The sequence below is a fragment of the Pontibacter toksunensis genome (assembly GCF_042686245.1).
GTDB lineage: Bacteria > Bacteroidota > Bacteroidia > Cytophagales > Hymenobacteraceae > Pontibacter > Pontibacter toksunensis.
The window spans coordinates 57,672-288,357 of the sequence record NZ_JBHUOX010000002.1 but is presented as its reverse complement, the minus strand read 5'-3'; the positions used below and the strand labels follow the sequence as shown (position 1 = coordinate 288,357).

Annotated in this window: 168 protein-coding genes and 4 pseudogenes (1 of these 172 running past the window's edge); 95 read left to right on the top strand and 77 right to left on the bottom strand. The window is 48.1% G+C overall.

Annotation, left to right across the window (positions count from 1 at the left end):
• The 11 genes from ACFS7Z_RS04035 to ACFS7Z_RS03985 all read left to right on the top strand — a co-directional run.
• On the top strand, window positions 1–413 hold the 3' end of the coding sequence (locus ACFS7Z_RS04035) for a universal stress protein (RefSeq protein WP_377481295.1). Its footprint begins 505 nt before the window's first position; only the last 413 of its 918 coding nucleotides appear in the window; the start codon falls outside the window, past its left edge; its stop codon occupies window positions 411–413.
• 213 nt (window positions 414–626) lie between these two features.
• Complete coding sequence (locus ACFS7Z_RS04030) at window positions 627–2,171, top strand: PAS domain S-box protein (protein WP_377481292.1); 1,545 nt, start codon at window positions 627–629, stop codon at window positions 2,169–2,171.
• A 10-nt stretch (window positions 2,172–2,181) separates the two neighbouring features.
• Entirely contained in the window at window positions 2,182–2,628 is a 447-nt protein-coding gene (locus ACFS7Z_RS04025; RefSeq protein ID WP_377481288.1) for a response regulator, read from the top strand.
• Window positions 2,629–2,799: 171 nt separating this feature from the next.
• Window positions 2,800–4,047 (top strand): hybrid sensor histidine kinase/response regulator, encoded by a 1,248-nt coding sequence (locus ACFS7Z_RS04020; protein WP_377481285.1) that lies wholly within the window; start codon window positions 2,800–2,802, stop codon window positions 4,045–4,047.
• The gene (locus ACFS7Z_RS04015) at window positions 4,044–5,105 is read left to right on the top strand and encodes a response regulator (RefSeq protein ID WP_377481282.1); all 1,062 of its coding nucleotides are present in this window, start codon (window positions 4,044–4,046) and stop codon (window positions 5,103–5,105) included. The genes ACFS7Z_RS04020 and ACFS7Z_RS04015 overlap by 4 nt, the downstream gene beginning before the upstream one ends.
• Before the next feature lie 343 nt (window positions 5,106–5,448).
• Window positions 5,449–6,051: a hypothetical protein gene (locus ACFS7Z_RS04010; protein ID WP_377481279.1), complete on the top strand. Its 603-nt coding sequence runs from the start codon at window positions 5,449–5,451 to the stop codon at window positions 6,049–6,051.
• 383 nt (window positions 6,052–6,434) lie between these two features.
• Window positions 6,435–9,860, top strand: a complete 3,426-nt coding sequence (locus ACFS7Z_RS04005) for a two-component regulator propeller domain-containing protein (RefSeq protein ID WP_377481276.1) — start codon at window positions 6,435–6,437, stop codon at window positions 9,858–9,860.
• Between the two features lie 342 nt (window positions 9,861–10,202).
• Window positions 10,203–10,661, top strand: coding sequence for a (2Fe-2S)-binding protein (locus ACFS7Z_RS04000; RefSeq protein ID WP_377481273.1), 459 nt, complete (start codon window positions 10,203–10,205; stop codon window positions 10,659–10,661).
• 4 nt (window positions 10,662–10,665) lie between these two features.
• A complete protein-coding gene (locus ACFS7Z_RS03995; protein ID WP_377481270.1) occupies window positions 10,666–12,837 on the top strand; it encodes a xanthine dehydrogenase family protein molybdopterin-binding subunit in 2,172 nt (723 codons plus the stop codon).
• Window positions 12,838–13,085: 248 nt separating this feature from the next.
• Window positions 13,086–13,355 (top strand): hypothetical protein, encoded by a 270-nt coding sequence (locus tag ACFS7Z_RS03990; RefSeq protein WP_377481267.1) that lies wholly within the window; start codon window positions 13,086–13,088, stop codon window positions 13,353–13,355.
• A 286-nt stretch (window positions 13,356–13,641) separates the two neighbouring features.
• Window positions 13,642–16,308 carry a cation-translocating P-type ATPase gene (locus ACFS7Z_RS03985; protein ID WP_377481264.1) on the top strand — a complete coding sequence of 889 codons (2,667 nt, stop codon included), beginning with the start codon at window positions 13,642–13,644 and terminating at the stop codon, window positions 16,306–16,308.
• A 97-nt stretch (window positions 16,309–16,405) separates the two neighbouring features.
• On the opposite strand, the gene ACFS7Z_RS03980 is transcribed toward ACFS7Z_RS03985, so the two are convergent.
• Entirely contained in the window at window positions 16,406–17,941 is a 1,536-nt protein-coding gene (locus ACFS7Z_RS03980) for an N-acyl-D-amino-acid deacylase family protein (protein WP_377481261.1), read from the bottom strand.
• Window positions 17,942–18,238: 297 nt separating this feature from the next.
• Here ACFS7Z_RS03980 and ACFS7Z_RS03975 point away from each other — a divergent pair, with 297 nt between their 5' ends.
• Window positions 18,239–18,841, top strand: coding sequence for a hypothetical protein (locus ACFS7Z_RS03975; protein ID WP_377481258.1), 603 nt, complete (start codon window positions 18,239–18,241; stop codon window positions 18,839–18,841).
• A gap of 48 nt (window positions 18,842–18,889) precedes the next feature.
• On the opposite strand, the gene ACFS7Z_RS03970 is transcribed toward ACFS7Z_RS03975, so the two are convergent.
• The 6 genes from ACFS7Z_RS03970 to ACFS7Z_RS03945 form a co-directional block, all read right to left on the bottom strand.
• Window positions 18,890–19,699: a tRNA pseudouridine synthase A gene (locus ACFS7Z_RS03970; RefSeq protein WP_377481256.1), complete on the bottom strand. Its 810-nt coding sequence runs from the start codon at window positions 19,697–19,699 to the stop codon at window positions 18,890–18,892.
• A 201-nt stretch (window positions 19,700–19,900) separates the two neighbouring features.
• A complete protein-coding gene (locus ACFS7Z_RS03965) occupies window positions 19,901–22,333 on the bottom strand; it encodes a TonB-dependent receptor domain-containing protein (protein ID WP_377481252.1) in 2,433 nt (810 codons plus the stop codon).
• Window positions 22,334–22,978: 645 nt separating this feature from the next.
• Entirely contained in the window at window positions 22,979–23,269 is a 291-nt protein-coding gene (locus tag ACFS7Z_RS03960) for an isoamylase early set domain-containing protein (RefSeq protein ID WP_377481249.1), read from the bottom strand.
• Between the two features lie 221 nt (window positions 23,270–23,490).
• Window positions 23,491–23,955, bottom strand: a complete 465-nt coding sequence (msrB, locus tag ACFS7Z_RS03955) for a peptide-methionine (R)-S-oxide reductase MsrB (protein WP_377481246.1) — start codon at window positions 23,953–23,955, stop codon at window positions 23,491–23,493.
• Window positions 23,956–24,789: 834 nt separating this feature from the next.
• Entirely contained in the window at window positions 24,790–26,244 is a 1,455-nt protein-coding gene (locus tag ACFS7Z_RS03950; protein ID WP_377481242.1) for an alanine/glycine:cation symporter family protein, read from the bottom strand.
• 314 nt (window positions 26,245–26,558) lie between these two features.
• Window positions 26,559–26,888: a hypothetical protein gene (locus ACFS7Z_RS03945; RefSeq protein ID WP_377481239.1), complete on the bottom strand. Its 330-nt coding sequence runs from the start codon at window positions 26,886–26,888 to the stop codon at window positions 26,559–26,561.
• Between the two features lie 274 nt (window positions 26,889–27,162).
• On the opposite strand from ACFS7Z_RS03945, the gene ACFS7Z_RS03940 reads away from it, so the two are divergent.
• Together ACFS7Z_RS03940 and ACFS7Z_RS03935 are read left to right on the top strand one after the other, a co-directional pair.
• Complete coding sequence (locus ACFS7Z_RS03940) at window positions 27,163–28,488, top strand: MFS transporter (protein WP_377481236.1); 1,326 nt, start codon at window positions 27,163–27,165, stop codon at window positions 28,486–28,488.
• Window positions 28,489–28,592: 104 nt separating this feature from the next.
• Window positions 28,593–31,967, top strand: a complete 3,375-nt coding sequence (locus ACFS7Z_RS03935; RefSeq protein WP_377481233.1) for a S41 family peptidase — start codon at window positions 28,593–28,595, stop codon at window positions 31,965–31,967.
• 558 nt (window positions 31,968–32,525) lie between these two features.
• On the opposite strand, the gene ACFS7Z_RS03930 is transcribed toward ACFS7Z_RS03935, so the two are convergent.
• From ACFS7Z_RS03930 to ACFS7Z_RS03910, 5 genes are all read right to left on the bottom strand, one after another.
• On the bottom strand, window positions 32,526–32,864 hold the full coding sequence (locus tag ACFS7Z_RS03930; RefSeq protein ID WP_377481230.1) for an STAS domain-containing protein: 339 nt from the start codon (window positions 32,862–32,864) through the stop codon (window positions 32,526–32,528).
• 471 nt (window positions 32,865–33,335) lie between these two features.
• Entirely contained in the window at window positions 33,336–33,602 is a 267-nt protein-coding gene (locus ACFS7Z_RS03925) for a hypothetical protein (protein ID WP_377481226.1), read from the bottom strand.
• A gap of 221 nt (window positions 33,603–33,823) precedes the next feature.
• Window positions 33,824–34,915, bottom strand: coding sequence for an ABC transporter permease (locus ACFS7Z_RS03920; RefSeq protein WP_377481223.1), 1,092 nt, complete (start codon window positions 34,913–34,915; stop codon window positions 33,824–33,826).
• Window positions 34,912–36,303 carry an ABC transporter permease gene (locus tag ACFS7Z_RS03915; protein WP_377481220.1) on the bottom strand — a complete coding sequence of 464 codons (1,392 nt, stop codon included), beginning with the start codon at window positions 36,301–36,303 and terminating at the stop codon, window positions 34,912–34,914. Before ACFS7Z_RS03915 ends, ACFS7Z_RS03920 begins: the two co-directional genes overlap by 4 nt.
• 10 nt (window positions 36,304–36,313) lie before the next feature.
• Window positions 36,314–37,951, bottom strand: coding sequence for an ABC transporter substrate-binding protein (locus tag ACFS7Z_RS03910; protein WP_377481217.1), 1,638 nt, complete (start codon window positions 37,949–37,951; stop codon window positions 36,314–36,316).
• Window positions 37,952–38,632: 681 nt separating this feature from the next.
• On the opposite strand from ACFS7Z_RS03910, the gene ACFS7Z_RS03905 reads away from it, so the two are divergent.
• The 3 genes from ACFS7Z_RS03905 to ACFS7Z_RS03895 all read left to right on the top strand — a co-directional run bounded on the left by ACFS7Z_RS03905 (window position 38,633) and on the right by ACFS7Z_RS03895 (window position 43,082).
• Entirely contained in the window at window positions 38,633–40,117 is a 1,485-nt protein-coding gene (locus ACFS7Z_RS03905) for a hypothetical protein (RefSeq protein ID WP_377481214.1), read from the top strand.
• A 23-nt stretch (window positions 40,118–40,140) separates the two neighbouring features.
• Window positions 40,141–41,631: a hypothetical protein gene (locus ACFS7Z_RS03900; protein ID WP_377481212.1), complete on the top strand. Its 1,491-nt coding sequence runs from the start codon at window positions 40,141–40,143 to the stop codon at window positions 41,629–41,631.
• 122 nt (window positions 41,632–41,753) lie between these two features.
• Window positions 41,754–43,082, top strand: coding sequence for an MFS transporter (locus tag ACFS7Z_RS03895; protein WP_377481209.1), 1,329 nt, complete (start codon window positions 41,754–41,756; stop codon window positions 43,080–43,082).
• Between the two features lie 95 nt (window positions 43,083–43,177).
• On the opposite strand, the gene ACFS7Z_RS03890 is transcribed toward ACFS7Z_RS03895, so the two are convergent.
• Together ACFS7Z_RS03890 and ACFS7Z_RS03885 are read right to left on the bottom strand one after the other, a co-directional pair.
• A complete protein-coding gene (locus ACFS7Z_RS03890) occupies window positions 43,178–44,839 on the bottom strand; it encodes an amidohydrolase (protein ID WP_377481205.1) in 1,662 nt (553 codons plus the stop codon).
• Between the two features lie 10 nt (window positions 44,840–44,849).
• Window positions 44,850–45,623 carry an AMP nucleosidase gene (locus tag ACFS7Z_RS03885; protein ID WP_377481202.1) on the bottom strand — a complete coding sequence of 258 codons (774 nt, stop codon included), beginning with the start codon at window positions 45,621–45,623 and terminating at the stop codon, window positions 44,850–44,852.
• 152 nt (window positions 45,624–45,775) lie between these two features.
• Here ACFS7Z_RS03885 and ACFS7Z_RS03880 point away from each other — a divergent pair, with 152 nt between their 5' ends.
• Window positions 45,776–46,165: a type I restriction enzyme HsdR N-terminal domain-containing protein gene (locus ACFS7Z_RS03880; protein ID WP_377481199.1), complete on the top strand. Its 390-nt coding sequence runs from the start codon at window positions 45,776–45,778 to the stop codon at window positions 46,163–46,165.
• 62 nt (window positions 46,166–46,227) lie between these two features.
• Here the strand turns inward: ACFS7Z_RS03880 and ACFS7Z_RS03875 are convergent, their stop codons facing one another.
• The 3 genes from ACFS7Z_RS03875 to ACFS7Z_RS03865 all read right to left on the bottom strand — a co-directional run bounded on the left by ACFS7Z_RS03875 (window position 46,228) and on the right by ACFS7Z_RS03865 (window position 50,430).
• Window positions 46,228–48,099, bottom strand: coding sequence for an LTA synthase family protein (locus ACFS7Z_RS03875; RefSeq protein ID WP_377481196.1), 1,872 nt, complete (start codon window positions 48,097–48,099; stop codon window positions 46,228–46,230).
• A 149-nt stretch (window positions 48,100–48,248) separates the two neighbouring features.
• Window positions 48,249–49,361, bottom strand: coding sequence for an alanine dehydrogenase (gene ald / locus ACFS7Z_RS03870; protein WP_377481193.1), 1,113 nt, complete (start codon window positions 49,359–49,361; stop codon window positions 48,249–48,251).
• Between the two features lie 241 nt (window positions 49,362–49,602).
• Window positions 49,603–50,430, bottom strand: a complete 828-nt coding sequence (locus tag ACFS7Z_RS03865; RefSeq protein ID WP_377481190.1) for a DUF1573 domain-containing protein — start codon at window positions 50,428–50,430, stop codon at window positions 49,603–49,605.
• A 127-nt stretch (window positions 50,431–50,557) separates the two neighbouring features.
• On the opposite strand from ACFS7Z_RS03865, the gene ACFS7Z_RS03860 reads away from it, so the two are divergent.
• A complete protein-coding gene (locus ACFS7Z_RS03860) occupies window positions 50,558–52,966 on the top strand; it encodes an alpha-ketoacid dehydrogenase subunit alpha/beta (protein ID WP_377481187.1) in 2,409 nt (802 codons plus the stop codon).
• Window positions 52,967–53,049: 83 nt separating this feature from the next.
• Here ACFS7Z_RS03860 and ACFS7Z_RS03855 read toward each other — a convergent pair whose 3' ends face one another.
• Complete coding sequence (locus ACFS7Z_RS03855) at window positions 53,050–53,604, bottom strand: hypothetical protein (protein WP_377481184.1); 555 nt, start codon at window positions 53,602–53,604, stop codon at window positions 53,050–53,052.
• 69 nt (window positions 53,605–53,673) lie between these two features.
• Here ACFS7Z_RS03855 and ACFS7Z_RS03850 point away from each other — a divergent pair, with 69 nt between their 5' ends.
• Together ACFS7Z_RS03850 and ACFS7Z_RS03845 are read left to right on the top strand one after the other, a co-directional pair.
• Entirely contained in the window at window positions 53,674–54,669 is a 996-nt protein-coding gene (locus ACFS7Z_RS03850) for an acyl transferase (RefSeq protein WP_377481181.1), read from the top strand.
• A gap of 35 nt (window positions 54,670–54,704) precedes the next feature.
• Entirely contained in the window at window positions 54,705–55,628 is a 924-nt protein-coding gene (locus ACFS7Z_RS03845; protein ID WP_377481178.1) for a zinc-dependent peptidase, read from the top strand.
• A 316-nt stretch (window positions 55,629–55,944) separates the two neighbouring features.
• On the opposite strand, the gene ACFS7Z_RS03840 is transcribed toward ACFS7Z_RS03845, so the two are convergent.
• The 3 genes from ACFS7Z_RS03840 to egtB all read right to left on the bottom strand — a co-directional run bounded on the left by ACFS7Z_RS03840 (window position 55,945) and on the right by egtB (window position 59,545).
• Window positions 55,945–57,051, bottom strand: coding sequence for a pyridoxal phosphate-dependent aminotransferase (locus ACFS7Z_RS03840; RefSeq protein WP_377481175.1), 1,107 nt, complete (start codon window positions 57,049–57,051; stop codon window positions 55,945–55,947).
• Window positions 57,052–57,258: 207 nt separating this feature from the next.
• Window positions 57,259–58,266, bottom strand: a complete 1,008-nt coding sequence (gene egtD, locus ACFS7Z_RS03835) for an L-histidine N(alpha)-methyltransferase (RefSeq protein WP_377481173.1) — start codon at window positions 58,264–58,266, stop codon at window positions 57,259–57,261.
• Window positions 58,267–58,270: 4 nt separating this feature from the next.
• Entirely contained in the window at window positions 58,271–59,545 is a 1,275-nt protein-coding gene (egtB, locus tag ACFS7Z_RS03830) for an ergothioneine biosynthesis protein EgtB (RefSeq protein WP_377481170.1), read from the bottom strand.
• 250 nt (window positions 59,546–59,795) lie between these two features.
• Between egtB and ACFS7Z_RS03825 the strand changes: the two genes are divergently transcribed.
• Entirely contained in the window at window positions 59,796–60,845 is a 1,050-nt protein-coding gene (locus tag ACFS7Z_RS03825; protein ID WP_377481167.1) for an o-succinylbenzoate synthase, read from the top strand.
• Between the two features lie 735 nt (window positions 60,846–61,580).
• Here the strand turns inward: ACFS7Z_RS03825 and ACFS7Z_RS03820 are convergent.
• The 4 genes and pseudogenes from ACFS7Z_RS03820 to ACFS7Z_RS03805 all read right to left on the bottom strand — a co-directional run bounded on the left by ACFS7Z_RS03820 (window position 61,581) and on the right by ACFS7Z_RS03805 (window position 64,508).
• A pseudogene (locus ACFS7Z_RS03820) lies at window positions 61,581–62,457 on the bottom strand (cytochrome-c peroxidase).
• Window positions 62,458–62,659: 202 nt separating this feature from the next.
• A complete protein-coding gene (locus ACFS7Z_RS03815) occupies window positions 62,660–63,400 on the bottom strand; it encodes an MbnP family protein (RefSeq protein WP_377481165.1) in 741 nt (246 codons plus the stop codon).
• Window positions 63,401–63,407: 7 nt separating this feature from the next.
• The gene (locus ACFS7Z_RS03810; protein ID WP_377481162.1) at window positions 63,408–63,638 is read right to left on the bottom strand and encodes a hypothetical protein; all 231 of its coding nucleotides are present in this window, start codon (window positions 63,636–63,638) and stop codon (window positions 63,408–63,410) included.
• Between the two features lie 81 nt (window positions 63,639–63,719).
• A pseudogene (locus tag ACFS7Z_RS03805) lies at window positions 63,720–64,508 on the bottom strand (cytochrome-c peroxidase).
• Window positions 64,509–64,705: 197 nt separating this feature from the next.
• Here ACFS7Z_RS03805 and ACFS7Z_RS03800 point away from each other — a divergent pair.
• Window positions 64,706–65,011, top strand: a complete 306-nt coding sequence (locus ACFS7Z_RS03800) for a ferritin family protein (protein WP_377481159.1) — start codon at window positions 64,706–64,708, stop codon at window positions 65,009–65,011.
• A gap of 136 nt (window positions 65,012–65,147) precedes the next feature.
• On the opposite strand, the gene ACFS7Z_RS03795 is transcribed toward ACFS7Z_RS03800, so the two are convergent.
• Both ACFS7Z_RS03795 and ACFS7Z_RS03790 read right to left on the bottom strand, forming a co-directional pair.
• On the bottom strand, window positions 65,148–65,543 hold the full coding sequence (locus ACFS7Z_RS03795; RefSeq protein ID WP_377481156.1) for a hypothetical protein: 396 nt from the start codon (window positions 65,541–65,543) through the stop codon (window positions 65,148–65,150).
• 435 nt (window positions 65,544–65,978) lie between these two features.
• Window positions 65,979–66,674, bottom strand: coding sequence for an SIR2 family NAD-dependent protein deacylase (locus ACFS7Z_RS03790; protein WP_377481153.1), 696 nt, complete (start codon window positions 66,672–66,674; stop codon window positions 65,979–65,981).
• A 212-nt stretch (window positions 66,675–66,886) separates the two neighbouring features.
• Here ACFS7Z_RS03790 and ACFS7Z_RS03785 point away from each other — a divergent pair, with 212 nt between their 5' ends.
• A complete protein-coding gene (locus ACFS7Z_RS03785; RefSeq protein WP_377481150.1) occupies window positions 66,887–67,333 on the top strand; it encodes a LexA family protein in 447 nt (148 codons plus the stop codon).
• Between the two features lie 3 nt (window positions 67,334–67,336).
• Complete coding sequence (locus ACFS7Z_RS03780; RefSeq protein WP_377481147.1) at window positions 67,337–68,644, top strand: Y-family DNA polymerase; 1,308 nt, start codon at window positions 67,337–67,339, stop codon at window positions 68,642–68,644.
• 52 nt (window positions 68,645–68,696) lie between these two features.
• Here the strand turns inward: ACFS7Z_RS03780 and topA are convergent, their stop codons facing one another.
• Entirely contained in the window at window positions 68,697–71,150 is a 2,454-nt protein-coding gene (gene topA, locus ACFS7Z_RS03775) for a type I DNA topoisomerase (protein ID WP_377481144.1), read from the bottom strand.
• Between the two features lie 162 nt (window positions 71,151–71,312).
• On the opposite strand from topA, the gene ACFS7Z_RS03770 reads away from it, so the two are divergent.
• The 11 genes from ACFS7Z_RS03770 to ACFS7Z_RS03720 all read left to right on the top strand — a co-directional run bounded on the left by ACFS7Z_RS03770 (window position 71,313) and on the right by ACFS7Z_RS03720 (window position 84,915).
• Complete coding sequence (locus tag ACFS7Z_RS03770) at window positions 71,313–71,807, top strand: SixA phosphatase family protein (protein WP_377481142.1); 495 nt, start codon at window positions 71,313–71,315, stop codon at window positions 71,805–71,807.
• Between the two features lie 109 nt (window positions 71,808–71,916).
• Window positions 71,917–72,666, top strand: a complete 750-nt coding sequence (locus tag ACFS7Z_RS03765; protein ID WP_377481139.1) for a ParA family protein — start codon at window positions 71,917–71,919, stop codon at window positions 72,664–72,666.
• Window positions 72,667–72,823: 157 nt separating this feature from the next.
• Entirely contained in the window at window positions 72,824–77,398 is a 4,575-nt protein-coding gene (locus ACFS7Z_RS03760) for a HAMP domain-containing protein (protein WP_377481136.1), read from the top strand.
• Window positions 77,398–77,985, top strand: a complete 588-nt coding sequence (locus ACFS7Z_RS03755; RefSeq protein ID WP_377481133.1) for a chemotaxis protein CheW — start codon at window positions 77,398–77,400, stop codon at window positions 77,983–77,985. The genes ACFS7Z_RS03760 and ACFS7Z_RS03755 overlap by 1 nt, the downstream gene beginning before the upstream one ends.
• A gap of 38 nt (window positions 77,986–78,023) precedes the next feature.
• Complete coding sequence (locus ACFS7Z_RS03750; RefSeq protein WP_377481130.1) at window positions 78,024–78,389, top strand: response regulator; 366 nt, start codon at window positions 78,024–78,026, stop codon at window positions 78,387–78,389.
• Between the two features lie 176 nt (window positions 78,390–78,565).
• Window positions 78,566–80,218 (top strand): chemotaxis protein CheA, encoded by a 1,653-nt coding sequence (locus ACFS7Z_RS03745; protein ID WP_377481127.1) that lies wholly within the window; start codon window positions 78,566–78,568, stop codon window positions 80,216–80,218.
• A 77-nt stretch (window positions 80,219–80,295) separates the two neighbouring features.
• Window positions 80,296–80,943, top strand: coding sequence for a chemotaxis protein CheC (locus ACFS7Z_RS03740; RefSeq protein WP_377481124.1), 648 nt, complete (start codon window positions 80,296–80,298; stop codon window positions 80,941–80,943).
• Window positions 80,944–81,009: 66 nt separating this feature from the next.
• Window positions 81,010–81,810, top strand: a complete 801-nt coding sequence (locus tag ACFS7Z_RS03735) for a putative phage abortive infection protein (protein WP_377481121.1) — start codon at window positions 81,010–81,012, stop codon at window positions 81,808–81,810.
• A 162-nt stretch (window positions 81,811–81,972) separates the two neighbouring features.
• Window positions 81,973–83,274, top strand: a complete 1,302-nt coding sequence (gene speE, locus ACFS7Z_RS03730; protein WP_377481118.1) for a polyamine aminopropyltransferase — start codon at window positions 81,973–81,975, stop codon at window positions 83,272–83,274.
• A gap of 22 nt (window positions 83,275–83,296) precedes the next feature.
• Window positions 83,297–84,367 (top strand): agmatinase family protein, encoded by a 1,071-nt coding sequence (locus ACFS7Z_RS03725; RefSeq protein ID WP_377481114.1) that lies wholly within the window; start codon window positions 83,297–83,299, stop codon window positions 84,365–84,367.
• A 209-nt stretch (window positions 84,368–84,576) separates the two neighbouring features.
• On the top strand, window positions 84,577–84,915 hold the full coding sequence (locus ACFS7Z_RS03720; RefSeq protein WP_377481111.1) for a phage holin family protein: 339 nt from the start codon (window positions 84,577–84,579) through the stop codon (window positions 84,913–84,915).
• A 77-nt stretch (window positions 84,916–84,992) separates the two neighbouring features.
• Here ACFS7Z_RS03720 and ACFS7Z_RS03715 read toward each other — a convergent pair whose 3' ends face one another.
• Window positions 84,993–85,328, bottom strand: a complete 336-nt coding sequence (locus tag ACFS7Z_RS03715; RefSeq protein ID WP_377481108.1) for a four-helix bundle copper-binding protein — start codon at window positions 85,326–85,328, stop codon at window positions 84,993–84,995.
• Window positions 85,329–85,492: 164 nt separating this feature from the next.
• On the opposite strand from ACFS7Z_RS03715, the gene recQ reads away from it, so the two are divergent.
• A complete protein-coding gene (gene recQ, locus ACFS7Z_RS03710) occupies window positions 85,493–87,634 on the top strand; it encodes a DNA helicase RecQ (RefSeq protein WP_377481105.1) in 2,142 nt (713 codons plus the stop codon).
• A 74-nt stretch (window positions 87,635–87,708) separates the two neighbouring features.
• Here recQ and ACFS7Z_RS03705 read toward each other — a convergent pair whose 3' ends face one another.
• Entirely contained in the window at window positions 87,709–89,232 is a 1,524-nt protein-coding gene (locus ACFS7Z_RS03705) for a S8 family serine peptidase (RefSeq protein WP_377481102.1), read from the bottom strand.
• Window positions 89,233–89,767: 535 nt separating this feature from the next.
• On the opposite strand from ACFS7Z_RS03705, the gene ACFS7Z_RS03700 reads away from it, so the two are divergent.
• The 3 genes from ACFS7Z_RS03700 to ACFS7Z_RS03690 all read left to right on the top strand — a co-directional run bounded on the left by ACFS7Z_RS03700 (window position 89,768) and on the right by ACFS7Z_RS03690 (window position 92,342).
• Window positions 89,768–90,556 carry an XRE family transcriptional regulator gene (locus ACFS7Z_RS03700; RefSeq protein WP_377481099.1) on the top strand — a complete coding sequence of 263 codons (789 nt, stop codon included), beginning with the start codon at window positions 89,768–89,770 and terminating at the stop codon, window positions 90,554–90,556.
• A 181-nt stretch (window positions 90,557–90,737) separates the two neighbouring features.
• Window positions 90,738–91,457, top strand: a complete 720-nt coding sequence (locus ACFS7Z_RS03695; protein ID WP_377481096.1) for a pirin family protein — start codon at window positions 90,738–90,740, stop codon at window positions 91,455–91,457.
• Between the two features lie 108 nt (window positions 91,458–91,565).
• On the top strand, window positions 91,566–92,342 hold the full coding sequence (locus ACFS7Z_RS03690) for a TIGR02757 family protein (protein WP_377481093.1): 777 nt from the start codon (window positions 91,566–91,568) through the stop codon (window positions 92,340–92,342).
• 200 nt (window positions 92,343–92,542) lie between these two features.
• Here ACFS7Z_RS03690 and ACFS7Z_RS03685 read toward each other — a convergent pair whose 3' ends face one another.
• The 4 genes from ACFS7Z_RS03685 to ACFS7Z_RS03670 all read right to left on the bottom strand — a co-directional run bounded on the left by ACFS7Z_RS03685 (window position 92,543) and on the right by ACFS7Z_RS03670 (window position 95,749).
• Window positions 92,543–93,025, bottom strand: coding sequence for a VOC family protein (locus tag ACFS7Z_RS03685; protein ID WP_377481090.1), 483 nt, complete (start codon window positions 93,023–93,025; stop codon window positions 92,543–92,545).
• Between the two features lie 109 nt (window positions 93,026–93,134).
• Entirely contained in the window at window positions 93,135–93,755 is a 621-nt protein-coding gene (locus tag ACFS7Z_RS03680; protein WP_377481087.1) for an HD domain-containing protein, read from the bottom strand.
• A gap of 10 nt (window positions 93,756–93,765) precedes the next feature.
• The gene (locus tag ACFS7Z_RS03675) at window positions 93,766–95,172 is read right to left on the bottom strand and encodes a TonB family protein (RefSeq protein ID WP_377481084.1); all 1,407 of its coding nucleotides are present in this window, start codon (window positions 95,170–95,172) and stop codon (window positions 93,766–93,768) included.
• A complete protein-coding gene (locus tag ACFS7Z_RS03670; protein WP_377481742.1) occupies window positions 95,159–95,749 on the bottom strand; it encodes an RNA polymerase sigma factor in 591 nt (196 codons plus the stop codon). The genes ACFS7Z_RS03675 and ACFS7Z_RS03670 overlap by 14 nt, the downstream gene beginning before the upstream one ends.
• A 121-nt stretch (window positions 95,750–95,870) precedes the next feature.
• Between ACFS7Z_RS03670 and ACFS7Z_RS03665 the strand changes: the two genes are divergently transcribed.
• The 4 genes from ACFS7Z_RS03665 (at window position 95,871) to ACFS7Z_RS03650 (ending at window position 101,136) form a co-directional block, all read left to right on the top strand.
• A complete protein-coding gene (locus ACFS7Z_RS03665) occupies window positions 95,871–97,754 on the top strand; it encodes a vWA domain-containing protein (protein WP_377481081.1) in 1,884 nt (627 codons plus the stop codon).
• Between the two features lie 203 nt (window positions 97,755–97,957).
• Window positions 97,958–98,422 carry a DUF1569 domain-containing protein gene (locus ACFS7Z_RS03660; RefSeq protein ID WP_377481077.1) on the top strand — a complete coding sequence of 155 codons (465 nt, stop codon included), beginning with the start codon at window positions 97,958–97,960 and terminating at the stop codon, window positions 98,420–98,422.
• Entirely contained in the window at window positions 98,419–100,350 is a 1,932-nt protein-coding gene (locus ACFS7Z_RS03655) for a tetratricopeptide repeat protein (RefSeq protein WP_377481074.1), read from the top strand. Before ACFS7Z_RS03660 ends, ACFS7Z_RS03655 begins: the two co-directional genes overlap by 4 nt.
• Before the next feature lie 21 nt (window positions 100,351–100,371).
• Window positions 100,372–101,136 carry a DUF4184 family protein gene (locus ACFS7Z_RS03650; protein ID WP_377481071.1) on the top strand — a complete coding sequence of 255 codons (765 nt, stop codon included), beginning with the start codon at window positions 100,372–100,374 and terminating at the stop codon, window positions 101,134–101,136.
• A gap of 25 nt (window positions 101,137–101,161) precedes the next feature.
• Here the strand turns inward: ACFS7Z_RS03650 and ACFS7Z_RS03645 are convergent, their stop codons facing one another.
• From ACFS7Z_RS03645 to ACFS7Z_RS03635, 3 genes are all read right to left on the bottom strand, one after another.
• Window positions 101,162–102,100 (bottom strand): ribokinase, encoded by a 939-nt coding sequence (locus ACFS7Z_RS03645; protein WP_377481068.1) that lies wholly within the window; start codon window positions 102,098–102,100, stop codon window positions 101,162–101,164.
• Window positions 102,101–102,325: 225 nt separating this feature from the next.
• Entirely contained in the window at window positions 102,326–104,035 is a 1,710-nt protein-coding gene (locus ACFS7Z_RS03640; protein WP_377481065.1) for an adenylate/guanylate cyclase domain-containing protein, read from the bottom strand.
• The gene (locus ACFS7Z_RS03635) at window positions 104,032–105,360 is read right to left on the bottom strand and encodes a hypothetical protein (RefSeq protein ID WP_377481062.1); all 1,329 of its coding nucleotides are present in this window, start codon (window positions 105,358–105,360) and stop codon (window positions 104,032–104,034) included. Before ACFS7Z_RS03635 ends, ACFS7Z_RS03640 begins: the two co-directional genes overlap by 4 nt.
• A gap of 184 nt (window positions 105,361–105,544) precedes the next feature.
• On the opposite strand from ACFS7Z_RS03635, the gene ACFS7Z_RS03630 reads away from it, so the two are divergent.
• The 4 genes from ACFS7Z_RS03630 (at window position 105,545) to ACFS7Z_RS03615 (ending at window position 107,108) form a co-directional block, all read left to right on the top strand.
• The gene (locus ACFS7Z_RS03630) at window positions 105,545–105,883 is read left to right on the top strand and encodes a hypothetical protein (RefSeq protein WP_377481059.1); all 339 of its coding nucleotides are present in this window, start codon (window positions 105,545–105,547) and stop codon (window positions 105,881–105,883) included.
• An 86-nt stretch (window positions 105,884–105,969) separates the two neighbouring features.
• The gene (locus ACFS7Z_RS03625) at window positions 105,970–106,233 is read left to right on the top strand and encodes a hypothetical protein (RefSeq protein ID WP_377481056.1); all 264 of its coding nucleotides are present in this window, start codon (window positions 105,970–105,972) and stop codon (window positions 106,231–106,233) included.
• A 95-nt stretch (window positions 106,234–106,328) separates the two neighbouring features.
• Window positions 106,329–106,571, top strand: a complete 243-nt coding sequence (locus ACFS7Z_RS03620; RefSeq protein WP_377481052.1) for a hypothetical protein — start codon at window positions 106,329–106,331, stop codon at window positions 106,569–106,571.
• A gap of 111 nt (window positions 106,572–106,682) precedes the next feature.
• Entirely contained in the window at window positions 106,683–107,108 is a 426-nt protein-coding gene (locus ACFS7Z_RS03615; RefSeq protein WP_377481050.1) for a hypothetical protein, read from the top strand.
• A gap of 37 nt (window positions 107,109–107,145) precedes the next feature.
• Here the strand turns inward: ACFS7Z_RS03615 and tcmP are convergent, their stop codons facing one another.
• Window positions 107,146–108,279 carry a three-Cys-motif partner protein TcmP gene (gene tcmP, locus ACFS7Z_RS03610; protein WP_377481047.1) on the bottom strand — a complete coding sequence of 378 codons (1,134 nt, stop codon included), beginning with the start codon at window positions 108,277–108,279 and terminating at the stop codon, window positions 107,146–107,148.
• 448 nt (window positions 108,280–108,727) lie between these two features.
• On the opposite strand from tcmP, the pseudogene hemA reads away from it, so the two are divergent.
• Window positions 108,728–109,966 (top strand): annotated as a pseudogene (gene hemA / locus ACFS7Z_RS03605) (glutamyl-tRNA reductase); the annotation flags it as partial.
• 104 nt (window positions 109,967–110,070) lie between these two features.
• On the opposite strand, the gene ACFS7Z_RS03600 reads toward hemA, so the two are convergent.
• Window positions 110,071–111,066, bottom strand: coding sequence for a nucleoside hydrolase (locus ACFS7Z_RS03600; RefSeq protein WP_377481044.1), 996 nt, complete (start codon window positions 111,064–111,066; stop codon window positions 110,071–110,073).
• Between the two features lie 74 nt (window positions 111,067–111,140).
• The gene (locus ACFS7Z_RS03595) at window positions 111,141–111,590 is read right to left on the bottom strand and encodes a YhcH/YjgK/YiaL family protein (protein ID WP_377481041.1); all 450 of its coding nucleotides are present in this window, start codon (window positions 111,588–111,590) and stop codon (window positions 111,141–111,143) included.
• Window positions 111,591–111,775: 185 nt separating this feature from the next.
• Here ACFS7Z_RS03595 and ACFS7Z_RS03590 point away from each other — a divergent pair, with 185 nt between their 5' ends.
• Complete coding sequence (locus ACFS7Z_RS03590; protein ID WP_377481038.1) at window positions 111,776–114,172, top strand: endonuclease MutS2; 2,397 nt, start codon at window positions 111,776–111,778, stop codon at window positions 114,170–114,172.
• 70 nt (window positions 114,173–114,242) lie between these two features.
• On the opposite strand, the gene ACFS7Z_RS03585 is transcribed toward ACFS7Z_RS03590, so the two are convergent.
• From ACFS7Z_RS03585 to ACFS7Z_RS03515, 15 genes are all read right to left on the bottom strand, one after another.
• Entirely contained in the window at window positions 114,243–115,520 is a 1,278-nt protein-coding gene (locus tag ACFS7Z_RS03585) for a DUF4302 domain-containing protein (RefSeq protein ID WP_377481035.1), read from the bottom strand.
• Between the two features lie 33 nt (window positions 115,521–115,553).
• Window positions 115,554–116,399, bottom strand: coding sequence for a zinc-binding metallopeptidase (locus ACFS7Z_RS03580; RefSeq protein WP_377481032.1), 846 nt, complete (start codon window positions 116,397–116,399; stop codon window positions 115,554–115,556).
• 10 nt (window positions 116,400–116,409) lie between these two features.
• On the bottom strand, window positions 116,410–117,867 hold the full coding sequence (locus tag ACFS7Z_RS03575) for a RagB/SusD family nutrient uptake outer membrane protein (protein ID WP_377481029.1): 1,458 nt from the start codon (window positions 117,865–117,867) through the stop codon (window positions 116,410–116,412).
• 4 nt (window positions 117,868–117,871) lie between these two features.
• Window positions 117,872–121,267, bottom strand: a complete 3,396-nt coding sequence (locus ACFS7Z_RS03570; RefSeq protein WP_377481026.1) for a SusC/RagA family TonB-linked outer membrane protein — start codon at window positions 121,265–121,267, stop codon at window positions 117,872–117,874.
• Between the two features lie 249 nt (window positions 121,268–121,516).
• Window positions 121,517–122,119, bottom strand: a complete 603-nt coding sequence (locus ACFS7Z_RS03565; RefSeq protein WP_377481023.1) for a hypothetical protein — start codon at window positions 122,117–122,119, stop codon at window positions 121,517–121,519.
• 456 nt (window positions 122,120–122,575) lie between these two features.
• Window positions 122,576–122,989 carry a hypothetical protein gene (locus tag ACFS7Z_RS03560; RefSeq protein ID WP_377481020.1) on the bottom strand — a complete coding sequence of 138 codons (414 nt, stop codon included), beginning with the start codon at window positions 122,987–122,989 and terminating at the stop codon, window positions 122,576–122,578.
• A gap of 368 nt (window positions 122,990–123,357) precedes the next feature.
• Window positions 123,358–123,846: a hypothetical protein gene (locus ACFS7Z_RS03555; protein WP_377481017.1), complete on the bottom strand. Its 489-nt coding sequence runs from the start codon at window positions 123,844–123,846 to the stop codon at window positions 123,358–123,360.
• Between the two features lie 112 nt (window positions 123,847–123,958).
• Complete coding sequence (locus ACFS7Z_RS03550) at window positions 123,959–124,459, bottom strand: hypothetical protein (protein ID WP_377481012.1); 501 nt, start codon at window positions 124,457–124,459, stop codon at window positions 123,959–123,961.
• Between the two features lie 91 nt (window positions 124,460–124,550).
• The gene (murB, locus tag ACFS7Z_RS03545) at window positions 124,551–125,567 is read right to left on the bottom strand and encodes a UDP-N-acetylmuramate dehydrogenase (RefSeq protein ID WP_377481009.1); all 1,017 of its coding nucleotides are present in this window, start codon (window positions 125,565–125,567) and stop codon (window positions 124,551–124,553) included.
• 269 nt (window positions 125,568–125,836) lie between these two features.
• Window positions 125,837–128,995: a PA14 domain-containing protein gene (locus ACFS7Z_RS03540; RefSeq protein ID WP_377481006.1), complete on the bottom strand. Its 3,159-nt coding sequence runs from the start codon at window positions 128,993–128,995 to the stop codon at window positions 125,837–125,839.
• A gap of 1,394 nt (window positions 128,996–130,389) precedes the next feature.
• Window positions 130,390–131,448, bottom strand: coding sequence for a CNNM domain-containing protein (locus ACFS7Z_RS03535; protein ID WP_377481003.1), 1,059 nt, complete (start codon window positions 131,446–131,448; stop codon window positions 130,390–130,392).
• A 79-nt stretch (window positions 131,449–131,527) separates the two neighbouring features.
• Window positions 131,528–131,923: a hypothetical protein gene (locus ACFS7Z_RS03530; protein WP_377480999.1), complete on the bottom strand. Its 396-nt coding sequence runs from the start codon at window positions 131,921–131,923 to the stop codon at window positions 131,528–131,530.
• A gap of 143 nt (window positions 131,924–132,066) precedes the next feature.
• On the bottom strand, window positions 132,067–133,494 hold the full coding sequence (locus ACFS7Z_RS03525; protein ID WP_377480995.1) for an aldehyde dehydrogenase: 1,428 nt from the start codon (window positions 133,492–133,494) through the stop codon (window positions 132,067–132,069).
• Between the two features lie 3 nt (window positions 133,495–133,497).
• Window positions 133,498–133,716, bottom strand: a complete 219-nt coding sequence (locus ACFS7Z_RS03520) for a hypothetical protein (protein ID WP_377480993.1) — start codon at window positions 133,714–133,716, stop codon at window positions 133,498–133,500.
• Window positions 133,709–134,272 (bottom strand): SDR family NAD(P)-dependent oxidoreductase, encoded by a 564-nt coding sequence (locus ACFS7Z_RS03515; RefSeq protein ID WP_377480990.1) that lies wholly within the window; start codon window positions 134,270–134,272, stop codon window positions 133,709–133,711. Before ACFS7Z_RS03515 ends, ACFS7Z_RS03520 begins: the two co-directional genes overlap by 8 nt.
• A gap of 144 nt (window positions 134,273–134,416) precedes the next feature.
• On the opposite strand from ACFS7Z_RS03515, the gene ACFS7Z_RS03510 reads away from it, so the two are divergent.
• Both ACFS7Z_RS03510 and ACFS7Z_RS03505 read left to right on the top strand, forming a co-directional pair.
• Window positions 134,417–135,262, top strand: a complete 846-nt coding sequence (locus ACFS7Z_RS03510) for a hydroxymethylglutaryl-CoA lyase (protein WP_377480988.1) — start codon at window positions 134,417–134,419, stop codon at window positions 135,260–135,262.
• Between the two features lie 2 nt (window positions 135,263–135,264).
• Window positions 135,265–136,005, top strand: a complete 741-nt coding sequence (locus ACFS7Z_RS03505; RefSeq protein WP_377480985.1) for a (Fe-S)-binding protein — start codon at window positions 135,265–135,267, stop codon at window positions 136,003–136,005.
• A 96-nt stretch (window positions 136,006–136,101) separates the two neighbouring features.
• On the opposite strand, the gene ACFS7Z_RS03500 is transcribed toward ACFS7Z_RS03505, so the two are convergent.
• From ACFS7Z_RS03500 to ACFS7Z_RS03490, 3 genes are all read right to left on the bottom strand, one after another.
• Complete coding sequence (locus tag ACFS7Z_RS03500; RefSeq protein ID WP_377480982.1) at window positions 136,102–136,425, bottom strand: 2Fe-2S iron-sulfur cluster-binding protein; 324 nt, start codon at window positions 136,423–136,425, stop codon at window positions 136,102–136,104.
• Window positions 136,422–137,435 carry an NAD(P)/FAD-dependent oxidoreductase gene (locus ACFS7Z_RS03495; protein ID WP_377480978.1) on the bottom strand — a complete coding sequence of 338 codons (1,014 nt, stop codon included), beginning with the start codon at window positions 137,433–137,435 and terminating at the stop codon, window positions 136,422–136,424. The genes ACFS7Z_RS03500 and ACFS7Z_RS03495 overlap by 4 nt, the downstream gene beginning before the upstream one ends.
• A 118-nt stretch (window positions 137,436–137,553) precedes the next feature.
• The gene (locus tag ACFS7Z_RS03490; protein ID WP_377480975.1) at window positions 137,554–138,294 is read right to left on the bottom strand and encodes a DUF72 domain-containing protein; all 741 of its coding nucleotides are present in this window, start codon (window positions 138,292–138,294) and stop codon (window positions 137,554–137,556) included.
• On the opposite strand from ACFS7Z_RS03490, the gene ACFS7Z_RS03485 reads away from it, so the two are divergent.
• From ACFS7Z_RS03485 to ACFS7Z_RS03475, 3 genes are all read left to right on the top strand, one after another.
• Window positions 138,277–138,450, top strand: coding sequence for a hypothetical protein (locus ACFS7Z_RS03485; RefSeq protein WP_377480972.1), 174 nt, complete (start codon window positions 138,277–138,279; stop codon window positions 138,448–138,450). The genes ACFS7Z_RS03490 and ACFS7Z_RS03485 overlap by 18 nt on opposite strands.
• Before the next feature lie 31 nt (window positions 138,451–138,481).
• Window positions 138,482–139,264 carry a hypothetical protein gene (locus ACFS7Z_RS03480; protein WP_377480969.1) on the top strand — a complete coding sequence of 261 codons (783 nt, stop codon included), beginning with the start codon at window positions 138,482–138,484 and terminating at the stop codon, window positions 139,262–139,264.
• Window positions 139,265–139,406: 142 nt separating this feature from the next.
• The gene (locus tag ACFS7Z_RS03475) at window positions 139,407–140,228 is read left to right on the top strand and encodes a hypothetical protein (protein ID WP_377480966.1); all 822 of its coding nucleotides are present in this window, start codon (window positions 139,407–139,409) and stop codon (window positions 140,226–140,228) included.
• 260 nt (window positions 140,229–140,488) lie between these two features.
• Here ACFS7Z_RS03475 and ACFS7Z_RS03470 read toward each other — a convergent pair whose 3' ends face one another.
• The gene (locus tag ACFS7Z_RS03470; RefSeq protein WP_377480962.1) at window positions 140,489–140,887 is read right to left on the bottom strand and encodes an STAS domain-containing protein; all 399 of its coding nucleotides are present in this window, start codon (window positions 140,885–140,887) and stop codon (window positions 140,489–140,491) included.
• 424 nt (window positions 140,888–141,311) lie between these two features.
• On the opposite strand from ACFS7Z_RS03470, the gene ACFS7Z_RS03465 reads away from it, so the two are divergent.
• A complete protein-coding gene (locus tag ACFS7Z_RS03465) occupies window positions 141,312–141,968 on the top strand; it encodes a response regulator transcription factor (RefSeq protein ID WP_377480959.1) in 657 nt (218 codons plus the stop codon).
• A 93-nt stretch (window positions 141,969–142,061) separates the two neighbouring features.
• Here the strand turns inward: ACFS7Z_RS03465 and ACFS7Z_RS03460 are convergent, their stop codons facing one another.
• On the bottom strand, window positions 142,062–142,469 hold the full coding sequence (locus ACFS7Z_RS03460) for a hypothetical protein (RefSeq protein ID WP_377480956.1): 408 nt from the start codon (window positions 142,467–142,469) through the stop codon (window positions 142,062–142,064).
• A 264-nt stretch (window positions 142,470–142,733) separates the two neighbouring features.
• Between ACFS7Z_RS03460 and ACFS7Z_RS03455 the strand changes: the two genes are divergently transcribed.
• On the top strand, window positions 142,734–143,312 hold the full coding sequence (locus tag ACFS7Z_RS03455; RefSeq protein WP_377480954.1) for an AraC family transcriptional regulator: 579 nt from the start codon (window positions 142,734–142,736) through the stop codon (window positions 143,310–143,312).
• Window positions 143,313–143,478: 166 nt separating this feature from the next.
• Here ACFS7Z_RS03455 and ACFS7Z_RS03450 read toward each other — a convergent pair whose 3' ends face one another.
• The gene (locus tag ACFS7Z_RS03450) at window positions 143,479–144,846 is read right to left on the bottom strand and encodes an ammonium transporter (RefSeq protein WP_377480951.1); all 1,368 of its coding nucleotides are present in this window, start codon (window positions 144,844–144,846) and stop codon (window positions 143,479–143,481) included.
• 340 nt (window positions 144,847–145,186) lie between these two features.
• Window positions 145,187–146,092 (bottom strand): alpha/beta hydrolase family protein, encoded by a 906-nt coding sequence (locus ACFS7Z_RS03445; RefSeq protein ID WP_377480948.1) that lies wholly within the window; start codon window positions 146,090–146,092, stop codon window positions 145,187–145,189.
• 644 nt (window positions 146,093–146,736) lie between these two features.
• Here ACFS7Z_RS03445 and ACFS7Z_RS03440 point away from each other — a divergent pair.
• Window positions 146,737–146,919: a hypothetical protein gene (locus ACFS7Z_RS03440; RefSeq protein ID WP_377480945.1), complete on the top strand. Its 183-nt coding sequence runs from the start codon at window positions 146,737–146,739 to the stop codon at window positions 146,917–146,919.
• A 103-nt stretch (window positions 146,920–147,022) separates the two neighbouring features.
• Here the strand turns inward: ACFS7Z_RS03440 and ACFS7Z_RS03435 are convergent, their stop codons facing one another.
• Window positions 147,023–148,558 (bottom strand): S8 family peptidase, encoded by a 1,536-nt coding sequence (locus ACFS7Z_RS03435; protein ID WP_377480942.1) that lies wholly within the window; start codon window positions 148,556–148,558, stop codon window positions 147,023–147,025.
• Window positions 148,559–149,107: 549 nt separating this feature from the next.
• The gene (locus tag ACFS7Z_RS03430; protein ID WP_377480939.1) at window positions 149,108–150,523 is read right to left on the bottom strand and encodes a sugar MFS transporter; all 1,416 of its coding nucleotides are present in this window, start codon (window positions 150,521–150,523) and stop codon (window positions 149,108–149,110) included.
• A 265-nt stretch (window positions 150,524–150,788) separates the two neighbouring features.
• Between ACFS7Z_RS03430 and ACFS7Z_RS03425 the strand changes: the two genes are divergently transcribed.
• Window positions 150,789–151,712 carry a mechanosensitive ion channel family protein gene (locus ACFS7Z_RS03425; RefSeq protein WP_377480936.1) on the top strand — a complete coding sequence of 308 codons (924 nt, stop codon included), beginning with the start codon at window positions 150,789–150,791 and terminating at the stop codon, window positions 151,710–151,712.
• 62 nt (window positions 151,713–151,774) lie between these two features.
• Here the strand turns inward: ACFS7Z_RS03425 and ACFS7Z_RS03420 are convergent, their stop codons facing one another.
• The 5 genes from ACFS7Z_RS03420 to ACFS7Z_RS03400 form a co-directional block, all read right to left on the bottom strand.
• Window positions 151,775–153,043, bottom strand: a complete 1,269-nt coding sequence (locus tag ACFS7Z_RS03420) for a metal-dependent hydrolase family protein (RefSeq protein ID WP_377480933.1) — start codon at window positions 153,041–153,043, stop codon at window positions 151,775–151,777.
• Between the two features lie 207 nt (window positions 153,044–153,250).
• Window positions 153,251–153,625 (bottom strand): STAS domain-containing protein, encoded by a 375-nt coding sequence (locus ACFS7Z_RS03415; RefSeq protein ID WP_377480930.1) that lies wholly within the window; start codon window positions 153,623–153,625, stop codon window positions 153,251–153,253.
• A 6-nt stretch (window positions 153,626–153,631) separates the two neighbouring features.
• Complete coding sequence (locus tag ACFS7Z_RS03410) at window positions 153,632–153,976, bottom strand: STAS domain-containing protein (protein ID WP_377480927.1); 345 nt, start codon at window positions 153,974–153,976, stop codon at window positions 153,632–153,634.
• Between the two features lie 779 nt (window positions 153,977–154,755).
• A complete protein-coding gene (locus ACFS7Z_RS03405) occupies window positions 154,756–156,417 on the bottom strand; it encodes a M1 family metallopeptidase (protein WP_377480924.1) in 1,662 nt (553 codons plus the stop codon).
• A gap of 187 nt (window positions 156,418–156,604) precedes the next feature.
• Window positions 156,605–156,889, bottom strand: coding sequence for a GNAT family N-acetyltransferase (locus ACFS7Z_RS03400; protein WP_377480921.1), 285 nt, complete (start codon window positions 156,887–156,889; stop codon window positions 156,605–156,607).
• A 376-nt stretch (window positions 156,890–157,265) separates the two neighbouring features.
• Here ACFS7Z_RS03400 and ACFS7Z_RS03395 point away from each other — a divergent pair, with 376 nt between their 5' ends.
• From ACFS7Z_RS03395 to ACFS7Z_RS03315, 17 genes are all read left to right on the top strand, one after another.
• Window positions 157,266–160,094, top strand: coding sequence for a DUF4961 domain-containing protein (locus tag ACFS7Z_RS03395; RefSeq protein WP_377480918.1), 2,829 nt, complete (start codon window positions 157,266–157,268; stop codon window positions 160,092–160,094).
• A gap of 337 nt (window positions 160,095–160,431) precedes the next feature.
• Complete coding sequence (locus tag ACFS7Z_RS03390) at window positions 160,432–163,023, top strand: cellulase family glycosylhydrolase (protein WP_377480915.1); 2,592 nt, start codon at window positions 160,432–160,434, stop codon at window positions 163,021–163,023.
• A gap of 126 nt (window positions 163,024–163,149) precedes the next feature.
• Window positions 163,150–164,754 (top strand): alpha-amylase family glycosyl hydrolase, encoded by a 1,605-nt coding sequence (locus ACFS7Z_RS03385; protein WP_377480912.1) that lies wholly within the window; start codon window positions 163,150–163,152, stop codon window positions 164,752–164,754.
• Between the two features lie 264 nt (window positions 164,755–165,018).
• Window positions 165,019–166,167: a galactokinase gene (locus tag ACFS7Z_RS03380; protein ID WP_377480909.1), complete on the top strand. Its 1,149-nt coding sequence runs from the start codon at window positions 165,019–165,021 to the stop codon at window positions 166,165–166,167.
• A gap of 56 nt (window positions 166,168–166,223) precedes the next feature.
• On the top strand, window positions 166,224–167,249 hold the full coding sequence (locus ACFS7Z_RS03375; RefSeq protein ID WP_377480907.1) for a UDP-glucose--hexose-1-phosphate uridylyltransferase: 1,026 nt from the start codon (window positions 166,224–166,226) through the stop codon (window positions 167,247–167,249).
• A gap of 825 nt (window positions 167,250–168,074) precedes the next feature.
• Window positions 168,075–168,668, top strand: coding sequence for an RNA polymerase sigma factor (locus tag ACFS7Z_RS03370; protein WP_377480904.1), 594 nt, complete (start codon window positions 168,075–168,077; stop codon window positions 168,666–168,668).
• 126 nt (window positions 168,669–168,794) lie between these two features.
• The gene (locus ACFS7Z_RS03365; RefSeq protein WP_377480901.1) at window positions 168,795–170,399 is read left to right on the top strand and encodes a DUF6377 domain-containing protein; all 1,605 of its coding nucleotides are present in this window, start codon (window positions 168,795–168,797) and stop codon (window positions 170,397–170,399) included.
• 577 nt (window positions 170,400–170,976) lie between these two features.
• Complete coding sequence (locus tag ACFS7Z_RS03360; RefSeq protein WP_377480898.1) at window positions 170,977–173,691, top strand: alpha-L-rhamnosidase-related protein; 2,715 nt, start codon at window positions 170,977–170,979, stop codon at window positions 173,689–173,691.
• 201 nt (window positions 173,692–173,892) lie between these two features.
• Window positions 173,893–174,933: a FecR family protein gene (locus ACFS7Z_RS03355; protein WP_377480895.1), complete on the top strand. Its 1,041-nt coding sequence runs from the start codon at window positions 173,893–173,895 to the stop codon at window positions 174,931–174,933.
• 107 nt (window positions 174,934–175,040) lie between these two features.
• Window positions 175,041–178,253 (top strand): SusC/RagA family TonB-linked outer membrane protein, encoded by a 3,213-nt coding sequence (locus ACFS7Z_RS03350; RefSeq protein WP_377480891.1) that lies wholly within the window; start codon window positions 175,041–175,043, stop codon window positions 178,251–178,253.
• A gap of 16 nt (window positions 178,254–178,269) precedes the next feature.
• The gene (locus ACFS7Z_RS03345; RefSeq protein ID WP_377480888.1) at window positions 178,270–179,874 is read left to right on the top strand and encodes a RagB/SusD family nutrient uptake outer membrane protein; all 1,605 of its coding nucleotides are present in this window, start codon (window positions 178,270–178,272) and stop codon (window positions 179,872–179,874) included.
• Window positions 179,875–179,938: 64 nt separating this feature from the next.
• Window positions 179,939–181,024, top strand: coding sequence for a SusE domain-containing protein (locus ACFS7Z_RS03340; RefSeq protein ID WP_377480884.1), 1,086 nt, complete (start codon window positions 179,939–179,941; stop codon window positions 181,022–181,024).
• Window positions 181,025–181,450: 426 nt separating this feature from the next.
• Window positions 181,451–183,235, top strand: a complete 1,785-nt coding sequence (locus ACFS7Z_RS03335) for an alpha-amylase family glycosyl hydrolase (RefSeq protein ID WP_377480881.1) — start codon at window positions 181,451–181,453, stop codon at window positions 183,233–183,235.
• A 147-nt stretch (window positions 183,236–183,382) separates the two neighbouring features.
• Window positions 183,383–185,167: a glycoside hydrolase family 13 protein gene (locus ACFS7Z_RS03330; RefSeq protein WP_377480878.1), complete on the top strand. Its 1,785-nt coding sequence runs from the start codon at window positions 183,383–183,385 to the stop codon at window positions 185,165–185,167.
• A gap of 159 nt (window positions 185,168–185,326) precedes the next feature.
• Complete coding sequence (locus tag ACFS7Z_RS03325; protein ID WP_377480875.1) at window positions 185,327–186,238, top strand: Gfo/Idh/MocA family protein; 912 nt, start codon at window positions 185,327–185,329, stop codon at window positions 186,236–186,238.
• Window positions 186,239–186,420: 182 nt separating this feature from the next.
• Complete coding sequence (locus tag ACFS7Z_RS03320; RefSeq protein WP_377480872.1) at window positions 186,421–186,756, top strand: hypothetical protein; 336 nt, start codon at window positions 186,421–186,423, stop codon at window positions 186,754–186,756.
• Window positions 186,757–187,136: 380 nt separating this feature from the next.
• Window positions 187,137–188,471 carry an NAD(P)/FAD-dependent oxidoreductase gene (locus tag ACFS7Z_RS03315; RefSeq protein WP_377480869.1) on the top strand — a complete coding sequence of 445 codons (1,335 nt, stop codon included), beginning with the start codon at window positions 187,137–187,139 and terminating at the stop codon, window positions 188,469–188,471.
• Between the two features lie 100 nt (window positions 188,472–188,571).
• Here the strand turns inward: ACFS7Z_RS03315 and ACFS7Z_RS03310 are convergent, their stop codons facing one another.
• Together ACFS7Z_RS03310 and cphA are read right to left on the bottom strand one after the other, a co-directional pair.
• Window positions 188,572–190,029, bottom strand: coding sequence for an aldehyde dehydrogenase family protein (locus ACFS7Z_RS03310; protein ID WP_377480866.1), 1,458 nt, complete (start codon window positions 190,027–190,029; stop codon window positions 188,572–188,574).
• A 100-nt stretch (window positions 190,030–190,129) separates the two neighbouring features.
• Complete coding sequence (gene cphA / locus ACFS7Z_RS03305; RefSeq protein WP_377480863.1) at window positions 190,130–192,760, bottom strand: cyanophycin synthetase; 2,631 nt, start codon at window positions 192,758–192,760, stop codon at window positions 190,130–190,132.
• Between the two features lie 510 nt (window positions 192,761–193,270).
• Here cphA and ACFS7Z_RS03300 point away from each other — a divergent pair.
• Both ACFS7Z_RS03300 and ACFS7Z_RS03295 read left to right on the top strand, forming a co-directional pair.
• Window positions 193,271–193,525 (top strand): annotated as a pseudogene (locus tag ACFS7Z_RS03300) (winged helix-turn-helix domain-containing protein); the annotation flags it as partial.
• 39 nt (window positions 193,526–193,564) lie between these two features.
• The gene (locus ACFS7Z_RS03295) at window positions 193,565–194,116 is read left to right on the top strand and encodes a restriction endonuclease (RefSeq protein WP_377481739.1); all 552 of its coding nucleotides are present in this window, start codon (window positions 193,565–193,567) and stop codon (window positions 194,114–194,116) included.
• A 216-nt stretch (window positions 194,117–194,332) separates the two neighbouring features.
• Here the strand turns inward: ACFS7Z_RS03295 and ACFS7Z_RS03290 are convergent, their stop codons facing one another.
• The 4 genes from ACFS7Z_RS03290 to ACFS7Z_RS03275 form a co-directional block, all read right to left on the bottom strand.
• Window positions 194,333–195,790: a glutamate synthase subunit beta gene (locus ACFS7Z_RS03290; protein WP_377480861.1), complete on the bottom strand. Its 1,458-nt coding sequence runs from the start codon at window positions 195,788–195,790 to the stop codon at window positions 194,333–194,335.
• Window positions 195,790–200,292 carry a glutamate synthase large subunit gene (gene gltB, locus ACFS7Z_RS03285; protein ID WP_377480857.1) on the bottom strand — a complete coding sequence of 1,501 codons (4,503 nt, stop codon included), beginning with the start codon at window positions 200,290–200,292 and terminating at the stop codon, window positions 195,790–195,792. The genes ACFS7Z_RS03290 and gltB overlap by 1 nt, the downstream gene beginning before the upstream one ends.
• A gap of 724 nt (window positions 200,293–201,016) precedes the next feature.
• The gene (locus tag ACFS7Z_RS03280; RefSeq protein ID WP_377480854.1) at window positions 201,017–201,988 is read right to left on the bottom strand and encodes a hypothetical protein; all 972 of its coding nucleotides are present in this window, start codon (window positions 201,986–201,988) and stop codon (window positions 201,017–201,019) included.
• Between the two features lie 367 nt (window positions 201,989–202,355).
• Window positions 202,356–204,950: a phosphoenolpyruvate carboxylase gene (locus tag ACFS7Z_RS03275; protein WP_377480850.1), complete on the bottom strand. Its 2,595-nt coding sequence runs from the start codon at window positions 204,948–204,950 to the stop codon at window positions 202,356–202,358.
• Window positions 204,951–205,401: 451 nt separating this feature from the next.
• On the opposite strand from ACFS7Z_RS03275, the gene hflK reads away from it, so the two are divergent.
• From hflK to ACFS7Z_RS03260, 3 genes are all read left to right on the top strand, one after another.
• Entirely contained in the window at window positions 205,402–206,382 is a 981-nt protein-coding gene (hflK, locus tag ACFS7Z_RS03270) for an FtsH protease activity modulator HflK (protein ID WP_377480847.1), read from the top strand.
• On the top strand, window positions 206,379–207,320 hold the full coding sequence (gene hflC, locus ACFS7Z_RS03265; protein ID WP_377480844.1) for a protease modulator HflC: 942 nt from the start codon (window positions 206,379–206,381) through the stop codon (window positions 207,318–207,320). The genes hflK and hflC overlap by 4 nt, the downstream gene beginning before the upstream one ends.
• A gap of 78 nt (window positions 207,321–207,398) precedes the next feature.
• The gene (locus ACFS7Z_RS03260) at window positions 207,399–208,199 is read left to right on the top strand and encodes a polysaccharide deacetylase family protein (RefSeq protein WP_377480841.1); all 801 of its coding nucleotides are present in this window, start codon (window positions 207,399–207,401) and stop codon (window positions 208,197–208,199) included.
• Window positions 208,200–208,270: 71 nt separating this feature from the next.
• Here ACFS7Z_RS03260 and ACFS7Z_RS03255 read toward each other — a convergent pair whose 3' ends face one another.
• Complete coding sequence (locus tag ACFS7Z_RS03255) at window positions 208,271–209,035, bottom strand: DeoR/GlpR family DNA-binding transcription regulator (RefSeq protein ID WP_377480837.1); 765 nt, start codon at window positions 209,033–209,035, stop codon at window positions 208,271–208,273.
• A gap of 224 nt (window positions 209,036–209,259) precedes the next feature.
• On the opposite strand from ACFS7Z_RS03255, the gene ACFS7Z_RS03250 reads away from it, so the two are divergent.
• The 6 genes from ACFS7Z_RS03250 to ACFS7Z_RS03225 all read left to right on the top strand — a co-directional run bounded on the left by ACFS7Z_RS03250 (window position 209,260) and on the right by ACFS7Z_RS03225 (window position 218,629).
• A complete protein-coding gene (locus ACFS7Z_RS03250; RefSeq protein ID WP_377480834.1) occupies window positions 209,260–210,840 on the top strand; it encodes a glycerol-3-phosphate dehydrogenase/oxidase in 1,581 nt (526 codons plus the stop codon).
• 11 nt (window positions 210,841–210,851) lie between these two features.
• Window positions 210,852–212,363, top strand: a complete 1,512-nt coding sequence (glpK, locus tag ACFS7Z_RS03245) for a glycerol kinase GlpK (protein ID WP_377480832.1) — start codon at window positions 210,852–210,854, stop codon at window positions 212,361–212,363.
• A gap of 4 nt (window positions 212,364–212,367) precedes the next feature.
• Window positions 212,368–213,111 carry an MIP/aquaporin family protein gene (locus ACFS7Z_RS03240; protein ID WP_377480830.1) on the top strand — a complete coding sequence of 248 codons (744 nt, stop codon included), beginning with the start codon at window positions 212,368–212,370 and terminating at the stop codon, window positions 213,109–213,111.
• A 193-nt stretch (window positions 213,112–213,304) separates the two neighbouring features.
• A complete protein-coding gene (locus ACFS7Z_RS03235; protein ID WP_377480827.1) occupies window positions 213,305–215,278 on the top strand; it encodes a fructose-1,6-bisphosphatase in 1,974 nt (657 codons plus the stop codon).
• 187 nt (window positions 215,279–215,465) lie between these two features.
• Complete coding sequence (locus tag ACFS7Z_RS03230; protein WP_377480824.1) at window positions 215,466–216,101, top strand: YdcF family protein; 636 nt, start codon at window positions 215,466–215,468, stop codon at window positions 216,099–216,101.
• A 287-nt stretch (window positions 216,102–216,388) separates the two neighbouring features.
• Complete coding sequence (locus ACFS7Z_RS03225) at window positions 216,389–218,629, top strand: hypothetical protein (RefSeq protein ID WP_377480821.1); 2,241 nt, start codon at window positions 216,389–216,391, stop codon at window positions 218,627–218,629.
• Window positions 218,630–218,874: 245 nt separating this feature from the next.
• Here the strand turns inward: ACFS7Z_RS03225 and ACFS7Z_RS03220 are convergent, their stop codons facing one another.
• Window positions 218,875–220,419 (bottom strand): hypothetical protein, encoded by a 1,545-nt coding sequence (locus ACFS7Z_RS03220; protein ID WP_377480819.1) that lies wholly within the window; start codon window positions 220,417–220,419, stop codon window positions 218,875–218,877.
• Window positions 220,420–220,584: 165 nt separating this feature from the next.
• On the opposite strand from ACFS7Z_RS03220, the gene ACFS7Z_RS03215 reads away from it, so the two are divergent.
• The 8 genes from ACFS7Z_RS03215 (at window position 220,585) to ilvC (ending at window position 230,682) form a co-directional block, all read left to right on the top strand.
• On the top strand, window positions 220,585–221,751 hold the full coding sequence (locus ACFS7Z_RS03215) for a 2-isopropylmalate synthase (protein WP_377480815.1): 1,167 nt from the start codon (window positions 220,585–220,587) through the stop codon (window positions 221,749–221,751).
• A gap of 1 nt (window position 221,752) precedes the next feature.
• Window positions 221,753–223,147 carry a 3-isopropylmalate dehydratase large subunit gene (leuC, locus tag ACFS7Z_RS03210; protein ID WP_377480812.1) on the top strand — a complete coding sequence of 465 codons (1,395 nt, stop codon included), beginning with the start codon at window positions 221,753–221,755 and terminating at the stop codon, window positions 223,145–223,147.
• Window positions 223,147–223,743, top strand: coding sequence for a 3-isopropylmalate dehydratase small subunit (leuD, locus tag ACFS7Z_RS03205; protein ID WP_377480809.1), 597 nt, complete (start codon window positions 223,147–223,149; stop codon window positions 223,741–223,743). The genes leuC and leuD overlap by 1 nt, the downstream gene beginning before the upstream one ends.
• Window positions 223,731–224,849, top strand: coding sequence for a 3-isopropylmalate dehydrogenase (gene leuB, locus ACFS7Z_RS03200; RefSeq protein WP_377480806.1), 1,119 nt, complete (start codon window positions 223,731–223,733; stop codon window positions 224,847–224,849). The genes leuD and leuB overlap by 13 nt, the downstream gene beginning before the upstream one ends.
• 514 nt (window positions 224,850–225,363) lie before the next feature.
• On the top strand, window positions 225,364–227,082 hold the full coding sequence (gene ilvD, locus ACFS7Z_RS03195; RefSeq protein WP_377480803.1) for a dihydroxy-acid dehydratase: 1,719 nt from the start codon (window positions 225,364–225,366) through the stop codon (window positions 227,080–227,082).
• Window positions 227,045–228,778: a biosynthetic-type acetolactate synthase large subunit gene (ilvB, locus tag ACFS7Z_RS03190; protein ID WP_377480800.1), complete on the top strand. Its 1,734-nt coding sequence runs from the start codon at window positions 227,045–227,047 to the stop codon at window positions 228,776–228,778. Before ilvD ends, ilvB begins: the two co-directional genes overlap by 38 nt.
• A 19-nt stretch (window positions 228,779–228,797) precedes the next feature.
• A complete protein-coding gene (ilvN, locus tag ACFS7Z_RS03185; RefSeq protein ID WP_377480797.1) occupies window positions 228,798–229,406 on the top strand; it encodes an acetolactate synthase small subunit in 609 nt (202 codons plus the stop codon).
• Between the two features lie 229 nt (window positions 229,407–229,635).
• Window positions 229,636–230,682 carry a ketol-acid reductoisomerase gene (gene ilvC / locus ACFS7Z_RS03180; RefSeq protein ID WP_377480795.1) on the top strand — a complete coding sequence of 349 codons (1,047 nt, stop codon included), beginning with the start codon at window positions 229,636–229,638 and terminating at the stop codon, window positions 230,680–230,682.
• Window positions 230,683–230,686 lie beyond the last annotated feature (4 nt).

The following is a 230,686-nucleotide window of genomic DNA, read 5'->3' as shown; positions in this document are numbered from 1 at the left end:
GCGATTTCGCAGGCCGGGCAGGTGCCAGACTCACCTTGGTACAGGTTTACAGCAAGGCGGAGCGAACTCAGTTGTGCAACATTAAGGCAGCCATGCACCAGGTAGAGGAGCAATTGAGTGGTAAGAATGTGCGCCTGAAACTACTGGAAGAAGAGGATGTGCTGGAAGGTATAAGTGACTTTGCTGAAGACGTGCAGGCAGATATGCTGGTGCTGGCTACCCGGGACAATTACCTGATGCAGCGCCTTTTTAGCAAAGCTTATGTGAAAACAATGGCCTATCATACACAGATTCCGCTGCTCACCTTCAGGCAACTCAAGAAGAAGCCCTGCTCCGGCTGCTGCACCAACTGCATGAAGAGCAAAGCTCAGTACCCGGAAATAAAATTCGAGGAAGCAGGAATTCATATATAAAACCTGTAGGAGGTGCAGGAGCGTGCTAAACCATAGACCTTCTGGACTCCTAATAAGGTAATTTAAATCAATAAGTTTGCTGTTTGTGTATACAGAACCTGTTTCAGGACTGAAGCAGGTTCTGTAATTTATAAGCGGGTTTTCCGGCGTCAAATGATATGTCGGATTTGACATTGCAACACAGTTTTCTATCTTTAAACAAAAGCTTTTCCAGTGATAGAAGATAAAGAAGACCATTCCTACAGCATAGAAAATGCAATGAGGCTAAAGGCCATCATTGACACAGCCATTGATGGCATTATTACCATTGACCGGCATGGCATTATCGAAACAATGAACCCGGCTGCAGCAAAAATCTTCGGTTATCAGCCTGAAGAGATCATAGGTGAAAACGTGAAGATACTGATGCCGGAGCCTGACAGCGGCCTCCACGACAGCTACATTGAGAATTATCATCGGACAGGTGTCGGGCAGATTATTGGTAAGGGACGTGAAGTGCTTGGAAAGAAGAAGGACGGGTCCGTTTTCCCTTTCCTGTTGAGTATAAGTGAGGTGAAGCTTCAGGACAAGCAGATATTCACCGGTATTGTGCATGATATCTCTAGCCTGAAGCAGGCAGAGGCCGCCCTGCGCGAGAGTGAAAACAAAATTAACTCGATCATTCAGGGTGCAGTAGATGGTATAATCACCATCGACAGGCGTGGTGTAATAGAGATGGTGAATCCTTCAGCCGCCCGATTATTCGGCTATGGTGCAGACGAGTTGCTGGGGAAAAGCATCAACGTGCTGATGCCGGAGCCGGACCGCAGCCTGCACGACAGCTATATGCACCACTACCATGTAAAAGGGGAGAAGCGCATCATCGGCATAGGCAGGGAAGTAACAGGTATGCGGAAAGATGGCTCCATTTTTCCTTTTTATTTAAGCATAAGCGAGGTGGAACTGGCAGACCGGAAAGTGTACACAGGCTTTGTGCACGACATTACACAGCAGAAATTAAACGAGGAGCGCCTGCGCCGCTATGCTGCCGAACTGGAGCGAAGCAACCGCGAACTGCAGGACTTTGCCTACGTCTCATCGCATGACCTGCAGGAGCCGCTACGGAAGATACAGGCCTTCGGCGACAGGCTGGTGACAAAGGAATACGACAAGCTAAGCGAGCAGGGAAAAGACTACGTGGACCGGATGCTGAATGCTGCTTCCCGTATGCAAAACCTGATTAACGACCTGCTGAATTTTTCAAGGGTTACGTCCAGGCCAAAGTCTTTCGTGAAAGTTAACCTTGACACCGTTCTTACAGAGGTAATCTCTGACCTGGAGGTTACCATTGAGCAGACGGGCGCTGTCATCCATCGTACACCATTGCCGGAAATTGAAGCGGAACCAACACAGATGCGGCAGCTCTTTCAGAATTTACTAAGCAATGCCATCAAGTTCCGGAGAGAAGATGAGAGCCCGGTAATCAACATCTATGCAAAGAACCTGCGGCGGAAGGCTCACCTCACGGCCACACCCGGCGATGAAGTCACTGAAATACATGTGGAGGACAACGGCATCGGCTTCGACGAGAAATACCTGGACCGGATTTTCAATATTTTCCAGAGGCTGGAGGGCCAGAAGTATGAAGGGTCTGGCATTGGCTTAGCCGTTTGTCGTAAGATCGCTGTCCGGCACGGAGGTGATATCACAGCCACCAGCCAGCCAGGAGTAGGAACCACCTTTATCATTACCTTAGCAATGAAACATCCAGAGGAATAAACCCAAGGAAATGGCAGATAAAAAAACAATTATTATCCTGATTGCCGACGATGATGCCGAAGATCGAATGCTGGTCAGGGATGCGCTGGAGGAAAGCAGGCTGAAAAACAACATCCACTTTGTGGAGAACGGGGAGGAGCTAATGGATTACCTGCACCACCGGGGGAGGTTCTCCGACAAAAGCAAGTATCCGACACCGGGCCTAATTTTGCTGGACCTCAACATGCCAAAAAAAGATGGCCGGGAAGCATTGAAGGAAATAAAAGAGGATGATACACTTAAGCTTATTCCAGTCGTGGTACTGACAACTTCCAAGGCGGAGGAAGATATTCTCAGAACCTATAACCTGGGCGTCAGCTCTTTCATCACAAAGCCTGTTACCTTCGCTTCGCTGGTAGATGTCATGAAAACACTCAGCAAATATTGGTTCGAAATTGTGGAACTGCCTAAACTGTAAAATTGGATGTTAGACGCTAGATACTAGACTTTAGACTAATCCAATATGTGTAGTATCAAATAACAAAACATGTTTTGTGTCGACTGGTTTATGCAGCGCTGTAGCATTAAAACTATACAAAGTGTATTTCCCTCCTGGAAGCTAATATCTAGAATCTAGTATCTAAAAAGCATGCCTGACAAAACGCGCATACTGCTGATTGATGATGACGAGGATGATTATATCATCACCCGGGACATCATCGATGACATACCCGGGCGGCACTACCTTCTCGAGTGGACGGGTTCTTTCCAGGAGGCGCTGAAGATAATTGAAGAGAAGCGGCATAATGTGTACCTGGTGGATTACCGCCTGGGTGCCCATGATGGCTTGGAATTAATTACGAAAGCTGTAAAGCAAGGCTGCGCTGCGCCTTTCATTCTGCTGACAGGCCAAAGCGACCGGGAGACGGATGAGAAAGCCATGCGGGCGGGTGCTTTGGATTATCTTGTGAAGGGCACCATCAGCCCGAACGAACTGGAGCGCTCTATTCGCTATAGCATTGAGCACGCCAAGAGCCTGGCTGTTATCCAGCGACTAAATACGGAGCTGGAGCAGCGGGTAAAAGAACGAACGCAGGAATTGGGCGCAGCTATACAGAAGTTGGAGCGCACCAACATTAGCCTCTATGAAGCGGAGCAGGAGGTACGGAAAGCGCTGCAGAAAGAGAAAGAGCTTCACGAACTGAAGTCCAGGTTTGTGACCATTGCCTCACATGAGTTTCGTACGCCTCTAAGTACTGTATTGTCGTCTGCCTCGCTTATTGGGAAGTACAAAACGGCTGAAGACGATGATAAACGCATGAAGCACGTGGACAGGATAAAGTCAGCCGTCAGTAATTTAACGGGTATCCTGAACGACTTTCTGTCCATCAGCCGCATCGAGGAAGGCAAGATTGATAACGTGCCATTCTCTTTTGACCTGAAGGCTTTTGCCAGAGAAGTATCAGAGGAAGCGCAGGGAGTGCTAAAGCTTGGGCAGCAGATTCATTACCAGCACAAACAGGAGGAGCAGGAAAACGGGTTCTCAACTGTGTGTGTAGACAAACAGTTGCTGAAAAATATTCTCTTTAACCTGCTTTCCAACGCAGGCAAATACTCCGGGGAGCACCAGGATATCTATTTCACTACTGATATTTCGGACGGTAAAATCAATATAACTGTGCAGGACGAGGGCATTGGTATACCGAATGCTGATAAAGCACACCTGTTTACGCCGTTCTTCCGGGCTCAGAACGTGACAAATATCCAGGGAACTGGTTTAGGCTTGAACATTGTAAAAAAGTACGTAGACATAATGGGCGGGTCTTTAAGCTATGAGAGCGAGCTGGACAAAGGCACCACCTTCACCATTACACTTCCGCAAACTACAGAACCATGAAAAAGATACTGCTGATTGAAGACAACCAGGAAATCCGGGAAAACATTGCCGAAATTCTGACACTGGCCAATTATAATGTGTTGGAAGCTGAAAATGGCAAAGTAGGCGTAGAGGTGGCGAAAAGAGAGATTCCGGACCTGATTATCTGCGACATCATGATGCCGCAGCTGGACGGTTATGGTGTATTGCGCATGCTGGGCAGCAACACGTCAACAGCCAGTATACCATTTATCTTCCTTACGGCTAAATCAGAAAAAGAAGATTTCCGGAAAGGGATGAACTTGGGAGCAGACGATTACCTCGTAAAGCCTTTCGACGACCTGGAGCTGCTTGATGCGGTAGAGATGCGCCTGAAGAAGAATGAGGCGCTAAAAGTTGGCTTCAGTAAAAATGCTGAAGGTCTGAATGAGTTTATACAGGAGGCAAAAGGGCAGGAGAACCTCGAAAAACTCACGACAGACAAGCAAAAGCTTCAGTTTTTCAAGAAAAAGCAACCTCTGTTTTCAGAAGGCAATTACCCGAATGCCCTGTACTTCCTTAACAAGGGAAAAGTAAAGACATACAAGTCGAACGAAGAAGGGCGCGAGTACATCACCAACCTTTACAAAGACGGAGACTTTATCGGTTACCTCTTCCTGATAGAAGACAAGGTATACCATGAATCGGCCATGGTGATGGAGGATTCTGAAATCTATGTCATCTCCAAGGAAGACTTCTTTCTGCTGCTGCACAACAACCGGTTGGTGGCGAACAAATTCATCAAGATACTGTCTGATAACTTAGCTGAGAGAGAAGAGCGTCTTATAAAGCTGGCTTATAATTCGGTGCGAAAGCGTGTGGCAGAAGCATTGCTCTTTGTTGAGAAACAGTATACCAACGACCCAGATAAAGTCTCGCAGGTTGTAATATCCCGGGAGGACCTGGCTAATATTGTGGGTGCCTCCAAAGAGACAGTCATCCGTACGCTCGCCGATTTCAAGGACGAGAAGCTAATCGACAGCCAGGGCAGCAAGATCAGCATCCTCAATGGAGAAAAGCTAAGGCGCATGCGCAACTAGAAGTGCTTGTGCATAGTATGTTTTTTATGATAAGTAGGAATTTGTTTTATTGAAGCGCCTTCAGCACTTATAGCTTAAGGCGCTTTTTTTATTTGATGGTTGATAAAATCAAACAAAACAATCAAAGCTTGTATGCCAGTGCGACCAAGTATACTTTCATCCTGAACTCTTCTCCCTTTTAGCACTAGTCTTTCTTTCTGTAATAGTCGCGGTGCCTGCTTTTCAGAGCTGCTTACCTAGGCACTAAACCATAAAAGGATTATTGCGTTGCAACTTAACAAGTGGTTTAGGTGAAGAAACCTGCTCCACTGTTATGTATCACAACAAATTCAAACAAGAAAATATGTCGGATAAATCTGATTTTTTTGCTGCACTCGCTAAAGGAGGCGGGATACTAGGGAAGGGGCTGATCGCTGGTTTTGCCGGAACGGCTGCTATCACCGTCTCGCAAATGATAGAGATGAGCATCACCAAGAGGAGCATGAGCGATGCCCCCGCCAAAGTAGGTGGCAAAGCCTTAGGTGTAGAGCCAAGGGGAAAAGCCAAACTTGCGAAGGAAAAGGCGAAGTCTGGAGATGCCGATGTGTCGGAAGACCTGGAAGAAGAAGTAGAGTCGAACAAAGAGCAGTTCGAGCAGTTGATGCACTTTGGTTATGGTACAGGCTGGGGTATAGCCCGGGGTGCTTTAGACCTGGCAGACATCAAAGGAGTACGTGCCTCCGCTATTCATTTTGGGGCTATATGGGGAGCAGCCCAAATCATGCTGCCAGCTAATAATGCGGCAAAACCCATTACAGAATGGTCGGCAAAACAGATAGCCATCGATTTGTTTCATCATGCCGTGTATGCTTTTGCTGCCGGAGCGATGTATGATGCCATGACCGAGGCTGAACCCCGCAAAAAGAAAAAGAGCAAGAAGAAGAAAAAGAAAAAGAGCAAGAAATAAAAACAGGCTTAGAATATCTTAACTGTAACATAGTACAGCTTTAACCTCAAAATTAACAGAAAGCGCCGCTTAAACAACTGTTTAAGCGGCGCTTTCTGTTGAGGATCTTTATTCTCATATTTGGCTGGCAAATACTTCTTTAGCAATGGAAGCGGGAAAAAACTGGTATAAATATTTTGAACCATTTGAATAATAAATTAAACAATTATAATTATCTTCAGTTGGTGATTTCAGTCATAGCCATTGTAATAGTCAAGATGCTGGGAGAAAATGCTTTGTGTGCTGATTGGAGTTTAAACTTTATGCCGATAAATTTAGCCAAGGTGAAAGCATAACTGATTCTTTATCAGACCAGAGGCTAATACTTAGGTTGCCTTTACAACATGGATTATGATTTGAGACAGGAAGTGTATAAGACGAACATGCAGCAACATATAAAACGCATCCTTTTTCTGTTCTTTTTCATTTATGCAGAAACTTTATGCTCTCTACAGGCGCAGGACCTGACCTTTGTGAAGGTGCCACTGGCCCGCGACAACGGCGTTGGACTTATAGCCGGTATTGCGCAGGACAAGCAGGGTTTTCTTTGGCTCGCTACCCATACAGGACTTCACCGGTATGACGGCTACCAGCAGGTTACCTATACAAATAACCGGTACAATAATAACTCCCTTGCCGATAACCGCCTGGAATGTATTGTGGCAGACAGCAAAGGTGTTATCTGGATGGGGGTGTGGGCGAACGGCCTAGACAGATTTGATCCAAAAACTGGAAAGTTTACCCATTTCCGATACAACGCCCAGGACCCTAGGAGCCTGAGTGATGATCTGGTGACAGCCCTGCTGGAGGACAGAGATGGAAACTTGTGGGTCGGCACGCACAGGGGCCTGAACCTGTTCCACCCTGAAACCGGAACATTTACCCGTTTCCAGCACGATGCGGCGAACCCTAAAAGTATCAGCGATAACAAAGTCAGGGTTATTTACCAGGACCGCCAGGGCGCAATTTGGGTGGGGACAGGAAGCCCCTGGGAATCGAAGCCTGAGGAAGGTGGGCTAAACCGGTTCGATCCTAAGACGGGTACTTTCGAACGGTTTATGCATGATCCAAAAAATCCTGAGACACTGGCCTACAACTGGGTAAGGGCGATTTATGAAGACAGCCGCGGCATATTCTGGATTGGCACCTTCGGGGATGGCCTGCACCAGATGGATCGGGAGAAAGGCACCTTCAGGCGTTTCCCTTACGATTTGCGCCACCCTGAGAAGCTGAGTCGTCCTTACATTGATAAGGAAAAGCAGAACGATGGCATCAACATTATTCATGAAGATCATACCGGTGCCATCTGGATAGGTACTTACGACAGCGGCTTGAACCGCTATAACCCACAAACAGGCAAAGTGACGCATTACCGGAAAGACAGCCGTAACGCTGCCGGCCTGGATGATAACAACATCTGGGCAGCCTTAAGTACCCATGAAGGAAGCCTCTGGTTTGGCACCGCCAACGGGAACCTGTTCCGGCTAGACCCTCACCGGAATCGCGTTCCGCATGAGGAGACCAACTCTGTAGTGTATAGTTTCTTCGAGGACCCAGCTGGCTTTTTGCTGTTAGGAACCTCTAAAGGGCTGATAAGGAAAGACCTGAAGAACGGGCGCACCAAACGCTACGTCCATGTTCCAACTGATCCCAAAACCATAGGCAGTGATACCGTTCTCTCCATTTACAAAGACCGGAAAGGGATTTACTGGATAGGAAATGCCACAGGAGACCTGAATAAATACAATCCCTACACCGAGACCTATACCCGCTACCAGCATGACGAGAAAGACCTGTCCAGCCTGAGCGCTGGTCCTATCTATGCCATGCTGGAAGACAGCCAGCATAACTTTTGGGTAGCCACAGGATTTGGGCTTGATAAAATGGATCGGGTGAATGGCACCTTTACCCATCACCAGCACGACCCCAATAACCCCGGGAGTATCAGCCATAATTCGATTACCTCCATTCTGGAAGATCAGAGAGGTGTTTTATGGTTGGGAACAAGGTTTGCAGGGGGTATAAACCGCTATAGCGTAAAAAGCGGTGTCTCGAAAAAGTACCTGTTGGGGAGCAACATAGCGAAAATTTACAAAGACTCGGATAACGTGCTTTGGGTGGCCACAGAGTCTTCAGGCATTTATTACTACAACAGGTCTGCAGATGCCTTTATACCATTTAAGCCAGAGCTGAATAAAAATGTAATCCATATAAAAGACATAGTGGAAGATGATCAGCAAAACCTATGGTTCACAACTGAACATGGACTGCTGAAGCTCAACAAGGACCGGAACAATGTGCTCCTGCTCGGGGACTCCTATGGTGTTTCCCCAAAGTCGCTTTCTTTCCAGGCAGCTTATAAAGACCTCCAGGGCAAACTCTACTTCGGTAATGATAATGGGTACTATGCCTTCTACCCGCACCAGTGGCACCCGAACCGGCATCCGCCGCTTGTAGCGTTCACAGGGCTGCGTCTTTTCGATAAAGAGTTGCTACCAGGTAAAAGAAGTCCTCTCAAAGCACCGGTAAGCGAAGTAAGCGCCATTGAATTCGACCCTGAACAGAATGTCTTTTCTTTTGATTTTACTGGTATTCATTTCATAGATCCGGAGCAGAACAAGTACCTGTATATGCTGGAAAACTACGACCATGACTGGCGTGCAGCTAAATCAGAGCGTGTGGCTTCCTATTACAACGTGCCGCCTGGCAAATACAAATTCCGGGTTAAGGTTGCGAGCAGTGATAATGTATGGGCCGAAAAAGCGATTCAGGTAAAGGTGAAGCCGCCTTTCTGGAACACCTGGTGGGCCTATGGTTTTTATGGCGTTGTGTTGCTTGGCTTCGTTTTCTCCTTTAACCGCTCGCAGCGCCAGCGCCTTATCAGGGAAGAAAGGCACCGGGCGCGCGAAAGGGAACTGGCGCAGGCACGTGAAATCTCTAAAGCTTATAAAGAGCTGAAAAGAACTCAGGTGCAGCTCGTGCAGCAGGAAAAACTCGCTTCCCTGGGAGAACTGACAGCGGGCATTGCCCATGAAATCCAGAACCCGCTGAACTTCATCAACAACTTTGCCGAGGTAAGTTCAGAACTGGCAGATGAGTTACAGCACGAGTTTGAAGCCGGAGAGATAAGCGAGGCAAAAGCTATCGCAGATACCATTAAGCAGAACCTCGACAAGATAAAGCTACATGGGCAGCGGGCAGACAGAATTGTAAAAGGGATGCTGCAGCACTCGCGCACCAGCACCGGGCAGAAAGAGCCGATTGATATAAACGCCCTGGCCGATGAGTACATGCAGCTGTCTTATCATGGCCTTCGTGCAAAAGACAAATGCTTTAACGCTACGCTGCAGAAAGATTTTGGAAAAGGGTTGGATAAAGTGGTTGTGGTGCCGCAAGAGTTGGGTCGTGTACTGCTCAACCTCTACAACAATGCCTTTTATGCAGTGCAGCAGAAGCTGAAAAGCGTGGGCAGTGGTTATGTGCCAAAGGTGGAGGTAAAGACCAGCCGCCACGGAGAATGTGTGGAGATAAGAATAAGAGACAACGGTGGTGGAATGTCGGATGCCGTAAAAGCCAAAGTCTTCCAGCCCTTCTTCACCACCAAGCCTTCCGGGCACGGCACCGGCCTAGGGCTGTCCCTTTCCTACGACATCATCACCAAAGGCCATGGCGGAGAGATGTCCGTAGATTCAGTAGAAGGAGAATATACCGAGTTTATCATCAAGCTGCCTGTCACTATTCCGGCTGTTTCCGAACCTGTTACTTTTTAAGGAAAAGCTGAATTGCTCAGGATCATTAGCCACTTAAGCAATGATTTGAGTGGCTGTTTACATGTGTGGATAAGGGATAATCCCAATAGGGCCTCTACCCCCAGGACTAGGCTGCTCGGGAGAGCACAGGGAGAAGCGATGGAACTGTTTCTGAGTTGCCTGTGCCCTGGGCTTAGCCACACCAGTTTAGAAAGAATAAAGCACTAGAAGAGGATGTCGACTCATAAAATGAGTGAGATTCCATGGAGTATAGTTTAGGAGGAGTGGTATTACCAGAGGGTTTCCTTTCCTTTTCGTGCTGAAATTCATACATTTAGTCTAAACGCCACCTTAATACATAAAATGATGGAGCTTCAAGTGAATGGTATAAAACGTGCCGTCAGTGCCGGAGCCGGAACAAGCCTGCTCTATGTGCTGCGCGATGAACTGGACCTGACGGGCACCAAGTATGGTTGCGGGGAAGGCCAGTGTGGCGCCTGCACGGTGCTGATGGATGGGAAAGCTGTTCGCTCCTGCAGCGTACCACTGCGTGCAGCAGAGGGAAAACAGGTTACAACAATAGAAGGGCTGGAGAAAGAGGGCAAGCTTCACCCTGTACAGGAGGCTTTCCTGAATGTAGATGTTTTTCAGTGCGGCTATTGTGCACCGGGTATGATTATGTCTGCAGTTGCACTGCTCAAGGACAATCCAAAGCCATCACAGGAAGAGATAGTGGACTATATGAACGGGAATATCTGCCGTTGCGGAACTTACCCCCGCATCGTGAGGGCAATACAGGAAGCGTCTAACACAAAAGCATAAGGCCATGAAAGAAGAATCCGACGCAGATACCCAACAGAACCAGGAGCAACAGGTGCCTGCTTCTGAAACCAACAGCGGGTTTAGTAACAGCAGGCGCAGGTTTTTTAAACTCCTGGGTGGCGGTATTGCCGTAACATTTGTGTTGCAGGATGCCTTTGCTCTTCTCTCTGAACCTGAAAATGCACTGGATTTCAGAAGAGCATCATCCAGGGAAGTGGGGGCGTGGCTTCATATCGGGGAGAATGATGTGATTACAGTGTATACCGGCAAAGTGGAGGTTGGGCAGAACATCCGTACTTCTCTGGCACAGGTAGTGGCCGAAGAACTTCATACTCCGGTTGCCTCCATCAATATGGTGATGGGCGATACTGATCTCACACCGTATGACGCTGGTACTTTTGGCAGCCGCACCACACCGAGCATGGGGCCGCAACTCCGGAAAGCTGCTGCCACAGCCCGAACCATGCTGCTGGACATGGCAGCGCAGCAATGGAAAACGGATAAGAGCGCACTTAAAGTTGCTGATGGCAAAGTCATCAACACTAAAAATAACAAGGCACTTTCTTTCGGAGAGATCACCAAAGGAAAGCAGCTGCTGAAAGAGGTATCGGAAAGTACATCTTTAACTCCCACCGATAAGTGGCAAATTGCCGGAACATCAGTGCCAAAAGTAAACGGGAGAGACCTGATTACAGGACGGCATAAGTTTGTCTCTGACCTGAAGCAGCCGGGAATGCTGTACGGGAAAGTGCTTCGTGCCCCCGCTTTCGGCGCAAGCCTGGCCTCCGTGGATCTTTCTGCTGCCGAGGCCATGCCTGGTGTGGTCGTGGTGCACGAAGGTGACTTTGTTGGTGTAGCTGCTCCCGATGCTCAGACAGCAACAAAGGCATTAGAATCAATAAAGGCGCAGTGGAACAAGACGCAGCAGCCATCCCGCTCCAATATCTTTGACTACCTGAAGAAAAATGCTTCCGAAGGTAGGGGAGGAAGAGGCAGTACCGAGAAAGGAAATGTAGCACAAGGTATGGCTGCAGCTGACAAAAAGCTGGAAGCTACTTATAACATCGATTATATTGCCCATGCGCCCATGGAACCGCGTGCTGCTCTGGCGAAATGGGAGAACGACAAACTGACTGTCTGGACCGGCACGCAACGGCCTTTCGGAGTCCAGGACGAATTGGCCGATAAGTTTAAAATACCAAAAGAGAAGGTTCGGGTTATCATGCCCGACACAGGATCAGCCTACGGTGGCAAACACAGCGGGGAAGCAGCCGTGGAAGCTGCACGGCTGGCAAAGGCAACACAAAAACCTGTCAAGCTCGTCTGGACACGTGAAGAGGAGTTTACCTGGGCCTACTTCCGGCCAGCGGGTGTGATAGAGGTAAGCAGTGGCGTAATGAATGATGGTACCTTAACATCCTGGGAGTTCCACAACTACAACTCCGGCGGCTCAGGTATCCGTACGCCGTACGAGGTGCCTGACCAGCAGATACAGTATCACCCGGTGGAGTCACCGCTACGGCAGGGTTCTTACCGCGGACTGGCTTCTACGGCGAACATATTCGCACTCGAGTCGCAGATGGATGATTTGGCGCATCTGGTAAACATGGATCCGCTGGAGTTTCGGCTGAAAAACCTGCAGGAGCCCCGGTTGAGAGCCGTTTTTGAAGCTGCCGCGAAAGCTTTTGGATGGGGAAAGTCAAAGCCTGCTCCAAACCATGGCTATGGTATAGGGGGCGGAACCGAAAAAGGGGGCTTTACAGCTACCTGTGCCGAAGTCGCCGTTGACCCGGGTTCTGGAGAGGTAAAAGTGCTACGCACAACCACTGCGTTTGAGTGCGGGGCGATCATCAACCCGGAACACCTTGAAAACCAGATTCTGGGTTCTGTTGTACAGGGCCTTGGAGGCGCCTTGTTTGAGGCTGTTGATTTTGAGAATGGAAAGATTCTGAATCCTCACTTTGCACAGTACCGGGTTCCGCGCTTCAAAGACACACCCATTGTAGAAATCGTCACCCTCAACCGGAAAGACCTGCCTTCTTCCGGAGCCGGAGAAGCGCCTATTGTGGGCATAGCGCCGGCTATCCGGAATGCCATCGCCAATGCTACCAGTGTCCGGCTAAAGACTTTGCCCCTGGTGCCAGATGGCCTGAAAGCTTCTGTTGGTGCTCCTTAAAGAGGCAAGTGGCAGGACTGTAAAGTGAAGGCAAGTCAATTGAAAAATAGAGCTGTACCTCGTGAATACTATGTATATCGACTATTGTTGATGTAAGTCTTTTACTGTGGTGACTCAGGTCATACTTTCAGCGATTTGGTTTAGGTAGTTTTGTTTATCTATTAGTCAGACACTACAAAGCTTCTTTAACCATGTTCATTGTAAAAGATTTAAACAGGCTACAAAAAGGGTTGAAAAACAGCAGCACTATGCCGATGAAATATGTTAGTGGAGGGTTAGAGTGCACCTTCTTAAAAGAAGGTTCTACAAATAATGTTATCCTCATCAGGGATGAAGTACTTGCAGAGGCTTTGATGCACACAGGCATTCGAGGCATCATAGCAGGAGCAGACCTGAAAATTCTGGTGAACACATTCGATAGATTTTGCTTGCGCGTAAAGGCTAGAAAACTGTACCAGGAACTTCACGATACGCTGCTTGCTGCCAATGCGGCTATGCTGGATGCAATAGCTGCTTAAGCTGTTCATCTGGATTGCCTGCCTTGCCTGACGCTGCTTTATATATAACCCGTTTTTCCCAGATGAAGTGGCGGATGAACCAACGTACCACAGACAGCTTCAGGAGCTGTTAGTATAAAAAAGAATATAAAGCAGAAGCCCGTTCTGCTGTCATATAAATGGCAGCAGAACGGGCTTCTGCTTATAGAAAACTACGCTAAAATATGTATCTTAACCTACGTATGAAAGACTTTAAAGCAGCTGTTTACGTAATACTCTCAGCTAATTGAACCCATAATGCATCAGGATGAACAGTTGGTATACAAGCCCCAAAGAAGACGTTTTAGCTGAACTTAGTTCATCTGTCAAAGGTATCCCGGATGCCGAGGCTGGTGCGCGTCTTAAAAAGTACGGTCCTAATAGCCTGGAGGAAAAGAAGCAGAAAAGTCCTTTCAAAATGCTGCTGCAGCAGTTCACCGAAACCATGGTGCTGATCCTGATAGCTGCTGCCCTGCTCTCCCTCTTCCTCGGTAAAACAACAGAAGCCGTGGCTATTCTGGCGATAGTGCTCCTTTTCGGATTTCTAGGGTTTATTCAGGAGTACAGGGCAGAGCGTGCCATGGCCGCTCTGAACAGAATGGTAGTTCCGAAGGTGAGGGTGCGAAGGGACGGTACAGTAAAGGAAATACCTGCAAAGGAACTGGTGCCCGGCGACATTGTAGAAATAGAGGCAGGAAACGTGGTACCCGCAGACCTGCGTGTGCTGGAAGCATTTAACCTCAAAATACAGGAGGCCTCATTAACAGGAGAGTCTGAGGCAGTAGAGAAAAGCACAGCTACCCTGCCGGAAGAGGATGTGCCAATAGGTGACAGGAAGAACATGGCATACATGGGAACTGTAGTAACCTATGGCAGAGGCGTAGGAGTAACGGTTTCTACCGGCATGCGCACAGAACTAGGTAATATTGCCAACCTCATATCAACCGTAGAAACAACGAAAACGCCACTGCAGGAACGGCTGGACAAGCTGGGTAAGATGCTGGCACTTGTTGGAGTTATTGCAGCGGCTATAATCTTCGGCATAGGTATGCTTTTGGGTGAGACAGCCGCAGATATGTTTCTGACAGCGGTGAGTGTTGCCGTGGCCGTTGTTCCTGAGGGCCTTCCTGCCGTGGTGACCATTACACTGGCACTGGGCGGACAAAGAATGTTAAAACGGAATGCCTTGATCAGGAAGCTTCCAGCCGTGGAGACACTTGGCTCTGTTACAGTTATCTGCTCTGATAAAACCGGCACCCTCACCCAGAATAAAATGACGGTGACAGTGGTAGACCTGGCAGAGCAGACAGTAGAGCTAAAGCCCGGTGCTCCTGTAGAAGAAGGTGAACAAGCAGCAGACACCCTTGATTTTGCACTTGCTGTTTCCGTGCTATGCAATGATGCCACACTGGATAAAGCTGCTGACCCTGAATCAGAGCAGGTAATCGGAGACCCTACCGAGACGGCTTTATTAGTAGCAGGAGCGAAGCGGGACATCCACAAAGAAGACCTTTATCAGGCGTTGCCAAGAGTGAACGAAATACCTTTTGACAGTGAGAGGAAACTGATGTCCACCATTCATAAAATGAACGGGCAGGCACCACACTATTTTAACGTTCTCCAGGGCAGTCCTTTTCTGCTTTGTACCAAGGGCGCCCCTGACGCTCTTTTGAAAGTTGCTGATTCAGTATGGGTGAAGGGGAAGCGGGAGCCGCTGAATGAAGAATGGAAGGAGCGGATTATTCGGGCTAACTCAAGACTGGCAGAAAATGGCATGCGGGTGCTTGGCCTTGCCTTTCGGGCTTTAGACAGGGCAGATGGTGATGAAATGGAAAATGGCCTCACCTTTATTGGCTTGACAGGTATGATTGACCCTCCCCGGGAGGAAGTGAAAGCAGCTGTCAGTAATTGTAAGCTGGCAGGTATTAAACCCATCATGATTACAGGAGACCATCCGCTGACTGCTGCAGCTATTGGCAGAGACCTGCAGTTCTCAAATCAGCATGAAGCCATAACCGGCGAAATGTTGAACAAGGCAGGCGAGGAGGAACTGCTAAGCTTAGCTGAAAAAGCCTCTGTGTATGCACGCGTGTCGCCGGAAGATAAGCTACGAATAATAAGTGCCCTCCAGAAACGAGGTGAAGTGGTGGCCATGACTGGCGACGGTGTGAATGACTCCCCGGCTTTACGAAAAGCAAACATAGGCGTAGCCATGGGAATAACAGGCACAGACGTGGCCAAGGAGGCGGCAGATATGGTGTTGCTGGATGATAACTTTGCTACAATTGTGGCGGCAGTAGAGGAGGGAAGGGTGATTTTTGACAACCTGCTCCGGTTTATCAGGTTCTCCTTTGCAGGAAATATCGGCAAAGTGCTTATCATGATGGTGGCCCCCTTTTTTGGAATGGTCATAGCGCTACAGCCTTTACAGCTGTTATGGCTGAACCTGCTCACCGATGGATTACTTGGGCTTGGCCTGGGGACAGAACCCGCCGAAGAGGATACTATGAGAAGACCGCCCAGAAACCCGGAAAAGGGAGCGCTGGAAAAGAAGGATATTTTCCCCTTAGGCTTAGTCGGAGTAACAATTGCTGCTGTTTCGCTGGGGTTAGGTATATATTATTTTGACTCTTCCAATCCGGAAGATTTGACATGGCAGACCATGATTTTTGCTACCGTAGGGTTTTCGCAGGTCTTTCAGGCACTTGCGTTGCGATCTTCAGCCCACTCAGCGTTTGCCATAAATACAAACTTGTTGATGACACTGGTAGTTGCCGGCGCTGTTCTTCTACAACTGGCAGTCATATACCTGCCTTTCATGAAAAGCTTTTTCAGGCTTGTGCCTCTTTCACTGGAAAACCTGCTCATTTCCGTTGCTGCGGGCAGTATTGTCTTCTTTGTCATTAAAATCTATCGGAAATTAGCTAAGCAATAGTAACAGATAACAGTAGAATGCGGCAAATGAGTTACTAACTTGAATGGGAGAAGGTTAAGCTGGTTGTAAATCCTGGATTTCTTTTATCTGATATTATTTACAAGCTCTTTTTCCGCAGCATCTTTCCGGCCCTTTCCTCGCTGAGTTTATCCCCCTCTTTCACCACTCTGCCGTTTACAATTACGTAGCGGAAGCCGGTGGCTAACTGATGCGGGTCTTCGTAGGTGGCGTTTTCTTTTACTTCGGCCGGATTGAAAAGAAGTATGTCGGCCTTAAACCCTTGCCTAATGAAGCCACGGTCCTGCAGACCTATGGTTTCGGCGGGCAAGCCTGTCATTTTGTGTATGGCTTCCTCTAAACGTAAACTCTTTCTGTCCTGAACATAAGTTTGTATGATTTTAGCATAGGTGCCGTAACCCCTGGGGTGGTGCATGGTGGGGCTGCCATCGGTACAAACCATTACGTATGGGTTCTTCAACAAAGTTTCCTGTAACTTTTCGTCCATAACAAAGTAGGCACCGCTTGCACCGTAGGGTCCGATTTCATCTATAAGAATATCCTGAAAAGGCTTGTTCAGTTCCCTGGCTACCTGAGCAAGTGTTTTTCCCCTGTGTGGTCCCGAACCAATTAAAGTGGCTTCAGGCCCATTGCGAAGCATGACCCTGTTGTGGAGGTACGTGCTTAACTCTGCTCTTCTGGTGTTTATCACTTGCTTGAAATCATTTGGCTTCTGGGCCCACTCCGGAAAGAGGATGGCGATGCCTGTGTAGCTGGCGGTGTAAGGGTATAAATCGGCTGTGACTTTCAAACCCCTTGCTCTGGCGCTATCCAGCAGGTGCAGAATTTCCTGTGCCCTGTTTTGTCCTTTGCCGAAGACTACTTTCAGATGCGAAACATGAACCGGGCCGTATTTCCCCAGTGCCAGCAGCTCCTTTATAGATGCCTCCACAAAGGCATCATCTTCGTTCCGCATATGGCTCATGAGCAGCCCATTGTTTGCTCCGACCACTCTGGCCAGTCTGTTCAACTCTGTGCTGTCTGCAAAATAACCGGGTGTATACTCAAGCCCGGTCGTCATGCCATAGCAGCCGGCCTCCATGGCATCAGCCAGTAATTTTTCCATAGCCGCATAGTGCGCTTCAGAAGGAACAGCGTCGTACTGCGTGCCAGACAGCATCCGTAATGTGCCGTGGCCGACAAATAGGGCAACATTGACAGCAGGATTAATCTGGCTGACGCTGTCCATCCAAACCCGCAGGTCCAGCTGCTCCGGGCTAAAGCCATCCTGACCTAAGCTTATGGTAGTGACACCCATTGAAATAAAATTTCTGAATTGCGGCGTTTCCAAAGGGTCCCCATGTGCGTGGGTATCAATGAATCCAGGAGTCAGAACCAAACCTTCAGCATTTATTTTTCTGCCAACAGAATAAGTTGTGGCTGTATCTTTGTTTATCAGCGCAATCGAATCGCCTCTTATCAGGAGGTTTGCCACATAAGGAGCCTGTCCTGTCCCATCAATGACAGTAGCTTTTTGCAGCAGCAGGTCATAAGTCTTAGAATTGCCTACACGCAGACAGGATGCAAGGGTAACGACCAGACAGATAAATGGGAGCGCTTGTTTCACTGCCTTCATATTCTTTTTTTGCCTTTGGTTTTATACTGGTTCCTCCAGGGGGAGCTTTTCAGAGACAATATACTATGCTTACTTGGTATAGTGCGCAGCCATGGAGTGAACAAGGGTAGATATGCTCTTCAATTGCCGGTGGGGCAGGTGTGGCGCGTCCTGATTCAATGTATTGCTATTCAGTTGTTCTGCCATGTGCAGGCGTGTAAAACAGTGGCTTTTGTTGGAGTTATTGTGTTAAATTGTCTATCTTAATTGCTGATGAAGCAGCTGATCTCAGCACTCTCAACCTAACCTGTGACCGCTATGAAAAAAACATTGACTACTGCTTTTCTTGCCATGGCAGGATTTTGCGCTTTCTCTCAAACAGCTGTTCCCTCTTCTGATGCACAGATAAAATCTGCTGTGCTTGCTGCTCCATCCGATAAAAGGGCAGACGCCACCGTATATGGATATAATCAGAAGGGTGAGTTTGTATTACTACGGAAAGGGTCAAACGACATGATATGTTTGGCGGATGATCCGAACCAGAAAGGCTTCTCAACTTCCTGCTATCACCAAGACCTGGAGCCGTTTATGGCACGGGGCCGGGAGTTGCGGAAAGCCGGTAAAACATCACAGGAAATTTTTGATACGAGGGAGCAGGAGGTAAAAAGCAATAAGCTAAAGATGCCAAAACAAGCTTCTACCTTATTTGTGTATGGTGCGCCAGAAGAAAACTTTAACCAGACTACCGGCGAAGTTAAGGATGGCTACCTGCGGTATGTGGTATATATTCCTTTTGCCACCGCAGAAAGCACTGGTCTGCCGCTTAAACCCGATGCCCCGGCTATGCCTTGGATCATGCATCCTGGAACACACGGCGCTCATATCATGATCAATCCTCCAAAAGACAAAGCCGCACAATAGCGTATCGCTTTTAAAAACATACTTTTTTAGCCGCTTCCTGTGTTGTTTTTAAATTGTATGCCAATAGTCATTTGCCTGATCCAGCAAAGCTTCGGAAAATGATGTACATGGTGTAAGATCCAGATAAGGATAGGTTACTTTAGAAAGGTACAGGCCCTGAGGGTAGGCCGGCGTGAGTGCTTTCGGTGCTCGTTCAGCGGCAAGGTAACTTCTAAATTCATCCACACTTAGTGAGCCAGTGCCTATCTGCAGCAGCTTCCCAACGATTATCCGAATCATCCTGCTCAGGTACCTGTTTGCAGATATCTGAAACCGAAGCCTGTCACCATTTTTATCCGCATACCAGCTTGCAGAAGTAATTTGGCAGATAGTGCTGTCGTGCTCTGCCGGGGTGATGCATAGGTACCGGTAGTCGCTGTACAAAGGGAGTAGGGCAGTAGCCTCTTTCATCTTGTCGAGGTTCAGGTTCTTGATGAGGTAGAGGGAGCTAACATCACTCAGAAACGGGTTTTTGTAAGTATGTATAAAGTAGTCGTAGCTTCTCTGGGTCGCATCAAAACGTGCATGCGGCATACCCTCCATCGGATTAATATCAAATACGGCGATATCTGGCGGCAAGACTTTGTTCAGCCGGAAGCGCATATCGAATTCCCAAGGCTTTTCTACATCCAGATGAAAGAAGAACTGGCTGGCATGTACCTGCGCATCTGTTCTTCCACATCCCACAATAGAAGTAGGCACTTTCAAAATTCTTTGAAGGCAATCTTCAATTGTCTGCTGCACATTTACCCCATAGGGGTGGCGCTGCCAGCCTCTATAGTTGGTGCCGTTATAGCCTATATGGAAAAAGTATCTCAAGGTGTTTTGTTTGCTGCTGTGAGTTCACAAGATACCATTTAGAACTGTGTTCTGAGCACGAACCTTTGCAAGTTAAACAGGCTAGCAATGCTGCCGGACAGGATGGAGAAAGCCTCACCTTTCAGTAGCAAAATATGCACTACCGGAAGGTGAGGCTTTCTTTAAGTTTGTCCTTTATATGTATGGAGCAATCCGCTACTCCTAGTTTCCGCCTGTTCTGTTTAGCTCATCCAGGTTCACATTGCGTTTCTTGGATTGGAAGGACGTGCCTTTGCTGAAACGGTAGCGCAGGTTCAGCCTGACGCTGCGTGCCCCATGGTACTGCTCAATGGCGTTGATGTTCCCATTCAGGTTGGTTTCTACGTTCATGACACGGCCTTTGAAGATATCCGTTACGTTTAGCGTCATTGTTAGCTTGTCGTTCAGGAAGTTGCGCTTTAACCCGGCATCCAGCCACATCTGGTCTTCTATTCTGTAGAGGCCATACACGGCAGGGCTTTGGTAACCGCCGTTTAGCTCCAGGCGCAGGCCGAGTGGAAGCATTACATTGTGGTTGGTCTGTGCAATCACCGTTACCTGGTCGTTTACAATGATGTCATCGCCTGACACATTCGTAAACTCCTGATACATTCCAATGATGTTGTTGCTGATTTCCCACTTTTTCGATACCCGCACCGGAGCTACCAGCGTAGCTGTGGCACTTTTCTGGTTCTTTACGTTCTGCTGCTGAAATACCGTTGTGTTATCGACCGGGTTCTGGTTTGGCACTTCTGCTATAAAGTCCTGCGTCACGGCGTATCCAAATATAAGGTTATAAGTCTGTTTCAGCGTCTGGGTTACTTCGAAGGAGTTTACGTACTGCGGCTTCAGGTAAGGATTACCCTGGGCTGACGTGAAAGGGTCGAGGAAGAAGATGAACGGGTTCAGATGCTGGTAATTTGGCCTGTTAATGCGGCGGCTGTACTTGTATGCAATCTGGTAGTTGTCGCTGACTTTCTGCTGCACAAACACACTCGGGAACAGGTCCAGGTAGCTCCGGTCTGTTTTCTGGTTTTTAGTCAGGGAATTACCCACAGATTCTGTCTGCTCTGCGCGTAACCCACCCTGCACTGTCCATTTATTGCCCAATGTAGCCGATACATTGGCATAAGCTGCGTAAATGTCTTCTTTATAGATAAAGTGGTTGCTGCGGTCAGGGTCAGGAATTTCTTTGCCGTCTGATGTCTCGAAGAAGCGCAATTCATTATCAGAAATTACCTGGCTTGCCTTCGCGCCTACCTCCAGCTTGGTGCCTTTTCCTAGCGATTTTGTGAAGTCTACTTTGGCTGAGTAAATGTCGTAGCTGGTCGGGTTCTCGCTCAGTAACAGCTCGTGCCTTTGCTCAGAAGGGCTGCTTAGGAATATGTAGCGGTTACGAAACGACGCATCGTCCCTGCTGGTGATATGCACATAATCCAAGTCTGCGGATAGGGTAGTGCCCAGGGTATCGAGCTTGCCCAGGTAGTGCAGGTTTACGGTGCCGTTACCGTAAGCGCCTTCGGTACTGTTGAGGGCATGTATGTACAGGTCGTCAGCTGCATTGTCGTTTAGCAGGTAAGACTCTGTACGGAAGAAATTGTCGCTTCGGTTTACGTTGAGGTTTACCATGGCCCCGATGCTGTGCTGGCTGTTCAGGTCGTAATCCGTACCTATTCTGAGCGAGGGCTGCAAGCGTTCCCCTTCTTCGTAGCCTGTCTGGTCATACGCGCTCTTTCTGCCATCTTCGGTTAAAAAGACACGGTCCATTTTCGCGTCGCGGTAGCGCATTCGGCGGGCAAGGTCCACGCTACCGAAAGAATTCCACTTGCCGCTTTTGTGGCTCAGCTCCCCACCGGCAGTATAGGAGTTCAGGTTGTTATACTGGTAGCCGCCGTAAACGCTGCCGTTCATACCCGCCTGCTGTGGCTTTTTCAGGTTAATGTTGATGATGCCGGAGGCTCCTTCAGCATCAAACTTTGCCGATGGGTTCGTGATTAGCTCCAGGTCTTTGATATTCTCGGCGCTCATACCTTGCAGCAGGTTCTGGAGCTCTTTCCCTGACAAGAAAGAGCGTTTGCCGTTCAGCATGACCTGCACACCTGCCTTGCCATTCAGCTGCAGGTTACCATCCTGGTCTATCCAGACACCTGGCGGCTTGGCCAGCACCTCATAGGCTGTGCTGCCGCTTGCCAGGGCGGTTCCTTCTACGCTCACCACCATTTTGTCCGGGTGTGTTGTAACGGTAGGGCGCATGGTTTGCACCTGCACCTCACTCAGCGTCTTCACATCGCCTTTTACCTGTAGCTTTCCAAAATCTTTCGAAAAACCCGGTCCGGTTACTTTGAACGGTTCGGTTTGTGTCTCTACATACCCCAGGCCGTTGAGCTTAAGCTGGTATACGCCTGTGGCTGGTGTCTTAATCTGGAATCGCCCGTCCATGTCTGCAATGGCGCCTGTCACCACTTTGGCGGTGGAGGCATCTACTACGGCTACATTCACAAAGCCTACAGGCTGTGTTTTATCATCTACCACTATACCTGAGAGTATACCATCTGCCTGGGCCCAGACAGGACTGCTACAGAAGAGAAGCAGCAGTAATGTGAAAAGATTTTTCATATTTTTATTTTGTTTCGCGTTGTTGTTCTGACGGCACAAATATGGTATATAGTACTTTGTATAGCAAGGTACTATAAGCGATTCTGGAGAGCTTTTAGACGAATAAGGGATTTTATTCTACTAACACTGGTTGCCTACAGGTGAGGAGGTAGCTAAGAAATTTCCTGCTAAGGGAGGAGACTGGCAGAAGTAAAGCCCAGCGCAAGCATATTTTAGGGGGAATTAGCTGAGGTAGGTTACTGGCTTACAAAAAAGAATGGTTTCTGTAGCTTACCCGGTGCATCTGTAAGAAGGTATACTGAGACAGTTACCTGCAGGTAATAAAACACGAAAGCTGAAACAAGCACACTGCCGATGTTAACATCAGAAGGAGGTGTGCATACCTGGAATAAGGAATGGAAATAACTCGTATAACCGCTAATGTAGAAAGGGGGGTAACAAGCCAGCAAATCATGACTTGTTTTGTCGTTCGGTGAACTTAAGATAAGGGAATAAGGAAATTTCCTTTGTCTTTTAAAGACGAAGGAAAATTACCAACGAAGGCACTCAACAGGCAAGGGCCTTCATTGGTAAAGAAGCACACCTTTTTATAAAAGATATACCGGAAACAACTTAAAGTAAAAGTCTTGTATAGGATTTTACTGCTTAAAGGGACAACACACTGTTACTGCTGCCAAACTCGTTCGGACGCTGCTCGTCTGCCTCTGGCTCATTCATCCATTCAGACTTGTTTACAAGATACCTGAACTCATGCTGGCTGTTTTTAGGAAGTGAGGTCTCATAAGTAAATGTGCCACCCTTCTTCTTGCTCATGGTAACTCCGTTCTCCCAGTCGTTGTTCAGGCCAAGAATTTCTACTGTTTCAGCATTATCAGGATTCACCGTGAATTTAACCTTACAAGAATCCTTCGTTTTAAGATAAGTTTTCTGTATCATTTTTTAGTTTCTATTAGGAAAACAATATTTACGCCTTAATACGAATAAAAACAAAAAAGTAACCCATTGATTAACAAAATATATGAATTTTGAGATTAAAACAAAAAGATTTGCAAGAACTATTTCAATAGTTTTTTTGAAACGTCACTGCTTTTCAAATAGCTGGTTTACACTTGCTGTTCACCGGTACTCCTGCGGAGAAATATACTTAAGTGTCTTTTCTAATGATTATTCTGCCTATCCTTGTATGTTTTTATCAGGCTAACAGAGTTAATACAGTAACGCAACCCGGTGGGTTCGGGACCATCGTCAAAGACATGGCCCAGGTGGCAGTCGCAAACATTGCACATGGCTTCTATACGTTGCATCCGGTGGCTGTCGTCGAAAGCGTACTTTATGGCACCCTTTTTTATGGGTTGCGTAAAACTCGGCCATCCGGACATAGCGTAGTACTTATCACTGGAGTCGAATAAAAGGCTTTCACAGCCAACGCAGGCATAAACTCTAGGTTCATAGTTGCGGCAGTAGGCATTTTTGTAGGGCCGCTCTGTTCCCTTTTGCCTTGCTACCTGGTACTGCTCCGGTGTAAGCTGCTGCTCCCATTCTTCCTCTGTCTTCTCAACCCTTCTATTAGGCTCGGGATTACTGTATTTGGCAAATTTTATGACGTCTATCCAACGGAGCATCAGATGGTATGGCTAGAAATTGTTTTACGAAACGAGAGAGCAGGAAATAGGTTTCTATCCCCTTCTGGTTAAGTTGCTTTAGTTGTCTAAAACAGGATCTGTAAAGAACCTCCTTCTTATCAAAACACAGCGCATCGGTTACTATCAGGTAGAGTGCACACGTCGTGCTACGGTGGCTGCTGTGTTAACATACGCGGCAGGCATTGGAGTTACTCCTTTTGTCGTCCGGCTTTATCATCATTGCTGATTTTTTGCTTCGCTTGCCGCCACCATCACCCATTTGGCCAAAGCGCAAGTATATGGCTTCTGTATCTCGTACTATGAAAGTAGCTCAGGGCTAAGTAAAGGAAGCTTGCCCTCCTTTTTTCCCGGTTCATTTCTGCATGACAGGAAAAATAGCATACCTGCTGATATCAAATCGCATCAAGTGTAATCCATAGGAATGAGAACTTTTTTCTGGCTAAGCTGCCGTGGTTACAGTTCATCCAGCGACTCATAAACAGCCTTTTTCATTTTACCGGCCTATACTCTCCAGGCTGGGGCAGGGGCCCTACATAAGGGAAGACGCGGCACCTGAAAATCTACAAATAGAGGGCCCTCTTCCCCCAGGCCCTCTTCCCCCAGGCGCTCAACCCAAAGGCTGAAAACACACTCACTCTATGCCAGCACTTGTTAAAGGCTTATTTATGGAAGGAGCTTTAGGCAATTTGGTAGGATGGACTTGTTATCGGAAAAAAAAGGGAAATTAAAAAGGGCTTTGACCGGAATCAGTTCTTGCCTGTTCCTGTCAAAGCCTATTTTAAACCGGCACACATCGGGCAAAAGCGGATTTACCTATACGGCAACAGCCTCTTTCTTTAGCTGCTCGGGTTTGTCCCATTCATCCGCATTTCTGATATCCAACTTCTTTGCGCTGAATACAGGATCAAGGCCCGCTTTGCGCTGGTCCTGGTAATCTTTCAGCGCCCGAAGCGCCGGCTTTCTCAGCAAGATGATGGCCACCACGTTCAGCCAGGCCATAATGCCCACGCCTATATCACCCAGCACCCAGGCCGACTCAGCTGTTTTGATGGAACCGTAAAAAGTAGCCGCCAAAATTAAAGCTCTTAATGTCCAGAGCTGCCATTTGCTCCCCTTGGCATTCAGGTACGTCAGGTTGGTTTCAGCAATGTAATAGTAAGCCATGATGGTGGTGAAAGCAAAAAACAGGAGGGAGATAGCTACAAAGCCGCTGCCGAGCGAAGGAAAGTAGGTGTTCACCGCCTGCTGCGTATACTCCGGCCCGAACGCCACACCGGGCAGGTTTTCTACTATAAACCCCCCCTCCGGATTAACCACATTGTACTGCCCGGTAAACAGAATCATAAAAGCGGTGGCTGTACAGACAAATAATGTGTCTACGTAAACAGAAAATGCCTGTACCAGCCCTTGCTTTGCCGGGTGGCTAACCTCTGCCGCCGCAGCTGCATGTGGTGCCGTTCCCTGGCCCGCCTCATTTGAGTAAATGCCTCTTTTTACTCCCCAGGAGATAGCCATACCAAAAACACCGGCAAAGGCAGGTTCAATGTCAAAAGCAGAACGCACTATCAGACTGATAACAGCAGGCACCTCTGTGATATTCACACAGATGATAATGATAGTCATCAGGATGTATGCTCCCGCCATAAACGGAACTGCAATTTCCGCTACTTTCCCGATACGCCTCACGCCCCCGAAAATGATGAGCGCCAACATAAAGGTGACAACGGCGCCCGTTACGGCCACAGGAACATTAAAGGCAGTATAAATACTGGAAGCAATGCTGTTGCTCTGCACTCCCGGTAAAAAGAGCGCCATACTAATGATAGTGGCTACGGCAAAAAGAACGGCATACCATTTTACCCCCAGGCCTTTCTCAATGTAGTAGGCGGGGCCACCGCGGTACTGTCCGTCCTTAACCTGCTTGTATATCTGGCCCAGTGTTGCTTCGATGAAGGCGGAAGAACTGCCTAGAAAAGCAATCATCCACATCCAGAACACAGCACCCGGGCCGCCCATGGCAATGGCTGTAGCTACGCCGGCTATATTGCCTGTCCCCACGCGGCCGGCAATAGCAATAGAAAATGCCTGAAAGGAGCTGACCCCTTTTTCAGATGACTGCCCGTTGAAGAGCAGGCGTATCATTTCGCGCAGGTAGCGGACCTGCAAAAACCGGGTTACGAAGGAGAAATAAATTCCTGCACCAAGGCAAAGTATGATAAGAGCGTTGCTCCAAACAATGTCGTTGATCGAACTGATAATGTTTTCCATGAGATTCTTTTCGGCAGAGGAACAGCAGGTTAAGACTGTTTTAAAAGCTGTATAACTGAGTTCTCTTATCTTCTTATGCTTAAAGAAAGCAAATTTTTGGCATTTTCCTTCTAAAAGGTAGCGCACAACTGCAGTAAGCTGCCTCCGTTACTGCTTTAAATCAGGCAGTACTTTCTGTGCTACAACCAGGGCGTCACAAGCTATAGAGGAAAGGTCACAGGATAACATTCAGTAGCAGGGGCGGTAAAAGAGCAACTGCCATCCTGCTTTCAAAGCACGTGCGGCAGCTTAAAAAAGCAGGAGGGAGATGTAATTTAAGTGCTGCTGATCCTGATGAAGCCTTTGTCATAGATTCTTTTATTGGTGAATTCATCGGTCTCATACCAGACATCAGCTACAGCTGCTGGCGTAATGTAAGTAGTTGCAAACTCCTGGTTTCCGTTGATGGTTTTATAATCCGTTACCATCTCGTAACCTTCCTCCAGTGCTTTATAGTATGCTTCATCATCATCCAACTCTGCTGCGTAGCGGTTGTATACCTGGTGGTACTTGTCTGTGATGGTCTCATAGTGGCGCTGAAGTTCCGGGGTTTCAAATTCCATGAAGCCCTCTTCGTCTCTGGTCCATTTACCCTGTATTTCCATACCCCCTAAGTTAAGGGATGGAGCCGGTAATTTTGATGCAGGTGTATCATAATTACTGATGATGGGTTTCTGAGGAAGGCAGACGCACCTGCCTGGCTCTCATACCTGCCTGGTGCTTTAACGAAAGTGCGAGATACTGGAAACTTTTTACAATATTAAATGTCTCAAACTGAGTGAGCGCCTGCTTTCCTGATATAATTGCCTGCTGGGGGTATGTATAAGTATCTGTAAAAAAAGCTAAATTTAACGACAACACCATCATAACAAGACTTGTATGACACAAACAGTTCGGGCCGCTGACAAGAAGAGGCTAAGCTTCTGGCAAATCTGGAATATGAGTTTCGGGTTTTTAGGTATTCAGTTTGGTTTCGCGCTCCAGAACGCTAACGTCAGCCGTATTTTTGAAACACTTGGCGGAACAGAAATTGCGCTATACTGGTTGGCGGCTCCCGTTACAGGCCTAGTGGTGCAGCCAATTATTGGCTACCTGAGTGACCGCACCTGGCATCCGCAACTCGGCCGCCGCCGGCCATTTTTCCTGATAGGCGCCATTCTGGCCTCAGCCGCTTTGTTTGTCATGCCGAATGCGTCTGTGCTCTGGATGGCAGTGGGCATGCTCTGGATCCTGGATACGTCCATCAACATATCGATGGAGCCATTCAGGGCACTGGTAGGAGATTTACTGCCTTCGAGCCAGCGGACGATGGGCTTTGCCACCCAAACCTTCTTTATTGGTGTCGGTGCCGTAGTGGCTTCGATGCTTCCATACATCTTCACTAACTGGATTGGTGTTCCCAATACCGCCCCTGAGGGTATGATTCCATCCTCGGTAAAATGGTCATTTTATGTGGGTGGAATTGTCTTCCTGGCAGCTGTTCTCTGGACGGTCTTCAAAACAGAGGAGTATCCTCCCGAAGACATGGAGGCTTTCGAGGAAGAGAAAAGAAACACCTCCTTCAGCGATGGTGTGAGGGAAACGTTCATGGGTATATTCCATATGCCCAAAACCATGCTGCAGCTGGCAGTGGTGCAGTTCTTCTCCTGGTTTGCCCTTTTCTCAATGTGGATTTACACCACCAGTGCCCTGACCAGCCACGTGTATGGAACTTCTGATACAACCTCGGCGCTCTATAATGAGGGAGCAGATTGGGTGGGGGTATGCTTTGCTGTTTACAATGGTGTTTCTGCTATTTTCGCCCTCCTGCTGCCTTTCCTTGCCAAAGCCACTAACCGTAGAATTACCCACCTGATTTGCCTCGTGCTGGGGGGACTTGGCCTTATATCCATCTACTTTATTACAAACCCGATGATGCTCTTGGTGTCGATGGTGGGCGTGGGCATTGCCTGGGCTAGTATCCTGTCTATGCCTTACGCTATACTGGCGGGAGCTTTGCCAGCCAAAAGAATGGGCTACTACATGGGTGTTTTCAATTTCTTCATTGTAATTCCTCAGATTGTAGCCGGTGCCATCCTGGGCTTCATGACCGATAACCTCTTTGGTGGACAAGCTATTTATTCCTTGGTGCTGGGGGGATGTTCCATGATACTAGGCGGCTTCCTGACGCTGATAGTAAAAGACGTAGATGAGCAGCTAGCCTGATAAAGCTTCTTAGTCCTGCAGAACCTTAAAAGCTAAGACTAGCTACAAAATATTCTTTTATAGTATCATGTGTTATATTTAGACTCTATTCTAAATAAACACACATGATACTTAAAAAGCTTTTACAGGTTACCCTGCTGGGAAGCGCTTTGTGTTCGTTGCACGCTACGGTACAGGCACAGGGTACCCGCCTGCTGCGGCAACCCACTATCAGCGAAGGCCATGTTGCCTTTGTATATGCCAACGACCTCTGGATTGCCGATCGTAATGGAAGCACAACAAATCTTGGCATTGCCCGCAGGCTTACCTCCAATGAGGGAGCTGAAACCAATCCCCATTTCTCACCCGATGGCCAATGGATTGCCTTTACCGGACAGTATGATGGCAACACTGATGTATACCTGATTCCTGCACAAGGTGGTCAACCCAAAAGACTTACCTGGCATCCGGGGAATGACGATGTAACCGGCTGGACGCCCGATGGTAAATCGGTGCTGTTTATCTCCGGACGTGATGGGCACCCAACAGCCAGTTCTAAATTCTACCAGATTTCTGTCGATCAGGGTATGCCGCAGGCACTCAAGATCCCGCAGGCAGCAGGAGGAGAGCTGTCAGAGGATGGGCAGTACGCGGCTTATCAGCCTATTTCTTTCTGGGACCCGGAATGGCGCAACTACAGGGGAGGGCAGGCCCAGCCTATCTGGATTGTTGACCTGAAGAATTACTCCCTGAAGCAGACGCCACAGGAGAATAAAGAGCGGCATACCAGTCCTGTCTGGATGGACGGTATTGTATACTTCCTGTCTGAAAGAGACTACGCCAACAACATATGGTCTTACAACCCCAAAACAGAAGAGCTGAAGCAGCACACCTTCCACAAGCAGTTCGACACAAAGAACCTGGATGCGGGTGCCGGCATGCTGGTGTATGAGCAGGGAGGTTACCTCCACCTGCTGAACCCGAAGACAAACGAGACAAAACAGTTATCCATAGACGTACGAGGTGACTTTGACTGGGCTCGCCCACGTTGGGCAGATGTCTCGCCTATGCAACTGATGCATGCTTCCCTGAGCCCTGGTGGCAAGCGGGCACTGTTTGAGGCGCGCGGGGAGGTGTTTACTGTTCCGAAGGAGGAAGGGGACTGGCGCAACATCACCCGCACCTCGGGAGCCGCTGACCGTTTCCCTACCTGGTCTCCGGATGGTAAAAAGATTGCCTGGTTCTCAGATGCCAGTGGCGAATATCAGCTCCTGATCGGCGACCAGGAAGGGCTTACTAAACCACGCAGCATTGCCATCCCGAATCCTACTTTCTTTTTCCGCCCGGAATGGTCGCCTAACAACAAATACATCGCCTTTACCGACACAGACTATAACCTCTGGTATGTAGAGGTTGCCAACGGTAAAATCAAGAAAGCAGATACTGAAGGATACGCTCACCCAGACAGAACGATGAACCCGGTGTGGTCTCCGGACAGTAAGTGGATTGCTTACACGCGCCTTCTTGATAATCAGTTTAAGGCGGTGAAAGTGCATAACGTAGAGACGAATCAGACCCTGCAGCTAACAGATAAAATGGCGGATGCGCTTTCTCCTGTCTGGGATGAAAGCGGCAAGTACCTGTACTTCCTGGCCAGCACCAACTTTGGCCTGAACACCGGCTGGCTTGACATGAGCAGCTACGACCATCCGGTAACAAGGAGCCTGTATATGATCGTGCTTTCCAAGGACACACCCTCTCCGTTGCTGCCCAAGAGTGATGAGGAACTTACTCAGAATGAGCCGGAGGAAAAGGAGGACCTGGACCTGCAGGACGACAAGCCAAAGAAAAAAGAGAAAGAGGTAAGAACAAAGAGTGGTCAAAAAGGTGAGCCTAAGGTAGTGAAACCTGCCGTGCAGGTGAAGATCGACATGGAAGGGCTGAGCCAGCGCATCATTCCAATCGATATACCGGAGCGCAACTATACAGGGCTTTTGCCTGGGCCGGAAGGGCAGGTGTTTTACCTGGAGAGCATCCAGAACCAGCAGGGAGACAACCTTCACCGCTACAGCCTGAAGGAAGCAAAACCAACGGAGTATCTGACGAAGGTGAACGATGCTTCTGTATCCTTCGACCGCAAGAGCCTGCTGTACCGCAGCGGCAGCAACTGGAGTATTGTGAGCACATCAGGCAGCGCACCAAAGCCAGGCGACGGGAAGCTGAAGGTAGCAGACATGAAAGTGAAGGTGGAGCCTGCAGAGGAGTGGAAGCAGATCTTCCGGGAAGGCTGGCGATACCAGCGCGACTTCCTGTACGTGGACAATGTGCACGGAGCCCCCTGGGATAAGCTTTACGAATGGTACGGTCCCTGGCTGGAGCACGTGCGCCATCGTTCAGAGCTGCATTACATGATTGATATTTTGGGTGGCGAAGTATCTGTCGGCCACTCCTATACTTCCGGTGGTGACTTTCCGGATGTGAAACGCGTGCAGATAGGTTTGTTGGGTGCAGATTATGAAATTGAAAAAGGCTACTACCGCATCAGCAACATCTACAACGGCGAAGCCTGGAACCCGGATTTGCGTGCTCCGCTTCGTGCTCCTGGCCTGAACATTAAGAATGGCGATTATATCCTGGAGGTAAATGGACAGGAAGTAAAAGCTCCGGAGAACTTCTACAAGTTTTTTGAAGCCACTGCTGACCGCCAGACGGTGCTTCGCATCAATAGCAAGCCAACGATGGAAGGCTCCCGCCTGGTAACGGTAGTGCCTATATCAAACGAGAACGGCCTGAGACGTATTGCCTGGATTGAAGGCAACCGCAGAAAGGTAGACGAGCTTTCCGGTGGCAAACTGGCTTATGTATATATTCCAAACACAGGTCAGGGTGGATACACTTACTTTAACCGGTATTATTTTGGCCAGCAGGATAAAAAAGGAGCTGTGATTGATGAACGCAACAATGGTGGTGGCTCTGCAGCAGATTACATGGTAGACATTATGGGCCGGGAATTGCACGGTTATTTCAACAGCAAAGTAGGCGAGCATCGACCTTTCACCACACCAATGTCCGGTATATGGGGCCCGAAGGTAATGATTGTAAATGAAATGGCTGGCTCTGGCGGCGATTTGCTGCCTTACCTGTTCCGGAAGATGGAGATAGGCCCCATTGTCGGAACCCGCACCTGGGGTGGCCTGGTAGGCACCTGGGATACGCCTCCTTTCATTGATGGCGGCCGTATGGTAGCACCACGCGGTGGTTTTGTGGATGCAAATGGCGAGTGGGCCGTAGAGGGCGAAGGCGTAGCGCCGGATATTGAGGTGATGAATAAACCGGCAGACGTCATAGCAGGCAGGGATCCTCAACTGGAAAGAGCCGTGGCAGAAGCAATGGAACTCCTCAAAACGCAGGAGGTAATCTTAAAGCCAGAACCAGCGGCCCCGAACAGGTGGCGTCGTCCGGAGGGCTGGGAAAAAGAAGCCACACAACCTGATAAGTAGTAACAGAATTGAATTGATAAATCCTTTTGTTACTACTGAATGAGGTAGAAGATTGAAAATCTAAAAAAGCGGTGTAGAGGCTCTCTGCACCGCTTTTTGTTTGCTAGCAACTGTGTTCGTTTTATCACATTGCCTTAAGCGCCTTCCATAAAGCCAAGTCTTTTCTATTTGTTTGCACGGTGTAAATGAGACTCCAGTTTTTGAGTTGAGCGCCTGCTGGTATGGGGCCTCTATTTTGAGATTTTTTTGATGCCGCGGGAGCGGCATCGCCTTGGCGCAGAAAAACTCACAGCGCAATGCCCTTAAGAGGGTCCCTACACCCACAACGAGGCCTTTCGGCCGAGAGTACAGTACGCCATGTAGGGTGTTCAAGTACTTCACTTAGGAGCCATGATAGCTAAGTGAGCAGGAAACAATCCCCCTGAGTGGAAAATGTATGATAATTGGTGAATCCCCTCCTTGAAAAAATGAAAGGGTCATAAAACATGCATCTCCTGTACTAGCCGAAGAACTGCCTCTGTGGCTGATACAGGAGATTTGCCTGTTATATTCAACTCCTTATTCTTTTGCAGAAGCATCTTTCTTTCTGCAGTAGGCATAGGCATCAGCCATAGTAGGCAGAATGTTCAATACGCTATCCAGACCTGCCTTCTCTATAATCTTATTCATCTGTGGATTGAACTGATAAAAGAGGAGCAGAACACCGCTGGCCTCTGCTTTGCTACATAGCGAAAGTAGCATACGCAACGTTTTTGTAGGGAGAGATGAAATGGATTCACAGTCTACCCAAACCGTTTTGTTTTTTGACATAGCAGCGCACCTCATTACGTGCTCCAACAGGTTACAGTCTTCTGGATTGACAGTTCCTTTTGCCATTACCAGGCTGCAGTACTTCATGTGTTGTACATATACTGCCATTTTCCCCTCCAAACTTTTTCGTTAATGTTTATCTGGAATCACTCTTTTAAAGAGATGATCAGCTATTTATAAAGGTACGGCTACTTACTTCTATAACCCACGGCGGAAATACGTAATATGTTTTGGTGCAAATACTTAACTTTTTGCTGTTGCATTTGGTGTTCCTTTAAAGCGGCTGTATCAGGGCTTGAGTGATTTTTGCAATCTGCTGATAAGTAGTATACTTATACGGTAAATGACCCACTTCAGGTAAAAAAAATAAAAGGTAAGTCCAAAACAGACAAGGGAGCAAAAGCTACCATCAACAGGAGCTGAATTTGTGCAAAAAAGGCAAAACAAAAGCCCTGTAGGGGGGACTACAGGGCTGATGCTAATCTAAACACAAACAACCAACAAATTTATTACTAACCAAAAAGTATATAAAGCTCTAGCCCGAGGAGGAGCTAAAGATTAATAGCGTATAAACGGAGCCGTTAGGCTGATAGAATGATAATTATCAGCGAAGCCTACAAAATAATCTCCTATAAATATCCCGGCACCTTTGTTCACAGCACTGGCTACTTCTACGTGGTGGATCATATTCCCATCAATGGTGGCATAACCAACGTGTTCCTCTTCCTGAGTACCTGCTTTTAATACAGCAATAGCTGATAAACATGCACTCTTGTAGCAGCTTTCTGCCAGTTTCTGTGTTGCTTTGTGAACGGTGGTATTCATGTTGTTTGGAGGCTTGGGGTTCTAATACGTTACAATTATAAGCATGCCTGCCTTGAGGAAACAGGAATATAAGGAGCTGCAGGTAACATGAGTTCTATAGTTGCCTGGGCGGTATTCTAAAGCCTGAGTTGCTATATTCTTTTAGGGAAACTGAAGTTCTTACTGCTGAACATGATAATGGTTAAAAAATAACAAAGGTTAAAATGGAAAAAAGTAACATTTTAGCCTTTGTTATTTTTAAAAAAAGATTGGGTTAAGTAGTGGCTGCAGGTATATAGTGCCAGCACTGTGGAGGAAAGAAGTCCTCCAGGAAACACGACAAGCCACCACGCAGAGGTGTTGGATTTGATATCAGCTATAAGCCTGCCCCAACTCACCATGTGGGTTGGAACGCCAATATTGAGGAAAGACAAAGTTGACTCAAGGGCAAGTAAACCCCCGAGGCCAAAGGTAAAGGCTACCAGAACAGGCCCTGAAAGGTTTGGCAGCGCATGTCGCCAGAGAAGTTGGCCTGAACTTAGGCCTATACTCTGTGCCGCTTCAAAGTACGGCAGCTGTTTTATACGCAGCATTTCGGCGCGTGCCAGTCGAGCAACAGCAGTCCAGAGCGTGAACACGAGTATCAGGGAAAGCAACACAACAGAGGGAGGTATAAAAGAAGCAAGCACTAATATCAGCACAAAACGGGGAACAGTGGAGAGGCCCTCAATTAATCTTAATACCATTAGATCCACAGGCACAGTCACTTGCAGTTGCAGGAAGTTTGTTTTATAGTGTAGCAACACGAAAATCACAAAAAGTAACATCAGGAGAAGAAGGCATGTCAACAGACTGCCTGCCAGTGCAGTTCCTCCCAACCCCATACCTGCTACCTGGATAGGCAGGTAAATACCATAATAGCTAAAGCAGAGGATGCAAAGCAACAACAGCAGCAAGCTGCCGGCACACATGCTATAGCCTCTGTTGGCGTAATATCCTGCTCCTGCGCCTAAAACCAACCCAACAAGCGTAGCCAGAAGCATTACAGGAACACTTATGAGAAGTGCATTGCGTGCTCCATACATCGTGTTCGAAAGCACATCTCTGCCCATACTGTCTGTTCCCAGCAGGTGCCTTGCTTTATTAGATACAATCGCGCTTTCAAATGGGCTTTGGTATACATGTGCTACATCAGAATAATTTGGCTCATAGGGGAGAGGAAGCCAGGGTAAAACTGTGGTTAGTAAAAGGAGCAGCAGCAGGTAGGCTGCAGCTGCCTTAAAACCTATCTTGTGGCGCCAGAGGTAAATTATATGTTGCCAGATTTGCTTCATGCCAGTTGCACCTTAATGCGCGGGTCGGCCAAGGCATATCCCATATCAGCCAGTAGAAAAGCGAAGATCCTGAAAGCTGCTATAACCAGCACAATGCCAATGAGCACCGGGTAATCCCTTGCCAACACCGACTCCACCAACAACCTCCCGATACCGGGTAGAGCAAATATAGTTTCGATGATTAGCGTACCAGCCACTAAGGCAGGAAGAAAATCAGAAACGATAGTGATAATGGGCAGCATCGAGTTGCGAAGAACATGCCGCCTTATTATAGCTCCTTCTGCCATGCCCTTTGCCCTGGCTGTACGGGTATAGTCAGCCTGTAATGCCGAATGGATAGAGGCATAAACCTGGCTTGTGATGTAAGGAAGGTTAGCGAGGACGAGGCAAATCATGGGCAGCGTCATATACTGCCACCACTGGTTTAGCTGCTGCCAATAAGTCAACTGTTGGGGAGAATAATAACCCATACCGAAAACAGGAAACAGCTGTAAAAAATCTGGGTTTGCCAGCAGGACAAGCAGCAGCAGCGCCAGCACAAAAAGCGGAATGCTGTCGGTGATGAAAAGGAGGGGCAACAGAAGCTTTCGAAACCATTTTCCCTTTTTCTTCGCCATCAGTATACTGCACTCAAGCGCCAGCAGAAAAGTGATGACCATACTAAGGGCAAGGAGCCACCATGTATTGCCAATTGCCTCCGTTAAGAGTGCCCCTACGGGTCGGTTGCTTCTGTATGAGGTGCCTAAATCACCTTGGAAGAGTTGTATGAGCCACCGGTGATATTGATTTTGACGTCCATGCCAGCGTACTTCTGGAATAAGAAATGCAAAAGATGCCTGTTCCTGCTGCATTCTCTGTAGCCGCTCGAGTAGCAGGACTGCTGCTCCCTTCACCTGAGGCTGACTGGCTGCTGCTACGGCACTCTTTGCCGCATCCTCTAATGGTTGGAATTCTGTCTCAGTCTGAAGTACCTGAAGGGTATGAACTAAGGCTGTGTCAGGGCTGGTCTGCAGTTGCCTCTCCAGGGAATCTGTAGCTGCAACAAACGCCTCTACATTAAATTTGCTTCCATAATACCAGGAAAGCTTTTGAAACCGCGCCTGCTTTGGTTCTGGATATGAATGGCTCAGGGAAGAAGGTGGTTGAGTTGCCGGAGCTACTGAGAAGTAAAACAAAGGTTTATCCAGACCGATTCTACGATTGTAACTCAGGTAAGCCTGCTGCCTGTCTTTTTCAGAGCTTTTGCTGTAGTACCCCTCATTGCTCGCTAGTATACGCTCTGTGGCAAAAGAACTAGGCAGCAACCTGCTAAGCAGGAACACAGCGGTAGCCAACAACCACAAGGCAGGTATAGCAAGAAGTAACTTCCTGAAAAAGTATGGCAACATCAAAAGTTACTTATTTCTGCAACGTGAACGCGCTCACATCATAGTTTGGCTTCAGACCGGATACTTTTACATTGTCGAACCTGCGATGCACAGCAAGGCGATCCTTGAGGTAAAACATGGAAATAAAAGCTGCCTCATCATAAAGGATTTCCTGGAGGCGTTTTAAGAGCCTGGCTTTTTCCTCAGGTGATTCAACTGCGTTGATGCCATCCAGCACGCTATCGCTCTCCGGCGTACCAAATCCTGTCACGTTCATACCTCCCAAGTTAGCAAACGATGTGTGGAGCAGCGGCTGGAAATTTATTACGAAGGGGTTTCCTGACAAAGACCTGAAAAACATCTCATATTCATGCGCCCTTAATTTCGAACTCAGTAAGCTGTTTTCCATTCCCTGCAACTGCACAGGAATACCCACTTCGGCGGCTCTTTGCTGAAAGATAATGGCGGCTGGTTCAAAAGTTTTGCTGCCAGCTTTATAGTTTACATCTACTGTTAGCTTTTCTCTTTTGCCATTGATGCTTTTGTACCACCCATCCTGTTCCTTTTGCCATCCTGCTGCTTTTAGTAAATTGGCTACTTTTTCCGCATTAAAGCTTTGCGGCTCCAGGCTCGTGTTATAGTACTCTTTGATAGAGGGAGGAATGGGACCAACGGTAGGGGTGGCATAGTTAAGCTGAGAAACCTGAATCACGCTGTTCACATCTATCAGATGGGCGACAGCCTGGCGGGTGTGTTTGTCAGAAAACTTTGGAGAGCGGGTATTCAGGCCAGCATAAACAAACTCATAGGTTTCAGGAGAGTACAGGGCATAGTCTTCCTTGAAACTTTCGTCGTTCAGGATTTTATCGAACTCAGCAGCTTCTATGTTTTCTAAAACATCAATTTCTCTGCTTTTGAGGGCCAATAACGCATTGGCGTTATCAGGAATAACCTGAAAGCTAATGCGTTCCGGATTTGCTGTGAGGTGCTGCGCTTGAGGTATGTCATTACCCCACCAGTCACTCTTGCGTTTTAAGGTGAGGTATTGCCCGCTCGCCCATTCCTCAAGCAGGTAGCCACCGCTGCCCTGAAGCATGGTGGTGCTGTGCCCATACTCCGGGGAGTTGAACTTTTCTGCAAATGCCTTTAGATTCTCATTGTTTTCAAGCTCGGAAAGGCTTCCGTTAAGTGCCGCCACCTCAATAGGTTGCAGCAGTGCATCAGGATCCAAAAGATATGCTGGTAGTATAAAAAAGTCTCCTGTCAGCAACACCATCTCAGGGCTGTACCCTTCACAAACCAGGGTAAAGCGTTTTGGGTTGGCAGGATCTATCTTTATATCCTGAATAAACTGTAGCTGAGGTCTTATAGACTCGTTATTTATTAACGGAGCTTTTAACACCTTCAGGGTAAAGGCAACATCTGCCGCTGTTACAGGCGAACCATCCGTCCAGGTAGCTTCCTCCCTTATCTCGTAGGTAAATAGCGACACTGAATCCTGACGCTCCACCTGTGGCAAGTCAGCCGCCAGAAAAGGCTTTATCTTGTCATCTGCCAGGTCTGCACTCAGCAGGCTCTGAAACAGCAGGTTAATTATTTGTAGTGCTCCCGCATCACTATAGCTTACCGGGTTCAACGTTTCCGGATTCACTGACAGTCTTACCCGCACCTCTTCTGGCGCTCGTGCGGGCTGACTGCAACATGAAAGTACTACTAAAAGGCTTACTAAAATTAACCTGAACTTCCTCATTTATGTACCTTTTGGCTAAAGATATACTTAAGGGCAAGTTAGGGAAAAGAAACTAAAGTTTTGGAAATGGTGCGACTTAATGCGTTCCGTTTTCCCAAGTACTTGTTCCACCATTTGTGCCCACGCCTCCAGGAGCTGTCGTAGTAGTTCCGTTCTTTTTAGTATCCTTTGTGTTTGTAGTTGATACAGTACCCCCAGAAGTGAGTGTAGATAATGTTACTAAGATAGAAATGATGATTGATACCATGTTATTAGGGTTTTTTAAGGTTTATGAATTACACTATGCAAATTTGATTGATACACGCTGTCCTAAAAAGGAATATTTAATGGCAAAAGTAACTTAAACGAATTATATCAAATGTTTAAATATTTTTATTATTCCTAAAAAATGCTGCCTTTTAAATAAGAAAACATATATTTACATTCAATGATTGATAAGGAAAAGTAACATTACTTATAAGCTTCTTGTAGATCAAAGGTTAGCTAATTATTCTAATGTTTCAATGAATTTTTTCTTAAAAGCGAACATTAACTAAAACAATTTATTTTTGTCTTATTTATTTATTTTTATTGTAAAAGTATCTTTTTAGACAGTCTGGCATGGAAGAACTATTAAAACTTTCGAAGTTAGTAACAGATAGTGTTAATCTTAATCGTGCCTTACCTTTAGAAAATGGCAGGACTAGCAAAGAAAGTAGATTCTTAGAGAGTTTAAAAAGCGAAAGATACACCACTGATGAGGCTGCTGCAACTGATATGTACGGTACTAATCAAAACGATGTGCGTTACAAAATGCTCAAGCACCGAATGAAAAGAAAGCTATACAACAGCCTTTTTTTTGTTGACCTAACGAAGCTTGGGTTTAAAAATAATTATCAAAAAGAGCATGAGTGCATTTCTTTGCTCCATCAAGCTTATGTGCTGAGGAGGCTATATGAGCTTGATCTTGTTATAAACTTAGCAAATAAGGTGATATTAATATCACAGGAGCTAGACTTTACAAATCACTATGTTGCTGCTTTAGAACTCAAAGCCTCATGTTATTCTGAAAATGGTAACATTAAACTATTTGATAAAACATTGAAAGAGCTTGAAGTTCAGACAGGCAAGCGCAACAAGGAAGTAGTTGCCACATCCTTGTTTCAAATGGTAAATGTAAATCTCAAGAAGTCAATAACTACCCGGAAGAGCTTATTGCCAGAGGTGCCTACTATAGTATCGAAATTAGAGGCTTTATGGCGTGAAACAACATCTTTTAAAATTTTTGAAGCCTATTACAAAACGGCCATATCATACTATGAGTTAGAAGGTGACTTCGATAAAATAGTAGAAATGACTGTAAGCTCACTACAGTGGGTTGAAGATGGATTGGTAAATGATGTCTTGTTTGATGCCAAGTACAATAAATTTATATTGGTTTATGCCCATTTGCGAAGCAAGAAGTATGAAAACGGGTTAAAATATGCTGAGGCTTATTCAAACAGCTTCAAGTACGACTCAGGTAACTGGTTTTCCTTTATGGAGAATTACTTCCTGTTGTCATTACATTCTCGTCAGTATGAATTATCATTTGTTTTGCTGCAGAAGGTATTTAACAACCCTTCTTATAAAAATATCTCAACCCACGCCAAGGAAAGATGGAGTCTTTATCAGGCATACTTTAGAATCATAAATCCTGGTACAGCAGCAGAAATAGCTCTTCCGAAGAATCCGTATGGCCTGTCATTGCCCGCGTACAGCAAAGACAAATTAGGTTTTAATGTTGCCATTCTTATACTCCAGTTTATTTACTTTTTACAAAAAGGAGATTCTGAAGCCCTTCTGTACCGGATTGAAAGTCTAAAAAAGTATATGTTAACTCACCTCAAAGAGACATTTAGTTTAAGAAGCAAGACCTTTCTGAAATTGATGATCTTAACTGTTACAGAAGACTTCGATGCAGATGCCTGCAGGAAAAAAGGACAGAAATTGTATCAGAAGCTTGTTGAAGCACCAACTCCGGGCGATGCCTATGCTGAGATAGAGATAGTGCCATATGAGCATCTTTGGGAACACATTCTCTCTATTTTGGAGAAACACTCTTAGTTTGGAAGCAACAGAATAGTTTGATGGATGAATTAAGAAGACTAGTTAGTTTAATTGCTGAGCGAGGCGTTAAAGCTTCACCTCTCATAAATCAGCAAGATGAGGATAACCTGGAGACTAAGTTGTTCAACCTGATCAAAAATGAACAAGTCACTAGTGATGTAGATGCGGCGGAAATGCTCTATGGTGATAAAAATGTTTCTGCTAACTACCGCATGCTAAAGTCAAGAATGAGGAAAAAGCTGCTGAATCATCTTCATTTTATAGAATTTTCATCAAGTAAATTCAATCTTGTCAGTATTGAGAGTTATAAATTGCAGGCTATGCTATTAGAGGCTCATGCCCTCTTGGTATCGGATGAATATAGAATAGCTGATAAGTTGCTTACACAAGCCATTGTTTTGGCAAAAGCTAACCAGGTAACATCCTGCATTGTGAGAGCATTAGAGAAAAAGCTGGTTATACACTCAAATATCATCAATAAAAAAGCTTACCTGGAAGCAAAAGAAGAACTCCAATACTACTATAAAATAGAGGCTCAGGAAAAAGAAGCTGCAAGCTTGTTTCAGCTTGCTCACATTGAGTTAAGTTCGAGTTTAAGTGAGCGTAATGCTTACTTGTATAAAATACCTGCAGTGTTAGAGCAAATACATAAGCTTTGGCTTTCCTCAAAGTCACCTGTTATTTATAATCTATTTCATATCCTCAGTATACACTTTTTAGAACTGAAAGGTGATTTCCTGGCAGTGTCTGATGCAGTGGCTCGTGCTGAAAAGCTATTAGAGCAGGGGCATATTCAGCCTAACCGGTACAACTATAAATACAATGCTTTCATTCATATCTATGCACTCCTGAGAACAAGGCAATATGAAGAAGGACTTATACTTGCACAGGACTACCTTCAGCTTTTTGAACCACAAGCAGTAAACTGGTTCGCTTTCATGGAAAACTACCTGCTCCTGGCTATGCACTCCGGAAACTATAAACTGGCAGGTGAACTATTGCAAAGGAGCCTGGCCAGTGATTATGTAAACACCATTCAGAACACTGCAAAGGAAAGATGGGAGTTGTACAGGCGTTATCTGCTGCTGATGCATTCCATTATGCCATCTTTAGATGTTGTAAACCTGCCACAGGGTGTGTTAGCGGAGCTTGTAATGCTGCCGAAAGATAAAGCCGGCTATAATCTGTCGCTGCTTGTTCTGGACACAATTAAAAGCTTTCTGAACAGGAAGGTAGACGATTATGAGTCGCATGCGGAAAGGGTAAGGAAATATATAACCAAGTACCTAAGAGGTGAGAAAGCAGAGCGGCCACGTCTTTTTTTGAGGCTGTTGCTGCTGGTAATCAAAGAAGACCTGCACCCTGTAAGGGCGAGAGCAAAAGGACAAAAGCTTTACGAAAAGCTAAAGCAAACGCTACCTCCTGGTGACGCCTTCGCTGAAGTGGAGATTATACCCTACGAACACCTTTGGGACTTAGTGCTGAAAGTTCTTGAGCATCGGGCAGCATGACGTTAGCTTGATGGTGCGTTTGTTTCCATGCGAAGCGCCTGGTATGAGTTACAGAAGAAGAGGGGGTACTTTTCTTTGCGGTAGATAAGCTTGGCGAATAGTAATTTTTATTATTTTGTCCTATGCAAAAGAACAACCCCACTGTCACAAGAGCTTGGTGCTTTTACGATTGGGCCAACTCCGTTTACTCGTTGGTTATCATATCAACTATATTCCCAATCTACTACAGCGCTGTGGCGCGCAACCCGGACGGAACAGACCTGATTAGGTTCTTTGGTCATGAGCTGGAGAGTTCGGTTCTTTTTACGTATGCTATCTCAGCTGCATTCCTCATCATTGCATCTCTCAGCCCCTTCCTGACGGCTATAGCTGACTACAGTGGCAGAAAGAAGTTGTTTATGCAGTTGTTCTGCTACCTTGGTGCAGCTTCCTGTGCAGGTCTTTACTTCTTTACCCGCGAAACGTTTACTTTCTCTGTCATACTTTTTGTGCTGGCTACCATTGGGTTTAGCGGCAGTATTGTCTTTTACAATGCCTATCTTCCAGAGATTGCCACCGAAGACCAGTATGACAGGCTAAGTGCCCGTGGTTTTTCCATGGGGTATGTAGGCAGCGTGCTGTTGCTTGTCTTTAACCTGGCGATGATTATGAAGCCGCAGTGGTTTGTTATAGCTGCGGATAACACCTCTCTTCCGCCCCGCATTGCCTTCCTGACAACAGGCATCTGGTGGTTTGGCTTTGCGCAGTACTCTTTTTATCATCTACCTGGTAACGTGTATGAGCGCAAGCCGAAAGGAAGCTGGATTCTGAATGGCTTTCAGGAACTGAAGCATGTGCTGGACCAGGTAATAGAACTGCCCAGGTTGAAGCGCTTCCTGCTTGCCTACTTTTTCTACAACATGGGCGTGCAGACGGTAATGTACCTTGCCGCTTTGTTTGGTGAGGTAGAACTGCGGTTACCAAGTGAGGTGCTGATTCTTACTATTCTGATTATTCAGTTACTCGCGGTTGCGGGTGCCTATGTTTTTTCGAAGCTCTCTGAAAGGTATGGAAACATTCAGGCGCTTATCATGGCGGTGGTTATCTGGATTGGCATATGCATAGGAGCTTACTTTACCTACAGCGTATTTCAATTTTATGCCCTTGCCGCTGTGGTAGGGTCTGTGATGGGAGGGATACAATCGCTCTCGCGCTCCACTTACTCCAAGCTTATTCCTGCCACCACAATAGACCATGCCTCCTTCTTCAGCTTTTATGATGTTACTGAAAAAGTGTCTATAGTGCTGGGTACGCTGGCTTACGGGATGATTGCTTATTACACAGGCTCTATGCGGAACAGTATTCTGGCACTGATTACGTTTTTCGCGCTGGGGCTGCTCTTCCTGTTCCTTGTTCGTGGAAAGAAGTCGCCGGAAGCCCGGTCTGAAAATGTACAGGTAGCCAGCACGTAAACAGCTATATTTTTCTTGCATAAAAAAAGCCGCTGCAGTAACGTCTGCAGCGGCTTTTTATGTTAAGTTAAGCCTGAGTTTGTAATTTAGAACTACTACTTCTTATAAACCTGTTTGCCGTTCACATAGGTGCGGAGCACTTGTACTCCGCGCATTTCGGCAGGTGCAATTGTCATCAGGTCTTTATCAACAAGTATAAAATCAGCGAATTTTCCGGCTTCTATACTTCCTTTTTCATTTTCCTCGAAGTTTGAATTGGCAGCCCATACCGTCATGCCTCGCAGCGCATCCTCCCGGCTGAGTGCATTCTCCATCTGGAAGCCTCCCTCTGGGTAGTTCTTCGCATCCTGGCGGGCCACTGCGGCATGGAAGGTATAAAAAGGGTTGATATCCTCCACCGGGAAATCGCTGCCAAGCGGAATATAGCCATTTTGCTGCATGAGTTCTTTGAAAGGATAGGCATGTTTTATCCGCTCATTACCCAATCTGTCACCAGCCCAATACATATCGGAGGTGGCATGGGTTGGCTGTACGGATGGTATGATGCTGTACTGGCCAAACTTATTCATATCAGCGGGGTTTACAATCTGCGCATGCTCAATGCGCCAGCGCTTGTCGTTTTTGCCGCCAAGCACATTGCCGTAGATGTCCAGTAACAGGCGGTTAGCTGAGTCGCCGATGGCATGGGAATTCATCTGGAAGCCATGTTCGTTCATCTCTCTGGCAAGATCCCTGAACTCCTGCTCAGAGGCTAGTAGGAAGCCATAGTGGTTGTCCCGGTCTGAGTATGACTTTAGCAGGTTAGCTCCCCTGGAGCCCAACGCACCATCTGCATACACTTTAAACGAGCGCACATTCAGCCTGTCTGTCTTATATGGGCCGTTCTTAAAGTAGTGATCCTTGTTCTCTTTAGTTGGGTTCAGCATCGCATACACACGGATCTGCAAATGTCCCTGCTGCTGCATGGCATCTATCAGGTCTACTGTAGACTTGTCCAGACCGGCATCATCCACAGAGGTTAGGCCTACAGCGAAAACATTTTCCTCCGCGTTCTTCAGTGCCTGCCGCTTTTCGTCCTCATCTGCCTCTGGTATTTTAGATGTGACCATGTCAACGGCATTGTCAATCAGGATTCCCGTCATGTTACTGTCTTTCACCTCTACCAGTCCACCTACCATTTTTGTTTGCGGTGTAACGCCAGCCAGGTCTAAGGCTTTCTGGTTTGCCAGAGCAGCATGACCGTCCACACGGGTGATGATGACAGGCGTTTCCGGGAAAAGCTGGTCCAGCGTGTCCTTCGTCGGAAATTCTTTCTCAGCCCAGTCGTTCTGGTCCCAGCCGCGGCCTGTTATCCAGTCTGCTTCCGGATACTTCTCACGCTGCGCCACTAACTGCTGCACTACTTCTTTAAAGGACTGTGTGCTAACCAAATCTGCAGACTGCAAGCCAAGGCCGTAGCGGTAGAAATGGGAGTGGGCATCTATCAAACCGGGATAGATGGCCTTGCCATCAGCATCCAGTTCTTCTGTGGCAGTATACTGCTCCTGAATGTCAGCAGTGGTGCCAACGGCTACGATTTTTCCGTCTCTCACAGCAAAGGCTTCTGCCTTCTCAAAGGTGTCATTTACGGTATAGACTGTGCCATTGTACACAATCAGGTCAGCCTGCTCCGCACTTTGCTTTGTGCTGTTGCAACTGCTGAGGAGGGAGCCGCCTATAAGAAGGGTAGCGGAAAGGGTGCGTAGGGTGCTAATCATCTGGTTCAGTTTATTCGAAACGCATGTGTTTTACAGAGTCACCTGTATTTATCAGCTCTAATAGCGAGTCAATACCGATGCTCAGGTGCTTTTCTGCATAGTTCACGGTTACGTGCTGGTCACTTTCCGAGGTCTTTACACCTTCCGGTATCATCGGGTTATCAGAAACAAGCAACAGGGCACCGTGCGGTATCTCGTTTACAAAACCAACTGTAAATATCGTTGCTGTTTCCATGTCAATGCCCATGGCCCTAATCTGGCGCAGGTATTCTTTAAATTCCTCATCGTGCTCCCACACGCGGCGGTTGGTGGTATACACGGTGCCAGTCCAGTAGTCAAGCTCATGCTTTTTTATCATGGATGATACTGAACGCTGCAGGCGGAACGACGGCAGGGCAGGAATCTCGGATGGCAGATAGTCATCAGATGTACCTTCGCCACGAATAGCCGCAATTGGCAGAATAAGGTCACCAATCTGTGTTTTTCTCTTCAGGCCGCCACACTTTCCTAAAAACAGGGCAGCTTTTGGCTTGATGGCGGACAGCAGGTCCATTACCGTGGCTGCCATGGCACTACCCATGCCAAAGTTGATGATGGTAATGTTATTGGCCGTAGCCGATTGCATGGGCTTGTCCAGGCCCTTCAGTTCTACCCCGAAGCGGTCGGCAAACATGCGCACGTAGTTGATAAAGTTTGTCAGCAGGATGTACTCCCCAAACTCTTGTAAAGGCACGCCAGTGTAGCGGGGTAACCAGTCGCTTACTATTTCTTCTTTGGTTTTCATACTCTTTTTTTACTTCTACTATGATATAAAAAATCCGCCCTGGCAGCCGTAACTACTGAGGCGGAGCATCAGAAAATGGCTAAATTGCAGGCATGTATGCTTTGAATTTGCCACCATTTGAACACAAAATTACAAAATCCGGAGCTAATTACATGATTTTTGATGCAATACGCCGAAAATACGTAGTTCTAACTCCTGAAGAATGGGTGCGCCAGCACTTTGTGCACTATCTAATTAATACGCTTTCCTACCCTAAAAGTCTGATCAGCATAGAGCGGGGTGCTAACTATAATAAATTGCAGAAGCGTTCTGATTTATGTGTATATAACCAAGAGGGCAAGCCTCATCTGCTGGTAGAGTGCAAGGCGTCGTCTGTGCCCATTACGCAGGAAGTTGTGAAGCAGGTGTCGGTGTATAATCGAACGCTGCGGGCCCAGTTTGTGGCGATTACGAACGGGCTGGAGCATTTTTGCTGGCAGGTAGACTTTGAGACAAGGTTGTTTCAGCCCCTTCAGGGTATACCGGCTTTTAATTGTGAATAACTTAATTTTGAATAGTAGAATTGTGAATCATCAAGATGTTAACATCATTCAGTTATCAGAATTCAGTCATTGTAAAAGTATAGCTTATTCCCTATCATCCCGTTTCTGAAATATTGCACATAAGCCTTTAAGAGCTTTTCTGATGCAGGGGATGGGGAAGCCGGAGCCATCTCTGCAAGCGAATAAAACCGCACCTGGTCATCCATGGTCAGTTCTGTCACCTCATTTTGCTGCACCATAAACCAGGCATTGCCATTGAAAAACAAGGCGCGGCCTGTACTGGTGCTATCCAGGACAGACCTCCCGAAAGGCAGGACTTTATCTGTTGGGATATTCAGGTAGTCTATAACCGTCGGCATAATGTCTGTGTGCTGCGTCACCTGTGTGGCGTTTACATTGCCTAAATCAAGATCCGGGTGGAACAGGAGCAAAGGCACACGGTAATGCCCTGGTTCGTTCTGATAGGCTGGTGCTATACTCTGCTGGGTATGGTCGGCAGTGAGGATGAACAGCGTGTTATGATACCACGGCTCCTTAGAGGCGGCCTCAAAAAACTCCTTCAGTGCATGATCGGCATATCCGATTGACTCATGTATTTCCAGTTCACCCTTCAGAAACCTGTCTTTATACTTGTCTGGTATGGTATAGGGCTGATGTGAACTCAAAGTGAAAACAGTGGCCATAAAAGGCTCCTGGAAAGTGGTTAATTCTTTTGCGACGTACTGCAGGTAGGGTTCATCAAAAATGCCCCACTGTCCGTCATAACCTTTAGCCTGAAGGGAGGATGGATACTCATCCAGGCCATAATAATCTTCTATGCCTGCTGCATGCGCGAAGTCGTTGAACCCCATCGTGCCGTTAGCCGCCCCATGAAACATGGCGGTGCGGTAGCCTTCCTGTTGCAGCAGGTGACCTAGACCATAAAACTTATTTGCTTGGTAAGGAGAGGTAATGAAAGGCTCCTGCATCAGCGAAGGTACACCTGCCAGAATAGACGGCAGCGCCTCTATGGATTTACGCCCATTGGCAAATGCATTCTGAAACAGCACGCCCTGCGTGGCCAGCGAATCCAGGAAGGGTGTATAGCCCTGGCCGTTGTTCAAAGCACCTACATATTCAGCAGCAAAGCTTTCCAATATAATGATAACAATATTGTCCCGCTTCTGCTCTCCGTCCGGCTGCTTGTATTGAATAGGATTGAAAGGAAGGGCGGCAAGCAGTTCTTCATCTGAACTATAATAATGTTTCTCTTCTAATTGCTTCTGCCCGATACTCTTGATAAAAGTGAAAGGCGTATTGAGCGTGAGGTGGCCCAGCGAGGCAGGCTCCAGCACAAAGGCATGGCTCGGCCGCAGTGGCTTCAGTTGCCAGCCACCCCGGATGCCGAGTACTGCAAAAGCTGCTACCGCCAGCAGGCACAGGCTACGCATCCATATAGGGACCATAACAGCAGGTGCAGCAGGTGCTTTGGGGTAAAGCTTTACAAGGAAAAGCACCAACAGAATCAAACCCAGCACAAGGTACCAGTAGTTTCCGGCCAGCTGCCCTGCCTGGTTGGCTATGTCATCTGTGATGGTGAAAAACTCGTTACTCGAACGCCTCCCTATAAAGTCAAAGAATTCTACATCTACCAGGGCCAGTGCAATGAAGGGCGCATTAGACAGTACGAAAACCCACTTCAGCAGGTGCTGGTACTTCGGGTGCTGCGTATTGCCAACCGGCAAGAGCGAGAGCACGATAAACAAACTGTTCGTGATGATAATGGCTGCCACATCAAAGCGCAGGCCATGAAGGAAGGCAAGCAGCGTTTCCGCAGCGCCTGCCTCTGCAAAAGTGCTGTAATTGAAGAGATAGAAAACTAGGCGCAGCAGCATGTAAAGCCCCAGTATCAGGCCGAGGCGGCGCAGCAGTAGTTTAAAAGAAGTGTCGAACATTTACTGTTATCTGTAAAGAGGCTGGAAAAGAGCGCAAGGTCCAGTCAGAGCAGCCTGTAGTGGTTCTTACTTTACAAATTCTGTGCAAAAATAAGAGCGCCTTCCTGACAAAGTCAAAAAGGCGCTCCTGTTAATAGTGTCATCAGTTGTTATAGCACGTTCTCGGCAGGAACAAACTCCAAACCAAATGCTTCTGCTACACCCTGGTAAACAACTTTGCCCTGCACGACATTCAGGCCTTTCAGCAGCTCATCGCTTTCAGCGCAGGCTCTTTTCCAGCCTTTGTTAGCCAGTTGGAGTGCGTAAGGCAGGGTGGCGTTGGTCAGTGCCAGCGTAGATGTGTAAGGCACAGCGCCCGGCATATTTGCCACGCAGTAGTGCACCACATCATCAATTATATAGGTTGGGTTCTCGTGAGTGGTAGGCTTGCAGGTTTCTATGCAACCGCCCTGGTCTACTGCTACGTCTACTACCACTGTTCCCGGGCGCATTTGCTTCAGCATGTCGCGCGTGATCAGGTGAGGAGCCTTGGCACCCGGTATTAAAACCGCACCAACAATCAGGTCATGCGTTGAAAGTAGCTCACGGATATTGTATTCATTGGACATGAACGTATTCACGTTCGCAGGCATGATATCATCCAAGTAGCGCAGGCGCTGCAGGTTGTTATCCAGAATAGTAACATCGGCACCCATACCAGCCGCCATCTTAGCTGCGTTTGTGCCTACTACACCGCCACCCAAAATCATTACTTTGGCAGGACGAACACCCGGTACACCACCTAACAGGATCCCACGGCCCTGCATAGGCTTCTCAAGGTATTTGGCACCTTCCTGAATAGCCATACGACCCGCCACTTCTGACATTGGAATCAGCAGCGGAAGCGATCTGTCAATCTTCTCAACCGTTTCGTAAGCCAGGCAAATCGCCTTGCGCTCTATCATAGCGTGCGTCAGAGGCTCATAAGAGGCAAAGTGGAAATAGGTAAACAGCAGCTGGTCCTCCTTAATCAGGGGATATTCAGACTCAATAGGCTCTTTTACTTTTATAATCATCTCGGCTATGCCATACACTTCCTCTATACTAGGAAGGATAGAAGCGCCAGCCCGGATGTAATCGTCGTCTGTAAACCCACTGCCTTCGCCGGCAATAGTCTGTACATAAACAGTGTGGCCATTGCGTACCAGTTCAATCACACCGGCAGGTGTAACCCCTACCCGGTTTTCGTTATTCTTGATTTCCTTCGGAACACCAATAATCATGTGGTTCTATTTAAAGTGGTTTTGAAAAGCTGCGCAAAGATACCATAAGTATCCTGAAATAAAACACCAGTCGCAGACTACATTATAGGGGTATAACGATAGAAATAATCCAACGGATCAATATATGCCAGATGGGGAGGCAAGGAAAACGGAAAGCCCTGAAATGAAAAAAGGCAGCGATAAAATCACTGCCATTAGTACAAAATAAAACTATGAAAAAAACTATCTCTAAGGTACCGGCTTATTTGCCTTCCCTTAACATATCTTGAGGTGCCTGCCGCTCTACTACATTCGCCTTCAGCGTTAGCTTGAGGGTGGGCACTACTATATCATTTGAAAGAACTGTTACTACTTCGTTTTGCTCTTCTAACACATTGGCACTGTACCTTAGTTCCAAAAGTGCTGTCTGTCCGGGTTTTAAAGCTGGCTCCGAAACACGGTACTGAACACAGTTGCAGGCAGCCTTTATACCCTGTATAACCAGGGACTGACGGCCTGTGTTTTTAATTTGGAACTTAGCAATTGCTTTTTGTCCTTTTTCAAGTTTTCCGAAGTTATAATTTGTCCTGCCAACTGCCAAACGCGGTGACATAATTTTTTGTTCCTGTGTAGCTACAGATTTTAAATCTTTTGGGCCAACATCACCTTTAATGTACAAAACCTGCGTCGGTTCTTCCGCTGTAGAGGTAACCGTAATGGCTTTGTGGAACAGACCCGGCCGGCCTGTGCTATTATATATAGCAGTAATCACGCCAGTTTTTCCAGGTAAAAGTGGCTCTTTTGTCCAGGTGGGTGTAGTACACCCGCAGGCCGGCTGAACATGAGAGATAATTACCGGCTGATCCCCCACATTTTTGACGCTAAACTCGTAAGTAGCTTGTGTGCCCTCTGCAATGGTGCCGAAATCGTGAGTTTCTTTCTCAAAACTCAGTTTGCCTTGTGCAATAGCTGCACTGGCAGCAAATACAAAACAAAACAGTGTTAAGAAGTAAAGCTTTCTATTCATAGCTGAAGAGCAAATTCTAAGCAAATAAAGTTCTCTAATGTTCAGAGCAAAACAAATATACAAATTTCTTTTTCAAATACAGGAAATGGTACAATTGCGCCTGCTCCTGCCAGTATCTCTAAATTTGAATCTAGGGGATTTTTCATTACTTTTGGTGAGCAAAAACACATTAACAGCCTAACGATAAAACATGCAAACTGCTGAAGCGTCTATCACTCAAAAACTAACAGCTGAAGAGATCCTGAATGACTACCGCATCGGGTGGGAGAGCCGCCAGGCCAGTCTCGCCGGACGCAAGGAGGTGTTTATGGGCAAAGCGAAATTCGGCATCTTTGGCGATGGGAAAGAAGTGGCGCAGCTGGCATTGGCTAAGTTTTTCAAGCCCGGCGATTTTCGCTCCGGCTACTACCGCGACCAGACCTTGATGTTTGCAATAGGTGAGTTAACGCTGCAACAGTATTTTGCCCAACTATATGCCCATACAGATGTAGAGGCAGACCCTTCTACGGCAGGGCGTGCCATGAACGGCCACTTCGGCACCAGGTCTTTGGATGACGAAGGTAACTGGAAGAATCTGATGGAGATCAAGAACTCCAGTGCAGATATATCCCCGACAGCCGGGCAGATGCCCCGCCTGGTAGGATTAGCCTATGCCTCTAAACTGTACCGCCAGAACCCGCAGCTTCAGCACCTGAAACAGTTCTCTGTAAATGGAAATGAAGTAGCATTTGGCACTATCGGTAACGCTTCTACCTCGGAGGGACCTTTCTTCGAAGCTATAAACGCCGCAGGGGTACTACAAATCCCCATGCTGGTTTCTGTCTGGGACGATGGCTATGGTATCTCGGTACCAGCGGAGTACCAGACTACCAAAGGCAGTATCTCTGAGATCCTGTCTGGCTTCCAGCGCAACAGCGAAGAGGAACAGGGGTATGAAATCTTCAAAGTGAAAGGCTGGGATTATATGGCCCTTTGCGAGACGTATGAAGCTGCTGTGCGTGTTTGCCGCGAGCAGCACGTGCCGGTACTGGTGCACGTGGAGGAAATGACACAGCCACAGGGCCATTCTACATCGGGTTCGCATGAGCGCTACAAGCCTGTAGAGCGCCTGAAGTGGGAAGAAGAGTACGACTGCCTGAAGAAAATGCGGGAGTGGATGCTGGAGAACGGTATAGCCACTACGGAACAACTGGATAAAATTGAAGCAGAGGCAAAAGATGCCGTTCGTGGTGCCCGTGGCAAAGCCTGGAGTGAGTTTGCCGGCGACATTAAAAAAGACCATGATGAAGCGCTAAGGCTGCTGGATAACCTGGCTGCTACCAGCGATCATGCCACACAGGTTGCCACCATTGCCAAGGAGCTGCGTAAGATAGCTCCTCCCATCAGGAGCGACGCTGTGAAGGCCGTGCGCAAAGCGCTGCGCTTTGTGCGTGATGAGCGCAGCCAGGCTAAGCGCGAGTTAGTGGGTTGGCTGGAGCAGGAAATGGGAGAGAACGCAGAGCGGTATAACTCTTATCTCTTCAGCCAGTCAGAAGAGTCAGCGCTGCTCGTGGAGGAGGTAAAGCCTGAGTTTGATGAAAGTTCTCCTTCAGTAGATGGCCGGGAGGTGCTGCAGGCATGCTTTGATGCCATGCTTGCCCGTGACCCGCGCGTGTTCGCCATTGGGGAAGATGTAGGATACATAGGAGACGTGAACCAGGCCTTTGCCGGCCTGCAGGAGAAGTATGGCGAACTGCGTGTAACAGACACTGGCATTAGGGAATGTACGATTGTTGGGCAGGGAATAGGTGCTGCGCTTCGCGGCCTGCGCCCTATTGCCGAAATCCAGTACCTCGACTACCTGCTGTATGCCATCCAGATACTATCTGACGACCTGGCAACTTTACAGTACCGCACCAAGGGAGGTCAGAAGGCACCCCTTATTGTTCGGACGCGGGGTCACCGCCTGGAAGGAATCTGGCATTCTGGTTCACCTATAGGGATGGTCCTGAACAGTCTTCGTGGCATGCACGTGCTCGTGCCCCGCAGCATGACACAGGCCGCAGGATTTTACAATACCCTCCTAAAATCTGATGAGCCTGCTTTGGTCATTGAGTGCCTGAACGGTTACCGCCTCAAAGAGCAGATTCCGAACAATATTGGTGAGTTCACTGTCCCGCTCGGCAAACCAGAGGCTCTGAAGGCGGGTACTGATATAACGATTGTAACCTATGGCTCTATGTGCCGCATAGTAGTGGAGGCAGCCAGGCAACTGGAAGAATACGGCATTTCAGCTGAAGTAATAGATGTGCAGACACTGTTGCCTTTTGATACCGACCACATGATTATAGACTCCATCCGGAAGACAAACCGGGTGCTGTTTACAGATGAAGATGTGCCAGGGGGCGCAACCGCTTATATGATGCAGCAGGTAATAGATGAGCAGGGCGCTTACCGTTGGCTTGATTCAAAGCCCCAGTGCCTGTCAGCTCACGCACATCGCCCACCATACTCTTCAGATGGAGACTACTTCTCCAAACCAAACGTGGAGGACGTCTTCGAAACCGTTTACGAGATGATGCACGAGGCTAATCCGGAAGCGTTTCCAGCCATTTACTAGAGCGCACTCAAAAGAAACTACTTATAAACAAAATCCCCGTCAGTTCAGGCTGACGGGGATTTTGTTTAACTCTTTGTGCTCTCTTACTGCCCCTGAAAAAGCACGATGTCGTCTGAGTATACCACATTGCTCTTGTTCAGCGCCCGGTCATAAATAAATACCTCAAACCGGACCGTGTCCCTGGGGTCGAAAATATCATTGGAAAAGTTGGTGAGCGTGTATTTTATCTCCCCCTCCAGCGTCTCATCTTTGTCATCAAGGGAAAGGCGCGGGAAACGGCCGTTCAGGTTCAGGCTTTCTACCGGAAAAGGATAAGGAACATAGGTGTTTCCCCGTTTGATCTGCAGGTTAGCAAAGAAATTATTGAAATAAGGAGAGCTCTGGTCAAACGGCGGCTGAAAATCAGGATCAGAGCTATCGGTTGGGGTCCTTCGAAGCCCCAGATTACCGTCACCATCCTGGAAGTCCACAACTAAAACCAGAGAGTCAAACGTAATTCTATTTTTAGTATAGGTGTATTGGTCTACACGATCAAACGTTATTTCCGGTTCCTTTGGATAACTAGGCTCCTCGCGGCAACCACTAACCAGTAAGACCAGCAGCAGCAAAGCTGCGCTATACTTTAGGAGGTATTTCATACAGGATATCAGAAAATGAAGCTAAATTTACTAAAACAAACGCAGGAAATATAGGATTTGTTGTATTCAATGGACTTTAAAAAACACCACAGCACTTTGCTGCAGCAACAGGAGTTCCCGGACTTCCATACCATCGCTCTGGACCTGTTCCGGTACCAGGCACAGCACAATCCTGTGTACAACTCCTATATCCAGCATCTGGGAATCGAAACATCCCAGGTACAGGCGCTGGAGCAGATTCCTTTTCTGCCAATCGAGTTCTTTAAGGAACAGGAGGTGAAAACAGGCACTTTCGAAGCTGAGGCTGTCTTTTTAAGCAGCGGCACCACCAGGCAAAACCGAAGCCGCCATTTTATATCCGACCTTGCGCTATATAACCATGTAACAGAGCGCACCTTCGAGAAGTTCTATGGTCCCCTGCAACAATATGCCATACTGGCCCTGCTGCCGTCTTACCTCGAGCAGGGAGGCTCCTCGCTGGTGGCCATGGTAGACCATTTCATCAAAAAGGCTGGGCAGCAGGAGGAGGGCTTTTACCTGCGGGAGCACGATAAACTGCTGCAGACCCTGCGGCAGGCAAAGCAGCAGGGAAAAAAAGTGCTGCTGATAGGCGTTTCTTATGCCTTGCTGGATTTGGCAGAGAAACTGAAAGGGCAGGAAGACTTTAACGGTGTTATAGTAATGGAGACAGGAGGTATGAAGGGCCGCCGCCGCGAGATGATACGGGAGGAACTTCACGAAAAGCTAAGGAAAGGCTTTGGTGTGGATGCCATCCACTCTGAGTATGGCATGACGGAGCTACTTTCGCAGGGCTACTCTAAAGGCGGAGGCATATTCTGGCCCGGCTATACCATACGCATCCTCCTCCGCGACCTCAACGATCCCTTCGATCTAGGTGTCAGCCACCGGTCTGGCGGTATTAACGTCATTGATTTAGCCAATGTTGATTCCTGTGCCTTTATTGAGACAAAGGATATTGGACGGATTCATGCTGATGGTAGCTTCGAAGTGCTCGGCCGTTTTGATAACTCCGACATCAGAGGGTGTAATTTGCTTGTTGTCTGAGCATCTTTCCTTTGCAGGAAGCGTTTAAGAAGGGCATGGGGTACATAGTATTTATTGCACTGGTAGCAGGCATGTGCCTGCTTTTTTATAGGTGGGCCACCCGCAAATCGCGCAGGCGAAAAAAGGTGCTGGCGCAGGAGTTTCCGGCAGAGTGGCGAAAGATTCTGACAGACAGAGTAGGCTTTTACCATACCCTGAAAACCGATGAAGACAAGCGGCGCTTCGAGAAAATGCTGCAGCTCTTCCTGTCAGAGAAACGGATTACGGGCATAGATGTAGTGGTAGACGACCTGACGAAAGTGCTGGTGGGTGCCAGTGCCATCATCCCTATTTTCGGCTTCCGGGACTGGGAGTACCAGAACCTTGGAGAGGTACTGGTGTTCCCCGGAAGCATAAAGCGTTACAAAAACGAAGATAACGAGGCGGTTTCAGAGGTACTGGGGCGGGTAAATCCATTCCAGAACGACCACTACGTTACCCTGTCAAAGCCTGCGCTGGAGCGGGGCTTCAATGACATGGCCGACCGCAAGAACGTAGGCATACACGAATTCGCACATATGCTGGACCAGGCAGACGGCGAGATAGACGGCACGCCAGAGGCTTACCTGCCGGACGAGTTAATAAGGCCCTGGCAGGAGCTGATGTACCGGAAAATACAGAAAATAAAGCAGGGAGATTCTGATATCAACAGCTATGGTGCTACCAGCGAGGCGGAGTTCTTTGCCGTGGTAACAGAATATTTCTTCGAAAAGCCAGACCAACTGGCTGAGAAGCACCCGAAACTATACGAGCTACTGACAAAGATATTCCATCAGAAGAACATTAAGAGCCGCTTCCGAATTAATTTTAAGAAGTTACTAAACCCCTACGGAAAGCGTGTTGGCCGAAACGAACCCTGCCCCTGCGGCAGCGGCGAGAAGTATAAGAACTGCTGCAGGCTGAAGAAGGCAGCTGCTTAGTTATCTGTTGTTCGCTGTTCGATGGTGGCGGAAGATACCAGTTCAAAATTTACTGAGTCCCAGCAGGACGACGCGGTGATTGTCCGCTACGCCAAATACAACTTTAGCTCCTCTGGAGCCTAACTCTTGATATGTTGCGTTTTAACAACAGATCGTCCCGCTGGGACTTTTCTAAGGCTTATTTAGCCAACTTCTGATTAGGAAGAATGATATTATAAGCTCCTGATTCCCCAGTGCTTCTTTTCGTTAAGAGTGCATGCTTGCTATACTTTCACCATCGCGACTTCAAGTTCTATAAGCGTATACCCAATAACCATCAACGAATATCAAGCAACGCCTGCTTCATCCGCTGCATTGCTTTCTGTAGCCTTGGTGTTTCAATGGCGAAGGACATACGGGCGTGGCCAGGGGCTCCGAAATAGTCGCCGGGCTTGAGGTCGAGTGCATGGTGTTCGCGGAGGTAGCGGCAGAGGTCGATGGAGGTGGTGAGGGTTTCACCTGTTGGTGTTTTCCTGTTGAGGTAGTAACTGAAGTCGGGGAAGAAGTAGTAGGCGCCATCGGGAGTGTAGTACTTTACTTCCGGCATTGCGTCCAGCCCTTCCTGCATCAGTTGCCGGTTATGCGCCAGTACCTCCAGCATAGGAGGCAGCGCCTTGTCCTGCTTTTCGATAGTGGCCAAGGCGGCATCCTGCAGGAAAACACTGACACCGGCCAGCGTGCTCCCTTGAAAATCAACACATTTTTTGATTACCTCCTCAGGCCCCAGCATATAGCCCAGGCGCCAGCCAGACATGGCAAAGGACTTTGAGAAGCCGTTTATGAGGAAGATTCTTTCTTCTTTTGCCCCCTCGCAGGAAAGGAGAGTAGTAAAAGGCCTACTGTAAGTAACGCGGTCATATATTTCATCTGACAGAATATATAAATTCGGAAATTTATTTGTTACCTCCAGCAGCGTCTCCAACTCCTCTTTGGTATAGATGCGGCCGGTGGGGTTGCCGGGGTTTGTTAATAAGAGTATACGGGTACGGCTGTTTAGGGTCTTGCGGAGCGCTTCAGGTGTTAGTGTATAGTTCTCGGATAGCTGTGTCGGGAGGGGGACCAGCATGCCTTTGCTGTACTTCATCAGCTCATGGAAACCAAACCAGGCGGGTGTTGGCACTACTACTTCGTCTCCCTGGCACAGTATGATGCTGAAAAGATTGAACAGCGCCTGCTTGCTGCCTGGCGTAATCAGCACCTGCTCCGGCCTTATGTTAAGCCCGCCTTTTTTGTAGGTGTTGCAGATAGCCTGCCGCAGTTCAGGAGTTCCCTCTGTTGGGCCATAAAATGTTTTACCGGCTTGCAAAGCAGCAATAGCAGCAGCAGTGGCAGCTCCTGGGCTACGGAAATAGCTGGAGCCGGAGGCAAGGGAGATGTGTTCCATGAAGGAAGGTATAGGTCGTTAAACAAACTGGTCCAAACGGAGCTGTAGCAAAAGTTCAGTAAACGTTCATAAACCCTTACCAAAGTGAGGAGGCAAAGGTTATTAACTATTTAATCAGAGAGTGCTGGTCAGTTTGATTACACTACAGCAACGGGTTCCAGTTAAACAATAACAATCAATAATATGCGATGGTCTGTTTATATAGTGTCAAGCCACAGTGAACAGCACATCGGCAAAACTGCAGGCCTCATCCTGGAAAACTGTTTCGACGCTGAATCCACAGGCTTTGCCCAGCTCCGATACCTGCTGCAGCGAGTATTTATGCGAGTTCTCAGTATGAATAGCTTCCCAGGCATCAAAGTGAAAGGTTTGTCCGGTGTCACGGATGTACACGTCCTGTTCCTTTTTGCTCACAAGGAAGCTACGCATCACTCCTTCGTGCGGGTTGTAAATAGGGTAGTGGCGGAACTGCTCTACGTCAAACTCACCGCCCAATTCCCTGTTAATGCGGCGCAGCAGGTTCAGGTTAAACTCGGCTGTAACGCCGGAGGCATCATTATAAGCGCTCAGAATTGTGTCCGGGTCTTTGCGCAGGTCAATGCCCATCAGGAGTTTATCGCCAGAGCTGAGGTTGCTGCAGATACGCTGCAGGAAGTGCCTGCTTTCATCTGCTTTAAAGTTGCCGATGTTGGACCCTAGAAACAGCACCACCTTGCGCTCAGCTTTGTTCTCCTGCAGCCATTCCAGCGCCGGGAAATATTCGCCCACTACCGCCTGTACGTCCACGGAGGGCATTTCCTGCTGCAGGCTGTCGGTGAGCTGCTGCATGGCGTCTCCAGATATATCTACGGGTACATAATCGAACTCGCTTTTCTGTTGGCTCAGCTCCCGCAGCAGGATTTTGGTCTTCAGGGCATCGCCGGCACCAAGGTCAATTAAATGGAAAAAGCCACTTGCTGCAAACTGCCGTGCTATTTCCTGCCGGTTATCCGTCAGCACCTTAAACTCGCAGCGGGTCAGGTAGTATTCGGGCAAGGCCATAATATCCTGGAAGAGCTTACTGCCGGCGGCATCGTAAAAGTAGCGGGAGGGCAGCGACTTAGGGAACTGGCTGAGGCCCTCGGCCACATCTTTCGAAAAAGTCTCTTTACTACTGGTGCCGTCCTCTTTGCGACTCAAATCTATCATGGGGGCTACTGTTGGGGTCTGTTCCATCTGTTTATTTTTGCGCCAGCCTGATGCCGTTGTACTGCCAGCGCTTGTCCGGGTGAAAGAAGTTGCGGTAGGTTGTCCGGATGTGACTTTCGGAAGTGGCACAGGAGCCGCCGCGCAGCACCATCTGGTTCAGCATAAACTTTCCGTTATACTCGCCAATGGCACCGGGTGCTTTCGTGAAACCGGGATAAGGGTGATAGGCGCTGTAGGTCCACTCCCATACATCACCGTACAGCTGCTGCAATCCTTCGGCCCCAGGGTCTGCGGCGACAGGTTCCAACCGCCCGCTCTCCACAAAGTTTCCTCCTTTAGGAGGATGTGCCTGTGATGCAGCTTCCCATTCAAATTCTGTGAGCAAACGCTTTCCTGCCCAGTTGGCATAAGCATTGGCTTCGTAAAAGCTCAGGTGGCACACCGGGTCGTTCAGGTTCACCTTTTCCAGCCCGTGCATGGTAAAGCGATGCCATGCATCTTCCTGCTTCACCCAATACAGCGGCGCCTCCAGGTGCTGGGTGTTCACCAGCGAGAATCCTTCATCCAGCCAGTGCCTGAAGTCTTTGTACCCGCCATCGTGCATAAACTGCATGTACTCGCAGTTGGTCACCAGGCGGTTCATCACCTGGAAGTTCTCCAGCAGCACCTCGTGCACCCCCAGTTCATTATCAAAACTGAAGCCCCCCCCCCGGAAACCAATGGTATATGTGCCACCCGGAATCTCCAGAAAAGTAGCTTTGGTGGATGCTGTTCTCTCAGGCTGCTGCGCCTGCGGCTTATAGGCTGGCAGCAAAGGATTGGTGCTGAGGATATACTTAATATCGGTGATGAGCAGTTCCTGGTGCTGCTGCTCGTGCTGCAGGCCCAGTTGCAATACGGGCAAAATTTCCGCTAATTTCTCCTCATCCAGTTGCACAAAAAGCCGCTGCATGTGCTCGTCTACGTGCTGGCGATAGGCATAGATGTCGCGCAGTGGCGGGCGCGTGAGGGTGCTGCGCTGGTCGCGCTGCACACGGCTGCCCACGCTGTTGTAGTAGGAGTTAAAGAGGTAACTGTACCGCTCATGGAAAAGCTTGTAACCCGGCAGGTGCGGTTGCAGCAGAAAAGTTTCAAAGAACCAGCTGGTATGTGCCATGTGCCACTTCGGTGGGCTTACATCTATAATGGGCTGTACCACGGTGTCTTCCGGCTCCAGCGGCTGGCAAATAAACTCCGTGAGGGTACGAATCTGCTGGTATTGCTGTATCGTTTCCTGTGTGGCAGGGGCAGTAAAAGTGGTGCTCATAGTTGTTTCTGTAGGTTGGCTTGCCTTTTAGGGCTTTGGGGTAGAACAAGTGTAAAGGCTGCAGGTTTTAAGATTTCATCGTATCAGGGTAAGGTTTATAAGCTATTGGGCAGCAGCTACAGGTGTCCAGTTAAAAAACACAAGTGGAACAGTACAATGAAATAGCTCTCGTATGTTTGTACCTGAATCTTCATTTACGTCAGAATTGCCGTTTATGGTTTATCTTCCACAAAAACAACAGCAGTAGAATATGTCGCTCAACTTCAGCTATACGTCGCATACCCTGCAATTCAGATTTGATGCCCGCACCTCGCGCGGTGCCATTTCGGAGCATAAGGTGTACTTTATCAACCTTTGGCAGGAGGATACACCGGAGATAAGTGGAGTGGGAGAGTGTGCTCCTCTGGCAGGGCTGAGCATAGATGACCGCCCGGACCTGGAGCAGAAACTGCAGGAGGCAATGCGGCTTATAAACGGACAGCAGGTGCAGCTTCAGCCGGGTAAGCCTTTGCCGCAGGAGCTACAGCTGGAGGAGTGGCCGGCGCTGCGCTTTGCCCTGGAAACTGCGCTGCTTGACTTGCAGCACGGCGGCCGGCGCCAGTTATATAATAATGCCTTTAGCCGGGGGGAAGCTGGTATTCCTATCAACGGCCTTATTTGGATGGGCGATAGCTCCTTTATGCAGGAGCAGATAGAGAAGAAGCTGAAGGAAGGCTACAGCTGCCTGAAACTGAAAATAGGCGGGCTGGATTTTGTGCAGGAACTGGAGATTCTGCAAAGCATACGCGAGGTAGCCGGTGCGCAGGAGCTAACAGTCCGTGTGGATGCCAACGGTGCTTTCTCGCCGCAGGAAGCTTATAAAAAACTGGAGCGGCTGGCCCGCTACGAACTCCACTCCATCGAGCAACCCATCAGGCAGGGGCAGCACGAAGCTATGGCGCAGCTCTGCGCCTATACCCCAGTGCCCATAGCCCTCGACGAAGAACTGATAGGCGTGCAGCGGCCGGAGGAAAAAGCACAGCTGCTGGAACAAATCAAACCACAGTACATCATCCTTAAACCTACGCTGGTCGGTGGCCTCGCTGCCAGCGCTGAATGGATTGAGATGGCGCAGCAGCGCAACATCGGCTGGTGGATGACCTCCGCGCTGGAGTCCAACATTGGCCTCAACGGAATCAGCCAGTTCACCGCCAACTACGACATCACGATGCCGCAGGGCATGGGCACCGGCCAACTCTACCATAACAATATTCCCTCAGCGTTGCAGATAGAGCAGGGGCAGCTGTGGTACAGAAGGTGAAATTATTATAGGTCTTTTGCTTTACTTCGAACCGAAGCTGTCCCATCAATTGAAATGGGCTTTCGTTATTGAGATTGTCGTAAAACTTAATAAGTTATAAATTACTTTCTTGTAGTATGGCTGCTATTGAAATTTAACTGGCTACCCTACCGGATGACATGAAAAAAGAGGTAGGAGATTTTGTTGATTTCCTCAAGTCAAAGACTTAAGCTAGAAGCAGGGGGCAGACCCAGTGGAAGGCCGGTTTGGCAAAAGGACAAAAAATAACGAAAGAAGATTCTGATGAGCCTTTGAATGACTTTGAAGAGCACATGTAATGCATTTCCTGTTAGATACACATGCTGTCATATGGTTCACTAGAGAAGATGAATAGTTGCCTGCCAAACTAAAGGAGCTGATATAAGATGCTGCCAATACATGTTTTGCCAGCATCACATCCTGATGGGAAATGGGTATGAAACATTCTTTAGGGAAGCTTGACCTGAAAGTGGAGCTGAGGAAAATATTTGAGATTATTAAGCAAATTTGACAAACATTATTGCCTATCACCACTTCTCATATCTTAACAAACGCAACGTTAGATTTTCATCACAGAATTCCTTTTGACAGGTTGATTATAGCTCAAGCCAAAAGTGAAGGCCTGACAGTACTGTCGAAAGATGATGTATTTGAAGATCATAACATTTCGCTCATCTGTAGTAACTACCTCTCTAACGATAAGCATTGTCATCAACCTTACTCCGGCTTCGAGAAAGCTTTATCAGAGATAAAATTCTCGTCTGTCAACATGTGGAGGAAGGCGATGAGTTTTTGTTTGTCTGCTTCTGATATAGCTATACCCAGCTGATTGTGCTGTTGCAGTTCTGGAGCCAGAGTGGGAGAGGCGACAATGCCCGTCTTATAGTGTACCAGCACGTCCTCCAGCGTAGCGAATCGGCCGTCGTGCATGTAAGGAGCTGTGAGGGCGATGTTGCGCAGTGTCGGAGTTTTGAACTTGCCTTTGTCCGCTGCATTCTGTGTAATGCGGCCGCGGCCAAACTCCAGTTCTTCGTTCTCGGGGGAGAAGGTATTGTCGAGGCCGTTGTTGTGATAAGCATTGTCGGTGAAGAAGTCGGTGGCGTGGCAGCTGCTGCAGTGTTGCCGGAACAGCGCCAGCCCCTGCAATTCCGTCTCCGTCAACTGCCCTCCGGCCTCTTTCCGAGCATACCTGTCGTAGCGGGAATCCGCTGAAATGAGTGTCCGCTGAAACTGCGCCAGTGCCCGCCCGATGGCCGCCGTTGTGACAGCGTCAGAGCCAAAAGCCTTACGGAACAGCAGCGGATACTTTTCGTGCTGCTGTAGCTTTTGTGTCAGCGCCCTCAGGTTCTGGCCCATCTCATCGGTGTGTGAGCGGGCCGAAGCTTACTGATTCCATGTTTTTGGAGCCGCCGTCCCAGAAAAGACCCGGCATCCAGGCCAGGTTTATCAGCGAGGGTGCGTGCCGGAGCAGCGGCTTGCCTGTTACGCCTGCCGTTGTTAATGCCTTGCCGTCCGTAAAAGCCTTTTCCTGCTGGTGGCAGGTAGCGCAGGATACTTTCCCGTTTCCGGAGAGGATGGGGTCATAGAACAGCATGCGGCCCAGTTCCACACCTTCGCGCGTGAGTGGGTTGCGTTCAGGTGCGGGAATAGCAGTAGCCAGGTTAGAGGGTAGGGCGGGTATATAGCCTTCTGTTGCCGGACTTACGTCTTCCTGCTCCGGCGCACTACAGCCTGCTGTTTGCAAGAGGCAAAAGCTGAGGAATAGTGCGTGTAGCGGTTGGCGTAACATCCGGTTTCTACTTAACTTCCACCACCTTCAGAAATCCGTTGCTGTAGTTTTCAGCCAGCATATTGGCTCCCGTTCCGTGCCCGCCGGAGTTCATCACATCAAAGTCTATCAGGTTAGGGCCTTGGAATAACTCATTTACATCTGCCTGCAGGTTTAGTTCATAAGCAGCCTGCTCACGCAGGTTTATAGCCATTGGAAGATCCAGCGTAATTGTTTTGTAGTTGGCATCGCCACCCACGTGAAAAACCAGGACACCGCTCCTTGTGTCGCCGGTATAGGCACCTGTCAGCGACAGGAACTTATAGCCAGTGTCCCAGTCCCAGGCCATTTCATTGCTGGGGTCTAGGTCGCCCTCCTGGTCTATGGAGTGATTGTGCGTCTCATCCACGCCGATAGCCAGCTCCACTTTGTCGTAGGTGCCAGCCGGAATGTCTTTCAGTTCAAATGATGTTTTACCGCCCTGCGCTATCAGTTGGTAGCTTTCAGGCTCTGCAAAAGTAGTTTGCCCGTTGCTGCTGATAAGCTTTACGTTGCTGATGTAGTACTTCAGGTTGCTGACAGAGTAAGTGTCGCCGGAAGGGCTGGTATATGTGCCCTCTTCTAACAGCAGCGGCTCTGTGCCTGCCATGTTCTGGATGTTCAGCTGCAAGGTGCCAGTGGCTGGGGTGTCGTTGTCGTCGGAGCAGGCGGTGAGCAGGAGCGGCAGTGCCAGCACAAGCAACAGGAGCCGGATAAGGGTATTTTTCATGAGAGGGTTAGTTGTGTGGGTCAGAGAAGCGTTTGTCGTTTATAAAATCGTCGTCGGTAAGGGTGTGCAGGAAGGCGATGATCTTGCGTTTTTCCTCCTCCGTCAGGAGCAGCGTTTTTCCGCCTACCTCATTCGTAGCCTCTATAATGAGAGGGTCCAGGTTAGGGCTGTTGTATTTGAGGTGGTCGTTGTAATGGTCCAGCACCTCCTCCAGCGTGGCAAAGCGCCCGTCATGCATGTATGGGGCAGTCAGGGCGATATTGCGGAGCGAGGGCGCTTTAAACAGTCCGTTATGCCGCGTATTTCCGGTTACTTCGCCCTAGCCGTTGTCTTTGAAAGCCTCGTCCAGGCCGTTGTTGTGGAAGGTGCGCATCGAGAGGAGCGTACCTCCATGGCAGTCGCCGCAGTTACCCCCGCGCAGGCCAATGCCGGGCTCCGGGTGCGTCATAAAAAGTTTCATGCCTTCCGCTTCCTCCGGCGTCAGCGCTTCCTTTTCCTGCAGGTGCCGGTCGTAGCGGGAGTCGGCGGAGACAAGCGTGCGCTGGAACTGCGCCAGCGCCTTCAGTATGTTTTCTTCTGTGATGGTGCCGGAGCCAAAGGCTTTCTCGAACATAGGAGGGTATAGTATAGTAGCCTGTAGTTCGTGCACGGCCTCCCCTAGATCCTAGTGCAGTTCATCGTGGTTTTCAATGGGCCCCCGGGCCTGCTCTTCCAGGCTATAGGTGCCGCCGTCCCAGTTAAACTGGTTAAACCAGAGCATGTTTGCCAGCGACATCGCACTGCGCCTGTGCGCTATTCCGTCTATGCCCACCGCCAGTGCTTTGCCATCAGTAAAAGCTTTCTTTTGCTGATGGCAACTGCCGCACGACATGGTGTTGTTTCCGGAGAGCTTTTTTTCATAAAACAGGTGTCGCCCCAGTTCCACGCCCTCTTCGGTTAAAGCATTATCTGGCGGCAAAGTAAAACGCTCCGGGAAATGGCTTGGAATGGTGAGCTGATAAGGTGTGGGAGCGTAGGGTTCAATCTTGGGGCCGGCCTCCTTTTCCTGGGAGCAGGCAATGGCAAGGGAAATAAGTAGAAAGAGAAGTAGGCTGCGAAAAACTACCATACATGATTTACTTATTGCTAAAAGGGTAAACGTAAATATACGAAGCCCAATTGTATTAAATTGGTAAATCAGTGGGCCTGGTTATGGCTTGCAGGCACAGGTCTGTCTCCGAAGAGCATGCATCATGCCTTAGTTAACCCAAGGAGCCGGTGAAGCGTTAGGGGTAACATATCTTTTCACTTTAACCAACACAAGTTATGCCTACCGAACAATACCATGAGCCCGCACACGAACTATCAGACAGCACCCGTACGTTTGTGCGCATGATTACGTCCGTTATTGAAGAAGCCGAAGCCATAAGCTGGTACGAGCAGCGCATTTCGGTGGAGAAAGACGAGGAGGCGAAAGCTATCATGAAAAATGCGCAGAATGAAGAATTCAAGCATTTCGGTATGGACCTGGAGTTCCTGCTGCGTAAAAAGCCGGCCTGGCGTGAGATGATGAAGACTATTCTCTTCACCGAGGGCGACATTGTAGAGAGAGGAGAGGAGGCAGAGGATTGATGCTGTTGCTCAGGCTGCCTTAGTTGTGCTCATTCAGAATCTAATTCCTGCGCATGGAATGCGATGCTGCTGAAAACAGATTAGTCCTGCATATGGTAAAGCCTCTTCTAACGGAGAGGCTTTACCATATGCAGGACTAATTACTGTACTGCTTAATGATCAGCTGTCTCTTATTGCCATACTTATCAGTGATATAGCACACAGAATAAGGTTTATCTTTAGCGGCTATACTTATATCTTTTCCTTTAACAGGGAGCAGCTCCCCTACCTGCTCCTCAAGTTTTTCCAGCTCTTGTTTGGCTTCTGACACTTCTTTCTGTTTTCTTTCTCTATCAACCCTTGATAGCGCAAGCGTTTCTCCCTCTTTCCAGGAAAGAAAGTTCATGCCAAACAATGATTCTCCCATGCCTTCAAGTTCCTGCTCTATTTTTGACAGCTCATTCCTCTTTTCTAGAATTAAAGGAATATTTGCTGCTAACAGCTTTTCAATTGAAAGTTCAAATAGCGGTTTGTCGTTATTTGCGTTAACCATGGGTAATTGATTAAGGGGTGGATAAATTTATCTTCAAATGTAGCAGCCTATTCTCGTAAGTGCTAATATCTGGCGTCTAACGTTTTGATATTAAGTAGAACTATATGAAGAATTTTGAAGGTGGCGCTCATTTTCCTGAATAGCTTTGACCGCACTCCTGAGCAAACGCAAATCATTGCATCCAGAGACACATCTACCCGCCCCTGTCCACGTCCTGCTACTTTGCCTGGTTTGATTCACCAGGGACAGAAGCAGCAAGATAATCTTCAAAGTTATGATACCGGGAGGGGATAGGCAGTATAATAACAAAGCGCAACAAGCAGTGATCATCCCACAGCGCAATAAAAAGAATTTATGACCTGTGCTGCGGCAAGCCTTAGATGCTGCATACGCATGTTGGCAGCATCTAAGGCTTGCCGCAGCACAGGCATCGGTCTACAAATACTTCTCGCGCAGCACCTGCGCCACTTTCTGCATGCCGGTGCTGGCTTTTTCTTCGTAGCGGTGCAGGTTGGGGCGGCGGCGCATGTCCGGCAGGTTCGGGTCTACCACAAAGACAGGTACCTTATCCGGTACAAAATCCACGAGACCGGCAGCCGGATATACCACCAGCGAGGTGCCTACTACCAGAAAGATATCTGCCTGCATGGTCTCCTGCATCGCCTGCTCCATCATAGGCACCGGCTCGCCAAACCACACTATGTTGGGGCGCAACTGCGACCCGCGCTCACACTTATCGCCTTTCTTTAGCCCCCAGCCTTCCATGGGGTATATAAGCGTAGGGTCTAAAGTGCTGCGGCTTTCAAACAATTTGCCGTGCAGGTGTATAACGTTGCTGCTGCCTGCGCGCTCGTGCAGGTTGTCTACGTTTTGGGTGATGATGCGCACATCAAAATCCTTCTCTAGGCCGGCAATCGCCAGGTGACCTGCGTTAGGCTCCGCGCTGTGGGCATTTTTCCGGCGCTGGTTATAGAAATCCAGCACCAGGTCCGGGTTTTTGCGCCAGCCCTGGGGCGAAGCCACCTCTAATACATCATGCCCTTCCCAAAGCCCGTTTGCATCCCGGAACGTGGCAATACCACTTTCGGCGCTGATGCCGGCACCTGTCAGCACCACCAGTCGTTTTTTCATCTTACTCCATTTAGTTTTAGCTTACTCCTCTATACCCTCTGTCTTTTACATGTGTTGCCTCCTGCCGTTGCTGATTGAGAGAATTTGTTTGGCCTCCCAAGAGCTTCATATAGAACTGATTGAGGGGATTTCTAGGGCATCATGTGAAATAAAATACTAAATATTTTAGCATAATATATAGCTGATGCTAATTTAATTCGTAAAATAGCGGTATGAAAGCAGAAGTTATACTCATAGACAGACCGGACGTGATGCAGCTACATGATATGACGGCGCATCACCTGTCCTTATTTTCGTCGGCAGTGCGTGCAGGCTTTCCCAGCCCCGCAGCAGATTATGATGCGGAGCCGATAGACCTGAACGCCTACATCACCCAAAACCCCACCGCTACTTTCCTGGCGCGTGTCGAGGGCGACTCGATGATAGGAGCCCACATAGAGCCCGGAGACCTCGTGGTGATTGACCGTTCGCTAAAGCCGGTAAGTGGCCGTATTGTACTGGCTTTTGTGGCAGGAGAATTCACCATCAAGCGCCTGATGCAGAAACCAGACGGCGCTTACCTGGAACCGGAGAACCCAAAGTACCAAAGCATCAAAATTACTCAGCCGGACATGGGCCGCATCTGGGGAGTAGTGGTGGGCGTTGTTAAAAAGGTTTAGGGCATGGCAGCAACAACGCGTTTTGCCCTGGTAGACTGCAATAGTTTTTACGTGTCTTGTGAGCGGGTTTTCCGGCCTGAGTTGGAAGGTGTGCCGGTGGTGGTGCTCAGCAACAACGACGGCTGCGTGATCGCCCGTTCTAACGAGGCCAAGGCCCTGGGCCTCAAAATGGGCACGCCCTACTTTCAGGTGAAGGATCTGGTAAAGCGGGAGCGGGTGGAGGTATTCAGCTCTAACTACGAGCTTTACGGCGACATGTCGCGGCGCGTGGTCAGTACACTGTCGCAGTTCACGCCCAACCTGGAGGTATACTCCATCGACGAGTGCTTTCTGGACCTGAGCCACCTGCGCCCGGAGGAGGTGGGGAAGTATGGCCATGAGATACAGGAAACTGTGCTGCGGTGGACGGGCATACCTGTATCAGTGGGTGTGGCGGGTACCAAAACGCTGGCTAAGGTGGCAAATAAACTGGCTAAGAAGCGCCCTCATGCCAACGGTGTGCTGTCGCTGCAAACGGCAGCCGAAACAGAAGAAGCCCTACGGGAGACGCAGATAGGAGACGTATGGGGCATTGGGCGGCAGCATGCGAAGCGGTTGCAGCAGCTAAACGTGAACACAGCCTGGGACCTGAGCAAAATGCCGGATGGCTGGGTAAAGAAAAACATGGCCGTTACCGGGCTTCGCACGTTGCTGGAGCTCCGGGGGCAGCCGTGCCAGGACCTGGAGACGGAGACACCGGGTAAAAAGAATATCTGCACCTCACGCTCGTTTGGCAGGCCACTCACGGAACTGAAGGACATTAAGGAGGCGCTCTCCACCCACACAGTGCGCTGTGCCACCAAGTTGCGCAGGCAAAACAGCTGCGCAGCAGGTGTTACCGTTTTTCTGATGACGAACCGCTTTGCCGTAACGGAGCACCTGTACTGTAACAGCCGCACTATGCAGCTGCCCCAGCCCACCAGCAGTGAGCTAGAGTTGCTGCAGCGCGCCATGCACCTGCTGAAAGGCATGTTCCGGCCCGGCAAGCGCTACGTGAAAGTGGGCATCATCCTGACAGACCTGGTGCCGGCATCGGAGGTGCAGCTGGATTTGTTCAGCAGCCAGAAAGAAGAGAAGCACAGCAAACTCATGAACACCCTGGACACGCTGCGCCAGCGTTTTGGCCACCAGGCGTTGACGTATGCCGTGCAGGGAAATAAAAAGGAAAGTGCAGTAGAGGAAGAGAATAGAGCTCCCTGGATGCTGCAGAAAAAATTCCTGTCCAGCCTCTATACTACGTCTGTGGAAGGCTTGCTGCAGGTAAGGGCTTGAACAAAAAAAGCCACTCCCGCGAAGGAGTGGCTCTCTGTATCAAGCTATAGGCTTACTTAACGGGTTTCTTTTTTGCAGTTGCTTTCGCTGTCTTAGCTGTTGGCTTTTTAGCAGGGGCCTTCTTTGTAGCCGCTTTCGTTTTGGCAGCTGGTTTCTTGGCTGGCGTATCGGCTTCTGCTTTTTTCTTGAAGCCGCCACGGCCTTTTTTCTCCGGAGTAGCCTCCGCTAAGTCCAGACATTCCTGCAGGGTAAGTTCACTTGGCTCTTTGCCTTTCGGTATCTTCACATTCTTTTTGCCTGCTACAATGTAAGGGCCGTAGCGGCCGTTGAGTACCTGAATATCCGGGTTTTCGTCAAAGGCTTTTATCAGCTTCTCTGCATCGGCTTTACGCTTGGCCTGTATCAGGTCAACGGCTTCCTCCGCCGTCACCAGCATCGGGTCGAGCGTTTTCGGCAGGGAATAGAACTTGCTGTTGTGGCGGATGTACGGACCGAAACGACCAATGGCAGCTGTCATTTCTTTGTCCTCGAAAGTGCCGACAATACGCGGCAGCTTGAACAGGTCCAGCGCGTCTTCCAGCGTCAGGCTCTCCACAAACTGGCCTTTGCGCAGGCTGGCGTATACCGGCTTCTCTCCAGTCTCTTCATTCTCCTCGCCCAGCTGCACATAGGGGCCATAGCGGCCAAGCTTTGCCTGTATCTTTTTGCCTGTCGCAGGGTCAGTGCCAAGTTCCCTTGCCCCGGATACATCAGCCCTGTTGATGCTCTCGCTCGATTCGATGCGCTGGTGAAACTTCTGGTAAAACTGGTCCAGCATGGTTTCCCACTGCTGCTGGCCCTGCGCAATTTCATCAAACTCAGCCTCCACCCGTGCGGTAAAAGAGAAGTCTATCACATTCGGAAAGTGCTCCACCAGGAAGTCATTCACCACCATGGCCATGTCCGTAGGAAAGAGCTTTGCTTTCTCAGCGCCCGTAATCTCGGTTTTAGTTTGGGTGGTGATGTGGTCATTTTTCAGCGTCAGCACCTGGTAGGGGCGCTCCTTGCCCTCACGGTTATCTTTTTCAACATAGCCGCGCTTCTGGATTGTAGAAATAGTAGGTGCGTACGTAGACGGACGACCAATGCCCATTTCCTCCAGCTTCTTCACAAGGCTGGCCTCTGTGTAGCGGGCAGCTGGGCGGGTGTAGCGTTGCATGCCCAGCATCTGGCGCAGGCTTATTTGCTGACCAACGCTCAGCGGAGGCAACATGCCTTTCACATCCTCGTCCGTTCCGTCCTCATCTTCGTCTTTCGACTCAATATATACTTTCAGGAAACCTTCGAACTTGATTACTTCTCCGGTTGCCTGTAATTTTTGGCTGGGCTGTGTAGAGATGCCAATCGTTACGGTAGTTTTCTCTATCTGGGCATCTGCCATCTGCGAGGCAATGGCGCGCTTCCAGATTAGTTCGTACAGGCGCTGCTCGTTGCGGTCGCTGCTGGCCACCATCTGCGAGAAATCGGTAGGGCGTATGGCCTCGTGTGCCTCCTGCGCCCCGGCAGATTTAGTCTTAAAATGACGCACCTTCACAAACTGCTCGCCGAAAGAGCGGTTAATCTCTCTCGTTGCACCTTGTATCGCGTCTTCCGAAAGGTTCAGCGAGTCAGTACGCATGTAGGATATTTTACCAGCCTCATACAGGCGCTGCGCCACCGTCATGGTTTGTGCAACCGAGAAGTATAGTTTGCGGCTGGCTTCCTGCTGCAGGGTAGAGGTGGTGAACGGAGGGGCAGGGCTGCGCTTCAGCGGCTTTTTCTCGAGGTTCTCAATCGTGTAATTGGCCCCGATGCACTGTTGCAGAAAAGCCTGTGCCTCTGCTTCAGTCTTAAACTTGGTTGGCAGTTCAGCCTCCAGCGTTTTGCCCTGTACGTCAAAGTTTGCCGTGATGCGGTAAGATGCCTCCGCCTGGTGGCGCTCAATCTCCCGCTCCCGCTCTACCACCAAACGCACTGCCACTGACTGCACACGTCCGGCAGAAAGCCCGGTCTTTATCTTTTTCCACAGCACAGGAGAAAGCTCAAAACCTACCAGCCTGTCCAATATACGGCGTGCCTGCTGCGCATTTACCAAATCCATGTCGATGCCACGCGGTGTGCTGATGGCGTTGAGGATGGCGCTTTTGGTGATCTCCCGGAAAACGATGCGGCGTGTTTTGGCGTCGTTCAGGTTCAGTGCTTCGGTCAGGTGCCATGAAATGGCTTCTCCCTCGCGGTCATCATCCGATGCAAGCCACACCATATCTGCTTCTTTTGCCAGTTTGCGCAGCTGCGCCACCACTTCTCTTTTATCACTGGACACCACATAGGTCGGCTTGAAACCATGCGCAATGTCAATGGCATTATTATCCTTTGGCAGGTCCCGCACGTGGCCGAAACTCGACTTCACCACGAAATCCTTCCCCAAATATCCTTCGATTGTTTTTGCCTTTGCAGGCGACTCAACTATAACTAAGTTTTTTATCATGCTTTATATTTACAGGCAGACTGATTCAGTTTGCTCAAAGTTCAGTCTTTTTTTCTAACAATTACAACCTCATTCGTATAACATAGGTTTAACAAACAGCAAAAAAGCCTAATTTTAATTACATTCTGGTATATTTAAGAGATACGGTCACTTTATTTTAATATGCAACGAACTTTACTCATTTGCCGCCATGCAGAGGCGTATGACTCTTATCCGCTGCAGCCTGACTTTGAACGGGAGCTGACGCAGCAAGGCCTGCACCAGGCGAACCAGACAGGCAGGTGGCTGCGTGAAAACTTTTTGAAAATCGACAGCCTGCTGTCCAGCCCCGCCCCGCGTGCAGGCCTGACGGCACGTACTATTGCCGGCCGCCTGTACTTCGACGAGGAAGATATCACTTATAATCCGGATTTGTACAATGCCCGGGAACCACAGCTGCTGCAAGTTCTGGGCCAATTGCCGGACAAGGTAAAACAGGTGCTGCTGGTAGGGCACAACCCCGGCATCACAAAACTGGCCCGTGACCTGACCGGGCAGCAGATAGCGTACCTGGAGCCAGCCAATGTGGTGGCTGTTAAGCTTTCGCTTGAGAAGTGGGAAGATATCCACCTTCACATGGGAGTACTGCTGAACCACAACATGGCGCAGGTGCTGTAGCGTAACCTTGGGTGCTTTTCCTATATTGTTTTCGGGTTACATTTAAATTAGATAGTTTAGGGGCATGGAGTGTGTTGCGCTTGCAGCATGTGCCTTAAGAAAAAACTTCATGGCAAAAACAAAGGTAGTGGCCGTTATCAACCAGAAAGGCGGCACTGGCAAAACAACTACAACCATTAACCTAGGCAGCGCGCTGAGCAAATCAGGCAAAAAGGTGCTGCTGCTGGACCTCGACCCGCAGAGTAACCTGTCATATTCACTGGCAGTTGCTACCCCCGATGCTACTCTCGCAGATGTTTTTCTCGGTAACAAAAGAATACAGGATGTTATCGTGGAAAAGGATGAACTTTGGGTGGTGCCTGGCTCTAACGAACTGGTGGATATTGAGATATCATTAGTTACACAGCCGGAGCGGGAGAAGTTTCTGAAGAACATTCTGGCGGAGGTGAAAGACTTTGACTATGTGCTCATAGATTGCCCGCCGTCGCTTTCTGTGCTTACGCTGAATGCGCTCACAGCAGCGCAGGAGGTGCTGATTCCCTTGCAAATGGAGGTGCTCACGCTGCAGGGCCTTGACCAGATAATGAACACGGTGGAGAAAGTGAGAAAAACGCTGAACCCCAAACTCAAAATAAAAGGGATCGTAGTGGTGATGTTTGATGTGCGCCGAAAGCTGAGCCAGGAGGTGTTGGATTACCTACAGGAGAATGTGAAGGAGAAAATCTTCAGGAACCGTATCCGGCTGAACGTAAAGCTGGCAGAGGCACCCTCTTTTGGAACGAGCGTGCTGCGTTATGATGCATCTTCTAACGGGGCAAAAGACTACCAGGCGCTGGCAGCAGAATACCTCGAGGAATAAAGCTTTTATCAACAACAATGCCTGATTTTATCTATCACCTTTTTTCGTTAAATTGCACTTCATTTGAACTCCTTGATGTTTAGTACAAAAAAGCCACAGGCCTATGGCCGGCTTTCTGCAGAAAGAGTGAAAAAACACCCATTCCAATCAAAATAATATGGCCTTAGGTAAAAACTTGAAGTTGAGCAAAGACAAGCTCATCAGTGATGTGGAAGCCAACAATGAGAAGCCCACTGCTCCAAAGGCAGCTGGAGAAAATGGCACGCTGAACAAATCAGTGCTAGATACGCCTGCTAAACCTGCCGCCGCGCCTGCCAAAGCACAAACAGCTGGTAAGCCTGCCACCACCACCTTGCCGGGCAGTGTGAGTGCGAATGGCACGAAAGGAGATAAAGACAAACTCAACGGTTCAAAGGGGGATACTGCGAAGTCTGCAAAGCTGGCTAAGCTGTCGAATAACCCGGAGTACATCAGCGAGCAGCTGAACAAGGTGCTCTATGCCCTCGATGCATTTAAAAAAGGAGACATCTCCGTTCGCCTTACAAAGCAGAACGATGACCTATTCGCTGAAATCGCCGAGGCCTATAACTCCATGGTGGAGATGATTGGTGGGGTAGGTGGTGAGGTGTCGCGTATCTCCAAGGTAGCGGGAGTGGAAGGAAACCTTAAGGCCCGTGCCTCAGCCGAGAATGCTTCCGGTTTCTGGAAGGACATGATCAACAACATCAACGGCCTGGTAGATTCTATCGCGGTGCCTGTATTGGAGGTGGGTAAGGTACTGAAGAATATCTCAAGGGGTAACCTCGACGAGACATTCCAGATTCCGGTTTCCGGCGACTTCAAGGTCATGGCCGAAACCATCAACCGCACTATCGATAACCTGAACCTGTTTGCCGGAGAGGTAACCCGTGTGGCCCTGGAAGTGGGTACTGAGGGGAAACTGGGCGGACAGGCCTCTGTGCCGAACGTGGCGGGTATCTGGAAAGACTTAACAGACAATGTGAACGTAATGGCTTCGAACCTGACAGCGCAGGTACGGGATATTGCCAACGTGGCCACCGCCGTTGCGAAAGGTAATCTGACGCAGAAAGTGTCGGTGGATGTGCGCGGGGAGTTTGCCCAGCTGAAGGACAACGTGAACCAGATGGTGGACTCGCTCAACGTATTTGCTGACGAGGTAACACGAGTGGCACGTGAAGTAGGTACAGAAGGTAAGCTGGGTGGCCAGGCAAGAGTGCCAAATGTAGGCGGAACCTGGAAAGACCTCACCGACAACGTGAACACCATGGCCTCCAACCTGACTTCTCAGGTACGGGATATTGCCAACGTAGCAACCGCGGTGGCGAAAGGCGACCTGACCCAGAAGGTAACGGTAAATGTGAAAGGCGAAATCGCTGACCTGAAAGACATCATCAATCAGATGGTGGAATCGCTGAACGTGTTTGCCGGGGAGGTAACCCGCGTAACCCGTGAAGTGGGTACGGAAGGTAAACTGGGCGGTCAGGCCAATGTGCCCCGTGTGGGCGGCGTTTGGAAGGAGTTGACGGACAACGTGAACACCATGACCAGCAACCTGACCTTCCAGATGCGTGATATTGCCAATGTGGCAACCGCAGTAGCGAAAGGCGACCTGAGCCAGAAGATCACAGTGAATGTGAAGGGCGAGATTGCCCAATTGAAAGACATATTGAATGAGATGGTGGACCAGCTCAACGTGTTTGGCGCGGAAGTAACTCGTGTGGCACGTGAGGTGGGAACCGAAGGTATATTAGGTGGTCAGGCCAACGTACCACGCGTAGCGGGTATCTGGAAGGACCTGGCTGACAACGTGAACACTATGGCCAGCAACCTGACTTCTCAGGTGCGGGATATTGCCAACGTAGCGACTGCTGTTGCCAAAGGCGATTTGAGCCAGAAGATTACGGTGAACGTGAAAGGCGAGATGGCGGAGTTGAAAGTGAATGTGAACCAGATGGTGGACTCGCTCAATATCTTCGCTGATGAGGTAACCAGAGTAGCCCGTGAAGTGGGTACGGAAGGAAAGTTGGGCGGCCAGGCCAATGTGCCGGACGTAGCGGGTATCTGGAAAGACTTGACCGACAACGTGAACACCATGGCCAGTAACCTGACCTCACAAGTACGGGATATAGCCAATGTATCTACGGCTGTGGCCAAAGGAGACCTGACGCAGAAAATTACAGTGGATGTGAAGGGAGAACTGGGTGAGTTGAAAGAGAATATCAACCAGCTGGTAGACTACCTGAACATCTTTGCCGGAGAGGTAACGCGTGTGGCCCTGGAAGTGGGTACTGAGGGAAGACTAGGCGGCCAGGCCAATGTGCCGAATGTGGCCGGTGTGTGGAAAGACCTGACGGACAATGTAAACACCATGGCCTCGAACCTGACAACTCAGGTGCGGGGTATTGCCAAAGTGGCAATAGGTGTTGCCAAAGGAGACCTGACGCAGAAAATCACTGTAGAGGCCCGTGGCGAGATAGCAGAATTAAAGGAGAACATCAACTTCATGGTGGACTCCCTGAACGTGTTTGGTGATGAGGTAACCAGAGTGGCACGTGAGGTAGGTACGGAAGGTAAACTGGGTGGCCAGGCTAATGTATCAAACGTAGGTGGTACCTGGAAAGACCTTACTGAAAACGTAAATTCCATGGCCAGCAACCTGACTTCTCAGGTGCGCGATATTGCCAAAGTTGCAACAGCGGTGGCCAAGGGTGACCTGACACAGAAAGTATCAGTAGAGGCTCGTGGGGAGATCCTGGACCTGAAGGAGAACCTGAACCAGATGGTGGACTCGCTCAACATCTTTGCAGACGAAGTAACCAGGGTGGCGCGTGAGGTAGGTACGGAAGGTAAATTGGGTGGACAGGCCAATGTGCCGAAGGTACGCGGTACCTGGAAGGAACTAACCGATAACGTGAACACCATGGCCAGCAACCTGACTTCTCAGGTACGAGACATTGCAAAAGTATCCACTGCGGTGGCCAAAGGCGACCTGACACAGAAGGTGTCGGTGGATGTGAAAGGAGAGATGGCGGAGCTGAAGGAGAACATCAACCGCATGGTGGATTCCCTGAACATCTTTGCCGGTGAAGTAACCCGAGTAGCGCTTGAAGTGGGTACGGAGGGTAAGCTGGGCGGCCAGGCCAACGTGCCAAACGTGGCCGGTGTATGGAAAGACCTGACGGACAATGTAAACACCATGGCCTCGAACCTGACAACACAGGTACGAGGAATCGTGCAGGTAGTAACCGCTGTATCAAAAGGAGACCTTACCCGGAAACTGACATTGGAAGCCAAAGGCGAGGTAGCAGACCTGGCGGATACTATTAATACCATGGTGGTGGACTTGAACCGCTTGGCAGGTGAGGTTAGCCGCGTGGCCAGGGTAGCGGGTGTGGAAGGAAAACTGACAGAGCGCGCCACGCTGCAGGGTGTGGGCGGTAGCTGGAAAGAACTGGTAGATACCCTCAACGACCTGCTGGAGTCCATCGTAACGCCGGTGCTGGAGGTATCGCGGGTAGTACGTGCCATTTCTGAAGGTGATTTAACCCAGAAAGTAGAAACACAAACAGCTGGTGATATCCTGGACATGGCCAATGCCCTGAACCTAGCGGTTGATAACCTGAACACCCTGTTGGGTGAAATCAACGACTCATCGCTGGTAGTAGGAAGCTCTTCTGAGGAGATGGCAGGCAAAGGTCTTGAAATGAACAAGGTGACGCTGGATGTGGCGCTTGCCATGCAGCAAATGGCGGAAGGTGCTCAAAATCAAGCCCTCAAGACTGACCAGGCCTTCAAGCTGATTGAAGAGATCATGAAGACGACAAAAGACACGGCCAACAGAGCGGAGGTAGTGAACAAGTCGGCTTTACTTGGTGAGGAAAGCTCCCAAATTGGTTTGAAGACAGTGGCCGAAGTGGTGAAGAACATGGAGGAAATCTCCAGCTCTGCTGCCCTGACAGCCAAGACAATTGAAGTGCTAAGTACACGCTCTCAGGAAATCTCCAAGTCACTTGGTGTGATTACGGACATTGCGGCGCAGACAAACCTACTGGCCTTAAACGCTGCCATTGAGGCGGCCCGTGCCGGCGACGCTGGTCGTGGTTTTGCCGTGGTAGCCGAAGAAATCAGGAAGCTGGCGGAAGGCTCACGCAAATCTGCGAGTGAGATCGCCACCCTGGTAGACGATGTGAGAAAAGATACAGCCTCGGCTGCTACCGCCATCTCTACCATGGAAGGCAGGGTATCGAAAGGTAAGAACGCCACGTTCGAGGCATCGGGCGCATTCAAGAACATTGCTGCATCCAGTGGCGAAACGCTGCGTACTGCCCAGGATATCTTAACAGCAACGGAGATTCAGAAGTCCTCTATCGGCGACGTGGTGAAGTACGTGGAGGAAGTGGTAGCCATTGCCGAGCAGACAGCTTCCGGTACGCAGCAGGTAGCCAGCACAGCCAAACAGCTGTCAGGCTCCATGCAGGAACTTACTTCTTCGTCCCAAAACCTGAACGACATTGCGGCTGACCTCCAGATAAGTATTTCTGCCTTTAAGTTGATTGATGGCAACCTCGTGTTCAACAGTGGTAAAGTACGCCGGCTGACTTCCATACCTGTACCGCAAAAAGTTGAAAAGGCCACTACCGGCAACAACAGGCTGGCTATCGGCTCCAGAAGGAGCGGATCGGGTAACACGGGAGAAAGGAAATCGAAGTAATGGCAAAGCAAAATCAAACTGCTGAGAAGCCTTCAGAAAATGGCAAAACCGCTGAACCGGGAGGAACGGCTGCCCCTGCTACGGAAGAAAAAAAAGCAGCGCAGGCACAGCCCGTAAATGAGGAGATGGTGCACCTCATTGTGTTCAAACTTGGGGCGGAAAGTTATGGCATCAAGATTGAGCAGGTAAAAGAGGTGACCATTACGCCGGCTACAACCCGGATGCCGCGGACACCACACTTCGTGAAAGGAGTGGCGAACATCCGCGGGGATATCATAGCTATTATTGACCTGGAAGACCGCTTTAATATCAGGCCTGCGCCATTGCCGGACGGCCTGAACCCAGACATTACTTATACCCTCGTCATAGAGGCGAAGGGATATAGTATTGGAGTGACAGTGAAAGAGATGCCACAGTCGCTGAACCTGCAGATGTCAAAGATCGATAAAGCGCCTTCCTTCCTGCAGGACGCAAACATCAGCGAAAACTTTATAGAGGGATTAGCCAGAACAGGCGATCGCCTGATTATCGTGCTGGACATGTATAAAATACTGACGCAAGATGAGGTCCGGGAACTGAATAGCTAAGGGTATCAGAAATTTTAAAACCTACAATTGAAAAGAGTATGAAGAGAATATTAATAGTAGATGACTCCTTCTACATGCGAACCTTGCTGAAAAACATGCTGTCGGATGCCGGTTATGAGGTTGTAGGAGAGGCTCCCAACGGACAGACGGCGCTGGAACTGGCAAAGGAAACTAAGCCCGACCTGATTACGCTGGATGTTATTCTGCCGGATAATACAGGACTGGATGTGCTGAAAGGTATAAAAGCAGAGCAGCCCGACATGAAAGTCATTATTGTAAGCGCTGTGGGGCAGGAAGTAATTGTGAATGAGGCGATGGAGTATGGCGCAAAGTCCTACATCGTGAAACCATTTTCAGAAGAGAAAGTGCTGGAAGTGGTGAGTAAAGTCTTGTCTGAAGACTAACAGCACACAGAACACACAGGAAAAAAAATAACTCTTTTGCAGGCAGAATTCCAGTATATAGCTTTTTACAGCTGATGGCTGGGGCAGACACAAGAGAGCAGTACACAGCAGCCAGTGTATCCTTTTGGATAATTGTGTGGCAGAAAGTATTTGGTCAGTTTACCTGACAGCGTAACATGAAATCGAGAGAACAAGAGTATAAAGAAATATTTATTGCCGAGGCGCTGGAGTATTTCGATGCTCTGAACAGGCATATCAGCACACTGGAGAAACAGCCGGACGACGAACAGACGCTGGCTGAGATATTCCGTTTGCTGCATAACATGAAGGCCAACTCAAAGGCAATCGGGTATCTCCAGATTTCAGATGTTTCGCATAAGCTGGAGACGGCATTTAGCCTTATCCGCAGCAAAGAGCTGGCGTTTAGCGATGAAGTGGTTACCGTGTTGTTCGATGGTATCGACATGCTGGGCGACCTCATCACAAACATCGACAGGGACGACGGGGCAGAGCCGGACCCGGTGCTGCTGCGCAACCTCGATATCATCGTCGAGAATTTATCGGACAATGCAATAGAGCTGGCTAAGGTGCAGAAGTATAACACTTCTAAAAACCTGTCGCTGTCGGAGCTGGTGTATATCCAGATCAAAAAGCTGGACCACATGATGAATCTGGTGGGGGAGCTGATCATAGACCGCGATCGCATTCTATCCATCAGCAAAGACATGGGCAACGATGAGCTGAAGACCGTCAGTTCGCACCTCTACCGCATCACAGAAGACCTGCAGTACAGCGTGATGGATGCACGCCTGGTAAACATCGGGTCGCTCTTCAATAAGTTTCCGCGCATAGTTCGCGACATTGCTGCAGCAGAAAAAAAAGAGGTTGACCTGGAATTAATTGGCCAGAACATACAGATCGACCGTAATATCCTTCAAATCATGACAGACTCGCTGCTGCACCTGGTCCGGAATGCGGTGACACACGGGCTGGAGACGCCGGCAGAGCGCGAGAAGAAAGGAAAGCCGCCTGTAGGACACCTAATTCTGAGCGCAAAAAGTGACCGGGAAAATGTGCTGATAGAGTTAGCGGATGATGGGAGGGGGATGGACTTCAACCTGATCAAGCGCACTGCGGTGGAGCGGAACCTGGTAACGGCGGAAGCAGCCGAGGGCCTTACGGAAGCAGAGATTCTGACGTTCCTGTTTGAGCCTGGTTTCTCTACTGCCAAAGAAGTAACCGAGTTCTCAGGACGCGGTGTGGGGCTGGACGTGGTAAAGAACGCGATTGACTCCATTGGTGGCCGGCTAATGGTAAGGTCGGAGAAAGGCGCCGGAACCGCATTCAAGATGCAGCTGCCAACATCCATTGCGGTGAAGGGAGCATTGCTGTTTGAGGTAGACGAGATTTTCTACGCTATTCCGCTCATACACACAGAGCAGGTAATAGCGCTGGATAAAGATGAGATACACGAGGTAGGCGATGTGATGATTGCTGACTTGAAAGGAGAAGCTATCACGGTAGTATACCTGCACGAGCTGCTGAATACTGATGAGGCACAGATGCGGTTGGGTGATAAAAGCAGGCTAAAAGGGCAGGTGCAGAATATTGTGGTGGTGTCTTACAACAATAGAAAACTGGGTTTAATTGTAGATAAGTTATACAGGCAGCAGGATATAGTGGTAAAAGCCATGAGCGAGCCACTCGACCGGATTGACCTGTACGGCGGGGTAACCCTGCTGGGATCAGGTAAAGTATGCCTGGTGCTGGATGTGCCGGCTACCACGCGTTATTTTATAAACAGGAGGCAGGCACAGGAGCATGTTTAAAATCAGTTTCCCGATGGTATAAAGTAAGTTTTAAGCATGCTATAAAGCAGGGAAGCTAAAATTACTAAGGCGACAAAATGATGATGGAACCTCATATAACAGAGTTAGAGAGAGATATAATCAAGGAGATCCTGAATATCGGGCTGGCCCGTGCAGCAGATTCTTTTGCTGCCATCGCCAAAGACAGGGTGTTGCTGAAAGTGCCGGATATCACGCTTATAGAGGTAAAGGACCTCCTCAGCCTGGTGTCAAGATATGAGGATACCCACATTATCATTCAGTCTGACGTAAAAGGTGAGTTCAACGGAGCAACCCTGATGCTTTTCTCTGATGATCACATTGCCCGGCTGTCTGAAATCTGCCTCAGCATGCTGGAGGTGCAGAAAGGGGAACTGACTGTAATGCAGGAGTCCCTGCTGCTGGAGATCAGCAACATTATTACGGGAGCCCTTGTCACGCAGCTTGCTAACATCCTCAAGGCCAATATCTACGGGTCGCCGCCCAAGGCCCCCAAAAGCCACATTGCAGATTCCCTGAAAGGTATACTCGTGCAGCACCCGCTGTTTCAGCCACTCGTGTTCACCGTTATCACACAGTTCACCCACAACTCCAAAAGCGTGGAGTTGCCGCTGCTGCTGTTCTTCGACACCAACACCCTGCTGAAAATGCTGGATACTATCCGCACGTTTGAGCTTGGTAAAAATAATTTAACGGAAACCGATTAGAGATTATAGCAGTAAGTGTAGCTGAATAGAAAGCTATACCTGCCCTTCTGAATGCCAAAAATAAAAATGAATCTAAGCCGGTACGAGATTACCGGTTACGTCCTGATAGCAGCCGGAGCCATCGTGCTGATATGGGGAACCCTAAAATTTAACCTCATCCGGGAACTGTATGCAGCCCCGGCCGAAAGGGAAGGAGGAGTTTTCGGCGAATATGGGGAGTTTATAGGTGGTATTGTCGGCTCCCTTTGGGCGCTTGCCGGGGTCTTCCTATTCTTTGCAACCCTCACTTACCAAAAGCGGGAATTTGAGCTGCAGCGCTTCGAGCTGCACAAGACCCAGAAAATATTCCAGCAGCAGAACTTCTCCACGCTTTACATCAGCTTTATTAACAAGCACAACGACATCATCGACTCGCTCACGGCATACGATATAAACAAGAGCGAGCGCAAGGGTACAAACTTCTTCGTTTTCTTCCAGGAGAAAGTGCTCTCTTCTTTTATCCAGAAAGTACGGGATATGGAACCGCAGCAGAAGACAGAGGAGGCGCTCTTCAGTGTTTTCCGCGATTATTTTACCTACCATTTCTCTTTCTACCAGAACAGCCTGGACCCATACCTTAAAAACCTGAGCGTGCTGTTCAAGCTTATCCAGCGCTACCGCTCCGAAACGCATGATAAAGGCGAATACTACAGCTTTATCACCAAAGCCAGCTTTACCCAATCCGAACTCTTCCTGATTTACCACGTGGCGCAGTTTAACCTGCTTAAGGAGTTTAATGCCTTCAACGATGCCTTTGATGTTTTCGAGGATTTGCAGGAAGAAGACAAGGTAAACGCTGTTGTGCAGAAAGAGCTGTACAGGGGCTAAGGCCTTAACTAAGAGCAGCACGTGAGGGAGTATAAACGTATAAAGAATTAACACATTGGAGAACAATGTAGTATACGGCTGTACTGATGTTTCATTTTTGATACGAACAGCAGATTTCGTTTTTTTGCCTTCATATCAGTTTTCAACCTTTCATACCCATTGATGAACGCGCTAGGCAGACACATTTTAGTTGAATTTTACGATTGCTCCCCTGACCTGATGAACGATGTGATGCACATCGAGAACAGCATGGTTGCCGCTGCCGAAACAGCCGGTGCCACTGTCATCAACAGTACGTTCCACCACTTTTCGCCCTATGGCGTTTCCGGTGTAGTGGTGATACAGGAAAGCCATCTGGCCATACATACCTGGCCGGAGTATGGGTACGCCGCCGTCGATCTTTTCACGTGTGGTGATTCTGTTGACCCGTGGGTATCTTATAACTACCTGAAGGAAGCTTTCGAGTCCGGGCACGGGTCCTCCATGGAACTGCGGCGCGGGCAATTAAGTTTGCTGAAGCGCACAGACTTCAACCTGGATTCCCTGCGCAGCCTGCCGCCTAAAACAGTAGAGGCGGATGGTGCTATAACGCGGGATGTATGGTTTACGGAGCGCGACGAGAACATTGCCCTGTCGCTGAAGCACTCTGGCAGGCAGTTGTATAAAAAAGACTCGCCTTACCAGCGCGTGGAGATCTATGAAACACTTGCCTACGGCAACATGCTGACGCTGGACGGGATGGTGATGTGCACGCAGAAAGATGAGTCTGTGTACCATGAGATGATCACTCACGTGCCGATGTTCAGCCATACCAAAGCAAAACGTGCCTTAGTGGTTGGCGGTGGTGACGGTGGTACCGTGCGGGAACTGTTGCACCACGAACAACTGGAAGAGGTGACTCTGGTAGAGATAGATGAGCTCGTGATAGAGGCCTGCAAACTGCACCTGTCAGAAACAGCCGTTGCTTTCGGCAATCCGCGCCTGAACCTGCTCGTGGAAGATGGCATCAAGTATATCAACGACTGCGAAGATGGCCGCTATGACCTCATCATCATTGACTCTGCTGACCCCGTTGGGCCGGGAGAGGGCTTGTTTACCGCCGAGTTCTACAGTGAAGTATACCGTTGCCTGACACCTGATGGGGTTATGGTAACGCAGTCGGAGTCGCCGCGCTTTAACAGCGGCGTGTTTGTAGAGATCTACAATACCTATAAGCAGATTTTCGGACAGGACAAGGTGCATTGCTATTTGGCAGCCATTCCTACCTATCCAACTGGAACATGGAGCTTCTCTTATTCCTCAAAAGGAGAGGCACACCCGCTGCGTTTTGATAAGGAGACAGCAGCCAGGTTCTCTCAGGAGCAAGGCTTGAAATACTATAATGAAGAAATCCATGCCGCAGCTTTTGCGCTTCCTAACTTTGTAAAGGAGCTGCTGGTAAAAGGAACTGAAAATACAATCTAAAAACACTCTGCAGAACCAACAGATGAATAGTAAAGAGCAAAAGATAGCCAGCTTCGATCCGAACGGAGTCGGTGATAGCAGCGGAGGCCTGTTTGGCCTTCCTTTCACAATCGAGGAATCCGAAGTAGTGATCATTCCTACGCCATGGGAGGTAACGGTGTCTTACAGTGCCGGTACCGCACAGGGACCGCAGGCAGTGAAAGAAGCCTCGCCGCAGCTGGATTTATATGAACCTCATATAAAGGATGCCTGGAAGTTGGGTATCGCTATGGAGGAAATCTCGGAGGAATGGACTGCTACAAGCGAAGTGCTGCGTGATAAAGCTGAGGCTTACATCAACTGGCTTGAAGCCGGGAGCCCGGAAGAAGGGAAAGAGCAGTTCGAAAACCTTCCTGATGAGGTAACCCAGAAGGGAGAGGAGTTCCTGCAGTGGCTGAAGCAAAAGTCCCTAAATTACCTGGAGCAGGGCAAACTGGTTGGCGTAGTAGGCGGCGACCACAGCACCCCCCTTGGCCTGATGCATGCGCTGGCAGAGAAGCACGAAGAGTATGGCATCCTGCAGATAGATGCACACGCTGACCTGCGGGATGCGTATGAAGGCTTTGAGTACTCGCATGCCTCCATCATGTTCAACGCCCTGAAACTGCCACAGGTAAAGAAGCTGGTGCAGGTAGGCATCCGGGACCTGGCACAGTCTGAGGCGGAGCTGGCAGAGCAGTCGAATGGCCGCGTGACTATCTTCTATGATGCGAAAATGAAGGAAAAGATGTTTGAAGGCGACAGCTGGAAGAAAGAGTGTAAGAAGATTATAGCGCAGCTACCGCAGAAGGTGTACATCAGTTTTGACATCGACGGCCTGGATCCGAAGCTGTGCCCGGGAACAGGGACACCGGTGCCAGGCGGGCTGGAGTTTGAACAGGCGATGTTCCTTGTCAAGCAACTAGTAAAATCTGGACGCGAGATTATCGGGTTTGACCTGTGTGAGGTAGCGCCCGGCGACACGGAGTGGAACGGTAACGTGGGTGCACGTGTGCTTTTGAAGCTGTGTAATATGATGGCTGCATCTAACAACCGCCTGGAAGCGCAGTTCTAGCTTCAACTTGAACGCTACGTTTATTTTATGCGCTGCAAGGCTTGTAGTGCTCCAAATCTAAAGAGTAAACATAAACCCTCCCAGGCCTCCAAACCTGTGAGGGTTTATGTTTTATACTGCCCGAAAGAATCGGCGGAGGTTATCTTTATGTTTCCTGTACCGTAAGCAAAGCACAAGAATAACGACTTCAGAAACATTAAAAACAAACTATGGGATTAATCATAAAACTTCTTATTGTAGTAGCGGCCTCATTATTTGCATCATACGTATTGCCCGGCGTGCATATAACAGGATTTGTGTCGGCTTTAATACTCGCCCTAGTACTTGCTGTATTAAATGCCATTGTACGGCCTATACTGGTTTTCCTGACCATTCCGGTAACTATTTTAACCCTTGGCTTATTCCTGCTGGTGATTAACGCTTTGATTATCATGTTGGCTGGCGCCATTGTGCCAGGGTTTACTGTAGACGGTTTCCTTTGGGCATTGCTGTTCAGCTTAGTCTTGTCTATCACTACCGCTGTGTTGGATTTGATATTCGGGAGGTAAGCAATTATACCTATATAAAACAGGCGAGGCCGGCAAATACTGCCGGCCTCGCCTGTTTTATCATAACTCGAAAGGACTTATTTCTTTTGCATCCACTCCTCGCAGGCGTCTGCGCACTCTTCGCAGGCATCTGCACACTTCTGGCAGTGGTCATGGTCATGCTTGCGGCATTCTTCAGCACACAGGCGGCATATCTCAATACACTCCTTCATTACATGCTTGGCATGGTTAGAGTTGCGGGCGACAAACTGGGCAGTTAAAAGACAGATATCGGCACAGTCGCGGTCCAGCATAATGCAGCGCACCATCATTTTTACATTGTCTTCCTGCAGGCATAAAGTAGCGCAGGTTTCACAGGCTGTCATGCATTTTACCAGTACGTGCTCTAAGTTGTTTGTTATTTCGGATTTCATAGCTTTTGGTTTAGTTAACTCATTCTTTGTAATTAGATACGGGTGTAGGGAAGCATGGTTTTTTTAGCAACTGCTGCACTGCCTCTGAGCCTGCAGATGCAGAAAATATTGGCTACCTTTGTAGCCTGAATCAAGGCTGACACAAAGCGTTAGGATACAAAGACATGGCAACGATACGAGAGGCGAGGGAAGCACTGAAACTGTACTTTGGTTACGAGCAGTTCCGGCCGATGCAGGAGCAGATAATTACCGGCTTATTAGAGAAAAAGGACGTGGTGGTGCTGATGCCTACAGGTGGAGGTAAGTCAGTGTGCTACCAGGTTCCGGCGGTGGTGCAGCCGGGAATATGTGTGGTGATATCGCCGCTTATCGCCCTGATGAAAGACCAGGTGGAGGCGTTGCTGGCAAATGGTATACCGGCGGCCTACATCAACAGCTCTCAAAACGCAGAGCAACAGTACCAGATTGAAAACCAGTGCCTGGAAGGTAAACTGAAGCTGTTGTATGTATCACCGGAGAAGCTTCTGTCAGCCGGCTTCTTCTCCTTCCTGAGCCGCGTAAAAATCTCTTTATTTGCCGTGGATGAGGCGCACTGTATCTCCGCCTGGGGCCATGATTTCAGACCAGAGTATACTCAGCTAAAAGCCCTGAAGCAGCAGTTTCCTGACATACCGGTCGTGGCCCTGACAGCTACCGCCGACAGGCTCACGCAGAAAGACATTCAGGAGCAACTGTACCTGCAAAACCCGGAAGTCTTTGTGGCCTCCTTCGACAGGCCGAACATCAACCTGATGGTGAAGCCGGGGCGGGACAGGTTTAATAAGATTACAGAGTTTATCAGCAACCGGCCAAAGCAACCGGGCATTATCTACTGCCTCAGCCGGAAGGGAACGGAGTCGATGGCCATAAAGCTGAAGCAGAACGGCTTTAACGCCACGTTTTACCATGCCGGGATGACGGCTCCGCAGCGGGCGAAGGCGCAGGAGGCTTTTCTGAAGGACGATGTACACATTGTCTGTGCCACCGTCGCTTTCGGTATGGGCATCGATAAATCGAATGTGCGGTGGGTGATCCACTATAACCTGCCGAAGAACATAGAAGGGTATTACCAGGAAATTGGCCGTGCCGGGCGTGATGGCGCCAAAGCGGATGCGCTCCTGTTTTACTCCTTTGCCGATGTGATGAACATGCGCAACATGCTGCAGGAGAACGAAAGCGATAAAAAGCAGACAGAACTGCAACTGGTAAAGCTGGAGCGTATGCAGCAGTTTGCCGAAGCCGCCGCCTGCCGCCGCCGCATCCTGCTGCAGTACTTCGGAGAAACCATGCAGAAGAACTGCGGCAACTGCGACATCTGCCGGAACCCACCTACCACGTTCGACGGGACACTACTTGTGCAGAAAGCATTATCCGCAATCGCCCGTACGCAGGAGCGAGCCAACATGGGCCTGCTGGTAGATGTGCTCCGGGGCGCCCGCAACAGCCAGGTGATGCAGGCTGGTTTTGATAAGATAAAGACCTATGGTGCCGGCCGGGATGTGAATACGCTGGACTGGCACCGCTACCTGCACCAGATGCTGAACAGCGGACTGGTGGAGATGGCCTATGACCAGGGCTATACCTTAAAACTGACGGAGCAAAGCCGAAAAGTGCTGTTTGAAGGAAAGCAGGTTCACCTGGTGAAGTTTGAGGAGGTGAAGCAGGCAGAGGAAGCAGCCGCCAGGCCGCGTCCGAAAAGAGAGCTTATCAAAGATGCCCTTTTTGACAGGCTTCGTGCGCTACGAAAGCGACTGGCTGACGAGATGGGAGTGCCGCCTTATGTTGTCTTTACGGATAGCACACTGCAGGAAATGGCAGCTGAGAGGCCGACCAACAGAATATCCATGCTGGCAATATCCGGGGTAGGCGCACAAAAGTACGACCGTTTCGGCGATGCCTTCATCACTGAGATCATCGACTTCATAAACGAGGAGCAGGCAAAGGGCACGAAACTAAAGGGAGCCACCCATCTTTCTACGTTCGAGCTGTTGCAGCAGGGTAAAACTGTAGAGCAGATTTCTAAAGAGCGTAACCTAAACCCAGTGACTATATATTCACACCTGGCCACCCTCTATGAGCAGGGGTATCAGGTGGACATGACAAAGTATGTCACAAAGCAGGAGTACAAAGCCATTGCCGTCGCCATCGCCAAACATGGTACAGAGGCCAAGCTAAAGGATCTGTTTGAGGCGCTCGGAGAACAGTATGACTACTATAAAATCCGGCTGGCCGTATCCATCTATAAGAAACAGAATAGCTGGGCGTAAGAGAACACCCATTACAACAAAAGGCTGCCCTTTATGAGCAGCCTTTCCTGTTGTAAGGGGTGTTTGGATTAAGTTTATCTCACAGATGCAATAGGGTCGGGTGTATTGTCTTTGTCGCCGGTGATAGTGCCTTGTGAGGGCACAGTGCCCCTTAGCAAGAGCACGCCTGCCACATGTGGTGCAGCCATGGATGTTCCGGAGGCGCCGCCGCCGATGCTACCGCCTTTTGTCGTAACGGTCACATTCACACCAGGAGCCGCAACATCCACGGAGGTACCATAGTTTGATCTTTCCCAAAGGCGGTTGAAGTTGTCGATAGCAGACACGGTATAAACACCCGGGGCGTCTACGCGTGCTGGAGAAGTCTCGTAGCAGTCTACACCGCTGTTTCCGGCTGCAATGGCGAACAAAATACCCTTGGCCGCTGCTGCTTTAACGGCATTATCTAAAGTTGTAGACATACCGCTGCCCAGGCTCATATTTACCACATCACCCGGCCTTGCATTGTTGCTGATGTGTAATACAGCATTGATAGCTCTTGAGAGTGTTCCTGCGCCAGCATCGTCAAATACCCGAAGGGCAACAATAGTAGCATTGGATGCTACGCCTACCATGCCGGAGCCATTGTTCTTTGCAGCTATAATGCCGGCAACCGAAGTGCCATGGCCGTAGCCATCTTCCACGGATGGGTTCTGATAGATAAGGGAGATGCTTCTGTTCAGGTCCACGTTCAGGTCCGGGTGGTCTGTGTCTATGCCTGAGTCAATGATCCATACCGTTTTGCCCGTCCCGTCGCCGTAGCCAACACGCTCAATATTCCATGGAACAAGTTCACCAGCTAGAGGTGTGATAGTAGCAAAAGCAGGCTGTGTCGGTGCTGTTGGTACAGCAGGAGCAGGTTGAGAGGGCACAGGAGCAGGTTCTGTCGGCGCAGGTGCGGCAGGCGCTGGTTCTGCCGTTTCAGGCTCGGTCGGAGTGGGCTCAGCAGGCGCAGGTACTGCTGGAACTGGTTCTGCCGGAGCAGGTGCACTCTTTACAGGTTCTGTTGAAACGGGTTCTGTCGGCGCTGGAGCAGAATCTGTGGGGCCTGAAGGACGATCCGCTACCGCCGGTCTGGTTTTCCCGTTGTTACCCTTTGTCGTGTCGCCAGCCTTGGTGGAGATAACGCTGGAGGCTTTTCCCAAGAATACGTGACGGTCTTGTTCTACATAGGCTACTTCAGAGCGCTTGCGGAGTGTCGCCAACTGCTCTGGTGTCAGTCTTGCAGCAAACCCCCTGATCCCACCTTCATACTCTTGGGTTACGTCAGCAGCGTCTATACCAGATACTGCATACAGCTTCCGGCGCATCTTCAGGTCTGAGGAATTTATAGCAGAAAGCTCTCCCGCCTTGCCTGAGGTGACTGGTGTATTGCTGTTTTTGAACACAACTATGTATTGTCCCTCAATTACCTCGCTTCGGCTGAATCCATCGTTGGTGACAGGTGAGGAGAACTGGTCTTCCAGGAGTTCCTCTTGCTGGCAACCTGAAGTTAGAGCTAGCACAGAAGCCAGCGCAACAAAGGAAAAGGATTTTCTAAGGGTGCTTGTTATTAGCATAACAGACAATTATTTATGGGTGTGTTTTTTAAGCCTGGCACTCTGTGATAAAGCTGTTATCTGTTTCTATGCGTAGCAACTTTTTGAAGACGTTCACTGGAATTCCCTGGAAATAATCTTCTTTTAATAAAAAACCTATAGACATACCACTCCCGCATTAGGAGAGAAGATCCTTCTGATAGAAGAATATCACCCTTATGTATAGGATTTAACTGCGATATATTAGGAAAAGGTTATTTAACTGGCTTATTGCATATCTCAAATAATAGCGATATTTAATATTGTAAATGTAGTGCATTTAAAGCCAATGAACCTAATATATAACTGGTGAGGTTACAATATAATGTTGTATTTTTCGAAGTATTTTTGACTTGTTTTAAGTGTATCGTTTTTTAAGTTAGCAAAGGGAAGTACAATTTTAGATATTTTAGCAAAAACTGCTAAGATAATTAGTAATTTAAAAGAGCGTTTAGTATTTTTACGAATGTGTGGCGAAGTAGCCACAAGAGAGTCATGAACTAAAGCTTAGGCTATTATGCAACTGGTAACTTTGAACATCAGGCATTTGCGCAAGGGCGCTGGATATACCCAGGCGCAGTTGGCAGAGAAATTAGATATCAAGCGCTCGCTGGTGGGTGCTTATGAGGAGGGTAGAGCAGAACCAAAGCTGAGCACACTGGTAAATGTCGCAAAGCTTTTTGATGTTTCGCTTGACGAACTTATCACCGCAGATCTCACGAAAGGCGGTGCCAGAGCCGTGGCTGCTGATGGACAGGTAAAGACTACCGGCGGCAATATGCGTGTGCTGGCCATTACTGTAAACGAAGAGGAGAAAGAGAACATAGAACTGGTTCCCTATAAGGCCAGTGCCGGTTACCTGAATGGGTATGCTGATGCTGAGTTTATAGAAGATCTGCCGCGCTTTCGTTTACCGATGCTGGGCAACACCGGTACATTTCGGGCTTTTGAGATAAGCGGCGATTCCATGCTGCCGATTGCCTCCGGAACTGTTATTGTGGGGCGTTATGTAGAAGACTGGAACACGATAAAGGACGGTACGCCCTGCATTATTGTGAGCCAGAAAGAAGGAGTGGTGTTTAAGCGGGTGTTCAACAAAATCAAAGATACAGCCGTGCTTCACCTGCACTCCGACAATCCGGTGTACTCTCCTTACGAGGTGCATGTGGAAGATGTGGTGGAGATTTGGGAAGCGAAATCCTATATAAGTTCTACTTTCCCGATTGCCGACCTGTCGCTGGATAAGCTTTCCTCTATTGTGCTTGACCTTCAGAAAGAAGTACAAAAGCTAAAAAAGGTAGACTAAAGCTCCTGAAAATTCAATTGATGCCTGATACTGCATGTACGTGCGGTATCAGGCTTTTTTTATGCCTGTTGCTGCGGCAATAGCTTATTTGTTAACAAGAAATAACAATATGCGTAAAGCCATATCAAAGCCCGGAGCGAAAAACGCTCGTTTGCATACTATATACTACCAGAAAAAAACTATGATTACACTGATAACCGCCGCCGAGCGTCACAATGCCGAAGTAGGAGACTGGCTTAAGTCAACTTACCTTTTATCCTTTGCCGATTACTACGACCCAAAAAACGTAGAGTATGGCCCCTTGCGCGTGTTTAACGAGGATATCATTAAGCCTCATGCTGGCTTTCCTTCTCACCCGCATGCGGAGATGGAGATTGTGAATGTTGTGCTGGATGGTGAGCTTACTTATAAAGATGACCTGGGGCATGAAGTAACTGCGAAGGCAGGTAGTGTGCAACGCATTACGGCCGGTACAGGTATCAATGTAAGCGCAACCAACAACACGGATAACCCGCTTCATGTTTTCCAGCTGTGGTTTCTGCCAAACAAGCGGGGTTTAGCTCCTTCTTATGAGCACATGTCGCTGGACTTCCTGGACACCAGCAATGACCTTGTGCCTTTGGTAACAGGCCAGAAGGTGCTGGAAAATGTAACCTACATGAACTCTAACTCCACTGTCTATTACGGTAGCCTGGGGCAGGGCGAGAACTATGACTTTAAAACCTTTAAGATACGCAAAACGCTTATTTACGTGATAGACGGAAGTATGCTTGTGAACAACATGGAGGTAGACAAGAACGACCAGGTACGGTTAGAATTCCTGGATGTGGTTTCCTTACATGGCAGGGCCGATGCCAGATTCCTGCTTATTGATGTGCCAGCAGCAGAGGCAAACTACTAAAGCAAATTTCAAAGGTATAGCTGCTGCTTGCAGAGGTATACCTTTTTTAGATTTTACAGACACCACAATTCATAGCAGCCTGTGCAAACATGCTGCTATTTTTTTACCATGTATAAAGATCTATCTTCCATTAAAGCCTTGCTTGATGATCGGGTTGAGAAGTATAACCAGCCTGCATTTATTCCCAACGACCCTGTCTCCATTCCGCACCGCTTCTCTAAAAAACAGGATATAGAAATTAGCGGTTTCTTTGCGGCCATACTGGCGTGGGGGCAGCGTAAGACCATCATCAACAATTGCCTGAAGCTGATGGACCTGATGGATAATGCGCCCCATGCGTTTATTTTGCACCACCAGGAGCAGGACCTGCAGCGCCTCTTAGGTTTCAAGCACCGCACGTTCAACGATACCGACCTGCTATACCTGATCTACTTTTTTCAGCAGTACTACCGGCAACACGATACCCTGGAAACAGCTTTTACAGGGAAACAAAATGAGTATAAAACCCAAAAAGAAAGGCTGGAGCACTTCCATAACCTGGTATTTAGCCTGGAGGATGCGCCACAGCGTACGCGCAAGCATATTGCCACTCCTGCCCGTAATTCAGCATGCAAGCGCCTGAACATGTACCTGCGCTGGATGGTGCGGAAAGACAATGCAGGCGTAGACTTCGGCTTGTGGGACACCATGCAAATGAGTGACCTGGTATGCCCCTGCGATGTGCACGTGGAGCGGGTGGCCCGCCGCTTGGGCCTTATCACGCGTAAGGGCATGGATTGGGAAACAGCCGCGGAGTTAACAAATCACCTCAAAGCCTTTGACCCGCAAGACCCGGTAAAGTATGATTATGCACTATTTGGGCTGGGAATAGAGGAGAAATTTTAAAGGTATGCTTTCAGTCTCAGCGGGACGGGAATATGATAGGAACAGAGGGGAAAAGCTCCCCGCCATCGGAGCGACCTGTTGCTTACGTTGACAGCTGGCTTTGATGGAGGAAATAATGCTAATAGCCCAACAGAAATGTACAGGACGTTCAGCTGGGACAAAAGCCCTTGTATAGCCTAAACTGTATGAAGGCTGGAGCGCTATTTTCTTACGGAGGTGTCATTATTTACTTCTATCCAATGGCCGTCCGGATCTTGGAAGTACACTTGCTTTACACCGTCCACACGTACTGTTGGTGCTTTGGCTGTACCTGGCCAGTTGGTGTAGGTTACCTGTTGCTTGTCTAGGTTGTCGATGAAGTCCTCAATTGAGTTAACGCTAAAACAGAGGTGGTCATTTTTATCACGCTTTATATTCTGCTCTGCCCCCTGAATCAGGTGTAACTGGCCAGCGGGGCCAAGTGTAAACCAGGTATGGCGGCCATCTTTGAAGGGCTCTGGAATCTGCTTCAGCTGTAACACGTTCTCATAGAAAGCAGTGCTCTTCTCCAGGTTGTGCACATACATGGCAATATGGTTCAGGGCTATGGTTGGGGCATTATCTGCTTTTTTAGTCTGCGCACCTGCGGCATGAAACGAAAGACTAAATATAACTAAGAAGACGAATCTGAATATGTTTTTCATAAAGCGGTGTATTTCAGAATAAATGAAGGTACAGATAATATACGTAAATAGTAAGACAGACTCTAACAAACAGGAACATCGAGAATAGTATGAAAAGGCTATAGCATTTTCAATAGGAATCAAGTTCCTGCTGCAGGTTTTGCCTTGCCTGTGCTTCCAGTTTGTCCTGGAAAAGCGCTGTCAGATAAATGGAAGGCCGATTCAGGAAATGCTGCAGCACTTTTTTACGGCCATTGTTGTAAAGCAGGTCAGGGTATAGGCTGTATTCTTTTCTTATTTGCTGGCTGTACGCGGCGTAATTCTCCCAATCAGCACCCAGAATAGACAAGTCAAAGTCTACGAGTAAGTTTATGTCTTCTTCCTGATGCAGTTGATGTGTTCTTGTGGCTAAAATCATCACCTGCACCATATCTATCTCTTCTTGCGGAACATGCAGTTCCTTTAGCCTTTCAGTTGCCAGTGCTGCACTTCTTTCCTCATTGTCACTTCGGGTTGTTTTGTAGACGATGTCGTGGTAGAAAACAGCAAAGCGAACTAGATTTATTTCCCTGATAAAGCTTTGATGCTCTTTAGTTAGATGCAGAAGGTTTGCAATATGCGTGAGGTTGTGGTAATACCGGCCACTGGCAGTATAACTCCGGTGTAGCTCTTCCCATAGCTTCTGCACCAGGTGCACATCAGTTGTATATTCTGAGGCTAATGCACTCCACTGGCTTTCCAAACTTTGCATATTGAAGATCTTACTGTTTGAACTGCACTGAAACCTTTACCTGCTGCGGAATCGGGTTTCCTGCCTGTGTTGCAGGATGCCAGGCAGGGCCTTCTTTTACTAAACGAACAGCTTCGGCGTCGCAGGCGGGGCAGAGGCTGTTCAGCACCTTCACCTCGCTTATTTTACCCGAGGCCGTAACGGTGAAGCCCACCACCACTCTTCCATGCTCGCCCTCAGTATCTGCCGTAATACGGAGGTTCTCTTTCAGGTACTTTCTATAAGCTTTTCGGCCGGACGCAGGTTTGGCGGCTACTACAGCAGGGGGCTCACTTGCCGTAGCAGTGCTATACCCTGTCACCACCACTTCGCTTAGTGCCTTGTTATCCGGCGACAGGTTCACATCGATGGTGGCGGTGCTTTCCGCTACGGCTTTTTCTGCGGAAGCAAAGCCGATGTATTGAAATAGGAGCGTTGGCTTTTTGCCAGTTACAGGTAAAACATAATTACCTGCAGCATCCGTTGTAGTGCCGGTGCCGGTGCCCTTGAGTTGTACCGTTACCCCCGGCAGCGGCTGCCCATCCTCCGACAATACCTGACCTGACACGACCCTTCCCGCTGCATCGTTTTCTCTTAAAGTGCTAAGCCCCCGTATGGCAATGCCCGGAGCTTTGCCTTGTAGCGACCTGGCTACACTGGTGCTCTCCGGTGCGATAGAAAGCGCATCTGCTTTTATAGTCGGTACTGACGCTGTAGCAGAAACTTTACTGTCTGCTACAGCGGGGGACGCTACAACAATAGAGGGTGTGTCTATTTTTTGGAGCGCTTCTATGGTATAGCGTTCATCTTCTTCTAAGATCTCCTCATCCATTACTTCCTTCTCTACAACGCTATTCACTGTTTCTCTATCAAGGTTAGTAATAGGCGGCACGTTCCTTTTCGAAACAACAGTGGGTGGTGGCGCAGACGCAATATTTTCTCTTTCTGATTCACCGGCTGAATCTGGTATTTCAGTGAGTATATCAGGAGCAGCAGGGAGAGATAAATCCATAGCCCTATCTATTTCCTGCTCTGCTGCAATTGTGTTTTCTTCCTGCGTTAGTCTGTTGTAATTATAGTATACCACCAAAAAAGAAGCGCATAGCAATAACAAGACTGCTGCTGCTATTTGCCATGCCGGAACAACCGCTTCCTTTCTTTCCTGCTTTGTTTTTCCTGCTATGCTTTGGTTGATGTCTCCTACAGCCGCCTTGGTTTCGTCAGCACCTGATAAAGTCATTCCTTCTAGCACGTCAGCACATAGCTCACAAGCCAGCAGGTGCTTTTCCACCTGGTGGCTGAGGTCAGGTGGCAGTACATCCTCCTGGTACTGCCGCAGCAGTTCCATCGAAGGGTGTTCTCCTTCCTCCGGAAGTATGTGGTGCTTATCGTGCTGCATGGTGCTTCTCCATGTAAATTTTAAGGTTTCTTTTCCCGTTCTGGATATAGCTTTTTACTTTGTTTAGCTCGCATCCGGTGAGGGTGGCAATCTCTTTATAACTTTTCTGCTGCAGGTAAAACAGCTCCACACATTCCCGTTGCTCCGGGGGCAGGGCTGCTAGCCCCTTCATCAACGCTTCTTCGTCCTGTTCCAGTTCTGCTACTTCTGTAAGATGGGAAGTAGCTTCATTTTCCATAAAAGATGCGTTCGTTTCTTCCTGTTTTATGCTTTCCTGTTTCTTCTTTGACCGCAGCTGCATCAGGCAGTGGTTTTTGGTGGTAACGTGCAGCCAACTCTTAAAATTAGAGATATCGTGTTTCAGTAGTGCCGTAGCGAGGTATTCAAACAGCTGCATGGTGGCATCTTTGCTTTCCTCTTCGTCCTTCAGGTATTTCATACACACTAGGTAGACCATGTCTGTGTGCCGCTGAAACAAATCCCCCAGGTGCTCCATGTCTCCAGACTCCCTGTAAAGGCGCACCAGCTCCAGGTCGTCCGGAGGCGGCTTTGAGTTAGAGAAAAGCTTGAGAAACATGGGCAGCATAGTGGCAGACTGTTTCTTAAAGAAAAGGAAAAAGCAGGAGAAAAAAATGTGAAAGTTTTTTATGGAAAAGTGAGAGACACTGCATCATGAAAGAAACTAAAACACGATAACCATGAAAAAAACGATCTGCATGTTGCTGCTGGCCCTCTTGTTTGTAGGGCTGCGCGCTGAGGCACAGGAAAGAACAGTAGCCGGCACTGTACGGGATGCTGCCACCAATGCGGCCCTACCCGGAGTGACCGTTACGATAAAAGGAACTAGCAGAGGCGCTGCCACCGATGAATTCGGGAAGTATACCATCAAAGTGCCTGACGATAAGGCGACGCTTGTTTTCGACTATATCGGGTATGAGCAAAAGGAGGTGAAGGTAGGAAAGCGGCAGGTGGTGGATGTGCAACTGAAACCTGACAACCAGGTACTGCAAGAAGTGGTGGTCGCGGGCTACGGAACAGAACGGAAAGTGCGGTTTCGGGGAAATACAACGATACAGGGAGTCGCTAGCGGGGTGAATGTACAAAGAGCACCTGTTTCTATGGCTGATGCAGAAGTCCTCAGACACAACACCGAGAACTATAACTACATCAAAGAAAGTACTTTCAAGGATGCAAAAAAGGCCCCGCTCTCAACCTTTTCTATTGACGTGGATAAGGCCTCCTATAGTAATGTGCGTCGTTTCCTGAACAATGGGCAGAAGCCACCCGTTGATGCAGTACGCATAGAAGAAATGATCAACTATTTTTCATATGATTATCCGCAGCCAACAGGTGATGCACCTTTCTCTGTGATAACAGAGTTATCTGAATGTCCCTGGAATAAGGAGAACCAACTGCTGCACATCGGGCTGCAGGGCAAAGCCATTCCAACAGAAAACTTGCCTGCCGCGAACCTGGTGTTCCTGATTGATGTATCAGGGTCGATGGACACTCCAGATAAGTTGCCACTCGTTAAATCAGGCTTCAAGCTGCTGGTAGACCAGTTGCGGCCACAGGACAAAGTAGCTATTGTAGTATATGCGGGAGCTGCCGGTATGGTATTACCTTCCACTCCGGGCAACAACAAAGACAAAATAATGCAGCCTATAGAGATGCTGGAGGCAGGTGGTTCTACGGCAGGCGGGGCAGGCATTAACCTGGCGTATGCCTTGGCGCAGGAGCAGTTTGTAAAGGGCGGTAACAACAGGGTGATTCTGGCTACCGACGGTGACTTTAATGTTGGTATCAGCAGCGACAGTGAACTAACCCGGCTGATTGAAAAGAAGCGGGATACAGGTATCTACCTGACCGTGCTCGGCTTCGGCACCGGCAACCTGAAAGACTCCCGCATGGAGCAACTTACTGACAAAGGCAACGGGAATTATGCGTATGTAGACAACATACTGGAAGCGAAGAAGGTGTTTGTGAACGAGTTTGGCGGCACGCTTTTCACTATTGCCAAAGACGTAAAGCTGCAACTGGAGTTCAATCCTGCCAAAGTAAAGGCGTACCGACTGATTGGGTATGAAAACCGCGCCCTGCAGGACGAGGACTTCAATGATGATAAAAAAGATGCCGGAGAGTTAGGTTCAGGCCATACCGTAACGGCGCTTTATGAGATAGTGCCCGCCAACGCAAAGAATTCTGATACAGCCACAGGTAAGGTGGACGACCTGAAGTACCAGGAAACTAAATTAAGTGCCGGGGCCGCTGCAACAGATGAACTCCTGACGCTGAAGCTGCGCTACAAAGATCCGGAAAGCAGCCAGAGCAAGCTTATCACCTCCACTGTTTCAACGAAAGCAGTTCCTGCAAATACTACTTCCGACGATTTTCGTTTCTCCGCTGCTGTGGCTGCCTTCGGCATGCTGCTCCGCGACTCGGAGTTTAAAGGCAGTGCCACTTATGCACAGGTACTGGAATTAGCGGAGGGTGCCTTGGGAGAAGACAAAGAAGGCTATCGTGCAGAGTTTGTCCGTCTGGTTAAATCTAAAAACCTTTTAAGCGATATTAGTAAGAGGTAGTTTGTTATAATTTATAGTCAACTGTGCCCCTGCAGCGTAACTAGAACACCGGATTTTTTGCTGCAGGAGCATATAAAACTCTTATAAAATTTATGACAGAATGTGAAAAATATATTATATTTTAGGACTACAAATCATTTTGTTTTTTGAAAGGTACCAATTCTCAGTCAACGCGATTTATTGGCTAAAAATATCTTTTTCAGATGAAGCATAGCATTTTTGAACCTGAGGTAAAACCGCTGCTTTTCGAACGGGTGGATAGGCTAAGCACCGATATGAAAGGAAAGTGGGGCAAGCTGACAGCCACACAAATGATTCGTCACCTTGCAGAGGCAAACCGCATGGCTTTTGAAGAGATACCGATGCCTGACAGGAGTAATATGTTAACTCGCACCCTGTTTAAGTGGATGTTTTTGAGCAACATTAAACCTCCGGGACGCGAAAAGGGAAAGATTCAGACTTTTCCGGAGGTAGATGTGGTCGCATTAGGTATACCCGTCGAGGACATAGAATCTGAAAAGAAAAGATATAAAGCCACCGTAGAACGCATTATCAACACACCTGCCTTGAATAAAAGTCATACTGCCTTTGGCAAAATGAGCAGAGACGACTGGGGATATCTGGCGTATGCGCATGCTGATTATCACCTGACACAATTTGGCGTGTGAGCGCAATATCCGAAAGTACTCAACTTCTGGAAGAGCAACTGCGAAACTCCGAGGATACAGTTGCAAAAGTTGACCTATTAAACCGCCTTTCTTATGAACTCCGGCATACGGATACATCTTTGTCACTGCAAAGAAGCAATGAAGCCATTGTGCTTGCGGATGAGGCAGCCTATGAAAAAGGGTTAGCCGAAGCTTACCTGAACCAGGGCTTTGCCGAAATGGTGCTGGCTAACTATAGTGCGGCCCTACAGATAATCAGTAAAGCTTCCGGCATATTTGATGAGCTGCATGATAAACAGGGGCAGGGACGTGCATTGTATAATTTAGGTACCATATTCAGAAGTATAGGTGATTACAATCAGGCACTGGAGTCCTTTCAGCAAAGCCTTCTGTTACGGCAGTCTGTTGGTGATAAGGAAGGCGAGGCAAGATGCCTCATGCAATTAGGCTATATCAGTATTCAATTTGGCAACTACAACGAAGCCGCTGCATACTATTCCAGGAGCTTAGGAATCAGTAAGCAGCTAAATGACCAAGCTGGAGTTGGTGCTGTTTTGGGAGGCCTCGCTATAATAGAGCAAAAACAGCAGCAGTACGAGCAGGCAGAAGTGCATTTTCTTGAAAGCCTGGCTATACGGAAGGAGATAGGGGAAGTGCATGGGTGGCTGGTATCGATGAACTACCTTGGTGATTTGTACACAGGCATGAACAGGCTCCGTGAAGCGGAAGCACTTTTTTCTGAGGCGTTAGCTCAGGCAAAGCAACATTCTAATCCGTTTCCGGCTAATTACTGCCGTTTGTGCACCAGCATGGCGAAGGTTTACATGGTAACGGAAAGGTTTGAAGAAGCCATCGCTTACCTGAAGCAAGCCCTGTCCACTGCTATCGGTGCAAACCTGAAATACCAGATTCATGATGTATACTTTGCATTATCGGAAGTATATAAAAGGACTGGAAATTTTGAGCAGGCTTTGATTTACTATGAGCAGTTCCACCTCAACAAGGAAGAAGTCATTAACCTTTCTGCCAGTGCAAAACTGAAGAACCTGGAGCTCTCCAGCCAGATAGAAGCTGAGAAAAAAGCAGCGGAAATACATCGCCTCCGCCACATAGAGCTTAAGAAAACATACGACCAGCTGCAGAATACGCAGCAGCAGTTGATACAGGCTGAAAAAATGGCGTCGCTGGGTGAACTTACTGCCGGTGTTGCGCATGAAATACAAAACCCCCTGAACTTTGTGAACAACTTTTCGGAGGTAAGTCTGGAGTTGATAGAGGAACTGCAGGAAGAAAGGCAGAAGGAGTCGGGAAATGCCGGGGTAGAAGCAGAAATCATCACGGTTCTGCAGCAGAATTTGACGAAGATACGCCACCACGGAAAAAGAGCCGATAGCATTGTAAAGGATATGCTCGAGCACTCCAGGGCATCAGGTGGGGAAAAGCAGCCGGTGGAGCTGAATGCTTTAGCTGATGAATACTTGCGCCTGTCGTACCATGGCTTTCGGGCGAAGGATAAAAGCTTTGCCGCTAAACTGACAACACATTTTGATGAGCACCTGGGCAAAGTGAATGTGGTACCACAGGGTATGGGTCGGGTGCTGCTCAACCTCTACAACAATGCCTTTTATGCTACCCAGAAAAAGCTCAGGCAAACTGAGAACGGTTATCTACCGGAACTGTTAGTGCGCACTGCCCATAAGAATGGCCAGGTTGAAATCACAGTAAGAGACAACGGTGCTGGCATTCCCAAAGAAGTACAGGACAAAATCTACCAGCCTTTTTTCACCACAAAGCCAACCGGACAAGGTACCGGGCTCGGCCTCTCCATCAGCTACGACATTATTACCAAAGGCCATGGGGGAGAAATACATGTTGCGTCTGAGGAAGGGGAATTCACTGAATTTACGCTGCTGCTACCCCTGGTGTAATACTTCCCGTATAGCTACCTGATGCCGTTTACCTTTTCTCATCCTGCCATCGCTCTTCCCCTGAAGGCTCTAAAGCCAGAGTGGTTTTCCACAACCGGTTTGGTGGTGGGTAGCATTGCACCGGACTTTGTTTATTTCCTGAAGATGGGAGGCAGCGCTGACTTTGGCCATACCCTGGCTGGAATATTTATACTTGACATCCCGCTTTCTTTTTTTATCGCCCTCGCTTTTCATCTTTGGGCCCGAAACGTTCTGATACTGCATTTCCCTGCTCCTCTGGATAAGAAGTACAGTGATTTCTTGCCTTATGACTTTCTGAGTTATCTAAAGAGACACTGGTTTTTGTTTCTGGTCTCTTCTGTTGCAGGTATTTTATCGCACTTGTTCTGGGACGACTTTACAAAGCCAGATGGTTTTGTGTATTATATATCTCCCTCTTTTTTCTCTCAGAAGATACACATTGGTCCTGTCGTCACACCGCTCCATATGCTGATCGAAAGGGCCGGGTCAGTTTTAGGACTTCTCTTCCTGATATGGGTGATATGGCGAAAGAAGCAGCCTTCCCTAACATTCACTCCGTTTTCGCTAAGGCGGAAGGTTGTCTTCTGGTTGAGTCTCTTTGTTTCTGCTGCCATTGTTACGGCTGTAAAGCTGCTGCTGGACAAGGAAGGTGATTCCATTAGCTATTATGTCGTGGTGCTTACAAGCGCAGGTGTGCTTTCCCTTGCCTTTGTTACGATAATGGCCTACGTGCTGGGCCAACTGGTAAAGAAAGGCAAAGCCTGACCGGAGAGATACGGTAGCAGGTTTGCTACAAATCAAACTCAGCCATTTTTCTTTCTATGGTTGCTTTGTCGGGGTATGCTGGCTGCGACCCATAGGTTTCTGTAGCAAGCGACGACGCGGTGACAGCAAAGCGCAAGGCATCTGAGGCCTCCTGACCATCCCAGAGCGCAAAGGTGAGTGCACCGGCAAACGCATCTCCGGCACCCGTTGTGTCTGTTACCGCTACATTCGGTGCCGGAACAAAGTGCTGCTCGTCTTCTGAAAGCATTACATAGCCTTCTTTTCCCAATTTTATGATGACGTTGCGTGCACCTTTCTCCTGAATAGCCTTACATGCCCTGAAGCCATCCTCCTTGTTCTTTATTTTGAATCCCACTATTGCTTCAGCTTCAGATTTATTCGGTGTTAAGAAATCTGCAGTTTCATAGTATTCCTCCTCAAGGGCATCGGTGGGGGAAGGATCCAGAACTACCGTAAAACCTCTTTTCTTTGCTGCTTTAAGCGCTTGCTTTACCACAACAGCGGGTATTTCCAAGTCCACGGACAGCACAGAGTTATTCGGCGCCTCTGAAATAGCCTGCTTCACCAGTTCAGGCCCTTCCTGCTCCCAGTTCTGATTTACGTTGGCAGAGAGAATAATAGTTTTCTTACCGTCAGAGCGCACCACAATCATTGAAAGCCCGGTGTGCTCCCCTTGTATTGGCTTTACATGCTCCAGGTTAACACCTATCTCTTCTAATGGACGCAGCGCACCCTTGGCTTCGTGGTCGTCTCCTGTGCGGGCCAGTAACAGAGCAGGCGCTCCCAGTTTGCGAGCCAGGAATGCGCGGTTGGCCGCCTTACCGCCTCCTAACGTCATGAACTCCTGCGCTAAGAGAGTTTCTCCAGGTTCAGGCCAGCGTTCGGTTCTCACTTGTATGTCTTTGTTTATGCTTCCTAATGAAAGGATCAATGCTTCCTTCATGTGTTCCAGTTTGTTTCCAATCGTTTCATTGTCATTATGTATTTCTGATACGGAAACTTTAGCTGATATGACGTTTGCTAATTAGCTTGATGATGTGGCAAAGCACCTGTTTTATAGATTCGCTAGAACCGCTGGAGGAACTTTAGACATGGAACACAGTCAAAAAAACGTTGAATTTGAAAGTTTTACACTTTTATACAGTTGGGGGAGAAGGAGGTAAGAGTGTCAGACCTGTATAATTTCTGGTTGAGTAACAATCGCTTCTACAAAGTACATATCGATTTCGCCTTTATTTTTCGCATCTACTTTGCCACGATACGAACAAATAAACTCATCTTTTACGAGCTCATAGGTCGCTCCTGAAATGTTCACCTTTCCTTCCTGGCAGCTGGACTCCATGCGGGAGGCGGTGTTAACAGTATCACCCCAGATATCATAGGCGAACTTTTTCGTGCCTACTATACCGGCCACTACTGGTCCAGTGTGTATGCCGATCCTGATTTCGAACCGGTGTTTCTTGAACTGGTTCTCGGGGTTCAGGTTTTCCACAAAAGCTAAAATTTCCAACCCGGCCTTCACTACATCGGCGGGGGTATTGGCATCAGGATTCGGGATACCTCCCGCACACATATAGGCATCCCCAATTGTTTTGATTTTCTCGATGTTATACTTTGAAATGATCTTGTCGAAGGCGCAAAAATAAAAATCAATTACTGCTACCAATTCTTCTGGTGTCAGGTCCTCACTTATCTGAGTGAAATCCTTGAAATCAGTAAACAGGACGGTCACTCTTTCATATCTCAGCGCTACGGTGCGGCCGTTTACTTTCAGTTCTTCTGCAGTTTCAACTGGTAGAATGTTCAGAAGCAGGTCATCTGATTTTTTCTTTTCCGCCTCTAACTGCGCGGTTCGTTCATGCACTAGCTTTTCAAGGCTTTTTTTTGATTCGATTAGGTTCTGGTGCTTTACCCTGATGATAGCCCAGACTATCAGTCCCCACAGAACGACATAAAAAGTATAGGCCCACCAGGTGCGGTAAAAAGGAGGCAGGGACTCGAACTCAAAGGTTGAAACCGGGCTAACTGAGCCATAGATATTCTTCGATTTTACTTTAAAAGTATAGTGCCCCTCGTCGAGGCCCGTAAATTCTTTTTTTGTCTCAGAGGTCCAGTGCGACCACTTTTTGTCTTCGCCTTCCAGCATGTAAGAGTAAAGGTGCTGACCTGGTGCTTCAAAAGAAGTTGCTGCATATTCAAAGCTGATAGAACGGACGGCATGAGGCAGCTTAAACTTAAACCGCTCTGACTGCTTCATGCTTATGGCACCTTTGTTTGCAAAGGATCCGAAAAACACCGTTGAATCGCCTGATAGCTTCACTTTTCTCAAGACAGTTTGCGGCTGTATTTTGTAATCTTTGCTATAATGCGGGTTGTAGCGAAAAATTCCCTCGGTGGTACCGAGCCAAACAATTCCCCCAGCGTCTGTGTAAATCGTCCAAACATCTACGCGTGGCATTTTACTTAGCGGAATGGTATCCCACACATAGGCTTTATCCTGTAACTTGCGTAGTTGCCCGGTGCGGAACTCAGAGGTTAACCATATATGTCCTGATTTATTCTCCTTCAAGTTTATTGCCTCGCGTGAGCCATCTGCGAACCTGGCTCCGAAGGTGGCATCAGGCATCAACTTTAAACGATCTCCAAAAGCCTGGAAGCTGTAGATTCCTTTGCTTGTACCAAAGTACACTTTTCCGTTTATGTTTCGTGCCTGAAATTTGCCCAGTTCTTTAACTTGGCTCGTAGATGGCCGAAAGTTCCGTACAGGCGGTTGTAGAGCGTATTCCTCTGAATCATCAACAGCGGATATATTTATGTCGCTTGATGCCCACAGTAAATCGTTCTCGTCCGCTGCAAGATAAAGGACATCATGGTTCACATCTTTAATTTTCCCTTCCCACTCCACTTCCCTCTCTGATGTGTCATAACAAACAATCCTTTGGTGGTGCCTATGTAAAACTTGTTCTGGTTGTTGCCTGACCGGTATACAGTTTTATATTCGATGTTCTCAGTTGGAGGAGATATTCTCTCCAGATTCTTTCCTTTCAGCTCATACACACCCAACGGATTTAAAATTAAGATCGAGTTACCCAGATCTAGCATTTTCCAAACCTCTCTTTGTAACTGTGGCAGCTTTTGAAAAGTCGGTAACACATCTTTTTCATTTAATATGTATAAACCGGAGGCCGTACCAGCATACAAGAATTGATCTTTCTTAAGGATCTCAAGCACAATTCCATCTAAGCCTGATGTCTCGTCCAGGTAAGTGACAGGCGAAGGGTAATTTATGCGGCTGATGCCCTTGTTCAAGGCAGCCCATAACCCTCCTTCCTTATCTATGTAGAGGCTTATAACAGCATTATCACCTAAGCCATTTTCCTGGTCTATAAAGTTTATTACCTGGCCATCGTGGCTCATGATCACTACCCCATTTGAAACGGTAGCCAAGGCAATGTTACCATCGGCTAAAGTTAATCCATGCATAAATCTTTCATCATCCAGAACTTTAGCAGGTTTAGCATCCAGCTTTTTCAGCGCCTGGTTTTTGTAGGAATATAAGCCATTTTCATGTGTGACTACAAAGAAGTTTAGATTTGAATCTGTTGTGGGCGGAAGAGGAAGAAGGGCAGTAACCTCTAGATTTTTGAGGCTCTCGCCGCCAGGCAGTGCTTTAAAGCCGCCATTTTCCAGCACGCTCAGCCCTTTTTCTTTGTCTATTGCATATAATTTATTCTGGCTGGGAAAAATACGGGTGATTCCTGCTTTGTTTTCCCAAACATTAAACTTGTTACCAGACCACAGGAAAAGATTATTCTCTGTATTGAAATATATATCGCGCCCCAGGGCTGCTATACTATTTACATTTACCTCAGGGTATTTATTTTTCAGGTAGGGCAGTAAAGAAACGAACTGCATTTTACCGGTTGTGTCCGGAGCAAGATATCCTAAGTTATCTTTGCTGCCTACATATATTTTGCCTTCGCTGTTCTTAGCCACTTTAAAGCGGCCATTATACCCTGTCCCGCCTACCAGCTGCCATGAATAACCATCATGCTCTAATACACCACTCGTATTGCTCACATACATGATGCCCCTGTTATCCTGAATTATTCCCCAGTTCTGTGGACTGGAAACATACGCATCACTTTGATAAGCTGAAGGTGGGAAGGTATGTACAAAAGGGTCTCCTAACTGCGCCATCATTTCAAGGCTGCATGTTAAATATAAAATACAGGATATAAAATATTTTAACATGGTGATATGTTGTGGTGAAATAATTATAAATATATATACGAAATATATCCTTTTAGATTAATTTTTGTATTTTTATTTGAGTTAATTGATTTATTCATTTTTGCTTAAACCTAACCCCTTAAAATTCTGTACTATGCCCCAAGGAACAGTTGTTGCCATCAAGCCAAGTTTTGACACTATCGCTCCCACAAATATGCCCACCGAACTTGAGTGGCTCAAAGCGCTTCAAACCTTTATTCAGGAGAATACAGGAGAAGCACTGGATATAGGAGTGGTAGAAATATGTGATATAGAGGGTGATACAGAGCTGGAAGCTGGTAAAAAGATGCTCTTCATCTTACCAAAAGGTGAATATCCTTCTGGAATAGCTGAAGGTAATTGTGATAGTTCTAGCTCGACAAGAGTGAAGTTCTTTTATGAGAAAAAACCTTTTAGGTATATAAATAAAATACACATTAAGAAAGATGTGTAAGTGAGAATGCGCAAGAACGATTGACCTCAATTTACCGCATTCGTTTTGACATTGAAAGTTTTTAACCAATCAAACCACATTAGAACATGATACAAGGAAAAATAATCGCCATGAGGCCCATTGCACTTGCTGATGACTCGCACTCTGGAGACACAGCTTTAACAGAAGAAGCATCTTACCACAATACATGTAGTGGGGAAGTACAAATATTAGAGGGAGAGTATAACAAGCAGATTGCCCACTTCAACCATGAAGGACGTTGCTGCGGGAAAAAAGTGGGGGAAAAGGTGAATCTAAAAATACTCAGCACAGATAATGGGAAAATAATGGTGGACCTAACGGGTTGTTAAACCACTTAAAGCCATTTACAGGCACTGTTAAGATTAGTAGTTGCATGCTGTTATAGCTATGGTTCTTGTTTTTTTACCTAAACACATATATCGTTATGCCACAAGGGACAGTCGTTGCCATAAAACCACAAAGTTTTGCCGCCAATGATGGCTCAACAGAGGAAAAACTACACCAGACCAGGCAAGGTGGAGAAGTCCAAATCCTGAACGGTAAGTATGCAGGACAACTTGCTTCATTTGATGAAGAAGGAGAGAGCAGCCTGAAGAGTGTGGGAGATAAGGTTAAAGTAAAAATTATAGACACAGCAGACGGCAATCTACAAGCAAAGCTGTGCTAACACCATACTAGTTGTAAATTTTTAAGAGACGGGTGGCGTCGCAAAACAAGCTTTTTTGCAACGCCTGCTACTCTATTGACTAATATCTGTCGAACTATATTTTATAACATTATGCCACAAGGAACAGTTGTTGCCATCAAACCAATGAGCTATGTAAGCCAGTCTACGCTCATGAGTGCTAGTGTATCGGGAACAACCCAAACTGGTACCAGCAGCACCAGGGAGGGCGGATCACAGGAAAGCAGGGTCCTATACCTGGTTGGTGTTTATAAGGAGAATTCTCCTTCGGGTAATCTTAAAAAGGTAGAGTCCCTTGTCTGGTTCGAAGGTTCTGCAGGTGATTATAAACGAAAAGACGTGGTTGAATTTGAAATAGATACCAGAAATCCAAAGACCATCCATCTGGAACAGGCGGTAAAAGTACATAAGATAGGAAGTGAGAAACTTTTTAAAGTAGGAGGTAGCCTTCTATCTATTGTAGCGTTGTTTGCATCAGTCCTTTTGTTAGTTGCAGTTACCGTAGAAAACAGAAGGTAAGGAGAACATCCAAATACACTGTACCTGGAGATAACCCCTACAGCCTGTACTTCACCACCGATGCAGGGGTAGGCAGCCTGATCGTCTGCATGGTTTTAGCGTTCAGCAATTCTATTTTTCCCTCCTTCCGTAGTTGCTCAAAGGCAGCCACATAATTTTCTCTGATGTAATTGGTGCCGCAACCGTCGAGTTCATAAATCTTCTCAATGGACTTGTACTTGTAAAGTGCTGACTGGTTCTTCAGGCGCTCCACCAGGTTGAGAAGCGTATACTCAGGGCGCTGCTCAAAAAAAGAAAGCTGGGGCTGAAGAAACTCGTTCGCAGTATAAACCGGGACCCCATCCTCCTGGTAGGTAGCATAGGGTAGGATAGTTTCCTTGAAGCCTCTGTAAGCAAGGTTGTCCGGGGAGGAGAAGAGCAGGTAGTGATTGGGCTGCTCCATCTCAGGGAGGTTTACCTTGTACAAGAGCGTAAGGTGGCCTTTTTCCTGTAGTGCCCCCACAAAGTTGTCTATTATCAACTCCTGCCGCCTGTAATTATCCTTTTCCTTTCTGCAGTAGTGACTTATTTTCTGTAGTCGCGCTCCAAAAATTTCCGCTAGCGGCTTACTTACCTTTCTGCCAGTTACAGCCCTCATAATATTATCCGGGTTAAGCAGCATCAACAGGTCAGAGTGCAATGTGCTGGTAGCCTGCACCAGCATTTGCTGGCCATAACCGCTACGGAATGGGTCAAGGAACAGCATGGAGCGGCAGCCAGTATCCAAAAGCTCTCTCATAGCGGTTTTATTTTCAGCTGTAGTTAGAGGTAAGGGAGGATGAACCATATCCTGGTAGAATGGAAGTGCCTCCAAGCTCTCAATCACCTGGTCCACCGTAGCTCTCTCCTTATCATGCAAAAAGGTACGCATCACTCTGTTAAGCAGCGGCCTTTTAAGAATGCTTTTGTAGATAGCTCCTTCTGTGCCCAAATTAATTAAATTTTTTTCCGCTGTGTCTCGTCCAACTCCGGCATGCAGATCAATGTACAGCAAGGCATCTTTGGCTTCGTCATGCATGGCGGCTAGCCGGATGTCGCACCAGTTATCAAAGTATTTTCCCAGGACCTCCCTTTTTATCTCCACGAAGGTGCGCCTCTTTCTAAAGAAGTCATTGGGTTCTGTTGAAGACATAGGTATTGATATGGCTTGGAAGAGCCACTTTTTAGCTCAAAAACGAATTCTTTACTTTCTGTTGTTTAAGTATAAACTGGCAGTTGCCCAAGTTCTTTTCAATTAAAATGAAATACGAGAGAAACGGATATAAAAGCGCATTGTACTTTAGAGGACGATAAACAGCTATTACTTCCGCTAAATTACTTAGTTGGCGTCCAAATAAAGCTAATTAAGTTAGCTTTATTTATGCACATCATTATCCACTAACTATACTTGAAGTGGTAACAAGTTGAAGTATAGTAAACTGCAATGCTCAATTAAAGAAAAGTATAAGTTCTCATCTGAACAGCCTGCTATATGTCATAAGCAGAAATGATACTTATCATGTTTTTCGTTCCCTTGTTTTCCGAAGTTTGCATAGTAAACAGAGGCAAAAAAGCAAAACCGATTCAAAGCACTTACTTTATCTTACAAGCAGGCACCTATTGCTGTGCGCGAGGCTGTATCTCTTAATGAGATTGGTTGTAGAAACCTGCTGGACAAAGTGAGGGAGTTTACAGGGGCGAATGACGTGCTGGTGCTTTCTACCTGCAACCGTTCGGAGATTTATTATTCCGCTGATGCTGATTATTCCTTGGAAATCATTAAGCTGCTCGCTATTGAAAAAGGGTTTATCGCCACCAAGGCTGTGCAGCCATACTTTAGGCATATTACCTGCCATCAAGAGGCGGTGCAGCATCTGTTTTATGTAGCGCTGGGGCTGGAGTCGCAGGTAGTAGGCGATATGCAGATCATGAACCAGGTGAAGTATGCCTACCGGTGGGCAACTGAAGCAGGAACAGCTGGTCCTTTTCTCCACAGGCTGATGCATACTATCTTTTACTCAAGCAAAAGGGTAGCCAACGAAACCGGCTTCCGAAATGGAGCAGCCTCTGTTTCGTATGCAACGGTAGAACTGGTAGAGGATCTTACAAAGACAATGGAAAACCCGCGCGTGCTGATGATAGGAGTGGGGGAGATTGGGGCAGATGTTTGTGATAATTTTCAGAAGTCCACTATCAGCAACATTGTGGTTGTGAACCGAACGCACCATAAAGCGCTGGAATTAGCGCAGAAGTGCCTTGTAAAGGCAGCTTACTGGGAGAATGTGTGGGAAGAGATAAAACTAGCAGATGTGGTTATATCCTCTGTGCCTGGCGACTGCTTCTTTATAAATAAGCAGGACATTGACAAACATGCACCAGGCGCGCCAAAGATCTTTATAGACCTTTCGATGCCACGCAGCATCAGCAGCGATGTACAGGCCATGCCTGACACCCGCGTCTACAACATCGATAACATCCGCAACCGTACTACAAAGGCGTTGGAAATGCGTTTGGAGGCCATTCCGCAGGTACAGCAAATAATCGCTGAGGCTATCTCAGAGTTTGGCGCGTGGACTCAGGAAATGGGAATGTCTCCGGCCATTCAGAACTTTAAGAACCGCCTGGAGGAGATACGGCAGCAGGAGCTCAACCGCTACCTGAAAAAGCTTGGTGCAGAAGAGAAAGTGCTAGTTGAAGCGCTTACTACAAGCATCCTCAACAAAATAGTGAAGTTACCCGCTCTTGAACTGAAGGCAGCCTGCCAGCGTGGTGATTCAAATGCATTGTTAGAAAGCTTCAGCACCCTGTTCAACTTAGAGAAGGAAACAGTGAAAGGGTAGAGGCTGATTCTATAGAGATTAAAGTAGCTGGATTGGTGTATCTCTGTGCCAAAACCTAATCATAAATATACGGCCCTACCACTAGTTGTGGTAGGGCCGTATATTTATTTGTCTAGTGTGGCAAAGTAGTCCGCTATGATCTTTTCTTTATCGAAGTTCTGCCATACAACTATCTGCCGCTTGTTGCCCGGTTGCTCCACCCATTTATTGTCTTTTAAGATAGGGCTGGGAATTGTTATGGCTTCAGCCCAATCAGGATTCTTTACAATAGCAACCGCCGCCATATCAAACAAGGCGCGGGCAGGCGGATCGCCATGGAGCGTGATATGCTCAAAAAGGTTAACAGAATAGTCGCCGAAAGTATAAAACTCGCCTCCATGGCGCCCGGTAACAGGCTCTGAAACTTTGGGTCCCTTGCCTGTTGCCTGGGCTTTTATTTCCTCCGGCGTAACTCTTACGGCATCAGTGCCACTGGGCTTGCCATAGCGTACGGTTACCATCTCAAAGGGCACGCTGGTGTTCAACACATAGTTCATAGAGGCGGTGTCGTTGTCTTGGTTGTATTCCCCGGGTTCCGGGTAGTTTGAGCCAAGCCACACCACCCGCAGCTTCTCCGCAATGGAAGGGTCTTTCTGTAAGGCCAGGGCAACGTTGGTTAATTTACCGACTGCAATTAGGGTTAACTCTCCCTTTGTCTGCTTTGCGTTTTCAATAATAAAATTAACCCCTTCAGCACCATCAAAATCCGCATTGGCAGTATGAGGCATTATGTCTGCGAAAGAACCGTTGGCTCCTTTTAGCAGCGGAATCTTTTTGTCCATGTCGAGGAGTTTCAATACGCGTTCGGCTTCTGCATACTGTTCTTCTATGTCTCCCCCGTTTTTGGTAGCATTCACTGTGATACCTTTCACGTCGAATGTGTCTTGGTTCAGCAGTAAATAAGCCAATGCATGCTGATCATCCAGTTCGTTGTTCGCATCAGTGTCGAAAATAACCGGTATCCTTGCGTCTGCCTGGATACTGCTTTCCGGCCTGCTGGTGCAACTGTAAACAAGCAGCACACACGCTGCCGCAAAAACCATTTTCAAAAGTGTGTTCATCAATTTTTATTTTTTTAATATATAAACAAATGGCTACGTGGCGCTGCAAAGGCAGCCTGTATATAACACACTAATTATTGCACTGCGATCTTCAGTACTACCTTCCGGACTGTTTCCTCCGTAATCATGGCGGCGTGGGCATCATCGGGGTAAAAGATGGTGAAGTAGCCGGCAGGTACGTCAAACCAATTGTTTGTTTTGTCGGGGAAGAAGGCAGCGTCGCGTTCTTCGGTGTAGGGTACATCAGGTTGGTCGCAAAACGACAGGCTTTTCCAGCCCATGTGGTCTGTGCCGGAGATGACGTACTGTATGTCAATGTATTTGCGGTGGACCTCCAGCTTCGCTTCCTTCTCTGTTGTGCCTGTGCCTTCAGAAATGATGGCAAACAGCTCCCTGCCAATTATAGACTGCTGCCCCTGTGAGAGCGCCATTAGGTCTGTTTCCTGTAGAAACCGGAAAGCCTGCTCAAACAGCGGGTGCAACGTGTAATAGCGGTGTGCGTTCTGTAGTGAATCTAAAACCATTTTGAGATAGAAACTTTGTGAGTTAGAGCGTTAGATTTAAAGTGAACAACATCAAACAGTCACAGGAACAACGTGCGTCTTGATACGTGATTCGGCATACGAAATACGCGAAAGCGAAACGAACAAAACAGCCCTGCTTAGTTGTTATAGTTATTGCTAATTTTGCATAAATTAAGAGATAAGAATTGATATACCCAGATAACTTTGAAATAAAAATTGGATTTACACAGGTGCGCGAGATGCTGTTGGATCTCTGCCTTAGCCCACTGGGCCGCCAGTATGTAAACCGGATGACATTCCTGAACCGGCACGACCTGGTGCAGCGACTGCTAGAACAGACAAATGAATTTAAACAACTGCTGGAGTCGGATGCTGAGATTCCGCTGCAGCATTACTTTGACGTAACGGCCAGTTTAGACCGCGCCGCTATACAGGGGACGTACCTGGATGTGCAGGATTTCTTTGAGATAAAGATGTCGCTGCGGACCATCCGTGACTCTCTGCGCTTTATTTCATCTGCCGAGGAAGGCAAGTATGAGTCGCTCAAGGCCCTGGGGGCCAACGTAACCGTTGAGAGAACGCTCATTGCCGCTCTGGACAAAGTAGTGGATGATGCTGGCGCTGTGCGTGATGATGCTACCCCTGAACTGCAGCGCCTGAAGCGCGACCTGATAGCGCAGCAGGCAGTATTGCGCAAATCCATTACATCCATCATCAAACATGCTAAAAGCGAAGGATGGACACCCGCTGATGTGGAGCCAACCATTCGTGGCGGCCGTTTGGTTATTCCAGTGCTGGCCGAGCACAAACGCCGGGTAAAAGGACTTATACACGATGAGTCGAATACAGGCCAGACAGTATACATCGAGCCGGAGGCAATCTTCGGGCTAAACAACGATATAAAGGACCTGACGAACGCTTATCACCGTGAGCTGATCCGCATACTGGTAGGGCTGACAAATACACTGCGCAACCATATACCGGAGTTGCGGAAGGCATACCAATACCTGGGCCTGCTGGACTTTATCCGGGCGAAGGCGGCTTTTGCGCGTCGTGTGGAGGCTGTGATGCCAAAGCTGCAGAAGTACCCGCACATCAGGTGGAACCAGGCCATCCATCCGCTGCTGTACATGGCGCACAAGCAGCTGGGAAAACCAACCGTGCCAATGGACCTGGAACTGACACAGGAGCAACGCATCCTGGTAATTTCAGGGCCTAACGCGGGTGGTAAATCGGTGAGCTTGAAAACAGTGGGGCTCATACAATACATGCTCCAGTGCGGCATGCTCATACCCACTGCTGATGACTCAGAGGCAGGTATCTTCCATGATATTTTTATTGATATCGGGGATGAGCAATCCATCGAAAACGACCTGAGTACCTACAGTTCACACCTCACCAACATGAAGAAATTTGTGACGGTGGCTGATAAAAAAAGTCTGGTGCTGATAGATGAGTTCGGTACGGGTACAGAACCTATATTGGGTGGTGCCATTGCAGAAGCTGTGCTACAGAACCTGAACGACAGCAAAGTGTTTGGCGTGATAACGACGCACTATACCAACCTGAAAAACTTTGCGGAGCGCAATCCGGGTATTGTGAACGGTGCCATGCGCTATGACCATAAGAACCTGCAGCCGCTCTACCAGCTTGAGATTGGTAAACCAGGTTCCTCGTTCGCTATTGAAATTGCCCGCAAAATAGGTTTGCCAAAGCATATCGTTGACAAGGCAAGCAGCCTGGTAGGTAAAGATAAAATCCGTTACGACCGCATGCTGGAAGAGCTAGAGACTGAGAAGCAGGAACTGGAGAAGAAGCTGCGCGAGGCAACGAAACTGGAGGAGAAACTGAAGCGGAACGTAAAGGAGTACCAGGACCTGAAAAACTACCTGGAGGATAGCAAGCAGGATATTATGCGCGAGGCCAAAGGCAAAGCTAAATTACTGCTGAAAGATGCGAACCAGAAAATCGAATCCACGATTCAGCAGATAAAGCAGAGCCAGGCGGAGAAGGAGCAGACAAAGCAGGCACGGCAGGTGCTGGAAAGCTTTGCCACTGAGGTGCGAAAAGAAGAGCCGCGTCCAGCTCACAAGCGGGCTTCCAACGGCGCCATCAGAGAGGGTGACCATGTTGCGCTGGTAGGGCAGGACTCCTCCGGGCAGGTGGTTAGCATAAAGGGCAAAACTGCAGAAGTGCTTTTCGGTGGATTCAAGACAATTGTGAAGGTGGGTAACCTGGAGAAGTTAGAAGGGCAGGTAGCCACGAAGCCGAAGAAAGAAAAAGCAGGGGCCGCAGAAGGCTATACCCGTGGCATGAACATCACCCAGCGCATGGCTGACTTTGCATCCACTATTGATATAAGGGGTGAGTACGCTGAGGAAGCCTTAACCAGGCTGATGAATTTTACCGATGAAGCCATTATGCTCGGCATTCCGGAAATAAAGGTCATACACGGCAGGGGCAACGGGGTATTGCGGCAGGTGGTGCGTGATTATCTGTACTCAGTACCCGAAGTGGCAAGCGTAGGAAATGAAGTGTCGGAGCGTGGCGGCGACGGCGCTACCCTGGCTGTCTTGAAGTAGTCCTAACAGTTACATAAACAGCAAAGGCTCCTGTTTAAGGAGCCTTTGCTGTTTATGTTCATACCTCAAATTATTGAAAACTGATCCAGGTCTTTCCGTCTTTGGCACTGACCAGGTCATAGGTATTGTTACTCGTTCTGATGACATAATACCCCTCCGGTATAACAAGCTGGTCGAGCGTTGCTTTCACCGCTGGGGCAGCCTGCTCCGGCACTGTTCCGAAATCTCCGATATAGGAGAACTCTATACGGCCATCGCTCGTGATTCTGGAGCGCAGGGCCGGGCCGAAAAAGCCACCGTCTGTCGTCCAGAAAATAAACCCATCATAAGGAGGTGAGGCCTTAATGTATAGCGTGATGAGCTCCAGGTTCTCGATAGCGCGCACGTTGAAGGCATCTCGTTCGCCTTCCGCAGTAAACCCGTAAAATGTTTGCCAATATGCTCCGTTGGGGGGATTATTGTAGAAAGTGCTGGCTACCTGCGGGTCTACATTGGCGGGCTTACTGGCTTCCCGTATACTGGCTGCAACACCATTCACGGTCAAATCGATTCTGCTACGTTCTGCGTCGAACTCCAAAGCATTTAAACTCCTGATGGTTAAGCTCTCGCTAACCAAGGGTTGCAGCAGGGTAAGTCCTTCCGGCGTGTAAAAATAGCTTGTTGTAAATGTCTTTACGCTGCCTCCTTCTTCGTAGGTGAAGGTAATGATGCGAAGGTCAGTATTCACTTTAATGTCAAACGACTGGCTGCCTACCCTCAGCTGCTTAAAGTATAAGTCGAAATTATTGATGCTTTCAAAAGCTTCCGCACTTTCACTTATCCTGCTGATATAATTGGCAGCCTCATCTGCCGTAGCTTTTACCAGTATGAGTTTGCTGCCATTATAATTACCTGTAAGCACAATAGAGTCAGGTGTAACTTTGTCAAATGAGAACTCAAAATCGGAGTACCTGCCCTGGCCCCAATCGCCTCCGCTCTTGGTTGCATCCGGGTCAGCCAGAATGTGCAGGTAGGTGTAGGTGTCGAACAATAGGGAAGGGTTCTGCGCAGCTTTCAACCGATACGTGCTTTCCAGGGGATCCCCTGTTGTGCCAGCGTCTATATCACTGCGTGTCACCACCCGGTCATTCTCATTAAAATCGAACAGAAAACTGTAGCCGGCACCTCCCTCAGGGAAAAGAGTTGCTTTCCAGCCATGTTCAGCATTTACCAACTGAGACTTGTATTCACTCAATACTTTATTCAGTCGCTCTTCCGGCCTTTCACCCGGAGCCACCTCATTATCGTCTTTGTCGCAGGCCGACAGCATGGAAACTATCAGAAGGCCTAGTAGCAATATTTTTCTCATACGGGTATATTATGTATGGGCACGTGGAGCCAGTTATAACGCATCAATAGCTGCTTCCGATCTGGCCTGCAAAGCATAAAAATCGATGTTCCAGGTTTCCTTAAAATAGCGTACCACGTACTGCTCTTTCTCTCTTAAGGAAGCTTGTGCCGACTCCGGAAGACTGTTTACAATGGCGTTGAATCCCTCCTTACCCTCTATCAGCATTATGGAAATCATTTCCACGAAGTCCTCGTCCGGGCTGCTCCTGGCATACTGGGTGATGTAACCCCTCGATCTGGCATCAGCAAGTGAGAAATCGTTCCAGCTGGCAGTATAGTCAGTCGTAATCCGCTTGAACTCCTCCGGGTACATCACTGTCTGGTGCAGAATATGCGCGAATTCGTGGTGAATGGTATGCAGCATCTGCTTTACCTCTGACTCAAGCTGTGGGTCGAAGTCGTTTACCACAAACAGCACAATCTTACGTCCTCCTTCTGCTGTACCGAGGGTTATGGTGCCGTTGGTATTGTATTCGGCGCTTCCAATCAGCACAAACTGCTTTGGTGCCAAACGTTTGATAAACGTAGCGCCTGCTTCCTGTTCGTAGGGTTCAATCCAGGTTTTCCGTATCGTTTCCATTACCGGTATCACCCGGTCTTCCCTTACAGGCGACAACACCCTATTCAGGGCAACTTCATATCCGTCGAACCGATATTTTACCTCTATGTTGTACGGATCAACATAATTCTCCCTAAGCCAGTTGTCGATAGGTCCGTTTGCCCACTTTTCACCGCCAAGGCCCGGCAGCGGTGTGTCCGGGTCATCGTCTTTTGAGCAGGCTGAGAGGAAGCTCACTGCCATGAGCAGCAGGAATAACTTGAAATATTTTATGTTCATGTCGTTCTTTTTAGCGTGGATTACGGGTGATGCCTGCCAGTTCTGCCTCCTGTGGAATCTGCAGTATCCTGCGGGCATCGCCCGGTGCTGATACTATCACCTGACCATCAGCAGTAGGGTGTTCAACAGTTATATTATGCCGCAGAATATCGAACCAGCGCATACCCTCCTGCACAAACTCTGCCGCTTTGAAATCAAGTAAAGCGGCCATCAATCCTGCTTTTGCGTCTCTGGTGCCATAGAATGCCCGAAGCTTGGCATTGGTGATATCATGCGCTGAGGCACTGTAGTTCTCGATGCGGTTTCTGGCAAACGTGTTCAGGTCTTCTCTGGCAGCTTCGATGTTGCCTAATTCAAGGTACGCTTCTGCCCTGTTGAAAAGTACTTCTTCGGCCGTGAAAAGTGGAATGATAGTGTAAGGAAAGCCTATTTCCGCATTAACATCGGCCCGTACGAAATGCTCCCGGAACTTGAGGACAAGCCAGTTATCGGTTCCCTGCGAGTACAAAGGATAAACCCATCTGGCACCCGTAACGTTCTCGCTTCTAAATAAATAGTTTACAACAGGTGTGGCCAGTCCATAACGGTAGCGGCCATAGAAGCGCGCCCACAGCGAAGGTGCCTCCACCAAAAGCAGGTTCGAGTTCTCGGTAGCTTGGGTATAGATAGCCAGCCCCTCATTTGCTGTCAGGTTACTGTAAGTACCGACCCATGGCCTTAGATTGGCGCTAATTTCGCCGCCCGGGAAAACCCGGTTGGCATGTTCAATCACCTTCTGATACTCCCGTTTAAACAGGTAGAACCGGGCTGCAAAGGCATTTGCAGCGGCTGTGTTGAAGTGGTATTTCGGTACGCGGTAAGAATTATTGTTGATCAGAGGCAAACCTTCTGTTAAATCGCGCTCTATTTGCTCATACACGTAAGCCACTGTTTTGCGGTCATACTGCTTCAGCACTACCTTTTCAGGCTCTGTCACATACGGAATGCCGGGGTCTGATGCGGCTGTAGCAGGATCATATATTTTGGCAAAAAGAGTGACCAGCATGAAGTGGGAGTAGGCTCTTGCCACCAATGCTTCACCCTTCTGGGCACTGAACGTGCCTGGGTCGGGTGCAGCTTCGATTGCTTCCAGTGCGTGGTTTGCTGCGGCTATGGCAGCGTAGGCGGCGTTCCAGTAAAAGTCCGGGGAACCTTGCTGCTTGTTCGGGACATCCTGGTAAAAATAAGGATTCTGGTTTCGTTCATCCACCACCACTGCCGGTCCAGCGCCTTTGTCCAGGGCCAGGTCCGACATTGCTTCTGTGAACGTGATATAATCTGCCTGCGGGTAAGCAGTAGCGAGCAATTCGCTGATTTTTTGCTCGGTGTCCAGCTGTGTTCGCTGATCCACGGCCTGCTCCAGGTAGTCTTCACACCCGGTAGCCCCTAGCAGCGTGGCCAGGCACGTATATAAAAGTAATTTTCTCATGGTGTTAAAATCCTGCTTTCAGTGATAGGGTGAACTGGCGGGGAATGGGCATGGCCACACCGCCGGCACCAAAGAATTCCGGGTCCTGTCCGTTCAGTCTTTCATCAGCATAAATCAGCCACAGGTTGTTGGCTACCAAACTCAACGAGAGACTGTTCAGGCCAATAGCATTTACACGATTGGATGGAAGGTTATAGCTGAGCGACACCTGCTTCAGGCGCACAAAATCACCGTCCACTACCCGGGCAGACGAAAAGTTATAGTTGTTGTAAGGATATGTTCCTCCCAACCTAGCAGCTTCCACACGGTCCAGAATAGAAGGGATGTTAGTTCTATCTTCATCACCTACTAATACCCAACGGTTCAGGAAGTCATAGGGCATGGCGTCCAGATCGGTATAGCTTGTTTTAAAAGCTGGGTTCAGCCTGATTTTATGGCCGCCACTGTACGTTACCAGACCGGAAAGTGTGAAATCTTTGTAACGCAGGGAATTAAACCAGCCTCCGTTTACTATCGGATCCACAGGACCTTCATACTTTAGGTACTGTGTCTCGTCGCTCTGCAGGTACACATTCCCTATTTTTTCCCCAGTTTCGTTTACAAAGATAGGTGATCCATTCACTGGATCAAGGCCCTCAAAACGAATGGAGAACAGGCCACGGTAAGGGTATCCTTCTTTCGGGCCTCCTTCCGGCGTTACCAGCGACCAGATGTCGGGGTTGTTTTTCAGGTTGGTGATTTCGCCTTCGTTATAGCCGAACGTCAACTGCGACCTCAAACTTAAATCCTGGCTTTCTATAACGCCACCATTCAAAGTCACCTCTAATCCGCGGGACTTCATATCCGCATAGTTAGCAATTTTTGTTTCCTCGCCACCTATTCCGGAGGTCCTGATCAGGCCAATCAGGTCGAATGCGTTCCTGATATAGCCATCTACTGTTAGCTGCAGCCGCTCATTGTACAAACCGGCATCAACACCAACATTCGTTTCATACTGCTTTTCCCAGGTAAGCTCCGAGTTTTCCAGGTTCTGAATGTAAATCATGGATTCCACCTCAGATAAGTATGGCCTCCTGGTACTGCCGCTCTGCAATACCAGGCTGGAGTTGGTGGCATTGCCCATACTGGCGGTGAGGCCATAGGTGGCGCGCAGTGTCAGCCTGTTCACCATGTCCTGCTGTTGCATAAAAGGCTCTGTATCTATGTTCCAGGAGCCGCTGATGTTCCAGGTAGGGAGCCAGCGTGCCGTGCGGGACTCACCCAGCAGGTTAGAGCCATCATAACGCACGGTACCGTTCAGGTTATACTTTCCGTTATAGGAATAGGCAGCATTGGCCATATAAGCGAGAAAGCGGTCATACCTGAGGCTCATGCCATAGTAGTTGAAGTTGCTTTCCACGCCCTGCTTCACAATATTAGGGTCAATAAAGGGCACCCCTCCCTTGTCGTACTGGTAGCCGAACCCGTTAAAGAACCTGTTCTGGCGATCAGCATACCTGAGTTCCTGCGATGCGAAGAGACGAACAGTGTGAATGTCAAACGTTTTATCCCAATCCAGAGTATTGCGGAGGTAGTAGCTGACCAGGTTGTCGTCGTTGGTATTGTAGAAACCCCCATAGGGCAGCACCACAATTGGCTGTGCCTCCGGGTTGTCCGGGTCGCGGTACAGGAATTTGTTGTTCTGCTGCACTGTTGCATCATCTGCCGCGCGGTAAGCCATAGCCATATTGGAACCTTCGCGCACCTTGTGCTCGCGGTTGGTATTGGCATAACGCAGGGCTCCGGAGAAATTGTAGGTCAGGTTGTTGCGTATTTTATAGCCGAGATCTGCCTGCAGTTTCAGATCCAGCACCGCAATGTCCAGGGTATTGTTTTCCAGTTCGTTCAGGATATTAAAAGGGGCAAAGTTTCTCCTGAAGTACTCCCGGTTGCCCGCATCGTCGAAGGCTGTTAGTGTTCGGCTGGTGTTCAGAGCATAGCTGAAAGGGTTGATGTCAAAGTCACGATTGAATTCTCCGCTGACAGGGTTACTGATCCGGGTAATTGTTCCTGGTGTCTGCTGGTCGCGGATAGAGCCCTGGGTAATCAGACCAAGGGATATTTTATCTGAGAGGTTGAAGTTTGCCCTTGCATTACCAGTAAATCGTTTCACTTCGTCGGCTACCGTCCAGCCTTCATCCTTCAGGAAGCTGGTGGAGAAATACAGTTGGGTTTTTTCTGTACCAGAGGAAATGCTCACAGAGTGTTCCTGCATAAAGGAATTTTTGAACAGCACATCAAACCAGTCTGTGTTCGCCCGGGCGTAGCGCTCCAAAAACGCCCCCCTTGCTTCAGGCGTGTTTTGCAGTGCAAAGGTACCGGTAGCCGGATCGTAGGTGTTGATCAGGTCATACATCTTCGTGAAGATGCCGCCGTTTTGTCTTCTGGAGGCGTCTGCGTGATTCAGCCAGCCTTTCCGCTCCAGCTCCAGGTATACCGACAGCTGGTCGGCAGAATTCAAGATATCAAATGAATTATAGGTTGGTTTCAGGTAAGTAGAGTAGTTCCCGGTATAGGATACCTGGGGCTTTCCAATGCGTCCTTTCTTCGTGGTTATCACGACCACTCCGTTCATGGCACGGGCACCATACATGGCGGTGGCAGAGGCATCCTTCAGGATCTGGAAACTCTCAATATCATCGGGGTTAAGGCCGGCAACAGAGGAGCCGATTAAGGTGGCAGGGTCGCCGGTAGAAAGCTGCTCGTTGGAAACATTTACCACGTCTTCCAGTATTATGCCATCCACAACCCACAAAGGTTTGTTGTCTCCGGTGATGGAAGTAGCGCCACGTACCCGTATTTTAGGTGCAGCACCAAAGGTGCCGGAAACGTTCTGTACTGAAACCCCGGCCACCCTGCCTTCCAGCATCCGGCTGACGTCAGTAACGCCTTCTCTCTTGGCATCGTTGCCTGTTAGCAGCGCAGCCGAGCCGGTAAACATTTTCCGGTCTATTGTCTGGTAACCTGTCACTACCACCTCGCGTAAGGTGTTGTCACTTTCCTGCAGGGTAACATCCAGAATTGCTCTGCCGTCCACACTTACTTCCTGCGGTTCAAAACCGACCATGGAAAAGGTAAGTACCGCATTCGGCTTTACCTGAAGCTGGAAAGTACCATCTATACCGGTTGCTGTTCCATTGGTGGTGCCTTTTTCCAATACAGTCACCCCAGGCGAAGGCTCTGCCGGTGCTCCGCTGCCTGGCTGCAACTTTACGGTGCCGCGCACGGTAACTGTTTGCTGTAGCTCCTGGGTAAGAGCGACATTATTAGCTCGGATAGGGTGAGTCGATGCCAGTGGAAAAAGGAACATCAGCAGCATCGACAAATACCAAGCCTTGTTGTGCTTTACATGTTTATTCATAATGATGTAGAGGAGCTCTTTTGAAAATGAATAACATAAGATTGATGAATTTATTGCACTGTATAACAGATAAAAAATTGAATCTGAGGCTCCTATTTACCTAAGATTGCTGCTGATGCTAAGTTCAACAAGGCATTAAATTACTGTGGGATTGCAGCGAAGTTCTCTCCTCAGCCAGGTTTGTTTATCCATTGAGAAATCCCGGAAAGAACAAAAGAGCTACCGTATGCGGTAGCTCTTTTGTTTGTGTCAATTCACTTTAATTCTCTGAACATTGGTGTCGTTGATGCGATAATACTCTATGACCTTTTGATAGTCTGTCAGGTCTACTGTTGGAGTGGCTTTTCTGCCGTTCATGTACTCGCCCGGTATAACAACAAACCTAAAGTACTGTTCAGTTAAACGATCCTCCGGTAACTGTCCTAAAGTAGCTTCTGCAGCACTTATGTAAAGCAGCAGTATTTGCTCAGCTTGAGCAAATTTATAAGTAAACTGCTGTCCGGAAGCCAGATTGTAGCTTTGCGGAAGGGCTCCCCAAAATGGTGTTTCATCGTCCAGAGCTCCGATAGCTTTATAGGCAAGCACTACATCAAATTCATTTATAACTACTTCTGTTTCCAGAATCTCGTTATAATCAGCGATATCAAACCCGAACTGGTAGTCAGGTGCTTCAAAATCAACAACTATTTCAAATACCTGGGCAACCTGCGTTTCACCGGGAGGTCCCTGAGGTCCTATAGGTCCCTGATCACCTGTTGGTCCCGCAGGACCTACCGGTCCTTCATCGCCTTCACAAGCTACCTGTCCAAGTGAAACTGCCAGGATCAGAATGAATTGTAAGAGTTTTTTCATGTTCTGCATGTTAGAGAGTTATTTGATATTTTTCGATGTGGACTATACATAGGTACAGTTAGTTAATATACGCATTATTTTAAATAATATATTTTAATGCTTACAATTTATTCCGCTGGTTGTTCAAATAAACTGCATCATGAAGGTGCCCTGACAACTGTTTTATACCTCAGCAATCCGTTTCCGGCATGAGATTGGTGCCTGAAATTGAAGGGGCATCCAATCCACACCTTAACGTTGCCTAGCCATTAAGGGGGCTGTCTTCTTCTTTCTTTATTTTTGAACCGTTGAAAATTGTTGCGCTGAAATTAAGGTGCTGGCATCTCTGGTGCTGACAGCTATAACCTGTAAAACAGCAAAGGCTCCCATTTATGGAGCCTTTGCTGTTTTATAAGCCTTTTTTTATCTAAAATCTTTCTTTTATCTGACGGCATTTAAACGGCTTCTCTTTTAAAATTACCTGGTGAACATCAACTCCAGACCACCTTGCAGGTAAGAAAGCTCATCTTCATCTAGTTTCGATATTACAACTTTATATTCATTTGTTGTGCCGCTGTTGAACTTGATAACTCTTTCATCATTTTCGTAAACCCAAACACCTTCATCTATAGTATCTCCATCATAAGACTCCACATAACTGCCATCCCTATTGAAAACCGTAGTGAAGTTTTGCCAAACAAACCCGCTCTTTTCTTCGACTTCTTTCGTTATATCTACTCCATTAGAAAATACAGCACTGCCCTTCCATTCACCTGCAGTCAGCATCGCTATATTCGGAGAAACATCATCGTCGTCATCTTTGCTACAGCCAGCAAGAGCCAGCATGAAAATAGAGGTAAGTAATAAAGTAAAGTTTCTAAGGTTTATCATATAGTTATTTTGTATAATTTTCAGCAGCCCGAGAGTTCAAAATAAGGATTTTTTTAAGCCGCAACAAATTTTAATACGCCATTTTGTGTCCTGCGTTATTCAAATTGCAGAACTTGACAGGAAATTCTATTATGGTTTTTCTATTGTACAGCCTGTTTTTCGAACAGATTAGAGTTTATTTCATTTACCTGCTAAAGTAACAGCCACATTCTGAATACCAAAACTCCTGCCGTCAGAATTGTAACTGTCTCAGTTATAGTGATTGAATGATTTGTACTTCTTTTCAGGATAAATTTCTGTGCCTGCCTATAAAGCAAAACAGCTCCCACTTATGGGAGCTGTTTTGCTTTATATCCGTTTGATGCTTTTTATTTAACGAGTCTGACCTCAAATGTGCTGAATCCCTGCAAATCATCTGGATCATAACCCATTTCTTCAACATCAATTTGCAGATTAAATTTTGAGTCATCCAATTTTAAAATATCAAGCGTCGCTTCGTTGTTACCTCCTGTAAGAACGAGGTTATCTCCGGAGATAATGATCTGATTTTCATCATTTGCAAACTTCCAGGTTCCATTTTCTGTTACGCCATCCTTTGTTGCTGTGAATGTACCATCTCTTTCAAACTCAAACTTGGTTGTTTTGATATTCAATGCTTCGGCTAGCTCCGTCTGACCAGCTAAAGTAAGCAGGGTGGTAACAGGAAACTGACCAGCATAAATGGCGTCACCGGTCCATACTCCGTCAGTTAAAAAAGCTGTATATGGAGATGCTTCTTCTTTGTCGTCTTTGCAACCAGTAAGGGAGAAGGTGAGAAGTGTCACCAGAAGTAAAGCGAGTGTGTTTAACTTTTTCATAGTTTATGTCAAAATGACTTTATACGTAAGGATATAACATAATGGCTTAACGGCGGTAATCAGATTTTCTTGTAAACTTTGTTCAGATGAAAAAATGTGGGGCACATTTGTATCAGGGCTTTATAAACCGTAGTTCTATTTCAAACTCTGTTCCGTCAGGAAACATGTTTATGATTCCCAGTTCTATATTCAAGATGCTTGCTAAAAGTACCAGCTGCGATTTAGGTATGCTTGTGCCCAGGTTCAGGTTCTCCTCATCGAGTTCCTTTACATCAAACTCGCTTAGGCCTAAAAAGTTGATGTTTATCTTTGTCTCATCTGCATTAAAGCGCCATTTTCCTTCCATCATCGGCCCGCTGCCGTTTTTAGCGATATAGGTGTTGTCTTTCTTAAAGGTTAAGCGAGTTGTTTTAATGTCTGGAATACTGCCTGGATTTACACCTGTTTCAGAAACGTTGATCCCCATAACCAATAACTGATCGCCTTTCCATTCATGGGCTTCCAGCAGTTCTGTATTGGAGGGCGCTGGGATTTCCTTGTCGTCTTTGCAGGCTGTGAGAAAGGGTAGGGCGAGTGCTATGATCCATAGCAGGTGCAGGTGCTTGCGTTTCATTTCCAGTTTATTGTTAAGGTGCCAGTTTAATATTGTGAAAACGATATCCTTAAAGAAAAGATGCTTATTCTGCACAATAATAGGAAGTATTTTACAGGATGTTTACTTCCGGGTGTAGCTGTATGCCAAACTTCTGCTCCACAGAAGTAATAATATCATAAGCCAGCTGACGTACCTGCTCGCCTTTGGCGCCGCCATAGTTTACCAGCACCAGCGCCTGGTTTTTGTGCACGCCATAGTTGCCCAGTACTTTTCCTTTCCAGCCACACTGCTCAATCAGCCAGCCGGCTGGCACCTTGACTGTTGTTTCTGAAACAGGGTAGGAGGGTATGGCAGGATACTGCTCCTTTAATTGCTGGTACTGTTCCAGCGGAATCTCGGGGTTTTTAAAGAAACTGCCGGCATTTCCGATCTGACTGGGGTCAGGAAGCTTGCTCTGGCGGATGTGGCAAACAGCAGCGCTGATGTCCTGTATACTTGGTTGCTGTACCTGCATTTCCTCCAAGGTCGTTGTGATAGCCCCGTACGAGGTATTGAGTGTATGCTTTTTGTTCAGCCTGAAAACAACAGACGTTACCACATACTGGCCTTTTAAATCATTTTTGAAGATGCTCTCGCGATAGCCGAATTTACAGGTGGCGTTATCAAAAATCTGTACTTCACCAGTCTGCAGATGCACAGCCTCCAACTCATGAAAAGTATCTTTTAGCTCCACTCCATAAGCACCAATGTTTTGTAATGGAGCTGCTCCCACCGTCCCGGGTATGAGGGAAAGGTTTTCTACACCGCCGTAATTCTGTTGCAGCGCATACAGCACAAAGGTATGCCATATCTCGCCGCCTCCAGCTTCCACGTATACATGTGTCTCATCTTCCCTAAGCACCTTTATACCTTTTATGCCGTTCTGCAGCACGACGCCGTCAAAATCCTTTGTAAAGAGCAGGTTGCTGCCGCCACCAAGCACCAACTTTTCTTCTTTCTGTATCTCCGGCATCTTTAAAAGCGCCTGCAGTTCCTCAACACTTTCGAAGCGGGCGAAAAGCTTTGCCCTGGCATCAATGCCAAACGTGTTGTACTGTTTTAGCGGAAAATCAGACTGCAGTTTCATAAGAGAATATTTTCACAAAGGTAGCTTTGTGTTTGAAGAGATAAAAGGATGCTGATTAATAAGAGGTAACCGCATTCAAACTTTAACAGATTAAGTTTTATTCAGTTAAGGTAGTATTCGCTGCTTAACGTTTCTGCATTATCTCTTTTATGATAGTCCTGCTTTTGCTTGCACATATAGTTAAAGGCAGAACAGCTGGCTGTTGCAATAAAACAAAAACCCGCTCCGGATTTCCGGAACGGGTTTTTGTAATGAGTAAAAGAGGCGGCTTATTTTTCCAGCACAATCTTCTGGGTCAACACCTTGGTGCCTGTCACCAGCCTGATGATGTACACGCCGCGGGTGAGCCCCTCTGCCTTCAGCTCGAAGTTTCTTGGAGCGCCTGCCTCTGCCTTGCCTTCGTAGAGGCTGCGCACCAGCCTGCCCTGCACATCATACAGCTCCAGGCTTGCCTGCTCTGAGGCAGCCAGCGTGAACTGAATGGTTGCATCCGTAGTGAACGGGTTCGGGTATGCCGTCAGTTGGGATTCCTCAAGAGGGCTAGCCACTTCCAGTTCAGAGGCGCTTGTCAGGCCAGAGCCTGAGAGATAAGACAGGTAAGGAGACAGTCTGTTACCGGCTATTGGTGCCTCTGTTCTGCCGTCAGGCATGGTCCAGGCCACGGCCAGGTTGTCGCCACCAGAAGCTTCCTTGTGCAGGGCCTCGATGTAGTATTTCTTGCCTGCCTCCAGGCGGATAGACGCAGACTTCTGCGAGGAGTACTTGTCCCACTGGCGGGAGTAGGTCCAGCCGGTCACGGAGGCTATCTTCTGCTTGTTAGAAGGGCTGTCGGTGGTGCTCAGCCAAAGCTCCGCGTTGTCGTCGCCTGCGATGAAGAAGGTGTAGTAGCCGGTGGAGGGAGGGCAGATGTAGCCGCTCACGCGCGCTCCGTAGTCTGTGCCAACTCCGCTTGGTGCCTCGAACTGGCTCAGCTGGCTGGTATAGCTTGGGCTCGTGTTCAGTGGAATGTCAGATACTTTGTTTCCAGACACGTTGTTCCACTGCTCGCGCAGGATAGAACCTGTGGCGGAGCAGGTAGATTCTGTTGGGTCAGGCGCAGAGGTAGTCTCTCCTGAGGAAGGTGATAGCCTGCTGCCGGCGATAGGTGCCTCTGTTCTGCCGTCAGGCATGGTCCAGGCCACGGCCAGGTTGTCGCCACCAGAAGCTTCCTTGTGCAGGGCCTCGATGTAGTATTTCTTGCCTGCCTCCAGGCGGATAGACGCAGACTTCTGCGAGGAGTACTTGTCCCACTGGCGGGAGTAGGTCCAGCCGGTCACGGAGGCTATCTTCTGCTTGTTAGAAGGGCTGTCGGTGGTGCTCAGCCAAAGCTCCGCGTTGTCGTCGCCTGCGATGAAGAAGGTGTAGTAGCCGGTGGAGGGAGGGCAGATGTAGCCGCTCACGCGCGCTCCGTAGTCTGTGCCAACTCCGCTTGGTGCCTCGAACTGGCTCAGCTGGCTGGTATAGCTTGGGCTCGTGTTCAGTGGAATGTCAGATACTTTGTTTCCAGACACGTTGTTCCACTGCTCGCGCAGGATAGAACCTGTGGCGGAGCAGGTAGATTCTGTCAATGTTTGAGAGCTGACACTAAAACTTTGCTTTACAGGAGTAGCAGCATTATAAGTGTCATTGCCACTTTGTGTAGCCTCTACAGTTACTGTTCCTGAGCCCGTTAAAGTAATGGTGCTGCCTGTAATCTTGGCTGGTCCGGATACAATTGTAAAAGAAACCGGTAAGCCTGAAGATGCCGTGGCACTTACTGTGAAATCAGGGTCGCCGTACGTCTTTGACGAAATAGATGGGAAAGAAATCGTCTGCGACTGCTTAGCTGTAATCGTTGTGGAGGAGCTTGTCTTAAAGAAAGCAGGTGCGCCGGTGAGCGTAATTCCCTGTGCTGATTGCTTTGTGGAACTGTTGGTAACTGAATAATTCCACTCATAGCGCTCCACACCGGAAAGGTTAAAGCTAGAAGGGAAAGAGTAAGTAGCAGTGGCGTATTCCTTTGTGTCTACCAAAGCTTTTGCCCAAAGCACGTATACATATTCTGTTCCTTTTTTGAAAGCGGCACCCTCTACCAGGCTAGGTAAATTTAAGGCTGCTGTGCGGGAAGCATCATAGGTATACCCATCCAGGAGCTGGCTGTTTGTTTTAAAGGCTTTACCTTGATCAGTCAATCTTTCACTTCCGGGGGCGTCTCTTTCCAGGTTCTCATAGAAGCCCATGTTGCTGTACCGTTGCGATGTGGAAATGGTTGTTCCTGTAGACGAGAAACTATCATCTTCACCTACTTTAAAGTACTGCATTTGCTTAATGTCATTTTTTTGAGCTATCACAGCCGATTTGATGGCAAAGTTACGCTGCATCTCATCTGTACTGATGTGATCTTCTGATGTACGCCGGGTTATACCAGTCTCTGTTACAATGTAGTGCTTCTTAGGGTAAGTTGAGCCATTGTAGCCATACTTGGATAAAGTAGCCTCCATTTCTTTCTTACGATCTATTATCGCGTTGGCAGCGTAGTCGGAGGTGCGGGTATACTTCATCACTCCATCCCAGTACTTAAGGAAGTGCTGCGGGTAGAAATGATAGCTTACCACGTCAAAATAAGCACCACCTTTGTTCGGGTATTGTGATGTAACGGCGCCGCCGTTAGGGTTGTCAGTGTAGCGCAACAGTGCATCCAGGTATTCTGTATAGCCAATACCTCCTGTTGTCACATAGTCTTCAGGGCTGTATTTTTTAACTACTTCCCACGTAATGCGCAGCATACGGATATAGTGATAGAATGGAGCTCTGGTGTTGTCGGATTCTGAGGGATATGGAGCTCGTGTTAACCATTCTGAACGCTTCGCATAACCATAGTCCGGCTCATTTACTACTTCCCAGAAGCGCACATAGTCTCCGTAGGTCTGTACTAAATTATAAACATAGATAGCATAATAGTTATTTGCGTTTACTGTGCCATCCGAATTCCAGATAGGCTCATACATGTTTGCAAACAGTTTGGAAGATGTGGTTCCGGTATATACTGTCTTGTCGCGGTGTTCCTCTGAAGGGCCTTCAATAAACACCGTGATTTCTGACATGCCATAGCTGCCAGTGTATGCTTTGAATTCATTCAAACGTATACCATACCCGTACCTTTCTACGAAGTGCTCCGGTAAAGTAGGTCTTACAGAACCTCCACCAGCCTTCTGCAAAGCAGCTACCAGTTTATCATCGTTCCATCCGTTGCCATAAAATCCCATGTTGCTGCCCACTTGAAATGCTCCTGAGTAGGGCTTTACATATTCATTGGCAGTTTTGACAGGTATAGTCTGGGAATAGGACTGAAAAACATAAAAATAACTTATCAGCAGGATGATAAGTGAAAATTTAGTAGAGATCTTCATGCGGTGTAGAGTTTATAAGGTTGATTGAATTATAATAAGTTTGTTTAAGGGGTGGTGGCTTGGTGCTGTTTTACTGAAAAGGAAAGAGTGAACGACTTCAATAGAACAACTGGTGATCTAAAAGGTGCTGGCAATATAAGATGATTAACAAAAAAGTTATAATATACAAATAACTATACTTTTAATTATTAATGAATAGTTATGTTGGATTTAAAGGGCTTTCCTTATTATGGTCATAATAGAATTTAAAAAATGTATACAATAAGATTGCTGCTGTGTGTAATCTAAACTTGTACTATAAGTATGATATAAGCTTCTATGTGTTAATATTATTAAACAAATCTTATATCAAAAAATATTTATTAATATATATTTTTAAAAACTTTAGAAAAAACGTTAAAGTGCAGAAAGTGCTTAATATTAATATAAATATAAATTGACGGGAAACGTAGTTGCTGGCGAATTGCATCTTATGTTGACCTGTATTTATAAATTTATAATGTGTGCCCTGAGTCTCTAATCTGGTATGATGAAGTGCAGATTTGAAACGAGTATAAGCGAGGGAAGCTTCGGATATTATACTAATCGAAGAAAACAGGAAGCAGGAAAACTTTTTGCAGGCCCAGTAAAAACGGTTTAAGATTTTTGTGCTGATTTGAGGATGTTTTGACGGTGTTTCTGCTGTAGAAGAAAGCACAATCAGCAATGGTAACTCTTCTGCAATCAGAACGTATAATGAGAATTGCCGCTCAGACAATAACTTAATGTTATATATGAAGCTGTTCAAGATCATTATTCCGCGCTTCGTGTTTTAAATGTTGCCGCTGCTACTGGTAGGGTAGCATATTCCTGAGAACTATACATGCTTGCTGGTTTTTCCTTCTATACTATGGCAGCCTGTTAGGAATAATTATGCCATAAAAGGCAACCTTTTATAAGTGGTTATTTATCAGTGTTATGTAAGCCTAACATTAGGTGTAGCAGGAAATGGTTATGCCTTGGAATTGTGGAATAATTCCTCAGATTGTAGAAACACCCCCCACTGCCACTGTGGAATTACATCTCATGTTACAACACCCAGACCAGCATGGCACAATTCGGATACCTCCTCCTTTTCCATTTTTTTCTTTTTAAAGATTAGCTGTGACTAAATTTCTCCGGAATCTGCCCGAGTAGAAGAATCAGTTATATATTGTTGTTGGGTTTTCGGCCATCGGATCTGGCCCTTTTGTTTGTCTGAAGGCTGCTTAATGTATATATTAAAGCTGTAAAGAAAGGTTTAGTCCTTGATGGTAAGACAGCTAAAGCCTGAGGGGTAAGAATTCAGTACAATTTATAGAAGCCATCTGAAATTGGACAGGACGGTGAGGCACTTCTGGCACTGGCAGCTTGATTTATGCCTCTTCACCAGGCTTGAAACCCAGACGTTTGGATCGTTTTTCCCAGTTGTTTCGTGCCCAGGTCTGAAGGTCTGCTACCTGATCCATCTCATCAATAATTTCCATGCCAAGCAGGGTTTCTATAATGTCTTCTATGCTAATCAATCCTGCAGTGCCACCATACTCATCCACTACCAGCGCCACCTGGTCCTGCTTTTCCAGCAGCTTGTTGAAAAGAGTTGGGATAAGCATGTGCTCCGGCACCACCTGGATATTCCGGGCAATGGAGCTTAGTGGGCTGTCTCCTTCGTTATTGATCAGTTTGTACATCACCTCATCCTTCAGAACATATCCTGTTACATCATCTAGATTTTCCTTGTATATAGGAATGCGTGAAAACCGTAAATCAGGAAAACTTCTGAAGAAGTCTACAATGGGCATATCCTCCTGGGCACTTACTACAACGGTGCGGGGTGTCATGACGTGGCGCACCAGAATTTTGTTGAACCGCAGAATATTCCGGATGATCTGTGATTCGCCCTTCTTAAATATTCCTTCTTTTATACCTATCTCTGCCATGGCTGTAAAATCTGCCCGGCTAAGCACACTGCGATTTTTGTCGTTCTTAAGCCGCCTGGTAATGAACTGAGACAGGATAATGATAGGGTAGAGCGGAGAGTAGATCAGTATCTTCAGCGTGCGGATAGTAAAGGGAGCCAATTGCCGCCAGTGGTTGGCCCCTATAGTCTTCGGGATGATCTCCGAGAATATGAGGATGATAATGGTCAGAACGGCAGAGGTGACAGACAGGTAGGCGTCTCCCCATAGCATCTGTGCCTGTGCGCCTACTCCTGCAGCGCCAATAGTATGGGCAAAAGTGTTGAGGGTGAGGATGGCAGCCAATGGCCTGTCTACATTTTCCTTGAACTGCTCCAGGCTTTTACCTAAAGCAGGGTTTTCCTGCGAGGCTATATTGATGTAGGAGGGAGTGATGCTTAGCAGAACCGCTTCGAGCACGGAGCACAGAAAGGAAAAAAACAGCGCAATAAATAAGTATAATAACAGTAAGCCCATTGGCTTTACTACGTGGTAAAGGGTAATGCGGATAGTAACAGGTTAAAAACAGTGGAGGCCGGCAGGGCTGCAGCATGAGTCAATGCACTATGCGAAGCACAGCTTCAGGAAGCGGCTGTAGTGTCTCGGGGTCTACGGTAAAATACCCCACCCTGGTTGGCCCATACCCTACGTTAAGTTCAAACAACCTGTTTTGTGCGGGCAGCATACTTATTACTTCTTGGCGAAGTTCCTTATGATATTCCACCAGTTCTGCAAGCCGCTTTTCCTTATCATTAAGTCTCCTGATCAGGTTCCCTTGTGGTGCGGTCTGTTCAGCGTCCTGGCTGTTAGGGGAGAAGTCTGGCCTGATGCTCTGAAGCGACAGCAGTTCCACCTCCAGCAGACGCATATTATGCTCCACGTCAAGGTATGTCCTTATTTTCTCCTCCAGCGGCACCAGCGACTCATCAAGGTACTCAACAAGATTATCCATTCTTTTTTTACTCTATGAAGGTGATAGATGGTGTTTGGCTTGCATAGGATTTTCTTGCACCAACTGTACAGCATTAAAACGTATAGAGACAGGGCCAGGTTTGCCAGGGAAGTCGGAAAGAGGAAGAAGATGCTGACTATCAGTTAGAGCCATCTGAAAAGTTTGCGGAGCATGTCCAAGCGGTTGTGATAAGGCGGGTAGCGTACGGGTAGATCCAGCCAGGTGCCGCGGTGCAAAACGCTCTTCTGGTGCGAGAAAACACTAAAACTGCTCTTGCCGTGGTAGCTGCCTACACCACTGCCGCCCACGCCGCCAAAGGGCAGGTTAGGGTTTACCAGGTGCGAGACAGTATCGTTGATGCACCCGCCCCCGAACTGGGTGCAACGCAGCACCGCCTGCTGTTTTTCTTTATTAGAGGAGAAGAAGTAAAGCGCCAGTGGGTTTTTATGCCTGCTCACGACCTCTATTGCTTCCTTCAGGGTACTAAAGGAAAGCACAGGGAGTATGGGGCCGAATATTTCCTCCTGCATCACCGGGTGTTCCCAGCCAACCTGGTCCAGCAGGGTAGGCGCAATATACCGTTGCAGCGCATCTGTTTGCCCCCCTGCACGCACGTTAGCATTCCGCAGGAAAAAGCTTAGCCTTTCAAAGTGCCTGTCGTTGACGATGCGGGCGAAGTCAGGGCTTTTCTCCGGCTCTTTGCTATAGAAATCGGTGATGCATTGAGAAATGAGTTGCACCAGTTCCTCCTTTACCTGTTCGTGCACCAGTAGGTAGTCCGGAGCCACGCAGGTCTGACCAGCGTTGAGAAACTTACCCCAAGTAATGCGCCTCGCTGCCAGCTCCAAGTCTGCGTCTTCGGCTACAATGACGGGGCTCTTGCCACCCAACTCCAGCGTGACAGGCGTGAGGTGTTCTGCAGCAGCCTTCATGATGATCTGCCCCACGCGGGTGCTGCCTGTAAAAAAGATATGGTCGAAGCGCTGCGCCAGCAGGTGCTGCGTTGTATCCACGCCACCCTCTACGGCAGCAACATAATCCTCTTCAAAAGTCTCCTGAATCAGCTTCGAAATAACAGCAGAAGTATTTGCAGCTAGCTCAGACGGTTTAAGTATAATACAGTTGCCGGCAGCCATGGCCCCGATGAGCGGAGTGATCAGGAGGTTGAAAGGGTAGTTCCAGGGACCGATGATGAGGTTGATCCCATAGGGAGAGGAGTAGATATAGCTGCGGGATGGGAAATTCAAAAGCGCCTCTTTTACCCGTTGCGGCTTTGCCCACTTCTCCAGGTCTTTCAGTGTAAGCTTGAGTTCCAACTCCACAAAGCCTACCTCACTTATAAAAGACTCCATCTCCGGTTTTCTGAAATCAGCGTACATAGCATCGAAAAGCTCCTGTTCGTACTGCCTTATCGCTCTCTGGAGTTTCTGAAGCTGCTGTTTACGGAAGCTCACATCGTGGGTTATACCGGTAGCGAAGAAATCCCTTTGTTTCTGCACCAGTTGCTGTATGCTTCGGTGGTCTGTCTCTGATTGCGTAGCTGTAGTAGCGGCGGTGTTTCTGAGGGACATAAATTATTGTTTTAAGTTTGTTTCTGAATGGATAGCTGCCTTCTGTACCGGACGGCCCGTAAAATGTTCCATAGTAGAATAGGCCCTGAAACCTTTCCCGACAAGTACGTCAAAAAACCGTGTGGGAAGCAGGCCGCGCAGCAGCGGAATCAGGTGCACAATCCATGGCTTTCGCAGCATGATCCTGTTTTTCTCCACAGCATTCAGTATGGCGTCAGCCACTTCTTCGGGTTGTAGTATAGGGGTGAGCAAGGGTGCCTTTGCCCCGGCAAACATACCAGTGTCGATGTAGCTTGGTGTAACGGTGGTAACGTGCAGGTCGAGTTCCAGGGCCTCCAGTTCCAGCCGCCGAGGCAATGTTCACCACATGGCCTGAGCCTCTTTCTATCATGCCCGGTAAAAAAGCGCGGGCTACCGCCATTACCCCCAGCACGTTGACGCTTAGTGTTTGCGCTATTTCCGCATAACTATGGTCTGCAAACATTTTTCCTACTACAATACCTGCGTTGTTTATCAGGATATCGGGAGGGCCGCTTTCCTGCAGTACATGCCCGGCTGCCTCGGCTACAGCGGCCACATCAGCTACATCCACCTCATAAGGAAAAACCTGCTTTCCTTTGGCTTGCATCTCAGCAGTCACCTGTTGCAGGTTCTGCTGGTTAATGTCCCAGATGATAACCTTATCTGCGCCTCTCTCCAGGCTCATCAAACCCATCAACCTGCCGATGCCCGAGGCACCTCCCGTAATAAGTATAGTGCTGTTTCGTAGCCTGGTCATGAGGGAGAGGTTGGGAAATAAGCGATAAATACGCTATTAAAGTTAGTGAATTTCCCAAAACCTGAAAGTTTGTCTTGGTTTTTTTCAAACGGAATGCTTCCCCTAAATTTGTATCTTTGGGCAAGGCCATCCAATTACAATCAAATGAAAATTATTGAGTGCCCCCGCGATGCCATGCAAGGGATCAGGGAGTTTATACCGACAGAACAGAAAATAGCGTATGTCAACCAGTTGCTGAAAGTAGGCTTCGACACGATCGACTTTGGTAGTTTTGTGTCACCCAGGGCCATCCCGCAAATGAGCGACACCGCCGAAGTACTGGCGAACCTGGAGCTGGAGGGAGCGCACTCGAAGCTGCTGGCCATTATTGCCAACGTGCGCGGCGCTGAGGATGCTGCCCGGCACCAGCAGATAGACTACCTCGGCTTTCCCCTGTCAGTGTCAGAGACGTTTCAGCAACGCAACACAAACAAAAGCATTTCCGAGGCCATGCAGCAGCTTGCCCGGATACAGGATATTTGCCACAGTCACAGTAAAACCCTCGTCACTTATATCTCTATGGGTTTTGGCAACCCCTACAACGACCCCTGGGATGCGGAAACGGTGATACGGCTTGTGGAGGAGCTAGACAAGCTGCAGGTAAAAATCATCTCTTTGTCGGACACCATCGGCGTTTCTGACCCGGAGAATATCTCGTATCTGTTCGGCAACCTGGTACCGGCCTTCCAAGGTATAGAGTTTGGAGCGCACCTGCACACAACACCTGCTACCTGGCAGGAAAAAGTGGAGGCGGCTTACCAGGCAGGTTGCCGGCGCTTTGACGGTGCCCTACGCGGCTATGGCGGCTGCCCGATGGCCAAAGACGAACTGGTAGGCAACATGCCCACTGAGAATTTGATCGCTTACTTCGAAAATATTGGTTTAAATTTGAACCTGAACAAAGCAGCGTTTGCATCCGCGATGACGCAGTCGGGCGCTGTGTTTTCCTGACTATGGCTAGAAGAATAATTGTAGATATATTTATACCGTGCTTTGTGGACCAGCTTTTCCCGGAGACGGGCATGAACATGGTGAAAGTGCTTGAGAAAGTGGGTTGTGAAGTAACCTATAACACCAATCAGACCTGCTGCGGGCAACCCGCCTTCAATGCCGGTTTTTTCGACGAGGCACGCGAGGTAGCCAACAAGTTCCTGGATGATTTTTCCAATGACACTTCCCATTACATTGTAGCTCCTTCCGCATCCTGCGTGGGTATGGTGCGCAACGCATACCAGGATATCTTCGTGAAGTCGTCGAAGCTGGTAAAGTACCGCGCCATGCAGAAAAAAGTGTATGAACTCACTGAGTTCCTGACCGATGTGCTGGGCGTAACAGATATACCTGGCGCTGCGCTACAGGGAAGGTATACCTACCATGACTCCTGCAGCGCGCTACGCGAGTGCGGCATAAAGGAAGGGCCCCGCGCCCTGCTCAGTAAGGTGCAGGGGCTGGAACTGGTTGAAATGGAGGATGTTGAAACCTGCTGCGGCTTTGGTGGTTCCTTTGCGGTGAAGTTTGAGGCCATTTCCACGGCCATGGCCGAGCAGAAGGTTGAGAACGCCATTGCCACCGGCGCTGATTACATTGTGTCTACAGACAGCAGCTGCCTGATGCATTTAGAAGCTTACATTCAGAAACAGAACAAGCCTATCAAGACCATGCACATCGCCGACGTGCTGGCGAGTGGGTGGTAAAAAACATAAGCTATGTATAACAATAAGGCCTGGATATATACTGTCCAGGCCTTATTTGTTCGTGTCAAAGTATCAGGCTACCCTTGTTCCTTGTTATCAAGCCTCCGGCATAATACGCACCACCAGCCCATCCAGTTCCGGGTTTACCCGCAACTGGCAGCTCAGGCGGCTGCTTTCGGTGGCATGAGGGAGCGTTTCCAGCATATACGCTTCATCGTCGCTCATTTCGGGCAGTTCATTGCTTTCCAGCACCTCCACGTGGCAGGTAGCGCAGATGGCCATACCACCGCAAACAGCCTGCACATCGAATTCGTTTGCCTTGAGCACCTCCATTACCGAAAGGCCCATGTCCGTGGGAGCCTCGAGGGCAATGCGCTCCCCGTTTTCCTGCTCCACATAAATGTTTATTGCATCTGTCATGCTAGTTCCTGTATGCCGTTAACAGTGGTGTACTTCAACACAAACTTTTTACCTGGGTTAATTATGTTGTACGCGCTATGCGCCATCAGGGCAGCCTCATGAAAACCGCATAATATCAGCTTCAGCTTGCCTGGGTAAGTGTTGATGTCGCCGATGGCGTAAACCCCCTCTATGTTGGTAGAGTAGTCTTCTGTGTTCACCACGATGGCATTTTTCTCCAGTTCCAGGCCCCAGTTCTCCAGCGGCCCTAACTTTGGCACCAGGCCGAACAACGGGATAAAATAATCTGCCTCTATCGCCACAGGCGTAGCATTGTCCATCATCACAGTCACCTTCTCCAACTTATCTCCCCCGTGCACTTCCGTCACGTTTGATTTCAGTATCAGGTTCAGTTTGCCTTCCTCTGCCAGGCTCACCACCTTGTCTGCCGACTCAGGAGCTCCTCTGAAGGAAGTTCCGCGATGCACCAGCGAAATCTCTTTGCATAAAGCAGACAAGTATATAGCCCAGTCCAGGGCAGAGTCACCACCGCCAGCCAGCACCACACGCTTGTCGCGGAAGTGCTCCGGATCGCGCACCATATAGGTCACGCCGTTGCCTTCGTACTTTTCGAGGTTTTCGATGGCGGGCTTGCGGGGCTCAAAAGATCCCAAACCACCGGCTATCACCACCACTTTACAAGCTATTTCGGTGCCGTCTACTGTGTTCAGAATAAAGGAGCCATCCTCCAGCTTCTCAAGGTCCTCCACACGCTCACCCAGTGTAAAAGTAGGGTGAAAGGGAGCAATCTGCTGCTCCAGGTTTTTGATTAAGTCACCAGCTAAAATTTCAGGGAAGCCAGGTATATCATATATCGGTTTTTTCGGGTATATCTCAGAGAGCTGCCCACCCACGGCAGGGAGCGCATCTACTACATGGCAGCGCATCTTCAGCAGGCCAGCCTCAAACACGGCAAATAAGCCCACCGGACCAGCACCTACAATGCATATATCGGTTGTTATTCTGTTCATTACTTTGATTTTTGTTGCAACAAATGTTGTAGAGGCAAATTTAATATCGAAAAGGCAGCTTACATAGAAAAATGTGGTAATATCCGGTTTTCACGTGCTCTTGTACAACCTGAAACGCTTACTGTTGTTCACGCTCCTGTACAATTTCCTGCAGCCGCTTTGCATTAAAGGCGGCATAGCCATTTTGGTCGTTATCGAAGTAGATGTAGACCTGCAGGCCCTGCTTTTTCCACTCCAGGCATTGCCATGCCCAGTATTGCAGTGCATCGTCATGATAACTGCCGGAATACTTTCCATCTGGTCCGTGCAGCCGCACATACACAAAGTCTGCCGTTACCTCCTTCGGCGACATGTGCCATTCCAGTTCATAAATACAAAAAGCAACGTTAAAGTTTCGTAGCAGTTCTAGTACTTCAGGGGCATACCAACTGTGGTGCCTGAACTCAAAAGTATACCTGTAGTAGGGGGGCAGCAGGGTCAGGAAATCGCGCAGCCGGTCTATGTTTACTCCCCACATCGGGGGCAGTTGAAACAGGATAGGCCCCAACTTCTCCTCCAGTGCATTCACGTTATTAAAGAACCGGGCAATACTCTCCTGCGGGTCCTTCAGCTTCTTCATATGGGTGATAAACCTGCTAGCCTTCACAGCAAACAGGAAATCATCTGGCACTGACGCGCGCCAATTTGCAAATGTTTCGGCTGATGGGAGCTTGTAAAAGGAGTTATTGATTTCCACGCTTCTGAAAAAGCGTGTGTAGTAGTCTGTAAATCCCTTAGATTTTACCTCCGGAGGATAAAAGGTGCCCATCCAGTGCTTGTAGTGCCACCCGGAGGTACCAATGTGAATCTGTTGTTCCATGTGTCTGCCTTGCTATTGTTCAGCGTTTATACTTCTATCCTCCTGCCTGAGTTTGGCCTGCGCCCTTTCTATGGTTTTCTGGTACAGGCAAAGGAGGGCAAGGTGCAGGACTGGCAAGAGGCAGGAATACAACAAGGCAGCAAGGCCTCGCGTTAAAACAGGTAAGTATAACTATAAAACAAAAGCTATGAACAGATACGATGATAACAACCGCAATTACCGCAACCACTACGCCGACTTCAACGAAGACGGGTCGCGCCGCGACAGGAGGCAGCAGGATAACAGCAATGATAACAGGGGAGGATTCCTGAACCGCGAAGGAAGGCGTAACGAGCGTAACACAGATAGAAACACTCCCTCCAATGATACTGAAAGGCATAACGAGGGCAGCCGCGACAGGAACTACAGCCGCTCTACTTTCGGTTCCAGTGCACAGGGTGACTATAGTGGAGGCACCCGCTATGGCGAAGGTGGCAGCACCTACGGCGGAGGCTCTTCCTACGGGCACTCTAACTATGGATCTTCCCGCATGCAGGGGCCACGCAACTCAGGTGGCGACAGGAACCAGTCTGATAATGTGCGAAACGGCTACGGCAACTTCGCCGACTACAACAGCCGCAACTACGGCAGCTTTGCCGATGACCGCGACTACAGTGATTATACAAACCGATATGGTGAATCACGCCAACGTGGCGGCATAGAAAGGTCTTCCAGCAGAGGTTCAGACTTTGGAAATACTGGCCGGGGCAGTACCGGGTACGATAACAGCTTTAACCAGTATAGAAGCACCGGGTATGGCTCCACTGGTTACAATAACCGCGACGAAGACCGTGCGCGCAGCACCTACGGCCAAGGTAACTTTGACCGGGAAAGAAGGTCGGCCTACGACAGGGACTATGACCAGCGTGGCAGCCGACGCGACAGCGACTTTGACCGAAGCCGCTATAACCGCGACCGACGAGACCGATAGAAAATCATAAACAGTAGAAGGGCCTGCACTTGTATGCAGGCCTTATTATTAACGACTTCGGATGACACTGATATAAACCGAAGAGACTGCTCCCCGTTTAAAATGACATGTTCAATAATTATTAACTTAAAAAACAAACGCTATGGAAAGATACGACAGAGATCGCTACTACAGAGGTGGCTACAGCAACGAAGACAGATACGGCTACGAAGATAACAATAGAAACCGCTACGACCGGGACAATCGAAATGACTATGACCGAAGTGACAGGTATGACCACGATGACAGGCCAGGCCGGGAACTGAAGCAGGAGTTCGAGAGAGACTACAGAAATGATCGTAACAACCGCTACTCAGAAAATGACCGCTTCTCCGACAGAGACCGTCCTGATGCGTACCGCAACCGTGACTACGACATGGAACGCAATTATTACAAAAATACCAGAGGTGATAGAGGCAATTTAGGTGATATCCGTCAAGGCTACGGCATCTCCGGATTTACCGGAACATCCGACCGCTACAACACCATGAGTGATATGGAACGGGAAAGAAATGCGCAGTTTGAGCAAGGATACGGCACCGGGAGATTAAGTGGTTACAGCGGCTCCCGCTTTGGCGGATCCAACTACAGCTCGCACGGCGATTTTGGCGGTTCCTCCGATTATGGCTCGATGAGTGGAAGTGGGGGCAACATGGACCGTTTAACTTCCTCTTCGGGATACGGCTACTCTTCTTCTAACCCGAACAGAGGCGGGGCGAATGACAGCTCCAATAGCTTTATAGAAAGAAATGGAGCTGGTGCCGGGGATAGAAGTAGAGATTCTTCGAACAGAGGATATGGTTCAGCAAATAAAAGCAACACCGGCTATAGCGGCAGATCGATTCTATCTGATGATTACGAACGGTATTCATCAAGCTCCGATAGGGGCGGTTATGTGAACAGAGATCCTAACCGTGATTATTAAATTAAGAAAACAAAGTCTATCTTCTGTTGATGCCGTAAAATTGGTTTTTGCAGCTGCCATATAAACAGAAGGTAGAAGATGATTTGATACATTTGATACATGAACAATCAGCCAAAGCCTGCCTATTGAAGGTAGGCTTTGGCTTTTCATGGCATGCAGATAAGAACCAAAATAGGTATCGAGTTACAACTAGCCAGTATCAGCTTATTGGTAAACCTTTAAAGTGGAAAAGTTATGAAAGAGAGGTATGATTTGCTTTTTCAGCTTTGTTGAGATGGGGTGGAAGAAGAGGTAGTGAGTTTTAGGGCTTCTTCCTGAGTCGCGGCTTCTTTGAAAATTTTGCCTAAACCTAGTATGGCGAATACATTTTTGATTTTTGGCTGCAAACCATAAAATATAATATCGACTTTTTTCTCAGCGCAGGCGTGAAACGAGGACAGAAACACTCCAACACCAGCGGAGGAGATATAGCGTAATTCAGTGCAATCAATCAGCAGGTGATCAAAGTCACTATTCACAACCTCAGACAATGTATCATCAGCTGCAACCGCAGAATTCGCATCAAGTTCTCCCGCAAACCGTATCACCGCTGCTTTATCCAACTGCTCTACTTTTACGATGAACTCCCCGGTTCCATGCTCCTGCGTGTCCTTTTTCATATGCTACCTTTTCCTCACCTTTGCAAACCCATCCTACTCCCTTTTATTTTGCAGGGGCTTCGCAAAAAAGTAATTTTCATGTTCATGGAGTTTTGCCAGCAAGGCCAGTATTCCTATGTTTGGCTTTATGCACTAACTTGTAAACAAAGAGTAGAAAGGGATTCTAAAAGCAAATATAATGAGTTGGAGCTAGCATTACTGTAGCGGAAAACACTTAAACCTATGGGTTATAGTACGTAAAGTATGTTCCAGCAGAATAGACGAAGCCCGTGTCAATTTATATTTGCCTATGTAGCTTTGGAGTAAATTCTATGTTTTAACTTCCAAAACAGGAAGTAAAGATATTATATTTGTAATGGTAATTTTTTCTAAACCTGTTTCCCGGGTGCCTTAGCACCTTAGTAATACAGACATTTAAACACATATGGTAAAATTGGTTCTAACTGATGACCACAAATTAGTCAGGGAAGGAATTAGAGCGTTACTGACACTAGATGAAACTATAGAAGTAGCCGGGGAGGCAGCCAGCGGCCGGGAACTGCTGGATTTACTTGTTTATACCCCAGCAGACATTGTACTGCTCGATATCAGCATGCCAGAGATGGATGGTTATGATACCCTTAAGCTGCTGCGCAAGAGCTTCCCGGATGTAAAGGTGCTGGTGCTTTCCATGCTGGATGATGAGCGGTATGTGCATCAGATGATGGAAACCGGCGCAGCAGGGTATTTACTGAAGAATACGAGTATAAAGGAAATGCAATCTGCCATAAAGCTTATTACAGGGGGAATACAGTACATCAGCCCATCCCTTACCTTGGACCTTCTAAGCAAGTCTAAGAAAGCACCTCATTACCAGATGAGGCAGGAAAGCAGTAAAAAGTTATACAAAGACCTGTCGAAGCGGGAAACGGAGGTATTACAACTTATTTCGGAAGGGTATACCAATGCCGAAATTTCAGAGGTGCTGTTTACCAGCAAACGCACTATAGAGACACACCGTCAGAACCTGCTGGAAAAGACACATACCAGAAATACGGCAGCCCTTATTAAGTTTGCTGTGCTGAACGGGATTATTTCCTGAAGAAAAGACCTGTTAGAGGTTACACTATACGGCAACCTTAGCAGTGCAGGTGCAGCTCAATACGTGTTCACCAGAATACTCCCGCAATTGTCATTAGTCCATTCGGAGCCAGTCAAAGGCAGCCTCAAGAGAGGAAAACTGTGCCAGATCAAGCGAAATGTCATGCTCCTCTTTAACCTCCTCAATCATGTTTTCAAAAGAGATGTAATTGAAAATGTCATCTGTTAGCACACGGGCAATCCGCTGAAGATTGGAAAGCTTGATAAGAGGGGCAATTTCCCGCTTTATCCACTGTTGGTCTGCAAACAGGATGCTGTCAATCAGCCGCGAGTCAATCAGCCACAGTTCTACCTTGTGATGAAGTATAATTTCCTTTACTACTTTAATGCCTGCCCTGTATTCTTCACTCACCACATTGCGGAGCCATTTCATGTGCAGAAGCTTCTCCTCTTCCTTCAGGGAAATAAAAAGGTAATCAGGTACATCAAAGGTCATGGACATCACGTTCGTTGTTGACTATATTTATTTAACGCTATATTTAATGACCTAGCGCATACTAGTGGGTAGAATCAATAAATATATCATTTTAAGCTGGAAGATGTATAAACAAAGGCAATTAATTCAGGCATTATAAATTTAAAGAAGGTATTTACTTCAAGAATGCAGTCATGATTGTTTCAGAAGTCAGAAAGTTGAATTACTTTATATAGGAGCATTTACCAACCTCAGCACAGATACTTTTACCTGCTAGCAATCAGAACTACTATGGCAACTATCAAGATATACATCAAAAACATGGTCTGCGACCGCTGTAAGCGGGTAGTGGCAGAAGAACTTAGAGCCTTAGGCTATACCGTTATACAAGTGGGTTTAGGGGAGGCTGAACTAGCTGCAAAAGAGGGAGAAGTGGACCTGGAACGGATACGAGAAGTACTGCAGGACAATGGTTTTGAACTGCTGGACGACCGCAAAACAAAGCTTATAGAGCAGGTAAAGCTAGCCCTGATTGAACTGGTGCACAAGGGCGAGGAAGCAGAGCTTCATGTGAATACCTCTGACTACATCGCCGAAAAAGTAGGGCTGGATTACAATTACCTGAGTAACCTGTTCTCTTCTTTTGAAGGAATCACGATAGAAAAGTACCTGATACTGCAGCGCATTGAGCGTGTAAAGGAGCTGCTGGTTTATAATGAGCTCAGCCTGAAAGAGATTGCCTATAAGTTGGGCTACAGCAGTGTGGCACATCTGTCTAACCAGTTTAAGAAAGTGACAGGCCTTACGCCAAGCCACTTCAAGCAGGTTAAGACCGAGAAGCGTAAAACAATAGACAAGGTACAGGAGTAGGTACTGTTTTAAAGCGGTTTTCCGGGGCTAATACAGGCAGCGCTATGAGGGTATGAAACAGAAGAGGTAAAGGAAACCCACACCCGCCAGCGCTGAAAGGGAAGCAGATGTGGGAAAGGAGAAAAACGATGAGCTATAGAAATAAAGAGAGTCCGGCTATTTTGACTCAGGAGGATATCAACTCTGTTTCTTCCTTAGAAGCATGTACTTCTATATCGTCTAAGCTCTCGTCATGCTGGCTCAGGTCAAGACCCTGAAGTTCCTCCTCTGGGGTAACACGAAGAGGTGAAATCAAGTCTGTAATTTTCAGGAGCACCCACGAGCCTCCGAATGCGAAGACAGAGACACCAACCAGGGCTAGCAGATGCACGAGGAACAGGGTAGTCTCCCCAAAGATTAGCCCATTGCCTGTTTCATTCGCGGGATTAATAGCCTGGCTTGCAAAAACACCAGTCAATATCATACCCACCATACCCCCAACCCCATGGCAAGGGAACACATCAAGCGTATCGTCGAGGCTAGTGCGGGTGCGCCAGTCTACCACTATGTTGCTGACAATAGCGGCAATGACGCCAATCGCTAAAGAGTGGGGTATCGTAACGAAGCCTGCGGCAGGAGTAATAGCCACTAAACCTACCACTGCACCAATACAGACACCCATGGCAGATGGCTTTCTTCCTTTTATGGCATCAAAGAATATCCAAGCAATGGCGGCAGAAGCAGACGCTGTTGTGGTTGTTGCCAATGCCACTACAGCTAAAGAATTAGCACCCAAAGCTGAGCCGGCATTAAACCCAAACCAACCAAACCAGAGCAGGCCAGTACCCAGCATCACATAGGGGATGTGCGCCGGCTTATGGTTGCTGGTGTCCCGCCGCCTCTTCAGGAAAATAGCGGAAGCCAGTGCCGCCCAGCCCGCAGACATGTGCACGACGGTGCCACCGGCAAAATCCAAAACGCCATAGTTGAAAAGCAGTCCATCAGGATGCCAAGTCATGTGGGCCAGCGGTGCATAGATGAAGACAAAAAAGAGTCCTATGAATACGGTGTAGGATATAAACCGAATCCGTTCAGCAAAAGCACCTGTAATAAGTGCCGGCGTGATGATGGCGAATTTCAGCTGGAACATGGCGAAAAGCAACAGCGGAATTGTAGGGGCAGCAGGCCAGGGAGCACCGTCTATCACTCCCCGCATCATAAAGAAGGTAAAAGGATTGCCAAATACACCCCCTACGGATTCACCAAAGGCAAGGCTAAAACCAAACACTATCCAGAGTACCGTAACAATAGCCATACAAATAAAACTCTGCAACATGGTCGAGAGCACATGCTTCCTGCGTACCATACCTCCGTAGAAAAAGGCAAGCCCCGGTGTCATGATGAGCACAAGAGCCGTGGCAGTCAACATCCAGGCTGTGTCTGCGCCATTAATTTCTGCAGTACTTTCACCGGAAGGAAGAGATGGAAATGCAAACGTGGCTGCTACAACCAGCAAGAGTAAAAGGAAAGGAATGCGGGACAAACGCTGGGACATATGCTTTCGATAAAAAGTAAAAATAACGCTGGAGCTCTGCTTGTTGTTTGTTAATATTTTAAATTAACTGCTAAATTATTAAAAATAAATCTTGTTAATAGTTAATAATGTGTAAATTTTTTAATGTAATGAAGTTTTGCATTGGAATTTTATACTTCTTTAGTGGAAACACCTGTTCATGGTAGGCAATACTGTAATGGGCCGTTATTTATTATAAGTTTTAAGTTGCATTATTATGTTAAGTTAAAATGCGACACCTCATCATGCTCTATAGAAGGTAGAGAAGGGAAACAAGGAATGACCCTGACCTATGCTTGTTTAAACGAGATTTTATGTAAATCTATTTCTGCTGTATAAGGTCCTGCACAGCATGCTCTACCTGTTCATATACTGCTGCATGCGGCACTACTAAGTCAAAATGCCCTGCCTGCTCCAATAAAATCAGGGCGGCATCATCGCCTTTGGCTTTCGCCTGTTCTGCAAACTGCTGGCTTTGGGAAACTGGTACAACGGGGTCAAGAGCACCTTGTATTAGCCTGGAGGGAACGCGCAGTGGTAACAGAGCAGTAGGAGAGGCGTCCGCGTAGCGCTCAGGCTGGTCTTTCGGCATGCCACCCATTAACTGGGGCACCGCCTCATTGCAACTGCCTTTCTGATGGCCATACGTGGCCAGGTCAGGGATACCTGCCAGTGAAATAACGCCTTTCAGTTTCAGCGGCTTTCTGGTGTAAAGCGGGCTGCTTTTAGCCAAGTTGCGGCGTGCAGCCAGCCAAAGGGCCAGGTGGCCGCCGGCAGAATGGCCCATGACCACTACCTTTTTTGTATCGAGCGGGTATGTCTTTGCCAGTTCCCGCACATAATCTGTTCCTTGGGCAACATCCAGGAAAGTGCCCGGCCAGCCGCCACCTGTATCACCTACCCGCCGGAACTCAAGGTTCCAGGTAGCATAACCTGCCTTTGTCAGCTTCTCGCTCAGGTGCGCCATGTATTGCCTGTCGTAGGCTGACAGCCAGCAACCGCCATGCACCACCACGACAACCGGAAACTTGCCTTCTCCCTGTGGGAGGCGTAGCTCACCAAATTGCAAAGAGTCAGCACCATAAGAGATAACTCTATCGGCAGGCGGTACAGGAAGTGCCGCTATTTGCTGCCAGGTAACCAGTTTGAGCGGCTGTTCCTGTGCAGAGAGTTGGGTCGTGGTCAAAATGGCAAATATTAAAAACAGAATGCTAAATATACGTGACATAGTCGTTGTGTTGGAGCAGTTTGAGTGCAAAATTAACACTTTAGCTGTGCCTGTCGCTTTTTTCTCTTCACCTAATGCCCCTGCTGATCAGCCTGCACACTTGCTCTTACAGCCAATTTCAGTTTTTTTCTTTGGGAGGAATAGGGAGGAAGGAGCCTATGTAGTAGGCGTAGTATCGACGATACACCTAATTCAAGCTTAACCATAATGGAATCTTCTTCAGGAACCCGCAGATTTTACAGCCCGCCGCCGCAGGTTTCTTTTCTATCGGTCTTGTCTGTAAAAGAAACGACAATTATCCTCTGTACATCTCCGTCACCCTGAATGTGTGGCTTTGGTAGGCGCTCTACATGGATTAAATTCAAATTAGCATGTAGCAGGTAATCTGAGGATAAAGTATCTTTCAAGTATAAAATACTTTGCTAAATAATGACATTATACCGGGACGGGCTGATTGTGCTTGACTATGAAGTGGCCACTGATATACTTTAGAAAGTTGGCCCGATAGCAGGAGAACTTCTGTGGCAGAACTATAGTTTTTGATCGCCAAGCTCATGAATACGCTCCGGCACTACGACACTAAAAAGCTGTTTATTGATGCCACCGATAATGTAGAGAAGGTTTCTGATGAGGAGTAAAAGAGCATGAACAGGAAGTTTGCCGGAGACCTGATTGTCATCCGCCTACAGAAGGTTGCCCGCGTCGGGGCGCCTAATCCGGAAAAGAAAAACATGGCGAAGGAAATTGCAGGGGAGTATCTCAGTAAGAGTAACGGGCAGATTGTTTTCCGGGAATTTCAGGACGCAACTGCAGCAATGGAGTGGTAACAAGAAAAATAAATACCTGTTTGAGGTTTTAGTATCTGCGCCACAACATAAGAAAGCCCCGGCAGGAATCCTGCCGGGGCTTTCTTATAAAATAGAATATTGTTTACTGTACTGCTGTTATAGCTTTAAAAGCATTCACACGGCCATAGCCATAGAAAGGGTCACGGCCTGGCTTGCCTAAATCATCAGCAGAGGCACGCATCACTGCTTTTACCTGAGCCGGATCCATCTGGCCTCCGTTCTGCCCGATAATCAGAGCGGCAACACCGGCTGCGTGTGGCGCTGCCATGCTGGTGCCTGCTGACCAGTAGTATCCACCTTTGCCAGGTTCCAGGTTACTTCCAGCACTGAATACTAAATCGAATGCAAATGCATAAGTGGTAATGCCGGCTACAGTGACTACCTCCTCTCCGTTATATGCCATGTCTCCGCCCGGTGCGGCAAAGTCAATATCAGACGTGCCATAGTTTGAGTAAGAAGCCAAGAAATCGAGGTTGGCAGTCAATGGATTTAAAGCCCAGGCCAGCGGTGCAGTTGCTGAAATCGAGATCACACTTGGTGCGCCAGCAGGAATGTATACCAAAGATTGATCTTTGTTGCCATTGTTCGCATCGTTGCCAGCTGATGCAATCAAGGTAACGCCTTGCTTTGCGGCATAATTGGTTACTTTGGTGAATATGTTAATCAATTCCTGCGTGTACTTCGTGTCGCTCACAATAAAGTCGTCAGAAGAATCATCCGGTGTGCCGTTGTCATGCAAGTATTTCCCGTTGCGCGGGAGGCCTACACCTAAGCTCATGTTGATAACATCGGCGCCTTGATGTGTTGCATACATGATTCCATTCAAGATTGCGGAGAAATCACCTACTCCGGAATCACCTAATACCTTTACAAGAATCAGCTCTGCCTCAGGGGCAACGCCAATAATGCCTCTGCCATTGTCGGCAGCGGCTATAGTGCCTGCCGTGTGAGTACCATGGCTACCAACGCCTTGAAGAGCGTACTGTAATGGTTCATTGGGTACTAAGCTTATACTGGCTTTAAAATCAATGTTAGGAGCCAGGTCCGGATGATCAGTATCAAATCCGCTGTCCAGTACTGCTACACGCACACCCTTTCCACGAGCTCCTGCATTCCAGGCCGCTGGTGCTTTTATAGCAGTGTGGCCCCACTGCAGATCAAAGTAAGTATCATCATCTCCACTGAAAGGAGGGTTGCCAAAGTTCGCCTCCGCATCAAACGCTATCATTTTTTCATCCGCAGGATTAAACCACTGCACATTCAGGTCCCGGATAACCGTGCTAACACCTTTTATCTTACCTGCCTTTGCCGCAAAGTCAGGATCTGACGAAGTAACAACGGCAATACCGACTTCATTCATCATATTCTTGACGTTTCCTTTCAAGGAACGCACCTGGCTTTCCAAGTCAGCAGGAAGAGCAGTGGAGCTTATCAGAATGTAATGCCCACCCTTGAATTTTACGGAACGGTTTACTGTGCCATCAAGTAAGGCGCTGTTGGCTGCCTCAACTTTAAGAGATTCGTTTGGCGACGCTTGTTCCATTTCAGGTGTACAGCCAAAGGCCAGGGCCGAGGCAAGAACAGAGTATGTAAATCTTTTTGCAAAATTTGTAAACATAGAAAATGAAGTTTTAGGGTTTATTTCAGGTGCAATGAGTGTTAGCCAAAGAGACACAATACTGATACTGCAGCGGTTTGTATTATAATACAGCAATAAAGATAGTAACTCCTGAATACTTATATGTAAACTTAATATCAATAATTTCTAATATAATGTGAATGTACTATATATTTATGTGAAGGTGTCATATTAATGGGTTAAAGGATATGCTTCTTCTGTTTGTGCATTGCATGCTGCATTCATGCGCCATTACATAGTTGCACTGTTTTTCAGCTGATAAAAATGTTTAAGCGCAGAATGTATAGGTTTAGCAGATTTTTAGCGCGATTGACTTATCCTGCCTGTTATGTTTAGAGCATCGGGAAATATCACCCTAGCGGAGGTTCCTTTCTTAAAAGGATATCGACAAACTCCTTGCAGCCACTGTGCTTTTGGTGCTTCAGCTGCGCCTGCACAACCAAGCTTACTCTACTGAGTATGGTATAAAAGAAGCGCCTGCCGGAGTCAATCCGGCAGGCGCTTCTTTTGAAGAATGGGTGCAACGAACTAGGCTGCTACCTTTTTCACCTTCGAGCCAATAAAGCCATAGTATACGATATAGGCATAGCAGGCCATCGGTACCAGGAAAGAAAGCTGCAGGCTTCCAGACGCGTCTGCCACCCAACCCTGAAGCGGAGGTATAATGGCGCCACCCACAATGGCCATTACGAGCAGCGATGAACCCTGGCTGGTGTGTACGCCCAAGCCCTCGATAGCCAGTGTAAAAATGGTAGGGAACATGATAGAGTTGAACAGGCCAATGGCGATGACAGACCACATAGCCACAGAGCCTGTCGCAAAGCACGTCAGGAGAAGCAACACGATAACTGTGCCGGCAAAAAATCCAAGTGTTCTGCCTGGCAGGAATCTTCCTAACAGCAACACAGCAAAGTTGAGCGCAATCAGCCCCAAGGCAATCAGAGCTTCATCTATACCATAAATGCTGAAAAGCAGGAAGAATGTGATGGCGCTGATGAGGCCGATGATCAAATACTTGTAAACGTCGTTTTTAAACTGCGCCAGCGCCACAGCACCAAAGAACCGGCCAATCATGGCACCTCCCCAGTAAAAGGCAAGGTAATGTCCTGCTGCTGTTTCCTCCAGGCCCGCAATTTCCGGCAACCTGAAGAAGTTGATGAGCGCGCTGCCAATGGCAACTTCACCCCCCACATACATAAAAATGCAAATAATCCCCAGCACAAGGTGGCTGTACCTTAAGGCTCCCGCATCAGGTGTTAACTGCTCCTCATTCTCACTCTGGATGCGTGGCAGGTTGGCCACCTTAATCAGCACGGCAATGGCAAGCAAGGTGGCAGCCAAACCAAGGTAAGGGAGCTTTACAGAATCAGCGCCTGCGTCCTGAACCGCATTTACACCTTCAAAAATGAGGTAGCCCCCGATAATGGGAGCCACTGTAGTGCCCAGTGAATTCAGTGCCTGCGTCATGTTCAGGCGGCTGGCAGCACCCTCCGGTGGACCAAGTATGGCCACATAAGGGTTAGCGGCAATCTGCAGAATAGTGATGCCGGAGGCAAGTATAAACAGCGCCAGCAGAAAAAAAGCATAGCTGAGCATGCTGGCCGCCGGGTAAAACAAGGCACAGCCTATAGCCGCTACTATCAGGCCCACTATGATTCCATTCTTATAGCCAATTTTCTGGATGGGGTCTCCCTTTGTAATGGAAAACACAAAATACAATAGCGACACGATGAAGTAAGCGCCAAAAAAGGCTGTCTGGATGAGCATCGCCTGCCACAGCTGCAATGTAAAAACCTGCTGCAGCTTGGGTATGAGGATGTCGTTCATACAGGTGATAAAACCCCACATAAAAAATAAGAGGGTCACAATAACCAGAGGGCCACCGTAGTTGCGCGAGGGCGCCGCAGTGTATTCCTTCTGTGCTTGTTGAGAAATTCCGGCCATAAGTTTAACTATAATTTGAGATGATGATTTTTAATGTCTGCCCTGGCTGCTTATAAAGCTCCTGTCAGTAACTGTTTTTGAACAGAAACAGGTGTTCAAGTTAGATGGATTAATATCAATAAGCAAAGCCCTCCTCTGCCGCCTCAGAATAAAACTTCAGGCTCCGGTGCATCCTTTGGAGGTACAGCATAAAAACTGGCTCAGGCCACCCATGAACATATGCGCCTTTAATTTCCGTAAGCAAAGAAAAGAAAAACAAAGCATCATGCGGAGAATTACTTTTTGGCTTGAGAGGAAGACCGGGCTCACAGCAGAGTTTTACCACGACCTGATTTACACGGCAGCTTTAATACTGGCGCTATGGTTGCTGAGCAGAATGTTGCTATGGGCGATCTTCCGGCGCGAGAAAGACTTACGCAAGCAGTATCAGTGGAGGAGGTTCACCAACTATGTAGCCACCGGTTTGTCTATCCTGGTGCTCTCGAACATATGGTTCAACGGGTTCGAGTCTATCGCTACATTCCTGGGGCTTCTGTCTGCAGGACTGGTGCTGGCGCTGCGCGAGCCTCTGCTGAGTATGACTGGCTGGCTCTATATTCTCTGGAAGCGCCCCTTCCGCATAGGAGACCGCATACAGGTGGGAGAAACTATCGGAGATGTCATCGACATCAGTTTGTTTCAGTTTTCACTGAACGAGATCAGGGGCTGGGTAGACGCTGACCAGGCAACAGGCCGGGTGGTGAATGTGCCAAATGCTAGGGTGTTTACGGTGCCGCAAGCAAACTATAACTACGGGTTTCCCTTTGTGTGGCAGGAGATTCCGGTAAACATCACATTTGAAAGCAACTGGAAAAAAGCAAAAGAAATTCTGGAACAGGTGACGAGGCAGCATGCAGAGCAGCTCAGCGAAGCAGCTGTTTTGCAGGTAAAGCGGCAGTCGCAGCGGCATCTTATATTCTATGAGGATCTGGAGCCAAAGCTCTATACCACAGTCCGTGAGAATGGCATCGAAATAACTGCCCGTTACCTCTGCGGCATCATGCGCCGCCGCCAGAGCACCCACTTAATATGGGAGGATGTGCTGACACATTTCCTGGCTGCACCTGACATTCATTTCGCTTACCCTACCACCCGTTTTTACCAGGGTGCAGCAGGGCAGGGAAGCGAACCACCGACAGGGCCATTGTAGGCGATGCTCAAAGCAGGAAGCTTTTCAAGGATGCAGTGCTGTATCAACTTAATCAATGCAGCTTACTTTTTGTGAACTTGCCCGTCTTTCATCACAAAGTTTACTTTTCTCACCTGCGATATGTCTGCTGTGGGATCACCTTCAACAGCAATGATGTCTGCCAGTAACCCGGCTTTGATGCGGCCTATTCTATCGCTTACCCTGAACACATCGGCATTGACAGAGGTGGCGGCGCGCAGCACGTCCAGCGGTTTCATACCGTAATCTACCATCAGTTCCATCTCCCGGGCATTGTCGCCGTGGGTATAAACGCCAACATCGCCACCCATGCAAATGGTTACGCCGGTATCCAGGGCCTCCTTAAAGCTCTTGCGTTTCTGCTGTATACGGGCCGGTTCTGGCTGGCTGCCTTTCTGCCAGCCATGGTACTGCAAAATGGCATCCCCGGCGGCAAGGGTAGGGCAGAGGGCCACCTTGTTCTTTTTCATCAGGCGGTACACTTCCAGCGTGGCATCGTCGGCATGCTCGATTGTTGAAACACCCGCTGCAATGGCGCGCCGCATCCCTTCCGGGGTAGAAGCGTGTGCTACTACAGGCCTGCCTGCCGCGCCCGCCACTTCCACTATAGTCTTCAGCTCTTCCACCGTGAAAGTGGGAGCTGCTTCTCCGTTCATGCCCCAGCGGTAGTCAGCGTATACTTTTATTAAATCGGCTCCGTTGCCAATCTGCGTTCTTACCTCTTTTGTCAGGCCATCCACACCATCAGCCACAGCGGCACCAATGGGTGTTTCTATTTCGTAGCTCAGTTCTTTAGGGCCATAACTGCCTGATGCCACAATGGCCCGGGTGGCAATCAGCATGCGGGGGCCCGGTATTACTCCCTTTTGTATCGCCTGCTTCAGCCCGACATCATCGTAGCCTGCACCTTCTGTGCCTAAATCTCTTACAGTGGTGAAACCAGCCAGCAGCGTGTTTCGGGCATGCACCGTCGCCCTTGCCACCCGCTCCACCCGCGACTCTTTCAGTACCTGGTCGTTCCAGGAAGTTTCGTTGTAAGGGTGCAGGAACAGGTGGCTGTGTCCTTCAATAAGCCCTGGTAGCAGGGTCTGCCCTTTCAACTCTATTACCTCGGCTGCAGGAGGCGCGTGTAGGTTGGCGCCTGCAGCTTCAATTCTATTGTTCTTTACCAGCACCTGCCATCCTGTTTGCATCTTTTCCCCATCAAACACCCTTTCCGGTTTTAGGAGATAGTAGACATCTGAAGTTTGTGCAAAAAGAATAGGAGAAAAAAGGACGAAAAGGACCAAAAAAAAAGGCTTTATGCGGAGCATTTAAAATGACAGTATGGTTTAGTAGTCCTAAACTATGAAATAATGCTGAGAAGACAGGTCTTTTATGCTGAGTTTAGGTAGATGCCTGTACAGGAGCAGGCTACATGTAAAAGCAGTTGCTTACCCGATGATATTTCTTTGATTTAGAAGATACTATAGCTTACTAAATAGCCGGAGATAAGTGGAGGGGAAGAAGTACGTGTTCAATCAAGCCAGCTTGGCAACAACTGCTGCAGGTGTTAAGGCTTCCTCTCTTGTATGGGTAATGTGCATGAGCCTGTTTATACCCAGTGCCTCGAACAAGCTTTGAATCTGGGGCTGGAGACCAAACAAAGTAAGCCGGGTGTGCTTTTCCAGGGAGAGGTGGTAAACTGATAAAATGACTCCTATACCTGCCGAGGAAATATTCTTCATTTCTGTACAGTCTAATATTAAATGACCTACACCCGAGGCAACTATATTTTCCAAAATGTTAATGGTCATCAAAGACGAACTGGCATCAAGTTCACCTTTCATACTCAGGATAATGCCATTTTCAACTGGAAGAAAACTGGTGTTAAAATGGTGCAGGGAACTGTCCATATAAGACTACGTATTTTGTTTACAGTACTGGTAAGCTTCTTTTAAGCTCAAAACAATGTGTAGTACGGAATCTAGTCCTGTTTTGTCTATTATTTCCTGAAATTTTGTATTAACATGGTGAAATAGGAGATTAATTCCAGTTACTTCAGCGTGGGTGGTCATGGAGAGCACAATACGTAGTGCTTCAGTCGTAACATGGTTTATACGCTCGCAGTCAACCAGCACGTGGCGAACTTGCTTTGCTGTGGCGTTTGAAATAATCTGTTTGAGCTGCCGGCAATCATCAGCATCTAAGCGGCCACTCGCTGTTATAAAATGACAATCCTGCACCTGTTGCGCTAAAAGTGCCATGGCATCAATCCTTATTTTAAAGCGGAAACAAAAACGGAGTGAACTAAAAATGCTTCATTGCTTAGGCAAGCATAGTAGCACTTCAAAAGGTATGGTGGAGAACGAAAAGCGGAAAATTCCACTGCTTAAGTGGGTTAATCAGAAAGATTGTTAACCTGAGGATGCTTTTATCTAATTGAATGGTAGGGGTGCCTCGGGCACCCATCTTCAGCACCCCTCCATCAACATCAAACAAATAAAAGTGGACACAAGCAAAAGAGCTTCAACTCCTGTAAAGGAAATCAACCAACCAAAACCTGCTCTTGCACATCACTTGTGACCATTACTTCAAATTAACGAATTTGGAGCTCGGGTGCTGCTTTTCTAGATAGCATTGGTTGTTAATACAGGCTAAATACCGGATACTTACTCTCGTTTAAGTATAAATGCTTAGGTGCTGCCGTTACGAAAAATAGGATAGTAGTGAGGACACCGAAGACAAGATGTTCTAGAGCCACGAGTTCGTACTTATAAGGGTAAGAGCAGTAGAAAAGTGAATGGAGAAGCTACGTATTTGTAGGTAAAATAGCAGAATTAACACGCAATCCGGCTAATAGAGGCATATGCTGATGAATTGAATAACGTATGAGTGAACAAAGGGTAAAGCAGTTAAAAGAACAGCAGATATAACAGTAGAAGCTGTTCGTGGTTTTTAGAACTAATAAGCAAGGCTAAAGGTTTGCCATACCCGTTTGGGTGCTGAGGATGGCTGACTTTAGCCTTTTCTTTTCTATATCGGCTTATGATGCGGTTGCTTTTTCCGCTGTGACGTAGAAGTTTCTATCTACCTCCAGTTTCACTTTTTTAGGCGCCTCTTTCAGTTCCTGCCAGTTTGTAGTTGGCTCCAGCCATTTCGCTTTCCCGTTTACATATACCTTCACAGGCATGTTGAAATCTGCTACCGTATTGCTCCAACGGTACATTAGCTTAGTGCCTTCCTGGCGGTATTCCAGTTTAGGGATGCGCACATCCCGAAGGTACTGATCAAAGAAAGGGCTTAGGTTACGGCCAACATGCTGACTCAGGTAGTTCTCTATTTGGGCAGTGGTTACTGTCTGGTGGTAAAAGTCCTTGTTTAGCCCACGGAGAATGCTGCGCCATTTTTCGTCATCATTCACTAACTGGCGCAGGGTGTGCAGCATGTTGGCTCCCTTAAAATACATATCACCGGAGCCGGTGTGGTTCACGCCGTAAGTTCCTATAATCGGGCGGTCGTTCTGAATGAGCGCGCGTTGACCAATCACATAGTCAGCCGCAGCGTCTTTGCCATAGTGGTAGTCCAGGAAAAGGTTCTCCGAGTAGGTGGTGAAGCTTTCGTGAATCCACATGTCAGCATAGTCTTTGTACGTGATGTTGTTGGCAAACCACTCATGCCCGGACTCATGTATGATAATGTAGTCGAACTTCTTTCCCCAGCCGGTGCGGCTTAAGTCGCGGCCGAGGTAGCCATTCCGGTAGCCGTTGCCATACGTTACAGAGCTCTGGTGCTCCATGCCGAGGTAAGGAGCCTCCACCAGTTTATAGCTGTCTTCGTAAAAAGGGTAGGGGCCAAACCAATGTTCGAAAGCCTTCAGCATGCGTGGCACTTCCTTGAACTGCTCCTTTGCCTTGTCGAGGTTGCCACGCAGCACATAGTAGTCGAGGTCCAGTTGTCCTTTTTCGCCCTGGTACTTGTCTGAGAAGTGAACGTAATCGGCCACGTTCACATTCACGCCATAGTTGTTGATGGGGTTAGAGACAAACCAGTGGAAGGTGCTGGTGCCGTCAGGGTGCTGTTCTACCTTGCGCAGGCGGCCGTTTGATACATCTGTCAGGCCTTCGGGTACTCTGGCACTAATCAGCATGCTGTCAGGCTCATCATACATATGGTCCTTCACGGGCCACCACAGGCTGGCGCCGTCGCCCTGGTTCGAGTTAGCTACAAAGGGTCTCCCGTTCGAGTCGTACTGCCAGGTGATGCCGCCACTCCACGGAGGGTTTTCGCTTACCTGAGGCTTCCCGCCAAAGTGCACATCCACGCTTTTGATGCTGCCAGGCTGCTGCTCCGCCAGTTGCACAAAATAGGCATTTCCGTCACGCTGCAATGGCAGTTCTTTTCCATTCTGCACTACTTTTTCTATTCGCATAGGAGGTTGCAGGTCTATCTGCATGCGCTGCTGTGGCTCCAATACTTTATACTGGATAGTGTTCACGCCCCGGATGGTGCTGTCGTTCGGGTTCACCTGTACATTTAAATGGTAATAGGTCAGGTCCCACCAGGCGCGTTCAGGCGTAATGCTGCCGCGGAGTGTATCCTGCCGCGTAAATTCCGGCGACTGGGCATGTGCCTGCAGCGCGCCAAAGGATAAGCCTGAACCAATCAACAGAAGGGCTAGGGTGGTTTTAGATGGGTGTTTCTTCATCAAAAGTATGTGCAGCCGGTAATCCTATTTTCAACCTGTTTAAACTTGCTCTGGCTGAATAACCGAAAGCTAATGTAAGATTTTGCAAGGTTGATGCCAAATGTGACTGCGGCAGGAGAGGTAACAGGCTGGCAGGAAAGAAAACAGCTCCTGGTTGAATCTACCCAGGAGCTGAAGTTAAACTATTTTATTCAGGTTGAACAAGATCCCTGTAATCGGGGTGTCGCTTGATGTAGGCGCCCACCACCGGGCAGGAAGGTACTATCTGGTAATTCTGGGAACGTGCATAGTCCAAGCCTGTTTTCACCAGCTGATCCGCCAGTCCTTGCCCCCGGCTTCCTTCCGGCACAAAGGTGTGGTCAAAGTCCATTACCCCGCTTTCAGGGTAGGTATAGGTTAACTCTGCCTCGTCCCCTTCAACTATTGCGTAAAAGCGCAGGTCTTCTTCGTCGTGTGTGATATTCAAAGCCATTTTCATTTAAGGTTATAACTTCCGGTATATACGGGGCTGGCAGTGAGGTGTTTTTACTTTCCGGCAGCGAAGGCATCCCCTCTACATTCTGTGCAAGTTCATCTTCAAGTTATACTTCCGGAGCAGCTCCTGCTTCTTCTTTAGAAAAAAAGAGTAAATACGAGGGATAGTATAGGCCACAGGAGTCTACTCTTCATAATAGGAAGCCTGTTTTTGATATCCTAAGCAAACATGATTTCATATTGCAACGTGTAACAGAGAAAGCACCTGCATCAACATGTGATTTTGTGAGTATTATCACTTATTGGTCAATATATAGGCTGGTCCGGGTTTTCCTTTCAATAATTTTTTTTGCAGCACCAATTAATTAAGGCCTATGAACCTTTTTACTTTTAAGAAATCATCTATTTTCTTCCTTCTCTTTTTCTGCTTCTGTTTACAGGCGGCTGGGCAGGTAGTTACAACATCTCCCACTTTTCCGACAGCAAATGAGGAGGTAACCATTACATTTGATTTATCAAAAGCAACCGACTCCAGAAAGGCTGGCTTATTGGGTTTGACTACTGGTGTATACTTGTGGTCCGGTGCCGGAACGACAGAGGACGGTGACGCTTTCCAGTATCAGCCAGAAGGGCAGACAAATTTTGCACAGCCTTTCGAGCCTGGTAAGATGACATACCTTGGCAACAATCGCTGGCAAATTAAGATTGTACCCCGCCAATACTTTGGTGTGCCGGACAATGTGCCCATTAGGAGGTTAGGTTTGCTGCTGAAAAATGCCAATGGTACTGCGCAGACGGAGGACCTTTTCGTTCGCATTTATCCGGACGAATTTACAACAGCTTTTATAGCTCCCTCAAAAGAGCTTCTCTTTACACAGGCCAACTCCACCATTGATGTACAGGCTGCTTCCTCCACCCGTGCCAACCTCACACTGAAACTGGACAATACAGTAGTGGCTACGGCTACAAACGAGGTGGCCTTAAACTATACCCTCAACACGGGTACGCAGGCCGGAACACGCCGTAGGGTAATATTAGAAGCTACAACCGCCACCGAAACAGCCAGAGATACCTTTTACTTTATCGTTGAGCCTGCTCCTGTGGTGGCTGCTCTCCCCGCTGGTGTGCAGGATGGCATTAACTATATCAACGGAAACGAGGTGGTGCTGACGCTGTTTGCGCCTGAAAAAGACTTTGTTTACGTGATTGGGGAGTTTAACAACTGGCTGCCTTCTGAAGAATATCTGATGAAGCTCACGCCTGATGGTAATCGCTACTGGCTCCGGTTGACAGGTTTGCCGGCAGGCGAAGAAGTGGCCTTCCAGTACCTCGTGGATGGTACCATTGCAGTGGCAGACCCTTACACAGAAAAGATACTGGACCCTAACAACGACAAGTTTTTGACCGATGCCAATTACCCTGACCTGAAGCCGTACCCGACCCGTGCCAACGGAATTGTGTCGGTGCTGCAGACAAACCAGCCTGAGTATAACTGGCAGGTTGAGAACTTTGTGCGCCCGGATGTGGAGAGCCTGGTGATTTACGAATTGCTGGTGCGTGATTTTGTAGCCACCCGCAACTACCAGACCCTCATCGATACGCTCTCGTACCTGAAGAGCCTGAACATCAATGCCATTCAGCTGATGCCTGTCATGGAGTTTTCGGGCAACGACTCCTGGGGCTATAACCCAACTTTCTTTTTTGCCCCGGATAAAGCTTATGGTACCGAGGAAGACCTGAAGGCCTTTATAGACGCATGCCATAAAGCTGGTATTGCCGTCATTCTGGACATCGTACTGAACCAGGCAGATTACGAAAACCCGTACGTGCGTCTTTACTGGGATGAAGCGAACAGCCGACCTGCTGCTAACAATCCTTACTTTAACCAACAGGCGACGCATCCTTTCAGCGTATTCTTCGACTTTAATCATGAAAGTGCAGCAACAAAGGCTCTTGTGGAACGGGTGAACCGCTACTGGCTCGAAGAGTATAAAATTGATGGTTACCGCTTTGACCTTTCCAAGGGCTTTACACAGCGGAATACAGGTAACGATGTAAACGCCTGGAGTGCCTATGATGCCAGCCGTGTAGCCATCTGGAAAGACATTTACCAGGACATACGCGCTTTTGATCCGACTGCTTATATTATTCTGGAGCACTTTGCTGTGAACCAGGAGGAAAAAGAACTGGCCGAAGTCGGAATGCTTTTCTGGGGAAACCTGAACCATGATTACCGCAATCTTGCCAAAGGTAACAGTGCTAACCCAGCCTGGATCTCTTACAAGGAGCGTGGCTGGCAGGTGCCGCACGTGATAGGTTATATAGAAAGCCATGATGAGGAGCGTCTACTGTTTGATGTACTGCAAAACGGCAAGTCAGCCGGAAGTTATAATACCCGTGACCTGACCACAGCACTGAACCGTGCTAAGTTGGCGGCAGCATTCAGCCTTTCCGTGCCAGGTCCTAAAATGATCTGGCAATTCGGAGAGTTAGGCTACGATGTATCTATTGAACAGAACGGAAGAACAGGCGCGAAACCATTGCGCTGGGAATACCAGAATGATCCGGAGCGAAAGAAGCTGTTCAACTTATACGCCGAGCTCATCAAATTAAAAACCACTGTTCCCGCCTTCTCCACTGATAACTTCAACCTGGCTTTGGACGGCATGGTGAAACGCATTACCCTGAATGGCGAAGACATGACCGTTTTTCTTATCGGCAACTTCGATGTGCAAAGCCAGCAGGTGGCAGCAAATATTCCATCAACCGGCACTTGGTATGATCATTTTACTGGAGATGAAGTGAATGTGACGAATACAGCTGAAACCATTACGCTAATGCCAGGGGAATTCAGGATGTTGACGTCCGAAAGGCTGCCTGCTCCACCTGCCAACTTGCTGCCATGGCAGCAAAATGTGCTGAATGCCGAAGAAGAGTTAGCTGATGCCAAATTGCTGGTAGTGTACCCAAACCCTATAGAAGGAGCTACTGTGATTGAGCTGAACAGCAGCTACCGTGGTGCTGTGTCGCTGCAGGTAGTGGACGTGACAGGCCGCGTGCTCCGAAACTTCAGGATTCAGAAGGCGCAGCAAACGCTACAGGAACAACTCAACCTACAAGGCTTAGCAGGTGGGTTGTATTATCTGCAGGTAGAGCAGGGCGGGCAGAAGAGCACCAGGAAATTGGTGAAGCTGGCGCAGTAGATTTTATTTATCTAGAATACAACTCTGCGGAGTAGTATCAGCTGTTAAGAAAGAGATACCCTTTTACCAACTCCTACCCCTCCAAGGCTGGGATTTTCTGAAAGAGTGAAGTATTCCCCTCCTCGGAGGGGTAGGGGTGGGTTCTTTTTTTAGAAGAAGGTTTGATGGCATTTCTATTGATTAAGCTGTGCAACAGTATGCATCTGAAGTCACATAGATAATACTATTTTGAAAACAACCAATATTTAATCCATCAAGGAATACATCGATGCACAAGTTTCAGGAGAAAGTGTTAGAAACTTTACTGATTCCTGCGTCAAGAAATGATCAACAAGTAATGAAAAACACACACTGGTTCAGCGTGAAGCTGTTCTTGCTGCTCACGCTTCTGCTAACGGTAAACACAGAAATTTTCAGCCAGAACAGGGCTGGCGTTTATGTAGACAAGCAAGGCGTACTGCGGTGGCAGAAAGGAAATAAAGAAGCTGAATTTTTTGGTGTAAACTATACCGTGCCCTTCGCCTATGGCTACCGCTCACACAAAGCCCTGAACGTTGACCTTGAAAAGGCAATTGATGCAGACGTATACCACTTCGCCCGCATGGGTCTGGATGCTTTCCGGGTGCACGTTTGGGACACAGAGATAACAGACTCAGTAGGCAATCTGCTGGAGAATGAGCACCTGCGCCTGTTCGACTACCTGATTGCAAAACTGAAAGAGCGTAATATCAAAGTACTGGTAACACCAATCGCTTACTGGGGATCAGGTTATCCGGAGCCGGATGTGAAAACTGCAGGATTCTCCAGTATCTACAATAAGCGGCAGGCTGTAACTGAAGAAAAGGCTTTTCTGGCACAGGAAAGGTACCTGCAGCAGTTCTTCCAGCACGTCAACCCTTATACCAAGCTCACCTACCAGGATGATCCGGATATTATTGCCGCAGAAATCAACAACGAGCCGCGCCACTCTGGTCCGAAAGCGCGGGCAACTGAGTTCGTGAACCGGATGGTTAAAGCAGTGCGAGGCACCGGATGGACAAAACCAATTTTCTACAACATCAGCGAATCACCTACATATGCCGATGCGGTGGCTAAGGCAAACATTGATGGCGTAAGTTTCCAGTGGTACCCGACGGGCCTGGTGGCCAACCGGACGCTGGAAGGCAATTACCTGCCACATGTAGACCAGTACGGGATTCCGTTTGATACTATACCGCAATATGCCGGAAAGGCCCGCATGGTGTATGAGTTTGATGCCGGCGATATCCTGCAGCCCATTATGTACCCTGCCATGGCACGAAGTTTCCGTGGTGCCGGGTTCCAGTGGGCCACCCAGTTTGCATACGATCCACTGGCGACAGCCTATGGCAACACCGAATACCAGACGCACTACCTCAACCTCGCTTACACACCTTCCAAAGCTGTTTCCTATATGGTGGCCTCGGAGGCCTTTCATAAACTTCCGAGGCTGAAGAACTACGGCACTTACCCTTTAGACACCGTTTTTGATGTGTTTCGGGTGAGCTACAATGAAAACCTGAGTGAGATGAATGCGCCGCAGAAGTTTTACTACTCCAACACCACCCGCACAAAGCCTGTCAATGTTTCAAAGCTGATTAAGATTGCCGGAGTGGGTTCCTCTCCTGTAGTCCAATACAAAGGCACAGGCGCCTACTTTATAGAAAAGCTGGAGAATGGTGTATGGCGCCTGGAAGTTATGCCGGATGCCATCCATGTGCGCGATCCATTCGCCAAGGCATCCCCACAGAAAGTAGTGACCCGCATTCAGTGGCAGGACCAGCCCATGGGAATAAGCTTACCCGACCTGGGTACTGACTTCAGTGTGCGAGGGCTGAATGAGGGTAACAGCTATACAGCTACCGCAGCAAACAGAAGTTTTCAGGTGAAACCAGGAACATACCTGCTGACCAAGAAAGGAAAGAACAGCCGCAACATCAGTAGCAGGAATTTAGGCGCTATTGGTTTAAATGAGTATGTGGCCCCTAAGCCCATCACAAACGAAGCATATGTGTCGCATGAGCCACTGAATGAAGTTTCTGCCGGTAAGCCTATAGTGGTTTCGGCAAAAATAACAGGTATCGGTACAGCAGCAAAAGTAAGCCTGGCTGCCAGTAATCTATCTGGCACCTGGAAAACCGTCCCAATGCAGCAGGATGCCTCCTATACCTATCAGGCCACGCTTCCTGCCGATATGGCTATACCGGGCCTGGTCCGATACCGCATCATTGTGGAGACAAAGGAGGGAGAGTTTATCACCTTTCCGGGAGCTCACAAAGGCAATCCCTGGGCCTGGGACTATGTAGAGAACGACACCTGGCAAACATTTGTAGCTTCTGAAAACGGTGCGCTGGAGCTGTTTAATCCCACGCAGGACCAGAATATTTTTGTATACCCTAACCTGTGGAGGCCTGAAGAAAGGCAGTACTTAACCGGAGAAAAGCCAGGCCAGCTGCGTCTGCGTTTAGCAGCAAAAGAACTGACGGGGCACGATGTGATGGGCTGGCAGTATTATTTCGGAGACAAACTAAAAGGCCGCCAGTCAGAACTGCTTTCTTTCAACAGGATTATTATTAGAGCCCGCACCACTAACCCGCAGCCGGTACAGGCAAAGGTGTCGCTCATAACAGACGACGCTTCGGCCTACGCTGCTCAGGTCACATTAGACAATACTTTGCGGGAAATTGAAATTCCCATAAGCAGCCTGCAGGCAGCTTCTTTTATGCTGTTGCCGAGGCCATACCCTGGCTTCCATCCGTTCTGGTTTAAGCCCGGAAGAATGGAGCCCCTTAACCTGCAGCAGGCGGAGAAATTCGAAATCACCATAGGAGAGGGCTTGTCACCGGCAGAAAAAGGAAAACCTTATTCATTTGAGGTAGAGGGGGTGTGGTTAAAGAAAGCAGGACAGTAATTTAGTTGAACACCAGCCGCCGCGGTATGAAGAGAGCCCTGTAGTTGCATCGTTCATAAAGATGGCTCTTCATCTGCCAAATGATGAAGATAAAAATATAAGCTTCTAATCTCAGACAGAAAACCAATGAAAAAAAAGAATCTTTTGCACCTCGCGTTGGCAGCTTCTTTTGTTTTTTCTATAGCCTGCAGCTCAGTAGATCAAACTAGCCAAACGCAGGCAGTTGCCACTACGCAACAGCCAGATGAACAGGAAAAAGCCAGCGAGTGGCCAAGAGGCGTAACCTATGAAATTTTTGTGCAGTCCTTCTGCGATTCGAATGGCGATGGCATAGGAGACATCAAAGGCATGACCTCCAAGCTGGATTATCTCAGGGATTTAGGTGTGGAGGGTATCTGGCTGATGCCAATGAACCCATCGCCGTCTTACCACAAATACAACGTGACGGACTATTATGACATTCACCCTGACTATGGCACATTAGAGGATTACAAAGAGTTTATTCAAGAGGCCCATGAGCGGGGCATTCACGTGGTGATGGACCTGGTGGTGAACCACTCCGGCAGCGACCATCCCTGGTTTCAGGAGGCCTCCCGTAATGCAAACAGCCCCTACAGAGAATATTATGTATGGGCGCATAAAGACGACCCACAGACACAGAAAGAAGGCAAGATATTGGCCGGAGACTCGGATAACGTGAACCGGTGGCATAAAGTAGCCGGTAGCGATTCCCTGTACTATGGCTACTTCTATGACGGCATGCCTGATCTCAATTTCGACAGCCCCAAGCTGCGGGAAGAAATATATAAAATTGGCCGTTTCTGGCTTTCTGAAGTGGGCGTTGATGGCTTCCGTCTGGATGCAGCCCGCCATATTTTCCCGGACGACAGACCAGAGGATAATCACCAGTTCTGGATTGATTTCAGAAATGAAATGCTGAAGGTGAAAGAAGATGCATACCTGGTTGGGGAAGTATGGGCGGATGCTGCCACCGTTGCTCCTTATATGAAGGGCCTACCGGCATTGTTTAACTTCGATATGGGCTATGCCATAACCAATGCAGTTAACAAAGAAGACGCTGGAGAGCTGGTAAGTAATCATAGAAAGATCAGGGACTTTTACAGCTCCGTAAATCCTGATTTCGTGGATGCTACCTTCCTTACGAACCATGACCAGAACCGCATTATGAGTGAGGTGAACGGCAACATGAACAAAGCGAAAATGGCAGCTGCCCTTCTTTTCACCCTGCCAGGGTCTCCTTACATGTACTATGGGGAAGAAATAGGTATGAAAGGTAAAAAGCCGGACGAGCTGATACGGGAGCCTTTTATATGGGAGAAAAAAGAAGAGGATGGCTGCCGTGCCACCTGGGTGGAGCCAAAGTATAGCACCGACCAGACCGTGACTCCGGCTGCAGTGCAACTGGAAGACGAGAATTCAATCTTAAACCACTACAAACGGTTCATTCAACTCCGAAACAACAGCAAAGCGCTTACCTATGGCGAACTGGAGCCACTTAACTTAGGGCCTAAGAGCATCAGTGCCTTCTTAAGAAAGTATGAAGATGAATCCCTCCTCGTGTTGCACAACCTTTCTGACAAAGAGGTGTCTGTTTCCCTGCCTGAAACTTTGGCAGCTTATGAGGATGTGCGCTTCCAGAGCAAAGCCAGTACGAAGAGTAATAATATGCTGAAACTTGCCCCATACAGCACCGTCATCTTAGAAGATTAAATAATCCAAAGGAGTGAGCCCTTCCTAATTAAATTTGTCATTTCGACCATAGGGAGAAATCTGAATTATCTATCACTCCAGATTTCTCCCTTTGGTCGAAATGACAAAACAAGTTATACAATACATTTTGCGGAGAGTTAAGTAAGTGCTGTCTGTGTTCGCCGCTTTTTGCGTAAGCCTTTATAAAGTATTTTATTAGCTTTATTCGATATGTATCACACTACGCCCGGCCTTTGACAGCTGCCGGGGTAAAGCAACAGGAAAATGGTAAACGAGATTGCCCAGAAATTCAGCGAGATATATAACCAGAAACCAACTGTTTTCCGCTCCCCGGGGCGGGTTAACCTCATTGGGGAACACACCGACTATAACAATGGCTTCGTATTGCCGGCGGCCATAAACAAAGAAATATTTTTTGCCATAGCGCCCAATAACACTAACACTTTCCGGGCCTACTCCTTTAACCTGGAAGAGCGTGCTGAGTTTGATCTTGCCAACGTACAGCCGTCTGACATTGGCTGGGCCAATTATCTGCTGGGCGTAATTGCGCAGTTGCAGAAGGCAAACTACCAAGTAAAAGGGTTTGACCTTGTGTTTGGGGGCAACATACCTATTGGTGCCGGTCTTTCTTCCTCTGCAGCCGTAGAGTGCGGCCTTGCCTTTGGCCTAAATGAAACCTTTGGTTTTAACATAGAAAAGTTAACACTTGTCAAAATGGCGCAGAAGGCAGAGCATGAATATGCAGGTGTGATGTGCGGCATCATGGATCAGTTCGCCAGTATGTATGGCAAACAAAACCATGCCATCAAACTGGACTGCCGCTCGCTGGAGTACGAGTATTATAACCTCGCAATGCAGGATTACCGGATTGTACTCTGCGACACCCAGGTAAAGCACTCGCTGGCTTCTTCGGAGTATAATACGCGCCGGAAAGAGTGTGAGGCAGGTGTGGCTATACTACAGAAATATTACCCGGAGGTGCAAAGTCTTCGCGATGTAAAGCTGGACATGCTGGCACAGCACCAGCAGGAATTTGACCCTGTGGTGTACAGGCGATGCACCTATGTGGTAAGCGAGAACAACAGGGTAGAGGCAGCCTGCGCTGACCTGGAAAAAGGCGACATGAAGTCCTTCGGAGACAGGATGTATGCTTCCCATGCCGGCTTGCAGCATGACTATGAGGTAAGTTGCCCGGAGCTGGATTTCCTGGTAGAGCAGGCAAGGCAGTCTCATGCCGTATTGGGTGCACGTATGATGGGCGGTGGCTTCGGGGGGTGTACCATTAACCTGGTAAAAGTAAATGCCCTGGACGAGTTTGTGGCGCAGATGGAAAAAGCCTATCAGCAGGAGTTCAGTGTGCAGCTGAAAACGTACATAGCAGAAATTGTGGACGGAAGCAGCTTCGTGAAATAAATAAGTTTTGTCAAAGCCACAGCAGTGCCTGTGGCTTTATTCTAAAACAGGAAGACATGTCATCTTTTGATTTAGCGGAACATCCGCATCGTAGGTTTAACCCGCTCAGTGGCGAGTGGGTACTTGTATCTCCGCACAGGGCCAAGCGGCCATGGCAGGGGCAGCAGGAGGAGTTGCCTAAAGAGAACCGCCCGCAGTACGACCCTAAATGCTACCTGTGTCCAACTAATGAACGGGCCAACGGCGAGCACAACCCTGATTACAAATCTACTTATGCCTTTGATAATGACTTCGCGGCGCTTCAGCCTGGTGCCCCCGGCGGCTCTTTCACAAAAGGTGGTTTGCTGCAGGCGGAGAGCGAGCGTGGTATCTGTAAAGTAATTTGTTTTTCGCCGCGCCATGACCAGACGCTGTCGGACATGGAGGTGGAAGAGATCAGGAAGGTGGTGGACCTGTGGCAGCAGGAGTACGAGGAACTGGGTATGCTGGACTTTATCAACCACGTGCAGATTTTCGAGAACAAAGGCCAGGTGATGGGGAGCAGCAACCCACACCCGCACGGACAAATATGGGCGCAGAGTTCCATACCCGCCGGGCCAGCCAAAGAGACAGCGCTTCAGGCTGCTTACTATGAGCAGCACCAGCGCAGTCTCCTGCAGGATTACCTGGAGTTAGAACTGGAGGAGAACAAGCGTATCGTTTACCTGAATGATCACTTTGTGGTGCTGGTACCTTTCTGGGCTGTGTGGCCCTTCGAAACACTTATTCTACCCCGGCGCCATTTACAGCACATCGGGCAGATGGATGAGGCGGAAAAATATGCTTTTGCCGATGCCATCAAGCGGCTGTCTGTGGTATATGATAGGGTGTTTAATGTATCGTTCCCGTACTCGGCGGGCATACACCAGCGGCCTACGGATGGGCAGCAACACCCAAGCTGGCACCTGCACATGCACTTTTACCCACCGCTGCTTCGTTCAGCCTCCGTCAAAAAGTTTATGGTGGGTTATGAGATGATGGGAGACCCACAGCGTGATATCACACCAGAAACAAGTGCCGCACGCCTTAAAGAGCTTGTATAGCGGCTTGGTGCACTGCCACCATTTTTAAATACAATCATTCAAAGCTGCAGCGTATTCATGTATAGTGTACCCGCTGCGGCTATGTTACTTAGAAGCCAAACTTCCAGTTATAATAGGTGTTAATGCTGCTGTTCAATTTTATACCCAATCGCACAAAGCTCCTTCCATAAACAAGCCTTTGATAGGTGTTGGCATGGAGTGAGTGTGTTTAAATTCTTTGGGTTGAGTGCCTCGCTCCGCTGCAAGCTCAGTAGCCTGCAGCAGAGCGAGGGCAACTTTAAATACACAGCGCGATGCCCAAGAGTGCCCCTACCCCCAAGACGAGGCCTCCCTGATATAGGGCCCCTACCCCAGCCTGAAGAGCACATAGCAACAGCTATAGAACAGTAGGTCTGATGCCGCTGGATAATCAGAAGCTAAGCAGCTTAGACAGCATTCCTCCCTCATCTATTTCTAAACCTAGAGCCGGCAGCGTGAGCTCCCATGAAATTAAAAAACTCCTCTTCCTGATAATCAGTCAAGACCTTCTTTAATTTTTCTAAACCAAATTCACAAACACTTTAGACTTCAAGCTGTTTAGTGTAAGTGACTTGTCACTCACTGCCTGAAAGCAAATTTTTTCTTTAGATTAAAATTCCGGAATTTTGGCATCGCAACTAGCAGATGGCCCCCAACTATAGTAGGATGAAAATGATGTTGAGTTTCTACTGACTTGCTTTTAAAGTGGGTTTTGTAACAGTAGGTGCTTCGTAGCGTATCCTGTTTCAGCTGCCCGGAATGAATGATAACATGTAAATCTGATGATTTCAATGAACCTTAGTTGCAATGACTGAACTGGAGTTGTGGATTAATTTTAAGAATGGCAGCGAAGGTGATTTCACCCTCCTCTACAGGGAGTATGCACCAACCATGTTCCGGTACGGTTCCAAATTATCAAAAGACAGAGAACTGGTAAAAGACGCTATACAGCAGGTCTTTTTCACCTTGTGGAAAAGCAAAGAAAATATTTCCACCCCCCTCAGTGTTAAGAATTACCTCTTAAAAGCACTTCGTTGCGAAATCATTAAAAAACTCACCCGGGGCATCACACACGAGGCGTTGCCGGAGGAATACTGCTTTGAGTCAGCAACTTCTTATGAGGCAGACCTGATTGCACTGCAAACATCGGAGCACAACCGGGAGCGTCTTGCCTCTGTCCTGGCACAGCTGCCCGACCGGCAGCGGGAAGTTATCTTCCTGAAGTATTACTCTAACCTGAAGTACGAAGAAATTTCTGCTGTAATGGGTATAGAGCAGCAATCTGTCTATAAACTCACCTACAAAGCAATCGAAAAACTGCAGATGCTGCTGGCAAAGGTCTGTGTCAGTGTCTTTGCCCTCTCTGTGCTGAGTGAGCAAGCCCAATATATATTATTCTGATCAAGGCATTATGTTTGCAGAAGCGTAATCAGATCCAGGTACTCCTAACGTTAGGCTAAGTCTGAATTTATCTGCTACTTTTGTATAGTTAGCAAATAAAGCCTTATCTGTACAATTTATTTATATATGAAGCTTCTTTCACTTCTGCTGGTGCTTTTCCTGTATGCTATGCCGGCTTTACCAGCAGATAAAACAGATAGTTTGCTTCAGGAGGTAAGTCAGGCAATAGAAAATAAAGAGACTTATATCAGCAAAAAAAGAGAGCGGATAGAAAGGCTGAATAAAGTACTGGCAGAAAATGAAAATACCTCGCTTGTGCGTCAGTTTGAGGTTTATAACAGCCTGTACAACGAATACCGCTCCTTTAACTATGATTCTGCTTTTACCTATGCGCTCAAACTGCAGGAAACAGCTGATAAATTACAAGACTCGACCAGGATATCAAAGGCAAGGCTGAATCTGAGCTTTATCCTGCTCTCTTCGGGAATGTTTACGGAGGCCCTGCAAACCCTGGACTCTGTAAACCTGAAGAACAGGCCCGACAGCATAAAAGTAGATTATTATGCACAGAGGGCGAGGGCTTATTATGACCTTTCCAGCTATAATCAGGATAAGTATTACTCAAACAAATACATTAACCTGGGGGGACTTTATGTAGATTCGGCACTTGCCCTCACAAACCAGAACAGCCTGCAGTTTTATTCTTTACGCGGAATGAAACATGAAGCGGTTGGTAACTTTGAGAAAGCTAAAGCTGATTTTCAGACAGTGATCGATAAATACAATCCTACCTTCCACCAGTATGCCATGGCGGCGCATTCGCTCGGGATTATCTACAAAGCCCTGGGTGAAACAGACAAAGCGGTACAGATGATGGCGAAGGCAGCTATTGCAGATATGAAATCCTCCGTTACAGAAGTGGTTGCCCTGATGAACTTGGCAGAACTGCTGTACAACAACGGTGATGAGAGCAGGGCCTACACCTACATTAAACAGGCGATGGAAGATGCTGACTTTTATGGCGCCAGGCAACGTAAAATACAGGTGGCAGGCATATTACCCATCATTGAGGGGGAGAGGCTGGTGACGGTGGAAGGGCAGCGCAGAACCCTCTTTTTTTATGCCATTGCGGTTACAATGCTGTCTGTGCTGGTAGTAGCCTTTGCCTTTATCATTTTCAGGCAACTGAAGCAGCTCCGGCTGGCGAAGCAGTCTGTAACAGAGGCTAACCTGCGGCTTCAGGAAATAAATGACAAGCTGCTGGAGGCTAACATTATTAAAGAAGAATACATTGGCCACGCCTTCAATGTCCACTCAGAGTACATAAACAAACTGGAGAAGTTTAAAAAATCAGTGGACACCAAATGGATGGCGAAGAAGTACGATGAAATACCACATGTGCTGAAGAGTGTAAACCTAAAAAAGGAGAGGGAGGCGCTGTACACAGACTTCGATAAGATATTCATGAAGCTGTTCCCTGATTTTATAACTGTTTTTAATTCTTATTTCAACGAAGAAGATAAAATCATTTGCAAGAACCGTGATTCCCTGAATGTGGAGCTGCGGATTTTCGCACTGATTCGCATCGGTATACATGACCATGAGCAGATAGCCCGTATCCTGGAGTATTCTGTTTCTACCATTTATAACTACAAGACAAAGGTGAAAAATAAGTCCATCCTTCCGAACGAGGAGTTCGAGAAGAAGATTATGGAAATTAAGCCTTTTTAGTCTCTACTAAATCAACACTGCATATATAGGGTAATGCCCATACAAGCTGCATTTAACTGCACTTTCTTACCTTTCTGATTCTTACATCAAGGCTGCTTTTTAATCATCCTTTCCTATCCGCTCTTCGATATATTTTAACTGGCCAGGTAAGCCGTTTCTGTGCGCTTGTTCTCCTTTTAAGTGAAGAACTAAGTCCTCGGACGTTGTCGTAACAACAGGTATATGGAAGATGCGCCACCTGTTTTGTCTCTTTTTGCTCCTCCTCCGGCTTTTTTTAGTCTATATTATACCTACTCTTTTTTTTAGTTATTTTATACTTAAAATATTGATATACAGTATATTAATGTATTGAGCGCGCCAGTATTTTCTACATTTTAAATAGATAAATTGATGTTGCCTATGATGTACTGCTTATTTGTAAGTGAGTACTAACATTTGCTCCTGGCGTCGGTTCCGAAGTAGCGGCCTTTAGCTGGGGAAATTATAGAAGCTCATCTGTCTTGCAGAAAAGAAGATGAGCGCGGCCTGTAAGCCAGAAGGTAATGCTGGCAATCAGTATTGGAATAACCTCATGTACATGAATAGAATCAATCTCCGGACAAGCTTACTCCTCACGCTACTGACAATAGGTGCCTGCCAGACACAGAAGCCGGTGGAGAGTACTGTCGACGCTGTGGCCACTCCTATCTGGCAGTCGGAGGTTTATGTGCTCTACCCGGACAGTGTGGTGCAGGGGGAGCATGTGGCAAGGGTGGTTTCAGCCAGAGAAATAACCTCCAGCTACAAGAGCCCGGCAAATGAATTCCAGAACCCGCGAATCACGTTTAAGTTCGCTATAAATGGCAGTGACAACGAGATGGTCTCCGGCACTGACCATCACTTCAATTGCATAGCAAGCGATGGCACCTGTGAAACGCCTCTTATCGTTTTTGGTCAGCAGTACAAAGATACCACAGCTGTTCAGGATGGGATGTACCTGACACCTAACATGGAGATGCAGGTGCGCCTGGACATGCGGCAGGTATTGCAGGCATTTGAGAAACAGGGCTACTTCACCACCCAGACCGGTGACAAAGTCTACAAAGAAGATTATAAAGGCATTTACATTGCCGGAAACACTGCGCCAATGAGCTGGGACTTCGACAACCTGGGCGGCAAAGAAGATATGGCGCTCACAGATGCTGATGGTGACGGTATATATGAGACAACACTCCAGCTGAACTCACCGGAAGACAGCAAGCAGACCGATACGCAGTGGCAGCTGTCTCAGGATATCTCCGCTTTCCCGCAGTATGCTTCTGATTACCCGCTGGTGGAGGCGCTTTATAACCTGGCGCTGGAGGAGATGCAGAAAGACATTGAGGCTGATAGCACCTTTCGTACCGGAAAGGAGTGGGCTGGCGTCTGGACGCGCGACATCAGTTACAGTATCATACTGGGTATGGCCCAACTACAGCCTGAAGTGTCGATGAACAGCCTGATGCGCAAAGTGAAGAACGGCCGCATTATACAGGATACCGGCACAGGAGGAGCCTACCCCGTCTCCACAGACAGGATGATTTGGGTAGTGGCCGCCTGGGAAGTATACAAGGCAACTGGAAACGAAATTTGGCTGCGTGAAACCTACCAGATAATTAAAAATTCGCTTGAAGATGACTATAAGAACGCCTATAATCAGGAGACGGGGTTAGTGCGGGGTGAGTCGTCTTTCCTGGACTGGCGCGAACAGACATACCCGCTGTGGATGCAACCTGCGGATATCTATGAGTCAGAGAACTTAGGTACCAATGGCGTTCACTACCAGGCAAACCTGGTGGCCTCGCAAATGGCGGACCTGCTGCAGGATAAAGCGGCAGCTGACAAATTTAAGGAGGTGGCGGAGCGAATAAAAAGCGGTATGAATGAGCGGTTGTGGCAGGAGGAGAAAGGCTACTATGGCCAGTACCTGTACGGCCGAAACTACAAGGTCCTTTCGCCGCGCGCCGAAGCATTGGGGGAGGCGCTGAGTGTCCTGTATGGCGTGGCCGATGCAGAACGTAGCAGGAAAGTAGTGGCCAGCACACCTGTTACTGACTATGGCATTCCAAGTATATACCCGCAGATACCTGGCATTCCGCCCTACCACAACAATGGCATCTGGCCTTTTGTGCAGGCCTACTGGTGCCTGGCAGCGGCCAAAGCCGGTAATGAAAAAGCACTAACAGAAAGCATCAGCGCCATCTATCGTCCCGCTGCTCTTTTTCTTACAAACAAAGAAAACTTTGTCGCCAGCACTGGTGATTACGCAGGCACCCAGATCAACTCTGACAGGCAGCTGTGGAGTGTGGCCGGAAACCTTGCCATGGTCTACAGAGTGTTCTTCGGAATAGACATGAAGGCAGACAGGCTGGAACTGAAGCCCTTTGTGCCAAAGGCCTATGCAGGCAACCACAAACTCAGCAACCTGAAGTATAGAAACGCCTTGCTCAACTTTGAACTGAGTGGCTATGGAAACCAAATCAAGACCATCACCCTAGATGGAAAGGCCTTAGACAAGCCAGAGATTCCTGCCTCGCTTTCAGGTAACCACTCAATCAAAATAGAGCTGGCGAATAACGAGGTAGGAGGAGAGGTGAACCATAGGCAGGATTATGTTTCACCGGCAACCCCGACGGTAAGGTATGCAGCAGGCAAGCTTTCCTGGCCAGCTGTGGCTGGAGCCGTGGCCTACCAGGTAATGAAAAACGGAGAAGAACTGGAGAAAATGACAAACACCAGCCTGCAAGTGAATGCTGACAGCTATGCAGAATATATGGTGGTAGCCGTGGATGAAAACGGTGTTCCCTCTTTTGGCAGTGAACCGGTGATGGTGGTATGTGACAAGCACAAGCTGGTGTTTGAGCTGGAGAAATCGGCTCCAAAAGCAAACCTGCCTTACCGGGAATACTCAGGCACCGGCTTTGTGGAGCTTAACAAGCAACAGAACAGGCAGGTGCAGGTAAACGTCACTGTGCCGGAAGACGGTGTGTATGCTATCGATTTCCGCTTTGCGAATGGCAATGGTCCTATTAACACAGAAAACAAAGCAGCCATCCGCACCCTTAAAAAAGGGAGTGAGTATGTCGGTACGATTGTAATGCCACAGCGTGGCGCGGGTGAGTGGAGCAACTGGGGCTTTACAAATGCAGTGGAAGTGCCGCTGCAGAAAGGGAGCCATAAAATCTCTCTCACGTTTGAGCCAGCCAACGAAAACATGCATGGGGAGATAAACCAGGCCATGGTAGATTATATGCGTGTTATCAAAGTCAGGTAAAAAGTGCTGCTGTGTTGATGTTCAAAAGAGAACAGTTAGGGTAAATAGCTGGCATTCATAAGAATAGAAGAAGCTTCTGCAGACGGCAGATGAGCGTATAAAACGAAGGGAAAAAACTTAGCAGGAAGAGGGATAGTATTGGTGCTGCAAGTCTATTACAGGTATAGGGCATTGCCCTGGCTAAACAGAGACGCAGATTTAATGAAGTACCAGTACGAAAACGCATCAGACCTTGCCGTAGACGAAGATTTTATTCAATGGGTGAAAGCGCCTACTCCTGAAGACTACTTGTTTTGGGAGAACTGGCTACATCAAAACCCCTGCCACCGCGAATTAGTGGAAGAGGCCCGGCAAATAGTACTGTTGCTGTCAGAAGATGAGGATGAGCTGCACGCGTATGAGTTGGAGACGATATGGCGGCAGCTGAACGGTAAAATCAGATCAGAGGCCCCTCGAAGTGCCGGCGGGTCTAAAGTGGCTTCACCTGGCTTTTGGCAAAGAAAACAGGTGATAGCAGTTGCCGCATCTGTGAGTATACTGCTCCTGTTGTCAGCGCTCTTCCTATATAATTTGCTGCAGGTGGAGATGGTGGAGTACAGAACAGCTTATGGTGAAAAGAAAACAGTGCAGCTTCCGGATGAGTCAGTCGTGGTGCTGAACGGGAATTCCGGAATTTCATTTTCCAAGAAGTGGTCTGGCAGCGATATCCGCATGGTGCAGCTGGATGGAGAGGCTTTTTTCGAAGTCACGCATAAAGAAAATGACCAGAAATTCGTCGTTCAAACGAATGATGGCGTACGGGTGGAAGTGCTGGGAACTGCCTTCGATGTCTCCAGCAGGGAGAGCAGGAACCGCATAGTCTTAGTGTCAGGTAAAGTCCGGCTTGCCTACGAGAACGATAATGAGCATTACCAGCTGGTCATGGTGCCGGGGGAATTGGTGGAAATTGTGGGAAGCAGAGCAGGTATCACCAGAAGAAAAGTCCGGCCAGCGCTCTATACCTCCTGGAAAGACAACAGGGTCATTTTTGATAACACCTCCCTTCAGGAGATAGCCACTATGGTGGAGGAAGTATACGGCTACAATGTCACGCTGAAGGAGGAGGGACTGGCAGATATGAAACTCACGGCCCAACTGGACGACAGGGGTTTAGAAAACATTCTGGCCACTGTGTCTGAGACATTGGGTGTAAGGATTACAAAGGAGAATCAGGAAATAAAAATAAGTCTTACAAATCAATAAGTTCTATGCAAAATAAATACACAAGGCGGATTAAGGCCTTTAGCCTGTCCACTGCGTTATGCTGCCTCTGTTTACCAGGAACTGCGCAAACTCTGAACAATTCAGATGTGCAGTTGGAGCTTGCGGCTAACTATAACAGAAATAAACCGAACATCATTAGCAGAACTGTTAACGAGGTTCTGACGGACCTGCGAAGCAAGTTTGGCATCCAGTTTTCTTTTAAGGCGGATGTAGCACAAAACAGAATGTTGAGCGTGCCAGTCTCCCTGGAGGGAGAAAACGATGCTGATGCGCTTTTGATGAGAGTTCTGCCCCCGGCAGGGCTGAGCTACAAAAAGGTAAACAACGTGTACATCATCCAGAAAGCTGCTTCGAAACCTGCTGCTACCGCTGAAAGCTTTGCGCCAGTTCGTAAGGATGTTGAAAACGGGCCTGTGCAGGGCGACGTGACGGTGACAGGAAAAGTAACGGATCCATCCGGCGTTGGCTTACCAGGTGTAACTGTTGTAGTGAAAGGAACCACTCGCGGAACAGCAACAGGAGTGGACGGTGGCTTTTCCCTTGCAGTGCCTTCTACAGGTGCCACCCTTGTGTTCTCCTACATTGGCTACACGACACAGGAAGTGCCGGTGGGAAACCAGTCAGTGTTTAACGTGACGCTGCAAGAGGATGCTGAAGCGCTGGAGGAGGTTGTGGTAATCGGATACGGTACACAGAAGAAGAGCGACCTGACCGGTACTGTAACGGCTATATCAGAAGAGGAATTCCAGAAAGGAAACATACAGACACCGGAGCAACTGATAGCTGGTAAAGTGGCTGGTGTACAAATTACCTCAAACAGCGGTGCACCTGGTGCTGGTAGCCAGATAAGAATCCGTGGTGGTTCTTCCCTGAGTGCCAGTAACGATCCACTTATTGTAATAGATGGTGTTCCGGTAGATAACCAGGGTATAGCGGGTACAGCTAACCCATTGGCCCTTATCAATCCGAATGACATTGAGTCATTTAACATTCTGAGAGACGCATCGGCAACGGCTATATATGGCTCCCGTGCCTCGAACGGTGTTATCATCATCACGACCAAAAAAGGGAAAGCAGGCGAGAAAATCCGTGTGAATTTTAGCTCACTTGCCTCCCTGTCCTATAATCCTAATACCATAGACGTACTGACGGGCGATGAGTACAGGGCTGTAGTAAACCAGTATGCAGCACCGGCAAACAGAGACTTGTTAGGTGACGCGAACACAAACTGGCAAGAATTGATATACCGCAATGCCTGGAGTTTTGATAATAACCTGAGCGTAAGCGGAAGCATCAAGTCCATACCTTACCGCGTTTCTGTTGGGTACTTAGACCAGGACGGCGTGCTCCTCACTTCTAACCTGGAGAGAGCATCTGCTGCATTGTCCCTGAACCCGACTTTCCTGGATGATCATCTGAAAGTAAACTTGAATGTGAGAGGCATCAAGGCAGAGCAGCGCTTTGCTGACGAAGGGGCTGTTGGTACTGCCGTGTACTTCGACCCTACGCAGCCTGTGTATGCAGATAACCAGTTCGGTGGCTATTTTGAGTGGGTGGACGCGAATGGTATTATCAACACGCTGGCCCCACGTAACCCACTGAGCATCCTAGAGCAGACAAGTAATACAAGCGATGTAAAAAGAAGCATGGGTAACCTGCAGCTGGATTACAAGCTTCCTTTTTTACCTGCCCTGCGGGCTAACCTGAACCTGGGCTACGATGTGTCAGAGGGCGAGGGGGATATTATACTTCCTGCCACTTTGGGTTCAGTATTTACACAGAAAGGTAGCATTTCGCATTATGAGCAGACCAAAACAAACCAACTGCTCGACTTCTACCTGAATTATACACAGGATTATGCTGCTATCAAGAGCCGCGTAGACTTAACAGCGGGTTATTCTTATCAGAAGTTTCATTATGAGAATCCTACCTTCCCAACATTAAACACAGAAGGTACTGTTATCACACAAGCAGGAATACCAGGTGAAGACACCAACGTGCTGATTTCTTACTTCGGAAGACTGAACTATACGTTCAGAGAAAAGTACCTGTTAACAGCTACACTCCGTAGAGACGGGTCATCCCGTTTCAGCCCGGAACAGCGTTGGGGTACGTTCCCAGCCTTGGCACTGGCCTGGAGAATAGCGGATGAACCTTTTATGCAGGGTGTTGAGGCTATCTCTGATCTAAAGTTAAGATTAGGTTATGGTCTTACAGGACAGCAGGATATAGGTTCTTTCTACCCATACCTTCCACGCTATGCCTACAGTAACAATGAGGCCAGCTACCAATTTGGAGATCAGTTCTATTCTACTTTACGCCCTGCAGGTTACGATACTGACATCAAATGGGAGGAAACTGCCACTTATAATATCGGGGTTGACTTCGGTATACTGAACAACAAACTTTCAGGTAGCATAGACTATTACTTCAAGCGCACAGAAGACTTGTTATCTATTATTCCTGTTCCAGCTGGAGCAAATCTCACAAACCGTTTGTTTACGAATGTGGGTAGCCTCGAAAACAGGGGTGTTGAAGCTATCCTGAGTTATACAGCGATCAGCACAAACGATGTTACCTGGGATTTAGGCTTTAACGCCACCTATAACCAGAATGAGATTACTAAGTTGAACAATAGAGAAGATCCTTCTTTTGTTGGTTTGCAAGTTGGTGGTATTGGCGGTGGTGTGGGTAACACTATCCAGATTAACTCTGTTGGGTTTCCACGAAACACTTTTTATGTGTATCAGCAGGTGTACAACGAGGATGGCTCTCCAATTGAGCGCCTGTACGTCGACCGCAACGCAGACGGTTCGTTCACAGACCAGGACTTCTACCGTTACCAGAGCCCGGACCCAGATGTGTTCCTTGGCTTTACATCACAGCTGAGCTACAAGAACTGGAACTTTGGATTTGTGTTCCGCGGCTCCATCGGCAATTACGTGTACAACAACATCAACGCAAATGCCTTCTATAACAATGTGGACTGGCCAGGTTATTTGCTCACTGTTCCGAGTAGCATCCTGGAGACAAATTTTGTAAGTGAAGAATCCGAGCGCCTGTTCTCTGACTATTTCATCGAGAATGCATCGTTCCTGCGCCTGGACAACATTAACGTTGGCTACAACTTTGGCAGAATTTTCAACGAGAAGGCAAATCTTCGTGTGGCGGCCACTGGTCAAAACCTGTTTGTTATCACGAAATACTCTGGCTTAGACCCTGAAGTAACAAGCGGTATAGACAACAGCTTCTACCCAAGACCAAGGATATTCTCATTAGGAGTGAACATTGATTTATAATCAAATACAAGAAAAGATGAAGACTAAATATTTTAAAAATATCCTGTTGGCCGGTATAGTTGCGTTTTCGGTAGCTTCCTGTCATGACGACCTAGACCAGGTGCCGCCAAATGAGATAACCTCGGCTACGGTATACCAGGATTTTGCCAACTATAAGAATGTGCTGGCAAAACTCTACTCCGGCTATGCAGTAACGGGCCAGCAAGGACCTGCTGGTAACCCGGATATTACCGGAGGTGACGAGGGTTTCTCCAGTTACCTGCGCCAGTACTGGCAGTTACAAGAACTCCCAACTGACGAGGCAGTGATTGGATGGGGTGACGCGGGCTTACCTGACCTGCATGAGATGGACTGGACACCGAACAATCAGTTTGTGACCGCCATGTTTAGCCGCATCTACTATCAGGTATCGCTCACAAACGAGTTCATCCGCGAAACGACAGACGATAAATTAAGCAGCCGTGGCATTTCAGGTGCACAGGCAGAAACAGCCAGAGAATTCCGTGCGGAAGCCCGCTTTCTCAGAGCCCTTAGTTACTGGCATGCAATGGATTTGTTTGGAGGTGGTGTGCCTTTTGTAACGGAAGAGGACATGGTAGGTGCCTTTTTCCCTGAACCTATTTCAAGGGAAGATCTTTTTAATTACGTAGAGTCTGAGTTGCTTGCTATTGAAGACGAATTGGTGGCCGCAGGGCAGAACGAGTATGGAAGAGCCGACCAGGCAGCTGCCTGGACACTGCTTACCAAGCTGTACCTGAATGCAGAGGTATATACCGGCAATGCTCGCTATACAGATGCTGTAACATATGCGAAGAAAGTTATTGATGCCGGCTTCATGCTGGAGGATGAGTACCAGCACCTGTTCCTGGCAGACAACAACACAGCAAGCGGAATAATATTTCCAATTGTGTTTGATGGTTTAAGGACGCAGACTTACGGTGGTATGACGTACCTGACACATGCTCCTTTTGGTCCTAGCATGAACAACCTTAGGTCCAGGTTTGGTATAGAGGGAGGTTGGGCTGGCTTGCGTACTACTGAAGCGCTGGTAGAGAAATTCCCGGACGTTACAGGCACTATAGATGAGCGTGCGATCTTCCACACAGAAGGTCATGATCTGGTGATAGATGACATCAGCCCGTTCACAGAAGGCTTTGCCATAACCAAATACCGAAACATTACTTCTGCCGGTCAGCTTGGTTCTCATTCTACCGGAGCTTTTCCTGACACAGACTACCCAATGTTCCGTTTGGCTGATGTGTACCTGATGTATGCAGAGGCGGTATTGCGTGGCGGAAGCGGTGGCGACCTGGCTACTGCGGTGCAACTCGTGAACCAGCTACGCGAGCGGGCTTATGACGGGCCGGATGGAAATATCACGCAAAGCCAGCTGACTTTACCTTTCATACTGGATGAGAGAGCCAGGGAATTATACTGGGAAGCACACCGCAGAACTGACCTGATCCGTTACGGGTTATTTACAGGCGGTGAGTACCTGTGGCCATGGAAAGGTGGTGTAATGGAAGGAAGGGCTGTGCAGGATTTCCGCGTACTGTACCCAATACCTTCAGTAGATGTTATTGCCAACCCTAACCTGGTGCAGAACCCGAATTACAGGTAATTAAAACAGGCAAGCAGTTTACGCACTGCTTGCCTGTTTATCCACTAAATTTAAAATTTTGTATATGAAGACTTGGATAAACAGAGTATTTATACTCACCCTATGTTCCTTTGCCCTTATTTCCTGTGAGAAAGATGAGGAACGTGTTACCTTAAGGGTTGGCACAGCACCTGTTCTCACAGCCTCTACTACCAATATGGTGTTACTGGAGGAGGATGCGGCTAACGACGCTCTGACTCTATCGTGGAACGAAGCCGATTTTGGCTTCGATGCAGCGGTAAACTATGTGCTTGAGGTAGACATGAAGGGGAATGATTTCGCTGCTCCTGTCACAGCGGATTTGGGAAATAATAATGAGAAAACCTTCACTGTTGCTCAATTGAACACTTTGGTGAATAAGCTTGACATAAGGGCTTTCGAGCCGAACGAGCTGGACATGCGTATACGCGCCTCTGTTTCTCCTAACGTGACACCGGTATTAACAAACTCAGTAACTTTATCGTTAACACCTTACCTTACTGAACCTCCGTATAAAACTTTATATTTGATTGGTGCTGCTACTGATGCAGGCTGGGATAACACAAAGGCCATTGCCATGCTGCGTGACCCAAGCAACTTATTTATGTTTACCTACACCGGCAAGTTTAAAGCGGACCAATTTAAGATTCTAGGTCAGCGCGGTAGCTGGGCCCCTAGTTGGGGAAATGGTGAAAACGGTGTTTTAACTTTCCGGGAAACAGAAGGTGATCCTGATCCTGCTAATATAGTGATCCCTTCCGAAGGATATTATACGGTGACGGTGAATCTGCGTAACAACACTTTTACAGTAGTTCCCTATGATGCTAGCAGTAAAGCCACCTACGCCTCTATCGGTATCATCGGCTCCTTCAATGGTTGGGGTGGAATCATACCGATGGAAAAATCTGCTTTCAATCCTCATTACTGGACTTTAGAGCATACATTTGAAGAAGATGCGGAGTTGAAGTTTAGAATTGCCCCGGACTGGTCTGTAAACTGGGGTGCTCCAGCAGGTACCGAAGACAAGCTGTTCAACACGACAGGAAATGAAAACATTAAGATTCCAGCCGGGACTTATAAGATTATCTTCAACGACTTAACTGGTAATTACCTGTTCATTAGTCAAGAATAGCGGATCCAAAACTATAAAGACAGAACCCGGCCATGACGCCGGGTTCTGTCTTTATCAGCTATTAGGTTGATACAGTAATCGCACCTACAGTCAGAAAGCGTAAGTGCTTTTCTGTTCCTGCCATACCATGAGATGCAGTAAATGGGGAAAGGTGCAATAGCAATTTATAAGCTGATGCCTAAGTCAAAAGTAGTATGTGGTCTGAGTTAATAGAAGGTCTGTCAAGCTAAATCGGAGAAAGAACAGCTACTGCCACTTATTGGAAACGTAGCGTTTCGTCAAGCACACCTGTCGCAGCCAGCTTAGCCCGGAAAGTTACCTTTCTGGAAAAAAATCATAGAAAAAAATGTTCTCGGTTAACGAGACATGCAGAAACCTGTTATGAGAACCAAATCAAGAAGAACAATATATCTAACCATATTGACCATGCTTTTAGGTAACGCGTGTACGACTGTGCCTTCTACCAGTAACAGCCCGAAACTGAGCAACACCACGGAGGAAGAAGTAAAGGATAACAAAATAATTATATACCAGATGGTGGTGCGCCTGTTTGGCAACAAGAACAGCACAAACAAAACATATGGCTCGAAAGAGGAGAACGGTACTGGTAAGTTCAACGATGTCACAGAGGAAGCCATGGAGGAACTGAAAAAGCTAGGGGTTACGCATGTATGGTATACCGGAGTGCTGGAGCATGCAACGATGACGGATCTTACTGCATACGGTATTACACTCGATGATCCCGATGTGGTGAAAGGACGTGCCGGATCGCCATATGCGGTGAAAGATTATTATGATGTGGACCCGGACCTGGCAGAAAATGTGGAGAACCGTATGGAGGAATTTGAGGATTTGGTGGAGCGAACCCACGAACATGACCTGAAGGTAATCATTGACTTTATACCCAACCATGTTGCCAGAACGTATGTCTCAGATGCCAAACCAGCAGGTGTAAAAGGTTTTGGAGAGGACGATGATAAGACAAAGGCCTACGACCCAAAAAACGACTTTTATTACCTTCCCGGTACTTCATTTGTGGTGCCAGCAGGTACAAACGCCGGGGGCGAGTCCTTTCGCCACCCTCTGAAAGACGGAAAGTTCGATGAAAATCCGCCAAAGGCCACTGGTAACAATATATTCTCAGCCAAGCCTGGCATAGACGACTGGTACGAAACCATTAAGCTTAACTACGGAGTGGACTACCAGAACGGTAAAAAGACTTACTTTGAACCGATTCCGCCGGTGTGGATCAAAATGCGGGATATCCTGAGGTTTTGGGCCAGCAAAGATGTGGATGGATTCCGTTGTGATGTTGCCGAAATGGTACCAGTTGAATTCTGGAGCTGGGTTATACCGCAGGTAAAAGAAGTAAAGCCCGACTTAATTTTCATTGCAGAAGCCTATGATCCCAAAGTATACGAGCAGTACCTGACTGTTGGAAAGTTCGACTTCTTATATGACAAGGTAGGTTTATATGATGGCCTGAAGCGCCTCATCCGTGATGAGCCGAATGCCAATGTAAAAGGTATTACAGATGTATGGAGTAAAGATAGCCGCGGCTTCTCTTCTAGAATGTTGCGATTCCTGGAAAACCATGATGAAGAACGGATTGCCTCAGCTGGATTTGCTCAAGACCCGTGGCTGGCAAAACCGGCCATGGTCCTGACGGCTACACTAGCTTCCGGACCGGTGATGATCTACTTTGGACAGGAAGTAGGAGAGCCCGGCAAGGGAGTAGAAGGTTTCGGTGGCGAGGATAACCGCACGTCCATATTTGATTACTGGGGTGTACCCGAGCACCAGAAATGGATGAATAACGGCAGGTTTGACGGCGGAAAGCTCAGCGATGATCAGAAAAAACTCCGTTCTTTCTACCAGACCTTGTTAAACTTCAGCAAAGAGAATGAGGCTATCCGAAACGGAAAGTTTTATGAGCTGAACAACCAGAAAGGCTTCAACCAGAAGCAGTACGCTTACCTACGCTATGCAGGTGACAATCGGGTGCTGGTGGTTGCCAACTTTGACCGTGAGCAGACTTTAGAAACTGAAATTAAGTTGCCAAAGGATGTAAAAGTAGCTATCGGTATAAGCGGTGGCAATTCTATGTCATTCAAGAACGAACTCACCCAGGAGACCTTTGAGGTAAAGAATGTTGGCGATGCTATTCCAATTAAAGTTGGTCCTTCTGATGCTGTGATTTTATCCTTTTAACCAGTGGTGAAGAGGTGATGAAGAAGTTTTTTCTGAGCCAGTTCATTTTAAGATGAAAAACTGCTTTTATCAAGCAAGAGGATAATCTGCATAGATAACCCAGGTACTTTAGAAAATTTGATTCGAAACGGTATGATTACCCGGCAAATGAAAAGAGTAGTAATCCTTGTATTCACCTTTTTACCCTCATTCCTTTTTGCACAAGGAGTCAGAACAGTAACGGATAAGAACAACACTGCATACAAAGCACCTGATTGGGCGAAGGGAGTAGTGTGGTATCAGATTTTTCCGGAACGGTTCAGGGATGGTGACACTACGAACCAACCAAACCGGGAGCGGGCTCGCGGACCGGAAGGCTGGCACCCGTCTTCATGGACACAGGATTGGTATAAGACAGACACGTGGGAGGCCGACCAGTCTGATGACTTCTATGCCAGTACAACAACGAGGCGCTATGGAGGAGACTTACAGGGAGTCATAGACAAACTTGATTACCTGAAAGAACTCGGCGTAGGAGCCATCTACTTTAATCCCGTTTTTGATGCGCAGTCGATGCACAAATATGATGCCTCCTACTATCACCACATCGACCGCAATTTTGGACCAGATCCAGAAGGTGACGTTGCGCTCTTTGCCGCTGAAAATCCTGGTGATCCCACAACTTGGAAATGGACTTCGGCAGACTCTCTTTTCCTAAAACTGATCCAAGAAGCGCATAGCCGTGACATAAAGGTTGTAATTGATGGTGTCTGGAACCACACCGGAACAGAGTTCTGGGCTTTCCAGGATGTGGTGAAAAACCAGGAGCAGTCGCCTTACAAGAATTGGTATGAAGTTAATTCTTTTGATAATCCCGCAACAAAGGACAAGAACGAATTTGATTACGAAGGCTGGTGGGGGCATAAAAGTTTGCCAGTCTTTCGAGAGGAAAATGAAAACTTGGTGAAGCCAATACGGGAGCACATAATTGCTGTGACCCGCCGGTGGATGGATCCAAATGGCGATGGCAATCCCGCAGATGGCATAGACGGCTGGCGCCTGGATGTGGCCGAGGAAGTAGGAAAGGAATGGTGGAAAGAATGGCATGCCTTGGTGCGTGAAATCAACCCAAAGGCCATCACCGTGGCTGAAATATGGACAGAGAAGGCCAAAGAATTTATTTCCGCCGACATGTTCACCTCTGTTATGAATTATCGTTTTGCCTATGCTGCCAAGGATTTCTTGATTGATGACCGCATAGATACAAAAGAATTTGCCCGCAGGCTGAAACAAATAGAGGAAGACTACCCGGAGGGAGCAGGGCATGTGCTGCAGAACCTGATGGATAGTCATGATGCCGCAAGGCTGGCTTCCATCATTGTAAATCCGGGGAAGGAGTATGACCGGGAGGGGCATCCACGAGACGGCTTTGAGGTGCGAAAACCTAATGAGCAGGAGCGTCAGATCCAAAGACTGGTGGCTTTGTTCCAGTTTACCTGGAAAGGAGCGCCCATGATCTATTATGGAACCGAATCAGGTATGTGGGGGCCGGACGACCCCGATGACCGTAAACCAATGGTATGGGCAGACATGACTTACGAGCCGGAAACACACCATCCGTTTGGGAAAGAGCGTAAGCCCGATGAAAACAACTTCAATAAAGAACTGTTTGCCTATTATCAGAACCTGGCAGAAGTGAGGAACAGCGAACCAGCCTTACAGAAGGGAGATGCCAAATTTGTATACCAAGATCCGGCTAAAAAGCTGGTGGTATTCAGCAGAACCTATAATGGCGAAACAGTCTGGGTCGTATTGAATAGGTCTGATGCGGTGCAGCGACTGGATTTGAGGAAGTGGACTGGTAAGAAAAAGCTTAAAGATCTCATATCAGGTCAGATTTCTTCAGCAGCAAGGTTGCAGGTAAAACCAGTTTCTGGTTTTATTTTAAAATAGCTTTTCTAAAGTAATAAGGCCTGCTATGTTTCAGGCAAAAACAAGCCGGAGATACAGTATCTTCGGCTTGTTTTATTTTATTACGTATGCCTCCACATGTAGCAAGAGAGGAGAAAGAACAGGAAAAGCAGAACATCAACAACCAATAATGAACAAGACATGTTGAAAATAGGAATGATAGGTTTGGGTGACATTGCGCAGAAAGCGTACCTGCCTGTTATGAGTAGCCGGCCTGAGGTAGAACTGCACCTATACACCAGAGATCAGGATAAACTTGCGCGCATCGGGCAGCAATACCGATACAAGCACCTTCACCCGAGCCTGGACTCGCTGCTGAACAGCGGCATAAAGGGCGCCTTTGTGCATGGGGCCACCGAAGTACACGCTGAACTGGTAGAGCAGCTCCTGCAACACAACATAGATGTCTATGTTGACAAGCCTATCACTTACAGTTACGCCTCATCAAGGGCTTTAGTAGATCTGGCAAAAAGCAAAGGCTTGATTCTGATGACTGGCTTTAACAGGCGGTATGCACCGGCCTATCAGAAGCTGAAAGAGTTGGCAGAACCAAATGTGGTTATCATGCAGAAGAACAGGTTGAACCAACCTGCCGATGTGCGCACCTTTATTTTCGACGATTTTATCCATGTGGTAGATACGTTGCGTTACCTCTTTCCTTACACAGTGGAGCAGCTTGTTGTAAATGGCAGAATAGAGCAGGGGCTGCTGCACCATGTAACCATACAGCTTTTCTCTGCCAGTGGTGCCACCGCCATTGGTATCATGAACCGCGACAGCGGCACCAATGAAGAGAAAGTGGAAGTAATGAACTCCACTGAAAAAAGAGTGGCCTATAATGTATCGGATGTCATGGTGCTGCAGGGCAGAGAGAAAATACAGTTGGGTGCCAGTGATTGGGAGCCTACACTGTACAAGCGGGGATTTGAGCAGATTGTAGCTGACTTCCTGCAAACTGTGGAAACAGGCACTTCTCCACGCTTTTCAGCTAAAGATGCCCTAGCCACACATGAACTCTGTGAAAGAATTGTGGAGGAGCTAACAAAAAGATAGTTAGTTATTTATTTTGATAGGGCCAGCTTCTCAATTCGCTTCAGAGATGTTCCTATATTATATCAATTTGCTGTTTATGAAGTTCACCTTATCTTCTTTAGCATTTATTAGTTACTAACCTGAATCCTTGCGCTTTTTCCTCGTATAGGTTTATAACTTGAATTGACTTGATACATATAAATATGGAGAATAAAGCTGAATTAACACCTCTCATCACTGTGCTTGCCCAACTCCGGAAGGAAGGGGTAAAGCTTGATTTTAAAGTAACAGAGGAAGGTATGCTAAGTACCATGGATGATAAGCAGAAGTTTGGTCCTGATGAGGTGCGTATTGTAAACTTCTACCGTTTTGAAGGAGAAAGTAATCCTGATGATATGGCTATCCTATACGTTTTAGAAACAACGTCCGGTGCCAAAGGAACCATATCTGATGCCTATGGTACTTACTCAGATGAAACAATCGAAACCTTTATGAAAAAGGTACAGGATTTAGGGAAAAACCTGGACACACGAATCTAATACAGGTGATGGCTACGGGGAGGCCGTTTCTTTAGCCTGTTACAAATCTTATATTAAGCCTTCTTTTATAAATTACTACGACAGCTATAAGATTGTGCAGTACCTGCGCAAGTATATAGCTGTCGTCTTTCATTGCTTAAAAGTGCAATACGGAATAGTTATATGTTGTCTCATCCTTAAGGATTCCTCCTTAGCTGTACCAGTCTTCTCCTGCCTCCGTATACCCTTTCTTTATAACAGCAGCAGCCGTAATTCGTAGAATTATAAATGAGCGGGAGGTAATGTGTAGTGTCTGTTCAGTCGCGGCTCTCATTCGTTTTATACAAAACTATACTATGCTCACTCCACAGCCTTGTGAGTCGGTTTAAACACAGCTTAAAATGTCAAACCATACAAGAATAGAACATCTAGGTAAACCACGTGTCCTCATCATTGGAGGAGGCTTTGCAGGCATCGAGCTGGCAAAGTCCCTGCGGGACGCTGATGTGCAGGTGGTGTTGGTAGACAGGGAAAATTATCACACCTTTCAGCCGCTACTTTACCAAGTGGCTACGGCTGGTGTAGAGGCCGATTCCATTATTCACCCTTTCCGGAAAATATTCAATGACCAGAAAAACTTTTACTTCCGGTTAGCCGATGTAGAGCAGATAGACACAGCAAACCGATTGGTAGAAACCTCTATTGGCCTCATTGAATACGACTACCTGGTGCTGGCCACTGGTGCTACCTCTAACTTTTTCGGAGATAAGGAGATGGAGGAGAAAACCATTTCTATGAAGAGCCTGGATGATGCGGTAACACTGCGCAATACCATTTTGCAGAACTTCGAAAAGGCACTGCAGGTGGATGATGAGGAGCAGATAAACAGCCTGATGGACTACGTGATTGTGGGTGGTGGCCCGACAGGAGTGGAGTTGGCAGGCGCACTAAGTGAATTACGGAAGCATGTGTTCCCGAAAGATTATAAAGAACTCGATTTTTGTGAAATGGACATACACCTGGTGCAGAGCGGGCCAGCTTTACTGAAAGGTATGTCAGAGGAGGCCTCGCAGAAAGCACTCAAGTACCTGGAAGATTTCGGGGTAAAAGTATGGCTGAACCGCCGCGTGAAGTCCTATGACGGGTACACCGTGTACCTGGATTCCGGGGAGACAATGGTTTCGCGCACTGTGATTTGGGCGGCAGGCGTTTCGGGCTCGCCTATTCGCGGCCTCAGGCCTGAGAGCATACTGAAAGGAAACCGGCTGCTGGTAGATGTTCATAACCTCGTATCTGGCTATGACAACATCTTTGCGCTTGGCGATGTTGCCGCTATGGTAACAGAAGAGTATCCTCTTGGGCACCCTATGCTGGCCCAGCCTGCCATGCAGCAGGGCGAACAGCTGGGAAAAAACATCTGCAACATGCTGGCTGGTAAACCATTGGAGGCCTTTAACTACAACGACCAAGGCTCTATGGCAACTGTAGGAAGAAACCGTGCCGTGGCTGATCTGAAGATTTTCAAGAAGGAGTATAAAACGCAGGGTTTCATTGCCTGGTTAATCTGGATGTTTATTCACCTTATCTCTGTCGTTGGTTTCCGGAATCGTCTGGTTGTATCCGTTAACTGGCTCTGGAGCTACTTCACCTACGACACCGGTAACCGCTTTATAGTAGGTAACAAACAAGTGAATATACCGGTGGAGGAAACGATATCGCATAAAGCAGTTGTGTAATTCTGCCTGTCCGAAAGAGGTAGTAGTTTCCAAGGAAATAAAACAAGTGCGGCCTGTTCAACACTCTGAACAGGCCGCACTTGTTTTATACTATACCTCCTTATATTGGATAGTCTCTGTATTCATCCTGGTAGCTGATCCATTGCAGTGTAGTAAGCTCTTCCAGAATCCACTGGCCACCGAAGCGTCCCACGCCAGAATCCTTTTCTCCTCCAAACGGGGTATTCATTTCGTCGTTTACAGACTGGTCGTTGATGTGCACCATACCTGCTTCTATCTGTTTTGCAAGCCGTATACCTTTCTGCAGGTCTTTGGTATGCAGTGCAGAGCTCAGGCCATACTGTGTGGCGTTTGCCAGTCTTATACCTTCCTGATCGTCCTTGAAAGTGGTGAGGCCTACAACCGGTCCAAAGATCTCTTCTTGAAACACAGGGTTTTCTTCTGTTACACCGATTAGTACCGTCGGTTGAACCACGTTGCCTTCTGCCTTACCGCCTGTTTCTATTTTCGCACCAGCCTTTACGGCTCTGTCTATTAAGTCCAGCACGCGCTTCACAGACTTGTTGTCTATCAAAGGGCCTATAACCGTTTCCTTATCGGTAGGGTCACCATAGGGCAAGGCCTTCGCTCTTTGGACAAACCGGTCCCTGAACTCTTCATAGACCTTTTCATGAACAATTATCCGGTTCGTGGACATACAGATCTGCCCCTGGTGCATGTATCTGCCAAAAATGGCGGCATCTACGGCATTACCAATGTCAGCATCTTCCAGTATAACAAGTGGGTTGTTACCTCCTAACTCCAGCGCAAGCTTCTTTAAGCCTTCTCCTCCAATACGTCCTATACCTTTGCCCACCGGAGTAGAACCTGTAAAGGAAATAAGGCTGGAGGCCGGATGCCCTGTAAAGTGGTCACCGATAATGCTGGACTTACCCACCACGACACTGACAACTCCCTTAGTCACACCTGCTTCTTCAAAAAGTTTGGCAATCAAAGTTCCCCCAGTTACCGGAGACTGCGAGGCTGGCTTCATCACAACTGTATTTCCTACAGCTAAAGCAGGAGCAACCGTGCGCATGGAAAGGTACAGCGGAAAATTCCAGGGGCTAATCATGGCCACAACTCCCAACGCTTTCCTGAAGACGAGGCTCTGCTTGCCCGGCGTCATTGAAGGAATGGTATACCCGTGCATCCACATCGGGAAGGAGGAAGACTCGATCAGCATCTGGTACGTCTGCATGAATTCTACTTCTGCCTTCTGGTACGTACCGCCAACCTCTTTTGTCAGCCAGTCCATTATCTCTTGTTTGCGCTCCTGTAAAAGATTCGCTGCTTTCAGCAGTACCTTTTGCCTTTCAGTCGGGGGAGTGACGCTCCATGTTTTAGAGGCTTCTTTAGCGGAGTCGAATGCTCTGTCTACATCATCTGTACTGGCTCCCTTAAATGTGTTGATGACAGATTCATCATAGGGGTTCAGGTTCTCTACTGTGTGGCCCTCTGTGCCATCCGTCCATTCTCCATTTATAAACTGTTTATTAAGTTCTTTGTATACTTCCATAGATAGGGTTGTGTTACTTATGTGTTTCTACATAAGTTTACAGCCAAAGCAGCCGTATTGTTTATATTATATCAGCTGCTTTGGCTCCATACTACCTAACTCAGCTGGCGGTTTCCTGTTTGCGGTGCTGTATAATCCGGAAGCTCTCTACCATTTTAACTGCCTCGGGTATGTTCTCAGCAAAAAGGGTTATGAAAGCACCCTCCGGGGCATACTCCAGGGCATAGGCCAGCGCCCGCGTCTCCTGGTTTATTTCCTTTGGTTCCAGTTCTGGCTTCACAGAGAAGATTCCCTCTTTCACCAAATTGTTTATTTCTTTGCCATCGCGGCCCCGCAAATCAGAGTCCTGCCTGATGATGATATCGTCAAACACGGAGGCGGCCACTCTGCCTAAATCGCGGGTATCTTCGTCTCGCCGGTCACCGATGCCCGCAATGATTCCAATCTTCGGATGGCCGTCCATGTTGCGGATAAATTCGCTGATAGCCTGCATACCTGCTGCGTTGTGAGCATAATCTATGAGGACATCACACTTAGGCAACTTAAACATGTTCATGCGCCCTGGCGTGGTTTCTGGTGATGGTATAAAGGTGCGCAGCGCCGTCTTTATCTCACTTATTTCGAGATGGGAAACATACCCTGCCAGCGTGGCAGCCAGTACGTTTTGGATATTGAACCGGGCTTTGCCTCCAAACGTAAGCGGTACATCGGCAACCCTGTCTACCCTAATTTTATAAGTGTTTTTGAAAATGGAGATATAGCCGTCTTCAAAAACAGCCGCCAGTCCACCTTTGGAAATGTGTTCCTTGATGCGGAAGTTATCTTCATCCATGCTGAACAAAGCTATTTTGCAGCGCAAGCCGGCGGCCATGTTGTAAACCAAATCATCGTCGGCATTCAGGACAGCATACCCCTCTTGGCAAACTGTTTTAGGTATAACGCCTTTTACATTGGCCATATCCTGCACCGTATTGATGTCACCCAACCCTAGGTGATCTTCCGATACATTCGTTACAATCCCGATGTCGCACTGCGTGAAAGCAAGGCCGGAGCGCAGCAAACCGCCCCGCGCACACTCCAGCACAGCATAGTTCACTGTCGGGTCTTTCAGCACAAACTCGCTGCTGAAGGAACCGGTGGTATCGCCCTTTATTATTTTTCTGTCTTGTATATAGATGCCGTCTGTGGTAGTATAACCCACTTTATAGCCTTTAAACTTAAGCATGTGCGCCAGCAGGCGGGTAGTAGTTGTTTTTCCGTTTGTGCCTGTTACCGCCACAATAGGAATGCGGGAAGGGCATTCGTAAGGGAACAACATGTTGATAATAGGGTCTGCCACGTTGCGGGGTAAGCCTTCGGTAGGGGAGATGTGCATACGCAAACCGGGAGCAGCGTTTACCTCAATCACGGCACCTCTTGTTTCCGGAAGCGGTATGGCAATGTCAGAGGTCATCACATCAATGCCGCATATATCCAGCCCAATGATCCCCGCAATCCGCTCCGCCATCAGCACGTTGTAAGGGTGCACCATATCCGTTACGTCTGTCGCGGTACCGCCTGTACTTAAATTAGCGGTATTTTTGAGATACAAACTTTTTCCTGCCGGTAGCACCGACTGCAGTGTAAGCCCTTTTTCACGCAAAATTCCCCTGGTTATTTTATCAACCTTGATGTGCGTCAGCGCTTTCTCGTGCCCCACACCCCGGCGCGGGTCTTTGTTCACGGTGTTCACCAGCTGCCTGATAGTAGATTTTCCGTCGCCAACCACCATGGCGGGTGTGCGTTTGGCTGCTGCTATAAACTTGCCGTCTATCACCAACATGCGGTAATCATCGCCCTGTATAAACTGCTCTACCATCACTGCCTGCGAAAAGCACTTTGCTTCGGCAAGTCCTTTCAGCGCATCTTTCCAGTTGTGTATGTTGATGCTGGCACCCTTACCCTGGTTCCCATCAAGTGGTTTTGTTACAATAGGATAGCCCAAATCTTCTATAGCCTCCTCCAGTTCAGCAGCATCATATACTATATGGCCCTGAGGCACCGGTATGCCTGCTTCGTCAAGTATGAGCTTCGTTGCATTTTTATCACCGGCACTTTCCACGGCAAAGAAGGGAGTCTTGTTTGTCATGGCCGCCTGAATCCGCTTCTGGTGCACACCATAGCCTAACTGTATATGGCCGCTTTTCTTGTTTTGGATATAGGGGATGTTCCTAGAGACTGCCTCCAGCACAATGGCTTCTGTGCTCGGGCCAAAATACTCGTCTTCCCGTATCTGGTGTAATTTAGCCACGTCCTGGATCACGCTTACTTTTTCGCCTCTGGCAAGTGCTTCGGTAATGCGTACAGCTGCCTCAGCAGCATACTCACCGGCTCTTTCCTGCTGATAGGAGAAGACGACCCAGTCCATTCCTGGTTCGTTCGCCGCATAGCGTCTGCCGTACCCGGAGTCCATTCCGGCCATCGTCTGGAGCTCAAGCGCGATATGCTGCACCACTTTGCTGAGGGTAGTACCCTCCCGAACCAACCGGAAAAAGCCTCCGTCTGTGCCTACGGAAGAGCGGTGTTTATACATGCCCGGGAAAAGTTTTTCGAGTTTTTGCGCCAGGTTTTGTATTTCGTCAGTAAGAGTATCCTGCAGGTCCTCCAGGTCTAGTTTGAGAACAATGATCTTAGGATGCTTGATAGACCAGTAATTTGGCCCACGCATTATTTTAAGCTCTGCTATTTTCATACAGTTAAACAGAAGTGCGTCTTAAACAGCAATATGGATAAGTAAGAATGATGCAAAATGAATTAGTAGATAGGGTTAAGCATGTTAAAAATAGTTATACGTTTCAGGAGGGCACATGGAAGTGTTTGGAGCTTCAAAAAGTGTTTGCTCACTTAAAATTAAGTATAAACTACAAACCTGTTTATATACTGATAGGAGCTGCTGCAGAAGCTTTGCTGTAATTTCATCTCACCTTTTAATTGTCACTTCTTTCTCCAATAAGCTCTAGTGAGATTTTTTTAAGATTGACTCTGATGTACCTTTTGTATGCAATCATTGATAGTGGCAAGCGAAAATCATGTTATTTTAAGCTGTTGTATTATAGCTATATATAATAATATGATGATAGTTATTAGGAGCATATTTTTGCTCTTATTATATTGTTAAAAGCATAGCATTATGAAACAAAGGCTGAGTTTTAGTCTTCTCCATTCATATTGCAGACAATTGTGCTTGAACTTGTTATAAAAAATGAAAGGTCCTGAATTTCTAAAGTACATAATGCCGGTTTTAACAATTCTCCAGGATAATGGAGGTGCTGGAGATTCTTCTGATGTAATTGATCAGGTAATTGAAAAATTAGGCATAACAGAGTCAGAACTAGAGGAAACAACATCTAATGGACAGTCAAGAATACGGAATCAAATTTAGTGGGCAAGGTTTTATCTGTTTAAAGCGGGTTTAATTGACAATGCCCAAAGAGGTATTTGGCGATTAACCAATGAAGGGCTTGAATTAAAATTAACAGAAGACGGAGTTTACAATTTGTTCAAAAAAGTCCAGGAGAGTGTCAAGAAAGCTGCAGAACCATCCCCTAAAAAAAGCGAACCTAAATTTGAAAGTATTCCAACTGAGGATGAAGAGCATACAGTAAACCTGATTCATTTGATTCAGAGTTTATCAGCATCTGGTTTTGAAAAACTTTGTAAAAGGTTATTGACAGAAATTGGAATAAATGAGATCATAATAACTGGAGGAGCAGGAGATCAAGGTATTGACGGTAAAGGTGTGGTAAAGCTTAATGATGTTGTCAGCCTGAACATTATTTTCCAGTGTAAACGTTACAAGGAGACCGTTTCACCCCACCACGTAAGAGATTTTAGAGGGGCAATGCAGGGAAGAGGAGAAAAAGGACTAATTATTACAACCGGAAGATTTACAAAAGAGGCTAAGTCAGAAGCTACCAGAGATGGAGTTACACCTATTGAACTCATTGATGGTAATAGGTTAGTTGAACTATTTGAGAAATATCATCTTGGGCTTAAGCCTGTAACAGTATTTGAAATTGATCAGGACTTTTTCAAAAGCTTTAACTAGTTTTGGCAGCAACCAAGAAATTACATTAAGTGAACAAGTACTTTATGTATAAGCATTAGTGGTGCTTTTAGTTTGTGTTTATACATACTTTGTACAACATAAAAAGCCGCTCTGTCAGAAGACAAAGCGGCTTTTTATTTCATATAGGTGGCGAATCAGTCAGACCCGCAAATTAAGTTGTTTTGCGTTCAGTAACGCGAGGTCAAATTGCCTCTGTTAGCTATTCAGCATCAGCTTGGAAAGTTCTTTGGAAGGCAGATCAGAGGCACCCATCAGGTAAATATCGATGGCACGCGCAGCTTCCCGGCCGTCCGAAATGGCCCACACCACCAGCGACTGCCCACGGAAGGAATCTCCGGCAGAAAAAATGCCCGGCACGTTTGTCTGCCACTCCTTCAGCTTAAAATTACCACGTTGGTCTGTCTCAATATCGAAACTTGACTTAAAAGCATCGTGCATCGGCCGCTCATATCCGATAGCAATCAGGCCCAGGTCGCAAGGAAGTATTTTCTCACTATCCGGTTTCTCTGAATATTCCCGGCCATTCTTCCACTCCAGTTCCACCACCTTCAGACCTGTTACATGACCGTTCTCGTCACCCACAAACTCTTTAGTAAGCCAGCCCCAGCTGCGCTCACAGCCTTCTTCATGCGAGCTGGAAGAGGTATAGGTCATCGGCGTTTCTGGCCATGGATTGTCAGGTGTGCGTACAGTAGAAGGCATAGTGCGGTACTGCAACTGGCTCACATACTTCGCAAACTGCCGGTTGGCGGTTCCGACGCAGTCAGAGCCTGTGTCGCCACCACCGATAACGAGCACGTGTTTGTCGCGGGCATACAGGTCTGTCTCTGCCGGTATATCTTCCCCTGCCACTCTGCGGTTGTGCAGTGTGAGGTAGTCCATTGCAAAGTGAATACCTTTCAGGTCATTCCCTGGAATATTCAGTACTCTGGGCTTGGTAGAACCTATAGCTAACAGCACTGCATCGTACTTTCGGTGCAATCTTCTCAGGCTGATGTCTTTTCCTACTTCAACACCAAGTTTAAACTGTACGCCTTCTTCCTCCAGAACAGCAAGCCGACGGTCAATCGTCCACTTCTCCAGCTTAAAGTCAGGAATACCATAACGAAGTAAGCCTCCAGCCTTATCATCCTTGTCATAAACATCCACAAGATGGCCCGCCTGGTTCAGTTGGGCAGCGGCAGCCAGGCCAGCCGGTCCGGAGCCAATAACGGCTACTTTTTTACCTGTCCGTCGCACTGGCGGCTGTGCTTTTACCAGCCCCAGCTCAAATGACTTCTCTGCGATAGCCTTCTCGATATGCTCGATGGCGACTGCAGGTTTGTTGATGGACAACACGCAGCTGGACTCGCAGGGAGCAGGGCAGATCCGGCCCGTGAACTCAGGAAAGTTGTTGGTGCTGTACAGAATCTGCGCGGCACGTTCCCATTCGCCATCGTACACGGCATCGTTGAAGTCCGGAATCAGGTTACCCAGCGGACAGCCGTTGTGGCAGAAAGGCACGCCACAATCCATACAGCGGGCAGCCTGTATTTTTGTCTTTTCCTCCGGGAATTCAGTATATATTTCGTTTGAGTCGTTTATTCTTTGTTTTGGATCCCGCGCTTTTGGTAGCTCGCGGTTATACTTCAAAAATCCATCATCTTTTCCCATCAGGCTACTTCTTTAAGCATTTCACTTTCTTTTACTTTCAAGGCTTTCTTCAGGTCATGCGGCATCACCTTATGGAAGAACTTCTGGTGTGCATGCCAGCCTTGCAGGAGCTCCTGGGCTAGTATACTCTGTGTGTAGGCTACATGCTCCCGCAGCTTTTCCTCTATCCAAGCCAGGTCTGCTGCTGCTGGCTGCTCCAGATCTATCATGTCGAGGTTGCACTGGTCCGGGAAAGCATTGGCGGGGTCATACACGAAGGCCATACCGCCGCTCATACCAGCTGCAAAATTTTTACCTACGGAGCCCAGCACCAGCACCTTGCCGCCGGTCATGTATTCGCAACCGTGGTCCCCGATGCCTTCTACTACTGCCTCTGCACCGGAGTTCCGCACGCAGAAGCGCTCACCGGCCATACCATTGATATAAGCAGTGCCGGAAGTGGCACCATATAAGGCCACGTTACCCGTAATAATGTGCTCGTGCGCCACATAAGTTGTGCCCTCGAAAGGCTGCAATATCAGCTTACCACCAGACAGGCCTTTGCCGAGGTAGTCATTGGCTTCCCCAACAAGCTTGAAGGTGAGACCCGGTGCAAGGAAGCCGCCGAATGTTTGGCCGGCAGAACCATGGAAGGTAGCCTTGAAGCTGTCTTCCGGTAAGCCTGCCTTTCCGTGCTTCAGAGATACTTCGTAAGATAGCATAGCACCCACTGTGCGGTCTACGTTGATGATGCGGTGCTCCACTTCTTTCTTTCCTTTTTCAAAATCACGGATAAGCTTTCTGTCCAGTATCTGCTCAATATCATGCACCTGGTGTATCTGGTTGTAAATACCCACGTTATTAGGCACTATTTCCTTGTGCAGGATAGGGGCGAAGTTCAGGTTTTTCAGCTTCCAGTGGTTCAGGTTGTTTCTGACCTTCAGCACCTGGCTCTGGCCCACCATCTCGTTGATGGTTCTGAAACCTAGCGATGCCATGATCTGACGAAGCTCTTCAGCCATAAACTGGAACAGGTTCACTACATACTCCGGCTCGCCGGTAAACAGCTGGCGGAGCTCCGGGTTCTGTGTCGCAATACCCACAGGGCAGGTGTTCAGGTGGCACTTGCGCATCATAATACAGCCTTCTGCAATCAGGGCGGCGGTGGCCACACCAAATTCTTCTGCACCGAGCAAAGTAGCTACAGCCAGGTCATAGCCTGTCATCAGCTTTCCGTCTGTCTGCAATACCACGCGGCTGCGCAGGTTGTTTTTCACCAGTGTCTGGTGCGCCTCTGCCAAACCAATTTCCCATGGCAATCCAGCGTGACGGATAGAGCTCAGCGGGCTGGCACCTGTACCACCATCGGCACCTGAAATCATGATGGCATCTGCTTTCGCTTTGGCAACACCTGCCGCGATAGTGCCTACACCAGCCTCGGCTACCAGCTTCACATTGATGCGGGCGTTCGGGTTAGCGTTTTTCAGGTCATATATCAGCTGCTTCAGATCCTCTATCGAGTAAATGTCGTGGTGCGGAGGTGGAGAAATCAGACCTACACCCGGGGTGGAGTGACGTACGCGGGCAATCCAGCCATCCACTTTATGGCCCGGAAGCTGTCCGCCTTCGCCTGGCTTGGCACCCTGCGCAATTTTAATCTGTATTTCATCGGCATTTGCCAGGTAGTGGCTTGTCACACCGAAACGACCGGAGGCCACCTGCTTGATAGCAGAGCGCTCTGAGTCTCCGTTGGGCTTCACAACATAACGCGCCTCGTCTTCACCGCCTTCGCCGCTGTTGCTCTTGCCGCCAATTCTATTCATCGCGATGGCCAGTGTACTGTGTGCCTCATGCGAGAGGGAACCAAAGGACATGGCTCCGGTGGCAAAACGCTTCAGAATGCTTTCTGCAGGTTCTACTTCCTCCACCGGCACCGACTGGCGCTTGCGGAACTCAAACAGGTTACGCAGCGTGATAGTAGACTCCTGGTGCTTGCGCACGTGTTTGGAGTACTCCTGGTACAGTTTAAAGTCCTTCAGGCGTGTGGACTTCTGCAGCAGGTGGATGATCTCCGGACGCAGCAGGTGCTCTTCGCCTCTTCTTCTCCACTGGAAGAAACCTCCCGTTTCCAGCAAGGTGTTTTCATCCAGGTAAGCAGACTGGTGCTTGATGAGCGCTTCTTTTTCCAGGTCCTCAAAGTTCAGACCTTCCAGGCGGCTGGTTGTTCCTTTAAAACATTTCTGAATTACTTCCTGCCCGAATCCCAGGCACTCAAAAATCTGGGCGCTCTGGTAAGACTGCAGCGTACTGATACCCATCTTTGAAAGTATCTTCAGCAGTCCATTTCCGACAGCGTAAATAAAATTGTCTGCGTAGGTGGCAAATGGAACTGACGTATCCAGCTTTTCCTGCTGAAGCAGGCTCTGAATCGTATCATACACCATATAAGGATACACACAGCTGGCGCCATACCCAATAATAGTAGCGAAGTGATGTGTCTCCCAGGCATCTCCGGCTTCTACCACCAAACCAGTCTTCGTTCGGATGCGCTTGTGCACCAGGTGGTGGTGAATAGCACCCACCGCTAACAGAGAAGGTATAGCGGCGGAGGTAGGGCCGATGGCACGGTTAGAGATAATGAGAATCTTCTTGCCGTCACGCACCGCTGCCTCTGCCGCGGCACAGATAGTGTCAAGGGCATCCTGCAACGCACCCTTTTCTGTGGTCGGGAATGTCGCGTTGATTATGGTATGCTCAAATCCTTCGGAGCCAAGGTTGATGATCTTGTTGAAATCACCATGGCTCAGCACCGGATGCGAAATGTGTATCTGGCGTGTGTGCGCAGGCGTTTCGTCCAGCACGTTTAGCGATTCTCCCAGGCGGGTGAAAAGCGACATCACCAGGCGCTCCCGTATCGGGTCGATAGGAGGGTTGCTTACCTGCGCGAAGTGCTGCTTAAAGTAATTGGATACATGCTGGCTTTGCAGCGACAGCACTGCCAGCGGCGCATCAGAACCCATGCTGCCCAAAGGCTCTTTGCCAGTGGTTGCCATCGGCTTGATGATCAGCTTCAGATCCTCAGCGGTATAGCCGTAGGCCTTTTGCTTCTGCAGTAGCTCTTCTGACGAGACATCGTTCAGGCAGAACTCAGGCTCCGGCTGCTGGTGCAGCTTTATACGGTTTTGCTGAATCCATTCGTAATACGGTTTTTCGTCGCAGACAATGCGCTTTATCTCCTCATCCTCATAAATTTTGTTTTCCTCCAGGTTGGCCAATAACATTTTGCCTGGCTGCAGTCTACCCCGTCTTACCACATCTTTCGGGTTTACAGGTAACGCACCAGCTTCTGACGCCATGATCAGGCGACCTTGCTGGGTCACGCAGAAACGCACCGGGCGAAGGCCATTTCGATCCAGGGTAGCACCAATCTGCTTGCCGTCGGTAAAGAACAGGGCAGCAGGACCATCCCAGGGCTCCATCAAAGAGGCATGGTATTTATAGAACGCCTTTCTGTACGGGTCCATAAACGGGTTATCCTGCCAAGCTTCCGGCACCAGCATCATCATAACGTGCGGGAGTGGTCTTCCGGACAGCGTCAGCAGTTCCACCATCGCATCCAGGTTGGCTGAGTCAGAGTTCTCCGGGTTGGTGATAGGAAGCAGCCACTTCATTTCCTCCTCCGTGAACAGGGGCGAATACATCAGGGCCTCCTTCGACTTCATCTTGGTTACATTTCCCTTGATGGTGTTGATCTCGCCGTTGTGCGCTATAAAGCGGAACGGCTGTGCCAGTTTCCAGTTAGGGAAAGTGTTGGTTGAGAATCGGGAATGCACCACAGCCAAGGCAGACTTGAAATCAGGGTGGCGGAGGTCATGGTAGTACTTTTCTACCTGATCCGTTTTCAGCTGTCCTTTATATATAATGGTGCGAGAAGAAAGGCTGGGCATATAGAAGGTGCCGTTCTCGCCACTCACTGTTTTCTTGATCTCGTGCGTAATTAGGCTACGCAGTACAAACAGCTTGCGCTCCAGTTCATCCTCTTTTACATTCGAATCAGCAGGTTGTATAAACACCTGCTCGATATAAGGCTCCACTGCTTTTGACTCATGCCCTGGCACACGCCCGTTAACTGGTACCAACCGGTAGCCCAGCAGGTTAAAGCCCATTTTGCGGATGCACTGGTTCATGGTTTGGCGGCACTTATCCCTGACTTCGTAAACAGACGGGAAGAAAATCATACCGACACCATAGAAGCCCGGCTGAGGAAGCCTGATAGCAAACTCGTCCAGCTGTTTTTTGAAAAATTCGTGTGGGAGTTGCACCAGTATTCCGGCACCGTCCCCTGTCTCAGAATCACTTCCTGTTGCTCCGCGGTGCTCCATGTTTGTCAACATCGTGAGCGCATCTTTCACGATGCTATGAGCCTTTTTCCCGTTCAGGTTTACGACACACCCGACACCGCAGGCGTCATGCTCAAACTCAGGTCTGTACAACCCGGCATTTATTGTATTCTCTTGATTCATCTAACGTTAACTGAGGTAAACACTTAACTTATTTGTGTAAACGAATTCATAATTTACTACACGAATCCTCAAAAAACAAATCGTTCTTTATAGATATTGTATAAGAAGCACGATTTTATATAGAAAATCAGTAAAAAAAGAGCTATTTATCTGAATAAATGTGAAAATAAACGTTCTTGCAGGGCTTATTGCTTGCGATGTTCGTAAAGATTGTTTTTTTGAGCTTTTCTTAGAAAGTGTAAGCTCCGGCTACATTAAGAGAGCATGGCCGACTTCAGGAGTGGTAACTGTAGTAATAGCTTCATAGAATCATCTTTGTGAGAGAATTTAACTTTTCTCCTATAGGTGAAGTGATTGAATACTGCTGTAACGGCTAGCGTAGTAAGGAATTTACTGTGCGGACTCCCAACTACAAGGCTGTAAGTATGGCTATCGGGCTGAATCTAATAACTTTACAGACTTGCAGCTAAAAGGAAGTTCCCTGCTTTAACTATTGCATAATCAAAATCAGAAAGTAAGTACTGGTGTCGGTGCAGGAGGTTGGGAGGTGGGCAGGAGCAGGCTGTTATTTTTTCTACCTCAAAATGAAACACTTAGATGCCTGCACCTTGCGGATTCACCTGTAGGAAAAATAGCACCTGTAGCCTTACCACCTCAATAAAGAGGGCAGGAAAGAATTTCTTTCCTGCCCTCTTTATTGAGGTGGCTGCTTCTCTGGTTAAAGCTATAGTTTGATAGTGCACCCAATGTTCAGCGCATGATCCGCAAATGCTGCATCGCCATGCACATAGGTTCCTGTTAAGATTGTGTTTTCTTTGTCTGTTACGCTCTGCAGGCGGTTCCGCTTTAGGGCAACAGGTGCTGTAGCAAAGAAGTTTACTTTTTTCACCTGATAGCTGAAGCCCGGTTCAAGTGACTGCACATATCCTGGTCGCCTGAAACCTTTACTGCTGCCGATGGCATCTTCCACTGGCACGCCTTCCATTCGTCCGCCCAGAGAGGCAGTTAGCCCCTGCAGCTTTCCGACAAAGCTGTGGTTTACTCCCACGCGCACCATGTATTGGTCTGCCACACTCATAATGGCCTCATTCGCACGGGAGCGGAAGGTACGGGTACCGTTATCGCCTCGTGGGTTAAATAGGTAATACACATTGCCGTAAGCGCTGACGTGGCTGCCCAGCGAGTAAAAGCCGTTTAATTCTGTAATTGCTCCAAAGCCGCCATCGCCCAATTGTATTGATTGGTCAACCGGCCGTTCTTCCGGCGCTCCGTCCGGGCCAACATTGTAGAAGGTGTCCTTTGCAGTATAATTGCCGGTAGGTAGCTTCGCGCCAAGCCCCAGCTGCAGATTACCTTTGGTTGCTTTTTGTGGACTAAGGAGCCATCTGTAGGCAGTGATTCTTGCATCGCTAATGCCTGCAGAACCGGTGTTGTGCCGTTCGGTTCTTCCGTGCTCGTAGAGCGAAGAGCGCTTGTTTGCAAGAAGGGGAACTCCCACACTCAGCGACCATCTGTTGTTGAACTGCCGGAGCAGCGTGAGGTCAAGGCTGTGCTGCCAGTTGATGACTTCCGTTTTTCTCTCCAGGCGCTCCTTTTCTTCCTCATCGCCTCTAAAGTGGCGGAACGACTTAAAGTAACGATGCGCCACATTGAGCTGCCAGCCCTTCGCTTCGGCTTCTTCGTCTGGGTGTTCCATGCTGCACGACATCATGCCGTTGCTTCTGACAGCTACACATCCTTGTGAAAAGGCCTGGCTGTAAAACAGGAAACACAGTACATCGGAGAGTAAGAGTTTTATTATGTTAAAGGTATATAGGAGGTTGGAGAGTTAAAATCAAGCCAGAATCAGAGTTTCGCAGGAGGAGAGTACCTATTGCCTAAGCAATGTAGCAAGCAAAGTGAAATGAATATACAGTACCTCAACTTATATCTTAGAATGTTTAAGGCGATTACTGCATCAGCCTTGAGAAGAAAAAGATAAGTAAACCGAGGCCACTATAAAAGAAAAAGCTGCCATCCGGAGAGGATGACAGCTTTGCACTAAAATCAAATATTCCTGTTGTTTAAGCTGAATTTCGCTCTGCGTTGATGATACCGAAAGAGCAGCGAACGACCAGCTTCTCATACTTTGGCTTAGTTTCCGTTTGCTGGCCCTGTTCTTCCATTTCCCTGATTTTAGTAAGCGCATACTGCTGAATCGTGAGCAAGGGAAGCTCTATTCGCTGGCGCATCAGGATAGACTGTAGGTTCACCGGCTTATCTTCCATGAGTTGCGTAGCGCCTGTCAGGCGAAGGATATAGCTTTTCGTCAGCTGGAACTCATCATGTATCATATTCCACAGCTCCCCGTAGTTTGGATGATTTGACAGGAAGGCTGTAAGCGGGAAAAAGCACTTTGTCATCGCCATTTCGCAGTTATCCATTAATGTTTTGAAGAACAGGGAGCGCTTGTACAGCCTGGCTATGTCTTCCCACCTGCCGGCTTCCTCCATGCGCTGCAGGGCGGTGCCGACACCATAGTAACCCGGCAGGTTCTGCTTTATCTGGCTCCAGGATCCTACATAAGGCACTGCCCGCAGATCGTTCAGGTTGAGCTTGCCCGGATTGCGCTTGGATGGCCTGCTGCCGATATTTGCTTCCGCATAATAGCGTAGGGGGCTGGCGTAAATCATGTACTCCAGGAAGTTTGAATGGTTCTTGAGGTTATTATACTTCTCAAAACTTTCCTGTGATAAACGCATCAGCAGCTCTTCCTCACCGGAAGTCAGAGTGGCATCTTTAGAGGCAAAAAGCGCGCTGTGGATACCGGCATGTAACAGCTGCTCAATATTGAACTGCGCGGCATCTACAGTTCCGAAATTGGAGCTGATGGTTTGCCCCTGGATCGTTAGCTGTATTTCCTTATTCGAAATATTTGGCCCCATGGAGGCATAGAACTGGTGCGTGCGTCCGCCACCCCTTGCCGGCGGGCCGCCTCTGCCATCGAAGAAAATCACGGCTACATCATACTGCTTGGAGATAGCGCTTAGTTCCTCTTTTGCTTTGTAAATGCCCCAGTTGGCCATCAGGTAACCTCCGTCTTTGGTGCCATCTGAAAAACCAAGCATAATGGTCTGCACGTTGTCGCGACGCTGCAAGTGCTGGCGGTAAGTTTCGTTCTGGTATAACGCGGCCATTACATCGCCGGCATTTTTCAGGTCGTCTATTGTTTCGAAGAGCGGCACAATGTCCACACTCAACGATTCCTGTTTCCAGCCGCTCAACAAAAACAGGCCGTATACCTCCAGAATATCCAATGCGTTGGTGCTATGGCTGATGATGTAGCGGTGGCAGCCTTCTTCTCCGTTCGTTTCCTGGATGGTTTGGATAGCGCGCATGCTTTGCAGTACATCGCGGTGCAGTTCGTTTTCAAAAGCAGCTGGATCAACAGTTCCGGTGGACTGCAGCAAGGCGTTTATTTTTTTCTCTGCCGGAAGGTCTGCATAATCAGCAGGCAAAGCATCTGTTGTTGCGGCAATCGTTTGAAGGAGGTCTGCGTGTACAGAGCTGTCCTGTCGGATATCTAAAGCAGCGAAATGTAGCCCGAATAACTCTACCTTGCGCAACAGGTTCTCCACAAGGTTCAGGAACAGGCTGTTGTGCTCCTCAATCAGTATAACGCGTATCTGCTGCAGTGTCTGGAGGATTTCTTCGCGCGAGATGTCCAACTCATGGTTGGGCACAAAGAGGTTGTTGTAAAGCTTCTGCTCCAGTGCTACCATCACATTGGCTACTCCTTTAAAAGTGAGGCGGCGCTTGAGGCGGCGCACATCCAGGTAATAAGATTTCAGGGCAGCACCCCGTAATGCTTCTGCCACTTTTAAGGTAATGCCGGCATTAACGAAAGGGTTTCCGTCCCGGTCGCCACCTGGCCAAAACCCAAAGCGGATGATAGGATTCTTACTGCTCACCTCATTTGGAAACTGATTTTTCAGATAGCCCAGGATATGGCCCGCTGCAGGATAAAAGATGTTCTCCAGGTACCAGATCAGGTTGACGGCCTCGTCATAAGGCGTTGGTTTCTCGTTCCGGAAGAAAGGCGTTTTGCCTAACTGGCGGAGGTAGCTGTTTATCTGGGAGGTATTGTCGTTCACCATTGCCTTCGCTAAGTCGTTGATGATACCAAGAACCTCGCTGGGGTAAAACTGTGTGGGGTGAGCTGTTAATACCAGGCGTACAGAAAAGTCTTCCAGCTTCTCTTTCAGCAGGGCATGGCTCTGCTTCTGCTGCACCTCCGACTGCAGGTGTTTCAGGGTACCCGGGCCATTCATGTCGTTAATGTCGCGGTAGGCGGCATCCTCCAGGGCATCGAACAAAACGACTTGTCGCTCTGTGTACTGCACGAACCGGAACAGCAGGTCCAGCATTTCCTTCTCTTCTTTATAGGAAGTGTGCTGTTTGAAGAAGGAGTCAATGATATCCACAGGACTTTGTTCTTTACCAAAGCCTTCTTCGCAATGCAGCAGGAATATCGTCAGCAACACTCCTGTTCTCTCCATCCTATGGAAAGGAAGCGCGGTAAATAAACTGTTGTACAACTGAAAACGGAGACCTACCTGCTTGTTGTAAACCTCTAATGTGCTATTGGAAGAACCATTCATGTGCTTATCTCTTTTCAAGAATTTCTTTGCGGCTTTATTTGTGATTATCGCAATATAAACAAGGTTTTGTTATTATTACTATAATTGTATAGCCTTTTCTATAATGATTAATGTGTTTTGTGCCGTAAAAACACTCCTGCAAGGGCTGTAGTCTACCTGGTTTCAGCCTCGGCTACTTCAGATATATGCCTCTATTCAACCGAGCCTGCTACGCTTGTTAAACAGAACCAGAGGCATTTAGAGTTATATGGAAGCCCTTGACGGAATGGCCTGTAAAAGGTACGAACGTATGTAGTCTGAAAAAGGAGGTGCTAATCAGAATATAACCGGACAGTAGCTTGTAGTCCGGGGAGGATTTGCTTTCCCTTCTGCTGTTCTGCCGTCAGTTTCAGCTTCAACAACCATACAAGTGTTAGGGCTTGTAATTTTTTTATGTTAAATTGTGGTGTACAAACAGTTGCCCACACCCATGGCAGAAGAACCAAACTACCGGCTGCAGTATTACATGTTCCTGCTCAGCAAGCACTACCGTAAAATATTGCTAGGCCTTATCCTGCTCATCATTGTTTTCACCTCCATCAGAACCGTCGGCCCCGAGGAAGAAGGGGTGGTGCTGTATGTGGGGCAATTCGACCGCACGGTGGAGCCCGGGCTTCATTTTATCCTGCCCTTTGGTATAGAAGAAATGGAGAAGATACCGGTGCAGCGGCAACTGAAGCAGGAGTTCGGCTTCCGGACCGTAGAGGCCGGCACCAATACGCAGTATTCGAGGGAGAACTTTGGCGACGAATCACTTATGCTGACAGGCGACCTGAACCTGGCAAACGTGGAGTGGGTGGTGCAGTACCGCATCGTGGATTCTTATAACTATCTGTTCCAGGTGCGAAATGCCGATAAAGCCCTCCGCGATATGTCTGAGTCTGCCGTTCGGAAAGTGGTCGGAGACCGAACCGTGAATGAGGTGCTGACAGTTGGCCGCCAGGAGGTGGCGACCAGTGTGGAGGTGCTCCTGCAGAAAATGTGCGATGAGTATCAGAACGGCATCCGCATAGATCAGGTGGTGCTGCAGGACGTGAACCCGCCGGAGCCTGTAAAGCCGTCTTTTAACGCGGTGAATGAGGCGCAACAGGAACGCGAGACACTCATTAACCAGGCTGAGTCGGAATACAACCGCATTATTCCGCGTGCGCGTGGCGAAGCCGACGAAACTATTCAGTTGGCCGAGGCATATGCGCTTAAAAGGGTGAATGTGGCAACCGGTGAGGCCGACCGTTTCAATTCACTTTTTGAAGAGTATGTGAAAGCACCTGAGGTCACCCGAAAACGGCTCTACCTCGAAACGATGGAGCGGTTACTGCCAAAGATCGGTGATAAGGTCATCGTAGATGAAAATGGCAATAACGTTCTCCCCTTGTTAAACCTGAACCAGCCCCAAAACAATAAGCCGTGAACACCAGAAGCACACTCTCGCTCATAACCGCCGTTGTTCTGCTGACACTTGCCTTCACCAGCATTTTTGTGCTGGATGAGACGCAGCAGGCAATCGTGACTCAATTTGGAAAACCCGTGGGGCAGGCCCGCACAGAGCCTGGTCTCCATTACAAGATCCCGATCATTCAGAAAGTGCAGTTCTTCGACAAACGCTATCTGGAGTGGGACGGCGATGCCAACCAGGTGCCAACCAAAGACAAGAAGTTCATCTTTGTTGATACCTATGCCCGCTGGCAGATCACGAATCCGCTCCAGTTTTTTATACGTCTGCGCGACGAGCGCTCCGGCCAGTCCAGGCTGGATGACATACTGGATGGCGAGACCCGCAATGCCATTGCCAGCCACGAGCTGCTGGACATTGTCAGGTCTAGCAACCGGAAGCCTGAGGTTGCGGAGGAGTATATGGAGGACCTCGAGAACCTGGATAACATCACAGTAGGAAGAGACAAGATCGAAGCCCTCGTGCTGAAGCGGGCAAATGAAAGAACAGCTGACTTGGGCGTGCAAATCCTGGATTTCCGCTTTAAGCGCATGAATTATGTGGACGAGGTTAGGGACCGGGTGTACGACAGGATGAAAAGTGAACGTAACCGTATTGCCGACCAGTTCCGATCTGAAGGCCAGGGAGAGGCCAGCAAGATACAAGGTAACAAAGAGCGTGACCTGGCTAAGATACAGTCTGAAGCGACCCGCGAAGCAGAGATGATACAGGGCCGGGCCGACGCACAGGCTACCTCTATCTATGCCGGAGCTTATAACAAGAACACGCAGGCCAGGGAACTTTACAGCTTCCTCAGGTCTATGGAGGCATTGGAGAAGTCCTTTGACGGTAAAACGAGCATTATTCTTTCTACTGACTCTGAACTTTACCGGTACCTGAAGAAGGGAAATCAATAGCCTCCCAGTAATTTGCTATACTTGCAACTGTCATAATACTATAATCCATTCTTCCGGATAAGCCAATCTATACAAGATATGCTCTTAAAGAGAACCCTCACGCTTTTGCTTTGCTTGTGCAACCTTACTGTTTTCGCACAAGACTGGAATAAAAAGCAGGCTGCCGTCGTACTGACGTATGATGATGCCTTAAACGTACACCTGGACAACGCCATACCTGCCCTGGACTCCTTGGGTTTGAAAGGGACTTTTTACTTAACGGCTGCATTCCCAGGTTTTTCGCAGCGGATAGCAGACTGGAAGAAAGTAGCTGCTAAAAAGCACGAGCTGGCGAACCACACCCTCTTCCACCCCTGCGACGGGAGCCAGCCAGGCAGAAGCTTTGTTACCCCTGAGTATGATATGTCCACTTACTCTCTTCGCCGGATGACAGATGAGATAAAAGTGACTAATTCTGCGCTGCAGGCGCTTGACGGAAAGAAAGAGCGGACCTTTGCATATCCCTGCGGAGATACAAAAGTGGGCGATGTTTCTTATGTTGACGGGATAAAAGGAGACTTTGTGGCTGCGCGTGGCGTACATGGGGAGATGGTGCAGCCCAGGACAACGAATTTATACAACGTTGGCTCCTACGTTGTAAACGGACAATCAGGAGAAGAACTGATAGCGCTGGTAAAAGAAGCAATGAAGACGAACAGCATGATTGTCTTCCTTTTCCATGGGGTGGGAGGAGAGCATTCACTTGATGTATCGCTGGAGGCACACCGCAAGCTACTGCGTTTTCTGAAAGAGAACGAAAAGAAAATCTGGAACCCTACCTTCATAGAAGCAGCTAAATTTATAAAGTCAGCAGGCACCGCTAAAAAAGCGAACGGGTAATCTACCTGTATTGAGCAACTGTTCTTCTTTATCCCGGCCAGAAGGAAAGAGGTATAGAAGTACTGGAATCCTTAATTCGCGATCAGAACTTCTATACCTCTTTCCTCCAGATCCGCTTTATAAGATTCAGGTATGCCCCTGTCTGTGATAATAATGTCTATGTCGTCTACTTCACAGATCTTCCCAAATCCCTTTTTTCTGAATTTACTGGAGTCTGCCAGTATAATTGTTTTCTGCACAGACCTGATCATTTTGCTGTTCAGGTGGGCCTCCATCATGTTAGAAGTTGTCAGCCCAAACTCAGGGCTGACGCCGTCCACCCCCAGGAAAAGCTTGCTGCAGGCAAAGCTTGCCAGCATGTCTTCTGCGAAATGCCCCACTACAGAAGAGGAACTCTTTCTCACCACACCCCCTAGCTGCACGACTTCTATGTGCTGGTAGTCCATCAGCGCCATCGTCACGTTCATGGCTCCTGTGAGTACTGTAAGCTTCATGTTCTTAGGGATAGCTTTTGCCAGCGCCAACACCGTAGTGCCGGAACCTATAATAACGGCTTCGTCCTCCTGAATCATTTTTGCCGCCAGCGCAGCTATCTTTTCTTTTTCATCTACCTGCACCAGTTTCTTCTCATTCACAGGCCTGTCGTTTACATAAGGAGATACGGGCGTAGCACTACCGTGCGATCTGTAAAGTAAACCCTTGTCCTCCAGTAGCTTCAGGTCCTTCCGTACTGTAACCATGGTCACGTCCATTTCTTTGCTCAACTCAGCTACCCCCACAAAACCTTCCGTGTTCAGTTTGTCCAGGATTAATTTATGTCTCTCAGCAATTGTCATATTTCTGTTTGTTTTCTATAAATATTCTTTTTTAACTCTTTATGCCAGACTAATTCATGCTATGTTAAAAATCGAATTAAACTTAACAAAAGCCTTTGTAAAAAAACATAGTGGTATAATTATCACAAGAATGTATTTCTTTTAGTTTCTTTTAATTTCCTTTTAACATATATTTAGAGAGCAGAGAAGGATTTTTGCTATCAAGTCAGCTTAATAGAAACAGGATGCAAAGAAGCAGAAGTATAAATGAAATAAAAAGCAAAACTGATCCTTGGGATTTAGCTGTGATAGGAGGAGGTGCATCTGGGTTGGGAGTAGCACTGGATGCCTTGTCACGTGGGATGTCGGTCGTGCTGGTCGAAAAAGCTGATTTTGCCAAAGGTACCTCCAGCCGCAGCACCAAGTTATTGCATGGCGGTGTACGCTATCTGGCCCAGGGCGATGTAACACTGGTGCTGGAAGCGCTGAAAGAGCGTGGGCTGATAATGAAGAACGCACCGCATGTTTCCCGAAAACAATCCTTTATTATTCCGATTTATACACGCTGGGAAAAACTGAAGTATGGAGTAGGGCTAAAATTGTATGACCTGATGGCGGGCAGTTACAGAATCGGTAATTCACAGTGGCTGTCAAAAAAAGAGGTTGTTCAACGGATTCCGGCTTTTAAAGCGGAAGGCCTTAAAGGAGGGGTTATCTACTATGACGGGCAGTTCGATGACGCACGGCTGGCACTGAATGTTGCGCAAACCTGCTCGGGCATGGGTGGTTGTATGCTGAATTATATGAAAGTGACCCGTCTGACAAAAGACGGGAAGGGTGTCATAAACGGTATTGAGGTAAAGGATCAGATAGGGCAGGGATATTATCATATAAAAGCAAAGGCAGTAGTGAATGCAACAGGCGTTTTTGCCGATAAGATTCTGCAGATGGATAATCCAGAAGCCACACTTTCCATTATGCCGAGCCAGGGCGCGCACCTGGTGCTGGATCTTTCCTTCCTGGGCGGAAAGGATGCCCTTATGATTCCGGAAACCTCTGATGGCAGGGTGCTTTTCGGGATTCCGTGGCATGGCAAACTGGTATTGGGTACAACAGACACGGTGATAAAGGAACCGAAGATGGAGCCGGAAGCACTGGAGCAGGAGATAGATTTTATCCTGGGCAACTGTGCCCGATATCTTGTCCGGCAGCCTACACGGAAAGATGTGCTGGCCGTGTATGCGGGGCTGAGGCCGCTGGCTACCCCCAAAGAAAAAGGGGCAAAGACAAAAGAAATTTCGCGCAGCCATAAAGTATTTGTATCTGATAGCCATCTTATTTCTATTATTGGTGGAAAGTGGACTACATTTCGCAAGATGGGAGAAGACACAGTGGATGCCCTGGTAAGACTTAAGACTTTGCACTTAGATAAGAGCACCTCAGCATCCATCCGGATACATGGCTATTCGGACAGTGCCACAGAAGAGGGGCACCTCGCCATCTATGGAAGTGATGCAACTGGCATAAGAAGCTTAATTGTGCAGCATCCGGCTTTAGGAGCGCAGTTGCATGCGCACTACTCCAACACAAAAGCAGAAGTGGTATGGCAGGTGCAACATGAAATGGCGCTCAAAGTGGAAGATGTGTTGGCCAGAAGGCTGCGGATTCTGTTCCTGGATGCGCAGGCAGCGATAGAAATGGCTCCGGCAGTGGCGGCCATCATGCGGGAGGAGCTGGGTTTAGGTGAAGATTGGGAGAAAGCAGAAGTCCACGCATTTCAACAGTTGGCGGCAAAATACTTGATCAAAGAATCAATCACTCTATAACCCACCAGAATATGAACCAGGACAAGCAGTACTTGCTGGCACTCGACCAGGGAACAACCAGCTCCAGGGCCATTGTTTTTGACCGGCAAGGCAAGATAGTAGCGGATGCGCAGCGCGATTTTGAACAGAAGTTTCCGAAGCCGGGGTGGGTAGAGCATGACCCGATGGAGATATGGACCTCCCAGGCGGGAGTAGCTACGGAGGCCATTATGAGAGCGGGTCTTTCTGCCATTCAGATTGCGGGTATAGGTATCACCAATCAGCGGGAGACAACCATCCTCTGGGACAGGAGCACCGGGGAGCCACTCTACAACGCCATTGTCTGGCAGGACAGAAGAACATCCGCATACTGTAATGAGCTGAAAGAGATGGGTAAGTCTGAAATGGTGAGGGAAAAGACGGGGCTTATAATAGATGCTTATTTTTCCGCCACTAAAATTAAGTGGATCCTGGACAATGTAGCGGGTGCCAGGGACAAGGCAGCAAGCGGTGAGGTATGCTTTGGAACGGTGGATTCCTGGTTGATCTGGAAGCTTTCCAATGCCGACACCCACTGCACGGATAGCACCAATGCCAGCCGCACTATGCTCTACAACATCCATACCGAGCAGTGGGACCAGGAACTGCTCGAGCTGTTCGACATTCCGGTCAACATATTGCCTGAGGTAAAGTCCAGCAGTGAAGTTGTTGGGACCACGGCCGGGAGAATTCTGTCAGCCAGAATACCGATAGCTGGTATTGCAGGCGATCAGCAGGCAGCTTTGTTTGGGCAGTTGTGCATGGAGAAAGGTATGGCAAAGACCACGTATGGCACCGGTTGCTTTCTGGTGATGAACACCGGATATAAGCCTGTGAAATCGAATAACCAACTCCTGACCACCATCGCCTGGAAAATTGACGGTAAGCTGACGTACGCCCTCGAAGGCAGTGTTTTTATCGGGGGAGCCGCTATTCAGTGGTTGCGGGACGGCATCCGGATCTTAAACCACGCCAGTGAGAGCGAAGAGATGGCCACCAGCCTGGCCAGCAATGAAGGAGTATATTTTGTGCCGGCCCTTACCGGACTGGGAGCACCTTATTGGGACCAGGACGCCAGGGGAGCTTTCTTTGGCATCACGCGAGGCACAAACTCCGCACACTTTGCAAGGGCCGCACTCGAGTCTATTGCTTACCAGGTACACGACGTGCTCAAAGCCATGGAGAAAGACAGCGGTGAACCGACGCGTGAACTGAAGGTAGATGGTGGGGCTACAGCGAACAATTTCCTGATGCAATTCCAGACAGATATTTTAAACTGCACGGTGAAGCGGCCGCTGATGCGGGAGACCACGGCTCTGGGAGCAGCTTATTTGGCAGGTCTTGCGGTGGGTTACTGGAAAGACATCGATGAACTCATGTCGCTGGGGCAGGAAGCTGATGTGTTTAAGCCGGAAATGGATGCTGCAGCAGTGGAAAGGAACCTGCAGCTCTGGCACCGGGCCATTGAAAGAACAAGAAACTGGGCTGTTAATCAAAACCAATAAAAGGATGCATCCACTAGTTGCAGAGTATGTCGGTACAAGCCTGCTGATTCTGATAGGCGCAGGCGTTGTAGCCAATGTTATTTTAGAAGGCACCAAAGGGCAGGGAGGTGGCTGGATCGTTATCACTACTGCCTGGGGACTTGGGGTGTTTATTGGCGTAGTGGTAGCCGGTCCTTATAGCGGCGCTCACCTAAACCCGGCTGTGAGTGTTGGCCTGGCACTGGCAGGGCAGTTTGCATGGGCAAAGGTGCTGCCTTACAGCCTGATGCAGCTGCTGGGGGCTGTCACGGGTTCCTCTTTGGTGTGGCTCATGCACAAAGATCATTTCGATTTGACCTCCGACCCGGGCAGAAAACTAGGTGTGTTTGCAACAGCTCCTGCTATCCGGAACTACCCCATCAACCTGTTTAGTGAGGTTATCGGCACGTTCGTGTTAATATTCGTTATACTTTACTTTACCCCCGCTGCCATGGAAGACGAAAACAGAACACCTGTTGGTCTGGGATCGTTGGGGGCTATTCCCGTGGCATTTCTGGTATGGGGCATCGGGCTTTCGCTCGGAGGCACTACCGGCTATGCCATCAATCCTGCCAGGGACCTTGGCCCCAGGGTGGCACACTGGTTGCTGCCTATCCGGGGCAAGGGGCATAGCGATTGGGCCTATAGCTGGGTGCCCGTTCTGGGGCCGCTTCTGGGGGCAGCGTTAGCAGCATTTGCCTTCATGTTCGTCAATATTCAAGTCCAATAGGATTACTGCTCAGTATGGTTTTTCGGGAGCGGACACATCAGAAAAGGAGCAGCATATACAGTTTACGCCTTTGCCTCGTAAAAAAGGAATGACTGGTACCACATGGGTAAAAGCTTCTTTACATCTTTTGTATCCGATGTCAGATATCGGCAAGAAGTTGAAAAGGCAAGAAAGCCCTAATTTCTGAAGACGTATGAAGAATGACCCTAAATATTTAAAGCTGCTGTCGAATCGCCTGCCCAATGCTGCCCAGGTAGGGAAAGAGATTATTTTACTGGAGGCTTTGTTGTCACTCCCCAAGAGCCCCGAATTATTTATAAGTGACATCCACGGAGAACACGAGACGTTTCAGCACATGCTTCGGAATGGCTCGGGGATAATAAGGCAGAAAATCGCAGAATTATTTGGTGGCAAGTTAGGTGATAAAGACCTCCGGCGGCTGGCAGCCCTGGTTTATTACCCGCATGAGAAACTGCAGATCATAAAGAAGGAGAGCCCTGACCTGGAAGGCTTCTACATGGATACCATCCAAAAGCTGGTTTCTATAGCGTATGAGTTTACGTCCATTTACACAAAAAGGAAAATAGACCGCCTCTTGTCGAGTGAGTATGGGCTTATAATCTCAGAGTTACTGCAGGGAGAGGCGTTGGGGGAAAGAAAACGCGAATACAAGGAGAAGCTTTTAAAGACAGTTATTGAAATCGGTGAATGCGATGAGCTCATCATCGCGCTGGCAGAATTTATTCAGCGGATAGCGATTTCTAAAATCCATGTTATAGGAGACATCTATGACCGGGGACCCGGTGCAGAAGCTGTGATGGACAGCCTGATAGACTACCACGCCGTCGACATACAGTGGGGCAACCATGACATTGTCTGGATGGGTGCGGCCTCGGGCTCCCTGGCTTGTATGGCCAATGTTATCAGGCTCTCCCTTCGGTACGCCAACACCGACACACTGGAGAAAGGGTATGGGATCAACCTGATACCTTTGGCTTCCTTTGCGCTGGAGCATTACAAAGAAGACAAAAGCCTTATTTTTAACCCGAAGGTTAACCCGGAAGACTTGCTGAACGAAAGTGAACACTGGCTTAACCGCATCATGCACAAGGCCATCAGCATTATACAGTTTAAACTGGAGGAGCAGCTCATTGAACGGAGGCCTGACTTCGGGCTGTCGCACAGGAAAATGCTCTCCAATATCAATTTTACCACAGGAGAAATTCAGATTGAAGAGAATGCCTACACCTTAAAGGATACTTATTTTCCTACTATTGATCCGAAACATCCCGTTAAGCTCTCTAAAGAAGAAGAAGACCTGGTCGTAAAGCTGTCGGAGTCGTTTCAGCAAAGTAGTAAGTTGAAAAAGCATGTACAGTTCCTCTTTGAAAAAGGCTCCATGTACCATATCTCAAATGATTGCCTGCTGTTTCACGGAAGTATCCCGATAGATGAGCATGGGGATCTGGCGCATGTAGATATGCTGGGGAAAAAGCTGAAGGGAAAACAATACCTGGACTTCTTGGACAAGATAGCCCGTGAAGCGTTTTCTGGTGTTGAGCAAACGCCTGAAAACAACCTGGCAGTGGACATGATGTGGTACCTGTGGGCTGGCCCTCAGTCTCCTTTGTTCGGAAAAGACAAGATGACCACTTTTGAGCGCTACTTTATCAACGACACCTCTATCCACAAAGAGGTAAAAGGTTTTTATTACCACTACAGGGATGATCCGGCAACCATTGCAAAAATATTAGCAGATTTCGACCTTGATCCGGAGACTTCTCTCATCATCAATGGTCATGTTCCTGTGGTGGTCAGGAAGGGAGAAAACCCTATTAAGGCGGGAGGGAAGCTTATTGTAATTGATGGAGGCTTTGCCAAAGCGTACCAGGAACAGACAGGCATAGCGGGTTACACGCTCATATTTGACGACCAGGGAAAGCAGATAATCGCGCATCTGCCTTTTGAGTCTACGGATAAAGCAATTGAAGATGAAGTGGATATTCTGTCGAGCGAAACGCTTTACTCTTATTCCCACAAACCTCTGAAAGTAGCGGATATCAGGGACGGAGACAAAATCAAGGACATGATTGAGGACCTGAAAGAGTTGCTGCACTGCTACCGATCCGGCCTACTGACGGAGCGGTTCCAACCCCAGAATTCCTGATGCTGCAAAATGGCACAGTCAAAGAACCCTTGCTTTCTTCTATCTGTACCTCATCCACGTTTACCCGATTGAGGAGATTATCTGAAGTGCCTGCCGACCCCGCAACTGAGCCACAGGTGCAGGCGTAAGCGCACTGAAACTTCTGAGAACAGCACCCGGAGCACCCGTCTGCCGTATAGGGGTAGCTATGATAGAAGAACTGATAATCCGTGCACTTTGCGATACACTCCCTCCGGAACCTGCAGATGCCTTATTCCTGTTCGGCCAGACTGAGGATAACCAAGAGTCCGTACTTGTGGCGGCGCAGCAACTAATCCAAAGAAAGAAAACCCCCAAAGTATTGTTTCTGAATACCGGACCGATAAGCGGCTACCCTGGCTTCCAAAGTTGGAAAGATGCTCTGGTCAGTATGGGTGTGGCTGAAGATCCGGTGGAGCCGGTGCCTCTGGTTCCGGCTGAAACAGACATACTGCATACAGGTATTGAGGCGGAGTCGCTGGTTGCGCATGCGCTTAAGCAGCAGTATACTCGTATTATTGTATCAGCCTCTCCTTTTCAGCAGCCCCGCGCTTTCATGACGGCCATAACAGCTGCGCTTAAAATTTACCCTGAACTGGAACTCTATAGTTATCCGGGTAAAGCGTTGCCATGGAAAGAGGAGGTGGTGCACTCGCAGGGGAAGGTGCAGGCCGCACGGGCAGGACTGGTTTCAGGAGAAATGAAACGCATCCGGAACTATCATGAAAAAGGTGACCTGGCCTCTGTTGACGATGTCCTGGTGTACCTCAACAAACGGGATACGGGCTACCTCCAAAATAAATAAGAATCCGGCAGCCTCCTATCTCTGCTGTTGGTTGAACAACTCAACATAAAGTGAACGTCGCACTCTGTTTAAATCCTGCTGATTTAAAGTGCATTGGTGCTCCCTATGGCTGTTCCTTAACCGCCTATGCAACAAATACTTTCTTAGTTCGGTACTATAGGATTGTTTTGCAGCATGGCTTCTTATAAGCCTATTTAATGCTTAAAAAAGCATATTTTTTATCATGTAGCCAGGCACTACAACGCTAATTTATACGTTTACTAAACTTATAAAATCTGATCCCTTACATGAAGTTTAAATCTTTCAAACCACATCCTTTTCTTATATGTGGGCTGCTGCTGGTCTTATGCGGTTTCACCTTTCTGGAAGTAAAGCACAAGGCTTCCGCTAAAATTACAGAGGGAAACACGCTAGACAAAATAGTGCTGCTCAGCCAGGACCGCTGCTTTGTTTTGCTCAACAAGACAAAGAAGTTGATTACCAGCCTGTATGCTTCGGAAAAAGAAGATGGTCCTGTTCTGCTACCCTCCGGGAGGTACAGCGGTGTACTGCCTGCGGAATATATCCAGGTGTACCACCTGAGCCACAGCAAGCAGAATGAGGTAGTAAAGCTGTTTGATGGCGACGTAGATAACAGTGTGGTGCCCGATTGGAAACCCCTGGTAAAGCCTTCTGAAATATGGGTCAGAATACCTGAAGAACTGAAGTTCAATCTGGAGAACCTGGAGTTCTATGACGGAAACGGCGATATTGTGACAGGTGCAGTGCGCACCTATTTTATTAGAAGAAGTGCTGTTGCCGACGGCTCCTGGAAGCGGGAGCAGGGACCTGTGTTCGACGGCAAGGACTTCAGAGCCTGGTCTACCGGGAAAGACCCGTTGCTTTGGTCACCGGAAAAAACGGATGCCAGGTATAAATTGCCTGAAACCATGGATGTGGCTTACATCGTCTTTAAGATGGATACGCACCTGCCAAATGAAATCAGGCTGATGGGCAACTGGCTTCCTTATAAAAAGCCTGCTCTTTATAAGCCAGAGATGGCGCCCCTTGGCAACATGTTGGGTATGGTTATCTTATGGCCTGATGTGGTAGACCCGCGCAATGTGTGGGCTGGTGTGGCAGAGCATAAGTGGGAGGCGCTGAAAGGTTACACCGCCTACCGCGATTATACCGACTGGAAAACCTTTGAAGGCAAAGAAGGAGAGTTCACCTTTGAACCCTCGGCCTGGGGAGGAGCATTGCGTGATACTTACTACCAGCGGATGCACGATGCAGGGAAGGAGGTAATGGTGTGCCCGCAAAACGTGCCGGATTGGTTTCTGGAGGCGAACTATCCTAAAGAGCTGAGAGGCGGAAGCAATGTGCCGAAAGCCTGGGATGCGGATGGCGAAGACCCGAAGTCTTACGCTAAAATAGCGCAGCTATACTACCGTGTTACTGCCCGCTACGGCAGAAACAAAGACATTCCGCAGGAGTTTCTCACAGTACGGGAAGAACCCTTTTACCCGAACCAGCCCGCAAACAAACCAAAAGCCGGACTAGGCACCGTGCAGTATATCCAGATAGATAACGAACCGGATATGCACTGGGCCGGAAGGCAGGCGTATCAGAATGGCCGCGAATATGCCGCCATTAGCTCTGCATGCTATGATGGGCACAAAGGCGCTTTAGGTCCAGGACATGGCGTTAAAACGGCTGATCCTTCGATGCAGGTAGTGGTGGGGGGCATTGTGGGAGGTGTCGGTTTTATGAGAGGCATGATAGACTGGAGCAAAGAAAACAGAGGCTATAAGCTAAATGACAAAGGCAAGAAGGTAGTAGACCTGCCTTTCGATATCATCGATTACCACGTATACCACAATACCGCCAACTCCACACAGGACCAGCAAAAGTCCACCACTGGTATTTGCCCGGAAAAGTCAACAGCAACAGAAAGAGCCATTGCTTTTCTGCAGTTATCGCATGAGGAATGTGGGGGGATGCCGGTTCAGATTTCAGAGACAGGCTATGATATACATCCAGAATCTACCCAAAGAGCGCTGACAACACCAACCAGAAGTATTCTTCAGACACAGGCAGACTGGGGTATCCGGACAGCATTACTTTATGCCCGCCTGGGTATTTACCGGATTTATACCTATATGGCCACTGATGTAACCGATCCAACTGCCACAAAGTACACCACCTCCGGTGAGATTGACAAAGTGAATGGCTACAAGCGCAGACCGGCAGCAGATTTCAAAGCCCAACTAAACAAGCTGATGGGCAACTACAGCTATAAAAAGACGCTTAGTGCAGACCCAGCGGTAGATGTGTATGCGTTGAACAAAGATGAAATGTATGTCCTCTGGATTCCGGATCATGTAAGCAGAACAGGTGTATACGAACTGAATCTGGGCAGCAGTAAAGCCGTCATCCATTCTTTTGTGGAAGGAGCGGACGAAATGAAGAAAGAAGTTGTCAGCACAGAGAACGGAAAGTTAAAGATCACTGTGACAGAGACGCCCGTTTTTGTATCGAGGCAGTAACAATTATTTTTCCTCTTTCTTTAAACCAACTAAAAGAGAGCTGTTCTTCATCCCTGTCATCCTGAAAGGATCTTGTGAGAGTTGCTTGTAGGTAATTCACAAGATCCTTTCAGGATGACAGGGATGATTAGTTTTATTACCTCTTGTTTTACCTGGTTTAGGAGAATGAGAAAGAATAGGCAGGTGGTTAGACTTTTTATATAATTCTGCATCAGGAGCAGCTTGAGCACCCTAATTCCCTTTAATTACTTCATACCCTTGTGCTTTCTCTTTGCAATTTCCTGAACAGGGATATTCTCAATCTTGCTTTCGAGCCAGGAGATAATGTCCAGGTAAAGGAAAGGACGTTTTTCGTAAGGGTCCAGGGATATGGTCATCAGCTTTTCCTTCAGAGCAGCAAAGGCATCTTTTAACTGTCCGGGCGTTACATCACCCAGGTTTCGCAGGAACCGGAATATCTCCACCTGCATTTGCTGCTGATTGTTCATCTTGCCCAGGAAGCGGTATACAGACCTTATCTGGTATTCCAGTACTTCATCTTCCCCGGCCTCATAATGCGCAATCAGGTTAAGGATGCGGGCAAAGCACTGCAGGTCTTCCCGAAGGCTGATGTCTTTATAATAGATTATTTTCTGAAGGTATTTTATAGCCTGGTGGTATTCTCCGCTCCCGAAATACAAACTCGCTATTTTATAATAAAACATGAGCCTGCGGTGCGGGTCAAGGTGCGACTTAAAGCGGTTCAGTTTCTCTAGCAGCTCCGGTATTATCTGTAAGCCCTCGGTAAAGTTTCCTTCCAGAAAGTAGTTGTTGATCTTGTTCGTATAAATAAACAGGAACAGCAGCACTTCTGAATTTGGGCTGGTTTTTCTTTCCGGGTCAGCAGCAAAATCCTCCAGTTTCTGAAGCACTTGTTTAAACTTGCTATAGTACAGCATGTTGTACAGGGCAAGCAGCAAATTGTGCAGTCCCTTAATGTAGAGCATATCCTGCTTAAACTTCATTTCAGGATTGTCCTCAAACAGATCCACCCATTTCTGCGCATACCGGTAACAGGCTTTAAAATCCTGGATAATGTAATTGTACCAGACATGGGCCTGGTAGTAATACAGCTTCTCCGTAAACCCGGCACGCTCCATGTTTATCACGGGCAGGTTTTCCCTGAAGAAAGCGGTTGTATTTTCATATTCCTCCACATTGCGGGCATGCCCCACTTTAATGTAGAGGCCGTACAGGCGCAGGGCAGCATTTGAAAGGGCGTGTATCTGAGATACATGCAGGGCAGTGTCAATTGCCTCAGCAGAAAGCACTTCTGCTTTTCCCTCCAGGCTTCGGGTAATGTACTGCGATTCAATCAGCTTTTCAAAGTCAATGGCTGTTAAGGCAATGTGCGGCATTTCTGCCTGCAGTGCCCCCACCTTTACCTTCTCCAGCATTTTCAGGCTTTGCTGGTAAAAACCCTTGTTGTACAGCACCCGGGCATAATCCAGCTGCTCGTGTAGCTGTATGTCCAGGTTCTGGTTGGCGTGGTATAAACGCAGGCTGGATAAAAGCTGCTTGTACAGGTTCGCCTTCATGTTTGCCAACTGCACTTTCTTTACGTCCGGGGCCAGGGACAGTACCTTTTCTTCGTCATACCCCGTCTGGCTGTCCATCGCATCGAAAAGCTGCAGAAACTTTAAGCCGTCCGATACCCCCTGCCTTTTGGCAAATAAGCGAAAGTGCCGCTTCTCAGACTTAGTCAGGGACTTAACCAACTGAAAAACAGGATCATTATTTTTGGTAGACATTGTATTCGTTTATTGTGTAAATAACTGTAATACAGATAGTTGCACAGTGGAAAGACAAAGTTAGAAATAACAGGCTCAACTTGAAATAGTTTTTGCAGCTGCTGATTATATCCTTATTTACGCTTCGGTAAAGAATTATATCTGTAATAATAAACCAAATTAAGTATGTCAGCTCAGAAAATACAAATCTTTGATACCACCTTACGGGATGGCGAGCAAGTGCCTGGTTGCAAATTAAACATGGATGAGAAACTGGTAATTGCAAGACAACTCGAACTTCTGGGCGTGGACGTAATTGAAGCAGGTTTCCCGGTATCAAGCCCGGGCGACTTTGAGGCAGTGAAAGCGATTGCCGCCCAGACCAAGGAAGCTACTGTCTGTGGCTTGTCAAGGGCTGTGGAGCAGGACATTCGCATTGCAGCAGAGGCCCTTGCCACGGCACGAAACCCTAGAATCCATACGGGTATCGGTACCTCCGAATCACATATTATATTCAAGCTCCGCTCCACGCAGGAGAAAGTGATGGAGCGCGCTGTAGAGGCAGTTCGCCTGGCTAAAAGCTTTGTGGAAGATGTAGAGTTCTATGCAGAAGATGCCGGAAGAACAGAAAATGAGTTTCTAGCCAGAATCTGCGAGGCAGCTGTGAAAGCCGGTGCGACGGTGCTGAATATCCCCGATACCACCGGGTATTGCCTGCCAGAGGAGTATGGTGCCAAAATAAAATATCTGTACGAGAACGTGAAGGGCATCGACAGAGTCCGCCTTTCCACGCACTGCCATAATGATTTAGGTTTGGCTACTGCCAACTCTATTTCTGGCGTGGTGAACGGTGCGCGCCAGATTGAGTGCACCATCAACGGGGTAGGGGAGCGCGCAGGAAACACAGCCTTAGAGGAAGTAGTGATGATTCTACGCCAGCACCCATACCTGAAGCTTGATACCAACGTCAACTCCAAATTGTTGGCGGAAACCTCGGCTATGGTATCGCACATGATGCGCATGCCGGTGCAGCCTAACAAAGCGATTGTCGGCTCTAACGCTTTCTCTCACTCCAGTGGTATTCACCAGGACGGTGTTATCAAGCACCGCGAAACATACGAAATCATTGATCCACGCGATGTCGGTGTGCCGGATTCCTCTATTGTGCTGACGGCGCGCTCAGGACGGGCTGCTTTAACCTACCGTTTGCAGAAAATCGGTTATAATTTTGATAAGAGCACGCTCGATAAAGCCTATGCCTCATTCCTGCAGGTGGCAGACAAAAAGAAAGAAGTGGTGGACACTGATTTACATGCTTTAGTAGAACAAGAAAACCTGGTTGCTGCCAGCTAACATGAAAAAGACCTTATTTGATAAAATCTGGGACGCCCATGTTGTCCGCTCTATTCCGGGTGGGCTGGACGTTTTTTATATAGACAGACACCTGATACATGAAGTGACCAGTCCGCAGGCTTTTGATGAAATAGAAGCACGCAACCTGCCTCTATTCCGGAAAGGCCAGATTGTAGCCACCGCCGACCATAATGTACCTACAAAAAACCAGCACCTGCCTATCCAGGAGCCGCTTTCAAGGTTACAGGTAGACAAACTGACCGAAAACTGCGGCAAGTATGGCGTAGAACTTTATGGCCTGGGGCATCAGTACCAGGGCATCGTGCATGTTATCGGTCCGGAGCTAGGTATCACACAACCGGGGATGACCATTGTGTGCGGCGACAGTCATACTTCCACACACGGTGCCTTTGGCGCTATTGCGTTTGGTATAGGTACCAGTCAGGTGGCGCAGGTCATGGCTTCGCAGTGTTTGCTGCTCAGCAAGCCTAAAAAGATGCGCATCACCATTGACGGTCCGCTCCACAAAGGGGTGTCTGCCAAAGACCTTATCCTTTATGTGATTTCTAAGTTAGGCACAGGCGGCGCAACAGGCTATTTTGTGGAGTATGCCGGTAGTGCCATCCGTTCCCTGAGCATGGAAGGCCGCATGACGGTGTGCAACATGAGCATCGAGATGGGTGCACGCGGCGGTATGATTGCACCGGACGGAACAACCTTCGAGTATGTGAAAGGCCGTAAGTATGCGCCGGAAGGCGAGCGTTGGGAGCAGGCACTGGCTTACTGGCAAACCCTATACACAGAAGAAGGCGCCACTTTTGACTCTGAGTTTTTCTTTGATGCCGATGATATCACCCCGATGATTACATTTGGCACAAACCCGGGTATGGGTATTCCGATCAATTCCTCCATCCCTGTAAATGTGCCTGCCAGTGAAGCGGCTAGTTATGATAAGTCGCTGCAGTACATGGGCTTTTCACCGGGAGAGTCGTTGGTTGGCAAAGAAATTAACTATGTGTTTATTGGCAGCTGTACTAATTCCCGCATCGAAGATTTGCGGATAGTGGCAGACTTCGTGAAGGGCCGCCGGAAAGCAAGCCATGTGGAGGCGATCATTGTGCCGGGATCCAAGCAGGTAGAGCAACAGGCGAAGGCGGAGGGACTTGATAAACTCTTGGCAGAAGCCGGATTTGAGCTTCGTGAGCCAGGCTGCAGTGCCTGCTTAGCCATGAACGAAGACAAGATACCGGCAGGTGCCTATTGCGTTTCCACTTCCAACAGGAACTTCGAAGGCCGCCAGGGACCAGGCTCCAGGACATTATTGGCCAGCCCGCTGGTAGCGGCTATTACTGCCGTGGAAGGTAAGATTGTTGATATCACGCAATACCTGAATTAATGGAAAAGTTCGAAAAAATAAAGTCGGGCGCCGTTCCGTTACCGACAGAAAACATAGATACTGACCAGATTATACCTGCCCGGTTCCTGAAAGCCACCTCCAGAGAAGGATTTGGCGAGAACCTGTTCAGAGACTGGCGTTACGATAACAGTGGAAATCCGAAAGCAGATTTTGCACTGAATAACCCACGCTATAATGGCCAGATATTGATAGCAGGTAAAAACTTTGGATGTGGATCAAGCCGTGAGCATGCCGCCTGGGCTATTTACGATGCAGGTTTCCAGGTGGTGATTTCCAGCTACTTTGCTGATATTTTCCGGGGCAATGCCCTGAACAACGGGCTGCTCCCCCTGCAGGTGTCTGACCAGATGCTGCAGCGGCTGTTTGAGCAGGTAGAGAAAAATCCGCAGACAGAATTTGTGGTAAACCTGCCGGAACAGGAGTTCTTTGTACCGGACTGGAACGAAAGGGTTACCTTCGACATTGATCCGTATAAAAAAGAATGCCTGATTAACGGCTACGACGACATAGATTTTTTAGTGAGCCAGAAAGAGGCGATAGAAGCATACGAAAGCACAAGACCATGGGCGTATTAAATAAGAAAATAGTAGTGTTGCCGGGCGACGGCATCGGACCTGAAGTTTGCAACGAGGCCGTGAAGGTATTGGAGGCTGTTGCTGAAAGGTTTGGACACCGCTTTCTCTTCGAGAAACATTTGATGGGTGCCTGTGCCATTGATGCAACAGGAAACCCGCTTCCGGATGAAACAGTGGATGCCTGCCTTGAGGCAGACGCCATAATGCTGGGAGCCATTGGCGATCCGAAGTATGACAACAATCCGGCTGCCAAAGTGCGGCCAGAGCAGGGCCTACTGCGTCTGCGCAAGTCCCTGGGTCTGTATGCCAACATTCGGCCTGTTACAGCTTATGATGTGCTGCTGGACCACTCTCCGTTAAAGAACACACGCATCGCAGGGGCTGATATGCTCATCTTCCGGGAGCTGACAGGTGGAATTTATTTTGGTGAAAAGGGGCGCACCTCGGAAAGCGCTTACGACAATTGCACTTATAGTAAAGAAGAAATCGTGCGCATTGCGCACCTCGCTTTTCAGGCCGCAGGTATGAGGAGGCAAAAGCTGACATTAGTGGATAAAGCCAACGTGCTGGAGACATCCCGTTTATGGCGGGAGGTAGTGCAGGACATGGCTCAGGATTATCCGGAAGTAGCAGTAGATTACCTCTTTGTGGATAATGCGGCTATGCAGTTGATCCTGAACCCGCGGTCTTTTGACGTGATACTGACAGAAAACATGTTCGGCGACATACTTTCTGATGAAGCATCTGTGATTGCTGGTTCGCTTGGTCTGTTGCCGTCTGCTTCCGTAGGAAATCATGTTTCTCTCTTTGAGCCGATACATGGTTCGTACCCACAGGCAAAGGGCAAGGGAATCGCTAACCCTATTGCGGCTATTCTGTCTGCGGCTATGATGCTGGAGCACTTTAACCTGCAGGAGGAAGCGGACCTGGTGAAGGAAGCCGTGCACAACGCATTGGAAAAACAGGTGCTGACGCCTGAACTGAACCCGACTTCTCCTTATAGTACAGAGCAGGTGGGAAGCTTTATCGCCTATTATGTGTTAGAAGGAGCATTAGTTGTTCCGCACAAAAGCAACATAGAAGTAGGGCTAAGCACTATTATCTAAAGCAGCCATGCAAAAGCAACACTCCATCCATGTCATTATTATGATCCTCGTGGTACTTTCACGAGGGGTGGAGATGGTTTGCTAAAACTGAACGCATATTACAGAACAACATATAAAGCAGCCATCCCCACCAGGGTGGCTGCTTTTTTTATACCCAGGCTCTCCTCAACGAGATATATTTTTACTAACTGTATGATCTGAAAAGGTAAAAAAGGAGAGTTAAAAATTAATTAGACAATGTATACTTGAGTTGTTTAAATATTTGATTATCAGTAAATTAAGTCAAAAATAAAGTACCTTTGAAATAGTAGGTATTTCGTAGGGGTATTTTAACAGTAAGAACAAAAGGAGGAAATTGTTGAAAGTTTAAAAGCTAAGAAGCCTTCTTTTTAGCAAAACAACAATTAGTAAAGAGAAAATCTAATAGAAAGAAGTTAAAGCTTCACAGGAATAAGAAGCATTTTCAAAAGGCTTAAGACTTCTACTAAAAGATCAAAAAAAATAAAGCACCACAATGGCCTTAAACAAATATAGCCGCATCTACACGCAAGACGACAGCTTACCTGCATCGCAGGCCATGCTGATAGGCTCCGGATTATCAGAAGCAGATTTGCAAAAGCCTTTTGTAGGCGTTTGCTCCACGGGTTTCGAAGGCAATACCTGCAACATGCACCTCGACGTTTTAGCCGACGAAGTAAAAAAAGGAGTTAGTCAGCGGGGCATGGTAGGGTTGCGTTTTAACACTATAGGCGTGAGCGACGGCATCACCAACGGTACTGAGGGGATGCGCTTTTCATTAGTGTCCAGGGAAGTGATTGCTGACTCTATCGAGACAATCACTGGTGCACATAACTATGATGCACTGGCCTGTGTAGTTGGCTGCGACAAAAACATGCCGGGTTCGCTTATTGCCATGGCCCGCCTGAACAGACCCTCGCTGATGGTCTATGGCGGCACCATAAAAGGTGGTGAGTTCAAAGGAGAAAAACTGAACATTGTTTCCTGCTTCGAGGCTTACGGCAAGAAACTGAATAACAACATCTCAGAAGAAGATTTCCGGGGAATTATCCGCAATGCCTGCCCGGGTCCGGGTGCCTGCGGCGGTATGTATACAGCCAACACCATGGCATCAGCGGCCGAAGCACTGGGTATGTCTATTCCTTATTCTTCTTCTTATCCGGCCGTGAGCCAGCTGAAAAAAGACGAATGCCTGGAGACAGGCCAGTATTTATTGAACTTGCTGGAGAAAGACATCAAGCCACGGGACATCCTGGTGCGGGAGGCGTTTGAAAATGCCATGGTGCTAATCACAGTGCTTGGTGGTTCCACCAATGCTGTCATTCACCTGATAGCCATAGCCTCTGCGGCAGGCGTTAAACTGACGCTGGAGGATTTCCAGGCAGTGAGCGACAGGACGCCACTTCTGGCCGACCTGAAGCCAAGTGGAAAGTACCTGATGGAAGATCTTTTAGCGCTTGGTGGTGTTCCGGCTGTCATGAAGACGCTGCTGAACGAAGGCCTCATCAACGGCAACCTGTTAACAGTAACAGGCAAAACCATAGCTGAGAATCTGGCTGATGTGAAGCCGCTGGGAGAGGAGCAGGACCTCCTGCGTCCGCTGTCCAACCCTATTAAAGCCGACGGCCATATCCAGATATTGTATGGCAACCTGGCTGCAAAAGGTGGCGTGGCGAAGATTACAGGGAAGGAAGGATTGAAGTTTGAGGGCCCGGCTGTTGTGTTCAACTCAGAAGAAGAACTTAACGAAGGCCTGAAAGTAAGTAAAGTAAAAGCAGGCGATGTCGTTGTTATCCGCTATGTCGGTCCTAAAGGCGGGCCGGGCATGCCGGAGATGCTGAAGCCTACTTCTGCCATAATGGGGGCCGGATTAGGTGATAAAGTAGCCCTGATAACCGACGGCCGCTTTTCCGGCGGAACACATGGCTTTGTGATTGGCCACGTTTGCCCGGAAGCATTTGACGGCGGCAACATTGCCCTGGTAGAAGATGGCGATATTATTACGCTGGATGCCGGGACTAATACGGTTCACCTGCACGTGGACGATGCCCTGCTGGCCCTGCGCCGCGACAATTGGGTAGCTCCGAAAGCCAGGGTGAAAAGAGGTGTGCTGCAGAAGTATATCAGGACGGTGAGCGATGCAAGTAACGGATGTATAACAGATTTAGAAGAGGATTATGTTAACGCAAGAGAAACAAGCTCCAGAATTGCTTGAAGAGAAGAAGACAATATCAGGAAGTGAAGCGGTTATACGTGGTCTGCTAAAGGAAGGGGTAGAAACCATTTTCGGTTATCCGGGTGGTGCTATCATGCCGATATATGATGCTTTATACGATTACCGGGAGCAGCTGAACCACGTGCTGGTACGGCATGAGCAGGGCGGCATCCATGCCGGCCAAGGCTATGCCCGTGCATCCGGCAAGGTGGGGGTGGTATTTGCCACCAGTGGCCCCGGCGCCACAAATCTTATCACAGGTCTGGCCGATGCCCTGATTGACAGCACCCCGCTGGTGTGTATCACCGGGCAGGTTTTTGCGCACCTTTTAGGAACGGATGCCTTCCAGGAGGCAGACGTGATTAGTATATCAGCCCCGGTTACCAAGTGGAACTACCAGGTAACCGATGCAAGTGAAATACCAGAGGCATTGGCCAAGGCTTTTTACCTGGCTAAAAGTGGCCGTCCCGGTCCCGTACTGCTCGACATCACGAAGAATGCGCAGTTGCAGCAGTTCACCTGTGGGGAGCATGCGCTTTGTAACCATGTGCGCAGCTACCGTCCCAAGCCGATTATCCGGAAGGAGTATATACAGGAGGCAGCAGAACTGATCAACCAGGCAAAGAAGCCGTTTGTGCTGTGGGGCCAGGGTGTTATACTGGGTGCAGCAGAGCAGGAATTTAAATCATTCATTGAGAAGAGCGGCATTCCCGCTGCCTGGACCATTATGGGCGCTGGTGCCATACCTAGCGACCACCCGCTGAACGTGGGTATGCTGGGTATGCACGGAAACTATGGGCCTAATGTGCTCACGAATGAATGCGATGTGTTGATTGCTATCGGCATGCGGTTCGATGACCGGGTGACTGGCAGGCTGGACAAATATGCGAAGCAGGCAAAGGTAATTCACCTGGATATAGATCCGTCGGAGATTGACAAGAACGTGAAAGCCACCGTGCCGGTATGGGGCGACTGCAAAGAAACATTGCCGCTTCTCACACAATTGGTAGAAGCCAAAAGCCATCCGGAGTGGCTGCAGAAGTTTAATGACTATGCTGCCGAGGAAGTAGCACAGGTCATTCAGGATGAGCTGCACCCGACTTCCGGCGAGATGACGATGGGAGAGGTGATGCAGCAACTGAACGAGCTGACCAACGGAGATGCCATTATTGTGAGTGACGTGGGGCAGAACCAGATGGTAGCCTGCCGCTACGCTAAGCTCAACCACACCCGCAGCAATATCACCAGCGGCGGCTTAGGTACGATGGGTTTTGCCCTGCCGGCAGCTATCGGAGCCAAGTTTGGAGCACCCGACAGAACTGTGGTTGCCTTTGCAGGTGATGGCGGTATTCAGATGACGATTCAGGAGTTGGGCACCATCATGCAGAGCGGAGTGGATGTGAAAATCATCATCGTCAACAACCAGTTCCTGGGCATGGTGCGGCAGTGGCAGCAGCTCTTCCACGAGCGGCGCTACTCATTTGTAGACATCGACAGCCCGGATTATATCAAAGTGGCGGAAGGCTACGGCATCGCTGGCAAAAAAGTGACGGAGCGGGAAGATCTCAGAAGCAGTTTACAGGAGATGCTCGCGCACAAAGGATCTTACCTGCTGGAGGTGATGGTGACAAAGGAGAACAACGTGTTTCCGATGGTGCCGCAGGGATGCAGTGTAAGCGAAATCAGGTTGAAGTAAGTCCAAGCAGAAGAAAAGCATGAGTAATCAGAATCATATCGACAGGCAGGAGTTTAACATCACGGTATACACCGAGCACCACGTGGGGCTGCTGAACCGGATTGCCACCATCTTTTCGAGGAGGAAGATGAACATTGAAAGCCTGAATACTTCTCCTTCTGAAATCGAGGGCATTCACCGCTTCAACATCGTGATACACGAAACGGAAGATGTTATCCGGAAACTGACGCGGCAGATAGAGAAGCAGGTAGAGGTGCTGAAAGTATACTACCACACGAACGAAGACGTGATATGGCAGGAAATGGCCCTTTACAAGGTTCCAACCGATGTCATTGCGGAGAAGGCGCTGGTAGAGCGACTGCTACGGGAGAATGGAGCCCGCGCTGTGGTTATCCGGAAAGACTATACGGTATTTGAAACCACCGGCCACCGGGAAGAAACCGACAACCTGATAAAGGTGCTGCAGCCCTATGGCCTCATTGAGTTTGTGCGAAGCGCCCGCATCGCTATCATCAAAGGCAGCGAAGGCTTTAACAGGAAGCTGCGCGAATTCGAGCGTGCAGAGCCTGGAAGTGAAACAGTTGAGAATGAGTACCTCAACAGCCGTGACAAAATCTTCTCGATGTAACAACATCAGGAAAGCCTTCAAACCTTTCCAGGCTATAGAAAACGCAACAACCTGCCCCTTCGGGGTAGAGAGTTTAAGCAAGATTGATACATTCCCCACCTGGGGGTTGGGCCCCTCTTTGGAGGGGCAGGAAAAATTTTATAAGTGCAGCGGGTAAATAGCTTTGCTGCATAAATCAAGAAAAAAGAAGAAAAAACAAGAATCATAAACTATAACCAGCTAAAACAAAATGGCAACTATCAATTTTGGAGGAGTAGACGAAACAGTAGTAACACGCGAGGAATTCCCGCTTTCTAAAGCACTGGAAGTACTGAAAGATGAAGTTATTGCTGTGATTGGATACGGGGTACAAGGCCCGGGACAGGCACTGAACATGAAAGACAATGGGTTTAACGTAATTGTTGGTCAGCGCAAAGACTCTCCTTCATGGGACAAAGCAGTGGAAGACGGCTGGGTGGAGGGAGAAACCCTTTTCTCTATAGAAGAAGCTGCTGAGCGTGGTACTATCATCGCTAACCTGCTTTCAGATGCTGGCCAGATAGCGCTGTGGCCCACTATCAAAGAAAGGCTGAAGCCTGGTAAAACCCTTTACTTCTCACACGGCTTCGGCATCACCTTTAAAGAGCAGACGAATATTGTACCACCAGCCGATGTAGACGTTATCCTGGTTGCCCCTAAAGGCAGTGGTACCTCCCTGCGCAGATTATTTGTAAGCGGCGGCGGTTTAAACTCTTCTTTCGCTGTATTCCAGGATGCCACAGGCAAAGCTTATGAGAAAGCGGTGGCTATGGGCATTGGCGTAGGTTCCGGTTACCTGTTCGAAACAGATTTCAAGAAAGAAGTATACAGCGACTTAACCGGTGAACGTGGTGTATTGATGGGCGCTCTAGCGGGCATCATCGAGGCACAGTACCAGGTGCTGCGTGAGCGCGGGCACTCTCCGTCAGAGGCCTTTAACGAAACAGTGGAAGAATTAACGCAAAGCTTAGTGCCGCTGGTAGGCGAAAACGGCATGGACTGGATGTACGCCAACTGCTCCGTAACTGCCCAGCGCGGCGCTTTAGACTGGAAAGGCAAATTCAGAGAGGCTACCCTACCGGTGCTGAACGATTTGTATGACAGCGTGGAATCCGGAAAAGAAGCAGAACGCACCATTCAGCGCGGCTCCACACCAGGGTATAGAAAAGAACTGGAGGCAGAACTGAAAGAACTGCGCGAGTCAGAATTATGGCAAACAGGAGCAACAGTTAGAAAGCTGCGCTCCCGATCAAAGTAAAGGC

What these genes read in the sequence shown, in the direction of transcription:
- ACFS7Z_RS04025 (WP_377481288.1), top strand. Translation starts at nt 2,182, where the DNA reads ATGGCAGATAAAAAAACAATTATTATCCTGATTGCCGACGATGATGCC.
- ACFS7Z_RS04020 (WP_377481285.1), top strand. Translation starts at nt 2,800, where the DNA reads ATGCCTGACAAAACGCGCATACTGCTGATTGATGATGACGAGGATGAT.
- ACFS7Z_RS04015 (WP_377481282.1), top strand. Translation starts at nt 4,044, where the DNA reads ATGAAAAAGATACTGCTGATTGAAGACAACCAGGAAATCCGGGAAAAC.
- ACFS7Z_RS04010 (WP_377481279.1), top strand. Translation starts at nt 5,449, where the DNA reads ATGTCGGATAAATCTGATTTTTTTGCTGCACTCGCTAAAGGAGGCGGG.
- ACFS7Z_RS04005 (WP_377481276.1), top strand. Translation starts at nt 6,435, where the DNA reads ATGGATTATGATTTGAGACAGGAAGTGTATAAGACGAACATGCAGCAA.
- ACFS7Z_RS04000 (WP_377481273.1), top strand. Translation starts at nt 10,203, where the DNA reads ATGATGGAGCTTCAAGTGAATGGTATAAAACGTGCCGTCAGTGCCGGA.
- ACFS7Z_RS03995 (WP_377481270.1), top strand. Translation starts at nt 10,666, where the DNA reads ATGAAAGAAGAATCCGACGCAGATACCCAACAGAACCAGGAGCAACAG.
- ACFS7Z_RS03990 (WP_377481267.1), top strand. Translation starts at nt 13,086, where the DNA reads ATGCCGATGAAATATGTTAGTGGAGGGTTAGAGTGCACCTTCTTAAAA.
- ACFS7Z_RS03985 (WP_377481264.1), top strand. Translation starts at nt 13,642, where the DNA reads ATGAACAGTTGGTATACAAGCCCCAAAGAAGACGTTTTAGCTGAACTT.
- ACFS7Z_RS03980 (WP_377481261.1), bottom strand. Translation starts at nt 17,941, where the DNA reads ATGAAGGCAGTGAAACAAGCGCTCCCATTTATCTGTCTGGTCGTTACC.
- ACFS7Z_RS03975 (WP_377481258.1), top strand. Translation starts at nt 18,239, where the DNA reads ATGAAAAAAACATTGACTACTGCTTTTCTTGCCATGGCAGGATTTTGC.
- ACFS7Z_RS03965 (WP_377481252.1), bottom strand. Translation starts at nt 22,333, where the DNA reads ATGAAAAATCTTTTCACATTACTGCTGCTTCTCTTCTGTAGCAGTCCT.
- ACFS7Z_RS03960 (WP_377481249.1), bottom strand. Translation starts at nt 23,269, where the DNA reads ATGATACAGAAAACTTATCTTAAAACGAAGGATTCTTGTAAGGTTAAA.
- msrB (WP_377481246.1), bottom strand. Translation starts at nt 23,955, where the DNA reads ATGCTCCGTTGGATAGACGTCATAAAATTTGCCAAATACAGTAATCCC.
- ACFS7Z_RS03950 (WP_377481242.1), bottom strand. Translation starts at nt 26,244, where the DNA reads ATGGAAAACATTATCAGTTCGATCAACGACATTGTTTGGAGCAACGCT.
- ACFS7Z_RS03945 (WP_377481239.1), bottom strand. Translation starts at nt 26,888, where the DNA reads ATGGAAATACAGGGTAAATGGACCAGAGACGAAGAGGGCTTCATGGAA.
- ACFS7Z_RS03940 (WP_377481236.1), top strand. Translation starts at nt 27,163, where the DNA reads ATGACACAAACAGTTCGGGCCGCTGACAAGAAGAGGCTAAGCTTCTGG.
- ACFS7Z_RS03935 (WP_377481233.1), top strand. Translation starts at nt 28,593, where the DNA reads ATGATACTTAAAAAGCTTTTACAGGTTACCCTGCTGGGAAGCGCTTTG.
- ACFS7Z_RS03930 (WP_377481230.1), bottom strand. Translation starts at nt 32,864, where the DNA reads ATGAAGTACTGCAGCCTGGTAATGGCAAAAGGAACTGTCAATCCAGAA.
- ACFS7Z_RS03925 (WP_377481226.1), bottom strand. Translation starts at nt 33,602, where the DNA reads ATGAATACCACCGTTCACAAAGCAACACAGAAACTGGCAGAAAGCTGC.
- ACFS7Z_RS03920 (WP_377481223.1), bottom strand. Translation starts at nt 34,915, where the DNA reads ATGAAGCAAATCTGGCAACATATAATTTACCTCTGGCGCCACAAGATA.
- ACFS7Z_RS03915 (WP_377481220.1), bottom strand. Translation starts at nt 36,303, where the DNA reads ATGTTGCCATACTTTTTCAGGAAGTTACTTCTTGCTATACCTGCCTTG.
- ACFS7Z_RS03905 (WP_377481214.1), top strand. Translation starts at nt 38,633, where the DNA reads ATGGAAGAACTATTAAAACTTTCGAAGTTAGTAACAGATAGTGTTAAT.
- ACFS7Z_RS03900 (WP_377481212.1), top strand. Translation starts at nt 40,141, where the DNA reads ATGGATGAATTAAGAAGACTAGTTAGTTTAATTGCTGAGCGAGGCGTT.
- ACFS7Z_RS03895 (WP_377481209.1), top strand. Translation starts at nt 41,754, where the DNA reads ATGCAAAAGAACAACCCCACTGTCACAAGAGCTTGGTGCTTTTACGAT.
- ACFS7Z_RS03890 (WP_377481205.1), bottom strand. Translation starts at nt 44,839, where the DNA reads ATGATTAGCACCCTACGCACCCTTTCCGCTACCCTTCTTATAGGCGGC.
- ACFS7Z_RS03885 (WP_377481202.1), bottom strand. Translation starts at nt 45,623, where the DNA reads ATGAAAACCAAAGAAGAAATAGTAAGCGACTGGTTACCCCGCTACACT.
- ACFS7Z_RS03880 (WP_377481199.1), top strand. Translation starts at nt 45,776, where the DNA reads ATGATTTTTGATGCAATACGCCGAAAATACGTAGTTCTAACTCCTGAA.
- ACFS7Z_RS03875 (WP_377481196.1), bottom strand. Translation starts at nt 48,099, where the DNA reads ATGTTCGACACTTCTTTTAAACTACTGCTGCGCCGCCTCGGCCTGATA.
- ald (WP_377481193.1), bottom strand. Translation starts at nt 49,361, where the DNA reads ATGATTATTGGTGTTCCGAAGGAAATCAAGAATAACGAAAACCGGGTA.
- ACFS7Z_RS03860 (WP_377481187.1), top strand. Translation starts at nt 50,558, where the DNA reads ATGCAAACTGCTGAAGCGTCTATCACTCAAAAACTAACAGCTGAAGAG.
- ACFS7Z_RS03855 (WP_377481184.1), bottom strand. Translation starts at nt 53,604, where the DNA reads ATGAAATACCTCCTAAAGTATAGCGCAGCTTTGCTGCTGCTGGTCTTA.
- ACFS7Z_RS03850 (WP_377481181.1), top strand. Translation starts at nt 53,674, where the DNA reads ATGGACTTTAAAAAACACCACAGCACTTTGCTGCAGCAACAGGAGTTC.
- ACFS7Z_RS03845 (WP_377481178.1), top strand. Translation starts at nt 54,705, where the DNA reads ATGGGGTACATAGTATTTATTGCACTGGTAGCAGGCATGTGCCTGCTT.
- ACFS7Z_RS03840 (WP_377481175.1), bottom strand. Translation starts at nt 57,051, where the DNA reads ATGGAACACATCTCCCTTGCCTCCGGCTCCAGCTATTTCCGTAGCCCA.
- egtD (WP_377481173.1), bottom strand. Translation starts at nt 58,266, where the DNA reads ATGGAACAGACCCCAACAGTAGCCCCCATGATAGATTTGAGTCGCAAA.
- egtB (WP_377481170.1), bottom strand. Translation starts at nt 59,545, where the DNA reads ATGAGCACCACTTTTACTGCCCCTGCCACACAGGAAACGATACAGCAA.
- ACFS7Z_RS03825 (WP_377481167.1), top strand. Translation starts at nt 59,796, where the DNA reads ATGTCGCTCAACTTCAGCTATACGTCGCATACCCTGCAATTCAGATTT.
- ACFS7Z_RS03815 (WP_377481165.1), bottom strand. Translation starts at nt 63,400, where the DNA reads ATGAAAAATACCCTTATCCGGCTCCTGTTGCTTGTGCTGGCACTGCCG.
- ACFS7Z_RS03810 (WP_377481162.1), bottom strand. Translation starts at nt 63,638, where the DNA reads ATGCATGACGGGCGCTTTGCCACGCTGGAGGAGGTGCTGGACCATTAC.
- ACFS7Z_RS03800 (WP_377481159.1), top strand. Translation starts at nt 64,706, where the DNA reads ATGCCTACCGAACAATACCATGAGCCCGCACACGAACTATCAGACAGC.
- ACFS7Z_RS03795 (WP_377481156.1), bottom strand. Translation starts at nt 65,543, where the DNA reads ATGGTTAACGCAAATAACGACAAACCGCTATTTGAACTTTCAATTGAA.
- ACFS7Z_RS03790 (WP_377481153.1), bottom strand. Translation starts at nt 66,674, where the DNA reads ATGAAAAAACGACTGGTGGTGCTGACAGGTGCCGGCATCAGCGCCGAA.
- ACFS7Z_RS03785 (WP_377481150.1), top strand. Translation starts at nt 66,887, where the DNA reads ATGAAAGCAGAAGTTATACTCATAGACAGACCGGACGTGATGCAGCTA.
- ACFS7Z_RS03780 (WP_377481147.1), top strand. Translation starts at nt 67,337, where the DNA reads ATGGCAGCAACAACGCGTTTTGCCCTGGTAGACTGCAATAGTTTTTAC.
- topA (WP_377481144.1), bottom strand. Translation starts at nt 71,150, where the DNA reads ATGATAAAAAACTTAGTTATAGTTGAGTCGCCTGCAAAGGCAAAAACA.
- ACFS7Z_RS03770 (WP_377481142.1), top strand. Translation starts at nt 71,313, where the DNA reads ATGCAACGAACTTTACTCATTTGCCGCCATGCAGAGGCGTATGACTCT.
- ACFS7Z_RS03765 (WP_377481139.1), top strand. Translation starts at nt 71,917, where the DNA reads ATGGCAAAAACAAAGGTAGTGGCCGTTATCAACCAGAAAGGCGGCACT.
- ACFS7Z_RS03760 (WP_377481136.1), top strand. Translation starts at nt 72,824, where the DNA reads ATGGCCTTAGGTAAAAACTTGAAGTTGAGCAAAGACAAGCTCATCAGT.
- ACFS7Z_RS03755 (WP_377481133.1), top strand. Translation starts at nt 77,398, where the DNA reads ATGGCAAAGCAAAATCAAACTGCTGAGAAGCCTTCAGAAAATGGCAAA.
- ACFS7Z_RS03750 (WP_377481130.1), top strand. Translation starts at nt 78,024, where the DNA reads ATGAAGAGAATATTAATAGTAGATGACTCCTTCTACATGCGAACCTTG.
- ACFS7Z_RS03745 (WP_377481127.1), top strand. Translation starts at nt 78,566, where the DNA reads ATGAAATCGAGAGAACAAGAGTATAAAGAAATATTTATTGCCGAGGCG.
- ACFS7Z_RS03740 (WP_377481124.1), top strand. Translation starts at nt 80,296, where the DNA reads ATGATGATGGAACCTCATATAACAGAGTTAGAGAGAGATATAATCAAG.
- ACFS7Z_RS03735 (WP_377481121.1), top strand. Translation starts at nt 81,010, where the DNA reads ATGAATCTAAGCCGGTACGAGATTACCGGTTACGTCCTGATAGCAGCC.
- speE (WP_377481118.1), top strand. Translation starts at nt 81,973, where the DNA reads ATGAACGCGCTAGGCAGACACATTTTAGTTGAATTTTACGATTGCTCC.
- ACFS7Z_RS03725 (WP_377481114.1), top strand. Translation starts at nt 83,297, where the DNA reads ATGAATAGTAAAGAGCAAAAGATAGCCAGCTTCGATCCGAACGGAGTC.
- ACFS7Z_RS03720 (WP_377481111.1), top strand. Translation starts at nt 84,577, where the DNA reads ATGGGATTAATCATAAAACTTCTTATTGTAGTAGCGGCCTCATTATTT.
- ACFS7Z_RS03715 (WP_377481108.1), bottom strand. Translation starts at nt 85,328, where the DNA reads ATGAAATCCGAAATAACAAACAACTTAGAGCACGTACTGGTAAAATGC.
- recQ (WP_377481105.1), top strand. Translation starts at nt 85,493, where the DNA reads ATGGCAACGATACGAGAGGCGAGGGAAGCACTGAAACTGTACTTTGGT.
- ACFS7Z_RS03705 (WP_377481102.1), bottom strand. Translation starts at nt 89,232, where the DNA reads ATGCTAATAACAAGCACCCTTAGAAAATCCTTTTCCTTTGTTGCGCTG.
- ACFS7Z_RS03700 (WP_377481099.1), top strand. Translation starts at nt 89,768, where the DNA reads ATGCAACTGGTAACTTTGAACATCAGGCATTTGCGCAAGGGCGCTGGA.
- ACFS7Z_RS03695 (WP_377481096.1), top strand. Translation starts at nt 90,738, where the DNA reads ATGATTACACTGATAACCGCCGCCGAGCGTCACAATGCCGAAGTAGGA.
- ACFS7Z_RS03690 (WP_377481093.1), top strand. Translation starts at nt 91,566, where the DNA reads ATGTATAAAGATCTATCTTCCATTAAAGCCTTGCTTGATGATCGGGTT.
- ACFS7Z_RS03685 (WP_377481090.1), bottom strand. Translation starts at nt 93,025, where the DNA reads ATGAAAAACATATTCAGATTCGTCTTCTTAGTTATATTTAGTCTTTCG.
- ACFS7Z_RS03680 (WP_377481087.1), bottom strand. Translation starts at nt 93,755, where the DNA reads ATGCAAAGTTTGGAAAGCCAGTGGAGTGCATTAGCCTCAGAATATACA.
- ACFS7Z_RS03675 (WP_377481084.1), bottom strand. Translation starts at nt 95,172, where the DNA reads ATGCAGCACGATAAGCACCACATACTTCCGGAGGAAGGAGAACACCCT.
- ACFS7Z_RS03670 (WP_377481742.1), bottom strand. Translation starts at nt 95,749, where the DNA reads ATGTTTCTCAAGCTTTTCTCTAACTCAAAGCCGCCTCCGGACGACCTG.
- ACFS7Z_RS03665 (WP_377481081.1), top strand. Translation starts at nt 95,871, where the DNA reads ATGAAAAAAACGATCTGCATGTTGCTGCTGGCCCTCTTGTTTGTAGGG.
- ACFS7Z_RS03660 (WP_377481077.1), top strand. Translation starts at nt 97,958, where the DNA reads ATGAAGCATAGCATTTTTGAACCTGAGGTAAAACCGCTGCTTTTCGAA.
- ACFS7Z_RS03650 (WP_377481071.1), top strand. Translation starts at nt 100,372, where the DNA reads ATGCCGTTTACCTTTTCTCATCCTGCCATCGCTCTTCCCCTGAAGGCT.
- ACFS7Z_RS03645 (WP_377481068.1), bottom strand. Translation starts at nt 102,100, where the DNA reads ATGAAGGAAGCATTGATCCTTTCATTAGGAAGCATAAACAAAGACATA.
- ACFS7Z_RS03635 (WP_377481062.1), bottom strand. Translation starts at nt 105,360, where the DNA reads ATGATGGCGCAGTTAGGAGACCCTTTTGTACATACCTTCCCACCTTCA.
- ACFS7Z_RS03630 (WP_377481059.1), top strand. Translation starts at nt 105,545, where the DNA reads ATGCCCCAAGGAACAGTTGTTGCCATCAAGCCAAGTTTTGACACTATC.
- ACFS7Z_RS03625 (WP_377481056.1), top strand. Translation starts at nt 105,970, where the DNA reads ATGATACAAGGAAAAATAATCGCCATGAGGCCCATTGCACTTGCTGAT.
- ACFS7Z_RS03620 (WP_377481052.1), top strand. Translation starts at nt 106,329, where the DNA reads ATGCCACAAGGGACAGTCGTTGCCATAAAACCACAAAGTTTTGCCGCC.
- ACFS7Z_RS03615 (WP_377481050.1), top strand. Translation starts at nt 106,683, where the DNA reads ATGCCACAAGGAACAGTTGTTGCCATCAAACCAATGAGCTATGTAAGC.
- tcmP (WP_377481047.1), bottom strand. Translation starts at nt 108,279, where the DNA reads ATGTCTTCAACAGAACCCAATGACTTCTTTAGAAAGAGGCGCACCTTC.
- ACFS7Z_RS03600 (WP_377481044.1), bottom strand. Translation starts at nt 111,066, where the DNA reads ATGAACACACTTTTGAAAATGGTTTTTGCGGCAGCGTGTGTGCTGCTT.
- ACFS7Z_RS03595 (WP_377481041.1), bottom strand. Translation starts at nt 111,590, where the DNA reads ATGGTTTTAGATTCACTACAGAACGCACACCGCTATTACACGTTGCAC.
- ACFS7Z_RS03585 (WP_377481035.1), bottom strand. Translation starts at nt 115,520, where the DNA reads ATGAGAAAAATATTGCTACTAGGCCTTCTGATAGTTTCCATGCTGTCG.
- ACFS7Z_RS03580 (WP_377481032.1), bottom strand. Translation starts at nt 116,399, where the DNA reads ATGAACATAAAATATTTCAAGTTATTCCTGCTGCTCATGGCAGTGAGC.
- ACFS7Z_RS03575 (WP_377481029.1), bottom strand. Translation starts at nt 117,867, where the DNA reads ATGAGAAAATTACTTTTATATACGTGCCTGGCCACGCTGCTAGGGGCT.
- ACFS7Z_RS03570 (WP_377481026.1), bottom strand. Translation starts at nt 121,267, where the DNA reads ATGAATAAACATGTAAAGCACAACAAGGCTTGGTATTTGTCGATGCTG.
- ACFS7Z_RS03565 (WP_377481023.1), bottom strand. Translation starts at nt 122,119, where the DNA reads ATGAAAAAACTCTTACAATTCATTCTGATCCTGGCAGTTTCACTTGGA.
- ACFS7Z_RS03560 (WP_377481020.1), bottom strand. Translation starts at nt 122,989, where the DNA reads ATGATAAACCTTAGAAACTTTACTTTATTACTTACCTCTATTTTCATG.
- ACFS7Z_RS03555 (WP_377481017.1), bottom strand. Translation starts at nt 123,846, where the DNA reads ATGAAAAAGTTAAACACACTCGCTTTACTTCTGGTGACACTTCTCACC.
- ACFS7Z_RS03550 (WP_377481012.1), bottom strand. Translation starts at nt 124,459, where the DNA reads ATGAAACGCAAGCACCTGCACCTGCTATGGATCATAGCACTCGCCCTA.
- murB (WP_377481009.1), bottom strand. Translation starts at nt 125,567, where the DNA reads ATGAAACTGCAGTCTGATTTTCCGCTAAAACAGTACAACACGTTTGGC.
- ACFS7Z_RS03540 (WP_377481006.1), bottom strand. Translation starts at nt 128,995, where the DNA reads ATGAAGATCTCTACTAAATTTTCACTTATCATCCTGCTGATAAGTTAT.
- ACFS7Z_RS03535 (WP_377481003.1), bottom strand. Translation starts at nt 131,448, where the DNA reads ATGGGCTTACTGTTATTATACTTATTTATTGCGCTGTTTTTTTCCTTT.
- ACFS7Z_RS03530 (WP_377480999.1), bottom strand. Translation starts at nt 131,923, where the DNA reads ATGGATAATCTTGTTGAGTACCTTGATGAGTCGCTGGTGCCGCTGGAG.
- ACFS7Z_RS03525 (WP_377480995.1), bottom strand. Translation starts at nt 133,494, where the DNA reads ATGTCCCTCAGAAACACCGCCGCTACTACAGCTACGCAATCAGAGACA.
- ACFS7Z_RS03515 (WP_377480990.1), bottom strand. Translation starts at nt 134,272, where the DNA reads ATGACCAGGCTACGAAACAGCACTATACTTATTACGGGAGGTGCCTCG.
- ACFS7Z_RS03510 (WP_377480988.1), top strand. Translation starts at nt 134,417, where the DNA reads ATGAAAATTATTGAGTGCCCCCGCGATGCCATGCAAGGGATCAGGGAG.
- ACFS7Z_RS03505 (WP_377480985.1), top strand. Translation starts at nt 135,265, where the DNA reads ATGGCTAGAAGAATAATTGTAGATATATTTATACCGTGCTTTGTGGAC.
- ACFS7Z_RS03500 (WP_377480982.1), bottom strand. Translation starts at nt 136,425, where the DNA reads ATGACAGATGCAATAAACATTTATGTGGAGCAGGAAAACGGGGAGCGC.
- ACFS7Z_RS03495 (WP_377480978.1), bottom strand. Translation starts at nt 137,435, where the DNA reads ATGAACAGAATAACAACCGATATATGCATTGTAGGTGCTGGTCCGGTG.
- ACFS7Z_RS03490 (WP_377480975.1), bottom strand. Translation starts at nt 138,294, where the DNA reads ATGGAACAACAGATTCACATTGGTACCTCCGGGTGGCACTACAAGCAC.
- ACFS7Z_RS03480 (WP_377480969.1), top strand. Translation starts at nt 138,482, where the DNA reads ATGAACAGATACGATGATAACAACCGCAATTACCGCAACCACTACGCC.
- ACFS7Z_RS03475 (WP_377480966.1), top strand. Translation starts at nt 139,407, where the DNA reads ATGGAAAGATACGACAGAGATCGCTACTACAGAGGTGGCTACAGCAAC.
- ACFS7Z_RS03470 (WP_377480962.1), bottom strand. Translation starts at nt 140,887, where the DNA reads ATGAAAAAGGACACGCAGGAGCATGGAACCGGGGAGTTCATCGTAAAA.
- ACFS7Z_RS03465 (WP_377480959.1), top strand. Translation starts at nt 141,312, where the DNA reads ATGGTAAAATTGGTTCTAACTGATGACCACAAATTAGTCAGGGAAGGA.
- ACFS7Z_RS03460 (WP_377480956.1), bottom strand. Translation starts at nt 142,469, where the DNA reads ATGTCCATGACCTTTGATGTACCTGATTACCTTTTTATTTCCCTGAAG.
- ACFS7Z_RS03455 (WP_377480954.1), top strand. Translation starts at nt 142,734, where the DNA reads ATGGCAACTATCAAGATATACATCAAAAACATGGTCTGCGACCGCTGT.
- ACFS7Z_RS03450 (WP_377480951.1), bottom strand. Translation starts at nt 144,846, where the DNA reads ATGTCCCAGCGTTTGTCCCGCATTCCTTTCCTTTTACTCTTGCTGGTT.
- ACFS7Z_RS03445 (WP_377480948.1), bottom strand. Translation starts at nt 146,092, where the DNA reads ATGTCACGTATATTTAGCATTCTGTTTTTAATATTTGCCATTTTGACC.
- ACFS7Z_RS03440 (WP_377480945.1), top strand. Translation starts at nt 146,737, where the DNA reads ATGAACAGGAAGTTTGCCGGAGACCTGATTGTCATCCGCCTACAGAAG.
- ACFS7Z_RS03435 (WP_377480942.1), bottom strand. Translation starts at nt 148,558, where the DNA reads ATGTTTACAAATTTTGCAAAAAGATTTACATACTCTGTTCTTGCCTCG.
- ACFS7Z_RS03430 (WP_377480939.1), bottom strand. Translation starts at nt 150,523, where the DNA reads ATGGCCGGAATTTCTCAACAAGCACAGAAGGAATACACTGCGGCGCCC.
- ACFS7Z_RS03425 (WP_377480936.1), top strand. Translation starts at nt 150,789, where the DNA reads ATGCGGAGAATTACTTTTTGGCTTGAGAGGAAGACCGGGCTCACAGCA.
- ACFS7Z_RS03420 (WP_377480933.1), bottom strand. Translation starts at nt 153,043, where the DNA reads ATGCTCCGCATAAAGCCTTTTTTTTTGGTCCTTTTCGTCCTTTTTTCT.
- ACFS7Z_RS03415 (WP_377480930.1), bottom strand. Translation starts at nt 153,625, where the DNA reads ATGGACAGTTCCCTGCACCATTTTAACACCAGTTTTCTTCCAGTTGAA.
- ACFS7Z_RS03410 (WP_377480927.1), bottom strand. Translation starts at nt 153,976, where the DNA reads ATGGCACTTTTAGCGCAACAGGTGCAGGATTGTCATTTTATAACAGCG.
- ACFS7Z_RS03405 (WP_377480924.1), bottom strand. Translation starts at nt 156,417, where the DNA reads ATGAAGAAACACCCATCTAAAACCACCCTAGCCCTTCTGTTGATTGGT.
- ACFS7Z_RS03400 (WP_377480921.1), bottom strand. Translation starts at nt 156,889, where the DNA reads ATGGCTTTGAATATCACACACGACGAAGAAGACCTGCGCTTTTACGCA.
- ACFS7Z_RS03395 (WP_377480918.1), top strand. Translation starts at nt 157,266, where the DNA reads ATGAACCTTTTTACTTTTAAGAAATCATCTATTTTCTTCCTTCTCTTT.
- ACFS7Z_RS03390 (WP_377480915.1), top strand. Translation starts at nt 160,432, where the DNA reads ATGAAAAACACACACTGGTTCAGCGTGAAGCTGTTCTTGCTGCTCACG.
- ACFS7Z_RS03385 (WP_377480912.1), top strand. Translation starts at nt 163,150, where the DNA reads ATGAAAAAAAAGAATCTTTTGCACCTCGCGTTGGCAGCTTCTTTTGTT.
- ACFS7Z_RS03380 (WP_377480909.1), top strand. Translation starts at nt 165,019, where the DNA reads ATGGTAAACGAGATTGCCCAGAAATTCAGCGAGATATATAACCAGAAA.
- ACFS7Z_RS03375 (WP_377480907.1), top strand. Translation starts at nt 166,224, where the DNA reads ATGTCATCTTTTGATTTAGCGGAACATCCGCATCGTAGGTTTAACCCG.
- ACFS7Z_RS03370 (WP_377480904.1), top strand. Translation starts at nt 168,075, where the DNA reads ATGACTGAACTGGAGTTGTGGATTAATTTTAAGAATGGCAGCGAAGGT.
- ACFS7Z_RS03365 (WP_377480901.1), top strand. Translation starts at nt 168,795, where the DNA reads ATGAAGCTTCTTTCACTTCTGCTGGTGCTTTTCCTGTATGCTATGCCG.
- ACFS7Z_RS03360 (WP_377480898.1), top strand. Translation starts at nt 170,977, where the DNA reads ATGAATAGAATCAATCTCCGGACAAGCTTACTCCTCACGCTACTGACA.
- ACFS7Z_RS03355 (WP_377480895.1), top strand. Translation starts at nt 173,893, where the DNA reads ATGAAGTACCAGTACGAAAACGCATCAGACCTTGCCGTAGACGAAGAT.
- ACFS7Z_RS03345 (WP_377480888.1), top strand. Translation starts at nt 178,270, where the DNA reads ATGAAGACTAAATATTTTAAAAATATCCTGTTGGCCGGTATAGTTGCG.
- ACFS7Z_RS03340 (WP_377480884.1), top strand. Translation starts at nt 179,939, where the DNA reads ATGAAGACTTGGATAAACAGAGTATTTATACTCACCCTATGTTCCTTT.
- ACFS7Z_RS03335 (WP_377480881.1), top strand. Translation starts at nt 181,451, where the DNA reads ATGCTTTTAGGTAACGCGTGTACGACTGTGCCTTCTACCAGTAACAGC.
- ACFS7Z_RS03330 (WP_377480878.1), top strand. Translation starts at nt 183,383, where the DNA reads ATGAAAAGAGTAGTAATCCTTGTATTCACCTTTTTACCCTCATTCCTT.
- ACFS7Z_RS03325 (WP_377480875.1), top strand. Translation starts at nt 185,327, where the DNA reads ATGTTGAAAATAGGAATGATAGGTTTGGGTGACATTGCGCAGAAAGCG.
- ACFS7Z_RS03320 (WP_377480872.1), top strand. Translation starts at nt 186,421, where the DNA reads ATGGAGAATAAAGCTGAATTAACACCTCTCATCACTGTGCTTGCCCAA.
- ACFS7Z_RS03315 (WP_377480869.1), top strand. Translation starts at nt 187,137, where the DNA reads ATGTCAAACCATACAAGAATAGAACATCTAGGTAAACCACGTGTCCTC.
- ACFS7Z_RS03310 (WP_377480866.1), bottom strand. Translation starts at nt 190,029, where the DNA reads ATGGAAGTATACAAAGAACTTAATAAACAGTTTATAAATGGAGAATGG.
- cphA (WP_377480863.1), bottom strand. Translation starts at nt 192,760, where the DNA reads ATGAAAATAGCAGAGCTTAAAATAATGCGTGGGCCAAATTACTGGTCT.
- ACFS7Z_RS03290 (WP_377480861.1), bottom strand. Translation starts at nt 195,790, where the DNA reads ATGGGAAAAGATGATGGATTTTTGAAGTATAACCGCGAGCTACCAAAA.
- gltB (WP_377480857.1), bottom strand. Translation starts at nt 200,292, where the DNA reads ATGAATCAAGAGAATACAATAAATGCCGGGTTGTACAGACCTGAGTTT.
- ACFS7Z_RS03280 (WP_377480854.1), bottom strand. Translation starts at nt 201,988, where the DNA reads ATGGAACACCCAGACGAAGAAGCCGAAGCGAAGGGCTGGCAGCTCAAT.
- hflK (WP_377480847.1), top strand. Translation starts at nt 205,402, where the DNA reads ATGGCAGAAGAACCAAACTACCGGCTGCAGTATTACATGTTCCTGCTC.
- ACFS7Z_RS03260 (WP_377480841.1), top strand. Translation starts at nt 207,399, where the DNA reads ATGCTCTTAAAGAGAACCCTCACGCTTTTGCTTTGCTTGTGCAACCTT.
- ACFS7Z_RS03255 (WP_377480837.1), bottom strand. Translation starts at nt 209,035, where the DNA reads ATGACAATTGCTGAGAGACATAAATTAATCCTGGACAAACTGAACACG.
- ACFS7Z_RS03250 (WP_377480834.1), top strand. Translation starts at nt 209,260, where the DNA reads ATGCAAAGAAGCAGAAGTATAAATGAAATAAAAAGCAAAACTGATCCT.
- glpK (WP_377480832.1), top strand. Translation starts at nt 210,852, where the DNA reads ATGAACCAGGACAAGCAGTACTTGCTGGCACTCGACCAGGGAACAACC.
- ACFS7Z_RS03240 (WP_377480830.1), top strand. Translation starts at nt 212,368, where the DNA reads ATGCATCCACTAGTTGCAGAGTATGTCGGTACAAGCCTGCTGATTCTG.
- ACFS7Z_RS03235 (WP_377480827.1), top strand. Translation starts at nt 213,305, where the DNA reads ATGAAGAATGACCCTAAATATTTAAAGCTGCTGTCGAATCGCCTGCCC.
- ACFS7Z_RS03230 (WP_377480824.1), top strand. Translation starts at nt 215,466, where the DNA reads ATGATAGAAGAACTGATAATCCGTGCACTTTGCGATACACTCCCTCCG.
- ACFS7Z_RS03225 (WP_377480821.1), top strand. Translation starts at nt 216,389, where the DNA reads ATGAAGTTTAAATCTTTCAAACCACATCCTTTTCTTATATGTGGGCTG.
- ACFS7Z_RS03220 (WP_377480819.1), bottom strand. Translation starts at nt 220,419, where the DNA reads ATGTCTACCAAAAATAATGATCCTGTTTTTCAGTTGGTTAAGTCCCTG.
- ACFS7Z_RS03215 (WP_377480815.1), top strand. Translation starts at nt 220,585, where the DNA reads ATGTCAGCTCAGAAAATACAAATCTTTGATACCACCTTACGGGATGGC.
- leuC (WP_377480812.1), top strand. Translation starts at nt 221,753, where the DNA reads ATGAAAAAGACCTTATTTGATAAAATCTGGGACGCCCATGTTGTCCGC.
- leuD (WP_377480809.1), top strand. Translation starts at nt 223,147, where the DNA reads ATGGAAAAGTTCGAAAAAATAAAGTCGGGCGCCGTTCCGTTACCGACA.
- leuB (WP_377480806.1), top strand. Translation starts at nt 223,731, where the DNA reads ATGGGCGTATTAAATAAGAAAATAGTAGTGTTGCCGGGCGACGGCATC.
- ilvD (WP_377480803.1), top strand. Translation starts at nt 225,364, where the DNA reads ATGGCCTTAAACAAATATAGCCGCATCTACACGCAAGACGACAGCTTA.
- ilvB (WP_377480800.1), top strand. Translation starts at nt 227,045, where the DNA reads ATGTTAACGCAAGAGAAACAAGCTCCAGAATTGCTTGAAGAGAAGAAG.
- ilvN (WP_377480797.1), top strand. Translation starts at nt 228,798, where the DNA reads ATGAGTAATCAGAATCATATCGACAGGCAGGAGTTTAACATCACGGTA.
- ilvC (WP_377480795.1), top strand. Translation starts at nt 229,636, where the DNA reads ATGGCAACTATCAATTTTGGAGGAGTAGACGAAACAGTAGTAACACGC.